A 230,686-nucleotide genomic window follows, 5' to 3' on the forward strand; every position below is an offset into this window, starting at 1 on the left:
CCGTTGAAATAGCCTATAAGGCCATTGCTGAGAACTCAGACAAACGAATCTTTCTGCTCAGCGAAATGATTCACAACCCGGACGTTAACGCTGACCTACAGAACCGAGGGGTTCGTTTCATTATGGATACGGCCGGACAACAGCTCATTCCCTGGTCGGAGTTGACACCGCATGACGTGGTGATTATTCCGGCGTTTGGAACAACACTCGAAACTCAGCAGCAACTTACGGCTATTGGGTTGGACGTGGCGAAGTATGACACCACCTGCCCGTTTGTGGAAAAAGTATGGAATAAGGCAGGCCAGATTGGCAAAAAAGATTACACCATTATCGTGCACGGCAAACCCAGTCACGAGGAAACCCGCGCCACGTTTTCGCATAGTAAAGAAAACGGAGCAACAGTTGTGGTTAAAGACATGGCCCAGGCTCGCCGGTTGGCAATGTATATCACTAGTGACCTGCCTACCGAGCAGTTTTACACCGAATTTGCCGGACAATACTCTAACGGTTTTGAGCCTAAGCGTGATTTGCAACGTATTGGCGTGGTAAATCAGACAACCATGCTGGCGTCAGATACGCAAGGAATCGCCGACTACCTCAAACAGGTGATGGTCGATAAATACCAGCTAACGCCAGATCAAGCTGATGAACGTTTCGCGAATACGCGTGATACGTTATGTTACGCCACTAACGACAATCAGGATGCCACGTACGCCCTGCTGACCTATCCCGCCGATTTTGCGATCGTAGCTGGTGGGTATAATTCGTCGAATACGTCGCATATTGTCGAGCTCTGCGAGGAGAAGTTCACGACTTACTTCATCGAGTCTGAGAAAAAGATTCTGTCAAGCACCCTGATTCGTCATTACGACGGTCATAAAAAAGAAGAAGTCGTTACCGAACATTTCCTGCCAGCTACCCGACCGGTTTCGGTGCTTCTTACCTGCGGAGCCTCTTGCCCAGACGCCGTTGTTGAAGGTATTTTGCTGAAGCTGGTCAGTTATTTCCCGGATGCTTTATCCATCGACCAGGTTATGGCTCCCTTTAGCGCTTGAGCTATCGAATTCTGACCAACACCTCTCGACTTTCGTTGTTCAACCGGTCTAACGCCGTAACAACATACGTGTAGCGTTTGCCCGGCTCCGCGGTTTTATCGATGAAATGCGTGGCTTCTTCCCCGTTGCACCGGGCAATGATAAAGCGGGGATCATCGAGTTTAACGCGTGCCTGACGCCCATCGAATCGATACACCAAGTAGGCATTGGCACCGTCGCCATCCATTGCCTCTGCTGACTGGTGCCAGGTGAGTTCGACCCCTTCTGCGGTATCAGCCGCTTTTAGATTACGGGGCGGTAAAGGTGGAATACTATCTAGCCAAGGCATCGTTGGGACTAGCGCCGTATATCGGTAAAAATTGGTCCGCAACGAGTCACGAATGGCCATCGGATTTTTCTTCAAATCCCGCGCGCTGAAAAATACACTCCCCTGCACGCGTTGCTGCTGACGATTGTACCGTACCTGATCAGGAAATTGGGATTCCCGCCACCAGCCCGGATCGCGTTCCGAACCCTTCCCAACCCGATAAGCAGCATGACCGATATAAAGCTGAGCTTTACCGGTGTTTTTAGTCCACCAATCGACCAGCGTTTTATACGGTACCCGATTGAATTCTGAGCTGAAATAGACCTGTGGCACGATATAGTCGATTAGCCCTTCGCGCGCCCATTTACGCGTATCAGCATACAGTTCGTAGTATGACTGCCCACCGTTAGTTGCCGAGCCGTCGGGATCATTCCGTTGATTTTTCCAGATACCAAACGGACTGATACCAAATTTGACCCATGGCTTATAAGCCCGAATGGAGTCGCGTAACTCGATCACCAATTTCGTTACGTTGTCGCGTCGCCAGTCATCTTTTTTCATACCGTTGTAGTTGGCCTGATATGTACTGTCGTCTTTCAGAACCTGCCCCGCAATGGCATACGGGTAGAAGTAATCATCGAAATGAATACCGTCGATGTCGTATTCCCGAACCACATTCGCAACAATACCGGCGATGTACGAACGAACGGCTGGAACCCCTAAATTGAACAGCTTTTTACCTCCGTAGGTAAGCATCCATTCCGGTTTCTGATGAATAATATTAGTTGAGGCAACACTAGCCCTGGGACTAGCCACTGCCCGGTCCAGATTAAACCATGCGTGAAATTCAAGTCCTCGCTGGTGAGCTTCCTCGATCATAAATTCGAGCGGGTCATAGAAGGGCTCTGGTGCCAGTCCCTGCTGCCCTGTCAGCCATTCTGACCAGGGTTCGGAGCTTTTTGCGTAGAACGCATCGGCAGCCGACCGAATTTGCACAACGACAGCGTTGAAACCCATTTGCTGTTGCTGGTCAAAATACTCCAGCAATTCTCGCTGCTGGATGTCAGCCATCATCCCTTTCTTACTGGGCCAGTCGATGTTATCAACCGTAGCGATCCAGGCTGCCCGAAACTCCCGCTTGGGCGGTGCTGGTGTTTGAAAAACAACCTCTTCGTCGAATACTTCCACTGGTGCCGCTTTCTCCAGTGGTTTACCAGTCTTGGCAGGTGCTGGGTTTGGCTTAACGACGACGGAACGCTGCGCAGCAGAAGCAGGCTGCTTAGAAACGGGGCGGGGCGGAACCTTCCGAACGACCACAGGTTGTGACCGACGACAACTTGCCACTAAAACAAGGAAACAAAAAAGAACAGCGTAAGCAACTTGACGCATTGGGCAAAGCGGTTAATCACCAAAAATAAGGATAGTAGTGCTGCCAGCGTTGATTAAGCGGTTGATTTATCTTTTTTTCCGATTGTCTGGCTGCCCGACGATCGACAGGCATCACTGCAATAAACGACCCGATCCCAGTCTCGCTCCCATTTTTTACGCCAACTGAACGAGCGATTGCAAACAGGGCATATTTTCGTTGGCAAATCTGATTTTTTACGCATTTTCATAAACAAAACGGCTATATTGGTATCAATAAGTTTTATAATATTCCGACAAAACGAACATATTAATTATTTTTTTGCTCGTTTACCTTCTATCTTCAGCCCCACAAATGTTTCATACTTCGTTCGTGGGGCAGATAATGGCGCAGCAAGTATTCTTAACAGCTACTCTATAAGTGACATAACATGCACTCACAGGAGATGTGTTTGGCTACTAAGTGAAAACCCTTAATTTTGTGCCGCTAAAAGCCAGGATACGTGTTGTTCGTTTTGAATTTTGTAAGAATCCAACATGTTTTTAGCTTTTTCAGTTTAAGGCATAATAGGATCAGACTATCCTATCACTAAAAATATAATCAGACTCCCGTACGTATGAGCCACAAATTAGATCAGATAGATCGTAATGTATTAGAGATCCTTCAGGCCAACGCCAAAATCACTAATGCCCAACTGTCGAAGGAAATCGGCCTTTCTCCGGCTCCAACGTTAGAACGGGTCAAAAAACTTGAAACGTCAGGTATCATCCAAAGTTACCACGCGCAACTCAACCGGGAGAAAGTTGGCCTCGGCGTAACAACGTTCGTAATGGTTACCTTAGTCGGTCACAAAAAAGATACGACCATGTCGTTTGTCGACAAGGTGAACAGTATTCCGGAAATTATCGAGTGCCACCATATCACCGGCTCGGGCGACTTCTTGCTGAAGGTTATTTCGAAAGATATTGCTTCGTACCAGGCGCTTATGCTGGATGTTATCAACGAAATCAACGAGGTAGCCAACACACAGACAATGGTTATCATGTCAACGTTCAAAGAGAGCAAGGTTCTGCCTATCCCTTGATCGTGATCGATCTTAAAGCAAAAGGCCTGCCGGAATACTCCGGCAGGCCTTTTGCTTCTCAGCAAGCTACTATTTTCGTTTCCGACGTTCCACACGGCGAGACTTTTTCAATTCATCCAGCATCTTTTTCGCTTCTTTGTGCTGGCTGGCCTTACGGTCCGATTTGTCAAGCACCTCTTTAAAATAGGCTTGTGCCTCGTCGTACTGCTTTTCCTGAACCGCAAGTTTTCCCAAAGCCAGCACCGATGACCAGTAATAACCGGCTCCCAACGCATTGGTCTGCTTAGCGAAGTCAATCGACAGCTGATAGTACCGTTTGGCTTCCGTCGGGTTGTGATAAAATAACTGATTTATATAGCCCAGAATATAAGCAGCCGTCCGTCCACTTACGCCCTCATATCCAGATTGGGTTTTTTCCACCTTCACCAGAATATCCTTCGAAATCCGTTCGGCTTCGGCCAGCTTGCCCACCACAAAGGCAGAGCGGGCGTAGTAACGCTCAAAAAATGGGTTGTCCGGGTACTGTTCATACATGTACTTAGACATCTCGTACGCTTTGTCGTACTGGTTTTCTGTGCTGTAGATCTGCACCAGAAAGTAACGAGCCTCTACCCGTGTATAGAACGCCGTGTTAGCCGTTTTCTCCAGCTGCTTAATACCATTCTGTTTATTCCCCTTGGGAAAGAAAGCCAGAATAGGTTTCAGTATCGGATAGTTCTCCGGAATCCACTGCGCGTAGAAGTTATAAATCCCATCCCCGAACAGTAGTTCAGGGCTGAAGTCAGCACTTCCTTTACACTGATCGAAGTATTTCAGCGCGTTCCTTCCCGCAAAAGTCGCTTTTGTCCATTTCTTCCGTTCGGCATACAAGCGCCCTTTAAAGGCGTAAGCAGCCGCCAGGAAGAAGGCGGGTTCAAGTTTGTTCTGGCTATTGTCGTATAGCTTCTCGGCCAGATTTATGGTTGAATCCATGTACGCCAGACAACGGTCATCGTAGCCTGTAATATCCGTATTCGGTACGATCTTCCACCATTCGGCTAGCCCCATCAGAAAGTAAGGCATAGGGTGTTTCGGATACCGCAGGTGAAGCCATCGAAACTCCTTGTCCGCTTCGTAGAACTTGTAGTTATACATCTGATTGATGGCCTCTGCCGACTCAATCTGTACACCAGGGTGCTTGAGCAGTCCGTCGTACTTCTTATCAAACGCCGACGGATCGTAAATTTGAGCCTGCGCCAGGGCGGCAACCCCCATAAACCATACCGTCAACACCAATTTGTTCATCCGTCAAGAATTTCGTTTTCTTCTATCAACGTAATCCGCTGACAGTCCGTTTATATCGCCTTATTTTTAGCTAAATTTTGTTGACGTCGGGCTAGTGGCTGTATCTTTGAGTTTGCGCTGACACCAACATGCTAACGATTAAGGACAAAACCTTCGTTCCGTTTATTACGGCCGATACCATTCAGAATCGAGTTCAGGAACTTGCCAAACAGATTAACCAGGATTACGCGGATCGCCAGCCGCGCATTATCATCGTTTTGAATGGTGCCTTCATCTTCGCGGCTGATCTAATCAAACACTTGACCATTACCTGCGAGATTACGTTCATTCGCGTTGCCTCTTACTCGGCAACCCAATCGACCGGACAACTAAAGCAGATTATCGGTCTGAATGAACCTGTCACTAATCAGGATTTAATCGTGATTGAAGACATCGTTGATACAGGTTTTACCATTTGTGAGATTTGCGATCAGTTACAGGTTCAACAACCTGCTTCGTTGACGATTGCTACGCTTTTGTTCAAACCGGTTGCTCTTAAAAAGCCCGTTGATCTGCAATACGTTGGTTTTGAAATCGAAAATCGATTTGTACTAGGCTACGGGCTGGATTATGATGGCCTGGGACGTAACACACAGGACATTTACGTCTTGTCAGAAGCCTAGTCACCGGTCAACTTCCCCCATAACCAGATCAACTGAGCCGATAACGGCTACGAGATCGGCGAGCATCCCTCCCCGGCTGATTTCAGGAATAACTGACAGATTATGAAAGCAACAGGAGCGGGCTTTGCAACGTACCGGCACGTCTGATTTGCCGTCTGTCCGAAAGAAAAAACCTAGTTCTCCTTTCGCGCTTTCCCCTCGTACGTAAAAATCCATTGCTTTGGGTCGGATTTTCTTGGGTACTATGGCCTGTGGATCATAGTCGCGGGTTCGGCGATGATCGCCTTGAAGCTGATCCAGACATTGCTCGACGATTTTAATGGACTCATAGCATTCCATCACTCGTACGTTGTTGCGGTCCCAGCAGTCGCCTACAGCTCCCACTTGACCCGTACCAATGGGAATATCAAAATCAAGCTCTGGGTAAACCGAGTAGCCATCAACCCGGCGTAGGTCGTACCGCAGGCCGGAGCCACGCAATACAGGTCCGGTACACCCATAATTAATGGCAACATCCAGCGGCAGGACGCCTACGTTAGCAGTACGCTTGATGAATATGTCGTTTTCGATCACAAGCTGCTGCATCTCAACCAGCTTTGGCTTGAGATACTTTATGAACTCGCGGCAACGATCTTCAAAGCCGACAGGCAGGTCGTAGAACAGACCACCTACCCAGATGTAATTGTATAACATGCGGGCGCCAGTAACCCATTCCAGCAAGCGCTGGATATGTTCCCGGTCACGCATGAGCCAGAGAAATGGCGTATAGGCACCAATATCCAGCGCGTACGTACCAACGCCCACGAAGTGAGCCGCGATCCGGTTAAGCTCGGCAACCAGCACCCGGATATATTCAGTTCGTTTAGGAATATCGTTCTGAATGCCAAGCATTCGCTCTACTCCCATGACGTAGACGTGTTCGCAGTTCATGGCCGCCAGGTAGTCCAGCCGATCAACAAAGGGAATAGTCTGGTTAAACGGCAGCGATTCGGCGTGTTTATCAAAGCAACGGTGCAAATAACCCACATGCGGCACTACGTCCCGGATCACTTCCCCGTCAGTGACGACCTCAAGTCGCAAAACACCGTGAGTCGATGGGTGCTGTGGTCCCATATTGAGGATCATTTCACCTTCATCGAGCATCTCGGGCCGGTAAACACCCGGCGCCGACGCCCGAAAATGCCCAGGCGCGTATTCGTATTGAATTGTTTGGGTTGCCATTGTAGCGCCAAAGGTCGCCAGTGCGCTTCCGAAAGTCAAAAACTAATTCGATCTTTATAAGCTAATGAGCTACAAATCATGGCTTTTTCTTAAAGAATAGCTTGCCATATAAAAACACTTTTCGTATTTTTGCGCTCTTTATTGAGAAAACGAACTTAAGCGATGGCAAAGAAAGGCGCCAATAGAATCCAGGTTATTCTGGAATGCACCGAGCAGAAAGACAGCGGTGTTCCCGGTATGTCCCGGTATATCACGACGAAAAACCGGAAAAATACCCCCGCCCGTATCGAGCGGAAGAAATACAACCCCTTCCTGAAGAAGGTAACGCTGCATAAAGAAATTAAATAAGGAACGTGTGGCCTGTTCTAGCTGTTTCTAAGATAGACAATAGACCACTTACCGATTTACAGACATGGCAAAAAAGGTAGTTGCAACCCTGAAAACGAAGGATAACGGCAAGGCTTTCGCCAAAATCATCAAAGCCGTTAAATCGCCCGTAACTGGCGCTTATACCTTCAAAGAAGAAATGGTTCCGGTTGATGAAGTTCAGGCTGCACTGAAAGCCTAACGTTAGTTTTTTCGGAAAACGAGCAGGTCCCACCGCCCAACGGCATGTGGGACTTTTTTTATTATAGCTTTGTTGAAAGAAGGGCAAAAGTCCAATGGACTGGCTAACAGCTCTTTCAACTTTTGACCCTACATGTTCGCATACTAGTTATGGCTTTATTTGGCTTTTTCTCGAAAGAAAAGAAAGAAACCCTCGACAAAGGGCTGGAGAAAACAAAAGATAGTTTTTTCTCTAAACTTGGCCGGGCCGTAGTCGGCAAATCCACTGTCGACGAAGAAGTACTGGACGAATTGGAAAACGTCCTTATCTCCTCGGATGTGGGCGTCGAAACAACGGTCAAAATAATCAACCGGATTGAAGAACGCGTTGCCCGGGATAAGTATATGGGCACCGACGAGCTGGATCGGATTCTGCGGGAAGAAATTGCCGGGCTGCTTTCTACCACAGGTAGTGCGGGTGTGACGGAAGATTTCGAACTACCGGCAGACAAAAAGCCCTACGTTATTATGGTTGTCGGCGTCAACGGAGTCGGCAAAACGACGACAATTGGTAAGCTAGCCGCTCAGTTTCATAAACGTGGCAAACAGGTGGTATTGGGAGCAGGCGATACGTTCCGGGCAGCAGCCGTCGATCAGCTCAAGCTCTGGGGTGACCGGGTAGGCGTACCGGTTATTTCACACGGGATGAATACCGACCCATCAGCGGTTGCGTTTGACGCCGTCAAGAAAGCTACTGAAATGAATGCCGATGTCGTTATTATCGATACGGCCGGTCGCTTGCACAATAAAGTCAACCTGATGAATGAGCTGACCAAGATTAAGAGAGTCATGCAGAAGTTTACCCCAGACGCACCACACGAAGTACTACTTGTGCTCGACGGATCGACGGGCCAAAATGCATTTATTCAAGCGACAGAGTTCACTAAAGCTACTGAAGTAACGGCACTTGCGATTACCAAACTTGATGGCACGGCAAAAGGCGGGGTCGTAATCGGTATCTCTGATCAGTTCAAGATTCCGGTTAAATATATCGGGGTTGGCGAAAAAATCGACGATTTACAGACTTTCAATAAGGTAGAGTTTGTGGATTCGTTCTTTAAACGGTAGACTAAATGAGCTGGGCTTATGACTTACGGTAAGAACTTTGTTTCCGGGCGGCAGTGGTTCTGGCTCATTGTTTACGTCTTACCAATCTGTTTGACATCTTCCGCCTGTGCACAGAAGCAAATTCCACAGAAAGTGTCAGAGACCAGCGTCGTTCAGGGAGTATGCGGGATAGTTATCGTCAAACGAGGGAATCAAATGCCCGGACCCGATGCTTCTCCCCGAAAAGGAGAACCCGTTGAGCGCGATGTGCTGATCTATCCGCTGCTGAATATGAACCAGGTTCAGTCGAACGAAAGTGGATTTATTACGTCTGTAGGAGGCAAGCAGCCTGTTAAAACGGTGAGATCGGGTAAAGACGGCCGCTTTTGTATAAGCTTGCCCGTCGGGCAGTACTCATTGCTGGTAAAGGAACCGGGTGGCTTATACGCGAATCTGTCCGATAGTCAGAACAACATATTCCCGGTTACGATACAGAAGAATCGTCAAGTGACTGTGGGTGTTACGATCTCTCACCAGGCTACTTTTTAAGTAAGGTATGGAGACTTTCCTCATTTTACTGGCTCTTGTTTTTATTCCGTTCATCTGGTTCATTGTCCGGATGCTTCGGTTCACGAACGAAACGATTAGTGAGGACTCTCCGCTGTACAAAATCCGAACGTATGAGGTGTCGTTTAGTGATTATTTTTTCACTTTTGGGAAGATAGGCTGTGCTGTCTGCGCGTTTATGATGCTGCTCTTGACCAAAATCGTGGTAGATGTGGCAATAACTCAGGAACCACTTGCTTGGCTGTTTGTCCTGACATTTGCGGCAGGCTCGGCTTTATTCGCTTCCTTTTTTTACGTCGACTGGCAGTACTGGCTTATAACCAGGGGCGTAAAAGTCACGCTGGACCCGACCCAACCGGCCATCATCGTCGCTTCTCCCTCAACTTACAGTATTCTTACTCCCGAGAGCATACTACGCATTGAGGAACACAGAAAAGATCCGGGAAAGGTTAGTCGAATGCTGGCCGATTACGGCTATTTCCTGATTTACACAACAGATGGCCACTGTATCCCAATAAATTTTATTCTACTAGGCGGATTCGTATACACTGAATTTGTGGAACGCTTTTTCAGCACTGTTCCTCAGACAACCATCTGGCATAAATCAGCGTGGCCCTCAGAGCTAGATTACTTAAGAAAGTCAGAATCACCGAACTTTGCCACTCCTAATCAGCGTTAGAAACTACTGACGCTTGAAAATTTTGCTGTTTTGAAAACCAAAGGCTTACGTACGAATAAAATCAATATAGTCACGCTTGGCTGCTCGAAGAATCTGGTCGATTCGGAGGTGCTATTTACGCAACTCAAGGGTAATGGAATGGACGTGACGCACGAGTCGAAAAAGGACGACGCCAACATTGTTGTGATCAACACTTGTGGCTTCATCGACAACGCGAAAGAAGAATCAATCAACACCATTCTGCGGTACGTCGACGCTAAAGACGCTGGCATGGTGGACAAAGTATACGTAACGGGTTGTTTGTCGCACCGTTACAAAGACGAATTAGAAATTGAAATTCCTACGGTCGATGCGTGGTTTGGCACGAACGAGCTACCCCGGATGCTGAAAACGCTCCGTGCCGATTACAAGCACGAGCTGGTAGGCGAACGTTTGCTGACCACACCAGCCCACTACGCGTACCTGAAAATTGCCGAAGGCTGCGATCGCCCCTGCTCCTTCTGCGCAATTCCGCTGATGCGGGGTAATCACGTATCGCGGTCGATAGAAGACCTGGTGACTGAAGCAAAATCGCTGGCCCGGCGCGGCACGAAGGAGTTAATTCTAATTGCGCAGGACCTGACCTACTACGGCTTGGATCTTTACAAAAAACGAAATCTGGCCGATCTGATTAACCAACTGGCCGATGTAGAAGGTATCGACTGGATTCGGTTACAATATGCTTATCCGTCAGGATTTCCGCTAGAGGTGCTGGACGTAATGCGTGAGCGGACAAACGTGTGTCATTACTTGGATATGCCATTGCAAACCGGCTCGACCGAACTGCTTAAGTTAATGCGCCGGGGCATCACCCGCGAGAAGACCGAAGGGCTGATTCATACAATTCGGGATCGGGTTCCCGATATAACTTTACGTACTACGCTGATCGTTGGCCATCCTGGCGAGACGGATGCCATGTTTGAAGAAACGTATGACTTCGTTGAGCGGATGCGGTTCGATCGTCTGGGCGTCTTTACGTACTCGCACGAAGAGAATACGCATTCCTTCTCGATGCCCGATGATATTCCAGCTGACATAAAACAAGAACGGGCCGATGCCCTAATGGAAGTACAGCAGGGCATTTCGCACGAATTGAACCAGCAGAAAGTTGGGCGGACGTATAAAGTGCTGTTCGATCGAAAAGAAGGCGGTTACTTCATTGGTCGCACCGAGGCCGACTCCCCCGAAGTCGACAACGAAGTACTAGTCCCAGCTACGCAATATGTTCGGTTGGGCGACTTTGCCCATGTTAAAATCGACCGGGCTGAGGAATTTGATCTATATGGTACGGTCGTTTCCTGACCTTTCACAACCCGCAAGCGTATCCGAACCTTGCGGGTTTTTCATTTGTTGAGCCGAATAAATCCCAACCTGCATGGACTGTCAGTACCTGCCGCTCGAATCAACCGGTCAGTTTTCTCCGCTTTTCCTCGATTACTTAGCCCAAAAAGATAGTCTTCGTTCCTTCTACAGTCGATTTCCCGATCTAGCTGCTTTTGACGAACAAATCAAAAACCGTCCGTTTGATTCTCAAAAACGTCAGGTGCTGGTCGATACGCTGACCCGTCAGTATCAGTCCACCAATAATAAACCCGATTTTTCGGTACTGCTTGATCCAACTACGTTTACGGTCACGACGGGCCACCAGCTCAACATCTTTACCGGTCCGCTGTACATCATTTATAAGCTGATCACGACGATCAAGCTAGCCCGGAAGCTGAAAGACACGTACCCGCAGTACAACTTTGTACCGGTGTACTGGATGGCGACGGAAGACCATGACTTCGCCGAAATCAACCATTTCTCGCTGTTTGGGCGTACTCATTCCTGGCAGACCGAACAGCGGGGGGCGGTGGGCCGCATGAATCCACAGGAGCTGAAAACGCTGTTCACGCAGATTCCGGAAAAGCTCTCTCTCTTTGAGAAAGCATATTTGAGCCACCAAACGCTGGCGGATGCCGTTCGTTATTACATTAACGAACTGTTTGGTGCTGAAGGCCTTATCTGCTTGGACGCTGATGACACTGAGTTGAAGCATGTTTTTGCGCCCATCATGCGCGACGAACTGCTCACCCAGCAATCTGGAGAACTAGTTCAGCAGCGGACCGAACAACTCGAAGAACTGGGCTACAAGACCGTCATTGCTCCCCGCGACATAAACCTGTTTTATCTGGATGATCAGCTTCGAGAACGTATAGAACGGCGCGACGATGGTATATTCCGGGTCTTGCACACGTCTATTCAATTTACCGAAGCCGAATTACTGACTCTACTTAATGAGCATCCCGAGCGATTCAGTCCTAATGTCGTACTTCGACCACTGTACCAGGAAACGATTTTACCCAACCTTGCTTACATCGGCGGCCCTTCGGAGGTGCCCTACTGGTTGCAGCTAAAGGGAGTTTTTGATCAGTACGAAACTCCGTTCCCGTTGCTGATGCCTCGCAATTTTGCGTTGTACGTACCAGCCGTCAGTGCCCTTCGGGTACTTCGACTAGGCCTTACGCCAGAGGAATTATTTCAGGACGACGTTACGCTCAAACGAGCTTACGTTGAGCATCACACGCGGCATATTCTTAAGTTCGATAACGAGAACAAGACGATCAATAAATCGCTTGACGCCATGTTGAGCAAGGCGATGATGGTCGATCCTACGCTCGAAAAAGCTGTGCTGGCCGAAACCAAGCGCTTCGCTAACGCCGTTGCACGGCTGGAAAAAAAGATGCGCCGGGCCGAAGAGCGAAACCAGGAAACCGGTGTTCGACAGCTTATGGCGGTCAAGAACGAGCTTTTCCCGAATGGAACTCCCCAGGAACGTAGTGCGAACTATCTAACTTTCTACCTTAACGACAAGGAATTCCTCAACAAGTTGCTAGCGGCATTCGATCCCTTTGATTACCGGATGCAGATCTGCCTGGAATCCTAGTGCTTACATGTCGAAAGCCAATCTGCGTAAAGAATACCTGACTCAGCGCCGAGCTTTATCACCTGACGAAACTGATCTGCGGAGCCAGCAGATCGCAAGTCGGGTACTGGCTCAGCTAAATACGTTGATGGCGGACAGGCCGGCAATACTGCATACTTTTTTGCCCATCAAACGACATAACGAGGTCGATACCTGGCTCATCATTAACCAGATTTGGGACAAACATCCACAGATCCAAATTACAGTACCCGTTACAAACATGGCGCAGCTATCCATGCGTCATTACGTCATCACGCCGGAAACAGCATTCGTAGCCAATCACTTGGGCATTCCCGAGCCGCCGACTGATGGGCCACAAGTACAGCCAGCTGACATAACAGTCGTTCTGGTCCCATTACTCGTCTTCGATCGACAAGGGCATCGAGTAGGTTATGGTGGTGGATTTTACGACCGATTTCTCAGTCAATGCCGACCTGACTGTCAAAAAATTGGTTTATCTCTGTTTCCTCCAATTGATCGGATCGACGATGTAGCTGGTACCGATATTCCTTTAAATGGCTGCGCCACGCCACAGAAGTACTGGACGTTTGCTCTCTAAGCTTACATCGTACCCAACTTTCTCGATCTAAAATCGCTGTCCGTCAAACTTTTGCCGTACTTTTGCGGTCAATTTTCAATTAACTGTAACACAAATTATGAAAATCGCAGTCGTAGGGGCTACCGGCCTAGTCGGTGGCGAAATCCTGAAAGTATTGGAAGAACGCAACTTCCCCGTGTCTGAACTCATTCCTGTTGCTTCCGAGCGGTCGGTTGGTAAACAGGTACAATTCAAGGGTAAACCTTACACGGTTGTTAGCTTTGAGGATGCCATTGCTGCCAAACCCGCCGTTGCGATTTTCTCGGCTGGTGGTAGCACGTCCCTAGCTATCGCTCCTAAGTTCGCCGAAGCGGGTATTACCGTCGTTGATAATTCATCGGCCTGGCGGATGGATCCTACCAAGAAGCTAGTTGTTCCTGAAATCAATGCCGATACACTGACGCCTGAAGATAAAATTATTGCTAACCCAAACTGCTCGACGATCCAGATGGTGGTAGCGCTGAAACCGCTGCACGATCGGTACAAAATCAAACGGGTTGTTGTGTCGACCTATCAGTCGGTGACGGGTACGGGGAAAGCTGCCGTTGATCAACTGTTTGCCGAGCGTGAAGGAAGAGCGGACGTACCGAAAGTATATCCACACCAGATCGATCTGAACGTATTGCCCCATATTGATGTCTTCCTCGATAATGGTTACACGAAAGAAGAGATGAAGATGGTCAATGAGACTAAGAAGATCATGGGTGACGATACCATCCAGGTTACGGCCACGACAGTACGTATCCCAACGATTGGTGGTCACTCGGAAGCCGTTAATATTGAGTTCGAGAATGAATTTGATCTGAACGAACTCGTTACTATTCTAAGTGAGGCCGAAGGTGTCATCGTTCAGGACAATCCAAAGCAATTCGAGTATCCGATGCCACTGACAGCACACGGCAAAGATGAAGTTTTTGTTGGTCGTATCCGGCGCGACGAAAGCCAGCCGAAAACGGTGAACATGTGGATCGTGGCGGATAACCTGCGCAAAGGTGCGGCTACGAACGCGGTTCAAATCGCTGAGTACCTGATGAAACACGAACTCGTTGACGTAACGCCAGCCGTTGCTTAATAACTAAATGTATATCTCGACGACATGACGTCGGGTAGAAATAAAAAAAGCCATCGTTCTGAAACGATGGCTTTTCTATTATAAGCTCTTCTGAGAATTAAGCGGCTACCTTCTCATTAACTACAACAGGCTGAGTCATTTCCATATCAGGCTTCGATTGATCAGCAAGCGTAACCCGACCTCGCTCCTTGCGCACAATCCGTGAGAACAGAGAGATTTCCTGGTCGAACAGGAAACGGAAGAATAGACGCACGTAAGACGTGTGAAATTTCAACGTATCGTAGTATTCCGGTGCCGATTTTTTGAGCTGTGGCAGTTTGTTCCAGGGAATCGACGGAAAATCGTGATGCTCATTGTGGAAGCCAACGTTCAAGTTTACCCCGTTCAGTTGACCATAGTAGCTGTATGTTTCCTGATTGGTATCTAGCGTCAGGTAGTGCTCCTGAATCCAGCGTGCGCCCAGGGGATGCAAGCCTACCGAGAAAAACAGGCACAGCAGCATAAAGATCAATGCTTTCCAGCCGAAGAGCACAACCACCAATACATCGAAAGTGAGCTGCACGACAATGTTGGCAATGACCCACTTGTCAAACACTGCCAGTTCGCGGCAGCGGAAGGTGCGGATAACCTGAAAAACGGGAAACAGCAGCAGCCACAGGGCTTTACCAATAGCGTAATTATTGATCAGCTTCGCTTCGTACCAATCGGGAAGATCAGCGTCTAGTTCGTGCACACCTTGAAACGCGTGATGCTTGATATGAAAATTTTTGAATGACAGCGCTGTTGGGAAAACCGTTGGCAGGTTCGCAAAGATAGCTGCCCAGGCGTTTGCCGTTGGCTTCCGAAAGATCAGGTTATGAGCTGCTTCATGAATACAGACAAAAAGTGTATGTGCCGGAAAAGCCCCTATAAACCAGGCAGCCGCTATGACCAACCACCACGATTGATCTCGCAGCAAATAAGCCATACCGGTCATCATGGCAACGCACCCCAGAATCACCCAGAACGTTGTTGGGTTTTTCTGGCCAATCAGTTTTTTGATCTCGGGATGTGCTTTCAGTATTTGCCGAGTCCGGATACGGTGTGGTTCAGAAGCCGTCGAATGGACAAAGTCATTAAATGTGGCCATAGCGCTTGTCGCTAATAAAATCTGAGTTAACAATTCAGTAAATATACTAAAATTGAAAACAGCAGAGCGCTATTCCTTACCAGAACTGCCATTTAATAGCTTTTTAACTGAGGTTGAAAAGACACCAGCTCTAGAAAAGACACTACAGCAATCGATAGGACTCCATCCCTGATTGTAGTCTTATTTACAACATCGGAGCTAGATCAGACCAGAAATGATACGGCGACACTCCTTGTATTCATCTTATAGGAGCTATTCATGAGTCAAGTGCGTTACATTGTCCGCTTTCAATAATCAGATGTCCACTACCGTACAGATTGAAGAACAAAAAATTTCTTCATAAGTCTGATAATCAAACTATTACATATTTCGGTACGCTTCTTGGCATTTAGGCTTTTGAACATTTAACCACAACGATTCGCCATGACACGTAATCTGATTACTCTCCAAATCCTGCTTACTTTTTTCACGCTCACCTCGACAACTCTGTGGGCCGATTCACCAAAGACCGATCAGGCACCTCCTTTCCGATCAAGTTGCTACGTAGACAGAACCAATCGTATTCGGCTGGCTATTGATAAAAATGACGTTGAGTCAATCAGCGTTGTACTTCGACGTGATGGGGAAAAGCTAGCCATCGAAACAAAGTTTGTCCCTAAAAAAATAAGCAAATCGGTCTATCTGTTTGACGTGAACGAGCTGCCTGACGGAGTCTACACGCTCGAATTGAGTAACGGGCAACAGGTTATTACTCACCGAGTAGCTATTAATACGACGGAGCCTATCAAGGCAAACCGCCAGATCGCCCTCCGTTATTGATGTCAACTTACAGTTCATCGTTTATGGCGAAAGCAATATCAAATGTAGGCCTGACCAATTACGCGCAGAGCTTCTGTAGACTAATCATCACGATCTTCCTATTACCAGCCAAGTCCGCTGGAAGTAGGAAGATCGTTTTACTTTCTCCACTATGATGGTCAACCCTCAAAAAGAAAGGCGGAACCAAGTGGCTCCGCCTTTACTGATCATGTTGATTCAACAAAAACGCTTAATAAAGTGAATGATGGGCAAAAAAGTTAATAACCAATAGGGAACGAATAGCCTAACGACAAGGCAACCCCTCTGTTTCGTACGTTGACGTTTACAACAGGTATTTGAATCTGGCGGGTAAATCCATGCGTATAACGTCCTTCAACAAAAATCTTCCCGGCCCCGGCGTCCATCGATAGCCCCAAACCACCAACGGCCCCCACATCCCAGCGGGTTAACGTACCGCCGTAAGGAACTTCCATATCAAATGGTCTGGTAGAAAGGAAGCCCGTCCCCCGCGTCCGGATGCGCCCGTCCAGCGCATAGCCCACCAATGGACCGGCGATAAAATAAGGCTGCACAGGTCCGTCGGTCAGATTTACTTTGATCAATAATGGAACCTCCAGGTTCTGCGATTGATAAGCAATTTTACCGCCAATAGTGATAGGTACGTTAAAGAGATTAAATGTGCCCCCTTCGCGAACCATAACTCCTTTTTGTACGTAAGCAACTTCAGGTCGAAACGATACATAATCGCTTAGGGGAATGTCTAAAAAGACGGCTCCTGTTGGCCCTACCGATGGACGAAGCGCAGACGTCATACCATTTAAGATCTCAGGCTTTGAAGCAAACCCCCAGTTGGCTCCGCCCCGAACTCCAACCTGAACTTGAGCCTGCGACGTTTGTGCAGAGAAGAAACCAAGAGCGATAGCACCAGCAAGCAGAAAACGTTTCATAAAGCAAAGGGGCGCGAACCCGGTAAACAGTCAGAATAAAGTTTTTGAGTAAACTATGGGCAATAGGCGCTGCTGGTGTTTTGTGAAATCTGTTGGTTGGACAAAACGTTTATCAAAAAGATTAATGCATCAATAAAATAGTTTGTAAGCTGTTATGAATGAGAACCTAGAAAAGCTCTCGAATCAAATCGAACCGTTACGTCACCAGCTGACAACCCACCCGTTGTACACGTCGGTTAACACGCTGGAAGATCTGCGCATCTTTATGGAGTCGCATGTGTGGGCCGTCTGGGATTTTATGTCGCTGCTGAAAGAGCTACAGCGAAACCTGACCTGCGTTGACGTTCCCTGGCGTCCAGTTGGCAATCCGGAGACCCGTTATTTAATCAACGAAATCGTGGCGGGAGAAGAAAGCGACGTCGATCCGGAAGGACGGCGCATGAGCCATTTCGAACTCTATCGCCAGGCCATGCAGGAAGCGGGTGCAAGTACCGATCAGATCGACGCGTTAATCAACCTGCTATCAGAAGGAGGTTCGGTTAAACAGTCTTTACTCAACGCAAATCTTCCGGAAGGGAGCCGTCGATTTGTCGGTTTTACGTTTGATTTGATCGAGCAAAGACAGCTTCACGATACGGCCGCCGTTTTCACCTTCGGACGAGAAGATTTGATTCCGGATATGTTTATCGCGCTGGTTCGCCAGTTACGCGATCAATCGCCTGAACAGTTACGTCTGTTTACGTATTACCTCGAACGACATATTGAAGTCGATGGCGATCATCATTCTCACCTGGCGAAAGCCATGACAGCTGAGCTTTGCGGTCAGGATAGCCAGAAATGGGAATCAGCGACAGCTGCTGTTGAATCTGCTCTGCAAGCCCGAATTGCTTTGTGGGATAGTGTGTACGACCAAATACAGCAATCGAGAATGGCCCTGGCTTAAGTACTTGCCTGTATTTTCCCACGCCCGAACTTGCAAAGCGCTCGTTCGGGCGTTTTCTTTGTGATGATTCCTTTGCATTTTTACCAGAAAACATTGCAACGGATTTTTGGCTTTACTAGCCACTGCGACCCATGTAAACTCATGAAATACGTTAAGCCGACCAAATTCAGCTATTTGCCTTCCTTCCTGATGCCGCTGGATATTCTCGGACTTTTCGAGCGGGATCCATTCGGTAACTCGTTGCTGATTCGGCGAATGCTAATCGGTATTGTCGGCTGGCTAACGTACGCCCGTTATACTGTTGTCAACCGAATTGAGATCGAGGGAACCGAGCATCTGGAAAATCTGCCGATCAATAACGTGCTTTTCCTCTCGAACCACCAGACCTACTTCGCCGACGTTATTGCCTTTTTCCAAATTTTCTGCGCCGTTAAATGGGGCTTTAAGAACACGATGGTTCCACCTGTCTACCTACTGGGCCCACGTGCTCGGCAGTATTACGTTGCCGCAGCCGAAACCATGGAGAAAGGGCTGGTCCCCCGTATTTTCGGCGCGGCAGGCGCTCTGACCATCGAGCGATCTTGGCGCGCGGAAGGACGCGAAGTACACCGGGCCGTTGATACGTCGGCAAACGATAAAATCGCAAAGGCGCTGGCGCACGGTTGGGTTGTCAGCTTCCCGCAGGGAACAACCAGCCCCTACGCGCCAATTCGGAAAGGAACGGGGCACTTGCTTAAAAACAATAACCCAATCGTTGTTCCCATCGTCATTAATGGATTCCGGCGCGCTTTTGATAAGAAGGGATTACGCTTCAAAAAGCGAAATACATTGCTGAGCGTCCGCTTCAAGGAGCCTCTACAGTTCAGCCCTGATGAAACGGTGGATGAATTAGTTGCCAAAGTACGCCACGCCATTGAGCAGGATCTACCAATCTGGCACAAGGAAGAGCAAAACAGCAGCGGGGCAGACGTGTGATCCGTCTGCCCCGCTGCCAAACCGTAAAAATCACCGATTCTAAAAAGCCCAGCGGAAGAAAATATAGAGCGTAAACGATAACAGAATCGAGACGGGTAAGGTGAGCACCCAGGCCAGCGCAATGTTACGTATCGTTCCTGCCTGTAGGTTTTTGATGCCTTTGCTGGCTACCATGCTACCAGCAATACCCGACGATAATACGTGGGTCGTACTGACCGGTAATTTCAGCCCTGAGGCAATACCAATCATGCTGGCAGCTACCAGTTCAGCCGAGGCTCCTTGTGCGTAAGTCAAGTGTTGTTTACCGATTTTTTCGCCAACGGTTACTACAATTCGACGCCAGCCGATCATGGTACCCAGGCCCAGCGATAAAGCAATCATCAGGATAACCCAGAACGGAGCATAGTCGGTAAACCGACGCAACCCACTCTGGTCATTCAGACTGCTCTTCAACGTAGCGATCTGAGCGGAGCTCAAGTTAGAGCCCTCATCTTCTGTAATCTTGTTCATATTGCTGTTGATCAACAGCAAATCCCGGCGAACGTCCAACCGTTTATCATTCGGAATCTGACCATCGGCCGAGCTATTGATCATTGTTTTCAGCTCGCGCAACTCGGTAATTGTCTTTGCCAAACGGCCCCGATTCACAGGTGACAGCTGATTTGAGTCTAACGAAGCGGTGGTCTGTTCGATGGCCTGAATGTTGGGTAACATCAGTTTTGCGTCCATATTAGGCTTTACCGCAAATTGAAACGGCACAATACCAATCAGGATAAGCATGATCAGGCCGACACCTTTCTGTCCATCATTGCTACCATGAAAGAAACTAACTAACGAACAGGTTGCAATCAGAACGCCACGAATCCAGGTCGGCGGTTCGCTATTCTTCTTCGGTTCTTTAAACAACGATTCTTTTACGTCATTCGGCACCGAGCGACGTAACACAAACATCAACACAATAGCCATACTGAATCCCAGCAATGGCGATAGCAACAGCGCTTCTCCCGTTTCAATAGCTTTTTCCCAGTTCACGGCTGAACCACTCTGATTATCGGGTAAGGTGGAAAAAGCAAGCCCTACGCCAAGGATAGAGCCAATCAGGGTATGAGAACTGGAACTTGGTAGCCCGAAATACCAGGTACCGAGGTTCCAGATGATAGAACTCAGTAGTAAGGCGAGTACCATTGCTACACTGTGGTACACGTTTTGGTCAACCAGCAACTCGACGGGTAACAGATTGACAATACCCATCGCGACACCAATACCGCCCAGCAGTACACCCGCGAAATTGCAGATACCCGACCAGACAACGGCAACAGTTGGCTTAAGAGAATTCGTATAAATTACTGTGGCAACTGCGTTGGCTGTATCATGAAAACCATTAACAAATTCAAAGGCGCAAGCGGCAAATAAGCTGATAAAGAGGAGGATAAAAACATCCGTTTCTAATCCGAACATGAGTTGTTTTCGCTACGTAAATAGGCAAGCGGCAAGTCCACAAGCCGGTGAGTGTCACAAAAGTACGGCAAACACAGCAGAGGCATATTATCAAATTGTTAAGCCGGTACGAAAAAAGGGGTAGCAAGTTGAACTCACTACCCCTTTTCAAAAGTAACATTAACTACTTCTTACCGGCCAATTGACCACAAGCGGCATCAATATCCTTACCCCGGCTCCGTCGTACGTTCACTGTTACCCCTTTATTATCCAGGAAATCAGCGAACCGATCTAACGTTTTTGGATCAGTGTTCTTGAAGTTTGCCTCGGCAATGGGATTGTATTCAATGATGTTCACCTTAGCCGGAACCCGTTTGGTGAATTTCCAGAGTTCCTGAGCATCCTGTAACGTATCGTTGAAATTGTAAAAAACAATGTATTCGAACGTAATACGGGTGCCGGTCTTTTTGTAAAAATAATTTAACGCATCGCCCAGCGCTTCCAGAGTATTACTTTCATTGATGGGCATAATCTGATCGCGCTTCTGGTCGTTCGCAGCGTGCAGCGATAGAGCCAGGTTAAACTTGACCTCATCGTCACCCAGCTGACGGATCATCTTCGCAATCCCCGCCGTTGACACAGTAATCCGCTTCGGTGACATTCCCAAACCATCAGCAGACGTGATCCGGTCGACCGATTCCAGTACGTTCTTGTAATTCAGTAAAGGTTCCCCCATACCCATGTACACGATGTTGGACAGCGGGACGTCGTAATTCGTTCTGGCCTGTCGGTCGATGGCTACCACCTGATCGTAGATTTCAGCGGCATCCAGATTCCGTTTCCGGTCCATGTAGCCCGTTGCGCAGAATTTGCACGTTAACGAGCACCCCACCTGACTCGACACGCAGGCCGTCATGCGGTCGTTATCAGCGTTTCGTAGTGCGGGAATCAGTACCCCCTCAACTAAATTACCGTCGAATAACCGGAACGATGATTTGATCGTCCCATCATTACTGTGTTGCTGCTGATCGACCGTGAGTGGCCGGATTTCAAAATGCGTGCTAAGTAGCTCTCGTGTTGGCAATGACAGGTTCGTCATCTGCTCGAACGACAGGGCTGATTTTTTCCAGAGCCATTCGTGAACCTGCTTGGCCCGAAATCCCTGTTCTCCGTGTTGCCCCATCCACTCTTTCAATTGAACGGCGGTCAACTTCCGTATGTCCTGTTTCATTAAGCTCAAGAGTGAAAGAACGTAAGAGAATAGACAACGCTATAGTACTCTTTCACTCTTTCGTTATGTTTTCCTGTTTCCACTTTTTCCCCGCTTCCAAACCTTTTGGCATCCAGACCACGGCTCTATCCATAACGCTGGGAGCAATTGGTCGGATGTAAGGGTACAAAAAGGCTCCTTCTTTCTGACGATCAGGAATCTGGATGCCCATATAGCTGAACAACCAAAGGATGACACTAATTCCAAACAACCACGTAAAAAGCCCGACGGCGGCTCCTGCCACGCTATCAAATGTTCCCAGAATAGTATACCGTAACGACCGACGTAATGAAAAGCCCAACTGGTTTATCATAAAAACCGTCGGAAAGAAAATAACCGAAAAGCCCAGCCAGGGCAGTAATCGCCTGGCCATCTCCCGGCTGATATAAGGGCTCAGCAAATCAATCCCGAACGACAAAAATTTGAATCCCACAATCATGGCCGCGACAAACGCAATGACGCCAATGATTTCAATCAGCAGTCCTTTGCGATAGCCATTAAACGCTCCCCAGGCCAGGGGAATAATCATAAGCAGATCGAGGGTTTTCAAAGAGTAAAAGAGTGATAGAGTGAAAGAGCGAAATCGACAGAGACAAATCGCTCTTTCAGTATGTCGCTCTTTCGCTCTTTATAGTAGTTGCTTCACCATAGCCGAGATTGCTTTACCGTCGGCTTGTCCCGCTAGTTCTTTCGTAGCAACCCCCATTACTTTGCCCATGTCTGACGGGGCAGCGGCACCAACGCGGCTGATAATTGCCTGAAGTTTTTCCTTCAGTTCACCTTCCGTTAGTTGTTTGGGCAAATACTGTTCGATGACCGCAATCTCAGCCTCTTCTACCGCCAGCAGGTCTTCACGATTCTGTTGTCGGTAGATATCAGCAGAGTCTTTCCGTTGTTTAACGGCTTTCGTCAGGATGCGGGTTTCGTCTTCGGGTTTCAGTTCGCCCGTTGCCCCTTCTTTGGTTTCTTCGAGCAGGATCATGGATTTGACGGCGCGTAGAGCCCGCAGTTTTCCCTGATCTTTGGCCAGCATAGCCTGCTTTATATCAGCGTCGATTTGTTGTTTCAGCGTCATATTTTAATGAGTGAATTAGCGAATGACCGGGCCGCCGGTGCGGTGATTGAGTGAATAAATAAATAGCATGAACCTTCATTCCTTTGGCAAAGTTACAAAACCAGCGAACCTATTTGCTACGGCCCGATCTCACGATTCGCTCAATCACTCATTCGCTCATTGAAACATGACACGATTAAGCGTCAACATCAATAAAATTGCTACCATCCGTAACGCACGGGGCGGCAACAATCCCAACCTGGTTAAAGTAGCCCTCGACTGTGAGCGTTTTGGAGCCCAGGGAATCACGGTTCATCCCCGCCCTAATGAGCGCCATATCCGCTATCAGGACGTACTGGATTTGAAGGAAGTAGTTACAACCGAGTTCAATATCGAGGGTAATCCTGACGATCGGTTTATTGAGCTGGTGAAACGGGTCAAGCCCGAACAGGTAACGCTTGTTCCCGATGCGCCGGACGCTATTACGTCAAACGCGGGCTGGGATACCATTCGTTACGCCGATCACCTGAAAAAATTGATCGACACATTCAAAGAGGATGGTATTCGCGTATCAATTTTTGTTGACGCCGATGAGCGGATGGTTGAGGGAGCTAAGCAGGCGGGCACTGATCGGATTGAATTATATACCGAACCTTACGCAACCCAGTATCCCGACGATCCAGAGAAAGCCATAGCTTCCTTTGTCAAAGCAGCTCAGAAAGCGCAGGAACTAGATCTTGGCCTAAACGCCGGTCATGATCTGAGTCTGGAAAACTTGCGCTATTTTGCCCAGCGGGTCCCCGGTTTACTGGAGGTATCCATCGGCCACGCCCTTATCAGCGATGCGCTGTACTTTGGTCTGGAGAATACCATTCAGATGTACCGGCGCGAATTGATCTGACGACAGCAAAGAGTAATTCGGCGTGATTCTTATTGTGCCGACTTCTTCTTTTTAGAAGCATTCATGTGGCGAATTACTTCCCGTTTTTGGAACACCAGTCGCCAGACAGCCAACGGAGTTTTCTGATCACCGAAGCACACTTTGCAGATTGGGTTGTCGGCAGGAACGGCTTGATTGTATACAAAAAGTGCCTCGTCAACCTGCTGAATGTTGGCTGTCTGTGGTAGCTTTTGCTCAGCGTTATACAGATAGGCATCTAGAATTTGTTGTTCTTTAGGTGCCAGGCTTTTATTCTGGATATCGGCTGCTCCTAGCAGGTCTACGTCCAGCTTATAACGATCGATAATGGCTTTAGTCTTCGGTAGGTGCTGTAACTGGCAAAGCTGGATTCGTTTAGCCGGATCAGTTGTCTGTTTCAACGCCGTTGTTAACTCGTTCTCCAGAACAGCACTGATTTTCCCGCCCGCCGTATTGATCGTTTCAAGCAAATCTGCATTCGAGATTTTCTTGATCTTCATGTCCGACATTTCCTGTTTCAATTCCGACGTGTACTGAACGCGTTCGGGGTTACAGGCCGCGACTCCGAGTACAAACAAACCGATCAACAAACTATTTTTATTCATGGTAGATAGATCACCTCCGCGGGTGATCAAAAACAAGTCACTTGTTTCTAGAACCTCGTTGTACCCATAGCTAGTTCACTAGCGAACACGTAGAAATTTCAGAAAACAGTAGCCCTCGCAGCCAGGTAATATTAGCAGCGTATCCTGGCGAAAAGCAATGCGTTGCCGGAAAGGAATATTAGCCTGATTTGTGTTGATGTACAGACGTAGCGCCAGGCTGTCGGGATAAGTTGCATCAACATTAAAATGGCGAATCGAGTAGTAATACGTCATCTCCGGCCCGTTAGCACTTAATGTCCCATCGGTATTAAACGTAAGCGTCTGCAACGGAGTGGCAGGATAACGTCGGGTCGTGTAAAACGACGTATCACGACGGAGGATCGTTGTATCATTGATGACGTACGAAATAATGGAATCTTTCGGGTATCGCCGTTCGATCAATCGCCATGAACCGGCAATACGCGCATCGGCAGTACCCGTCGAAAATGACATACTCGGATCTTTACAATAAGTAAGACTAAGGACTAAGCCCAGCAGGATGGCAGTTCGTAAAAAAATTGGCATGGCAACAGGGAATAAAAGCAAAACCATGGCCTAAGCAAACCATTACTGGACAGCTACCGGGCCATGGCTCAGCTACTACGCTCTTAACGAACGCGTGTTTTATCAGCGTCTACGCTTAGACAAATTCCGTACCTTTTTCTTTAGCATCAGCCACAAACGCTTTGACTTTCTGCTCGTCTTCTTTCCGACAGATCATCAATACGTTGTCGTACTCAGCCACGATAAAACCGTCCAGGCCGTTAATGGCAACTAACCGCTCTTTCGGCGTTTTAATGATGCAGTTTTTTGTATCGTACAGTAGCACATGGCCGTCTACAACATTGTACTCCTCGTTCTTGTCTGATACTTCATACAGTGATTTCCACGTACCAAGATCCGACCAGCCCAGATCGCACAGGATAACATACACATTCGACGCTTTTTCCATGATTCCGTTATCAATGGAAATGCTACCTGTCATCGAATAGGCTTTTTCAATAAATGCCTCCTCATCACTCGTGTAATACGCCGACTTACCTTCTTCGAAAATCTCGGCGATTTCAGGCAGACAGCTCTCGAACGATTTGATAATGCTTTGTACGTTCCAGATGAAAATACCGGCATTCCAGACAAATTCACCGCTCTCAACAAACTGACGAGCCAGTTCGAGGTGTGGCTTCTCGGTAAAGGTTTTCACCTTTTTGATATCCTCGGCATCGTTGGCCGAAGGAATGTACTGAATATAACCGTATCCCGTGTCTGGACGCGTTGGTTGAATCCCTAACGTTACCAGAATATCCTGCTCTTTCACCGAATCAAGTCCTTTTCGAACCGTACGCTTAAACTCTTCTTCTTTCAGAATAATATGGTCGGCAGGCGCTACAATGATGTTTGCATCGGGGTCACGCTGGGCAATTTTGTAGCAGGCATAGGCAATGCAAGGGGCAGTATTGCGGGCAATTGGCTCACAAAGCACCTGGTCATCACTCAACTGAGGCAGCTGTTTCTGACAAAGGTCTTTATACAGAGAACTAGTAACAATAAACAGATTTTCGGGTGGACAGATACCGTCGAATCGATCAGCAGTTTGTTGTAGAAGCGTACGGCCGGTCCCGAGTACATCGTGGAACTGTTTCGGATAGCTGGTTCGGCTGAATGGCCAGAACCGTGATCCAATACCACCGGCCATGATAATAACGTATGTATGATTCATCGACAATGAACTAATAAGCAGGGAGTAGCTTCCCAAATTTGCCCCTATCTTACCCAAAAATTCTAGAAAAGTTTACTAAATAGTGGGTTTCTTATGGAGCGACTCTACGAAGCTACACCATCATCATGTCCCAACCAAATGCTAGTCCCTTGACTAACAGAAAGTTTACTTAAAAATCACCACCAACGGCTCTCAATAAGGCTACCGCGTACTGCGCTTCCTGGGTCCGTAGCTGAGCCATCTGCTGCTCGGTAGTCAGGATCGTACGTTGGGCGTCGAGTACTTCCAGATACGTAGCGAGCCCGCGCATATATAGCTCCCGATTGTATTGCTCCGTCCGGCGGGCTAATGCCAGTGTCTGCGCCTGAAGACCGAGCTGCTCCCGCAACAGTATCAAATTATCCAGAGCGGTTTCGGCATCCCGTTGCGCCAATTGCAACGCCTGATCGTATGTCTGCTGATTGGTCTGCGCCAATTGCCGAGAAAGAGCAATGTTCTGTTTAGCACGATGACCTTCGTACAGCGGCACTGATGCGTTGATGCCCAACAGATACGTAGCGCTGCTGGGCGTAAACCATGGCCCAATCCGACCGGACAGGATACCCCCTGATCCTACCAGTGTCACCCGCGGCTGGGTGCTAGCCTGCTGCAACGTTACCTGGGCAGCTGCCACCTGATTCTGACGATTGTATTGCAATAGGTCTGGTCGACGCTGAAGTTGCTCGACGGGAACGGTAGCGTACGGGTACGACGGTACAGCTGCTGGTAAACCGCCAACCGGAACCGTAAAATCCGCAGGATTCTGTGCGCACAATTGGGCAAGTCCGTTGACTAGTTCAAGTCGGGCACGTTGCAACCCTTTCAACGTCACCTGCAAACCTGCGTAATCCGTTTCGGCACGTTGTACATCAATCTGGCTAATAAGCCCGACCCGGAAACGCTCACGCAGGATTGACAAGGTCGTATCGCGCGATTGAATGTTACGCAGGAATACACCCTGTTCCGTATCATTGCCGCGGATAAGCAGGTATGTCCGGGCGATATCCGACGCCAGCGTCAATCGGAAAGACTGGTAATCGGCATCGCTGGCTTGAGCCTGCAAATTGGCTACGTTGATGCTACTTCGAATACGCTTGAACAAATCCAGCTCGTAGCTTACATCAATAGGCAGTAACTGAAACGTATTCAACTGAAAACGAGGCAGTCGATCACTCGCCGTTGGGATGGCCACGGGGCGCTGCTCCGATAGACTCTGCGTTGTGATCAAGGCCGAACTACGTAACGAAGGCGACAAATATGACTGCGCCACTCGTACCCGAATCCGGGCTTCTTCCAGTCGGCTCAGTGCCGCTTTCAGATTAGGACTGTTATCTAACCCCTGCTGAATGTATTGCTCAAGTACAGGGTCGTTGAACCGCCGAAATCCGCTGATCGTCAGAGCGGGCGAAGGCTCGTTAGCATTGGGAGCAGCCGTTGAGGTAGCATTTGGGGTTGTTGCAGGCGTAGGTGATGCAGGTTTGACCGTACCGGGAGCGGGATCCAACGTAACGGCTCCGCCTGGCGCATTTAACGGTGTTGTTTGCGCAGTTGCCGAATTGATTAGCAGACTGATAGCAAACAGACTTGTAACTAGTTTCTTCATTAGCGGACTAGACTTGCGTTAGTGTTTCGACGGCAACAACGGCGTCTTTGTTGAGAGGGCCGTACAAATGCGGGAAGTATTCATCATTTGTTGCGCGTTCGTACTTCAGTTCGGACCTTAACTTTTCGGGGTCAACATGCAATAGCAGTAAATCTTGCTTCCCCTTGTAATAGCGGTCGAGTACGCCGGTTACCTGTTCCTTTTCTGACAGGTGAATAAAGCCCTCTGCCGGCAAACTGGCCGCCGTATAAGTAGCCTGATCTTCGCAGGCAGCCCAGTCATCAGCTGAAACAACGTGATAAATTAATTTCATACAACAACGTATCTGTTGTTACTCATGTGCAAGTCCCTAAAAATTGAGCAGAATTGCAACCGTATTATTACTCAGGAAATGCTGCCTGGTTACCGACAATTGGGCTAACTATCTATCAAACCAAACAAAATTTTACGTCGGAACCGAATGGGCACTATTCTCATCCGCAATATACCCACATTTAGCGCATGAGGGGTTGTATTATTCGGTCAATAAATAGCCTTATTGCGGATGTGGCCTGCTGGAGATTCATCCGCTCAGAACATAGTCAGCAGATAATTGACGAAACGTTTACGCTCGATTCATTGTAGTTTTGTTGACTAAACAATCAACGGAAGCAGCCATGAAGGCAGAAATGAATACCGACAAGGGCACCATGCTAATCGAATTCTTCGAGAAAGATGCCCCTAAAGCAGTGAACAACTTTATTACACTGGCGAAAAAAGGATTTTACGATGGCGTTACGTTCCACCGTGTTATCCCGAACTTCATGATTCAGGGTGGTGACCCAACTGGAACCGGCGCAGGTGGCCCTGGCTATACCATCGACTGCGAATTGACCGGCGATAATCAATACCATGACCGCGGTGTGCTGTCAATGGCTCACCGGGGACGTAACACCGGGGGTTCGCAGTTCTTCATCTGTCACAACCGGCAGAACACTCAACACCTTGACCGGAACCATACGGTTTTTGGTAAAGTAGTAGAAGGTCTGGACATCATCGATCAGATTCGTCAGGGCGACAAAATCAATAGTATCAAGGTACTGGAAGACGAAGCTGCTGCGTAACGTATTAACAGCTACTGAAAACGGCCCGGCGATTTACCTGAATCGCCGGGCCGTTTTCAGTAAGTAACTTTTTAGGTAAACGACGGCGTCCTCTTCGAAACCAAACCAGAAATGGCCAGACCCACCGCCACAACAGCGCCTACACCTGCTACCCCCTGCACCAGTGGGTAATCTCCGTGCTTGACCGCGATCGCAGCATATGCCCAGGCGAAAACCAATATATAGCCAATACTACGGTATCGATTGAAAACAACAGCACCAACAACTAGCCCAACGACCAGAACAGCGGCAGCCCAGGTAGCCTCGCTAAGCCCCATTGTGCTAAACTGAGTCGCTTTTAGAAACACCGACACATTCAGTATTGTGGCTACTGTCAGCCAGCCGAAGTAGATCGAAAACGGAATCCGGGCCAACCAGGTTTGCGCTGGTCCAGCTGGCGACTCGGGTAACGTAGCGTCCAAATCTGGCGCAACTATGGGCACCTGGGATTGAGCCAGTAGACGCTGTTCGATTGTCATCAGTGTAAACAACATAACCAGAATGACAACCAACGCCAGACCGATCCATTCCTGATTGAAAATAGGGCTCCAGACTGCGTTGCAAAGCGCGTTAATGACAACCAGCCAACCAATCGCCCGAAAGCGTGGATTTGTTCGTTGCGATGGTAGCGCTTGGTAGATGGCAAAGGCCAGCAAGCCCAGAAAGATAACTCCCCAAATGGAAAAGGCGTAGCCGGCAGGTGTGATTAGTGTTTCGTATTTGGCAGAAATATCAGCGTTCGTTTTCCCCCCGAATGCCCCTGTATTCGATAGTGCGTTCATCACGATCATCGAGATGACACTGAACACCACCAGAAATTGTCGAAGTTTATCAGTTCCCATAAAAAGTGAGTGGCCATTGATTGATGTGTTGTTCAACCACTGGCCACTCACTTATGTTTGTCTACGGATTACTGACTGTTTACAGCTCCAGAATCTTGATTTCTGTCCGTCTATTACGCTGGTGTTCTTCTTCGGTTTTGGCATTTTTAACAATCAAACGCGTTTCACCATATCCCTTGGCGACTAGTCGATCAGCTGAAATGCCTTGCGCTACAATATAATCCACAGCCGACTTTGCCCTGTTTTGTGATAGCTTCATATTATAAGCGTCTGTGTCACGGGCATCTGTGTGTGAACTCAACTCAAGTTTCAATGTCGGGTTGTCCTTCAGAATCGTTACGATCTTATCCAACTCAGGGGCAGCATCAGACCGGATATTGTATTTATTCAGATCGTAATATATATTCTCTAGTACAAAAGTCTTGTTCAGCTCCGAGCGATCCAGCAGTAACGCTACATTGAACGTCGTATCAGTTTGGGGCTTGGTCAGGAAGATCTGCGGAATGCTTTTGCCCTGCATGGTAAAAGGCTCCCGGTGGGTCAGATATCCTCGACGTTCGGCCAGGATTGTATAGTCTTTACCTTCCTGCATAGGGTATTTTCCGAACGTACCGGGCTGACCCGTTACGACCTCCGCAATGGGTTGACCCGTGGCATCGTCAATGATCCGTACCCGCGCTGAATCAAGTGGGTTGCTGGGGTTGTCGTTGCTGCCAACGGTCCCCGCCAGAAAGTAACGTACTGTTTTAGGCGCGCCTTCCTTTGGCGGATTCTGTGCAATTGTCGTCGAATCGTCCCCCGAACCTTCCTGGAAGAAATAAATATCATCATCGCCCTTACCGCCAGCGCGGTTCGAGGCCAGGTAGCCTTTATCGTCGTCGGTATAGATCAGACCGAAATCATCGGACGCCGAGTTGATTGGCTGGCCCATGTTCTCCACCCGCGTAACACCACCCGAGCGAGTAGCTACGAAAATGTCGAGTTTCCCCAGACCCGGATGGCCATCGGACGAGAAATACAATTTGGCATCGGGACCAACGTAAGGGAACATCTCGTTACCCGGCGTATTAATATCACGCCCCATATTTACCGGGCGGCTAAACCGACCCGATGCATCAATACTTGTCCGGTACAGATCAGTACCACCAGCGCCACCAGCGCGGTTCGACGCGAAATACAACGTCTTTCCGTCACCCGAAAAAGCAGGGGAACCATCCCATGCGGTTGAATCACTGATCGGCAATCGTAGTGGCTGACTCCACACGTTGTCAGCTCCCAGGCGACTGATATACAAATCAACGTCCAGGCCCCCTTTACGTTTCCCGTTATTCCCCCGCGCCAGGATCATAGTTTTTCCATCTTTCGAAAACGCCGGGGTTCCTTCGTTAACATCATTCTGGAATACGTTTGTGCTAAATAGCTCTGGCGCATTACCCGTTTCGTCAGGCTGCTGGCCAAGCTTAGTTTTGTACAAACCCAGCATCGGCAGACCGTTGTTTTTGTACGTCTGGTCTTTTCGCGATGCCGTAAAAATCAGCTCGTTTCCCCGAACCACCGGCGCAAACTCCGTACCTGGCGAGTTAAGATTACCCATGTTCTTGAGATTCATGGGTGTTTTCTTCTGGGCAATAATATTGATCGCCTTCAGCGTTTCAACCTCACTTTTCGCTTTGTCAAGCGTATTTTTCTGGGTTATCTTAGGCGCAGTGGCTACATACTGCTGAAGCTGATCGAGTGCCCCCGCGTAGTTCCCCTGTGATTTCAGCGCGTAGGCGTAATTCAACCGGGCATCGGGTTCAGCCGTATTGGCTTCGATTGCTTTCTGATAAAACGGAACGGCATCACCGAATCGGTTTGATAGTCGATACGATTCTGCCAGGTAGTAGTTCAGCCGGGCCGGATCGATAGCTCCCTTTTCCGCCTTTTGAAACTGGCTGATAGCCAGACTATATTCGCCAGCATCGTAATGCCGAACGCCCTTCTTGTACGCCTGCATGGCTGAGTTGCAACCGGCCATTCCCAGGGCCATACTCAACGCCACCAGCAAGGTAGCCGACGTATTGATGTTCATAAAGTTAACTGAGCAAAAACCGATACAGCCGCCAAGATAAAAAATGAATCCGGGCGGCTACTACAAATAACGTTTATGATTTGGTTTTATTGAGAAACTGGCGCTCCCAAAAGTATCATTCAGGGTTCTTTATTTACTGTAGAAACCTAATGCTATATTTTTCAGAATCAGCATTTATTCAACTAGCTATGTCAATACTCAACCGGTCTGTAAAACTACGATTACGTCCCTTGATCTACAGGCCAATAACATCATTAAATATCGTGTTGAAGGCGACTTCAAGGCCGCCTATATCCAGCCATTGATCGACAAACTAGATGACCATCTGAAACGTCACGACAAATTATGTGATACGCTGAATACGTTGAAATCAACGACATCGAATGGCGTGCGGAAGGATTTGAAGTTTGATCTTTCTCATTTGACCGATTTTGACAAGGTTGCAGTCGTCACTGACAAGCAGTGGCTTAGCATCACTAGCGTACTACCGGGCTTGGGGGTAAGATTCTTCAAGTTTTCCGAGCAAGAGCCAGTTCGTCAGTGGGTGAAACGTTGAGCTGTGATGTGCCCCCAGATTCTGGTAGAGTACAGTCACAAAGCTGCAGCGCTGAAAATCTGGCTTAAAAACTGCTTATAATTCAACCTGAGTTCAACCAACCACCGGTCTGAACCGTTTTTACACTATATCTTTTATCAAAATCATGAATGCCTGATCAACCATCACGCTACGCCCGGGTACTTTCCTGGCTGGACCAGTACGTCATCCGCCGTCTGTACAATGAGCGCGTTCGTCGAATCATTTTACAAAGTCTGCCCTTCTGGGTGGCTTCTATTCTGACTGGTCTGGTAGCTGTTGGCTATGAAGAGCTATTTATCTGGGCGGAGAAAATCAGCTTCTCGTGGCTAGGTGCCAGGCCTTACCTAGCCTTTCTGATTACGCCGGCGGCTTTTCTAGGCTCCTGGTTTCTCGTGAAATGGTTTGCACCAGCTGCCCGTGGCAGTGGTATTCCGCAGGTCATGGCTGGTATCGAGCTTTCCAGCCCTACAATGCACAGCCACACAACGTATTTGCTAAGCTTACGCGTTGCGGTCATCAAGGTATTAAGCAGTTTCGTTCTCTTAATTGGTGGTGGCGTTATTGGTCGGGAGGGCCCTACCATTCAGATTTCAGCGGCTATTTTCCGCGCTATCAATCAGCTCCAGCCCAAAGGCTGGCCACAATTATCTCGTCAGATTGCTTTGATCACAGGCGGAGCTGCCGGGCTGGCAGCCGCTTTCAATACGCCCCTGGGCGGAATTGTATTTGTCGTCGAAGAATTGACGCAGACACACATCACTCGTTTTCGAACCGCGGTCTTTTCGGCTGTGATCATTGCCGGTATGACCGCGCAGGCCATTCTAGGTCCTTACCTGTACCTTGGCTTCCCTAAAGTAACGGTTTCGTCGGGTTGGTTTCTGGGCATTATCATCATTATGGCGATAGTTTGTGGGCTGGCGGGGGCTTTGTTTGCCAAAACTTTGCTTCTCATTAATGATTATCGCCGTCGCTTCAAAACCTTATTAGCCCAGGCGGGCTGGGTAGCAGGCTGCGGGTTGTTACTGGCAGGCATGGCGTTCCTGATTGGTCCCAGCGCCATAGGCACAGGTAAGCCCATTATTAATCAGCTCCTTTTTACCGATAATGATCCCGCCTGGTACCTATTTCCTGCTCGTTTTGTCGGGATGGCACTCAGCTACAGTAGTGGCGGAGCCGGGGGCGTTTTCGCTACCTCGTTAAGTGCAGGCGCTGTTTTAGGTAATGGTTTGTCCCGCCTTGTTGACATTGACCCAGCCGATCATAACCTGATTATTCTTGTTAGCATGGTCAGCTTTCTGACGGGTGTTGTTCGCTCACCTTTTACGGCTGCTATCCTGGTACTTGAAATGACAGATCGCCATTCGGCAATCTTCCAGTTACTACTGGGTGGGTTGATGGCGCAGGGAGCAGCCTCTCTCATAGATCCCCATTCATTTTACGAACACCTCAAAAGTAGCTTCGTTCGGGAAACCTTAGAGCAGCGCGTTACGTCTCCTCCGGCTGATCTTGCTCAAAATTCAGTTCCGGGAAGAACGTAAAAAGGCCAGCCGGAAAAGGTTGGCCTTTTTATTTCCAGAGTCAATATAGCCTACTATGCTACGTTGCTTTCTTCGGCATATGCTTCCGTTGGTACGCAAGCGCAAACCAGATTCCGGTCGCCATAAGCCGAATCGACCCGGCTGACGCTTGGCCAGAATTTCCGGGCCCGAACGTAAGGCAACGGGTAAACCGCTTTCTCGCGGCTGTACGGACGGGTCCAGTCATCAACCAACACAACGTTGGCCGTGTGTGGCGCTTGTTTCAGTACGTTGTTGGTCCGATCAGCCGAACCGTTTTCAATCTCACGAATTTCATTCCGAATAGCAACCATAGCATCGCAGAAGCGATCCAATTCAGCCTTCGACTCCGACTCAGTTGGCTCTACCATCAGCGTACCCGCTACTGGGAATGACACTGTTGGCGCGTGGAAACCGTAGTCCATTAGTCGTTTGGCGATATCTTCCACTTCAACGCCAACCGCTGATTTGAACGGACGACAATCCAGGATCATTTCGTGCGCACAACGATCATTCGTGCCAGTGTACAACGTATCATAATGACCATTCAGGCGTGCTTTGATGTAGTTGGCGTTCAGGATGGCCTGCTTTGTCGCATTGGTCAGTCCTTCGCCCCCCATCATGGCGATGTAGGCGTAAGAAATTGTCAGGATACTGGCCGATCCGTAAGGAGCTGCCGAAACGGCTCCAGTCGTTCCCTGGCATACGTGCCCTGGTAGAAACGGCACCAGCTGCGACGCCACGCCGATTGGTCCCATGCCTGGTCCGCCACCACCGTGCGGAATACAGAATGTTTTGTGCAGATTCAGGTGGCAAACATCAGCACCGATTGTAGCGGGTGACGTCAGTCCGACCTGTGCGTTCATATTCGCACCGTCCATGTATACCTGTCCACCGTGTTCGTGGATCGTGGCACAGATTTCTTTGATGCTTTCTTCGAATACGCCGTGTGTTGATGGATAAGTAACCATCAGGCAGGATAGATCATTGCTGTACTGAGCCGCTTTCGCTTTCAGATCCGCTACGTCAATATTACCCCGCTCGTCACATTTCACAATAACAACCTTCATACCTGCCATTACGGCACTGGCGGGATTGGTACCGTGCGCCGACTGTGGGATCAGCGCTACATTCCGGTGGTTATCCCCCCGGCTTTCGTGATACGCCCGAATAACCATCAGACCAGCGTATTCACCCTGCGCCCCCGAATTGGGTTGGAGCGACATGGCCGCAAAGCCGGTGATTTCGCAAAGCCAGTCGTTCAGGTCTTTGAACAATTGCTGATAACCGGCCGTCTGCTCTTTTGGCGCAAAGGGGTGCAGTTTGCCAAACTCCGGCCACGTAACCGGAATCATTTCGGCCGTAGCGTTCAGTTTCATCGTGCAGCTACCCAACGAAATCATGGAATGAACCAGCGAAAGGTCTTTCTCTTCCAATGATTTCAGGTACCGCAGCATCTCGTGCTCGGTATGGTGCGTATTGAAGACCGGGTGCGTCAGGTATTCCGATGTACGAACCAGACGTTCAGGCCAGGTAATCTCCAGATTCTCGGCAATTGCGTTGACATCCGCTTTTACCCCAAACACCGCCAGCAGCTCGCTGACGTCATGCAGGGTTTTTACTTCGTCGAACGAAACGCCAATGTGGGTGTCATTCGAGAAGTAACGCAGATTCGTCTGAGCCGCCCGCGCCGATTTTAGTAATGACTCAATGTCATCAATTTCAATAGCGACCGTGTCGAAGTAATTTTCGGTTATAACCGTATAGCCATGCCGACGTAACGCCGTTACAAAAACTTTAGTCAAACCATGTACGCGCTCGCCAATGGATTTAAGCCGCCGAGGACCGTGGTATACAGCATAGCTGCCTGCCATTACGGCCAGCAGTACCTGCGCCGTACAAATATTAGAGGTAGCCTTCTCCCGGCGAATATGCTGTTCGCGGGTTTGCAGGGCCATCCGCAAAGCTGGTTTTCCCTGAGCATCCTGCGATACCCCAATGATCCGACCCGGAAGCTGCCGTTTGAACGCATCACGCGTAGCAAAATAGCCCGCATGTGGCCCGCCGAAGCCCATAGGTACGCCGAAACGCTGCGCCGAACCGACCACTACATCAGCGCCCATTTCGCCGGGCGAGGTAAGCATCGTAAGCGCCAACAAATCAGCCGCAACAGCTACCGTTACGTTCAGTTCGTGCGCGGACGCGATCAAATCGGTATAGTCGAAGACTTCGCCGTCTGAAGCAGGATACTGTACAATCATACCAAAGATTGATTCATTCGTCAAATCAACCGTTTGGTGATCGCCCACCAGAATATCAATACCGATTGGCGTCGCGCGAGTACGTAACAAATCGATGGTTTGTGGGTGACAGCGTTCTGATACAAAGAACGTGTTTGCCCCCTTCTTCGACGCAGGCCGGGTTGCATGAAGCATATTCATAGCCTCAGCAGCCGCTGTCCCTTCATCCAGCAACGACGCGTTTGCCAGATCCATTCCTGTTAGATCAGAAACAACCGTCTGAAAATTCAGTAGTGCTTCAAGGCGCCCCTGTGCGATTTCTGCCTGGTAGGGCGTATAAGCCGTGTACCAGGCTGGGTTTTCGAGAATATTCCGGAGAATGACATTGGGCGTAATTGTATCGTAGTAGCCCGTGCCGATATAAGAAGAAAAGACTTTATTCTGGCCAGCCAGTTTCTTGAAATCAGTCAAAAACTGCGTTTCTGACTTAGGCGCTGGCAAGTCCAGCGGTTTCTCTAGTCGAATAGCAGCCGGTACGGTTTGATCGATCAATTCATCGATGCCCGCAACGCCAATGGTCTGTAGCATTTCGGCCTGAGCCGCATCAGTTTGACCGTGGTGACGGTCTTCAAACAAGTCTGTTGGGTGAAGATTCAGTTTCATGCTGGGGAAGCCCACGTTTCGTTCGCTTGGAAACTCAAATTTACGGCGAAACGTGCGATTTTCCCTCAATTCATTCACGCGACAAGAACTCCCTCACAAAATTGTACTACTAATTACTTTTTCCGGCCTACCGTTATTACGGATAAACCGATTGTGTTGAGTGTGAGCTTGTCCAACAATTTGAATATGGGCACCAGCTTATTGTACAGTTCCATTTGACCGCCTGGAATTGTCTCGTTTTTCTGGAGCTTACCGGATACAAACCAGCCGGCAATCCCCATCAGGTTAAAATGCTGGCTTTTGATGATCTCGAAATTATTCTGGAGAAATAGCGGGTTCAGGGTTGCTTTTGTATACCGCCGATAATGCTCCAGTTCGGTGTCAAACCGATTGTAGAGCGCCTGATAAGCAGGAACCAGAATGATCAGGTGACCGCCCGGCTTTAGAAGTTTATAACAATTTCGGATGGCGAGGGCGTCATCCTTAATGTGTTCTACTACGTTTAACGCGAAGACGGTATCGTGAGCTTGCAGGTGGTCCGCAAACACTGTATCAAACTCAGGGTCGGTAAGGTCCATCGAAACCACACCACCCAATGTTGGCTGCTGAGCGAACTTCGTTTGCAAACGATCACAGTATATCGACCGGATATCGCTGAGGGTTATCGTAAACTTATCGCGAAAGAAGAATTGGGATATGTTCCCCGTACCGCTACCCACTTCAAACACGTTGCCTTTGCAATAAGGCTTGATCGTGTCATACATCCATTCGTTGAACCGATCAGCCTTTTCGATGACGGTCAGCGTATCGAGTCCTTGTTGATCAATCTCTTTATACTCGAATGACGGATTCATGGTAGTCTTTAGGTTGAGGGTTTTTGATAACTTTTGAGTCGGAAAAAAGTCCGTAGCGAATAATGGAATAAATGGCGCGGAAGCCATCCCGCCAGTTGATTTTTTTTCCTTCGGCATACGTACGCCCGTAATACGAAATACCTACTTCATAGATTCGCACACCGGGTATGCGCGCTATTTTCGCCGTCAGTTCGGGCTCAAAGCCAAACCGGTTTTCTTTCAGCTCAATCTGTTGAAGCATACTGGCCTTAACGAGTTTATAACAGGTTTCCATATCTGTTATATTCAGGTCATTGAAGGCATTCGAAAGAGTTGTCAGAAACTTGTTACCAATGGTATGCCAGAAGAAAAGTATTCGATGCGCATTCCCTCCCATAAAGCGCGACCCGTATACCACATCGGCCACCCCGCGCACAACAGGCTTTAATAGCAGATTGAATTCTTCCGGATCGTATTCCAGGTCGGCATCCTGCACGATAATGTAATCACCACTGGCATACTGAATGCCTGTCCGAATAGCCGCACCTTTACCCTGATTAATATTGTGCTTCAAATATGTCAGTTGCACATCAGGATGCTCGTTCCGGAACTGCCTGATTTCTGCGTCGGTTTGGTCCTGCGAACAATCATTCACAACGACAATTTCTTTCGTAAAACCACCAATAAGAGTCACTTGCGTTACGGCCTGTAAAATCGTCTGGATGGTTCGCTCTTCGTTGTACGCAGGAATAACTACCGATAATTTCATAAGGATAGAGGGCAAAGGGTGAATAGCAGACTATCGACTCCTAACGTTTCTGTTTCTTTGTTAGTCCTTTTCGCTCCGCATCCCGCCGGTTTGCGGTCGCTGTGGCAGGAGCAGCTGCCACAGAACCAGCTAGCACTTGACTTGATGGTGCTCTTTTTTTGATGGGAGGAACCGATTCGTCGTTCTTCTCTGGCCGGTAAGCTTTATGATGCAACTGACTGATCATAGTCAGCATACCAATACCAAAGAGGTAGTATGAGTGTAAGCCCAGACGATCTGCACTGGTACTGAGATGCCAGGCCAGATCGTGTACACTCAGGCAATACACGACGATCATCAGCCCGACGAAGATAAATCCACTAGTCAGCGAAAGAGTCATTTCCTGACCCAGTCTGCGCCAGTTTTTCACCGACAGGCCCGATACCCAGCAGTAAACAATCGTAGCGGCAGCTAACACCAGATACAGATACCAGTAGTTCGCCAGAAAAACCCTGTCCGTATAGCTCGCATCAATGAGGGCCAGTTTCTCATCGGAGAAAATCTGTCCATAGTTATCAACCTGTTTCAGACGGCTGAAATCATAGTCCTTGACCTGGGCATTCCATCGGTTTTTATACTGACTCCAGACAATCAAGGGTAAAACGCCCAGCACAACAACGGGCCAGAAACGAAGCCAGGTTTTCAGATGAAACCGAATGAACCGTTTGTCGCGCAGATTGAAGAGCAACAAACCAACGGCGTAACTGCCGAATATAATCAGCGTCAGCAGCGCTCCTTCGTTTTTTATGCTGGGTAATAACAATCCTGTTGCAATTGCATTGAACAGGTATTCACGGGTGCCGTATCGTACGTAAAACGTCAGAAACATCAGGCATAACCCCGCGTATATAGCTAACCAGCCATCCATGTAGCCGATCGTCAGGAAAAGCGGATTGTACCCCACCGACATCATGTATGGATTGAAACCAACCATCAAGATGACGGCGATCGTCTTCCAAACCCAATGGATAGGACGGGCGCTAAGCATAGCAATCAGTAGACCCAGAAATAAGACGAATAGATTTGCCTTAGGAATGTAATCGTTCCAGAACCCGACGTAATGCGCGACGTAAGCACTAATCGCTGGCATCAACAGCGGGTAGCCAGGATGATAAACGCCCTGACTATTCGGAAAAACAATGCCGGTATCCCCCGTGAGTCCATTGGTGAAGAACAGTTGCTTGGCGTGCAGATACCAGACAATCCGCGCATCCCATTGGTAAACGGGCTCGTAGAACATTCGCTCCAAAATAGCCCAGCTGGCAAAGATGCTTACTCCTACAAAGAGGCCGTAATAGCCATACGCCATATAGCTCATTTGGAAGCGCCGTTGATGTCGGCGCCAGACTGCCAACGAGACAGCCGCTACCAGCGACCCCAATAGAACCGCCGTGATAGCCGTTAACGACAACTGAAACAGAACCAGCACGTATAAAGTACTAAGCCCCAACGCGAAGGAACCGAACAGGCTTTTCAGACCGTCACGACCACGCAAAAAGTACCAGCTCAGCAAAAAACCAAGCGACAAAGCACCTCCTACGTATAAACTGACGGCACTAATAACCTCCAATGCAGATGCCTTCATAATTATGCTTGATTGTTACGCCAGGGACTTGAGCGATATCCTGATAATAGCCAACCAGATTTCGACTGGTGGAATCCATACGGGCAGGCCATGCAGTCTGGTTCAGACATCCGATGACATAACCGTCAGCGTCTTTGACCAACTGTCCAACAGGATGGTAATTCTTTATGTGAAGCGAGTCAATCAAACGGGCCGCCAACTGAGCAGGTAAAGGAACAACCCGGGAACCTGCGCCCTCAACAAGCCACTCCTCTCTTGCCATAAATGGCTTGGGCTGCTTATCTAGATTAATATATAAGCTATAATAGCCCCGCATAAAAGCAACTACTATTATCAGCACCAAGCACGTCTTCAAGCCATTAAACAACTGATTCATAAATAGTTAAATATGACAACGTAACATACTTAAGTGCTTTAGGAAGATAGTCCATTTGTTCACAAAAACAGTGCCATGATTTTAGCTTGATTCTGCGAACCATCTATCCATATCTATGTGATTGTCAGAACAATCTTGGTAGTATATGAATACCCTTAATTCGTTTCGCTACTGCTTGGCCGATTAATACGCCAGCAGAAACGTAACCCCACTGAACGAGGAAGTTACGAACTCCAATTTCTAAAGACAAAAACTAGAGAACTTATACCTGAAAACTTACAAGATTGCCCGATTCAATACGTTGCCGTTTGATTTGACCTAGTCGAAGCGCTAATAGGCCCTTCCGATACGCCCTAATTAGCTTGATCTGTGCAACAAGTCTATTTGATAGAATGTAATCTTTTCCAGGCTATTTGATTACGCTGATACCTCTACTCCCCATTGTAGGCATATTATGCCTTATTTAATTTGGGCATCGCTAAAATTAGGTCTAATTTTTGAGGTGCAAATGAATGCCCATACTCGTTAATCATGTCTAAGAAAAGTAAAGCAAAGCCGCCGGTTTCGGGGCCTCCTCCTAAACCTGTTCAGTCTAAGCCGACACCACATACCCTTGATCAGCAACCTCCTCTTACTAAAACAGCCGACACTCTTTCCTCCTCTACCTCTCTTCCACCGGATCATTCGCTGATACGGTTCGACAAGCGCGTGCGCTGGTTTGCTGGTATCTGTGTAGCGCTTTTTCTTATTCTTACCCTCCTGAAACTACACGGATCGTCTATAGCAATCTGGAACCAGATTGTTCCGGATGGGTCCGATGCCAAACGTGGTTTAGTTGCCGGGCAGGCCCGCTCGATTCGAATTGATGAATACGGAGTGCTCACCCCCTATATGCTTTCCCAGGCTAAGAATGGGTTTGAGTTGCAAAACGAAGCGTTGGGGGGCGGTAGCGTCCCCTTAGTGCTAGGGGTTCCCGTAAAGCATTTCATTACGTTATTCCGGCCTCACTTCTGGGGGTTTTTCGTTCTGGACACTGAGCGCGGCTTCGCCTGGTGGTGGAACTTCAAGGTATTTGGTATCCTGCTTTCGGCCTTTTTTTTGTGTCTGCTGCTTACCCGCAATAACTTCTGGTTGTCTGTCTTCGGAGGACTTTGGATACTGCTCTCAGCCGGCACGCTTTGGTGGTTCTCGACGGGTTTAACGGAAATGATTATTGGTGCCTGCCTGCTGCCGGTAACGGTTATCTATCTGCTCTACGGCCAGACGAACCGCCAGATTCTGACGGCTGCTTTACTCACTGCCTGGGGGAGTCTTTATTTCGCGTCGCACCTGTATCCACCCTACCAGGTTCCGCTCGCCTATCTGATGGGCTTTCTACTGGCCGGTTATATCATCAGTCGGAAGCGGGCTGACCTGTTCGACCAGTTTCCGGTAAAGGCTGCTGGTATTGCATTGTCTCTTGGCCTGATTGGTATTATTGGCTTTTTGTATTACCGAGACGCCAAACCAACGCTTGACTTACTGTTGAACACCGCTTATCCGGGTCGCCGGGTTGATTACGGCGGGACAGGTTTCGTCGCGAACTGGTTTTCGGAGTATTTCAATAGCTTTTTTATCACGGATCAGCATTTCCCGACTACTTGGCTGAACACCTGCGAGCTTTCCCATTACATTACGTTCGCACCTGTCATTCTGCTCTGGCTGGCGTATCAATGGGTCTCAACTCGGCAGGTGAACTTTGTGCTGGCGGGTTTGGCCCTGTTTGTCATTTTTGGCTGGCTGTGGATTGAAGTAGGCTTTCCAGCCTGGCTAAGCAAGCTAACGCTGATGAGCACCAGCCCAACCCGTCGGGCTCAGATTCCGTTTGGCCTTGGCAACGTATTGCTGACGATCCTGTTCCTGAGCGACGCCCGTACTCCACTCGCCAAAAACCTGACACCTGGACGTATTCTGGTTTTGGTAGGCGCGCTGGCCGTTGCTGTGCTGGCCGTTTATCAGAACAATAATGACGCGCCTGGATTCTTCAAAACGTATCAGCTCGTATTAGGCGCGCTTTATTTCGGCGTTTTGACAATTATGCTGATTCCGGTCTGGAACATGACCTATCGCGTTCCCGTATTCTGCATTGGTGTACTCATCGCCCTTCTACCGAATCTTAAGATCAATCCGCTGGCGAAAGGCTTGTCCCCAGTAACGGAAAACGTCGTTTATCGCACTGTCGATAACATCCGTCAGCAGGACCCAGACGCCCGCTGGGTCGTCTTTGGTAGTAACTTTCTTACGTATCTGGTGGAATCCACGGGGGTGAAGCAGTTGAGCGGAGTTAAATACACGCCCAACTTTACCAACATGCACGTCATTGATCCGACGGCCAAGCGCGATACGGTTTATAACCGGTACGCCCATTCGATCTACCGACCTTACTCCAACCCGATAGATACCGTCGTGATTGACAACGGGGGGAGCTACGACGGGTACACTGTCTATATCGATCCCTGCTCACCAAAGTTGAAAAAGCTGAACGTGCGCTACGTCATTTTCGACAAAGTCGAGCAACCAGCTGATGTTCGCTGTATGACATTGCTTTCCGAACTGGGTTCATTGAAAATATACCGAATCAATAACTAATCGCGATGGTCTTTTCGCCAACGGGTACGAATCGAGTTTTGGCCATTGTACCGTGCTACAATGAACAGGATTGTATTGCCAACGTAGTGGCCGATTTAAACAAAATCCGGGATCAGCACGCCATTCCGCTTGATGTCCTGGTTGTCAATGATTGTTCCCGAGACCGCTCCGCCGATATATTACGTCAATTAGACTGTCTGCACATTAATCTCCCCGTCAATCTGGGTATTGGCGGGGCCATGCAGACCGGCTATAAGTTTGCACAACGGCATGGATACGCCTACGCCGTCCAGGTAGATGGGGATGGGCAGCACCCTGCCGATCAACTACTGCAAATACTACAACCTGTGCTAGCTGGTCAGGCAGACGTAGTAATTGGCTCACGGTATCTCGAGCGGCAGGGTTTTCAGTCGTCAGCCATACGCCGAATCGGGATTCGTTACTTTTGCTGGCTAAACCAGACGCTTACCGGCCAAACGGTGCAGGACAGTACGTCGGGCTTTCGGGTATTCAACCGTAACGCGCTTAATTTAGCCAGTCAGTACTATCCAGATGAATATCCAGAGCCCGAAGCCATCATTTTGTTTGGCCTACAGAATCTTGCTATCTTGGAAGTACCCGTTCAGATGCGTCATCGTCAGGGAGGTGTTTCATCAATAAATGCCATTAACAGCGTTTATTATATGATAAAAGTAACCCTGGGTATTCTGTCGGCTTACTTACGTTATCGGCCTCATGGAAAACGTCGTTCCCTTTAAAATTCAACTGATCAGCATCATCGGCACGGTGCTGTTCATGCTCTATATCATCCGACTGATCGTTCGGGGGCGCTTGCGGGAGGAATACGCCATCATCTGGATTATCTGCACGCTCACGCTGTTAGTGCTTTCCTTATGGCGTTCTGGGCTGGAAACGATTTCGTTAGCCTTGGGGGTGTATTACCCACCCTCCCTGCTATTTCTCTTTGCCATCGGTGCTATTGTCTGTTTCCTGGTACATCTCTCGGTCGTCAATTCCAAAATGCAACACAATATCCGAGAGCTGACTCAGGATTTGGCACTACTCCGCTACGAACTCAACTCACTCAAAAAAACGAGCAATTCGGCCTCGGACACTACCGAGATAGCTGACAACGCAGTCGTAAAATCATGACACCAGAATTGAGTATAATTCTGGTGTCTTATAATAGTCGCGCTGACCTTGCCCGTTGTCTGCCCACCATCCTCAACCAAACGTATACTGACTACGAACTGATCGTTGTCGATAATCACGGCGGAGATGGCGTTTCCGAATTTATCCAGACGCACTATCCCGCAATACGTTTGATCAAGGATCTCGTAAACACCGGATATGCGGGGGGGAATAATCTGGGTATTCAACAGGCGCTTGGCCACTGGACGCTACTATTAAACCCGGATACCGAATTGCGGCCGACGGCGCTGGCTCAACTCATGAACACGGCCCGCGCTCACCATGATGCCTTTATTACGCCCAAGCTGCTCAATCCTGATGGCCTTACTATTAACGCCTGCGGTAATCAGATGCATTACACGGGGATCACGACCTGCCGTGGGCTGAACGAACCGGCTACGTCTTACCAGGGGCTACAACCCATTCTGTTGTTATCCGGAGCCGCGTTCGTGGCGCCAACGGCGGCTCTTCGACAACTCAACGGCTTTGACGAATCGTACTTCATGTATTTTGAAGATACCGATCTGTCATTGCGCGCCCGGCTAGCAGGCTACACCTTATTTTGTGATGCCAGCGCCGAAATCATTCACCATTATCGGCTGGGCATGACAGCGAACAAGTTTTACTACCTGGAGCGAAACCGGTTACTGACGTTCCTAAAAATCTTCTCCCGCAAAACTTTGCTGGCATTAGCACCGGCCCTCCTTTTCACCGAACTTATCACGGGCGTCTTTGCACTACGTAATTGGTCCTTTATACGTAGTCGACTTAAAGTGTACGCTTTTCTATGGCAGCAAAGACAACGCATACGTGCAGCACGAACACACGTTCAAACGACGCGACAACGAAGTGATCGAGAATTATTGAAAGACAGTAGCGATACGTTACCCGTTGGGCAGCTTGCCTCTTCAGGGCTGGTAGCTACCATGAATCGGGCTCTAACGAGAATATACCAGCTGTTACGTCCCGCTGGCTTGACCTAACGCTTGCGCTCGTAAACAGATACGAGCTCGTTATGCGTAAAATATTGGGAAAAAGCCTTCGAATCTATGGGGAAGTACTTCTGGTGAATGAGCTGATAGTTGCCAAACGAACCCAGGTTATGACGACGAAAGAACTCCTTATCCAGAAATGTCTGATGGGTTGCGTCGTGCTGAAAGCCTTTGACACCAGGAACCACGAAAATGAGCCGATCAAGACCCAGTCGTTCACCAGTTGTCAGCAAAGCGCGGATAACTTCCTGTGAATCCGTCAAATGTTCGAGCACATGCGCCATCAATAGTGATTTGTACCTGCCGGGCTCAAAATCCGCCAGCCGATACAAATCCGTTTCTGGATCATACAGACGAACATCAAGGCCCTGCCGCTGGCAATAAGCGACGGTTACTTCATTGACCTCTAGCCCGACTGAACCAGCTGGCAATTGCTCCAGTACTTCGCCAACACCACAACCAAAATCAATGGTTGGTCCGGTAGCAAACCGAATCATGTTTTTGATGTACAAATTGTTACGTACCCACCGCCGAAAACCACTTCGCTCCAATTGATAGGCGGTATATTCTTCAGCGTATATTTTTTCGTTCATGATAGTAGGTAACAAATTCAGTTAGTAACGGAACAAATAACAAAATTTTCAGACTTTTGCCTACACTTTTCGGACCACAAATTACCCAACAAGAACACTTATCATTAATTAATGAAACAACTAGTTGTTAGCGTAGCTTTATTGATAAGCACGACTACAGTACAGGCACAATCCTCCCCCCAGCAGTTTGCCAACACCATCACGGCCGCAGATCTGGAGAAACACCTCCGCATTCTGGCGGCCGACGACATGGAAGGACGCGAAACGGGGACCCGCGGGCAGCAGAAAGCTGCCGAATACATCGCCAGTCAGTTCGCTGACAACAACCTGAAGGCCATTGTCAAAGGTAACGGTAGCAAGACCAGCTATATCCAGCCGTATACTTTGTACAAAAAAACCTGGGGTGATTTTTACGTTAGTGCCAACGGCAAGCGCTTTACGTACCTGCAGGACTTCCTGACCAATGGTCTGCTCAGCGTCCCAACCGAAACCAAATATGAAACGGTTTTTGCGGGTTATGGCATCACTGACGGTATGTACGATGACTATGCTAACCGGGACATCACGGGTAAAGCTGTCGTCGTCTTCGATGGCGAACCCAAAACAGCCGACGGAAAATCGCTGATTGGCGGAGCAAGCGACGCTTCGAAATGGGGCGGTCCGAATGGCTGGCGGGCGAAAAGCCAAGTAGCCAAAGACAAAGGAGCAGCCCAAATTTTTATTATTTCAGCGGATTCCCCCGAAGCGTTCAAACAAATGCTGTCGCAACGGAGCGCGTTGCAGGGCCGTTTTAATCGTCTGGGACTGAAAGCGGGCGCCGAGAACGTAGGTTCTGTTGGTGTTTTCATGATTTCGGCCGATATGGGCGCTGCCCTACTCAACACGACTCCAGCCGCGATCGCTCAGTTAAAAGATCAGTTGGTCAAGTCGGATAAACCCGTTACGTCGGCGCAGAAAGGATCAGCCAGCGTAAAAGCCGAGCGGAAAGATGAGCAGGTTGAATCGTCAAACGTAGTAGGCTTCATCGAAGGCACCGACAAAAAGGATGAGGTGATGATTATTTCATCCCACTACGACCACATTGGTATTAGCGCAGATGGTCAGATAAATAATGGTGCTAACGACGACGGATCGGGTACGGTCTCTGTTCTGGAAATTGCGCAGGCGTTCTCCAGAGCAAAAGCCGCCGGAAAGGGACCTCGGCGGTCAATTCTGTTCCTTACGGTTTCGGGCGAAGAGAAAGGCCTCCTGGGATCAGAATATTACGCCGACATGAGTCCGGTTATTCCGCTGGCAAAAACCGTTTGCGACCTTAATATCGATATGGTGGGCCGGGTTGATGATCTGCACCAGGGTAAGTCAGACAATTACATCTACGTAATTGGTTCAGACAAGTTGTCGTCGGAACTGCACAAGATTAGCGAGGACGCCAATCAGAAATACACGAAAATGGAGCTGGATTATAAGTACAATGATCCCAAAGATCCACAGCGTATCTATTACCGCTCCGACCATTACAACTTTGCCAAGCACAAAGTACCCATCATTTTTTACTTCAACGGTCTGCACGCCGACTATCACCAGCCGACGGACGATGTCGAAAAAATCGACTTCAAGCTGGCCGAGAAGTCAGCCCGGCTGGTTTTCTTCACCGCCTGGGAAATCGCTAACCGCGACCAGCGTCTGGTAGTCGATAGCAATAAAGAGTAAAGCAAATGGGCCCGGTTCAAGTTGAACTGGGCCCATTTGCTTTACTCCTTCAACTAATTTTTCCCTCCCGACACTTTACCCGCTTTCGCCGGAACACCGGGCTGGGAGATCTCGAAATTTTCTTTCTGCTTAGCGTCGGCAACCAGTTTACGCACGTCAGCCAGGAGTTGCTTGGCGTCGTACACGACCCCATCTTTCACGGTATACGTAACGCCACCCACGCGCTCGACTTCGTTTTTGTCATTCAGGTGAATGGCGCCGGTTCCGTACAGGACTTTCAAATTGGCCAGCGGATTCTGATCCACAATGACAAAATCAGCCAGTTTACCAACCTCGACGGAACCAATCTGATCGGCCATCCCCAGCGCTTCTGCTCCTTTCAACGTAGCAGCCCGAATCACTTCGAGCGGATGAAAACCAGCCTCACGCAGCAGTTCCAGTTCACGGATGTACGCGAAGCCGTATAATTGATAGATAAAACCCGAATCAGAGCCCGCCGTTACGCGGCCGCCCCGGTTTTTGTACTCATTGATAAAAGCCATCCAAAGCTGATAGTTCTTTTTCCAGGCCACTTCCTGCTCGGTCCCCCACGAGTGCCAGTATGACCCATGCGAAATGCGACTAGGACCATAGAATCGCCACAAGCTGGGTAAGGTATAATCATCGTGCCACTCCGCGCGCCGGGCCAGCATCAGTTCTCGGTTGGCCTCATAAATGTTAAAGGTTGGATCAAGCGTAAAATCCAGCGCAATCAGTTCGTCCATCACCTTGTTCCAGCGGTCGGTTCCCGGCTTAGCAGCCTGCTGCCAAAGGTTACCCGCTTCAGTAAAGCGATCCTGCTCGTTGTTGTAGTTATACGTAGCAGGGTAGTTCTGGATAGTTTTGTCGTCAAACAGTGCTTCGGGCAGACCATACCAGTGCTCCAGCGACGTCAATCCGGATTTGGCCGTTGCCAGCGCGTTCATTCGGGCGACTTCCAGCTGCGCGTGGTGACAAGCCGACCGTAAGCCCAGCTTCTTGTTTTCGACCAGCGCCGTTTTAAAGATTTCCGGTTCAGCGCCGAAGAACTTGATGCCATCAGCACCCCGCTTGGCGTTTTGCTGTACCCAGGCCCGCGCCTGTTCGGGTGTACTTATAGGCTCTTTAGCGCCCTGCCCGAAGACGGTATAGGCTTTGATCCGCGGGGCCGTAATTTCGTTACGTTCGCTTTTCGTGCGGTGTTCCAACACCCAGTCGAGGCCGTTTCCGCAGCTTGGGTCACGAATGGTCGTAATACCGTGACCGAGCCAGAGTTTAAAGACGTACTCAGCCGGTGTGCCCTGACCCTGTCCACCAATATGGCCGTGCATATCAATAAATCCTGGCATGAGATACATGCCCTCACAATTCAATTCTTTATCACCGGAAGAGGCTGTTGGACGCGATTTTGGGTCAATAGAGACCCCTGGATAGCCGACCTGTTTGATCTGAGTAATCCGGTTTTTCTCCACTACAATATCGACGGGTCCCATGGGCGGAGCGCCTGTACTGTTGATCAACGTAACGCCCCGAACGATCAATCGCCCGAATGGTCCTTCCCCCTCATGACGAACGGGTGCTTTTTCCACCTGCGCTAGAGCAATGTGTCCAAAACCGGCAAATAAGTATAGACTCGCGGCAAGTAAACGTAAACGCATCGGCAAACGATCGGTTGGTCAAACAGTTGTAAGATAGACAAAACAACCTGACTTTTGCGAACCGGACGCTTTGGGCGTCATGAACACGCCAATTTATGTCGAGAAACCTGCTGTTATTGACACTGGCCATTGTGGTAATCGCAGCCTTTTCGCTGTTGAAAACGCTGACGCCAAAAGTTGTCATAACGTCAACCCCCACTCCAGTCCCTCCATCTCCAGCCTTTACTGCATACTGGCCATTGCATAAAAGCGAGTTGAATTATTATCGGCTTAATCAGGCGCAGGATGGTCGTTTGCACACGGGCCGGGCTACAGTAACCTTTACGTCCGACACTACTTCGATTGAGAAAGCTAGTCCGTTTCCGGCATTTTCGACAAATCTGGGAAGAACGTTCAGCGTAGGTCGCAACGAGTATTCACTCGCTACGTCAATTTCAACGCCTATCAACAATCCATCATTCCCCCGTTCCTTGCAAGCCCTTTCTACTGAGCAAAGCTGGACCGGGCAACGGGTTATTCAACTGATGCTACAGGCGGATGGGTATCAAATCAGTACCGATTCGACCGGCGCCCCAAACAAGGGTTATATTGTCGATCCGGTCGTACTGGAGGATGAAATCTGGAACCTGATTCGAGTTAACCCCGCCAAATTACCCGTTGGGAAAGTTACTCTGCTGTCGGGTAGTCTGACGGCGCAATTACGTCGTCGTAAGCTAAGACCCCTGCTGGCTCAGGCAAGTCTGGGCGATTACGAAGGCGTCCTTTATCCTGGTGACTATCTGCAGGCTTACACCCTGAAATACCCCACCAATGACCGGACGCTGACCATTATTTTCGAGCGGTTGTTTCCCCATCGAATCATGGGTTGGGAGGAAATCTACCAGAGTAAAGACAACCTTCTGACCACAAGGGCCGTTTTACAGAAAACGGTACAGACTGATTTTCAGCAACCCAATACGGTCGTCGATAGTACCTTGTACCGTGCTCCATTCAAGTAACACGCTTATCCAATGAAAAAATTTCTGCTCTTTAGCCTAGCCGCCGTTCTGGTCGCTGGCTGTTCCGGTAGTGATGAAAAAACGAAATCTGCCATCAACGATCCCGTCTACACGCTTATTTTCCTGGACAAAACCCGCAGCGTCGACGTGAACCAGGCCTTCGTTGCCGAAAAATACAAAGAGGTTCTCTCGGATATTATTGACCAGAATATTCGTCGGAAGGGCGACAAACTGGAGATCTATTACATTCATGAAAATACGTCAAAAGCCCGCGCACTCTCCATAACAGCCCGGACGGAAATGGAAGACGTGAGTAGCGCCAGCCCTACTGACCGCGAAGCAGCACAGACCGAATTTGAGCTGATGCTAAACCGGGAAAAAGCCAGCATTCGGCAACGCACTTTACAGCAACTGACCGAAGAAAATAAGGGCTCGTCTAACCAGTCTACTGATATCTGGGCCAGCCTACCGGTTATTGCCAAGGCGAACGGAACAGGCTCAACGGTGAAGGTATACTACTTCAGCGATATGCTGGAGAGTGTGAAAACGAAACCAGGCAGCAATGAGATTCGCCGTGATTTCGAAGTACAGCCCCCCAAAGACAATTCACAGGCCGACGACTGGGCTATGACCGACAAGGAACAGTTGAAGCGCTACGTCATTGGCAATCCGGACATCACTATGATTCTGCCTTTTGCCCCCAACGCATCAGCCAAACAGAACAATCCCGCCGTTACGCAGTACTGGGAAACGCTGTTTACTGAACTTGGAGCAGCCAGTATCGAAGAACGGTAATCGACTTTTTACGACGCTACACGCTCATCTGTGTTCCTCTTTTCAGGCTCGAATAAAGCGTTGGCTCGAATCCGGTAGCCATAGCACTCATCGAATGCAGAAAAGTCGCTGTGCAGGCAGTGTGATGTCAGAATCAGATCTTCGTCGTCTCGCTGAACAGCTAGGTAGTGAAACATGGGTTTGTAATAGGACGCCAGATCAGGCAGACGTGTGGGTGACGTATTCATCGGCTGGCGCAATCCACCGCCACCGCCGATTACCAGAAACTCCTTACCTTCGAATTGGAACCGCTCGAACGCGTGGGAGTGGCCAGTGATAAACAGCCGAGCCTTTTTCGATTTGATGTAACAGGGGACAAACCGCTGCTGAACCAGCTTCGACGAACCAACCAGTTTGCTGTTTGAGTAGGGCGCGTGATGGCACGTAATAATCACCACTTTTATATCTGGATTTTCATCCAGATCCTTCAGGGTTTGCTCGTACCAGGTTTGTTGCTTCACCATATCGGCTACTGACAACGTAGTAAAATTGGAATTCAGCATGACAACGGCAATGTGGTCCGTCACCTGTACGTATCCTGTGTGAACGTGCTCCGGGAAACGACGTTGAAAATTGCGCGCTCCTTTGCGGGGACGCCCCATAACATCGTGATTCCCCATGATTGCGTACACTGACGTACCGATTTCCCGGCACCGTTCCAGAAATCGATCAATCATCGGCCACTTGTCGTTCCGAAATCCTAGCGAAACAATATCACCCAGCCAGTATAACACCGTAGGCTGGATACGCACAATTTCATCAAAAATTGCCCGCGTTGCTTTCGTATTATGGTAGGTACGTAATACCAGACGCTCTACAAACATTGGCGCCTGCGTATCACTAAGGAAAAGTATTTTTTCGTTTTGGTTTTGCTCGCTCATATCGTCGTCACCTTGTCAAACATCAGCGTGCTACGAGATAGCACTTCTTTTGTCTATAACCATTTTTACCACGAAAAGGCCCGCCACAGTAATTGAAGTTGCAGCGAGAAGTCAGCATCTTGTGTAGCAGTTGCATTGAGCCACTTAAACTCAGCGGCTACCCGTACTCGTTTTCCGACGGGTTGTACGTATGAACCCGCCACCATCCAGCCGATGCTTATTTCCTGCGCGTCGACAATGCCCTGGTAGTTTAGCCGTGAGTTAATCAGGTACGCTCCCGTACCGCCCGTAATAGCTAAACGCCGAGTCAGGCTTCGTTCAGTTCCACTTAACCAGGCCAGCGGCATGGAGAATACCAGCAGCATGGGAACGCCCGAGACATACACCCGCGCTCGTTCACCATTTACTCGCCCCCGGTATGAATACAAGGTTGTCCAGCCGGTCTCAATACCCGCTCGTAACCGATGATCAGGGTACCACATAGCCCGAATGGTCAGTGGCACTCCCCACCGACCATTGTTCGTCTGGTCGAGCATAGCAGGGATTCCAATGTGCTTAGGATAATAAGAAATCCCTCCCCCCACGGTAATTACCAAGTTGTACGGTCCCCGTTTGGCTCCCGTTGTATCGACATGAGGAGAGTACTGCGCCTGGCTGGAAATACACCCTCCTAGCATGCACAAACCCAATAGCGTAGTAAACAGTAACTTCATAGGATTATTGCGCAGTGTAGTGATAGTAAGCAACTACGGGCGAGTAATTGGATAGAATCCCGTCAAACTCCCCTTCGCCAATGAATCGCTCGATAAACTGCGTTTCATCTAGTGTCCAAACAAAAACGGAGCGCCCCTCCGCTTTCATGGATTTTACTTCTTCCGTTTGTGGCCCTAGTGTCCAACGGGGCGCCCATATATTGGCTCCCAGACCACGCGTTGTTGCCGTGTCTAATTCGCAGAGGATAGGTGTATTGCTTTTACTAGCCAACCCTTGATACGATTGAATAGCTTCATTGCTTGGCAGACCAATAACAATCCGCAGATTACGTCCCGATTGTTTTGCCCGCTCGTTGTAACGCTGCTGCAGCGCCTGTACCCGCGCCATTGGTCCCTCGAACTTGGAATCCAGCCAGACAAAGTCAAGCGATGTGTTATCCACGATCGTTTGTAACGCTTGTTCCAGGGTAGGAATCTCCTCGCCATTGATAAGCCGGACAAACGTCTTTAACTGCTGGTACGTATACTGGTTTATCGTACCACTCAGGCCGTTCTTCTGGACTAGGCGAAGATTCAACTTATTATCGTGGTACAACACCGGAATGCTGTCCTTCGTGTACTGCACGTCTAGTTCTACCCCGTGAGCCCCTAATCGGGAAGCCAACCGAATAATTCGAAGCGAGTTTTCGGACGCACTCAACAGATCAGACGTACGGCCCCCGCCCCGGTGCGCAATTACTTTAAAAGGAGCCGGATTCAATGGGCGCAGGTAAGTCAACGTAATTTTCTGCTGCGGGGACCCAGTGCCGGTATCATAATAGCCGTCCACTACCAACGTATCGCCATCCAGCAGCTGGCCAGTGTAAGGTTGCAACTGACCATTACGCTTGGCTTTTAGAACAAAGTTGGCAAGGCCGGTGTCTTCATTCACCAGTTTTCGCCAGAAGCCCCTAACAGCCATTGAATCGGCCATCTGATTAATTTCCAGACTAAAAAAACCAGCCCCTACCCCCGTAAAAACGGATAAGGAGTGAACTGTGTCGGCACCATCGTGCGTATACGTCCATCGCAAAGCAACCTGGTTACCAAATCGATCAGCCCCCTCGGACACGGTATACACACCGTTGACAGCTCCTCGAATAGCAGGTGTGAATTTCCCTGATCCAGGTGTATCCGAGAAATTGTACGGAACAGGAGCCTCATACTCCATTCGGCAGCTCAGCGTACTGATGCCGATAAGTCCCAGCAAAAGATAAAACCAGGCTCGTTTCACAGAATGAAATTGAAAATAAGTTGGGGGTAAAACAGACTCCGGTCGAAGGTGCTGTAGAGCGACCAGAATTGCCAGTTGAAGCGGGAATAAGCCGCACGCAGTCCAATCGATACATGCTGCTGCTTGTAGAAGGGCTGCTCGAGCATGAACGTAAAGGCAAAGCCGTTACCACGCCAACCCGGTGTCACCACAGATAGCCCGCCTGCACTTGACCGGTAATAGACATCCAGAATAGCTTCTGCCTTCGCTGAGATCTGCAATTCTCGCGTCAGTCGATACCCCAGCGAGGCATTCGGGAAATTTTGTAAGCCGTAGGCTTCACTATCGAAAACATTCTTGATCTGCAATGTTCCCAGCCAACCGGCAAAATCGTCGCCCACCGAAACAAACCACCGGTTATTAATTGGTCTGGCCCAGCGAGCACCCAGCGCTACGTTACTTTGCAGAAACTGCGTCTGAACACGTCCATTCAGAAAGAAATGGCGAGATAGTCCTTTCTGGACGTTGAAGTCAATAGCGGGAAGCGTCAGCCGAATTTCTTCCGTCAACTCAGGTGGTGTAGACGTAAAAACGCCCCCCAGCGACAAACGCCACTCGCCTGGCAAAGGAGCCTGAGGGAAGTAGATAGCGGGTTGCCGATCTATAGTATCCCGTTGCGCTATAGCTAGATTCCAGGTAAAACCTGTGAGTGTTATGAACCAAACCCCTACCCTGTAGAAAGTTCCCACCGATCTGTTACTGCGTGAATGATTAGATGCAGTAAACTGTGTGAGGCTGGATTATGTTCTTGGGAGCTAAAAAAACAGAAAGGCCACTAAGTATTAGTGGCCTTTCTTCTTAGTAGCGGGAGCTGGACTCGAACCAGCGACCTTTGGGTTATGAGCCCAACGAGCTACCAACTGCTCCATCCCGCGATGTTTGGTTTGCAAAAGTAAGGAGCTTTTGTCAAAAAGCAATACCTTTGTAAAAAATATTTTTCTCGCTTGTCAGGAAACGATTTTAGTTCAGGATGAGTTAGCCCCTAAAGCCACTGTAAATCAAGCAGTGGGATCACCTACAAATGAATACACCTCTTGTTGAAAATTTTCCGGCTGATCACAAAGCCGGCTTCGTCAGTATTGTTGGCAAGCCCAACGTTGGTAAATCCACGCTGATGAATCAGCTCGTTGGCGAGCGTTTATCCATTATCACATCCAAAGCTCAGACTACACGGCACCGCATTATGGGTATCTTAAACGGTACGCATAATGGTCAGGAGTTCCAGCTTGTTTATTCCGATACCCCGGGGATCATCAAACCGCAGTATAAACTGCATGAGTCGATGATGAGCTTTGTGCGTGGTTCCATCGAAGATGCTGACGTGGTCTTATTTGTTACGGACATCTTCGAAGAACACGACGAGAATGACGTAATCGTACGCTTGCAGAAATCTGAAGTACCCATCTTATTACTAATCAATAAGATTGATCAGGCTACCCAGGAGCAGGTTGAAGAAAAGATTGCGTACTGGCAGGAAAACTTCAAGGCTGAAGCGATTATTCCCATTTCGGCGCTGAATGGCTTCAATATTAACAAGGTTTTTGACCAGATCATTGACCGGCTGCCCCAGCATCCGCCCTATTTCCCCAAAAGTGAGCTGACTGACAAACCCGAGCGCTTCTTCGCGTCGGAAATCATCCGGGAGAAGATTTTCCTGAATTATAAGAAGGAAGTTCCTTACAGCAGCGAGGTCGTTATCATCGGTTTCAAAGAGAAGGATGATATCATTGTCATTCAGTCGGAAATTCTGGTTGAACGGGCTACCCAACGGGCTATTCTGCTCGGCGAGGGCGGTAAGATGATCAAAAAAACGGGCATCATGGCTCGCGAAGAACTGGAACGCTTCTTCGGCAAAAAAGTATTTTTAGAACAATTCGTCAAAGTAGAACCCGACTGGCGTCAGAAAGAGCGTATGCTTAAGCGGCTGGGGTATGATGAATAATTGTTAAAGGAGGAAGAAGGAAAGGGACGAAAAGGAGAACGGGTTAAGATCCGCATCCTTTCCCGCAACGGCGGACCGTCCCTTTCCTCCCCTTCCTCCCTTTCCTCCTTCAAAAAATGGCAAATATTGTTGCAATCGTTGGCCGCCCGAACGTGGGCAAGTCGACGCTGTTTAACCGCCTGACGGAACAGCGTCAGGCCATTATGGACAACCAGAGTGGCGTTACACGCGACCGGCATTACGGTACGGCCGAGTGGAACGATAAATATTTTACGGTTATCGATACCGGTGGTTACGTAGTCGGATCGGAAGACGTTTTTGAAGAATCGATCCGTGAGCAGGTTGAAATAGCTATTCAGGAGTCGACCGTGCTCCTGTTCGTTGTCGACACAATGGCGGGGATGACAGGGCTGGATGAGGATTTCGCCAACGTACTGCGCCGGAGTAAGAAACCGGTTTATGTGGTTGCGAACAAAGCAGAAACCACTGAACGGGCACAGGGTGCGGCTGAGTTCTACGCGTTGGGCCTTGGTGATCCCTATCCGATCTCATCACAGACGGGTACGGGCACGGGCGATCTGCTGGACGAAGTTATTAAACACTTCCAGACTGATGGCATCGAAAATCCAGAGGAAGGCCTACCACGCATCGCTATTCTGGGTCGTCCAAACGTCGGTAAATCGTCGTATCTGAACGTATTGACGGGCAAAGACCGAAGTATTGTCACCGATATTGCCGGTACCACCCGTGATGCTATTAATACGCGTTATCGGGCCTACGGTAAAGATTTCATCTTGACTGATACGGCGGGTATTCGTCGCCGGGCCAGAGTCGATTCGAACATCGAGTTTTACTCGGTTCTTCGGTCGCTTAAGGCCATGGAAGATTCCGACGTTTGTATTATTCTTCTGGACGCAACCCGTGGCCTTGAGGCCCAGGATCTAAACATCATCGGTCAGGCTGTCAAGGCAAAAAAGGGGATCGTCATTATGGTCAACAAGTGGGATGCTGTCGAGAAAGACCACCGCACTGCCGATGTTATGCGTAAGGAGATGATTCAACGCATGATGCCTATTGACTATGTGCCCATCATCTTTGCGTCGGTCCACGAAAAGCAACGGATTTTCCAGGTGATGGAAAAAGCTATGGAAGTGTATGAGCACAAATCACAGAAAGTAGCCACGTCGAAGCTGAACGAACTGATGCAGCCCGAGATCGAGCGCTTCCCACCGCCGTCGGTGAAGAGTAAGATGATCAAGATCAAATACATGGTGCAATTACCAACGCCTTCACCCACGTTTGTCTTCTTCTGTAACTTACCTCAGTACGTTCAAGAGTCATACCAGCGCTTCCTGGAAAATAAACTCCGGGACCATTTTGGTTTTGAGGGAGTTCCGATCACCCTTTACTTCCGGCAGAAATAAAAGCAACTCTCTTAAAAACCCTCCACCCGGAGGGTTTTTGTTTTTGTGACATGACACAGCAGTCGCCCCGTACACAATACTGGATAGGTGCGTTCTTGATCTTTCTGGCGGCTTTTTGCTTCGCCACCAAGGGAATCCTGATCAAGCTGGCGTATCAGTACCCTATCGAATCCATTTCACTGCTCACGCTTCGAATGTTGTTTGCCTTGCCTTTTTATATCATCATTGCTCTCAATCTAAGTAGTAAGCTGCCTCCTGCTAAACTGACGAATCGACAATGGTTGGCACTAATATTACTAGGCATCACGGGTTATTATTTTGCCAGCTTTTTTAACTTTTTAGGGTTGGTTTACATCACGGCCAGCCTGGAACGGATTCTACTATTTGTTTACCCAACTTTTGTCCTGTTGCTCAATAGCATGGGCGGTTTCGGCCGACAAAGTATACGCCCAACGAAACTACAGCTAGTATCACTCGGGCTCACTTATGCAGGGATCTTATTGGCTTTTGTAGGTAATATCGAAACGTCGGCGCAGAAAGACGTATTATTGGGATCTTTCTGGGTGATTCTGAGTGGTTTGGTTTATGCCGTTTATCTGGTTGGTAGTGACCAAATGATCAAGCATGTAGGCGCTCAGCGTTTTACTTGCTACGCTATGATAGCCGCCACGGTTCCGACGCTGGTTCATTGCCTTGTGCAGAATGGACTTCATCTGAGTACTTATCCAACCCCCGTTTATTGGTTAGGCCTCAGCATGGGTATTTTTGTTACGGTATTACCTACGTTTATGATTGCAGAAGGAATTAAACGGGTAGGATCCGGCAATGCATCAATTATTGCGAGCGTTGGCCCCATTTTCACGATTTTCCTGTCTACATCAATTCTACACGAGCACATTAGCTCCGCTCAGATTATAGGTACAGCGCTTGTTTTACTGGGTGTTTTCTTGATCGGCTGGCGCGGCAAGCAGCGAAACGCCTGAAGGCGACAAAGCGTAATAATACTTACTGTCTATAGTTAAAACAGCCTTTAGATAAATAAAAATTACCACTAAATATTTTATTATCACATATATGTAAAGTTTCATACTAACTTTCACCACACTCACACCCAAACACCAAAGCGGTATGGCAGCGGAAAAAACTACTGACGACGAGAAACGCATTGATAAAGCAGCTTACGTACTGAAAGCTGTTGCTCATCCACTACGTATCAAAATCATTCAGATGCTGAATGATAACAAAGAATTGAACGTCTCTTCCATTTACAAAAACCTGAATGCAGAGCAATCGCTTATCTCGCATCATTTAATCAACATGCGCGATAAGGGTATTCTCGACATCCGGCGCAGCGGCAAAAACATTTACTACTTTTTGGTAGACAATGCCGTTTCAGACGTAGTTGAATGCATTTATCGGAGTAAGATTTTGAACTAAGCTGGAGCCAGAAGTCATACCTGCTCTTTTGTGCATAAAAAAAGGTCTCCAATATTGGAGACCTTTTTTTATGGTGCTTAATCGAATAAGTGCCCGGTTTTGTAAGTTGGTACGATTCCGAGGTGGATAAACGCTCGTTCGGTAACCTCCCGACCACGCGACGTACGCTTCAGAAAACCTTCCTGAATCAGGAAAGGCTCATATACCTCCTCAATCGTTTCTGCTTCCTCGCCACAGGCGGTCGCAATTGTTGATAAACCAACTGGTCCTCCTTTGAATTTTTCGATAATCGTCGTCAAAATTCGGTTGTCCATCTCATCCAGTCCGTTTTGATCAACATCCAGTGCACTCAATGCGATTTCCGCAATGTCGACATCGATGTAGCCATTACCTTTTACCTGCGCGAAATCACGAGTACGACGTAGCAGATTATTGGCAATACGCGGTGTACCCCGACTCCGTCGTGCTATTTCATAAGCGCCCGACTCGTCAATTGCCGTTCCCAGAATAGCCGATGACCGTTGAACGATATTAGTCAGCAACGAAGCGTCGTAGTACTCCAGCCGGCAACTGATCCCAAAACGGGCCCGTAATGGCGCAGTTAGCATACCAGCCCGCGTTGTGGCACCAACGAGCGTGAACGGATTGAGCTTAATCTGCACCGTCCGGGCGTTAGGGCCCGAATCCAGCATGATGTCAATTTTGTAATCCTCCATCGCCGAGTAGAGGTACTCTTCCACGATAGGGTTAAGCCGGTGTATCTCGTCGATAAAAAGTACGTCGTTGGGTTGTAGGTTGGTTAACAGACCAGCCAGGTCGCTGGGCTTGTCCAATACCGGCCCGGAGGTCATTCGAATGTTAGCCTGAAGCTCGTTGGCCACAATATGAGACAACGTTGTTTTACCCAAACCCGGAGGACCGTGCAGTAGTACATGGTCCAGTGCTTCGCCCCGTTGCTGAGCCGCCCGGACAAAGACTTCGAGATTCTCAAGCACTTTAGCCTGCCCCGTAAAGTCGGCAAACGAGAGGGGCCGAAGTGCCCGTTCGATCTCTTTGTCTGTTGTGGTCATGCCATCATCAGTACCTTTTAAAATGTCGTTTCGCATGATCGTTTTTTAGGCGAATTCGGCCGAAAACGGCATGTTTTGGCTAAATCGCTCTCTTCAAATTTACGAAATTTTATCGACAAAAGCACTACCTGACGAGCAGCACAGATCCCCGTTTCACTATGGTTCCGCGCTCGGGAAATGACTGACTTTTGTAGCTGATTATGTACGGATACATCATCGGCGGATACAGTACCCCCCGGTACGTCCCGTCCCATTTCTGCTCTGGATTAGTACTCTCAAAGATGATTTCCCCCCAGCGGTTATAAATTCGCAACTGGTAGTCCGTAACGTACGAAGCAAAGACAGCCAGCACGTCATTTTGCCCATCATTATTAGGCGTGAACGCATCGGGAATATTCAGTCGGGGCTCACATAAGTCGACCACCAGTGACGCTCCTGTGGCTGTACACCCACGCGGGTCAGTTACGATAACCTCATACCTGCCTATCTGATTAACGGTAATGGTGCCTGTCGTTGCGTTCAGGCTAGGCCACCTGTAAGAGAGGTTTGCCCCACTGGCGACGAGCTGCGTTTGTCCATTATCGCCCACGCACAACGACGCCTGTGGCGTTAAGTTGAACGTGGGTGGATTAGGCGGCACCAGCGTGAACGAGCTGTCCACTTTACATTCATACACGACATCGGTAACGTTTACCGTGTACGTTCCGGGAGCTAAGTTGGTCTGTACGTTGGTCAACGAGGAAAGAGGAGTTCCATTCTGACTCCAGGCGTACGTGTACGACCTGGCGGGCGTTGGCGTTACGTCGATACTTCCGTCAGCCAGCGTACAGGTCAACGGATTTGTTAGCCGGGCGTTCAGTGTAATCTTCGGCAACTCCCGTACCTGAATTGTGTCGGAATTTTCGCAGGTAGCACCGTTCAGTGTGAACCGTCCGACAACGCTGTATTGACCAGCCGACGTTACTGAAATCTGGCGTGTAGTTCCCCCGTTGCTCCACTGAAATTCCGTCCACACCTGCTGCGGTACCCGAATGTTCACTGACGATCGGTAGCAGAATAGTGTATCAGGCCCCAGGTCAAGCGAGGGGGCAGGTCGTATCTGCACCCGGATCGTATCGCTCTGGAAACACCCGCCGTTAGCCGCGTAGCCAATGACATAATAATAACCCGGCCGAGTCAACGTGATTGTTTTCTGCCTTCCTGCCACAGCGCCGTTGACCAGCCAAACGTACGTTTTGGCTGTCACTTTCAGATCGAGCGTTAAACCTCTTCGATTACAGATAATCGTATCAGCCCCCAGCTGGAGAGCGGGCGGAGTTTCGACGATAGTGATCGTATCGTTAATCGTGGTGTCTTTACAAATCCCTCCCTGACTGGTCTGCGTTACGATACGCAGGCTGACGGTGTAATCGCCCGGCCGTTGATATGTATGCAATTGCGGCTGTAAAGCTGTTGTCGAGACCGGCTGCGACCCATCACCAAACAACCAAGTGTATGTCTCTTTTAATTTTTGACAGTTAGGACTAGCCTGAAAGATTGTTGGGGAGCGGGCGCACGTATCAGCGTATGTAAAGCCCGGACCGCTCGACTGATCGTTGAAGTTTGATACAAGGTTAGGCAGACCGAGTTGGCTCACCTTTCCGCCCAGCGATTGTCCCTGTGGATTGAAAATCAGACTATCAAGCAGCCCCCCGTTTGGATTCTCGATTGTACCGAGCGATGTACTACCCTGAATTGCTACGTAAATTCGTCCATCCGGCCCTATCTGTAGCGATCCGTATTGCCTGGTCGTACTACTATCGACTACGGTTCGGGAGAGATTCACCAAAGAGTCGGGCTGATTCAAATCGTATTTGAGTACATACGACGCTCCTTTCTGACTTCCATCGGAGTTCGTGTCTGCCAGCATGGATACGTATAAACTCTTTCCATCGGGCGAAAATTCAACCCCATAAGCTTTGGGGGGCGCGTCTCCCACATTGACCGTTCGAAGGAAGGTCATCGTACCCGTCGAATCGTTGAAGGTAAACAGATCGACCGAGTTTTTCGGAGGCCCGGGAACGACAACGGCCATCGGGCGATTTCCTTCGTTACCACTCGTTGTATCAGCGGGACCGATTTTAATGTAACCTTCAGCGTTGGTGAGCGAGTCCAGCACCTGACCACCGTTAAAAGTCGTCACGGTGGGAACGGCGTCTTCCGTCAAATGGCGGATCTGAAACTGATTCGTACCATACACCCGCGTGATTACCCAATACGTTGAATCCCGGTCATTCCGTACCGAAGCCGATTGCTCTGTGCCCAGGTTAGTAACGGGAATGTTTTTCTGCGTAACAGCTCCCTTACCACTATTCTGACGCATGTCAACGATACTGTACGTCAGTTGTTTCGTTCCGTTAATCTCTGAAGTCGTATAAACGTAGTACAGATATTCACAGCCTTTACAGGTTGGTTTGGGAACGATCAGCGCGGACTGAGTCGAACGTGTATTACCACCCAGTGGTATCTTCGTAGCCGTCGCAGCAGAATCGCGGGGATCAAGTGATTTAAGAGGGGCACCGTCTTTGTCGAAAATCGTTATACCATCGGTATAAAACAGCAGAATTCCTTTGGTATTGGCAATGGAGGACGATCCTTCTATGGTACTTAGTTTACCATCGGTAATGGCTTGTGGAGTTCCCCCTCCGCTGAAATCAAGCCCGGCATTTTGTCCAAAATACCATTTTACGCCCTGCGACTCTTTCTTTTCTCCGCAGACGTCGACGTTGATTCTGTCCTGCGTGGAACAACCGGTTGCTGGGTCAGTAACCTCAACCGAATAACATCCCGAACTATCCACCTCGATACTTTGCGATGTTTGCCCTTTGGGATACCAGAGAAACGTCAGCCCCGACTGCCCTGGCCCGCCCGAGTAGGGGTCCAAGGTTATCCGCTCGCCCTGACAGATTGTGGTGTCGGTTTTCCAGTTCGAAAACGACCGGGGACGCTCGTACACTTGAAAATTACGTGATACGGTCTGATCCTGTCCGTTAACGGTTCGTGTTAACGTAACCGTGTAGGTTCCTGCCGTCAGATAAGGATGCCGCGCCGTAGAGTCACTGCCCGCTACGGTTACGGTTGCGCTACCATCGCCAAAATTCCAGACCCGGTTGGTTACACCAGTACGAACAGCGTCCGTAAAGACGACCGAAGACGTATCGCATCCCTGATCAGGAACGCAGGTTTTTCCACCAATCTTAATCGACGTTGATGACGTTGGCGCTGTACTTTGCCCCCAGGCAACAGGTATCCCAGCCAGCAACAGCAGTGCGGCCCAGAGCCCGATTATTCGGATGCACTTGGTAGAGATTCCCATGAAGATAAATTAGCTAAACCCGCTCTCTCAAATTCGTCCCTCAGCATAACATCAGCGGGAGCATTACGTTAGTATAAACGAAGTCGATTCCCGAAAATTTTATCGTACAAAGGTCCACCAATGGGCTTTCGGTTAACTATTTTTATTGATTATCCGGAACAGACAGACCGTACGGTTTGTAACTGCTGGTTAATTCTAGGAACCGGCTCGGTCTTTGCTCCTACTCGAATCATGATTAAGAAATACCTGTTCATTTTTTTTGTACTTAGCCTGGGACAGGCGGCACTGGCGCAGGACCCCCAGTTTACCCAGTTCTATGCTGCTCCGCAGTACCTGAACCCGGCCTTTGCTGGTTCAGCGCTGGCTCCCCGCGTGACGGCAAACTACCGGAATCAGTGGCCTGCAATTACGAATTACGTAACGACGATGGTGGCTGCCGATTACTACTTCGACCGGGTGAACAGTGGTGTGGGTTTACTGATCCAGAATGACAACCAGGGCCAGGGTAATATACAGTCAACGGATATTGGGTTACAATACTCGTACCAGTTTCAATTAAACGAGTCATCCTTTGTCCGTCTGGGTTTACAGGGATCTTACGTTAACCGAAACGTCAACTATTTCGGCCTGACTACTGGTGATCAGTTCAATGAACAGGGGTTTATTTCGGGCAGTGTAACCAGTGACCCGACTTTATTAGCTGGCTCGCCGAGGAACAAGTACCTCGACTTTTCGACGGGTGGATTGGTTTACTCCGACTGGTACTGGGTTGGCGTGTCTGCCCATCATATCAACCGGCCTAGTCAATCGTTCTTCGTGGAAGGTACAGACCGACTGCCCATAAAAGGAAGTATCCATGCGGGTTTACGAATTCCTCTGGCGGGTTATACAGGCCTGGCTGACGAGATGGATCGGGAGATTAGTTTCTCTCCGGTTATTCTGTATAAGTTTCAGGGGCGGTACGACCAGCTGGATTTGGGTGCTTACCTGACCTACGCCCCGCTGACCGTAGGAGCGTACTATCGCGGTATTCCGTTCAAGAAATACAACCAGACCATCAATAATCACGACGCTATTGCTTTACTGGCTGGCTATCGGGTCGATAAGTTTTCGATTGGCTACAGCTACGACGTAACGATTTCGACTCTCGGCAACAGTGGTGGCTCGCATGAACTCTCTCTATCGTACATCTTCGAGAAGCCGGAAGCCCGTCGCGGGGGCGTTCGACGCAAAGATCGGAAGCTTCCCTGTCCTAAGTTCTGACAGGGACTATGCACCCGTATCTTTGGCGACTAGCTGAACCGTGTAACGGCTTTTCTGTTCTAGCAACAGTTTCTTACCAACCAGCACCCGATCAATGGTACTCTGATCGTAATAACGAATAGTGATCAGCTCCAGACCGTCATTGTAGTTTACCCGGAAACTCTCGCGCAAGTGATTGAGTAACGCCGGTACGCGAGCCTGGTTATTATCAACCACCACCGAGAAGCTGATCGCGGTGTTCTGCATCAAATTGATCTTAACGCCAGCTTGCGCAAATTGTCCGAAAATCAAACTCAGATTTTCTTCGGCAATAAAGGAAAAATCGTTTGGATGCAGAGAAATCAACACCTGGTCAACCTTAAAAATAAACGAGGGTGTATCCAGACGGCGTTCGTACTCACCGATTGCCGTACCTGGCTCATCCGGCTTTACAAACGAGCGGACGTAGAGCGGAATCAATTTATTTTGTAGTGGCTTGATCGTTTTAGGATGGATAACCGTAGCCCCGTAATAGGCCAATTCAATGGCATCCTGATACGTAATCTTGGGAAGTAGAACCGTTTCGTCGAACCATTTCGGATCAGCGTTAAGTACGCCTGGAACATCTTTCCAGATGGTCACTCCTTCCGCGTTTAGGCAGTAGGCAAAAATAGCGGCTGTATAATCCGATCCTTCCCGACCCAGTGTAGTTGTCAGCCCATCGACCGTCTGGCCGATGAAGCCTTGCGTAACAACTATTTCGTCAGACGAAACGCTCTCGGTTATACGCTGTTCTGTTTCCTGCCAGTCTACCCGTCCTTCCCGGAACGTACGATCTGTCCGAACAAGCTGTCTTGCGTCGATCCATCGCGCGGCAACGCCTGCTTGTTTTAAATACTCAGCGACAATCTGCGTTGATAGGATCTCCCCTATTGATACAATCTGATCGTAAACCGTATCGTAGTTTGTATCTGGCGTTTGCGCCAGGTAGTTTTCAAGCTGGGTGAATGTCAAACGGGCATCCGTAAACGTCCCCCCTAGTTCCTGCATAATAGTCTCATGGTAGGCATGCAGGTTTTGTAGTTGCGCCTGTACAACTTCTGTCTGTTGGTTTATATACGCCCGCACAAGGCTTTCTAGTGCATTAGTTGTTTTGCCCATAGCAGACACCACAACAACGCCTTTATGCAAGTACTGCTGCACAATACCAGACAGATTACGTACTCCAGACGCATCTTTTACCGACGCTCCACCAAACTTGAAAACATTCATAACTAAAAAGCGAAAGAGAGAAAGAGTGAGCGAGTGAAATAGCGACCTCCTGGAAGTTTCGCTATTTCACTCGCTCACTCTTTCGCTCTTTGTATTAAATCGTAACTGGTCGACCTGTGTAGAGTAATTCTCGTACGGCTTCGGCAATGCCAGCAGGATCAAAGCCACATTCGTGGTGAAGTTCGATCTGCTCACCATGCTCAATGACAGCATCAGGGATGCCTAATCGCTTCACCCGAGCCGAATAACCATGATTCGCCATAAATTCAAGCACGGCGCTACCAAAGCCGCCCATCAGACAGCCATCTTCCACGGTCAGTACCTGATCAAACCGGCTAAAAATCTGATGTAGCAGTTCTTCGTCCAGTGGCTTAACGTAACGCATATCGAAATGGGCGGGGCGAATGCCTTCCTTTTCCAACAGTTGCATTGCCTGTACCGCGTAGTTGCCAATATGCCCGATAGTCAGAATTGCGACATTCTCGCCATCGGCAATCATACGTCCTTTTCCAATCTCCTGCTGTTCAAACGGCGTTTTCCAGTCGGGCATAACTCCTTCACCGCGTGGGTACCGAATGGTGAACGCCCTTTTACCCTTTTGCACCTCATCCGACTGAGCTGTGTACATCATGTTGCGCAGCTCCTGTTCATTCATCGGGGCAGCTACGACCATGTTCGGTATGCAGCGCATAAACGCAATGTCATAGGCACCATGATGCGTTGGGCCATCAGCTCCGGCAAAGCCAGCCCGGTCTAAGCAGAACACAACGGGTAACTCCTGAATACACACATCATGAACCACCTGATCGTAGGCGCGTTGCATAAAGGTTGAGTAGATGTTGCAGAACACTACCTCTCCCTGCGTAGCCATCCCGGCCGAGAACGTAACAGCATGCTGCTCAGCAATACCAACGTCAAACGCACGGGTAGGCATCACCTTCATCATCAGGTTCATCGACGAACCTGAAGGCATAGCCGGTGTTACACCTACGATGCGGGAGTTCTGCTCAGCCAACTCAACTAACGTATTACCGAATACGTCTTGGTATTTAGGGGGCTGGGGAGAATCGTAAACTTTCTTCTGGATAACACCGGTCACTTTATCGAAAAGGCCGGGGGCATGCCATTTGGTCTGGTCTTTTTCCGCTGGAGCGTACCCTTTGCCTTTTACCGTCAACACGTGTAACAGCTTAGGACCTGGTATATTCTTCAGATCCTCCAGCACGCTCACCAGATGATCAATATCATGGCCATCGATAGGGCCAAAGTAACGTAGATGTAAAGATTCGAATAGATTACTTTGGGTTAGCAATGATGATTTGAGCCCCGTTTCTACTTTTGATACGATCTCCTGCGCACTTTTGCCGAAAGTGCTCATCTTCCCTAACAGATTCCAGACCTCATCTTTGACTTTGTTATAGGTCTGCGAGGTTGTAATATCAGTCAGGTATTCCCGCAAGGCACCTACATTCGGGTCGATACTCATGCAATTGTCGTTCAGCACGATCAGCAGATTAGTATCAGTGGCCCCAGCATGGTTCATTCCTTCAAAGGCTTCGCCAGCTGTCAAAGCTCCATCGCCGATAACGGCAATGTGATTACGGGTTGCATTACCCTGTAGCTGAGAGGCTACAGCCATACCCAGCGCTGCCGAAATCGACGTGGAAGAGTGTCCAACCCCAAAAGAATCGTACACACTTTCCTTACGCTTTGGGAAACCCGAAATGCCTTTGTAGAAGCGGTTCGTATGAAACCTTTCCCGTCGGCCGGTCAGAATTTTATGACCATAGGCTTGGTGACCAACGTCCCAAATCAACTGGTCATCAGGCGTGTTGAACACGTAGTGAAGCGCAACGGTTAGTTCGACAACACCTAGACCTGCGCCAAAATGTCCGCCAAAAACGGATACATCGTCAATAATGAATTGACGGAGTTCATCGGCAACCTGGGGCAGACGGGATTTATCGAGTTTGCGGAGATCGTCGGGGGTGTTGATGGTGGCTAAAAGACTGCCGGGGGTAATCAGCATGATCGGTAGCGAGGAGCGTATGTCTTCACATCAACCATTATCAAAAGACAATGTTCATGTGCAGGACACCCCTCATTATTTCATACAACGAAAGTACACTAATTTCAATTCATTTGCTGAAAATCAGAAGCCCTCATTTGCCTGACAGCCGCCAGACGTAATAAGGGCTTCGTTTCTTCACAATGCTTACGTAACGCGAGTACAGGGTCTAGCTGTGTTAATTACGCTGGCTAGCGCGGAATAGCTTCTGCTTTTCCTCCCGGGTCAAACTCTCGTATCCGGAACGCGATATTTTATCCAAAATCGTGTCAACTTCATCCTGATTGGGTGCTGACGAAGAAGTAGGGCTACTGCTAGCCGCTGCATACGTACTGGTAGTGGTGCTGGCACTGCTCCGTTGACGGTACGATACTTTGACTGGCGGTTTTGGCTTTGTCAGATTACCTATGCTGTCAACCAACCAATAGATAGGTCGTCCTAAGTCGGTTCCGTTCTGCAACAACTTCACGTAGGCAAAGCCCATCAACGCACCACCAAGATGGGCAAGGTTTCCACCGGCGTTACTACCAGCCGATTGAGCAATGGACAGAACGATAAAGAAGAAGACAATGTACTTGATCCGAACGGGTCCGAAAAAGAGCAGATGAAACGTATAGTTAGGTAGTAGTGTAGCCGCTCCCATGGCCACCGAAAAAGCGGCTGCCGAGGCCCCCAGCATGCGTGCCGCTTCGATCTGGTTCTGGAAGTAAGGCACTAGGTTATACATAGCCAGGTACAGAAGTCCGCCAGCCAGTCCACCCATGATGTACAGACCAATCAATCGACGACTACCCAGGTATTCATCGATCAGTCGTCCAAACCAGAACAGGAAGAGCATATTGTATAGGATGTGGAATATGTCTTCGTGAGCGAAAGAATATGTCAGCAGCGTCCATGGCTTATGCAGAAAAGCAACAGCAGAGCCTGGTATCATCACCTGCGCCAGCAGGAAATCATACACACCTCCCTGTTGAGCCATCGTGAAGCCAATTTTCGCTACTAGCAGTACCAGAAATACAACCGTATTAACCAGTATTAACTGCACCAGCGTATTGTTGGGCTTGCTGAATTCGGTTCGAAAATCGTCGAATAACCCGCTCATTATTAATAAAATGTTTTTCGTTGTGAGTTCCAGTACTTCACTAGTATTAGTGCAAACAGCATACCACCGATATGCGCAAAGTGGGCTACATTATCGGATTGCGCCTGATAAACACCTGAATACAATTCGTATGCCCCGTAAATGAAAACGAGATATTTGGCCTTAATTGGTATTGGTGGGAACAACAAAAATAGCTGAGTGTTTGGAAACAACAACCCAAATCCCATGATCACACCAAAAATCGCGCCTGAGGCCCCTACCATCGGCTGACTGACCTGCTCCCCGTAAATTCTATTGACAATCCGTAGCGTATATTCCTTAGTCTGAGGATCGTTCGGCATTCGCTGGAACTGATCAATTACTGGCTGCAACCTATCGTACAACGAAGACGCTTCAGAATCAATAAACGCCAGAAAAGCGTCTGGTGTTGGATTAGTCCGGTAATTCAACACAGCTTCGTACACATCCCGCATCTCAAGGTAATTGATACCCGAGAACAGAAGAGCAGCTCCTATTCCGGTGAAAAAGTAAAAAAACGCAAACCGGCGTGGCCCCCAGAACTGTTCAAGCATTGGCCCGAAGACAACCAACCCAATCATATTGCTAAAAATATGACCAAAGCTGCCATGCAGAAACATATGGGTGATGATCTGCGTCGGGTTAAACGATTCAGACAGGAATGAATGTAAGCCAAACTGTTGAATCACGTTTTCGTCCGTCACAAAGAACACCAGTACGTTTATGATCAGTAGAACGCGAACAACCGGAGTAAGTGCAAACATTTTTTATTAAACTAATTTATCGTTTATTAACCGAATTTCAGCGAAACAATCCCGCAATCTTATCCAGCGATAGCAACACTGTTACTGGCTCACCACTCGGCGTGTAGCTTGGGTTCGATGAAGCAAATAGTTGTTCTACCAAAGCCTTTCGCTCAGTGTTACCCAGCGGAGTAACGTGTCTGGCCGATGAGCGCCGAGCCAATGAGCGAGCCATCGAGTCAACTTTATCCAGTTTAAGCCGACCCGTATCCAGTCGCAACTGGGCTAGCAGATTAGCGAACAACTCTTCTTCATTCTCGCCGGTAGTCAGCATAGGAACACCGCGCACAATAAAGGTGTTTGCCCCTAACTCGTCAAATTCGAAACCGAGACTATTCAGTTCTGCTCGTAGATCGAGCGCTAGTTGAAAATCTACCGGAGTCAGGCTGATCGTTTTCGGGAAAAGCAGTTGCTGAGAAGCACCATTTCGCTTTGTCAGTGAGGCATGAAACTGATCATACAGGATTCGCTCGTAGGCCCGGCGCTGATCAATCAGTAGCATACCTGATCGCACCGGTGCCAGCAGATATCGATTCTGAACCTGCACGATGTTTTCATCATCAACAATGGCCAGCACTTCCTGACCATTCCCAGTCGAATCAGTCTGCAACTGATTTGCCCGGCTACCCAGTGTTACGGGCTCGGCTTCAGTTTCGGCCGAGGATCTTTCTGGGCTTTTGGCAGGTTCCAACCAATCACTAACTTCTAGCTTATCAGCAGTGGACTCTTTTTTCGCGACGCCTTCATACAAACTCTGCCAGTTATTGACGGAAGGCTTTTTAGGTATATCGAAACTCCGGGCAGCCGCTTGGTCCAACGCATCCGACCGAAAAGTACTTCGTTCTGTTTTAGCGACGGAAGCGGTGTTCTGTGCCGTATCATTTGTTGCCCAGGACGGAGTTACAGGCTTTGGCATGTCAACTGAGCCTGTCTTAGGAGAATTCGCTCCTCGCCCCCCCGACAGGAAGTTTACGTCCGAGTCGAAATCCAGCGACGGGGTTAGATTATATACACCGACGGCCTTACGTACGGCGGCCATCATGATGGCATAGACCGACCGCTCATCGTCGAATTTGATCTCGGTTTTAGTCGGGTGAATATTGATATCGATATGTGATGGATCAATATCAATGAATAGTACGTAAAATGGGTGGCTTCCCTCGGGTAGTGTTCCTTCGTAAGCCCCTACCACGGCGTGGTGCAGGTAATTATGTTTTACGTAACGGTTGTTAACAAAGAAGAACTGTTCGTTACGTGTTTTGCGGGCTGATTCGGGCTTACCAATATAACCTCGCACCGTAACGTAAGGGGTAGTTTCTTCGCAATGGTTCAATTGCTCCCGATAGCTCTTGCCGAACATGTCAATGATCCGACGGCTGAGTTTACCAGCGTGCAGGTTGTAAATTTCCTGATCATTGTGAAACAGCGAAAAGGCTACTTCTGGATTCGCCAGTGCCACCCGTTGAAACTCGTCGAGAATATGCCGCATCTCGACCGAGTTTGACTTCAGGAAATTGCGCCGGGCTGGTACGTTAAAGAATAAATTCTTGACCAACAGGTTTGTACCAGGCAGACAGGAGATCGATTCTTGAGCTTTAATATCCGATCCTTCAATCCGAATCAGCGTACCCAGTTCATCGTCGGCCCGACGGGTGCGCATCTCAATCTGGGCGACGGCGGCAATCGATGCCATGGCTTCCCCGCGAAAACCCATCGTCTTGATCCGAAATAGATCATCTGATGAGCGAATTTTCGACGTAGCATGCCGCTCGAAGCTCATGCGAGCGTCTGTTTCCGTCATGCCTACACCATCGTCAATCACCTGAATCAGATTTCGTCCTGCCTCCCGAATAATTACCTGAATCGATTTCGCCTTGGCATCTACTGAGTTTTCCAGTAACTCTTTCACTACCGATGCAGGGCGCTGTACGACTTCACCGGCGGCAATCTGATTGGCAATCGAATCGGGCAGAAGTTGAATAACGTTTAGCATAACGATAGTAAGGTCACTGAAAATGGACTCCGCGGTATCTGACAATATACGAAGGAAACAGGCGCGCCGGGTAGATAATTCACCCCAAAACGCGCATTATTCGCAAAAACGCGAATGCCACAAATGCCGAACAAACATAGTCCAGCATTTGTGGCATCGTAAGCCATGGGCAAAAATCGTTAGACTTTGATTTCTACGTCAACACCACTTGGCAACTCCAGTTTCATCAGTGCATCTACCGTTTTAGCGCTGCTACTGTAGATATCTACCAGGCGCTTGTAGGTGCAAAGCTGGAACTGTTCCCGCGCCTTTTTATTGACGTGGGGCGACCGCAGAACGGTGTATTTTTCTTTTTCGGTTGGCAGTGGGATGGGCCCACTAACAACGGCGCCGGTCGACTTAACGGCCTTAACGATTTTCTCAGCCGATTTATCAACCAGCATGTGGTCGAACGATTTCAGCTTGATGCGAATTTTTTGGCTCATTCTATTGTGGTTCGTTTGAGATTTACCCTGCCGAAAGAACCATTTACTCCGTCAGGGCCTGTAATTGGAGCGCAAAGGTACAAATAATCAATGATTTAGAGAAGACTGTGCTTACTCTTTTCTAGCTTTTTGTACAGCTTAATTAAAAAAAGAAAGGCGTCCAAATGGACGCCTTTCCTGTATTTGTAATCGACTAAACTATTACGCTTTTGCCGTACCTTTTTCTTTAGCAACAACGTTGTCCGAAATGTTCTGCGGAACAACTTCGTAGTGCGAGAAGGTCAGGTTAGCTGTAGCACGACCCGACGACATCGTCCGCAGATCCGTTACGTAACCGAACAGCTCAGACAGAGGAACGTCGGCTTTAATAACCTGCGAACCTGCTTTCGAATCCATTCCTTTCATCACACCACGACGACGGTTCAGGTCACCTGTGATTGGCCCGGTGTACTCTTCAGGCGTCAGCACTTCAACAGCCATGATTGGTTCGAGCAGCTTCGGACCAGCCTGACGAGCCGCTTCACGGAAGCCCAGACGAGCGGCCATTTCGAACGACAGCGAATCGGAGTCAACGTCGTGGTACGAACCGTGGAACAGACGCACTTTCATGCTTTCCAGCGGGAAGCCAGCCAAAGGACCGTTTTTCAGCGATTCGTCAAAGCCTTTCTGAACAGGCTGGATGAATTCTTTTGGAATCACACCACCAACGATTGCATTAACGAACTGCAGACCTGGCTTGATCGAACCATCTTCTTCCTGGTCCCGAGGTCCTAGTTCAAATACGATATCGGCAAATTTACCGCGACCACCCGACTGCTTTTTGTACACTTCGCGGTGTTCAACGCTTTTCGTCAGCTTCTCTTTATAAGCAACCTGAGGTGCACCCTGGTTTACTTCCACTTTGAACTCACGACGCATCCGGTCGATGATGATTTCAAGGTGAAGCTCACCCATACCCCGGATGATGGTCTGACCGGTTTCTTCGTTCGACTCAACCTTTAGGGTTGGATCTTCTTCGATCAGTTTACCGATAGCTTTCGAGAAGTTATCCTGATCGGCCGTTTTCTTCGGTTCGATAGCGTAACCAATAACGGGATCTGGGAATACCATCGATTCCAGAACGATTGGGTTCTTTTCGTCCGACAGGGTATCACCCGTTTTGATGTCTTTGAAACCAACAACAGCACCGATATCACCAGCTTCCAGACGTTCGATCTGGTTCTGTTTGTTCGCGTGCATCTGGAAAATACGCGAGATACGCTCTTTGTTACCCGACCGGTTGTTCAGGATGTACGAACCAGACTCAAGAACACCTGAGTAGGAACGAACGAAGCAAAGGCGACCTACGTAAGGGTCAGTAGCAATTTTGAACGCTAGCGCGGAGAATGGCTCCGATGACGAAGGCTTGCGAGAGATCTCTTCGCCCGTGTTTGGGTTCGTTCCTTTGATGCTCTCCTTGTCCAACGGCGATGGCAACAGGGCCATTACGTAGTCGAGCATGGTTTGAACACCTTTGTTTTTGAACGATGATCCGCAAAGCATCGGAACGATTTTCATGCTGATCGTTGCTTTACGCAGCGCTTCCAGGATTTCAGCTTCAGAGATCGATTCAGGATCTTCGAAGTATTTTTCCATCAGCGAGTCGTCGAATTCGGCAACAGCTTCCAGCAGTTTTTCGCGCCATTCGGTCGCTTCTTCCATCATGTCATCTGGGATAGGGACAACCTCGAAGGTCATACCTTTATCAGATTCATTCCAGACAATACCGCGGAAGTTAACGAGGTCAACTACACCTTTGAACTCATCTTCAGCGCCGATTGGCAACTGAAGAGGGACAGCGTAGCTACCCAGCATTTCTTTAACCTGCGTGCAGACATTCAGGAAGTCAGCACCCGAACGGTCCATTTTGTTAACAAAGCCCAGACGAGCTACGTTATAGTTGTTCGCCAGACGCCAGTTGGTTTCTGACTGAGGTTCGACACCATCAACGGCGCTGAACAGGAACACCAGACCATCAAGTACGCGCAGCGACCGGTTTACTTCAACGGTGAAGTCAACGTGGCCTGGGGTATCGATGATGTTGATGTGGTACTTGTTGTCCCGATAAGTCCAGTCAACGGTAGTAGCAGCCGAAGTGATGGTAATACCACGCTCCTGCTCCTGCTCCATCCAGTCCATCGTAGCGGCACCATCGTGTACCTCTCCGATTTTGTGACTTACCCCGGCGTAATAGAGAATACGCTCGGTCGTGGTCGTCTTACCCGCATCAATGTGGGCAGCGATACCGATGTTTCTCGTGAATTTTAAATCGCGAGCCATTAGATTGTTATACTGAGAGTTATGTAATTCAAAAACAGCAGAAAAGGCTTACTAAGTTCAGCAGTCGACGCCTTTTACAAATCAGGTCGCAAAATTACTGAAAGTCAGTTAGAAAACAAACGAACGGCTTGGAAATCTGGTATCTGCCAAGAGCGGCTCTGCAACAGAATAGCGTTACCGCCAAAAACTTTCCTTATCCTATAGCTCCTATTCGACGGGGGCCTCCACGATCATAACAATTTTCCAGAGTCCGCGAATATCGTGCAGGGGTACTGTTACGTTCCCGCCATTGGGATTATCGGAGTGGAGCGTCAGAAACTTGCGCGTGAGCAGCTCGTTATCCCGAATGCGTTTTACCACGAAGTAATCCCGGTACATAACGGCATATACGCCACCGGATTGATAGACCCAGTCGTTCTCACTTACTGGTACAGCCAGCACTTTAGCCCCGTGCGCCAGTTGTGGGCTCATGCTGTTCCCAGAAATTTCCAGCACTACAGCGTGTCTATGTCCCTTGGCTATGGTCTTGCGAATGCGAAACGGTTCCATGTCCGTCGAGCCGACGCCATCGCCGTAACTCTCGACAAAACTGGCGTAAAAACGAACTGGCACGAAGGGTACTTCCATCGTCTCCTCGTCCGCTTCTGTAACCGCAGCATTTTTCTCCGGCGAGTTAAGTACCGGTAACATGCCTCGAATTAAATAATCAGCACTGATCTGCGGATAGCAGGTCAGTAAGCTCATAATCGTATCGTATGACGGTTTAGCCCGCCCGTTCAGTATGTTATAAAACTTGGACGGATTCTCGCCTAACTCTTTCGCAATCTGGTAAATCGTAATGCCTAAGGCATCAAATACCAGCTTCAACCGCTCTTGTATGCTCACCACCTTGTCCATCTTTTCTGAACATTTTTTCTCCATTGTAGTATGGACAACTAGCAACTACAATACAAGTAAAATATATTGCGCTTGTATTACAACAAACATACAACAAATACACAGGAATGGCGAAACTACAGCGGCTTAATTATTGAAAAACAGATGAACCGGAACCGAATTGCCAGCCATACGCATCCCACTGTTCTGTTTGTTGACATGAACAGTTTCTTTGCTTCTTGTGAGCAACAGGTCAATTTCTGGCTTCGGGGTCGGCCGGTCGGGGTATGTGTTTATACAGGACGTCAGGGTTGCGTGATCGCACCATCTATTGAGGCCAAAGCGCAGGGCGTTAAAACCGGGATGCGGTTAGACGAGGCTATACTTGTCTGCCCGGATCTGATTCCGGTTGAAACGCATCCAACCCGGTACCGAGAGTATCACGTCAAACTGATTGAGGTGTTACGTACGTTTTCAGATGATGTGCTCCCCAAAAGCATTGATGAGGCCGTTGTTGATCTGACAAACTACCAATACGTATACAAGGATATGCGGCAAACGGCGCTTGCCATCAAGCAGGCGATTCGGGAAAAAGTGGGTGACTACCTACGATGTTCGATCGGTATTGCTCCCAACGTATTTTTGGCCAAGTTAGCTTCGGACGTACAGAAACCAGACGGACTGACAATTATTACGCCCGAAACGATTGACGATGTTCTGCGCAGACTGCGGCTGACTGATCTGCCCGGTATTGGTCAACGAATGGCTACTCGGCTGGAAGCGGGCGGCATTCTCACCCCTCTTGCTTTACGTTACGCTAAACCCGATCACCTACGTGCCGTCTGTAAAAGCATTGTGGGCTGGCACTGGCACCTTCGCCTGAACTTTGGCGGAGAAGTAGATTTGGGCGAAAAGGAAGCGTACAAAAGTATGTCGGCTATGCGCACTCTTTCTGCTGAACAACGCCACTCACCGGAGCAGTTGGACGAGTTGCTTATGTCGCTTTGTCTGACGCTTGAACGTCGAATGGTTCGTAACAACGTTTTCTGTCAGGAGTTGTCGTTCTCCTGCCGGTATCATACTGGCAAGACCTACAATTACGAAGCCCGGTTACCCAACCCCATGCAGGACGGCCCGGAACTGTACCAGATTATTCGTCAACGACTCGACAAATTTCAGCAAGCCCACCACTGCGAACCAGTGTTAAACAGCTATTTACGAAGTATGTCCGTAGTCGTTTTTCGCTTCATTCCGGCCGATCTCGTCCCGTTCAACTTGTTCGAGAAAAGTACCCGGAAGGATACGCTTCGTAAGACGCTGCATCAGCTGAAGAGTAAGTATGGCACGGATAAGCTAATTCGGGCGGCTGAACTACGTGACAGTCCCATCTACCGGGATGTTATTGGCTTCGGTAACATCAAAGATTTGTGAGACTTTATTTGATGACTTGTTTCACCTCGAAGCGCAGTTGCTGCGCGCCGACCCGCCCATCCGGCGCTAAACCATTTATCTCTACCAGATACGTACCGTCCTGATCGGAAGTGTAAAAATCGATTTGTCCCTGTGTGTTGGTTTTCAGATTCGGATTCCAGTATAGTAGCGTTCGACCATCGGGTAGGCGGCTATTCCGTTGTTTGGGCGTATCATAGCGGGGTGCGTAAAACTCCCGCTGAATCTGCAATCCTTCGTAATCCATCCTGATCAGATGCGGATCGAGCGGAAACCCAGCCAAATCACCTTTGTACGTCATGAAACTAACCAGCCCGTCAAACGTAGCAGGACCGGTCATATATCGATTTTTGATAACATCCAGTTTTCTGACTTTGAGCGGACTGAACGCCATCACTTTGTCGATATTGAAGATGGGCACACCATCCAGCAACACCATCGGATCCTTCTCGAAATACTCATGATAAGGTACATTAGGAACAATCCAGTGAAAATGGCCTTGCCGCTTCCTGACCATCACCCCTAGTACGTATTCTCGCAAAACGTCTTCTGTGGTCGGAAAACGGGTATAGGCATCCAGGAGATAGGACTCACTGGGTGTCCTATAAAACGCCGTGCTATCGATAGACGGATTTTGGTATCGGAGCATTCGATCACCCAGATAGGTTGTTTGTGCCTGCATACCAACACTACGACTTAGTAGCCCCCCCGCCTGTGACTCATCAAGAGCAAACTCAGCAAGGCGATCATGAGGAGCTTTTCCGCTAAATGGATTTGTGATGGTTAGCCGAAGCAGACTGTCTTTCGGTTCTGGCTGAGCAATCAGACTGCGCGAGCCATAAAAATCGGGCATTTCGAACAGCACCCGACCACTGGAATCGCTCAGGGATGTGTACAACCGAACCAGCTTACTGGGCACTGATAGATACGTAATCACATTCGGTACCGGTGCCCCCGACGCAGGGTTTGTCAGGGTGCCTTGTACGAGCAGACCATTGTACTCGGGAACAAACGTAAAAGCAGACGGAGCGCTTTTACCAGCTAGAATCGATGACCATTGGAACCGACGCCACCCGTGCGTCAGCATCAGATTGTCCGTAGCCGCCCGGGTGTCTGCTGTCTCCGGTTGGAAATAATAATCCGGGGTTTCGACATTTCCTTGTAATTCCGATGTCAACCAGCAGTAGTTGCGGATGTTGGCGGATGTACCAGTCGCCAGCGAATCGAGCCGGTAAACAGCCATCGACAAATCGGCGGATTGATCAGCAGCAGCAGCCGTCAAGGTCACTTTCGAGCGAGGAGCGTATTGTGGTTGATCTGTTTTTACGTCGATCGGCAGGGTTTTAGTTGGGCGTTTAAAATAAAGTCGCTCACATACCGGCTTCCGATCTACGTCGAAAAGAGTAATGTGAGACACGCCTTCGCCCAAACTTTTGCGATCAATCAAGAATGTAGTTTCCTGCTGAACAGACCTCGCTTCCGCTGCTTTGACATCTTTACGGGTATGCGCCAGTAGATACACCATCGGTGAGCCAGGCAGGTTACCCCGTACCGAAACAAGCAGCTGATCATTCCGCTCGTCCAGGCGCATTACGTACCCCCGCTCACTAATCGTTGGCAAGGGCTGGGTTACGGTTCGGCCCTGTTTATCCAGAAGAACAACGCGGTAGGTTTCCGAGCCGGATGGCGTTACGTCGAAACTGCCCATGCCGAACTGCTGCGTAGCAAAACGAGCTACAGTATCGTTCTTCGCTGTCAGTAACCAGCCCTGCGCCGGTAAGCCCCGGTCAGCCATATCGGCAACCCGAAAAGCAACCTTGCTGGTCAATCCCCGCACCAGGTTACCTCCCTCCGGAAAGAGTTGCACCTGAAAGGGTGGGGCTGCTTCTTTCAAGGGTAGCCCCAGCGGACGGAACGGATTGATAATCGTCAAAGGCTGTTCGAAAAACGTGGCTGCATCAAAGTTCTTCATCCAGTTCGTATATGCCCGAACCAGATAGTGGCCCGATCCCAGCGACGCGGGCAGGAACAGATAGCCGCTTCCACCGTTCGCCGACAAGGGTATTTTGGTCTGCAAGACAGGCTTCATCTCTTTGTCAAGTACCTCAACGTACGAAACCTTACTGACCGTCAGCGGCTTGTTTGTATTCGCATCAACGTAATAGACCTTAAACCACATGGTTTCTCCGGTCAGGTGGGTAGACTGGTCTATATGAAGGAACAGTTTTTCCTGAAGCGTTTTTCGTTGATACGTCTCAAAAGTCTCCCGGATCGATGCAACCGGGCCCTGAGCAAACGATTGCCAGTAACTCAAGCAGAGTAACAGACCAAAAAGCCTTTTATACAGATAAGTCATAGATGGTAGGCTTTGCGTCAGTTGTTCCAGAACGCAGGACGTTTGTTGGTTCCTCTTAATCGGCAATCGACGCAGTACAGTGACGATGTCAGGTACTGCCCCATATCAAAATAGTTAAGCACCCCCGACTGATTTTGGCGAATTTCAGCTAGCGTCATTGTATCGATCCGACATAGATTATTACCTGTCTGCGGGTACCAGGACGGCAGCTGTGCTTTTTGAATGAAAATGCGTTTACTGGTAACACTACCAACCCGGAAGAAGCCAAGTACCAGGTCCGCGCTGTTGTTAACAGAATGAATGTTTCCTGTAATCTGCGATGGTTGCGGATCGAACAAGGAGCCTACACTCTGGGTAATTTTGGCCAGTTGCTCGTAGTAATCATAGGCTTCTTTGGTTAGTCCATACTGACGTACCAGCATGCTATATCGTATGCCTAGTTTGATTGACTGCCCAGGGATAAACACCAGTGGACGCTTACTGATAATATCCTGGCTTAACCGGGCCGACGTACTCAACACAATCGTACTGGATGAATCGCTCGTCCAGCAACGATACGAATCTTCAGTACGGTCAACAAGCTGGTTGTTAATCAATTCGAGCGATGATGGATACGCAGCGGTAAACTCCCAGGTCTCGTTATAATCCCAGCGGTAATAGCGGGTGTTGCCCCGTGGATCGTGCGTATTTACGTTGATCTGAACGCCCTCATTCTCTACAGACCAGTTTACACTATCGATGGCCGGTGTCGTTACGACGGGCACAAATTCCGAAACATATTCTTTTCCCTGCGCTGTCTTGATCCGTAACCGGTATGTTTCGTTGGCCAGTGGCGTAATCCCCGTTAGCGAATACGTACCGTTTCGGGTTTCCCGAAGTACATAGCTTACATTATGAGCGCTTTCGATGGATACCTGCGCTCTCGTTTCGACCGTGGGCGCTTTCGGATCAGTCAGGTTCTGCGTTCGCGTAAGCTGAATATTAGTCGTTGTCCCCGGTTCGCTGTTGAAGAAGCCGTTAACGACCAGATAGCTGCCCGGCGCCGTTATTTCGGGTGGCCGGTAGGGATCAACGCAACCAGCAACCAGCAAAACCAGACTCCAGCCCAGCAGCCGGCGTACTAATGGACTGGTGTTTTTTATCGAGCAAATCGATTGAATAAGCCGTTGCATAGCCGATTAGAATCTAAAATTATACGTTAGCGACGGAATGGGCTGCCCAAAAATCGACAGACGGTACCCGTTGACGACACCTCTCTCTGACTTGAAATAGATGGAATACACGTTCCGTCGTCCCGTCAGGTTATAGACAGAAATTGTCCAGAAGCTATGGGCCAGTTTTTTCACCTTGTGGTTCCCTTCGATGTTCATGGCGAAATCGGCGCGATAGAAATCTGGCACCCGATACTGGTTACGATCCGAGAAGAACAGGCGCTGCGCCCCATCCTGGGTGTATTTGAGGACGGGTAACGTAATGGGCCGCCCAGTGCTATACGTGAAATTCAACGATAGACTAAACCGGCGATTGATCTTGTAATTACCGATAAAGGTCAAGTCGTGCGGCTTGTCGTAGCTGCTTGGGTAAAACGAACCCTGGTTGATCTGCTCTACCGTATTGGGGCTATTTGTCCGTAACAAGGTTCGGGCGTAGGTGTAGCTCAGCCAGCCATTCAGCTTTCCCGTTGTTTTCTTAACCAGAAACTCAACCCCGTATGCTACGCCCTGCGCATTGACGACGTCCGTTTCGATGTGGGAATTTAGCAGCAACGTTGCCCCCCCCCGGTAGTCGAGCAGGTTCTGCAACGTTTTGTAATAAGCCTCGACGGATGTTTCGATGGTATTATGCCGGTTGTTTTTGTAGAACCCAATGGCGTATTGATCACCAATCTGCGGTTTGATATTTGGATCGCTCAACTTCCAGATGTCAGTAGGCGAAATAACCGTTGTGTTGGACAGCATCTGAATATACTGCCGCGTTCGGTTGAAGCTGGCTTTGACCGACGATGTTGGCGATAATGTATACCGAATAGCCAGACGATACTCCGGTCCGTGGTAGGTTTTGATCGGCTGATTAGTACCGTACGTCAGCGTATCGGTGATGGTGCTGAGCGTTTGGGCGTAACCGGGTGCATACTGGAAAACCGACTTGGGCCCCAGGTAAGTATATAGCGAATACCGCAGTCCGGCATTGACCGATAATCGATCATTGACATCGAACTTATCACCGACGTAAAGAGCACTTTCCAATCCCTGTTCATGCGGAACGACATCAGGCAGAATCAGCGACTCGCTCCCCCGCGGCTGGAAATTTCCAGGAAACAGTTTGTAGTACGTTGTACTAGCGCCAAAGTCAATTGCATGCTGGTTTGTAGGGTAGTAATTGAAGTCAGCTTTCAGTTGTGACTGGTTGACGGCGAAATTCAATTGATAAGCATTGACTGGGTTTTTCTGACTATACACCTGGTACTTATAGCCACTATAGCTACCCGTAAAGACGCTGTAGAGCTTGTTGTTAATAATGTGCTTCCATTTCAGCGTAGCCGTCCTGTTCTGATATTCGTAGGTCGTATCGGTATTCAGCCGGAAATTATCATGGCTCAGGTAGCCTGTAAAGTAGACGGTGTTACGTTCGTTGGCGTCGTGGGTTACGTGCAGATTAATGTCATAGAAACTGGCCCGGCTGTTCCGATACGCATCCGTCGGCAGCTGTTTTAAAATCCAGTTTGAGTACGTAGACCGCCCACCGAGAATAAACGCCGTTTTCTCCTTGATTAATGGTCCTTCGACCATTAGCCGCCCCGTCAGCAGGCCAATTCCCCCAGCGCCAGCAAACTTCTTCTTGTTCCCATCACGCGTCTGCACGTCCAGCACCGACGACAATCGCCCGCCAAACCGCGACGGGATACCGCTTTTGTAGAGTTCGGCGCTTTTTATTACGTCGGGGTTAAACGCCGAGAAAAAGCCGAACAAGTGCGATGGATTATAAATTGGTGCGTCATTGTAGAGGATCAGGTTCTGGTCGGTAGCGCCCCCGCGTACGTTTAGCCCCGTCGAGCTTTCTCCTACTGATTTTACGCCCGGCAGCGTCAGCACTACCCGTAACAGATCGGCTTCGCCCAGCGCCGTGGGTACCTGACGGATCGTTTTGATGTCAACCCGATCTTGCCCCATTTGCGTACCAGCAATGTTCACGTCTTTTTCGGCTTCAATAACCACCTCTTTCAGCGCAATGACATCGTCCTCCATCTCAATGTCCAGCTTACCGTCATTGTATAGAATGATCCGACGCCGGGTATCTTTCATCCCAATGCTACGCAGTTTCAGTTCGTGTCGACCGCGGGGCAGCGTTAACGAATAGTAGCCAAACTGATCGCTTACCGTACCAACGCGCGGATTGTCGACGTATATCGCAACACCTACGACCGGCTCGCCCGACGCTACGTTCCTGACCGAACCCGCTACTGTTGCCCGACCAGAACGGATTGGATTGGTACGCACACCAACGTCATAGGTTTTGGCTTCGGGCTCTGTCCGTTTAGTTCGACTTATAGCCAGGTAGGCATCTGCAGTTGAGTCAGCCGCGTTGGGGATTCGTCCACGCTCAAAAAACCCAATCGGTAATTCAGTACGAATTGGTCGCTCAAGTGTAATGTACACTCGCTGTTGAGCATCAATAGCAAAGGCGTACTTGCTTCCGTTTAGCGCCTGATACAATACCCCCTGAAGAGGGATATTTTTCGCTTGAGCATTGATGAATAAACTATCGACGTCTTTCGCGTCAAAATAGAAGCGGTAGGGTGTACTTGCTTCGATACGTTCGACAAACTGATCGAACCGGAGATTGGTGAAGCTTCCACTGATCAGAGCAGGCGACTGACTCTGCCCTGAAACGTTTGTCAACAGACAGCACAGGATACCCAGAACGAATACGTGGCGGTAAAATTGAAGCATACTCAGTGGGTTAAATGCTCATACTGACGTACAACAGCCGTGATAGCTTCTTCGCGTTGCTGCTTGAATTTTATCCGATTGGCGCGTAAATATTTCTGCAGCGCAGAGGCTTGTTCCGGAAACAGACGCAGCAAGGCACGCTTTGATTTAATGGGATAATACGTGCCATTTTTTAGAATGAAGTATTTGTCTTCCTGAACAAAGTCGGCTTTGTATTTTCCGCTCGAAATATCCTCACGAACAATCTTGATTCGACGAGCCAGCGCTTTCACCGATCCATCATGCAAAAGCTGATAGAAGCCCGTACGCACGCCGACCGTACTGTCGCCTACCAATCGGGCAAACCGCTGATCTCCGATGGTGAACGACGCGATTCGTTCACTATGCAGTCGAATTCGGTAAGGCGTTCCAGGGCGTAGGATAGCTAATTCATCCCGGACGATATCGTACAACATAGGTACGCTTTTGTAGAAAGCACCATTGTATGAAATCGTACCGTTTTGCAGGCTGTCCGAGAAAAGGAAGGGGTGAATTTTAATTTGATGGTTGTGTGCTACATATTCATTTCCTTCAAAGAGATGAGCCTGTTTATACATGGCTTGATTATACGCCAGCAAAGCCTCCCCCTGATCAGTAGGTAACGTCAGCGAATCGGCCGATGTCGTCTGACACAGCCCGGCAGTAGCCATCAGCAGGCAGCAAAGAACACATAAAGGATAAAGCATGAGAAAGGTTTAGGTGCTGGAAAATAACCACTACAAGGCTACATTTTCAAGCTCTTACTCTAGCTACTTAGTATTCGTTGCAGGAAACGTACTCTTTTATGGCATTTTTTGCTCTTTAGGGCAATAAAAAGTCGTTCGACCGCCAACTACTGATCGTTCAATTCGAGTCTTACAGCGTGGGCAGAACTTGTGCGCTTCCAGATCGTCATACGGCGAATCGTCCCACTCTCTGACATGAATGAGAAAATTTTGGGGGAAATCACGGTACATGGCTTCATAACGTATAGCCGTTTCGAGCACCAGCCGGATAGCCGCATGAATCTGTGTTATCTGCTCGTCCGTTAACGTATCGGACCGCTGCTCCGGATGAACATATGCCTGAAATAGCACCTCATCAACAATCCAGTTTCCTAAGCCAGCCACGGTACTTTGGTCAAGCAGTACAGGCTTAACCAAGGCTTTTTTACGCCGAAGCTTATCGGCCAGTTGATCACGGGTTATGTCGAGCCCATCCGGAGCAATTTTCTTTTCTTTCAAGTAAGCGTCGATATCCGCCACTAGGCCAACGCGTTCAAACTTTCGCGGACACAGAAATCCGAGATTGAATCCACCGTCAAACTCGAACACAATTCGGGCAAAACGCGGCCGGTCGAGCGATGAATGATAATACTCCAGATCGCCAGTCATGCCAAAGTGCATTCGAACAGTTACCTCAGGATCGTCCGTTAGTACAAACAGATTTTTACCAACACGACGCGTTCCTATAAACTGACGTCCTTCCAGTTTAGCCAGCAAGTTGCTGTAATCCGTAGTCAGCAATTTTTTGTCTTCTACGTCAATATGACGAATGGGCTGATGCAACGCTGATGCTTCCAGATACTGGCGACGAATTTCAACTTCGGGTAATTCAGGCATACGTATTTTTTGTCCATACAACCCGATTTCTCATCAGTTGTTCCAGGCAGCTTTACGATTCAGAGAGTTTCTACTAGTATTCGTACAAGGCCAATAAACTACGCTAAGCGACTGCTAATCAACCATTGGGGATTCTAAAGAAGAACCATTTCGATTATTTATGGGTTTTACACAACAATACGAGCGAGCCTTCGTACGTTTGGGAATTACGCTTTATGGTGAACGTTTCTTTCTGCGTCTGTTTACCACCTTTATCACCATTACTGCACAGAATGTAACAACTTCTACCGACCGCGAAAGCGGCTTTATTAAGTTTTACAGGTTCAATTGTTAAACTGAAATTTCAATGGAAAACAATCAAAAACCCAAGACTAATGGTGCTCTGTTAGCCGCTCTGATTATTATGACGGGATTGGCAGGCGTATCGAGTTATTTGTATTTCGACCAGAAGAAAGTATCGGAAACCCAGGAAGTAACCATTTCTGAGCGCGTAGAAGAACTATCTACTACACGAGTCAAATTAGACTCGATTTCGACGGCGCTGGATGCTAAAATTGCAGAAGTACAGAAGTTGGGTGGTGACATTACCGAACTGGAAAAAGTAAAAGCGCAGCTAGAAAAAGACAAAGCGTCGTTACGTCGCGGAAATCGAGTTTCGCTTGCCAAGTACGATGCGAAAATTAAACAGTACGAGGCTTTCCTTGTCGAGAAAGATACGCTAATTGCTAATCTGCAGCGCGAGAATGCTACCCTAAACGACAACGTACGTGTACTCGGTGAGGAAAACACTGGTTTGAAAACAGATCGGCAACGCCTAAGTGATTCTGTTACCACGGTGGTCGCGCAAAACCAGGATCTCAGCAGCAAAGTAACGCGAGCTGCGGCACTCAAAGCTCAAAACGTTAAAGTACTGGCAGTCTCGGCAAAAGGTAAAGTAAAAGAAGATGATTCGTACAAAGCCAAACGGCTGGATAAAATCAAGCTTCTTTACACATTGCAGGATAATCCATTAACGAAAGAAGAAGCCAAGGAGGTTTATGTTCGAGTGCTTGATCCACAGGGAGCCGTGGTATCGGATATGGCTAATGGTTCGGGTACGTTCATGATTGATGGTAACGAAACCATTTATACCACCAAGCAAACAGTTAACTACACCAACAATAATCAGAACGTTGAACTGATGTACACCCGTGGCATTCCTTACAAACCCGGTAAATACACCGTGGAGTTGTATGCAGAAGGCTTCCGGATTGGTTCAGGCCAGTTTGCCGTTCGCTAGTTCACTTTCCACTTCCACAGCATCTACTAAAAAAGCCCGTCGAACGACGGGCTTTTTTAGTATCAGTAAAGTTTGATAAGCCTATTCGTAGTAGTTCATGATCTGGTGACCACTTTGAGCCAACAGTTGATCGCGACGGAATAGATCGATATCGGCATGCATCATGTCTTTTACCAGACCAGCCAGATCATACTTCGGTGTCCAGTTCAGTTGGGTCATTGCTTTGGTTGGATCGCCTAGGAGCAAGTCTACTTCGGTTGGACGGAAGTAACGAGGATCAACCGCGACAACTTCTTTACCAATTTCAACGGGGAAATCAGTGTTCGATGAGCTTACCACCACGCCGATTTCGCTTTCGCCTTCTCCTTTAAACTCCAGCTCAACACCAATTTCAGCGAATGCCATCCGAACGAAATCACGGATCGAAGTCGTTACACCCGTAGCAATTACGAAATCTTCTGGTTTTTCCTGTTGCAGAATCAGATACATTGCTTCTACGTAGTCCTTGGCATGACCCCAGTCACGTAGCGAATCCATGTTACCTAGATACACTTTATCCTGCAAGCCAAGAGCAATACGAGATACCGCGCGCGTAATTTTCCGTGTTACGAACGTTTCGCCACGCAGCGGTGATTCGTGGTTAAACAGGATACCATTGCAGGCATACATATTATATGCTTCCCGATAGTTTACCGTGATCCAGTAGCCATACAGTTTAGCAACAGCGTAAGGAGAACGGGGATAGAACGGTGTTGTCTCTGATTGCGCGTGCCCTTGAACACCACCGTACAGTTCAGATGTCGACGCCTGATAGATCCGTGTTTTCTCCGTCAGACCTAATAGCCGAACAGCTTCCAGAATTCGTAATGTACCGATACCATCAACCTGTGCAGTGTATTCAGGTTCATCAAAGCTCACCCGTACGTGCGACATTGCACCGAGGTTATAAATCTCGTCAGGCTGTACTTCTTGGATAATCCGGATTACGTTCGTCGAATCAGCCAGATCACCATAGTGCAATTTGAAACGGACATTTTTCTCATGCGGATCTTCATACATGTGATCAATCCGCTGCGTGTTGAATAGCGAACTCCGGCGCTTAATGCCGTGAACTTCGTATCCTTTTTCCAGCAGTAATTCGGCCAGGTAGGCCCCATCTTGCCCGGTGATTCCGGTGATTAACGCTTTTTTCATAAATCTTTTACGCGACGAAAAGTCAAACGGCTGAATTGTAAAAATTCCGTCAAATATAAGGCAAATGCCTCAATATCATAGTACTATTTTATTAAAAGGCTCCGTCGGATGTCCACTCGATCCGGTTGAATTTGAGCATTGGGTAATAATTGCTTGATAGCTGTATAATATCGCTCAGAGTCGATACGTCGCATGAAATCTCCGATCTTAAGTCGGTACGTCGGCTGGGTATAGGTCAGATATGGACTTAACTCAGGAAAATTTTGATAAATCAACAATTTAGCGTCGTCAGCAGCCTGGCGTTCATTGCCCACATAGACTTGAATACGAAAGCCGCTCGCGTATCGAATCTTCCGATTATTCATTGCCATCGTATCCAGCGCTAGGTCAAGTATACGATTTATTGAGGGAACGGTACTAACCGTCGAGCTATTTGTTTTCTTAATCTCGTTCTTGCTAGGTGTTGGTGGTGCCGATTTAGCCGGTGTGCTAGTAGTCACCCGCGCAGGTTTAGCCGTCGAGTTGGCTACGGATTTATAGCTTGGCCTGACGCCAGATAAATCTTCTGTATACCGATTGTAGTCGACAGATGAACGACCCGACGTAATAGCAGGTCGGCTACCGGCGCAACCAGCCAATACTATAGCTGGTAAGCAACAAACAAGATATAAGTATCTGTACATAAGCGGACCTGGATGAATAGGCAAAAATAACTATTTTGTTCATTGAATTAGGAAAGGATGGCCCCTGCACCATAAGCCATCCAGGATTTTAGTTATTTTTGGGTTTTATTAGGTACCATCCTCATGTTGAGTATACAGAGTCACGTATCGCTTAAACCCTACAATACTTTCGGGATTGATGTCGACGCGCGATATTGGGTTGAGATTAATCACGAAAACGATTTACAGACGCTTCTCAGTATTTCTGAATTCTTAAATACGCCTAAGCTTATTCTGGGGGGGGGCAGCAATGTGCTGCTCTGCCACAATTTTGACGGCTTAGTCGTCAAAATGAATATTCGGGGAATTGAGCTTGCTCGTGAGGACGATCATCATGTTTATCTGACAGTAGGCGCAGGTGTTAGCTGGCATGATTTAGTCATGCATTGCGTCAATCACGGATACGCTGGCATAGAAAATCTGTCCTTGATTCCAGGTACGGTAGGAGCCGCTCCTATGCAGAATATCGGTGCCTACGGAGTTGAGATAGAGCAGGTATTTGAATCGCTGACAGCTATTCATACGCAAACCCGCGAAAAGCGAACTTTTACCCACGCCGACTGCCAATTTGGCTACCGGGAGAGCATTTTTAAACACGAGCTGAAAGGACAGTATATCATTACAAGCGTTACGTTCCGGCTTGATAAGCAACCTATTTATCATACCCGTTACGGCGCTATTCAGGAGACTCTTGCCGAGATGGGCGTTTCCGACGATCAGTTGTCAATAAAAGCAATCAGTGACGCCGTCATCCGAATTCGGCGGAGTAAGCTTCCTGATCCGGCGCAAATTGGCAACGCAGGTAGTTTCTTCAAAAATCCAGAGATTCCAGCATCCCAGTTCGATCTGCTGAAAGATACTTATCCGGCATTGCCAGGTTATCCCCTGGACGGCGACGTAGTGAAAATACCGGCGGGTTGGCTCATCGAGCAGGCGGGCTGGAAGGGGTACCGGGCTGGTGATGCAGGTGTCCACACCAAGCAAGCGTTGGTTTTAGTCAACTATGGCTACGCATCTGGCAATGAAATAATCGCCCTCGCTCGCAAAATTCAGGAATCAGTAGAAGAGAAATTTGGCGTAACGATCAATCCGGAAGTAAACGTTATTTAAGAATATAAAAGGAGAAGGGGAAACAAGTAGAAAGGAATGTATATAATAGCAATCCTTTCTACTTGTTTCCCCTTCTCCTTTTATCCTTTATTCAAAACACAGCGATGCGGCTCCAAGGAGGCCAGCGTCGTTACCAAGAGTGGCCCGTTTGATGGCCAGTCCATTCTTGTAGTAGTCGTTCAGCCAGTAATCCAGCGTTTTGTTAACGGCAGGCAGGATATAATCGAACGAGGCAGAAAGTCCACCACCAATTAGTACCTGCTTAATATCTAAGATTTTGATGAGTGCTGCCAGCCCTTCACCAAGTATCTCGCCTACTTCCGTCCAAATCTGCATCGCGAGCTCGTCGCCTTCTACAGCAGCGGCAACCAGTCCCGTAGTGGAAATCGATCCGTCGTCGGGCAGGTGCGTTTCACCTTTGTATTCGCTCCGACGTAATGTAGCCAGGTCAAGCAGTTCTTTTTTGCCGATGTTACGTTCCAGCACCCGACCATTCCGTGAGGGAATATGACCCGGTTCCATTGCGTTACCGTCGCCCCCGGTGAAGATCTTTTTATTGATGATGGCCGCGCCACCAACACCTGTGCCAAGCGTAATAAAAATATAATTTTCCGTAATCTTCTCCTCGGCGAAGTAGTACTCACCTAACGCAGCGGCATTCGCGTCGTTGGCCAGAAAAAATTCGGTACCAGGAAAACGCTTGGTCAGAATATCAACCACCGGAATATCGTTGATTTCAGGAATCGCCGTAATCTCCAGGGGAATAGTACGGGTCCGATTGAGCATACCGGGTAAGCCAATACCAACTTTTTTAACCTCCTTGTTTGCCAGCAATTGTAGCGCAACAGCATCGCCAAAGCGGTCGATGAAGTGGCCTGACTGGCGCCAACTCATCGTATCGTGGCTATAAAAGTTAGAGATTTTACCCGTATTGGCATCCACGATGCCCATTTTGACGTTTGTGCCGCCAACGTCAATACCTAGATACTCAACGGAAGACATGTACTTATTTTTACGATTTACGAGTTTCGATTAACTGGTTCGGGTTAATGAAGTGTGGCGCAAGTTACGAAAATCAGCGTTGTATGGTAGTGGTCTGCCGGAACAGTGTTCGCAATGGGCTTATATATCGCCTAACTGGGGCCTAATCAGGATTTCTTCGACCACAGCGCTGGTCGAAAGGGAGTAAGCAGCCCACGCGCAATCGGCTACATCTTCCGCCTTCATAAACCGATCTTCGGGTAAGTCCGTACCCGCCCAGCTATTCGTCAGGGTAGCGCCCGGCAGCAGTGCCGTTACTTTTACACCATGGGGTTTCAGTTCTTCGCGGAGCACCCGGCTCATGCCCAGCAGGGCAAATTTCGAAATGCAGTACGAACCACCATTCGTGTAAGGCGTAATACTGGCGGTAGAGCACATCATAAAAATATGTCCTTTTCGGCGGGAAATCATCCCTCCAACCAAACCCCGCGTTAGGTGGTAAGCACTCCCCACGTTAGTGGTCATCAGTTCTTCGAACACCCCTTCGGCTTCGTTCTGAATCTGCCCTGGCTGAAAAACGCCTGCGTTATTGACCAGTACATCGACAGGCCGGTTCAGCGACCGAACGTACTCGAGCAAAGAGTTGACGCCGTCGCGGGTTGACAAATCAGCAGCAAATGGCAGCAGACCAGGCGCTGTTATATCGCCAACGGAACGAGCGCAGACCACAGCCTCGAAACCTTCAGCAACAAACTTATCCGCAATGGCCCGGCCAATGCCTTTGGAGCCGCCCGTCACAACGAGTAATGGATTCATAGAGAAGCAAACTAATCAAACAATTTCTGCCCAACCTCGAAAAGGCGACAGTTTCTGCCGAGTGCAAGTTACGTTAGAAACCATTCTTCCCTTCGTTCAGTTTTCTCGAATGGGAACCGCTCTGGGTAGAGATGTTCTAAATGGAGCTATCTGCTACTGGAGTTGCTCTGTGCCTGCTCTTTGCTACACATGTATGTCACGAATTGGTAAATACTTTATTTTTCTGGGCACCCTCTTCCGCAATCGGGAAAAGCTGTCAGTTTATCTGCGGCTCATTATAAATGAGTGTACATCCATTGGGGTCGGATCTGTCTTTATCGTGGCGCTGGTCAATACGTTCATTGGTGCCGTCACCTGCGTTCAGACCGCTTATAACCTGACTAACCCATTTGTTCCGCACAACATCATAGCCTTAATCGTGCGTGACAGTACTATCCTGGAACTGGCTCCAACGCTCACTTGTATCGTTCTGGCAGGAAAAGTGGGTTCTAATATTGCTGGTGAGCTGGGCACCATGCGCATTTCAGAGCAGATTGATGCGCTGGAAGTAATGGGAATTAATTCTAGTTCATACCTAATCCTGCCGAAGGTAATTGCGTCAGTGCTGATGTTTCCATTACTGGTTATCATGGCCGCGTTTTTATCTATTCTGGGTGGCTACATTGCGGGAACCCTTTCGGGCGTGATCACCCCCGAGGAATACGTATCAGGGCTGCGTTTTGATTACAATCCGTTTGGCGTTACGTTCTCGCTGACCAAAACCGTCGTTTTTGCCTTCCTGGTATCGACCATATCAGCTTTTCAAGGTTACAATGTAAGCGGAGGAGCCCTGGAAGTTGGTAGTGCTTCAACAGCGGCCGTGACAAACAGCTGTATTGCCATTGTGGGTGCCGACTTTTTATTGACGCAACTACTACTTACGTAACTAAAGAGCGAATAGCCCGACACTCTTTCGTTCTTTCACTCCTTCATTCGTTCGCTCTTCGTTTATGATTGACATCAAGAATATAACCAAATCGTTTGGTGAGCGGCAAGTCTTGGCTGGCATCAGCGATACCTTCAAACCAGGCCAGACAAGCCTGATTATCGGAGGAAGTGGTACAGGGAAAAGCGTCCTGCTAAAATGCATGATCGGTCTAGTCAAGCCGGACTCGGGGGAGGTGCTCTACAATGGCCGCAACTTCCTGACGAGTGACATTGACGAACAAAAAGCCATTCGTCGGGAAATGGGCGTACTGTTTCAGGGGTCGGCGCTGTTCGACTCAAAAACGGTGCGGGAAAATGTGCGGTTTCCTCTCGATATGCTGACGGACCAAGGAGAAAGCGAAAAGGCTGATCGGGTAGAGGACTGTCTGGTTCGGGTGGGTCTGGAAAACGCGGGAGACCGAATGCCCTCTGAAATTAGTGGAGGCATGAAAAAGCGGGTAGGTATTGCCCGCGCCATCGTCATGAATCCTAAATACCTCTTCTGCGATGAACCCAACTCCGGCCTTGATCCGCTGACATCGATCAAAATCGATCAGCTCATCAAAGAGATTACGGATGAGTATCAGGTTACGACCGTCGTCATTACGCACGATATGAATTCGATGATGGAGATTGGCGAGAAGATTGTTTTTCTCTACCAGGGTAAGAAACTCTGGGAAGGGAACAGCGATACCCTCACGCAGTCGGACGTAGAGGAGTTGAACGAGTTTATCTACGCGAATAAGCTCCTTCGTGAGATGAATCATTGAACGACGATCGCCTTTTTTTCAGAAGGGTATTCCAGCAGGGATACCCTTCTTTGTTGATGGTCGACTGCGCCGTTTAAACCTTCCTGGTCTGGCGGGAGTCCTAGGCATAGACAACTATGGAAATTGCCGTTCTGCAGCATCACACTGCGACGGTTTCTCCCGTCGCTACACGTATGCATCGTATTCTCGTTTTTCTTTTCACCCTTGTTGCGCTGGGGGCTTACGCGCAAAAACCCAAGAAACCCGTGGTCACGTATATACAGGATTGGCAGCGGGTCGATTCGCTGAACCAGAAAGGGCTACCCAAGTCGGCACTTTCGCTTATTGACCAGATTTACGAACGAGCGAAAGCTGAGCGAAACGAAAGCCAGCTGGTGAAAGCCGTTATTTATCGTCAGTCGCTCCAGAAGTACTCGGATGCGGGCAGTACATTCAAAACCGTTCAGTCGCTGAAACAGGAACTGGCAAATGGAACGCTCCGTACGCCGACACGTAATATTCTGCAATCGGTACTGGCCGAAACGTACTGGCTATATTATCAACAGTACCGCTGGAAATTTCAGGATCGTACTCCGGTGGTACGAAGATTAACCCGTCGATCAGGGCAGAACCCGTCAGTCAATGATCAGGTAGATAGTCTGGCGACATGGGACCTACGCCGATTAATAACCGAAACTATAACGGCTTATCAGGCTTCTCTGCAAAACGAAGCCAAGTTGAAAGAAACTCCCATTGGTACGTATGACCTGCTGCTCGAGAAGGGTAGCAACGAAGGGCGTTTGCGCCGACCAACGGTCTACGATTTTCTGGCTCATCGCGCATTAGCATTCTTTAAAAACACCGAAGCTGATCTGGTACGCCCGGCACAGCAGTTTGAACTGGACCAGCCTGCGTATCTGGCTACTCCCGACCAGTTCGCGACTGTGCCGCTACGTACCTCCGACAGTTTGTCGCTACGCTTCCAGGCACTAAACCTCTATCAGCAACTGATCGCCTTTCATCTGTCAGGTAAGAATCCGATTGCGCTGGCCGATGTCGACGTAGATCGCCTTACGTTTGTTCATCAGCACAGTGTTTTCCCTAAGAAAGATTCATTGTACCAGCAAGCGCTGACCAAGCAGTTGGATCACTATCGAAATCAGCTTCCTAAATTTATTTACGGCCTGGCTTTGGCTCAATACTGGGATCAGCAGGCAAACCAAACGAAAGCTGGCAGACAACGCCACCGAGCGGATTCACTGCTGACTCGTTTACTGCAAACTCCGCCCAACGACGGGCAGGAGGCCCGGAACGTCCGGAACTTGCAAACCCAGTTACGACGGCAACAACTCCGGTTAACCGTTGAGCAGAGTAATGCTCCCCAGCAACCAATTCGGGCGCTGGTCAATTTCCGCAATACGTCTAGTATTTACTTCCGGATCATCCGGGTGAAGTTTAACGAAAGTTTACCAAGCCCTGGCCTTTCCAGTAGCCAGCGTAACCAGTTATTACAGCGCTTACTGGCTCGTCCGGCTGTTGCAGAGCAAACTAGTCAACTACCGGACGATGGGGATTTGCGCGACCACAGCACTGAAGTTGCGCTGCCCGCCCTTCCTATTGGGCATTATATCATTATTTCGGGACCCACCAATCGACTAACGGATTCGACGGCCTTACTGGCCTACACGCCACTGGTGGTTACGGAACTGGGCTATTTGATTGATCAACAAAGACCAATGATCAGTCAGAACCTCAAGCCGGCACCTACGCTTTACGTCATGCACCGGCAAACTGGCAAACCCATGCCGAACGTAACGGTTCAGCTGGCCGAAAGCTATTATGCAAACAACCGCCAGCAGACACGCTCTACCGGTAACTACAAAACAGATGCTGCCGGGCGTTTTCAAATTTCCCAGAGCATTAAATATGACAAGAGCTACCTATTCCGCATTACCAACCAGCAGGATACACTCGAAACGGAAGGGGTATACAATTCCAGACCATATCAGTCGCCTGATCCAATCGTTCAAAAACCCAGCGTTTTATTCTTTCAAGACCGGAGCATCTACCGCCCCGGACAAACGGTTTATTTCAAAGCCGTTCTGTACTCCAGCAAGGATGGGCAACTCCAGGTGATAGCCAATCAGTCGACGCCAGTAACACTGACGGATACTGATACCGGGGAGCAGCTTGCCAAACTAACCTTGACATCAAACGAATTTGGTTCAGTCGAGGGTAAGTTCACCCTGCCGAAAGGCCGCCTAACGGGTCTTATGGGAATATCCATCCTTGATCATCTGTCTTATTTCCGCGTTGAAGAATACAAGCGCCCAACCTTCGAAGTCGTAGCCGATCCCGTAAAAGACAGTTATAAGTTGGGAAAGTCAATAACCGTAACGGCCAAGGCAACTACGTTTTCGGGAGCACCCATCGATGGTGCTCCGGTTCGGTATCGTATTACCCGGCAGTTGCTTCCCCGCTGGCCGTGGGCGAAGCGGGGCTCTGTTGTCTACCCGTTGGGTTCCTATAAAATTACGTATCCTTATCCTTCGGAGCCAGAAACAGAAATCGGAAACGGCGCACTGACAACAACGAACACGGGTGCGGTGTCGCTTACGTTCGTGGCAAGTCCGGATCAAAGCGTTGACCGGAAAACCAATCCTGTTTTTCAGTACGTGATCAACCTCGACGTAACGGATATTTCCGGCGAGACACGATCAGTTACGCAGACACTACGCATTGGCTACTCAGCGCTGACGGCGATACTGAACATACCTGAACAAATTGAAGGCAATCGGCAAGCCGTTGGTTTGCTGATTCAGAACGCTGGTGGTGAAGCCGTACCCGCTACGGGCCAGCTTACGGTGTACCCACTTCGAGCCCCACAACCCGTCCTTCGAAAACGGCTTTGGGACCAGCCCGACCGCTTTGCGCTGACACGGGAGAAATTCAAACAGCTTTTCCCGCTGGACGTGTATCAGGACGAAGACCAGCCCGAGAACTGGCCGCGTGGTCAGGCTATTGCTCAACTGCCAGTTCGTACATCAGGCCGTGATAGCATGATGTTAGATTTGAGCAAATATGCCGCAGGTGCTTACGTGGTAGAACTTACGGCTACCGACTCAACCGGCGAAACTGTTCGACAGACGCAGTATTTTACCATTACAACACCCGAACGGCCCGCCTTAGCATTGTTAGCTGATAATTGGGTACGCGTGGCCGAGTCAGACGTCAAGCCGGGCAAAACGGCGACTATCTGGCTAGCAAACGACGGTCCTGGCTGGGCACTGATGCGGGTAGGTACGCAGGAAAAATGGATTGAGTTACGAGATACCCCCGTCCGAGTTGATGTGCCCATTCCCGTTGGCACCCGTTCGAACCTGTCCGTTTCGTTCACGAAAATTCAGAACGGGCGGCTCTATCAGGATACGAAAACTATTCCGGTCTCTCAGGCAAACCAGCGGCTGACGATCGAAACCATTACGTTCCGCGACCGACTAAAACCCGGTCAGCCGGAAGAATGGACGTTACGAATCAGCGGTCCAGGCAAGGAAAAAGTGATGGCCGAAGCTGTGGCCACGCTGTATGACGCATCACTGGACAAGTTCCTGAAACACCAATGGGTAGACGTTGATCGCTCAAACTACCAGAGTTTTGCGTTCAATGGATACTGGTCAGGTAGTAGTTTCAATACCCGGGGAAGTGTTGTTCTGAACTACAACGAATGGCTCTACACAAACTCGTCAACGGACTATGACGCGTTGATACAACCGTCAGTAGAACTCGTTTACTCAGCAGGAGTAGCCAGGAGAAGTGTCGCGGGTGGTGCTGGGGCATCCATGGACAACGCAGCACCCGTTGTAGAAGAACTGAAAGAAGCAGTAGCATCGGAAAAAGTGGTCCCACGTTTTGCCCCATCGTCAGATGATGAAGGACAATTAGCTACTAATTTACAGCCTGCCCCCCGGCGCAATTTCAACGAGACGGCCTTCTTCTTTCCTACGTTACACACTGACAAGGAAGGCCGGATTGTTTTAAAATTCACTATGCCCGAAGCGCTTACCCGCTGGCGGCTAATGCTATTTGCCCATTCGAAAACGATGCAGACCGGTGGCTTGGACCGGTCGGTGGTGACGCAGAAGGAGCTGATGATTACCGCCAACGCTCCCCGCTTCCTGCGTGAAGGCGATACGTTACGGCTTACCGCCCGCATCAATAACCTAACCGGCAGGTCGCTGACAGGCTCGGCTCAGCTCGAACTGTTTGATGCGGCCACCAACCAGCCAATTGATACTCGGTTCAAACACGTGATTGCACCAACTGCATTTTCAGCGCCGGGCAATCAGAGCACAGCGCTTGGCTGGACGTTGGTGGTTCCTACAGGTCTGGAGAACGTAACGTTCCGCGTTATGGCCAAAGCAGGTTCGTTTACTGATGGCGAAGAACGTACGCTGCCTGTTTTACCGAATCGGATGCTAGTGCTGGACGCCAAGCCGTTTTACCTCAACGGTGCAGGCACAAAAACAATTAGTTTGGATGTGCTAAAAGATCAGAAAGATCTCGATAGCCAGGCGGAGCGGCTAACAGTCGAACTAACGTCAAACCCCGTCTGGACAGCCCTACAAAGTCTACCTTACTTGGCCAATGAATCGCTACTCTGTGCCGAGCCGATATTCAGCCAGTTTTACGCTAACGCGCTGGGAAGCCGGATTGTCAGTGCCCGGCCCGATATTCAGCAAGTAATTACCCAGTGGCAGAAGCAGGCCCCCGCCAATCCGCTGGTGGCCAATGAGGAACTGAAAGCGGTTACGCTGAACGAAACGCCTTGGCGGCAGGCAGCACGGACCCAGACTGAGCAGCAGGCGCAACTAGGGCAGTTTCTAAAACCCGATAATCTGCTGACTAACCAGAAGACTGCCTTGGATAAACTGCAACAGCTACAAATGCCCGACGGCGGCTTTGTTTGGTTTGCGGGAATGCCTACTGATCCAGTCGTTACGTTGCACATCCTGAGTGGCTTTGGTCATCTAGCTAAATTGGGGGTTACGTTTGGAGCCAGCCAGCAGCAGGTCCAGATAATCCAGAACAATGCCTTGCAGTTTGCCAATACATACGCGAATCAGTGGCTGGAGCAGCAACAGAAAGAGAAAACAAAAGGGCTGAGTTACTGGGCGGTTCAGTATCTCTACGCGCAGAGTTTTTACCCGAACCAGGCGGCAGAATCCAAGGCACTAAAGTACATCAAAACGCAGGTTGCCAAGCAATGGCTTAATCTGGGTTTGCAGGAACAGGCGATGACAGCGCTGGCATTACATCGGCTGGGCGACAAGAAAACCTCGACTGATATTCTAAAATCGCTGAAAGAACGGGCTAGTACGTCTGATGAGTTTGGTATGTACTGGCCAGCCAACAAAGCTGGTTTTTACTGGCAGCAAGCTCCCGTCGAGACCCAGGCGATGCTGATTGAAGCCTTCGACGAAATTACGGACGATCAAACCGCCGTCAATGCCATGAAGCAATGGCTACTGGCGCAGAAACGCACCCAGGCATGGCCATCGACAAAGGCAACCACCGAAGCCATCTATGCTCTGCTGTTAAAAGGTGACGAATGGACAGCAACTCAATCATCGACCGAGCTTCGGGTTGGCAGTACGTTGGTACAGGCTCCGGCCGACGCTCCAACCGGCTACCAGAAAGTTACGTATGCGCCGTCGCAGATCAAGCCAGACATGGGAACCGTTTCGGTAACAAAAACGTCTAATGGTCCGGCGTGGGGCGGTATCTACTACCAGCATTTCGAACCACTGGATCGCGTTACGTCCTCGGCCGCCAACGGTAACCTTTCAGTTAATAAAACGCTCTATCGCCGACAGGATTCGCCCGAGGGACCGGTTATTGTTCCCCTTTCGGATCAGACTACGCTAAAACCGGGTGACCTAGTGACTGTTCGGGTAGAGCTGCGCAACGACCGCGATATGCAATACGTTCACCTGAAAGACAGTCGGGCATCAGGGTTTGAGCCTGTCACTACACTGTCGGGGTACAAATTTCAGAACGGTTTGGGCTACTACGAAGCGCCACGCGACGCCAGCACTGATTTTTTCCTGTACCGACTGCCAGCTGGTACGCACGTATTCGAGTATCAGCTTCGGGTGGTCCATACGGGTGCGTTTGCGGCTGGGGTTGCGACGGTTCAGTGCTTTTACGCCCCCGAGTTCTCAGCCCATTCGACGGGTACTCGGATTAGCGTAAAATAGAGAGTTAATAACAAAAAGGGCTTCCACTTATGGTGGAAGCCCTTTTTGTTATCTGTTCGGCTGGCTAGTTAGACAATAGCGTCGATCAGCGCGGTAACGAGTGAGACGATGATACTGAAGAACAAAGCCGCAAAGAAACCGCTGACTGCAAATCCACTTACCAGAGAGGCCGCTAAATACACCATTAGCACGTTGATAACCAACAGGAACAGGCCCAGCGTTAATACAGTAATTGGTATGGTCAGGATCGTCAGAATTGGCTTGATAAACGCGTTTAGCAGACCCAGAACGATCGCAATGACCAGATATGTACCAACACCGCCGGTTACCGTAACGCCCGGTACAAACATGCTGGCGACGTAAACCGCCACCGCGCTAATTAAAATTCGTATGATTAAACCCATTGTCGTTGAGGTTTTGTAGTGAACTGATAGACTTCAGAATCACGAACCTCAAACTTCAACGTAATGTTTGTCAAAGCCTTTATTTTGCGTGACGACTCTTCAAAACAGTTACGATATCGTCCAGATCAAGATTTTTCTGCTCTAATAACACCAGAAAGTGAAATAGCAGATCAGCCGCTTCTCCTTTAAACAGGTCTTCGTTATCGTCTTTCGCTTCAATAACCAGTTCGACAGCTTCTTCACCGACCTTTTGCGCAATCTTGTTCACGCCCCGTCCAAACAGCGAAGCCGTATACGACTTGTCCGACGGATTGACTTTTCGCTCGTGAATGACGCCCTGTAGATAGTTCAGAAATTGTCCCTGTCCCCGGTTCACTTCATCAAAACAGGTATCGGCTCCCGTATGACAGGTAGGTCCGGCCGGGCGGGCTTTGATCAGGAGCGTATCGCCATCGCAGTCTACCAGCAGGTTTTCTACGTGCAGGAAATTATTGGACGTTTCGCCTTTGGTCCAGAGCCGTTGTTTGCTTCGGCTAAAGAACGTAACAACATTTTCCGCTACGGTTTTGTCGTACGCTTCCTGGTTCATATAACCCAACATCAGCACCTTGCCCGTTTCAGCGTCTTGGATGACAGCGGGAATGAGCCCGTCGGGCGATTTATCGAAGTTAATCTCATTCATGGGTGCAAAGGTAGTCGGCTACGCCCGAATCGTCTTAACAAAGGCGCTAATGCTTTCGGGCGAAGTTCCCTGCTGCTCCAGATGGCGAATGAATGCGCTGCCTACGATAGCTCCATTGGCGTACTGACTAGCGGTGTCGAACGTTTCGTGGTTATTGATACCGAAACCGATCAGGCGAGGATTCCGCAGATTCATGGCCTGAATCCGTTCAAAATACCCCCGCATCGGATCACTGATTCCGCTAACCGAACCCGTAATACTGGCCGATGATACCATGTAGATGAACCCATCTGATTCTTCATCGATAAACCGGATACGTTCATCGGAAGTCTGTGGCGTAATCAGGTGAACGTTGAGAATACCGTACTCTCGGAAGGTTTCAGCGTACTCATCAATGTACAGGTCAAGCGGCAGATCAGGAAGAATAACGCCATCAACCCCCACAGCCCGGCACATCCGGCAGAAGTTTTCGATACCAAACTGCAGTACAGGATTGATATAGCCCATCAGCAGAATTGGCACTGTGATTTCCTGCCGGCATTCAGCTAGTTGCGCAAACAGCGCTTTCAGCGACATGCCGTTTTCCAGCGCTACACCATTGCTTTGCTGAATGGTTTCGCCGTCGGCTACCGGATCAGAATAAGGCATGCCAATTTCTACCAGATCGACACCAGCCGCCTGCAAACCACGCAGGATAGTCAGGGTGTCATCTAGTTTCGGGAAACCGGCGGTAAAATATACGTTCAGTAATCGCTCGTTCTTTTGCGCAAAAAGGTCCGTAATACGATTCTGGATGATTGCTGTAGTCATAGGTGGTCAATTGCCGCGCTCACGATCATCGGTCTGTAGCAACATAACCACTGATCTGACTGATTACGAACGACTATAAGTGTTTGGAATACGTACTCAAATCTTTGTCACCCCGCCCCGACAGGCAGAGAACAACGACGTCTTCAGCCTGAAGATTCATCTTAGACAGAGCCGCCAGCGCGTGCGCCGATTCGAGCGCCGGAATGATACCTTCCAATTTGCTCAACTGGAAACCAGCTGCCAGTGCTTCGTCATCGGTTATAGCGTAGAAATCGCCCCGACCCGAATCAAACAAGTGTGCATGCAAGGGACCGATACCCGGATAATCCAGCCCCGCCGAAATCGAATAAGGCTCTGTTACCTGACCATCTTCGGTCTGCATGAGAATGGTGCGGCTACCGTGCAGTACTCCCGGTTTGCCAAGCGCTGTCGTAGCCGCCGAGTGGCCCGACGTAACGCCCTGTCCAGCCGCTTCGGCGGCTACCAGACGAACGGATGGCTCGTTCAGGAAATGGTAGAATGCGCCAGCGGCATTACTTCCTCCCCCAACGCAGGCAACTACGTAATCGGGCGTTTCTTTACCCGTTTTCTCGGCTAGTTGCTTCCGGACTTCCTGCGAGATAACCGACTGGAACCGGGCGACCATGTCCGGATACGGGTGCGGTCCGACAACTGAACCAATGATGTAGTGCGTATCGATAGGATTGTTAATCCAGTGTCGCATGGCTTCATTGGTCGCGTCCTTTAGGGTCTGGCTACCCGACGTAGCGGGAACAACCGTAGCGCCCAGCATCCGCATGCGGTCGACGTTGGGCTTCTGGCGCTCCATATCGACGGCTCCCATGTAGACAATGCATTCCAGGCCCATCAGTGCGCAGACCGTTGCCGTGGCAACACCGTGCTGACCAGCGCCGGTTTCGGCTACGATCCGTTTCTTACCGAGCCGCTGCGCGACCAGTATCTGCCCGATTGTGTTATTAATTTTGTGAGCACCGGTATGACACAGATCTTCCCGCTTCAGGTAGATTGTCGCACCGAGCTCCGCCGACAGTCGTTTAGCAAGAAATAGCGGTGTTGGCCGACCAACGTAATCTTCCAGCAACTGCCAGAACTCCGCCTGAAACGTCGGATCGGCAATAATATCCAGATAACTTTGGCGAAGTTCTTCAACGTTTGGATAAAGCATTTCTGGAATGAAAGCTCCACCAAAACGGCCGTAAAAACCTTTATTGGATACCTCAAACGAGGTAGTTGGTTCGAGAGTAGTCTGCATGAAATAGATGCTTAACTAAATTGTTTCCTCTTCCTTCTCAATCGGGCGCAGGCGGTTAATCAGCTCTTTTACTTTCGCCACATCCTTAACACCCGGCTCAACTTCAACCTGACTATTGACATCCACGCCGTAGAGTTTCATACCTTTCAGCGCGTCCAATTGATCGAGGTTATCCAGACCAATACCGCCACTGATGAAGAAAGGTTTCTCATTGTCGTACCGACTCAGGATGCTCCAGTCGAACGTAACACCGTTACCGCCGGGCTGATCGCCTTTGGCATCGAAGAGAAAGAAATCGCACTGGGCTTTGTAGTTGTTCAACATCGAGAAGTTGAACGACTCATCGACCCGGAATGCCTTGATAATATTGATTCCCCGGTTGCGAAGACTTCGGCAGTAGTCGGGGGTTTCGTTACCGTGTAATTGTACGTACTGAAAATCAAATTTCTTGACCATCCGCAAAATGAACTCTGGGCTGGCGTTAACAAAGACGCCTACTTTACGAATGGATCGAGGTAAGCTCTTTACCACTTCTTCGTCAAGATCGTCGCCGACGTAACGGGGCGACTTGTCGAAGAAAATAAACCCAACAAAATCAGGATGCAGGGCGGCAATTTCTTTCAGATTGTCGGCATCCCGCAGACCACATACTTTGATTTTCATGACTGTACAAGTTAGATGGACAAGGAAATAGCTGATGTATAGGCCTCGACCAAACTAGCTAGCGCAGTCGCAGGGTCATTTGTTTTCATGAATGCTTCCCCAATTAGAAATCCGTCGTAGCCCGCCTGCATCAGCTGGCGCATCGTAGCGGGATCGTGGAGCCCACTTTCCGTGATTTTTGCGTACGTATCGGGAATCCGCTCGACCAACTGTAACGACGTATCGATGTTGGTAACGAAGGTTTTGAGGTTCCGGTTGTTGACACCAACCAGATCAATGTTAACGCCCAGCGATCGATCAAGCTCCTCTTCGTCGTGCACCTCCAGCAACACCTCAAGGCCCAGGTTATGTGCCAGGTCACTAAATTCAGCAACTTCCTGGGCGGTAAGGCAGGTGGCAATCAATAGCACCAAGTCTGCCCCCCAGGCTTTAGCTTCAAATAACTGATATGGATCAATGATGAAGTCTTTACGCAGAATTGGCGTACCTGGATTGGCCTGCCGAGCTGCCTGTAGATCGGCGGGAGTGCCGCCAAAAAACGGCTCATCCGTCAGAACAGACAGTATAGCGGCTCCAGCCTTTACATAGCCCTGTGTCGTCTTAGCGACATCGGCTGAATCATTGATGATACCCTTGGATGGCGATTTACGCTTGAACTCAGCAATAATACCGGTTGACCGAAAATCCTGAACCGCGTTACGGGCAGAGATGGGAGGCCGTTTAAAGTCAGGCATTTGTTCCAGCGTAGCCACCTCAATTTCGGCTTTTCGCTGGGCTACTTCCAGTCGCTTCTGTGCAACAATCTGGTCTAAAATCGTCATTCTATCAACTTCTTAAAACAAGCTAGTGCCCGTTTGCTTTCCAGTGATTCACGTGCCATCGCCACAGCATCCTCCCGATTGTCAACCCGCCCGGCGGCCAGCAATGCCATCGCCGAATTAACCAGCACTGCCTGCTTCTGAGCGGTCGTAGCCTCGTCGTTCAGCACGTTCATGAAAATCTTCGCCGATTCGGCCAGTGTTTCCCCGCCAGCCAGCGACTCAGGCGTTAATCGCGCCATGCCTACCTGTGCTGGTTCCAGAATCTGCTCGCGCAGATTACTGATGAGTTTGAACGGGCCCGTCAGCGAGATTTCATCGTATCCGTCAAGCGAATGAACAATCATGAACCGCTTATCGGTTTGCTGATAAAGGTACGCATATAATCGCGCCAATTCAAGGCTAAACACCCCAACAAGCTGTTTTTGAGGCTTTGCCGGATTGATCATCGGTCCGAGCACATTGAAAAATGTTTTCACGCCCAGCTCTCGTCGAATGGGCGCTACGTTCTTCATAGCTGGATGAAACAGGGGCGCGTGCAGGAAGCAGATGCCAGCCATCTCCATCTTCCGCTGTAGCTCGCCGATGTCGTTGGTAAAGCTATAGCCCAGATACTCCATGATGGTTGACGAACCAACCAGCGACGATACCCCGTGATTACCGTGCTTGGCAACGCTCTGCCCCGCGCCTGCTACCACAAACGACGACAGCGTTGAGATGTTAAACGTATCACGGCCATCCCCCCCGGTCCCGCATAGGTCCATCGGGTCGTAGGCCTCCAGATTCACCGGTACACAAAGTTCCAGCATCGCATCGCGAAAGCCTTCCAGTTCTTCCAGCCGCAGACTGCGCATCATATACACCGTCAGGAAGGACGCAATCTGGGCAGCATTGTACTCTCCCCGACCAATGCCCAGCAGGACCTGACAAGCCTGTTCCTTCGTCAGCGATTTGTACGCAAATAGGTGATTTAAGATTTCTTTCATGGAATAAAGAGCGAAAGAGGAAACAATGAAAGAGCGGCTGTCGCGCGCAAGATTGGCGAGAGCAGAGCATTCGCTCTTTCGCTCATTCATTCTTTCACTCTTTATTTTAGCCAGTTTTGAATCATGGTTACGCCGTTCTCGGTGAGGACCGATTCGGGATGAAATTGCAGGCCACGTACGTCGAAGAGGGTGTGCGCCAGTGCCATTACGCGGCCTTGCTCGTCGACAGCAGTCGTTTTCAGGTCCGCAGGCATCGTATCCCCGACGACCGTCCAGGAGTGATAGCGACCTACTTTCAGTTCAGCAGGAACATTAGCAAATAAGGGGTCCGATGTATCGGTAATGCTAATCTGATGCGCTACACCATGCAGTACATCACCCAGATTCTCGAGCTTCGCGCCGTATACTTCACCGATTCCCTGATGACCGAGACAGATACCCAGAATACTTTTCGAGGAACCATATTCGGCGACCAGGTCCTGCATGATTCCAGCTTCAGACGGAATCCCGGGTCCCGGCGACAGCAGAATTTTGTCGTACTGTCCTACGTCTTCAAGAGCTATTTTATTATTCCGGATCACATCCGGCCGGTGCCCCAACTCCCGCAGAATATACACGAGGTTGTAGGTGAATGAATCGTAGTTATCTAAGACTAGGAGTTTCATAAGAAGGAGAGGAGGAAAGGGAGGAGAGGAGGATGGAGGAAGGAGAAGAGGGAAACTATCATCAAATCCCTTTCTCCTTTCCTCCATCCTCCCTTTCCTCCTTTTTATATCTTTTTCGCTTGTTCAATGGCCATCCGGAGGGCGGCCAGTTTATTGTGCACTTCCTGTAATTCACTCTCCACGACCGACTTGGCCACGACGCCAGCCCCAGCCTGGTAGTATAACGTATTATCTTTACTCATGAACGTACGGATCATGATAGCATGGTTGAACTCGCCGTCAAATCCCATGTAGCCGATACTTCCCGCGTAAAAACTACGGCTGATGTTTTCGTAGCGGTCGATCAGTTGCATCGCGTTATGCTTTGGTGCGCCCGACAACGTACCGGCCGGAAACGTTTCGGCGACAATCTGAAGTGGATCGGCGGTTTCAGTTAGGTTACCGACCACTTTCGAGACCAGATGAATGACGTGGGAGTAGTATTGAATCTCTTTGAACGTCTCCACATTCACGACGTCGCAGTTGCGGCTCAGGTCATTGCGGGCCAGGTCGACCAGCATGACGTGCTCGGCTGATTCTTTCGGATCGTCGTAAAGTTTCTGAGCGAGTTCGGCATCACGAATGTCATCGCCCGTGCGCCGGAACGTACCGGCAATGGGGTAAATCGTTGCCTGTCGGTTCTTCACCACAATCTGCGATTCGGGTGAGGAGCCAAACAGTTTGTAATTACCGTAATCGAAGTAGAACAAGTAAGGTGAGGGATTTAGGGAACGTAACGACCGGTATACGTTCAGGTCATCGCCCTGGAAAGGAGTCGAGAAACGACGCGACAGTACAATCTGAAATACGTCGCCCCGCTGGCAGTGGTCTTTTCCCTTTTGAATGACCTCTCTGAACTCGTCATCCGTAAAATTCGACTGCTCGGGGCCAGTTGGACTGAATGAATAAGTTGGGTAATTGCGCCCTGTGATCAGATCGCTGATGTAATCCAACGTACTCTCTGACTCAGTATCGCCGTCACGCAGATAGCTGTGTTCAAATAGATACAGCTCGTCTTTAAAGTGGTTGATCGCTAATACGTAACGATACACCGAAAAGACCGCAGCCGGAATCTGATTTTCGGTTGGAACGGGGGCCTGTAACGTAATGTCTTCAAAACTCTGTACCGCCGGATACCCGAAGTAGCCAAACAGCCCGTTCGTAATAAACGGGAAGGCAGCTTTCTCGTGAATAAAGCTGTCTTTAAACTGCTGCAATGCTGACAGGACGCCCGCCGGTGACGTCGTTGTTCGCTGTTCGTCTTCGCCCGGCATTCGAACCGTTAGTTCACCTGATGCCCCTGTTAATTCATACGAGAACCGGGCGACGGGATCGAAAGCGATGTACGAAAAGCTATTCTCATTCCCGTGGTAGTCGGAACTCTCGAGCAGGATGCTGTTTAGAAAGCGATCTCGAACGCGTAGGTAAATACTGACGGGCGTAATAATGTCAGCCAGCATACGCTTATGGCGACTGACAACGCGGTAGGTAGTTGCTGTTGGTGAACTTGTTTGCATGGTTTCGGAAAATCAGGATAAAAAAGAAGGCCCACCGGGATGACGGTGGGCCTTTAAAATCTATTGGCATATAACAATAGCGGCAACCTTCATCCCAAATGAGAAGAATGCCACCACCAGATCATGTTATTTACCGAATTATTCATTGTTCTTTTCGTTTGCCAGTATGTCCAACTTGTTCCGACACACCTACGTACCCCGAAGGATGGCACAAATATAAACGCTTCAGTACGGTACAAACAAACTAGCTAACAATTTTTTTGCGAATGAACGTGGCCAGCTCGTCCGGAGTCTCCCAGGGTAGCAAGTGCCCGGCTCTTCCGATCGTCTCTATCGTCACGTTTTTCAGATAGGGAATCGTCAGCTCTTGTTGAACTTCGGGAGCTAAAGCCTTATCGTCTGACCCAACAATAATAGCAACTGGCACATCGACTGAAACCATCTGATCAGCAATGTCCTCCTTACTCCCTAGCGTCAGCCAGGCATTCCAGGCCGGAGCAGACGTACGCAGGTTGTCGGCAATGATTTGATCTTTCACGTCGTTAGAGACCGGACGAACGGTGATTTTCTCAAAGGTCTTTTCGGCCGCTGCCCGCTGGCCATGCGTTTTACGCATCTCTTCCCGATCTTCGTCGGGGATTGGCTCCGGACGCGGTGGCGAAGGCGATACCAGTAAAAGTTGCCGTAAGCCTTTCGGCCGCCGGGACGCCAGCTGCATGGCTACTTTTCCGCTCATCGAGTGCCCAACCAAGACAAATTGGTCGATTGATAAATCCTGAATGAGCGTAGCGACATCATCAGCCATATCTTCTACGGAGTAGCCCGATTCTGACGCGTCCGAATCGCCACAACCACGCAGATCGACGGCTACACATTTGTATTCGTCCGCAAGCTGATTCATTACCGCCTGCCACTCCAATGCCGACCCACCAAAGTAATGCAGGAACACAAGCGTTAAGGCTCCACTTCCCTGCTCCAGCACGTTCAGGTTAACGCCGTTAATTAGTCGTTTCATCAGACGTTCACTTTCAGACGGGCGGGTCGATCCGTGATTTCCAGCATCTCCGCGTAGGGAACGATCGTAATCTGACCAAACTCTTTCAACAGACTTCTATAAGCTTCTGCAACCGGGCGGGGTTTGCGGTCCAAGTCATACAGTCCGCAGGCATTTACTCGATTGTTTTGTTCTCCCAGCTGGGTATCCCAGTCGATCTGGTCAATCAGGCTGTACCAGGTAAATCCTAATACCGGTACACCATCACGACGCATACGCATAATCCCTATCCACTGCTTGCGTAGCCACATCGGCGCATCCTCCGCTTCGAATACGTTGGTTTCCGTATGCATTACTGGCATCCGGTAACGCATGTAATAGTCCTTCGTAATCTCGTACCAACCCAGTACGTCCATCGATATCTGAATAGAACCGTCCGAAAGCCGAATACGCTCGTTCCGTCCGTAATAGTCATTCCCCATGATCTGATAACCTGGCGGTTTTCCGGCCATGAACCAGTCATATTCCTCTCGCGTCATCCCGTTGTCCATCAGGTACATACTGACCGTAGCCGAAGGTGGGTTGGCATATAGCAGGTCAAGTGATAGAAAACGGAGTTCATTATCAAGCGATACCTGCGGGGAGGGCGTTGCGCATAGCTCATGAGTATACTCGGCGCTCTCGCTCTGTACAATCACGCAGTCATTACGTCGCTTAACAATCTGCTGCGTTCCCATGATACTGGCCGCTACGGCATGCTTCATGGCTGTTACAAACGCTTTGTCTGACTTTAGTTGTTCGTTCCAGACGCCGTCTTTAGCGCTGATCCGGGCAGTTACGTAAATCTCGTTGACGGGCGTATAGAATCGTACCCAGGGATAACGATCCGCAACAGCGGCTGCATACTCGGCGAAAAGAACGGGCAAGTCGGGGTTCTGAAAATCACCTACCCAGTCAGGAACGCCAAAGTGCATCAGGTCCAGAATGGGCGTGATTTTCAACCGTTTTATTTCGGCCATAGCCTCATCGGCGAAGCTCCAGTCGAATTTACCCGGCCCCTGGTGAATGCTGTAGTAAGGAAGCCCGTACCGGAGTACGTTCAAGCCTAACTCTTTCACCAGGCCCAGGTCTTCCTTGTACCGATCGTAATGGCCGCATTCACGCAGTTGATCGCGTCGAACCTTACCGTTTTCGATCGTTGGGTACGAACACTCAATCCCGGTCGCGAACATGAAGTTACCAGCATCAGCATTGGGAAAACCACTACCATCGTGACCGCCAGCGCCCCCAAACTCATCACCGTCGTAACCGCCGTGACCATATTTCTTTTTGATACTATTTAAGAATCCTTTTGGCATGTTGTTTACTGTTCAAGAGCAGGGCTCCACGTTAATTAGTGTGTTGTATTCAAATTAATCCAGCCGGTTGCGGCTCGTCAGGAATCGGTCAGCGGTACGTAGCGATAGGGCCATGATTGTCAGGGCCGGATTGACGCTTAGCGCACTTGGAAAGGTTGAATTATCGCTGATGTATAAATTAGGAATGTCGAATGACTGGCCATCAGCGTTGACTACAGCCCGGTCGCCATTGTTCCCCATGCGACAGGTTCCGATGACGTGAGCATTCCGGGGGAACGCCCAGATATTTTTAGCACCGGCGGCTTCCCAGATCTCTCGCATTACTTTGTTCGCATGCGCTGTCATACGTACCTCGCTTTCTCCATTGGTAAAGTAGACGCGAGGCTTGGGTAGACCACGGACATCTTTCTCCTCCGATAGCTCCATGTAATTATGCTCATAGGGAAGACAGTCGCCCAGAATATTGATGCCTGCTACGTGGTTGTAGGCCGAAGCTGCCCGTTTGAGGTCCTGGCCCCAGAGTCCACGTCCCCGCGCCATCTGCTGCATGTAGGTAACCGGCATCACCCCAATGGACTGAAGCAGGTACCCCCCCACAAAGTCTGCATCGGCAGCACGGTGCATGTCTTCCGAAATCAGCGCGCCGGGAATGCCTTTGTAAGGGCGAATGTCTTCATCAAATTCACCCCAGATCTGTAGGCCAGGGTGCGCCATAACATTACGGCCCACCTGACCACTGCTGTTGGCGAGATTGTTCATAAGCAGAAGTCGTGCTGTTTCAATAGTACCCGCGCAGAGAAACACGTAGCGGCAACGCTGCCGCTCTTCCTGTCCATTACGGATATAAACGACTTCGCTGATTTTGCCGGAAGCGTCGCGGATCAACTGGGTTACGAAACACTCGGGGCGCACTTCGGCGCCTTTGCTGAACGCCAGCGGGATGTACGTTACGTCCATACTGGCTTTGGCCCCTATGTTGCATCCTGCCTGACAGAACCCCCGGTTTGCACAGGCAGGTCGATGCCCGACGCCCTCCTGATAATAGCCCGCTGATAAAGCCGCGTTGGCGGCCGGAGCCGTTTTGATACCGACGTCCTTACAGCCCCGTTCCATAAGCTGGCCGGCACCGTTAATAGGAAGCGGCCCCAGGGGGTACGACCGTTTTCGGGCAGGTCCCCAGGGATACGTGGCTGGACCGGATACACCAATGAAGTGTTCGACTTCGTCGTAGTACTGCGCAATTTCTTCAAAATCAATCGGCCAGTCTTCGCCAACCCCAAACTCGGTTCTGATTTTCAAATCGTCGGGGTGAACCCGAGGGGTATACGCCGTGTAGTGCAGCGTCGAGCCACCCACGCCCGTGCCGGAGTTGTTGCTACCGAAGGGCAGTGGATCTTCTCCGGCGCTTAAGCGTTCATCGTTCCAAAAAAGTTTGTCTTGTGCTTTCTCGTCGGTCGGAAAATCTTTTTTGGGGTCCCAGTACTTGCCGGCTTCCAGAGCCACCACCTTCAGACCCGCACCAGCTAATCGGGCTAGTAGTGGCGCACCACCAGCACCCGTGCCGATGATAACCGCATCGACCGTTTCGTTCGTTGTGTATTGTTTCATAGAATGGCGGAATTACTGGCCGAGTGGTTTAGGTTCACGAGCTTCCAGATCGTTCAACTGAATACGTTGCCAGGTCGGTACGTCGGCCATACCGACATACCCAATCTCTTCTTGCGCCAGTGGATGGCTATAGTAGGCACCAACGGCTTCGGCTAGCATCTCTTCAAAAAACCGTTCGGCAGGAATCTGATCCCAGATAGTACCCGGTGCGTCCGCAGCCTGTACGCGACGGAGTACGTCGTCCTGCTGTTCGCCGGTTAGTTGCCGAAATGGTTGTTCAAATAGGGCTTGTGCGCTTTCGTCAATGCCTTGCAATCCTGTCCGATAAGCATCCCCGTCGGCAGGCATAGTGTCATAACGCCATCCATCTGACTTGTTCCCAGCCAGTCTTTCGTCGATTCCGCCAGCGATGTCGATGGGCTGGGATCGATCTGGTTGGGGTATCAGCCGGTTGCAAATGACCTGAAGTAGTTCTAGCTCGGATTCGGAAAAGAACTGAGGAGCCTGAAGTTGCTTATCAAGCCGTTCGGTAAGAGCCTGGCGAGTAGCGTCGGTAACCTGATCCGTGTTGAGCAGTGCCCGAACGGTTCCATCAGGATAATGATAAAAGGTGTTCATAATTTGTGTATTACGTACTGCTACACACGTTGTTAGCCGACGTACAACCAGTTGTTTTCGTTGATTCGTGTCTGCCCTAACCTAGTTTCCCTCCTGTCACCTCGACAATGCTCCCAGTCATGAAACTACCATCGTTCGATGCTAGCAGCACGTAAGCCGGTGCTAATTCTTCCGGTTGACCGGGACGCGCCATGGCAACCTCGTGGCCAAAGTTCTGCACTTCGTCTTCGGGCATAGTCCCTGGAATATTGGGCGTCCAGACCGGGCCGGGCGCTACGCAGTTGACCCGAATTTTCTTCTTGCCCAACTGGATAGCCAGCGACTTGGTGAAGGCATGAATAGCGCCTTTCGTTGCCGTGTAATCCACTAGAATTGGGTTGCCGACAATCCCGACGATACTTCCTGTATTGACAATAGCATCTCCCTCGTTCAGGTGCGGCAGTGCAGCCTGTGCCATGAAGAAATAGGCAATGATATTGGTATCGAAACTGCGACGGAGTTGCTCTTCGGTAATATCCTCCAGGTTTTGCTGCGCCATTTGAAAGGCGGCATTGTTGACCAGAATATTCAGTTTGCCGTAGTGGTCTACTGTCTGCTTCACGATGTCCTTGCAGGCTGCCGAGCTACGTACGTCGGCCTGAATAACCAGGCAGGAGCCGCCTTTACTTTCAACCAGTCGTTTGGTCTCGTTGGCATCGTCGGTGTTTTCGTTGTATGCAATAGCCACCTTAGCACCTTCCATCGCAAACGCAATGGCTACCGCCCGGCCAATTCCCGAGTCAGCCCCGGTGATGATGGCAACTTTATCGGTTAGCTTGTTAGCGGATTTATAGTTCGACAGGTCACTATCGGGGGCGGGGTCCATGTCCGACTGCTTGGCTGGATAAGGCAACTGCTGTCCAGGCATTTCCTTGGCTTCTGGCCGAAATTCTGTTTGATCCATAACGCGGGTTGAGTATTCGGTAAACAAACGACTTTGTCGAACTGTGGTCACGAAGTCACAGTAATCGTATATTATAAGATTTGTAAACCGCTGTTGTACCTTTTTGTTGTACCTTTTTGTTGTACAAACACGAAAAGAGCCGCTCAGAATTGAGCGGCTCTCTAAGGACACTTATAAAATAGTCTACTTATACACTAGGTATTACATCTCGATCATCGAAATAACGATGCTCTTGTCGGCGTCCAGATCAAAGGCGCTCTGGTCAAAATCCGGCGGCCCCATCAGTACGCTTACGTTCGAGAAGCCGAAGGGCTCGGTAGGCATCATACCCGACATATCAATTTTCTGGTTGTCGTTTAAATCCTGGTACACCCGCACGGCGTAACGCCCTGCTTTCAGACCGTCGAACGTAACGCTGATCTCCCCGGAAGCGGGCACATCTACACTTTTCTGAACGACAGACTGTCCATTGAACGATTTACTATCGTTGGCCAGCCCAATATAAACTTTACCACTCCGCTTGTTCACCCCGGAGAGCGTAACGGTCAGCTTGTGCGTAGCCGTGTCAGCTACCATTCCGCCAGGGTTACCAAAAGAGAACGCACAAACAAAAAGAAGCAGGCTCAGGGTGGTAATGATCGTTTTCATGACTCTGTAGATTTACGTGTTGTTTGATTTACGATTCAAACGTAACGATCCACCCGAGTCCGACCAAATCAAAGGGACGTTTGGCACGATAGCGGGACAAACAGCAATAGCAGGGACGAATAAAATCGCCCAGGGACGCTTGAAAAGCCGTTTTACTCACCTAACGAGCCAAGCCATCCTGCCGAGCGCGGTCACGAATTCGTTGCGCACGGGCCTGGCTATCGGGGTGCGATGACATAAATTGCAGCATCTTATTACTACCGCCCCCGCTCGCCTTGGCCAGTTTTTCAAACGAGGTAGCCAGGGCAATCACGTTATAGCCGTTCCGCTTCAAGAAATTATAGCTGTAATCGTCAGCTTCGGTTTCCTGCTTTCGGCTAAACTTGGCGCCAACCAATTGGTCAGCAATACCACCCACCTGCGACCGGGCCAGCGACCCAACGACCCCCGGTAGGGCAGCCCCACCGTTTCGGATGGCTGACCGCTTGAACGCTTGCTTCATGGCATCGCGCGAATCCTGATTAGCCACGTGACCGATCTCGTGACCAATCACGGCCAGTACTTCCTGATCACTCATCAGGTCCATCAGCCCTTTGAATACCCGTACACTACCGTCAGCCGTGGCAAAGGCGTTTACGTCCTTGACCAGATACACTTTATAATTGATCGGTGTCCCGTTGATCGTCCGAAGTCGGCTAACGATCCGATTCAGCCGCTGGGCGTACGGATCGTTAGGCCCCGCGACAGGATTTTCGGCGTCCATTTTCTGGACGGCCTGTTTGGAGTACGTTGCTACCTGAGCATTCGTTAGTCGGTAGGAATTAGCGAGATCGAGTGCTCCCTGAACCAGATTCCCGGCTCCCTGAGCCATCACTGCGTCAGAAAGTCCAAGTAAGATAAGCGATAAGCCAACGGCTCTTTTTATGATTTGGTATGAAAACATAGCTAGGAATCGATGATATCCCACTATTGACGAACGAAAGGGGGCAAAGGTTTAGGACGAGCCTTACAAATAAAAGACAAGCCACTCATTATTAACCCCTTACCCAAAAACTACACCACGTAACGTCCACGACTTCTAAGGTGTTGGCGCTTCGATATTGAACATGTTCGTTTTTTCCTCGCGCTTCCGAATCCCAAAGTTGTAACGCAGTGTCAGTCCAAATCGGCGGGTATCGTTTCGGCGCAAACCACTCGCTACGACGCTGCCCTGTTGCAACGTAAACCGGTAAAAATTGGTAAAGAGCAGATCGTTTCCAGTCAAGGTAAGCATCAGCTTGTCCTGCATGAATTTCCGGTTGACGCTCACGTTGAGCGTCCCAAAATTGCTCAGCTCGTAGAATTGCAACTGTCCTTTCGTGCGAAAAAACCCGTTGAGCGTAGCCGTCGAGCGTTTGTCGATCTTAAACGAATGGAACGTAAAAAACGTCCAGCTGCCTCGTTTGAAGTTCAACGGTCGGTCTTCGTAAACACCGGAGTATTCGTTGTAATTGTATTGAATCCCGGCCACAAAAAAGTAACGGCTCATCGGTGGCACGGCACCCAACAATCGAAAATAGGTTTCCTTATTCGACCCAAGGTTATCGTACGTACGGTAGGCAATGCTCCGGTTTCGTTGGTCCTGATAGACAACATTCGTAAAAATATCCCGGGTGTAGTTCTGTCCGATAGCGAAGACCGGGCGGTCCTCCACGCTGACGTTCACTTCGTAGTTTTCGGTGAATTGAGGCCGTAACGCCGGATTGCCTTGTTCGTAGAGATACTGATCAACGTAACGGGCAAATGGATTCAGGTATTCGTAGCTCGGCCGGGTGATGGACCGGCGATAGACCAGATAACTCCGTAACTCATAGCCCGCGATCTTAGCCAGCCGCCGACTCAGGTACACGTAAGGAAAGAAGTCGGTGCGGTTAATTCGAAAGGACGTATCGGCTGGTACGCGCTGCCGACCGTCCATGTTTGTATTCTCCACACGAACGCCCCCCTTCAGCAGAAAAGATCCCAGCGTTTTGGACGCCTGCACGTACCCCGCGTTGATATTCTCGCGGTAATCGAACACGTTCGTCCGGAACTGATCCGGCACTCGATTCGGCCCGGTTTGATTGAAGTAAGCCGCATCGCTACTGAACCGTTGCATCGTCGTTTTGACGCCGGTCTCCAGCAGGACCGTCGGAAACAGTTTGTATTTCAGATCGGCCTGCGCGGCCATCAAATGCCGCTGGTTGGTGAACGTACCATCGCCCATTGTACCCGTGCGCTCGGGTAGTAGGTAACGGGTTGAGAAGTCCTGTAGCCCGCGATTACCAATAAAATTGTAAGAAACATCGGTTGTCAGCTCCGAGCCGAGCGTATCGATTTTGTATTTTGTCGCAATTCCCTGGCTGAATGAGAGCACCCGATTGTTATTGCCAACGTAGTTCAGATTGTCAGACAGTAACCGCCCCGAACTGATCTGGCTAATCATGTTGTCGTTGCTGGCGTATGACTTATTCTGGTTCCAGGAAAAGCGCCCGTCGAGGTTAAGATCCCATTTCTTTGATAAGGCAAAGCCAGCCCCGTATCCAACGTAAAATACCTGAGCGGGAAAGGTGGTATACGCATCCTGCCGCAATACCGAATCTGGCGTAAAGTTCCGGCTGCTTTGTATCTGCTCGTACGAGTTTCGATTGGTATAGTTCAGGTTTAGATACGTACTATTACCGTTTCGGGAGTTGTTGATGTTGACGCCCACGAATTGATTACCGAATCGTCCCTGATTGAATCCCGCGTTCACCGAACCCGTCATGCCCAGATTGACGCCTTTTTTCAGGATGATATTCACCACGCCCCCGCTTCCGCTGGCATCATACCGGGCCGATGGCGTGCGCAGAATCTCCATTCGCGCGATGCTGTTCGGCGGCAGACTTTTCAGGATCGAGGCAATATCGGCCGCGCTCATCTTCTGTTCCCGACCGTTGATGTAGATGGTCGCGGGGGTCGTGCTGCTCAGGTATACATTACCGTCGGGATCCAGAAACAGGCCCGGCGTTTTTTCCATGATCTCGTAGGCACTCGTGCTGGTAGCGGCAATCGGCTCGGGATCGACGATGGTTTTATCATCCTCCTGACTCACGAGTGGTTTAGCCGCCGTTACCGATACGCCCTGTAACAGAACGTTGTCCTGTTCCATCACCAGCGTCAGTGATGGCTTTCCCGTCGTGGGCTGCACAACCCGGCGGATAGGTTTGAATCCTACCGTTGTCACGAGCAGCAAATAATTTCCGGCTGATTTGACCTGAAAGCTAGCGGTACCGACACTGTCGGTGATGGCATACAGGCGACGGGTTGTATCCGCTCGATCCGTTAGCTGTAACGTAGCGCCGACGATCGGTTGCCGGTTTGTTTCCTGGACGCGAACACGGAACGGAATGGATTGTGCCTTTAGCGACTGGTGCAGCAGAAAAATTCCCAGCAACGCACAAAGGGAACGGAGAGTAAACATGGAGTTACGGATTTCCCGCAAAGGTACGACAGCCCCAAAATCCACTTTTGACGATCATCCGCCCATACAACCACCCGTACCATACTTTGCTCAACAATCAACTTTTCAGCGGTAATAAACCCCTAATTAAGGGTCAGATTGCCGTTTTTGTTGTAGCGAATTTCCTCTTCAGCCAACATTTGTTCAAGCGTACGGGCCAGCGTCTGCGCGTCGGTTTTGGCAAACTGGTGCGCGAGCTGTTTAGGCGATACGCCCGGTCCGTTCGCCAGGGCGACGTAGGCCCGCACCTCTTCCCGAACGAGAGCGGGCGCTGGATCCTGCTGCTTTTTCCGTTGAATACAGTTGTCGCAGATACCACAGGCTTCGCCGGGTGGTTCGCCAAAATAAGCCTGCAATAAACGCGTACGGCACTGGGTCGGATGCTCGGTGTAAATGATAGCCGCCTGTACTTTACGCATGGCCAGCTCCTTCCGGCGGTTAAGCTCCTGTACGTTTATGGGTAGCGACGGGGCATCGTAGCGGGGCGTCAGAAATGTCAGCTGCGGTTTGTCTTTCTGCTTCTCGTACACAATAACGTCCCGCTGGTGCAACTGATCCAGCAGGTTCGTAATCTCTTCGGGGCCAATCAGAAAGGCTTTCGCCAGCGCCGACTCCGAAATGGTAACGAAGTCCATAAAGGCTTCTCCCCCGTACATCCGCAGCAACAGTTTGATAAATGGATCGAAGCGCGGGTTCATTACCTGAAACTCGTACAGTTGTCGATTATCGAGCGTCAGGGTAAACTTCGATGGACGAAAATACGTCTCGGTCAATTGGATAAAGCCTTCCAGTTGGAGCTGCTTCAGGGCGTAATGCGTTTCCTGGGGCGGCAGACTGAACGTATTCGTAAAGGCATGCAGGTCAAAATCATAGCTGCTAAACTCTCCCCCCCCCACGGGCACCGCCGTGTAATTGGCTAAGGCCTGATAGACCCGGCGAAGCATCGCAACGGGTTGATAAAGCTGCTCGGTCCGAAACGTCAGATTCTCCAGATCACCTTTGGTGTAGAGCATAAGCGCGTAGGCTTTCTGTCCATCACGCCCGGCCCGGCCAGCTTCCTGATAATACGCTTCCAGCGAATCTGGTACGTCAAGGTGAATCACCAGACGTACGTCGGGTTTATCGATACCCATCCCGAAAGCATTCGTGGCCACCATTACCCGCGTCTGGTTCTGAATCCAGGCGTCCTGCTTATCGGCCCGCTGCTGGTTAGTTAGTCCAGCGTGGTAGAAGTCAGCCGAAATATTGTACTGATTTAGCTTGCTTGCCAGTTGCTGGGTTTGTCTGCGGCTACGAACGTAAATAATAGCCGAACCGGGCACGCGCTGTAACACCCGTAACAAACGTCCCTCCTTGTCGCCTTCCTGCATGGCCGAGTACGACAGGTTAGGCCGGGCAAATGTTTGCTGAAAAATCTGCGGCTCCCGCAGAATCAGTTTCTCGATAATATCCTTCCGAACGTCGGGCGTGGCCGAGGCCGTCAGGGCCATAATGGGCGTATCAGGAATCAGCTCCCGGAACTCCGCAATCTGTAAATAGGGCGGCCGGAAGTCATAGCCCCAGGCCGAAATGCAGTGAGCTTCATCGACAGCGAGCAGGCAGACGGTCATCTGCTTCACCCGCTCGATGACAATCTCGGTCCGTAGTCGTTCGGGCGACAGGTACAGAAACTTCGTGTTACCGTAGATGCAGTTATCGAGCGTGGTATCAATCTCCCGGTAGTGCATCCCGGAGTAGATGGCAGCTGCCGGAACGCCCCGCCGACGTAATTGCTCGACCTGGTCTTTCATGAGCGCGATCAGGGGCGTTACGACGATACAGACGCCTTTCATCGCCAAGGCCGGCACTTGAAAACAAATGGATTTACCGCCCCCGGTGGGCATCAGTACCAGCGAATCCTGGCGGAATAGGGCCGTATTGACCACGTCCTCCTGCATGGGCCGGAAGGTAGTATATCCCCAAAACTGCTGTAAAATCTGCCGGACTGTCACTACGTATGGATCGGACTGATAAGGCCGATTGGCTATTTCTATGGCGAATTTACGGACAACAATAGACAAATCGGCCAAGTACTAGTTTTACCTCGTATCTGATCACTCCACAAACTAACAACAAAGACTATGATCCAGAAAGTAATTAAGTCCGATGAAGAATGGCGTCGGATTCTAACGCCTGAGCAGTACCGTGTTACGCGAACGAAAGGCACCGAACGGCCTTTTTCGGGAGAGTACTGCGAAGCTCATGATCCCGGCCTTTACGCCTGTGTCTGCTGCGGCACCGATTTATTTGAGTCCACAAACAAGTTTGAATCGGGTACCGGCTGGCCAAGTTTTACGGAACCAATTGAGCCCGAGCGGATTCGACTGGAAGAAGATCTCAGCTACGGAATGCACCGGGTAGAGGTTCTCTGCAACGTTTGCGACGCCCACTTGGGGCACGTCTTCAACGATGGCCCACCACCCACGGGAATGCGCTATTGCCTGAATTCGGTTGCTCTGGTTCTAAAACGTGCGGCCGAGCAGGTATAATTTTCGCAACAGGCCATCCTTGTGCAACAAATAGCGAACGTCGCTCGTACTATTTATCAGCGCTTACTACTATCTTAGTTCGGCCATCGACACGGTGCCCCGGGATAGTGGGCGCTGATTTATTTTTGTCTTCAGTTAACCCAGTTTTTAATACTTGACATTAACCTCTACCTTTTTCCTGTATGACTTATTGGAAATTGCCGGCCTGGCTTCTGGTAGCCGGATTGCTCCTGACGGGTCCGCTGCTAGCTCAGCGTAATAAGCAGGCGACCGAGCCTGCCTCGTACCAGCAGTTTGTTCGTCAGATGCGCACTGAATATCCTGGTGTCAGAACAATCTGCTACGGCACAGATCGCAATTCGTTCACAACGATCCTGCCTCCGGATGCCTTTCTGAAGAGTCGGCAAAGTCCCAACGCCCGGCAGGCCGCTGCTACGTCTCAGTTTATTGTTTCGTACACAGGTTTCTCCCCGCAGGCGCAGGCCGCTTTTCAGTACGCTGTCGACATCTGGTCGACGCTTATTGTGTCATCTGTTCCCATTCGCATCAAAGCGAACTGGACACGGCAGGCCAGCAACGTACTTGGCTCAGCAGGCCCGACTTCCTACCGGATTGCGGTTAACGGATCGCAGAAAGCAACCAGTTTTTACCCCATTGCGCTGGCCGAAAAGATTTCTCGGACGCAACTAAATGATCCAGACTCGTCGGACATTAATGCGAATTTCAACCAGAACTATAACTGGTATTACGGTACCGACGCGAAACCACCCGCGGGTCAGGCAGATCTGGTCAGCGTTGTCCTGCACGAAATTGGTCACGGACTCGGTGTCATCGGCGGCTTCAGCACGGCTGGCTCATTAGGTAAGTTCTCAGCCGGGTACCCTTTCGTTTACGACAATTTCATCGAAAACAACCAGGGCCAGCGGTTAGTCAATTCGTTTTCTGACAACACCAATGCGCTGTATCGACAGTTGACGGGTGGGGCACTCTACCTCAACGGCCCCATTCTCCGGAAAAATACGGGACAGCGCGCCCGAATTTATGCTCCCGCCACGTTTGCCGCAGCATCAAGCATTTATCACCTGGACGAAGCCACGTATCCGGGGGGCAATATTAACTCGCTGATGACCCCGCAGATTGACAACGCCGAGGCCATTCATACTCCTGGACCGCTTATTTTGAATTTGTTTCAGGATATGGAATGGAAAACAACGTCAGTACTGCACACTCCCTTGGAAGATAGTGAAGATATCAAGGATCTGGTATTCAGGGTGCAGGTTGTTAGTGACACCGTCCTGAATGCCAACTCCATCCGGTTCTTTTACCGAAAAGGTACCCCAACTACTACCGACTCAACCTACACTTCGGTAACCCCAACGCGGGTAGGAAACACCAATGAGTACACCTACACCCTACCAGCTGCTCAAGCACAGGGTGACATCTGGTACTATTTCCAGGCGCAGGACGCTTCGGGTCGCGCGTTCACCAACCCGGGCAAGTTGCCTACTGGCGTTCAGTACGCTCATCGGGTACAGATCGGCCCGGATAACGTACCACCCGTCATTCGATACAGTCCTGACAAGCATTTTATTCTAAATCCGTCGGTAGCAGACAGCCTGCCTATTTACGCCCGTATTTCTGATGACCGGGCCGCGGGTATCGATACGGCCTATGTCGAGTATCGAATCAACGGGGTTGCCCAAACGGGCATTCCGCTTCGCTATAATCCAGCTACATTAATCAACGGATTTGACAGCGTCTACGTTGGTCGTATCCGTTTTGCCGCTAACTCCCTAAAAGCGGGGGATCAGATTACGTACCGAATTGTCGCGCGGGATTCGTCGCGCGCCCGGAACCAGACTGTAAACCCAACCACGGGATTCTATACATTGCCCGTTGTGAGTACGCAGGCAGCCCGCTCTTCGTACACCAACTCATTTACGGCCGCTGGCGCAACGTCCGACTTTGTCAGCTACGGCTTCAGCGTAACCACAACATCTGGTATTACCGATCCGGCGCTTCATTCGGAACACCCGTACCGTAACGGCAGCAACTTTGCTTACCAGGGCAATTATGAGTCGGTGCTGTTAATACCGATCACACTGAAAACGAACCCTGACAGTGCAGTCATTCGCTTCAATGAGGTTGTTCTGGTCGAGCCAAACGAGTCGGGTAGTACCTACGGAAACGATGGCTTCTTCGACTACGTCATTGTGGAGGGCTCAAGGGATAATGGCCGGAACTGGCAGCGATTCCAGGATGGCTACAACTCTAACGACCAGGTCGATTGGCTGAATGCTTACAATCGAGGATTGGTTAACGACCCCACTGCCAGTGGCGTACAGAACTCTACGACTGTTGGCACAACGGCGCTCTACAAACAGCGGGAGATTCAGCTGCTGGGCAACGGATTTTTTCAGGGCGGCAACCAGGTTTTGATCCGGTTCCGACTTTACGCCGATCAGCTCGTTCACGGCTGGGGATGGGCCGTCGACAATCTCCAGATTCAGGTACCACCGCCACCACCGGTTCTGGCCACGGAACCCATCAATAAAGGACGTTTTTCGGTGTATCCAAACCCAGCCAATACGGGATTTGTGCAGCTTGAAGCAGACCTGCCCAAGGCAACGGCGCAGGCCGATCTGGTCGTCACGGGCATGATGGGACAATCCCTAAGACAGCAGAGTCTGAAAGTGGGTGGTACTAAAATCAGTGAACGCATTGATCTAAGTACGTTGCCAACGGGCCTGTACGTATTACGATTGACAGCGGGCGATGCTGTACTGACCCAAAAAGTGATTCTGACGCGCTAAACCAGAAGGCGCTTGTTGAAAGCGGACTGTTGGCCGTACGTTTGTAGAAACGTCGCCGATAGTCCGCTTTTGCATGACCAGACCTTTCCTCATCCTATTGACCGGCTTAGTGCTGGTCGGCTGCTCGCCCGCCCGACGCCTAAATCGCGATCTGCGCAAACTACCAGTTTATACCGATCATAGTCTGGGTGTGGCGCTCTACGATCCCGCCAAAAAGAAGCAACTGATCCAGTATAACGCCGATATTCCTTTCGTACCGGCCTCCAACACGAAGCTGTTTAGCTTTTACGCTGGTCTGCTGGGCATTTCGGACTCCTTGCCGACGCTTCGTTACGTTATCCGACAGGATTCGCTGATTTTCTGGGGAACGGGAAACCCGCTTCTGCTTCATCCCGATTTACCGGACACATCAGCGCTGGCGTTTTTACGTAGTCGACCAGAGCGCTTGTTTTTTGCGGCTAATAACTACTTGGGGCCTCGTTTCGGACCGGGCTGGGCCTGGGATGATTATAACGACGACTATTCCGCGGAGCTAGCGCCCCTGCCTTTGTACGGCAACGTTGTTCGCTTCAGTAAGCAACGAATACACCCGGCTCTTTTTCAGGATAGCATTCGGGTTTGGGACTTGGCCAGTAGGCAGACTAGTGTACGCCGGTCAGAGTTTTCAAATGCGTTTACGCTGCCCAATACAGGTATTATCAGCAACCAGGACATTCCCTTTCGGTGGTCACCGGAATTGGCGGCCCGGCTGTTGAGTGACACGCTCCACCGGCCCGTCGGACTGGTTTCTTACCCGATTCCGGCGAATGCCCGACTACTGCGTGGCCTTTCTGCTGACTCGCTCTACAAGCGAATGCTGTTTGTCAGCGACAATCAGTTTGCCGAGCAGGTGCTGTTTATGCTCTCCGCCGAGCGCCGGTTCGACAAACTAGATCCAGACCAGTCTCGACGTTGGGTTGCCGATAGTGTCTTACGTTACCCGGCGGCAAAAGCCAAATGGGTAGACGGTTCGGGACTATCACGCTACAACCTGTTCACCCCCAACGTACTGATCGATCTACTAGGCCGTATCGCGGCCAAAGTTCCGCGCCAACGCCTGTTTGCTCTTTTACCGGCTGCCGGGCAGTCGGGTACGTTACGTTCGATGGGCACCAGTCAGCGACCGTACGTGTACGCCAAGTCAGGGTCCATGAGTGGCGTTTATAACTTGAGTGGCTATATCATAACGAAACGCAATAAACTGCTCTATTTCAGCATCATGCATAACAATTTTACGCAGCCTGTCGGCGAGATGCGGAAGCGCACGACCGACTTACTAAAGCAAATTCACGAGCATTTTTGAGCATACCGCTGCCGCCCGCCGGGCAAACAACTCGGCTTGAATATGGTTGGGGTGGAGTAGCTACGTTTGGCTACTACAACCTGTATAACTCAACAACACAGTGGAAAACTCTATCTTTAAAGAAGTTCGCCGAGCCGTCAAAAACTGGTGGCTGCTGCTCATGACCGGCCTGCTGCTGATCGGCCTTGGCGTATGGATTCTGATGACCCCGCTGGCGGCCTATGCCTCTCTGGCAATTCTGTTCAGTATCAGCCTGACCATTGCCGGCTTAGTAGAGGTTGCCTTTGCGGTTTCGAACCGGGGGGCCATCGATGGCTGGGGCTGGGCTTTGATTGGGGGTATTATCGATCTGGCGCTGGGCATCTATCTGCTGGCAAACCCAGCCGTTACGTTGGACGTTTTACCCATTTTGCTGGGTATATGGCTTTTGTTCCGTGGCTTCTCTGCCGTTGGTACATCGGCAGCCCTGCGTGCCTACGGCGTTCGTAACTGGGGGTGGCTGTTGGCAGTGGGTATCGGTATTGTTGTTTTCGCCCTGGTGATCATGGCCAATCCGAAGCTGGGAGCGCTGAATATCGTAATCTGGACGGGCGTTGGCTTTGTTCTGGCCGGTATCTTCCGGATTATGGTCGGTCTGCGAATGCGTCGGCTAAAAGAACGGCTCGATCAGCACAGCGAACTACTTTAGACCGCTTCGTCTTCACTTAGTTTCTCCTGCCGAAAGGCAAGCTCGTGGGTCAGCTTAGCGCGCTCACGGGCTTGCTGGGCTTTTTCGTAAAACTGCTCGGCGGCTTCGGTATTCCCGCCTTCGGCAAATTGCTTACCAGACTGTTCGAGTAAGATAACGGTTTCTTCCAGACTTTTGGCCGCCTTCCAGAACGACTCTTCTATCGATTTGGTGGTTTCGGCCAGCAGCGAACTGGCCGTGAACGCATGGCCAGTATGGCAGCGATAGCGAATCAGTTTACCTTCTTTTATGCTGATTAACGCGCCATTGCATTCCGGGCAGGTCAACGGAGTTAATTCTCCCAGGCCTAAAATTCCTTGTTCGAAGGCGCTGCTCTCGGCGGCAATGTTGATTTCAGCCACAATTCTCTCCTCTTCGTCATACAAGAGCGACTGCTTTTCCGGAATAGTTTCGGTGATTAGCTCTGTCAGCAACGCTCCCATTTTTGCTATCGGGACGATGTGATCAACCTCTACATACTCCAGCACGCTACTGGGCATGCTGGTATACATGGCATCTTCGGGTGCCTGAATAATGGTAGTACCACCCAGCCGCTTTACGGACCACATTCCCGACGTACCATCATTTAACATACCTGTCAGCACGACGCCGATCACCCGCGGACCATACGTATAAGCAGCCGAACGAAACAAGGCATCGATAGACGGCCGGAACCGATTTTCTTTGGGTCCTTTCTTGACCATCACCCGATTGTATTCAATCAACAAATGATGATCTGGAGGAGCTATATAGATGCGGCCTGGCTGAATTAACTCACCGTCCATAGGATGAGTTGCTTTCAGCGTACCCACGTGACTCAGAATATCGGGCAGATAGCTTGGCGAATACGATGATACGTGCTGCACTATAAATATAGACGCGTCGAAGCTTTTCGGCAGCAGCGACATCAGTTCCTTCAACGCATAAATGCCGCCTGCCGACGACCCAATGACCACAATGTCTCGTTTAGCCATGTTGTATATCTGAATAAGTAAAAACAGCCTGGCTTAAACGACTACTTTTAGTCTATTCTTTTGGTTGGTAGTTGTTTAACCGGCCGACAATCGATTAGTTTACAGAAAGATTATTTGTATGGCCAATAACGAGTCTGCCTCAGAGAGTGACATTGCTTCTGTTCGTCAACCGATTCCGGTAGTTGCCGCCGGCGGAGCCGCAGGAAGCCTGGATGCATTCTCAGACTTATTACGTTATTTGCCACCCACTACAGGACTGGCATTCATCTTCATTCAGCATACCGACCTTATTCCACCCGATCAGTTGGTTGGGATGCTGAGTCAGACAACGGCCATGCCGATCATTGTAGCCGAACAGCAACAGCAGGTCAAGCCGAATCGGGTCTATGTCCTTACGGCCGATAAAGACATGAGTCTTATCGATGGGATGCTAACGTTTATTCCCCGTCGGTCGCGCCGGGGCGGGAGTTCACCCGTTATCCGGATGCCTATCGATGAATTCTTTATGTCACTGGCCGAACGGCAGCGCGAAGGAGCCATCGCCATTTTGCTGTCAGGATCGGGTAATGATGGTACGTCCGGCTTAAAAGCAATCAAAGCCGCTGGCGGTATTACGTTCGCCCAGGATGAGACAGCCGCCTTTCAGAGTATGCCCAAGGCCGCCATCTCCGAAGGGGTTGTCGACATGGTGTTACCGCCGGTTGGTATTGCGAACGAACTGATCCGGTTAAGTCGTCAGAGCACTATTTTTCAACAGACGGCACAAACGGAGAACGAGCTTGTCGAGGAAACAAGCACCAACGACGAAGACCTCCGTAAGATTATTCTGTTCCTGCGCCGATCAATTGGCGTCGACTTTACCCATTACAAAGTAACCACCGTACAGCGACGCATTATTCGGCGTATGTTGCTGTATAAACTGGATACTTTGGCCGACTACGCGCAGTACCTGCGCCAGAACCCATCCGAAGGGCAGGCTCTGTACAGCGATCTGTTGATCAACGTGACCAACTTTTTTCGGGATACCGATACCATGGATTACCTGAAAAAAGTGCTGTTTCCACAGTTAATCAAGCATAAAAGCCCGCGTGAGTCAATCCGGATCTGGGTCCCCGCCTGTTCGACTGGCGAGGAACCTTACTCGCTGGCCATGCTACTGATGGAAATTCTGGGCGAGCAGGCTACTCACATTCCGATCAATATCTTTGCCACTGACCTGAGTGAGTCAGCCATTGCCCGAGCCCGGTTGGGGACCTACACCCGCAGCCAGATGCTGGACGTATCGCCCAAACGAATTCAGCGTTTTTTCACTAAAGTAGACGATCACTACCGCATCAACAAAGCGATTCGGGACATGTGCGTGTTTGCTCCCCATAACGTCTTTAAAGATCCCCCCTTTTCCCGACTTGATCTGGTCAGCTGCCGGAATATGTTGATTTACACGGATAACGTACTTCAGCGTCGGGCCATCGCCACCTTCCATTACGCCCTGAATCCAAACGGCTATCTGATACTGGGCAAATCCGAAACCGTAGGAACATCTACCACACTCTTCGCCCAGATTGAGAAACGCTTCAAGGTTTTTGTCCGTAAAAATGATACCATAAGCCGGGCTACGTTCGATATGAACATTCAGCCCGGACCAATCCAGGCAAATCTCGAACGTCAGCTCGACGTTACTCCCCCAACAGAAGTCGCAATAACAACTATGAAGACACCTAATTCAGCGGGTAGTGGCGGGAACAACCTGGATAGGGTGATCGACAATATTCTTCTTACGCAGTATATCCCCGCTTCTGTCGTAGTCAATCAAGAACTGGAGATTTTGCAATTTCGGGGGTCAACCGGCTTATTTTTGGAGCCAGCACCCGGTAAAGCTAGTTTGAACCTGCTCAAAATGGCCCGAACGACGTTGGTTTTCGATCTACGCAACGTTATTCACAAAGCGCAGAAGGCGGGCCAGCCCGTACGTAAAACGGGCTTGGAAATCAAAATTAAAGAGCAGACTCACCACGTCGCTATTGAAGCAATTCCCGTGACTACGGACACCGATGAACGGCTCTTTCTCATTGTTTTCGAAGAAGTAGCGCCCGCCATCATCTCAGAAACGTCTATCGCCCAGGCGCGCAACCGACGGATCAAACAACTGGAGGATGAACTGGCGAACCTGCGCGAAGACATGCGCTCTATCATTGAAGAGCAGGAAGCCAGTAATGAAGAACTTCAGTCGGCCAACGAAGAAATTGTCAGTTCCAATGAGGAACTACAGAGTATTAATGAGGAACTGGAGACTAGCAAGGAGGAAATTGAATCGACAAACGAAGAACTTCTGACCATCAATCAGGAACTTCAGGTACGGAACGATCAGCTCTCAGAAGCTTACGGGTATTCGGAAGCCATTTTTGCGACCATTCGGGAGGCCACTATAGTTCTGGACAAAGATCTGCGACTCAAAAGCGCTAACAAAGCGTTTTACAAAACATTCCGGCTTCAGGAGGACGACGTAGAAGGAACCCTAATCTACGAACTCGACAATCGCCAGTGGGACATTGCCCGCCTGAGGCACATGCTTGAAGATGTCTTCCACAATAACTCCGTCATTCAGAATTTTGAGGTAACCCACCACTTCTCCGAACTGGGCGAAAAAGTATTACGCTTCAATGCCTGTAAGGTCGTGCAGCAGCAGCGTCAGGAAGCTGTCCTGCTGGCCATTGAGGATGTTACCGAATCCCGGCGGGCGCAACGCCTGTCAGAAGAACGGGAAACCTGGTTTCGTAACATTGCCAATAATGCCCCCATGCTGATATGGGTGGCGGGTACCGACGGTCGGTATAACTTCCTGAACCAGGCTTGGCTGGCCTATACGGGACGTACGCTGGAAGACGAGATAGGCCAGGGGTCGTTACAAAGTATTCATCCCGATGATCGGGTGGACTATCTGGCAACTTACCACAATCAATTTTCGGCTCGACAACCCTTCACGGCCGAGTATCGTCTGCTGCGCCACACCGGTGACTACCACTGGATGCTGGAATCGGCACAGCCTACGTTCTCCCCTGACGGTAATTTTACGGGCTATATCGGTACCTGCACCGATGTCCATATTCAGAAAGAAACAAACCAAGAACTTGACCGCCGGGTCCAGCAACGCACGGCCGAGCTCGAACAGGCTGAACAGAAAGCGTGGGCAACGGCCCAGAACTTACAGGCAGTCCTGGATAGCTCTCCGACTCGTATCGCATTTCTGAAGGCCGTTTACAACGAGCATCATCAGATTATAGATTTTAGACTTGCCGTCTGCAACGAAAAATTTGCTCAACTTCTCAATCAAAGTGCTAGTCAGCTGGTTGATCGCCCAGTGCACCAACTGGCGCAGTTTCTCTGGCTGGATAAAACCATTCCTATTCTCCGGCAGGTACGTTTGACCGGTGACCCTTACTACGAAGAACGATACACCTCTGACGAGCCAGATGGTGAGTGGATGGCCCTTTCGGTTACGCACTTTGATGATGGTGTCGTGGTTACCGGAATGGACATAACGGCCCTGAAGCAAGCCGAGCAGAAACAGAATCAATTGCTGGACGAACTACAGAGTTCTGGCGATACGCTCGAAAATCTGAGTGCGCTTCGCCAGCACATCAAGGATCGGGGTGAATTTTTACGTCGTACTTCGCATGACCTACGCGGCAACTTCGGTATTATTCAGGGGGCAGCTACCATGCTGGATATAGCATCTGATGATGATGAACGTATTCAAATGCTCAGTATGCTTCAGCGAAATATTAAGCAGGCGACGAATATGCTCACTGAGCTACTGGACGTTGCTCGACTGGAAGCGGGTCAGGAGCAGCGGCAGCTTGAATTATTCGACGCTGCTGACATGCTGATAGAGCTGGTAGAAAGCGTACGACCGCTGGCTAACGAACAAGGGTTGTGGTTACGTGTTGAAGGCAAACGCCCGCTATTAGTCGAAGGTGATGTTATCAAGCTACGCCGGATCGCTCAGAATCTTCTGCTCAACGCGCTGAGATATACTCAATCTGGGGGGGTTACCATGAGGTGGGAGTCTGTTGAGGACGATGGGCGCTGGCAGTTTAGCGTGCTGGATACGGGTCCCGGTATTGATATTGATCAGGCGAATCTTTCCGTAAATTCTGATCAGCGGGGCGAAGGTATTGGCCTTTCCATTGTTCGGCAACTTAGCGAGCTACTAGATGGCACCATAACGGTGGCTAGCGAACCGGGTGGAGGCACTTTATTCATTCTCTCATTCCCAGTTGCCTATTCACCCGTTTAACACGAATCATTACAATTATAAGCTCCGGCTGAATAGTCTACTGGTGTAGACTATTCAGCCGGAGCTTATAATTGACCCATAAATTAATAGGAGATAGGTAAGGTGGCTGCTTCCCACCAGTAATGCCGAAAGGCAGTAAAACAGTCAAGCCACTTTTCGTAATTGTCTGGCTTAACAATATAGGAGTTGATGCGCAGCATGTAGGATTCGCGAATATCTTCCGGATCGCCGGAACGGCTTAGCATGATCGCCGGGATTTCCCGGTAGACGTGATGCAGTTTAATAGCTTCCAATAATCGCCACCCATTTTCCCGGTTAGGCAGGTACAAATCCAGTAAGATCAGTTTAGGCAGCTGAGTAGTATTTTCCAGGCAGCATTCTAAATACATGAGTACTTGCGAAGCATTGGAGAACCAAACAGGCTCTACCTCAGGAAAGCGCTCCTTCAATGCCCACTGAATAATAAACCATTGGTCAGCATTATCTTCGACAACGAGAATATTTTGCCTTTTTCCCTGTTTTTTCCTTTTAACTATTTGATTCATAAGTAGTTGTCGGATAGTGTTTATGAGATTAGTTTGAGGGGCTAGTCAGCAAAGAGCTTACATGATTGGTATTCAGGCGGAGTTCTTAACTAATCAAAATTATGATAAATCGGCAAAAGTCTAGTAGACTTTAAGAATATATAGACGACTTATCTACTCATCGAAAAATTCCTTGTCTGCCTGTATACTCATAAATGACGAGTATCTACGAATCAGGTAGTTACAAACTCATACGCTCGTCGCTACCAAATGCTACTTTCTAGCTATTTTCGCGGTAGATTTTACTGAATTCACATGTCCACATTTACTAGATGGGCGCTTCTGCTCTTTCTTTTTCCAGTTGTTGCCTTTGCTCAACTTCAGATCACGTACCCCATGACCCGTCTGGTCGTGCAGCGGGGCGCTGATGGTAACGGGCGACTGTTCGTATCAGGTCGGTTAACCGGTTCGGCCGATCGCGTCGAAGCGCAACTAACACCGGTTAATGCGGGTCAGGGTACCGCTACCGACTGGCAGGTTATTCAATCAAATCCAACCAACAATCTATTTCTTGGCTCGCTGACGGGCCGGGGTGGCTGGTACGTATTGACCGTGCGCACGATAGTAGGCGGTAATGTTGCGGCCCAGGCAACCGTACAGCCCGTTGGGATTGGCGAGATTTTCGTGACGGCGGGTCAATCTAATTCCCGGGGTATCAACATGAATGATAATGATCTGGGTACCGCTACCGATCGGGTTAACGCCATTGATTCGATTAATCACTATTACGATCAATCGACGGGTTTGCTCACCTCGTCGGGTGATCCCTTTCCGGTACCAAACTACAAACCGTTGACGGCAGGACGTCGTATCTTTCCGATGGCCGAAAGCTCGTGGGGCTGGGGTGAACTAGGTGATTACATCGTTAATCGTTACAACGTACCAGTGGCCTTTTACGTAGCGGGCTGGGACGGCTCGACGGTCGAGAACTGGTCTAGTACGGCCAACGGTGTACCTACCTGTAACCGGTATTTCTGCAACGGCAACTGGCCAAATCTGCAACCGTACAGTAACCTCAAAAATATCCTTAATTACTACGGTTCCATGGCGGGGGTCCGGGCCGTTCTCTGGCACCAAGGCGAAGCCGAATACAGCTTCCCCGACGGGAATACCAGTATTCCACAGTATTACGATCGTCTGGCAAACGTCATTCAGAAGTCGCGTAGTGATTTTGGCGGACGTAACGTTCCCTGGATGGTTGCCCGTGCTTCGTTCGACGGAGCCACATTTCGACCTGAAGTCGTTAACCTGCAGCAACGTGTGATCGATACGCCGGGACTGAATGTGTTTCAGGGTCCCTATAACGATACGATCGTCAACCGAAACGCAGGGAATACGGACGTTCACTTTGCCAATGGTATCCGGCCCGTTACGCACCCGCAGTATTACCTGAACCCATCTTCGATTCCAGCCCGTATGGGCCTATCGCGCTTTGCTCGTAACTGGAGCAACAGCCTGAATGACAACTTTTTTCAGAACACCCAACCCGTCACGCCATCGCAGTTCGCCGTTACGGGTACGTTGGCGAACGTCATTGCTCCTAACTCCACGATCCAGGTTGCGTTCGCTACCCTGGGCTCATTCAATGGTGATAATCAGTGGCAGGTCCAGCTTCTTAATCAGAACGGCCAATACGTTGCCACGTTGGGTAGTGGCGCCAGCAGCCCGATTGCGGTGACGCTACCCAGTGCGTACCAAAGCGGTCGGTATCAGATTCGAGTGGTTTCCACCGCTCCCATTTTGCTGGGCGTTGCGTCAAATACGTTCGAGATTAACACCGTAACGCAACCACAAGTGGCCGATCTAAGTCTGGCGATGGGGGCCAGCCAGCGGACACCCGAACAGAACTCACAGATTACTCTGTCACTGGTCGTTAAAAACGACGGCCCTAACCAAGCATCGAACGTCGTTGTCAGAAACCGTCTGCCCGATAATCTGGCCTTTGTTTCTTCGGGAGACTTGGGTGCTAATGGCAGTGAACTACTTAGTGCTGCCTTCAACCTGGATGCGGGCGCAAGCCGAACCTTTACGTTCGTTGCTCGACCAGTCGGGGCCGGTACCTACCGGAACGCGGCAGAAATTGCGCAGGCCAGTTCGACCGATCCAGACAGTCAGCCTAACTCGGGTACCGGCGACGGGCAGGATGATATGGCGGCTCTCGACTTCCGGACAAAACAGTCAGGCGACGGATTTTACGTGTCTCCAAACCCGAATCAGGTACCACTACCCGCCGTTCAGTCCAACCAGCCTACGCCCGACTCGGACAAAGCGGATGTCAGCATCGCACTATCAGCCAGTAACCGAATTCCCAGTGTGGGTGAGATCATCACGTATACGCTTACGGTTAAAAACGCCGGGGGACTCACCGCAACGGGCCTCAGCCTGGGCGCTTATCTACCTGCTGGACAAAACTTCGTTCCGGGGAATGACTTCTCGCTGGTTGGTACGACGTTGGTCGGTAACGTTAGCAACCTGGCGCCACAATCCAGCGTTACGCTTCAGTTCCGCGCACAGATTGCCGTCAGCGGCCAGGGTGTTTGCACGGCCCAGATTCTGGCAGCCGGTCAACCTGATCCTGATTCAACGCCTGGTAATGGCGTTGACAATGGTGAGGACGACACCGCCCGCGCCGACATTCGGGTAAAATAAGTTAAAGCTATCCCCAAGCAGAACAGCCCCGATGACGTAGCGTCATCGGGGCTGTTCTGCTTGGAGCCTTACGTACTCCGTCCCAACTGGCAATTACTCCAGCACTTTAGGAACTTCGAAAAACTGTTCGTCGTGCTGGGGTGCGTTGACTAGCGCCTGCTCACGGGGTAGATGCTGCGCCACCCGATCCTCCCGTAATACGTTCGTTTCAGCAGAAATATGGGTCAACGGGTCAACGCCGGTTGTATCGACCTCATTGAGTTGCTCCATCCAGTCAAGCACGCCGTTAAGGCTGTTAAGCAATTCGGTTTCTTCCTCGGGCCGGACGTTCAGCCGGGCAAGGTGAGCAATTTTATGCAGAGTTTCCTGATCGACCTTCATAATGAAAGAGTGAAAGGGTGAAAGGGTGGAAGAGCGATTTGCCGATGGGGAGCAATCCTACCGGAGACCGCTCTTTCATTCTTTCACTCTTTCACTCATTAATTCTGTATCTATAATTTCGTATGTTTCTTTCTTTAATCGTTCGATGTCGTCCTGGGTCATACCAGTGGTGGCGATGGGCTCATGTACGACGGCCCGGAGCGCGTGGCGATGCAGCCGAACCGGCGATTTATCCGGCAGGATCTTATAATTACTTAACAACGTAATCGGTACAATAGGTACCTGCTGTTGAATCGCCATGATAAACGCACCGTCCTTGAACGGATGCAACTGGGGACTTTCCTGCTCCTGTGGTTTGATCCCTCCTTCCGGGTAAATCATAATACTGCGACCACCCGCCAGCGTTCGAATACTCTTGTTCAATGAATATGCCCGGCTTTTGGCCTGCGCCCGATCCACCTGTACGTGCAGCTTGGCGAACATATACCCCAGCAGCGGAATACGCTTGGTTTCACTTTTACCGATGAAGGCAAAGTAATTATCCACAATCACGCCCATCACGGCAATATCCATGTACGAAAAGTGATTGGCACAAAACACATATACCGCTTTCGGATCGATCCGAAAGCGGTAGTCAACGTGAATGGGTATGCCTGCAATGGCAAAAAACAACCGCCCCCAGATGGCATTAATTTTATGCGCGGCTGGCTTCCATCTCTCCCGTTGCAGACAGATGAACTGCACAGGAAACAGGATCAAATACAGCGTAATGAACCAGAACGCGCACCAGCCGGTATACAGAAGTTGCATTAGTGCTTAAAGTGCCGAACGCCCGTCGTTACCATCGCCAGGCCGTGCTGGTTGCAGTAGTCAATCGAATCTTTATCACGAATAGAACCGCCGGGTTGTACGACCGCCATAATACCCGCGTTGCCCGCAATCTCCACACAGTCGGGGAAGGGGAAGAACGCATCCGACGCCATCACAGCTCCATTCAGGTCGAAACCGAACGAACCCGCTTTTTCAATGGCCTGCCGCAGGGCATCTACCCGTGATGTCTGCCCGACACCGCTCGCCAGTAACTGCCGGTAGGCCGTACCCCCTTCTTTCGCCAGGATGATGGTATTCGATTTAGTGTGTTTGCACACTTTCAGCGCAAACTCCAATGCCCGAACCTCGCTATCGGTTGGCGCTTTCTCCGTAACGGTGGTGAACTGGCTGGCCGTTTCGGTAGCGTTGTCCTTGTCCTGTTCCAGCACACCGTTCAAAATCGTTTTGAACATGATGGTTGGCAGGGCAATGGCGTTCCGTTTCAGCAGGATCCGATTCTTCTTCGATTTCAGCAGGTCCAGTGCTTCGGGTGCGTACTCGGGCGCAATCAGGATTTCCATGAACAGCTTGTTCAGTTCCTCTGCCGTTTCCAGATCAACTGGTTTGTTGGTGATCACCACCCCGCCAAAGGCCGATACCGGATCGCAGGAAAGTGCATTCAGGTAGGCTTCTTTCGCCGTAGGAGCCGTCGCAATGCCGCAGGCGTTGGTATGTTTGATAATTGCGAAAGCCGCAGACTCGTCCGTAAACTCGTCAATCAGACCGACGCAGGCATCTACATCGACCAGGTTGTTGTACGACAATTCTTTACCATGCAGTTTATCAAACATGGCGTCTAGGTTGCCGTAGAACGTAGCCTGTTGATGCGGGTTCTCGCCGTAACGCAGATGATTGGTAGGCAGCGATTTGAAATCAGTAACGTCCGTTGAATCTGTATTAGCAGGTGCGGCAGACTCTTGGGCAAAGTAGCCCTGAATAGCCGTGTCGTAGTGGGACGTAACGGCAAACGCTTTGCCTGCGTACTGACGACGATCGGCCAGATCAGTGCTGCCTTCTTTTTCGGTCAGCAACGTAACAATGTCAGCGTACTGATCCCGCGACGACACGATCAGGACGTCTTTGTGATTCTTGGCAGCCGCCCGAATCAGGGAGATACCACCAATGTCAATTTTCTCGATAACGTCCTCATCCGAAGCACCCGACGCAACGGTTTCTTCGAACGGATACAGATCGACAATGACCAGATCAATGGGAGGAATGTCGTGCCGTTTGGCCTGCGCCAGATCTTCGGGCAATTCGCGCCGGTACAGAATACCACCCATAACGGCCGGGTGCAGCGTTTTGACGCGGCCACCGAAGATGGATGGGTAGCCCGTAATATTTTCAACGGCCGTAACTGGAATACCCAGTTGCTCGATGAAGGTCTGGGTACCACCCGTCGAATACAGTTTAACACCCTGCTGGTGCAGCAGTTGGACTAACGGCTCGAGACCATCTTTGTAATAGACGGAAATCAGCGCGGAGGAAATTTTAAGTGCCATGCGATCTAAACCAGCCGCGCCGACTAGACTAGGGCGTGGATTGGTTACGTTGGTGAGCAAGTTTACTATGCCAGCAGCCGTCCGGCCGCCAATGAAGCCGCAAAGATAACCAAAGGTCTTAACTTTGTCAGCCTGAACCACAACGGGCATTTTTCCCTCGATGAGTACTTTTAAAAAACTGGCCAGCGATACGGCGCTCTATGGCATCAGCACTATCCTGGGGCGCATGCTCAACTTTGTGCTGGTTCCGCTTCAGACGTATGTGTTTACCCGACCTGAAAAGATGGCCTCCAACGTAGAGCTTTACAGTTGGGTAGCTATTCTGCTGACGGTCTATACGCTGGGACTGGAAACGGCTTTCTTTCGCTTTGCGGCTCGTCGGCCCGACGACCGATTACAGGTATTTAGCGAAACCCTTAGCATCGTTTCGGTTGTCAGCTTGTTCTTTACGTCGCTCATCATTGTATTGACGCCCCAGTTGGTCGATTGGATGGGTTACCCCGGCCAGGAACTATCCGTCATCTGGATTGCCCTACTCGTTGCCATCGACGCCATCATGGCCATTCCGTTCGCCCGGCTACGTGTTGAGAACAAAGCCCGGCGGTTCGTGCAGGCAAAAATTACGAATATCGTGATGGTTGTATTGCTTAATGTATTCTTTCTGGTCTTCTGCCGGGACGTTTACAATGGTAAGTACCTCACCTTTCTTAAGCCAGTCATCGACCTGATCTATTATCCCAGCATTGGACCGGGCTATATCATTCTGGCTAATTTGATTGGCAACCTGACCTACTTTGTTTTGTTGCGCGATGCCTTTACGGGCTTTACGTTCCGGCTTAAACCGGCGGAGGTTCGGGTCATGCTGGTGTACGCATTTCCACTCATGCTGACAAGTCTGGCAGGTTTGGTCAATTCCATGACCGACCGATTATTTCTGCAATACTGGCTTCCGGATGGATTTTATCCTGGTCTAACGAGTAAGGACGCGCTGGGTATTTATGGTAACTGCCTAAAATTATCAGTCTTCATGGCGCTGGTCATTCAATCGTTCAAGTTCGCGGCCGATCCGTTCTTCTTCTCACGGGCCGAGGACAAAAACTCGCCCAAGCTCCTGGCTGACGTAACGAAGTGGTTCATTATTGCCTGCGTTCTGATTTGGGTCACCGTCAGTTTGAACCTTGATGTAGTAGGCTTGCTGGTTTCGAAACCCTACCGGCCGGGCTTATCTATCGTTCCCTTACTCTTGCTGGCAAACCTGTTTCTGGGTGTTTATTATAACATCTCGTTCTGGTTCAAGCTCAGCGATAAGACGCAGTTCGGCACCCTGATTACCGTCATCGGTGCGGCAGTTACCATCGGCTTGAATATCCTGCTGATTCCGATAATGGGTTACATGGGCTGTGCCGTAGCGTTTCTTACCTCAAGCTTTGTGATGATGGCACTCTGCTACGTTCTGGGCGAGAAATACTACCCCGTACCTTATCACCTCAAATCGGCCGCGGGCTACATCATCGGCGCGGGGCTGCTAATCTACCTATCCCTACAATTTCCCATCGCCGATCTGTGGGTGTCGATTCCCGTACATACGGCCTTACTTGGCTTATTCTTCGTCGCAATCCTGTTTATCGAGCGCGATACGTTCCAGCCAGCCCTACAGCGGTATCGCAATCGCGGTAGGAAGCCAGTCAACAACGATTAGATGCACCTTGGTCGAATCTAGTTCGAATCTAGTTTGCAGGACGTATATTTTCAGCAACGACTTGTACCTGTCGGCTTCGGACGGCTGATACCTGAAAAAATCCGGTTGCCTTACGGCCGTTCGGATTTATGTTGATGATATTGGTTGGTACATTGGCCGGGGGCGTCGCAAACAGACCACCGTTACCTAACTCCGTGCGTAGCAATTGCCAGAACGAAAACGCATCCGGCGTTAGTGATTGAATTTCAACCCGAACCCGATCATTTAATTTATACAGGCTATCCGGATTTACAGCCTGACGAAGGGGACGAATAAACAGCAATCCATCCGTGTCGGCGCTACCCTGGAAGGCCGCGTTCTGCACGACTCTGATGTCCCGGGTTCTGTTCTGGAGCGTATCGTTCCGGTAGTATCGAATACGGTAGTAGTCCATTGCACCGGGGAAATCATTGGCGTAAAATTCGGCCCGGTACCCTTCCTGATTTGAGATAGGATTGAGCTTTTCCCGTCTAAACACCAGCGAGTCGACGGTTGGGACGCGGTTCATCTTTCCACTGGCTTGGTAACTCTCGTTGCTGAAACTAATACTAAGGCTATAGGTCCGGCCAATATGACCCAGTGTATCTCTGGTGTTACCCGACCAGACGTAATAACCGTCGTTATCATCATCCATAAAATTGTAGCGGTTTCCCCGATCATCGGTCACAACCACTGTTGCACCCGACACGATGGGCGGGGGGCTATTATCGAAGTAAGCCGCTGTCTGCGTCAGGCGAATTCGCTGCGGTCCCGGCTGATCAGTGATAAGGCCATCTACCGATAGCTGGGATGGGCCGTCGTCCAGCTTTGCATCGATAACGGTTGTACAGCTACTAATACCAGTCAGCAACAGGACGAATAGGAAAATCAGTTGAATTGGCTTCATAACGAAGGATTCGTTAGAATTTAAAATTGTACGTAACGGAAGGAATAGCCGTCGCAAAGACCGAATACCGAATGGCCTGCGTCACCCGTGGGTTGTCAACATTTGGCTGGAAATACACCGAGAACGGATTCTTGCGGGCGTAGACGTTGTACACCGAAAACACCCAGTTATCATCCTTACGTTTACCCGTGCGCTTCCGTCCCTGCAACGTAGCCGCCAGATCGAGCCGGTGGTAGGCCGGAATCCGGTAGTTGTTACGTCCGTTTACTATACCTGGCGCGAAGTCCTGAAACTCGAAGCGGTTTGTCGGGAACGTAGCGGGTGTGCCGCTGGCCAGTGTGAATGTGGCCGAGAAATTCCAGCGATTGGCCAATCCGTTGCCACGAGCGGGCGGGTCGAACAACAGCACCGAGGTCAGCGTATGAAGCTTATCGAAGCGATTTGGATACCAGTTTCCATTATTGATTCCTGCCACCTGGCGTTCGGTTCTGGCCAGCGTGTAACTGACCCAGCCATTTACGACACCCGTCGTTCGTTTAAGGAAAAACTCAGCCCCGTAAGCACGCCCTTTGCCCGCCAGCAAATCAGCTTCTAAATATCGGTTCAGGATGAGACTCGCACCATCGATGTAGTCAATCTGGTTCTGAAGCCACTTGTAATACACCTCTACCGACGCTTCGAACTCGCTGCCTCGCCGACCAAAATTTTTGAAATATCCTCCCGCGATCTGATCAGCGATCTGTGGCTTTATATTGTTCGTTGATGGCGTCCAGACGTCTAGGGGCGTCGACGCCGTCGTGTTCGAAATCAGGTGAACGTACTGCGCCAGCCGATTGTAACTAGCTTTCAGCGAGCTGTTTCCTCCCAGTTCGTACTTCGCCGAGAAACGCGGCTCCCAGTTACCATAGGTCTGAATATTTTCGCCCCGGCTATATGTCCGAACAGCCGTGAGAGCCCGTGTCTTCCCAACAGGGCCGTCGGTCGCCAGTGTATACGCTTCTCCAGGACCAATGTAGTTGAACAACGAATAGCGCAGGCCGTACTGCAATTGCAGTTTGGGGGTCAGCTGCTGCTCGTTGCCCAAATACAGAGCATTTTCCAGCGCATATTTGTTCGCCAGGCCAAACGTCCGAATAGAGCCGGCACTGGCGGCAGTAGCGGTTCCTGGCTGGAAGTTGTGCAGCATACTCTGCCCACCGAACGTAATCGTGTTCTTACCGAGGAAAAGCGTGAAGTCTGGTTTAATGCTGTAGTCAATAATGCGCGAGTTGGTCCGGAAGAAGTCGGTGGGCCGTTTGCCTTTCAGGTCACTATCGAGCGAGTAGTCGTAATTGCTATAATAGGCCGTTGTGTTCAGAAACAGCTTGTCGCTAAATACGTGGTTCCAGCGGGTCGATACGGTTGTATTCCCCCAATTGAAACCAAAATCAGCGCCGAATACGTCCCGTCCCAGATAACCAGACAGGTAGAGGGTATTCTTGCTATTGATCTGGTAATTGCCTTTCAGTGTCAGGTCGTAGAAGTAAAACCGGGAACCGCGTAAATCTTTGTTGAGAAAAGGTTGCGCCAAAACATCGGCATACGACCGGCGACCGGCAATGATGAACGAGCCCTTTCCTTTGAATACGGGCCGCTCGTAGGACAGCCGACTAAAGATCAAACCAATACCGCCGTTCAGTTCTGGTTTCTTGGCGTTTCCCTCCTTTAGCCGTACGTCCAGAATCGACGAAATCCGACCGCCATAATTCGCTGGAATCCCCCCTTTGATCAGTTTTACGTCCTTGACCGCGTCGGGATTAAAGACAGAGAAGAAGCCAAACAGGTGCGACGAGTTATACACGGGTGCCTCGTCCAGTAATACCAGGTTCTGATCGATGCTCCCCCCCCGGACGTTGAAACCCGTTGCCCCCTCGCCCACCGTCGACACGCCTGGCAGAAGCTGAATACTACGTACCACGTCCACTTCACCCAGCAGCGCCGGAATTCGTTGTAACGTCTTCACGTCAATCCGGTTGACGCTCATTTCGATGTTCTTGACGTTATCGTCCTCTCGTCTGGTCGATACAACCACCTCCTGCAGTTGTTTTCCTTCTTCCTGTAGTTCAACGTTCAGTCGTACGTTCTGGTCGGTTAACGTTACGGTCTTTGTCTGGGCGGCATACCCTACGTACGTAATACTAAGCGTATAAGTACCCGCAGGAACCGTCACCGAAAAAAAGCCGTAATTGTTAGTAACGGTACCCGTCTTGGCTTCCCGCGCGTAAACAGACACGCCGATTAAGCCCTCGCCGTCGGCAGCATCTTTTACGTAGCCACTAATCGTTCGCGGCTGTGTTATCTGTGCTACCACGCTCATTCGGAGTAACAACAGTAGACCCAGTAAAATAAAGTTTCTCATCTAGCCAGCATTATGGCGCAAAGCTACGTATAGGCACGCCGAACCAGACAGATAAAGGGATGAATGGTCTTACCTCATCTCATTGCGTTCACCAAATCAGCAACCAATCTGGCTACTCAGCATCCTGCTTCTTAATCGTAGCAATCTGGCTTTTGGCCTCTTTTGCCTCCGTTTTAGGAAATTCAACCGGCAGCGACTCCAGCCACTCCGTCAAAATTCGGGCGATAAGTAACTGTTGGTTAGTCCGGTCGTCACTGGGAATAACATACCAGGGACAGTTGCGGGTTGCTGTCTGGTTGATTGTGTCTTCGTAGGCTTGCATGTAGTCGGACCAGGATTCCCGTTCTTTCAAATCGCTCTCGCTCAGCTTCCATTGCTTCTCGCCATCCTCCAAGCGAGCGATCAGCCGTTTCCCCTGCTCCTTCTTATCGACGTGCAAATAGAACTTAATGATCGGGAACCCATTTCGGTACAGATAATCCTCAAAATGGGCAATATCACCAAAACGCTGTTCCCACAGCACTTCAGTATCTTTGGGGAGCAGTGTTTCTGGAATCGACTGTGCTTGTAGTTGTTCAGGATGAACCCGCAACGTCAGCACTTCTTCGTAGTAGGAGCGATTGAACACGCCAATAATACCCCGCTCGGGTAGCTGTTGCCAAAATCGACGGAGAAAATCATGCTTTAAGTCGCCTTTCTCCGGTTTTTTAAACGGTGCCATTTGAAATCGTGACGGGTTGACGCCCCGAAATACCCGCCGGATACTACTATCCTTTCCAGCCGCATCCATTGCCTGAAAAACGACCAGCAGGCCATATTTCCCGTCGGCGTGCATGACGTTCTGCGCCTGATCCATACGAGCTGATAGGTCATTCAATTGCTGGTTGAAATCAGCCTCGTCTTTATACAATGGATCAATTAACGTTGGCGTACCAGCCGAAGAGAATGGCTTACTACCATCGTACCGAAATGACTTCGAAGTAAATTTCATAGTGAGTGTCGTGGCCTCCACCCGGAGGCTACGACCGTGAATAAGCTATTGGTTGTTGATGACGTCGATTAGCTTTTGCAATTCATCGAAACGATCCTGATCTGGTTTAGCTTCTGATACAGGTAATTTCTTTAATTCCTCGATCAATACCCGGCCGACCAGCAGACGCATATTCTTTTTATCGTCGGCAGGAATGACGTACCACGGCGCCTGCTTCCGGGCGGTTTCGTTAATCGTGTCCTCGTACGCTTTCTGATACTCCTTCCAGAAATTACGTTCTTTCACATCGCCTTCGTCAAACTTCCAGTTTTTCTCCGGATCCTGTATCCGGGCAATAAGCCGGTCGGCCTGTTCCGCTTTGGATACGTGCAAAAAGAACTTCACCGTCGGGAATCCATTTTGACAAAGGTATTTTTCCATCGCCCGGATAGCCTTGAAACGGTGTTTGAACAGCTTGTCCAAATCCTCCGTCGATTTTTCGGGCAGGCGCTGACTTTGCGTCAGAATCTCCGGATGGACTCTGGTTACCAGCGTTTCTTCATAGTATGACCGGTTAAAAACACCGATTTTTCCCCGTTCAGGGAGTTCACGCCAACTGCGCCAGAGAAAGTCATGATCCAGTTCCTCGTCGGTTGGCCGCTTAAAAGATGCGACGGTGACCCCAACGGGATTCGTCCCAGTAAATACGTGCTGAATCGTTCCGTCTTTTCCGGCCGCGTCCAGGGCCTGAAAAATCACCAGCAGACCAAACCGATTATGCGCGTATAGTTTATTCTGAAGCTTATCAATTTCGGCTGCCTGCTGCCGGAGCAGTTCCTCGTATTCGTCCGAGCTTTTGTACAAGTCGTCAACTTTGGTGGGAGCTTTTTCAATCGTCAGCTTTTCTGTTCCGTCGTACCGGAAGCGGTCTGTTTTAAAGTCTTTCACAGGCAGTATCGCGCAAACTTTACGCAGATTGATTATGTTCTATGGATGAATCATCAACTATAAATAACCCTAATGGTTGCAACCGTGCTCCGCCAGCAGCTTACCATGTTGACGACTGCTCTACTGTCTTTCTTTGGCTCGTCAGAGCAGCCACAGCCAGTTGTTCAGAATCACTCCATCCGTATGACAACAAATCAATCAGTCAAACTAGAAAAAGCAACCTTTGGTACTGGCTGCTTCTGGTGCACAGAAGCTCTGTACGAATCGCTCGACGGTGTTATTGATGCCGTGTCGGGTTACGAAGGTGGACAGAAAGCGAACCCAACCTATAAAGAAGTGTGTACCGGCACGACCGGACATGCCGAATGCGTTGAGGTTACGTACGACCCCAGCAAGATTACGTATCAGGAGCTGCTGGAAGCTTTTTTTCGGAGCCATGATCCAACTACACTGAACCGTCAGGGAGCCGATGTAGGTACGCAGTATCGTTCGGTTGTTTTTTATCACAACGACGAACAGAAGCAATTGGCTCAGACGGCGAAAGACGAGTTGAATAAGGCAGGGGCTTATGCCAATCCAATTGTGACAGAAATCAGCCCGGCAACCACGTTTTACGAAGCTGAAGCGTATCACCAGAGCTATTTTGCCAACAACCCTAATCAAGGGTACTGTGCCTTTGTGATTGCTCCGAAACTGGACAAATTCAAAAAGGTTTTCAAAGAGAAACTAAAGTCGTCAACGGCCTCTGTTAGCCACTGATCATAGGATTTCTATAATGCAAAAAGCCTCGTTACGAGGCTTTTTGCATTATAGAAATGTGGTATGGGCAACCAGACGAATTACCAATTGATCGACTCACCATATAGATTTTACCTAAATTCTTTCTGCCTTTTCGTGACCAATTCCTTTATTATGACTCAAAATGTTGTTCAGCTTGCGTAAATAGCGGATTCTCAGCCGAGTTCGCTTCCTCCATTCTGAACGTCTATCTCGTAGATACATTTAGTTCAGTCAAGTCATGACCCTTACTTTTGGTCAGTACAATACATTGGCAGCTATGCGCCGGCAAGCAACGTTCGATCAGTTACTGCCCCGCACAGGCTTCGGTCATGACTTAGTCAATGGCTACATCGAGTTCTTGTTTGCCAACGGGTTGATCAATCTGATTGATCGTGGTGATCACATTGGGTATGTCATCACTGATACAGGTAAATCCAGCCTGGTTGAATACGAAATTGCTAATCCTGAATTAGCGATCAAGCGGGACGATAATATGGCTTATGTCAGCGAAATGGTTTTTCGCAGTAAAGGCATCTAAAGCACCCGTCAATTCATCGAACTGAGCCGCCATAAATCGGCCAGCACTTCTTTCAAGCGTCGACGACTGATTGGTAGTAGTTTATCACTGACCAGTACATTCGCGGTTTTATTATCGACTAAAATTGCTTTCTGAAAAAACTTCGGATTAATCGCGTATTTTTTATGAATTCGCAGAAACCCGGGCAATTCATCCACGCACATACTCAGTGTCTTACAGACGATCATGTCTGGAGCGCTCGCCATATGGATTCGGGTATAATTTGCTTCGCCAGAGAGATGGGTAATCCTGTTTGCTTCTTCAATTAATCGAATACGCTTCATGTTGTTGTTGTGTGTTCTCTACAACATATACGTAAATGAAGATTAAGTAGATTCTACTGTTCTCCTACGCATCCTCACAGTCTCTGCTTACTGATCTGCGACCTTTCAGTTAGTTACTTTCGGGGTGGTCACCATGCCTTTCATATGATTACGAATTGGCCATTAACTCGGTTTTTGGCGTCAATTCGTCTTTTAGGTTTGTTACAGGCTCAGCGGATTCAAGAGCGACCAAATGTCCTCTAGCTTCATTTTAAGCATACTTTAATGGGTATGAGCCTGACAATGTGTTAGCTACATTAGTTAATCAGCTGCTTGATATAAAGACATGGCAGCAAAATTGCTCACTTGAATCAATATCGAATAAAATCAGTCATCTATCGTTTTAGCTAGATAAAACTGGATATGACTAATTTTGTCCATTTAAAAATTTTCAAATAAATTACTTACAATTTTTTAATTGTATAGTTAAATATGCATCATCTTTTTGCTTTAGCAAAGACTAGTACGGTTCATTCAGCACAATTCCATGAAAGCGACAGTAAGTAACATCATTAACCTGTGGTTTGGGGCCGACACTCCCATTCGCCAGTATAAAATCAAATTGAATCCAAAATTGTGGGGAGCCTGCCAGCAGGTAAGTAAGAACTTCAGCCCACCATCTGGTATTGACCATGTGGAGAATTACCGCAAGTCGGATAAAGTTGCCTTTGCTGAAGCTGTTCTCGAGAAATTAGGGCATTCAGTCGGCGAAGAACAGACGGTTTAAACTCTGTTTATTTTCTGGATGACTGTTTATTAAGATAACACGATCATCCCTATCAAGTATCAACTCAACGTGCATACCGTTGAGCCCCCAAAGCCCATCAAGTGGACCTGGATCCCCTGATGGGCTTTGGCGTTTTAGAGCCAAGTCAATTATTAGTTGAAGCCGATACTAGTGCCGATATCGTCAAGATTAGTTTTTACTCGGCAGCTTTAACGGTCTGCATCAGGACGTTTGCCTTGCGGATATTCGTATTGGCACGATCGGTTTCGATCAATCCATCACGCAGACGGACGATTCGGTGTGCATACTCGGCGATGTCCTCTTCGTGCGTTACCATAATCACCGTATTGCCTTTGCTATGAATCTGGTCAAACAGATCCATGATCTCGTAGGACGTTTTGGTATCGAGATTCCCCGTCGGTTCGTCAGCCAGCAGAATACTTGGATCATTGACCAGCGCTCTTGCTACTGCAACACGCTGCCGCTGCCCCCCGGAGAGCTCGTTTGGACGGTGGCCCGCCCGTTTTTCCAAGCCAACACTTTGCAGAGCCTGCATAGCTTTCTCAGTTCGATCGGCCTTGCTGTATCCCGCGTAGATCAACGGCAGCGCTACGTTCTCCAGCGATGTCTGCCGGGGAAGCAGATTAAACGTCTGAAAGACGAAACCAATCTCTTTGTTACGTACCTCCGCCAGTTCATTCTCCCCCATGCTGCTCACATCCTGGTCATTCAGAATGTACTGCCCCGACGTGGGCGAATCCAGACAACCGACAATATTCATAAGCGTCGATTTGCCCGATCCGGAAGGGCCCATGAACGCTACGTACTCCCCTTTTTGCACGCTGATCGAAATAGACTTGAGCGCGTCGACAACTTCGGTACCCATAACGTACCGTTTTGCAATCTGGCGGGTTTCAATAATGTTCATAGACGTAATACAAGGGCGAATTAGGAAGCAGTATACGCCAAAAATACGTCATTCGAAAAACTTGGCTTTACTGTTTTCGACGGCTGTCAATTTCTGCTGATAAGTCGGCAGAAATGCCTGATAGTCGGTAGGCGAGGCTACCGCCAGCATAGTCAGGCCATTTTCTGCGTATTCGAACAAGCTGCGGTCCAAGCAAAGCAACACATACGTTTTCAGCAGTTCAGGCTTGTCCTCGTTAAAGGGCAAGGCCGCTGTTATCATGTTATAGGCTTTATTGATCTGTTTCTGCTGACGAAGCAACTGCGCCGTTGCCGAAACTACGCTGGCATCCAACGGAGCTACTGCATACGCTTGTTCATACGCGTTCATGGCCTTTCCAAACTGCCTGGTTCGCTCGTAGGTCTGCCCGAGCCAGTAGGCTCGCTGGGCGTTGAGTGTGGAAAGAATCCCCCGTTTCGCCATCCGTTCGGCTGCTCCCACACTGCGCCGGAAGGCCGCTAACCGAATAGCAGCAACCGTCTGCAATGAACTAGCAATGGGGCTAATTTTGCTCGAGTCGGGCAATCCAGATAAAATAAGCTGAGCGTTTCGCCATTGTAATTGATTCAGGTAGTCATTCATCAGTGCAACACCCGCAATCGTCTTCTGCGAAGGATCGTTGACCATATCCCAATAGCGCCCCCGGTTTGCATCATCGAGTCGGTAGATAGCGTAAAAAGATCGTTCAAAATCTGTTTCGGGCAATCGTTCTTTATACAGAACCTGGCGAATGGACTCCAGCGCCGGGTCTTTTGCCGAGGCAGCCACCCAAAACGGGCGCGCTTCGTCCAGCGTCTTTGTATTGATCGCCAGGTTTTCCGCAGCGGCTTTAGTCAAGGCCATAGCCCGATAATAAATCGACGTTGTATCCGAGTTTCGCCCAAACATCTCTGCTGCCTGTCGGTAGAGCCCTTGTTCGAGCAGCCAGAGTCCAGCAACGGATCGGTATGAGCTACTACTCACCTGATCGTCGTTAGCCAGTTGCTCGAGCACATCAAAGGCCGCCGAGGGCTTATGATTTTTATAATCGGTGGCAGCCTGCGCCAGCAGCAGATCGTCGGCCAGCTCCTGGTTAACCGGATTAGCTAGGTATTGCCGAATCATTTTTGTCAGGCTGCTGTCGGCTTGCTGGTTCGCCAACGCGTAGTTGTACAAGCTGGCAAAACGCCCGGCTCCCAAGCTTCCTACGGTTGTATCAGCAAACCAGGCTGGCCGATTGGGCTGACTAGCATCGGTTGCTGCTGTATTCTTCCCTAAAATCAGCCGTAACGCCAGCGCATTCGCCTGGTAGGATTCGTACGTCGTTTCACGCGTCTGCTGAACCAGGCTGGAATCGGCGGCTAGCAATTTGGGATTACGGGCATAAAAGCCCAGCAGGTTTGATTCCGGTACATCGTCCTGATGAGTTATACCCACTGCCGATTTGAAATAGTAATAGGCGGAGTCTGCGACGCTCGTTCGGGCGTATAGGTAGCCTAAATTATTACGTAACTCGCCGTTATCCGGGAAAGCCCGGACGCCCCGTTGCAGCGCCTTGATAGCTTCGAAGAATAAATCCGTTTGTAAATAAGTCTGACTCAACCCTGCGTAATCCTGGGGGCAGGGCTGTTTCAGGAGTGCCTGCTGGAAGTAAAAGGCGGCTGTAGTCTGGTTGCCTTCTTTCATCGCTTCAGAAGCCAGGGCATAATTGGATTTATGGTTCTGAAACTCCTGTTCAACCGCCTTCTGGTAAAAAGCAGTAGCCGACAGCCGTTCGCCAGTTGCGGTGTACAGATCGCCTAAACCGTTAAAATACCCGGCAACGCCCTGCCGCAACGCGACCAAACCACCAGTTGAGACTAAAACCGCCACGCCAACGACCCCCATAATTCGGAAGAGGATCAACTCCAGGCGTTTTGGCTTATAGAGCACCCGATGGACTGGCAAGTTTTGTTGATAAATGGGCCAGAAATTGATGACTACGTAAATCAGGAAAAACACACCCATTGCCAGCTGGGTGTAGACAATAGCGTCTTCGAACAGCTCGACCAGTGGATCGTTCGCCGTCACAAACGAGTACGTCATCGTCAAGGTCGCTATGATCGCCAGGCCGAGATACAGGAAAGCCCCTGCGTCCCTGAACGAAACGACCTCCTGCTGCTGAAGCAGTCGCTGGAAGCCCCAAAAGCCCAGAACGACAGTAACCAGGTATAACACAAACGGACTAATAGCCAGCAGATCCCAATCAATTGACCGGGTGTTTTTCAGCCAAATCAACGTCAGGTTCACCAGATAGAGCAAACTAATGATCAGTAGATTATTGACTCCTAATGTGCGCCGAGAACTCGCATCGTCATCCTCCTGTCGGCCAACGGATGTTAACCAGACTAGACCCGCAATCACTTCAGGAGCGATGAAAAAGATAAAGCCAACGCTAAACGCCAGCAACGTCGGCATTCCGTAGCTGACAATGAGCAGGGCCGGATACGTAACGGGCGACAGAACCCATACACCTACGGCGACTAAGGCTGTTAACACGGCGAACAGGCCAATACGGGCTGGAATTTCGATGTCGGGGCGGAAGGCGTGGAAATAATAGCTCAAGGAGCCAAACAGGAAGAGCAGAAGCAAAAATAAATAGTTGCCACCCAGGCCTGGCACCTCAAGCATTTCCCACCGGAAGAAAGCCATTCCCAGAATTAATACGGCCATACTAACTAAGTAACGTAGCCGATCAAAACGGGTAATAGCACTCATGATTAAGACAAAAGCAATCCCCAGGCTTGTCAGTAAGCCTGTTGCCATCATCGGGTTCACCTGCATGGGTGATGCCAGAAACTGCTCGGAAATTGCGTACGCTTTTCCACTGACTGAGTAATTGATCAAGCCGTCGGAAAAGGAATCAAGCGTAATCGGCAGGTCGATTAATTCACTCAGAACGTTCCAGTCAATTACGTTCTGTAACCCGCGTGACCAGGCTATAATGAACAGAGAAAAGGCAAGTATGGTGAGGCCAAGACCAAATAAATACAGGAGCCGGTAAGACCGGCTCCATTCTTTCCAGAATAGTAACGATGACATGAAGGGGAAACGACGTTGACGGCGGGTTAGTGCCTCCATTTACAGCAACGCGTCAATTTGCTTATCCTCGCCCCGTCATCCGGGTAAGTTTCAGCAAATTCTGCGCTACTTCGTCGGTTAATTGATCAGGTTGCAGACGCCACTGCCAGCTCCGCCCACCCAGACCGGGGGTGTTCATCCGGTTTGTTTCGTCGAGCTTTAGTACGTCCTGAATTGGCAGAATAGCCAGTCGACTAACCGACTGCATGGTCAAGCGGCATATCTGATCAACGACATTATCGGCTGTCACCGTAAAGCCGAGATATTCATTGATATTTTCCCGTAACTCCTCATCGGCCTCGTTGAACCAGCCCAGTGTGGTATTATTATCGTGCGTTCCTGAGTATACAACCGTATTTTCAATGTGGTTGTGCACGGCGTAAGTCGAAGTTGGCATGTCTTTTCCGAAACCGAACTGGACAACCCGCATACCCGGTATACCGTAATGCTTCAGGTGCGGCTGTACATCGCTGGTGCGGGCACCCAGGTCCTCAGCGATAATCGGCAACTGAACAAACTGACGGTACATGGCATGCATAAACGATTCAATAGGCGCTTTGATCCACGCCCCTACTTTAGCCGTCGGCTCACTGGCCGGAATCTCCCAATAGACAGCAAACCCCAGGAAATGGTCCAGCCGGGTCAGACTGTACAGTGACATTTGATGCCGCATTCGGCGCATCCACCAGGCAAACCCAGTCCGCTCGTGTTCCTCCCAGTCGTAAATCGGATTTCCCCAGCGCTGGCCGTATTCACTAAAGTAATCAGGCGGAGCGCCAGCTACGAACAAAGGCTGAAAATCGTCGTCCAGTTTGAACAGAGTGGGATTACCCCAGACATCGGCGCTATTTAGCTGTACGTAGATTGGAATATCGCCAATGATATGAATTTTCCGGGTGTAGCAGTAGGCGACCAACTCGTTCCACTGTCGCAGAAAAAAGTACTGGAGTACTTTAGTTTCTTCAATCTGATCCTGAAGCGTGTTTTTCTGACGCTCCATTTCGTCCGGGTCCCGGCGTTTTATTTCATCGGGCCAGCGTAGCCAGAAGGGTTCGTGCGTAACTTCCTGCAAAGCCGTAAACAAGGCATAGTCGTCCAGCCAATCCGCCTGCCAATTGCAAAAGCGTTCATAATCGCTCCGCTGAGCAACCGTAGCTTCGCGCAAAAACGTTTCGGCAGCTAGCTTCAGGAGCGGACGTTTTTTGATCCAGGCCGCGTGCATGGTAGAAGGCGCCATCGTTAATGGTCCCGCCAACACAGACTCAGTACTCGATGAGTCATCAATCGTTGCTGGGCGCTCCGTTATCGTTACGTCCAGCACAGGCTGCTCACTTAGAGCTTCCAGATCGTCCTGTGTCAAAAACCCTTCTTCAACCAGCTTTTCCAGACTGATCATCAGCGTGTTCCCCGCAAACGCGGACGGACTACTGTATGGTGAGAAGCCCGAACCTGGATCAACGGGCGTTAGCGGGAGGATTTGCCAGTAGGTCTGCCCCGAGGCAGCCAGAAAATCAGCAAAGCGGTATGCCTCAGGACCAAGATCGCCAACGCCGTGCGCTGATGGAAGAGACGTAATATGGAGCAGCAAACCGCTCGAACGTTGTTGAAGCATTTAATCAGGCCGTTGAGTAGATAATATATGGCGGTTCCTATTTTTCGAACGAACCATAAACAGCAGGAAGATCTATTCCTTGTTTTGTACAAATCCTTCCAATGCTGATTTTGTTTGCCTTCCGCCTTAAAAACCTTACAACCAAAGCAATTCAATCCTAAATGCTCCACAAAACGGCGTAATTGCATATTGATCTTACGCAGTTTTTCTCCTACTTTTGCAGTCCCAAAGAAGGGACAACATGTCAATCAGCTATATTACATACAAATGATTACGGAAACGGCAGTCAATACAGGTAAGATTACGCAGATAATCGGGCCGGTCGTGGACGTGAGTTTCGAGGGCGAAGGCTCGCGGATTCCCGCCATTCTGGACGCCCTCAAAGTAACCAAAGCAAACGGGCAGACCGTTATTCTGGAGTGCCAGCAGCACCTGGGCGAAGATCGCGTTCGGACCATCGCCATGGACTCGACCGACGGTCTGTACCGGGGCATGGACGTTATTGACCTGGGCCACCAGATCACTATGCCATCGGGCGAAGGTGTTCGGGGCCGTCTGTTTAACGTAGTAGGTGATGCCATTGATGGTATCCCTCAGCCAAAAACAACGGGTGCCGGCCTGCCAATTCACCGGGCAGCCCCAAAATTCGAAGACCTAGCTACCTCTACCGAAGTTCTTTTCACCGGTATTAAAGTAATTGACCTGCTCGAGCCTTACGCGAAAGGTGGTAAAATTGGTCTCTTCGGTGGTGCCGGTGTCGGCAAAACCGTATTGATCCAGGAGCTGATCAACAATATTGCTAAAGCATACGCTGGCCTTTCGGTATTTGCCGGTGTGGGTGAGCGTACCCGTGAAGGAAATGACCTGCTGCGCGAGATGATCGAAGCGGGCATTATTCGCTACGGCGACGCCTTCAAACACTCGATGGAAGAGGGTGGCTGGGACGTAACGAAAGTCGATACTGAAGAGCTAACCAAGAGCCAGGCGACTTTCGTATTTGGTCAGATGAACGAGCCTCCAGGAGCCCGCGCACGGGTGGCCCTGTCGGGTCTGACCATCGCCGAGCATTTCCGGGATGGAGACGGCGAGGGTGCTGGTCGTGATATCCTGTTCTTCGTCGATAACATCTTCCGGTTTACCCAGGCGGGTTCGGAGGTATCGGCTCTGCTGGGTCGGATGCCATCGGCCGTAGGATACCAGCCAACGCTGGCCACCGAGATGGGTGTGATGCAGGAGCGTATTACGTCGACCAAGCGCGGTTCGATTACGTCGGTACAGGCCGTTTACGTACCTGCCGATGACTTGACTGACCCAGCGCCAGCTACGACGTTTGCTCACCTTGATGCAACGACTGTATTGAGCCGGAAAATCTCCGAGCTGGGTATCTACCCTGCCGTTGACCCACTTGACTCAACCTCACGGATTCTGAGCGCAGAGATCTTGGGCGATGAGCACTACAACACCGCGCAGCGCGTGAAAGAGATTCTGCAGCGCTACAAAGAGCTTCAGGATATTATCGCTATTCTGGGTCTGGAAGAACTTTCCGAAGAAGATAAACTGGTTGTTGCCCGCGCTCGTCGCGTACAACGCTTCCTGTCGCAGCCATTCTTTGTGGCGGAGCAGTTCACCGGTCTGAAAGGCGTTCTTGTTCCGATCGAAGATACCATCAAAGGCTTCAACGAAATCATTGACGGTAAATACGATCACCTGCCAGAATCAGCGTTCAACCTCGTTGGTACGATCGAAGACGCCGTTGCCAAAGGCGAGCGTCTGCTGAAAGAATCGGGTCAGTAAGATTTATATGAATAGTCCCGGTTCTTAATCAGACCGGGACTATTTTATCTGACACCCTCCTGTTTGTCAAACAGCCAGCTGGGTATCCTTCATACATCATGACATTAGACATTATCACTCCCGACCGTAAGGTCTTTTCCGGCGAAGCAAGTGCCGTTACGTTGCCGGGTAGCCAGGGCCAGTTTCAGGTGTTGAATAACCACGCTCCGTTGGTTAGCACGCTGGCACGTGGGCCTATCGTTGTTCAGTCGACAACCGGCCAGCAAACCTTTACGGTTGATGGTGGTGTTGTTGAGGTTCTTCAAAATAGAGTACTGGTTCTGGCTGAAGCCATAGTCCTGTAAGCTGTTTTTTCATACACTTGATTAAAAAAAGCGGTCGTTTCTGTTGAAAGGACCGCTTTTTCTTGTTAGCCCAAACACTTCATTCGTTGAGCCTATTTTCCTGTTGCTGGTACTCAACAACAACTTGCTTACATGAAAAACAAACCATTCATCGTTGGGATAACCGGTGGCAGCGCGTCCGGTAAAACTTCCTTTCTCAAAGATGTTCTTAACGCGTTTACTCCCGACCAGATCTGCCTGATTTCGCAGGACAACTATTATCGGGGTCTGGAGCACATTCCCATCGACAATAACGGGATTCATAATTTTGATCTTCCCCAAACGATCAATCACGAGCGTTTCGCCGATCATCTGAGCCAGTTACACGCGAACCAGACGATTGAAATGCAGGAGTACACCTTCAATAATCCGGATGTAGTACCCCGACAACTGGTATATAAACCTACCCCAATTGTGATCGTTGAAGGGCTGTTCGTATTTCACTTTGAGGATGTAGCCAGTCAGCTTGACCTGAAAGTGTTTATTACGGCTAAAAATAAGATCAAACTCCACCGCCGAATGGTGCGCGACCAGGCCGAACGGGGGCTGACTACTGAAATGATTACGTATCAGTGGGAAAATCACGTTAAGCCCGCCTACCGGGAGTTTGTCAAACCGCATAAAGAGGAAGCCGATATCGTCATTCCAAATAACATTCATTACCAGAAAGGCCTTGACGTACTGATTGCGTTCCTGCAAACCAAACTTTAGCCAATACGCGCTTTATACATCGATAACGACATCATCACTCTCGGGGAAACCCGTGCAGGTAAGTATCCATCCTTCGGCAATATCGCGTTCGGTCAGTACGTCGTTGATGGTCATGTGCACTGAGCCTGAGCGGCAGCGGGCTATACAGGTCGAACAACGTCCCCCCCGGCAGCTGTACGGCAATAAAACGCCTTCGTCCAGTGCCGCCTGTAAGATAGATTTATAGGCGGGCACCTGGATCGACACATCTTGATTTCGAAAATTCAGCGTAATAGTCCGGTCAACGGCCAGGGTGGGCGGTGGTGCCTGCGTAACGGGGACGATGACAAAATTCTCACGCCGAATCTGGTCCGGCCGAATCCCGCTGAAGACCAACGTAAACTGAATCGTTCGCATATAATCGCCGGGGCCACAAACGTAAAACTGTACCTGCTCCCGTTTCGAATCGCCAATCAGCGAGGGAAGCAACCGCTCCAGCATTACGTTATTTAAACGCCCGCGTAACCCTGTCCACTCGTCGGAGGGAGCGCTCAGCAAATGCATCAGCCGAAACTGATCCGGACACTGGCTTTGTAACTCGTCAAGCTCATTCCGAAAAATGATACTGCGTTCCCGGGTGTTACTGTAGAGCAAGGTTACGCGCCGATCGGATTCGTTTTTCAGGATATGCTTCAGCATACCAAATAAGGGCGTTATGCCGCTTCCCGCACCCATCAAGACGACATCGCCCGGCAACGTCGCATCAAACGTAAAACGCCCGGCGGGCAAAAGGCTGGTCAGTACGTCGCCTACCTTGAGTTGATCAAGCATATACCGCGACAATTCACCGTTGCTGATTCGTTTGATCGTTAACTGAAGCGGTTCGCCCGGCGCAGAACTAATGGAATACGACCGGCGTATTTCGTGCCGATGGGGATCACTATCTCCCGGCAGACTGATACTGTATTGTGTATTATTGCGATGCGTAAAAATCAGCGTCAGAAACTGCCCCGCCCGGTAGGCGACTTCTCTACCATTAATCGGCTCCAGAAAGTAGCTTGTCGCGTCGGCCGTTTCGGGCTTTATTTGCGTAATGCGAAGTTTGAGGAAATTATCAGCCATCGACTAAGGCGTTTCAATACGTAACCAGCCAGATCACTATCGTTGTTTGAAAGCCCGAAACCTTTGTTGAAATTTGCCCGGTCTGTTCACCAGCCTGAAGCGATGCTACGCCAACAGCTGTGACATTTACTTCTTCTTTCTTGTTTATTAGTTAATATCATACCGCAACGCATGGAAGCCCTACTAGAAGAAGTACAACGAGTTGGTTACGTAAATAAACCCGTTGACGATACTATAGATTTAGTAGCCGAAATTAAGCGGCTGAAGCAAGAGAAAAACGCGGTTATCCTGGCCCATTACTACGTTGATGGGGAAATTCAGGACATAGCCGACTACATTGGCGATAGCCTGGGCCTGTCACAGCAGGCTGCTGCTACGCCTGCCGATATGATTGTTTTCTGTGGCGTTCATTTCATGGGCGAAACGGCCAAGATCTTGTCACCGGAGAAAAAAGTCGTCATCCCTGATCTGAACGCGGGCTGCTCGCTCGCCGATTCAGCCCCCGCGGACAAGTTCGCGGCTTTTAAAGCCCAGTACCCGGATCATATTGTACTGTCGTACATCAACTGCTCAGCGGAGATCAAGGCGTTGTCGGACATTATCGTTACGTCGTCCAATGCCTTGCAAATCGTCGAGAGCTTACCGAAGGATCAGAAAATCATCTTTGCGCCCGACGCTAACCTCGGTCGGTTCGTCTCCCGGAAGACCGGTCGCGATATGGTTCTTTGGGACGGCGCCTGCATTGTCCACATTGACATTTCGCTGGAAAAGCTGACCAAACTGCGACATGATTACCCGGACGCTAAGTTTATTGCCCACCCCGAGTGCCAGGAACATATTCTGAGTCAGGCTGATTACGTTGGTTCGACGACGGCGTTGCTGAAATACGTGGTAGACAGCCCGGAACAGACGTTTATTGTGGGCACGGAAGCGGGAATTCTACACAAGATGCACCAGGCTGTTCCGCACAAGAAGATCATTCCGGCCCCGGCGAGTCAGAACAATACCTGCGCCTGTTCGGAATGTCCGTACATGAAGATGAACACGCTGGAGAAGGTGTACAACGCTATGCTGTACGAACAACCGGAAATCATCGTCCCCGAAGACATACGCCTGAAGGCCTACGAGTCAGTCGACCGGATGCTGAAATTGAGCTAGTAAACTCTCTACAGATACTATGAACTGGCAAAACTTTATTACCTCAGACCCGGCAATCATGTTTGGCAAACCGGTAATCGCAGGAACCCGTATTCCGGTCGATTTGATTCTGGAGAAGCTAGGCAATGGTGATACCATTCCTCAATTATTGGCTGCATATCCGCGCGTAACGGAACCAGCTCTATATGCCTGCCTGCTATTTGCTTCAGAAATAGTAAAGAATGAGATTGTCTATGCAAAAGCTGGATGATCTTGTCTTTGTCGCCGATGAAAACTTTGATTTTAGCGTAGTTAAGCTACTCAGAAACAAAGGTTTTTCTGTCTTAGCCATCGCGGAATCGTTTCCTAGTATTCCGGATACGCAGGTGTTACAAATTGCGGTTGATCGAAAAGCGGTTTTGCTGACAGAAGATAAGGATTTTGGTGAACTGGTGCATCGGCTACGAATGCCTCATTGTGGGATTTTACTAGTTCGATTAATTAAGATGACTAGTACTGAAAAGTCACAACGAATAAGTGAGATCATCGCTTCCGTTAATCAAGAAATGATTAACAGCTTTTCGGTACTAACAAATGAGCAACTTCGGATCAGGCCTGCTCAGCCAAAATGATATGCCCCATCAATTTGATTTCCTCGTTATCGGCTCCGGTATTGCGGGCCTGAGTTACGCGACCAAACTGGCTACGCATTTCGAAGCGCTTAATCAGGCCGTACGTATTGGTGTCATCACGAAGGTGCAGGCCGACGAAACCAACACGAAATACGCGCAGGGTGGTATTGCGGCCGTCTGGGCGGAGGACGATTCGTTCGAGAAGCACATTGAGGACACGATGATTGCCGGTGACTTCCTCAGTGATCGGCACGTTGTCGAGATCGTGGTCAACGAGGGACCGGAGCGTATTCGCGAGCTGATTGATTACGGTACACGCTTCGACAAGGAACATAGCGGTACGGATTACGATCTGGCCAAAGAAGGTGGGCATTCCGATTTCCGAATTCTGCATTTCAAGGACATTACCGGTGCCGAAATCGAGCGGGCATTATTGGAGAAGGTACAGTCTCAACCGTCGATTGAGATTTTTACGCATTTCTACGCCGTCGAACTGATTACCCGCCACCACCTGGGCGAAACGGTACATCGCTACGACACGGATAACAAGTGTTTCGGCGCTTACGTCTTAAACACCCAAACGGGCGAAGTTGAGCAGTTTCTGGCGCGAACGACGCTGCTGGCAACCGGAGGAATTGGTAATATTTATCAGAATACGACGAATCCGAGCATTGCGACTGGCGACGGTATTGCCATGGCGTACCGGGCCAAGGGCATTGCCAAGGATATGGAGTTTATCCAGTTTCACCCGACGGCGCTCTATGAGCCGGGTAAGAAACCAAACTTTCTGATCTCCGAAGCCGTGCGCGGTTTTGGGGGTATTCTCCGAACTAAGAAAGGCGAGACGTTCATGGAAAATTACGACTCTCGCCTGTCCCTGGCGCCCCGCGATATTGTCGCCCGGGCGATTGACTCCGAGATGAAAAAGTCTGGGGATTCACATGTCTACCTGGACGTAACGCACTGCGATTACGAACGATTTGTCGAGCACTTTCCGACAATCACGGCCTACTGCCGCGATCATTTGGGACTAGACCTGCGGAAAGACTATATCCCTGTCGTTCCGGCTCAACACTATCTCTGCGGAGGAGTTCGGGTTAACGAGTGGGGGCAGACAAACATCCAGTTTCTGTACGCCGTCGGCGAATGTTCTTGCACCGGACTGCATGGGGCCAATCGACTAGCTTCTAATTCCCTACTCGAAGCGGTTGTTTTTGGCCACCGGGCTTACCTAAAAACCGTCGAACTGCTCGATCAGTCCGGTTCGCTGACGCCCATTCCATCCTGGAACGATGCGGGTACAACGCATCCCGAAGAACTGGTGTTGGTCACCGAAATGCGAAAAGAGCTGGAAGCCATCATGTCCAACTACGTCGGTATTGTCCGCTCGAACCGGCGTCTGAAACGGGCAATGGACCGGCTAGAACTGCTTTATCTGGAACACGAAGAACTGTATCGGCAGTCGAAAGTATCGGTGCCGATCTGTGAACTCCGGAATATGATCGAGGTAGCGTATCTCGTCATCAAAATGGCGATGGCCCGGCGCGAAAATCGGGGATTACACTACAGCCTGGATAATGTAAAATAGCATGACTTACAGTCGTGTCTTTGTCATTCCGACGCAGGAGGAATCTTCGGCAGTAGCAGCACAATGTGTCCATACCGAAGATTCCTCCTGCGTCGGAATGACAGAAACAACCCCAAACTACTTATCAGCTGATCGTTTGCCACCATTAACGTCCGTAATTGCCGTTGACATAACGTACTGGACGGGTCACTTCACGCGCTCTAACAGCTCGTCGCGGTAGGACCCGCTCAGCGGCACCTGCACCTTCCCGATGGTCAGCTGGTGCCGTTCGATCTTTTCGATCCGCTTAAGCGCCACGATGTAAGATTTGTGCACCCGCATAAACTGGTCATTCGGGAGCATCTCGGCGGCTTCGCTGATGGTCATCCGAGTCAGTGCCTTTTTGCCGGTTTCCTGGAACGTCAGATAATTCCCTTCGGATTCGACGTATTGTAGTTCGTCCAGATTGATTCGTACCCAGTCGTACCCGTCTTTCACGAATACGTACGGTGATTTCTTTGAATCACCCGACAGTCGTTCATAGGCTTTGTTGGCCGCCTGCATGAACCGCCCAAAGGCAATAGGCTTCAGCAGGTAATCCAGCGCACTGAGTTCAAAGCCCTGCAAAGCGTATTCGGGGTAGGCTGTTGTGAAGATCACCAGCGATTTAGCACCCACCACCTGCGCGAAATCCAGCCCGGTCAGATCTGGCATGTTGATGTCCAGAAAGATTAGGTCAATGGGTTCCGTTTTCAGATAAGTCAGCGCTTCGATCGCATTAACAAACGTCTTCTTCAGCTCCAGAAAGGGTACTTTACTGGCGTGCGCTTTTATCACTTCCAGGGCAATGGGTTCATCATCGATGGCAATACAGCGTAACGTATTGGGCATAGCTTAGTCGAGTTGGTTGTCTTTCTTGAAATCAGTAACGGCTGTTTTAATAAGATACCCAACCACTAAAAACAGCGCTGTATAAGGAAGCCATTGTACCGATTTCCCCGCTTCATAAGCTGCAATCGACGCACCAATCGGAAGACCTGTCAGAAAGCAGATAAACAGAAATTTAAGCAGCACACGGCCAGTAATGATATAACGGCCAATTCGTAATGTCATGGATGGAAGCGGTTATAGGTTGATTGTCAAATAAACGATAAACTCTTCGTTTGTCTCCTCGATCCGTAACAAATGACGATTTGGATAGGCCAGAGCCAGCCGCTGCCGGACGTTTTTCAGGCCGGTTCCCGTTCCTTTTTCCAGATGGTTCTTCGATGCGATACTGTTGCGAATCGTACCGAGCAGTGTTCCGTCTGTTACCCGTATCGATATATCCACAAAACTGAGATGCTGCATGCTGATACCATACTTGAAAGCATTTTCGACCAGCGGGTTCAGCAACAACGGAGCAATCTGAGCGGGCTTTTCATCCCAGTCCATAACGGCTCGAATCCGGATCGACTCCGTTTGCGGGACACGCATTCGATGTAGCTCAACGGTATCCTCCACGAACCGGAGCTCCTGTTCAATAGGAATTACGTCTTGTTGCGACGCTTCGGTGATGTGCCGCATGACCGACGATAATTGCTCGATACCGGCGGCTGTCCGGTCCATATTACCCGTGATCGCTGTACCGTACAGGTTGTTCAACGTATTGAACATAAAATGAGGATTAACCTGTGCTTTGAGCGCTTGTAGTTCGGCCTGGGTACGCTGCAATTCCAGTTCCTTCTGCCGACGACGGTTCTGCCGGTACGCCCGTACCGCAATAAAAATTACCGTGTAAATCCACGTAATAACGATGGTCGATAGAGCTTCCTGACTCTTGATCGGCCACCTCAATGCACCTACCAGAATACCATATAGCAAAGACTGGATGAAAAAATAAACCAGCATATACAGGCCAAACAGCACCAACGACCATAGCTTACCCGTTTTCATCGATACCAGAAACACCCAGTACGAAATATGCACTGGAATGAGGTAAACCAGATCGGCAATCAAGGTCACCTGAACATAACTCCACCAGTCATTCCGGTAGTGCGCCAGTATTGACGTGGCTTCCTCCAGCCGGTCGGCGGGGATAAATCGGAGTTCAAGCCAACCACCCACCAGACTAACAATGACCCAGACGCCGTAGTGAATCAGGAAAATACGTACTTCCCGGTTCCAGAGCCACCGTTTTACAAACGGCTCGGACACAGCAACAGTCGATAAACCAGATTGCATAACGGAGCGCTTAGTTGGCGGTTGGTTGAGGAAGTACGCGGTTCAGCATTACATAGCAGCCGTAGCAGAGAGCCGCGCAACCAACGAGCACACCAACGTAATAGGTATCGTTTCCGACCAAACTTCGCGTCAGATTCGCGCTCATATCCATCTCATCGTCGACCAGAAACGTCAGCGAACTCAGCGCGTTGTTGACAAAATGCAGGAATATACACAGATAGAGCGAATGACTTCGGTAATACACCCAGCCTAGCGCAAAGCCGATAAACATGGCGTTGACAGCCTGCGTCGGGATGATATGCGCGTATCCAAACATGGCACCCGACAACAGGATCGCTTTGATAGGCGAGTAGTTTTTCAGAAGACCATCCAGGATGATTCCACGAAATAGTACCTCTTCCAGAATGGGAGCGGCCAGGACGGCTACGAAAATCATATCTTTCGTGAAGATTTTGGCAATGATTTCCTTGAGTTTTTCGGGCATGGGGATCGCTGAAATCAATGGTTCAACCAACACACCCATGGCCACCAGGCCAACTGCGGCCACAACGTACGCCAGGGCGGGAGCAGATCGAAAGCTTAGCTCCCTACTTTTCCGCTTTTTGAAGCCGTACCGAATTGTCAGACTGAGGGCCAGGACGTAGGCCATCATACTACCGACTGATTTCAACCAGGCCTGATCAAACCGCTCCGCCAGGTACGAAAATCCAGCGGAAGGGATCGACGCGGGCAGTTGAATAAGGATGAAAAAGCCTACCAGCCACCAGGCCTGCTTATTCGTCGGGTATCCAGTCGTACGCACTGGTTCGGGGTGAACAATCGGGTGTTCACTGTTTGTTGAAAGCGTGTCCATGCTAGAGTTTGAGGGAAGGTTGAAGGACTTACAGATCAATGGTGAGTACCACACGAAATGTCTTATCAGTTTCATTGATGTTCAGACTATACAGGTCCGGGTAGGCCAAATCGAGCCGTTGCCGCACGTTTGCCAGTCCAAGGCCTGTACCCTTTTCGAGATCTGTACGAGGTAGTATGTTGTTTTCGGTCGTGAGACGCAACTGGCCATCCCGAACCTGCAGGCTGACATGTACGAAGCAGGGATACTGGATGCTGATGCCATACTTGAACGCGTTTTCAACCAGCGGATTCAGCAGCAGCGGGACAATGCGGGCGGGTTTCTCGTCCCAGTCGATCCGGGTCTGGATGTCGATATTGTCCAGATTTGGCAATCGCAGCCGCTGAAGTTCAACAAAATCGCCGATAAACTGAAGCTCGCGCCGAATGTCGGTCGTTTGCAACCGCGACTCCTCCATAACGTAGCGGATGATGCCAGACAGTTGTTGAACACTTTCGGCCGTACGCGGGCTATCTTCCTGAATAGCCGTACCATAGATGTTATTGAGCGAGTTGAAGAGGAAGTGCGGATTGACCTGTGCTTTGAGGGCGTCAAGTTCGGCCTGCGTACGCTGCTGCATAAGCGCGATCTGTAGCTTCCGGCTTTTCCGGTAGTCGGTGATGAAGCCATAGACAACCATGTAAATCAGCAGCAGGTATGCCAGCACAGAAGCCATCAGATCGTTATAACTAGCCGTATCCAGCGCCGTCGACTTCTTTCGGTACGTACTAAAGAAATTCAGCCTCCCAATTCCGTCGGCCATCAGATTCCAAAACAGCAGCAGGCATATGATGTACAGCACCGTGTAGGCAACCTGATTTTTTCGGAACACATGCTCATGGAAGAATCGATAGTACAGGTGTGACACGCCCGACAGAATACCCACTACCAGGCCAGCCATTACCAGAGCGACAACCGCCGTAAAGATCAACAGTCCGGGGGTGACGGATTCTTTGGCGTTCGAATCCACAAATCCATCGCGCATACCACGGGAGAAATCCCCAAAGTCGGTGTACACCAGCAGAATTGTCAGACAGCCCAGGCTGGCCAGCCAGATACCCCATTTCTCCCAGAAATGAACAAGAGCCGAGGTGCGTACCAAAGGAGCAGGAACAGGCAATGAGCGAGGTTTTTTCAAGGTGCTTTCCATCGATTCCAGACAAAGTTACACGGTTAGAATGGCTTCTGACAGGGCAATACTGGCCAAAATCAGGGAATGGGTAGCGACTGCATACCAGAACCCAAATTTCATGCGTACGTAGCCGAAGTAGAAGCTACTGACCAGGCTCAGACAAAAGAGCACGGGAATGAATAGCAGTTGCCAGCCAGTTAGCGTATCGATGTCGTCCGAGATCTTGAACAGAGCGCACAGCAGGGCCATGGCGTAGAAGAGTTTGCTGAAATGAGCCTGCCAATAGGAAAGGATATTGGCGAAAACGGCGGGGCGTTTCAGATACCGGTCCAGCACGAGCGACAGGATAAACCAGGCCACAATCATGCCCAGCCCTACCATCGGGCCGACCAGCTCTTTCAGCGGTTTGTACCCGCTACCAATCAGAATAAAGGTAAGCACTGTCGCTATGTATCGCAGATTCTGTTGTGTCATCCGTAATACAGCCCGAAATAGGCCCTCCTCAATAGTCACGGCAATGATCAGCGAAACGACCAGCACAATCATTCTCGACTGGTATTTTTCAATCAAATCCCGGAATGGATGATCGCCGGTGGCGTGAGTATACTCCAGTCCAAATGCAACTGTACAACCCAGCAGACACAGAAATAAGGCACTTTCATTGATAAACTGACTCAAAAGGCGAATCTCTGACTTATTCTTCTGATCGGACAGGGGAGTCTGATACACTGGCTGACTAACGTAATGCTGAAAATTGGCGAAGGAAGCGGAAAGCGATTGCATAAGGCAGAAATAGCTGGAGTGAAAAATTTTCGTTTGGGAAGGTGGTTTGGAAGGTGCGGAAAAGCGGCTTACTTAGTTGACAGCCTCGATCTGATCGACGGGCATTACGTCCTGGCGCGGCTTGCGGACAGGTGCCGCATTCTCGCCAGGAATCGAAGCTGGATTCGGGTTGCGTATCGTCGATACGGGCGCTTCGGATAATACGTCCAGTTTTTCGCGCCCCGTTTTTGCGGGAATGATGTCGTCGTTCGACATCCGGTCAGGCGTAAGAATCGAGTCCGGTTTCGCGATGTGTACGGCACGGGGCGTAGCAGGAGCCGGATCAATGGTTGATGTAGAGCAGGCGGTGAACGTAACAGCAGCAATCAGGAGAGCGAAGGAGGTAGCGAGCGTTTTCATAAGAGCGTATTGGTTAATTGGTTTTGGCTGTTTTGATTAGGTTGGCAGCTTGTCTGCCGGTTTGTTGATTCAAAACAAGCACAGGACTATCATCCCCTAAAATCGCCGGGATCAACCACCCTGACTTTGGGAGGAAATGGGCAAAGTTTGGGATGAGTTATTACCTTTGGTTGTCTAACCAGACCCGGAATTATACCGGTTGTACTATGAATCAGCAGGACATTATCGATTCCATCGCCCAGGCCGCCAGCCCTAAAATCAAGTACGCCTTTGCCGATATTGATGGGATACTGCGGGGTAAGGTGATACATCGACAAAAGCTGCTGGACAGTCTGACGGACGGGTCAGGCTTCTGCGACGTGGTCTGGGGCTGGGATTCGTCGGATGCTCCGTACGATAATGGTATTATCACAGGCTGGCAATCGGGTTATCCGGACACGCCCGTCAGGATTGATCTTAGTACGTTGCGGCACATCCCCTGGGAAGACAATATGCCATTCTTCCTGGCGGATTTCAGTAATCCCGATGGTAACGACCTGGCGGCCTGCCCGCGGTCGTTACTGAAGCGTATTGCCGGCCAGTGCCGCGATATGGGGTTTCACGCCGAGTACGCGCAGGAGTTTGAGTGGTTCAATTTCCGGGAAACGCCCCAGTCTCTCCAGGCGAAAGACTTTCGCAACCTGGAGCCCCTCACCCCCGGCATGTTTGGTTACTCGATTCTGCGTCCGTCGCTTGAAAGCCCGTTTTATCACGACCTGTTCGATTTACTGACCCAGTTTGACATTCCCATTGAAGGTTTGCACACGGAGACCGGACCGGGTGTTTACGAAGCGGCTATCATGCACGACGAGGTTGTTCGAGCGGCCGACAAAGCTATCCTCTTCAAGACGTCAGTCAAGGAAATCGCGTACAGACACGGCCTGATCGCTACGTTCATGGCCAAGTGGAGTACCGACCTTCCGGGTTGTAGCGGCCATATTCACCAGAGCCTTTGGAATGCAGATAAAACCCGGAATCTGTTCTTCGATTCTGCTCGACCCGATAAGATCAGTGAGCTGATGCGTCACTTTATCGCAGGGCAGCTGTTTTGTCTGCCGCACATTACGCCGATGTTCGCCCCTACCATCAACAGCTACAAACGGCTGGTAGAAGGAGCCTGGGCCCCTACCACCGTCACCTGGTCACTGGACAATCGGACAACAGCGTTACGTATTCTGAACCAGAACGAAAAGCTGACCCGGGTAGAACATCGTGTTTCGGGAGCCGACACGAATCCGTATCTGGCGCTGGCGGCTGCACTAGCATCTGGGCTGTACGGAATAAGGCATCGGTTATCGCTGGACACGCCACCCTCGGTGGGTAATGGCTACGCCGACAAACAGTATGGTGTCCTACCAACCAACCTTTATGAAGCAACCCAGCAGATGGCCCGCTCGCCCATTGCGGCAGAACTGTTCGGAGATGCATTTGTTAACCACTTCACTCGTACGCGCGACTGGGAATGGCGTCAATACGCCAAGCAAGTGAGCGACTGGGAGTTGAAGCGGTATTTTGAAATTATTTAGTATGCGCCTTATTAATTACCCGGCTATTATCGAAAAAGCCTGGCTGGATTTCGACCCAGCCAGTTCCGTCCAGTTTGTTGAGGATATCAGTGCCAAAGTTTCGACCAATCACGTTTTTCGGGTAACCCTGGAAAACGGGGATCGGGTTATCGCGAAGCTTTCGTATTTCGGAAAGTACGAGCAGTTTCTGGAAGATCACCGGATCATTCACGCGCTAGCGAATAATCTGTTGTACCCATTCGAAAACGTACTGGCAAAGTCATTGGTGCGGGATGGGCAGGTGTACACATATCGGCACCGGGATGATCTTCTGGACGCCTGGGTCGTTTTCTACAACCCAATTCGCACCCAAAATAAACTCCCTCGTCGGCTCGATGAGCACCAGATTCGGCTATTGGGCGCGCAGGTCGCCCGCTTTCATAAGGCCTGTTCCCGGGTGAGTACCGTACTGCCTAAATCGTCAAAAACGTTACGTTCTGATATCTGGGACTTGCTGGATCAACTGGATACCGAAACTGGACAATTCGAACACCGGATGCACGTTGACGAGCTACGTCGGCAATGCGATTTGTTTCTTGCGAACCGGCAGAAGCTGGTCGCTGGTACGGTCGAAACAATGCCCGTTTTTGTTGACTGGAACATTGGCAATTTCTCAGTAACCGAGAATCTGGAGCTGTTTTCCCGCTGGGATTACGACTGGTTCCGCATCAGTTACCGGGTCATGGATTTCTACTTTTTCAGCCGGGTTTCGTCCGATGTCGGCGACCGAACAATCTTCAGCTACCTCATCGACCCGATGATGGAAGACCGGTTCTTAATCTTCCTCCAAGAGTACCACAAAGTTTATCCGCTAACGGAGGCCGAAGTGCGTTTTTTCCCGGAAGCGTATCGGTTCTTCATTTTAAATTACGTTATCAAGTACGGTCGCTACTTCTTCCACCGGACGTACGCCACCAAGCTGCAACGGGAAGCGTATGAGCTTTACTTCCCGTCCATCGAGCGGTTTAACGCAGATAAAATTCTGCGGGCGCTCAACCTGTAATTCTACAATCCACCGAACTCTGTTTTCATGAAGACCCGCTTTTCGTACGCGATTACACTTTTTTACTTCCTGTCGTACTTCGCTACCTACGCCCAGATTGACCCCAAAGCGCTGAAAGAATGGCAGGACCAGAAGTACTCGATGTTTATTCACTTTGGTGGTGTTTACTCGGTACTGGGTGGCGTCTGGAACGATAAGCCAGTGACGGTTGGACTAAGTGAGCAGATTCAGGCACACGCGGGTATTTACAGCGATACCTACGCCAATGTAGCCAGCCGGTTCAACCCCACACACTGGAATCCTGATTCAATTGCCCTACTAGCGAAACGAGCGGGCATGCGCTCCATCGTTATTACGTCGAAGCATCACGACGGTTTCTGCATGTTCAAGACGGCCACGACGGATTTTAATGTAGTTGACGCGACTCCTTACAAACGTGATGTTATCGGCGAATTAGCTGCCGCCTGTAAACGGCAGGGCGTTACGTTCGGCCTCTATTTTTCGCTCATTGACTGGCATTTTCCCGAGGCCTCCCCTATTTCCAGCCACAATTCTGATCCAATCACGCCAGCGCACCACGAATACAACAAAAAACAGATTACCGAATTGCTGACAAACTACGGCCCCGTCGCCGAACTGTGGTTCGATATGGGATCGCAAAGCTTGACGCAGAGCAAAGAGATGCGCGATCTGGTCCACAAGCTCCAGCCAGACTGCATGATTGGTAGTCGCATTGGTAACGATATGGGCGACTTTACAGTGATGGGTGATAATCAGGAACCGGATTATACGATTGGCGTTCCCTGGCAGTCGCCGGCTTCATTCTTCGACGAAACCTGGGGTTATCGTTCCTGGCAGAAGCGGGTACCAGAAGACGAAAAGATGCGCGAGAAGCTGACCAGCTTGATCCGCGTGGTGAGCCGGGGCGGTAAGTACCTCCTCAATATTGGGCCCAAAGGTGACGGCTCGGTTGTGCCCTACGAAAAAGATATTCTGTTACAGATTGGCCGATGGCTGGACAAAAACGGAGAGGCTATTTACGGCACTAATCCTGATCCGTTCTACCAATCTTTCGCCTGGGGTAGCGTAACCAGCCGTCCGAACAAGTTGTATCTGCATGTGCTAAGTCAGCCGGCTGGCGGTCAGATTGCCTTGCCAGGTTTGGGTGGAACGATCAAAAGCGCGTCCATCCTGGGCGACAAAACCGCAAAACTGACGGTTGTTCGCGGGAAAGATGGGGTAGGCATCAATCTACCAACGAATTTCAGCGTTGCCAGGGATATTCAGGTCATTGCCGTCGAGTTTGCTGATGGATATAGTGTTCGCCCTTATCAGCCCATTTTTCTGGATGCCACTACTCAGCTGACTCATGACAATTCGTACAAGTATTACAGCAACTCGGGAATTGACTACAACTCCCGTTTTCAGAGCACGATCGCTGAATCCTGGACAATTAAGCCTGAGCAAGCAGGTACGTTTAAACCTGTATTGACTTACTCGGATGAAGAAAAAGGCCAGAAGCTTAGTTTAACCATCGGGGATAAATCGTCTAACGTGACGCTGTCTGGTGGTAAATCCGTTCCTTTGCCCGCAGCGTCATCACTTACCTGGGGCTCTCTGTACGTATCCGGCCCCGTACAGTCGGGTATTGGCGGCCTCCCTGCCGGTGCAGGATCAATAGACGTAACGAAACCCTGGCACGGCAAGCCCTGGCAGCAGAAACCTGACTGGCAAAACGGGACAGTTTATGCGCTTCCCGCTGGCCTGACAAGCGTTTATTACGTTCTCCAGGAGGTTACCGCCCCCAGCGACCAAACTGTACTGGTGGGTATTAATAGTGGCGACGGCGTGCTGGTAGCGCTCAATGGTAAGCAGTTGCTGGAACACAACAGCCCAGACAAGGCTGCCCAAACCCGCGACATCGTCATGCTACCGCTCAAGCAGGGAAAGAACCAGCTACTCGTCAAGCTATTTAACAATTTCCAGAAAAGTACGCCGGTTGGTATTGATCACAGTGTCCCTCAGGTACTTTACCAGAAGGAGCTGCCACCGGTACGTCTGGACAATATGTTTACCCCCGTTCGCTGGTCTTTGAATAATCCGGCAACTCCTCACCAGACAATGGTGATTCCGAATGTTTCGCTTCGGTTTGTGAAAGAATAATCCGCTCGTTTTCCCTGTAACTACAACCTATCATGCAGCTAGACTCGTTCAGCAGTTTAATCGACAAGTATCAGGTTTTCTTCTTCGACGCCTTCGGTGTCCTCAAAAATTACAAAGGTCTCATTCCTGGCGTTACCGATACCTTTGCCTACCTACGTCAACAGCAGAAACAGATCTATATCCTGACTAACGACGCGTCGCGCAGTCCACAGCAACTAGCTGAATCTTACTGGAAACTAGGGATGAGCGACGTAACACCCGATATGATTATCTCATCGGGTATGCTGGCGCGGGAGTACCTGCAACTAAAAGTAAACCACGGTACGGTAGCTTATTTGGGCACCGATAATTCGGCGCACTACATCGAGTCAGCGGGTCTGAAAACAATTTCGATCAGCAAGCTGACGCTGGACAACATTTCGGAGGTCAACGCACTGGTTTTGCTCGATGATGAAGGCTTCGACTGGAATACCGACATAACGAAAGCGGTCAACCTGTTACGTCGGCGAAATATTCCGGTCATCGTCGCGAATACCGACGCTACGTATCCGGTTTCTAAAAATCGACTAGCCATCGCTATTGGCAGTATCGCTGACATGCTGGAGTCGATCGTGGGGAAGCAGTTCATTCGGTTCGGCAAGCCCGACGCTCAGTTGTTCATGTTTGCTTATGAACGGGTACAGGAACAAACACCCACCAGCAGTAAACGAGACATTCTGATGGTGGGCGATACATTACGTTCCGACATTAGTGGGGGTAATAAATTTGGGCTGGATACAGTGCTGGTGCTTTCGGGCAACACGGCTTCCGCCGAAGCAGAAATCCGCATTCTGGCTACCGGCATCATTCCAACTTACATCTGCGAATCGATTGCCTTAACGTAACTGGCGCAGTTTTTACAGGATACTTTCCCGGACACGCACCAGCCGTTCCAGTAAGGCTTCCAGTTGATCCAGTGGGAGCATGTTGGCACCGTCGGACTTAGCACAGGATGGGTCTGGATGCGTTTCGATAAACAAGCCATCGGCACCAACGGCAATGGCCGCTTTGGCAATGGTCGCGATCAGGGCGGGTTTCCCTCCCGTTACGCCCGATGTCTGGTTAGGCTGTTGTAATGAGTGCGTACAGTCCATAACAACAGGAACGCCATGAGCCTGCATGGCAGGCAGATTCCGGTAATCAACGACCAGGTCACCGTATCCGAACGAGTTACCCCGATCCGTCAGAAAGACCGTCGCGTCCGGGTTTGTCGCTTTCACCTTCTCAACGGCGAAGCCCATACTTTCGCCCGACAGAAACTGGCCTTTTTTTACGTTGACGGCCCGACCGGTTTTGGCAGCCGCTTCAATCAACTCGGTCTGGCGACAGAGAAAAGCGGGAATCTGGAGCACGTCCACGTAAGGTGCCGCCATGGCAGCCTCCTCCGATTCGTGAATGTCCGTTACGGTCGGAATATCGAACGTATCGCCAACTTCTTTGAGAATGGATAGGGCTAACTCATCACCAATTCCCGTAAAGGAATTCAGCTTAGTCCGGTTTGCTTTCCGGTAAGAGCCTTTGAAAATATATGGAATACCTAGTTTATCGGTAATGGTGACAATACGTTCAGCAATTTGTAACGCCATGTCTCTTCCTTCGATAGCACAGGGACCCGCCATCAGAAAAAAGCGGTTTCCATTAGTATGTTTCAGTTTGGGAATTTGCATCAGTAGTTGATTGGATTACTACCGTAAAGGTGCGTAAAAGCGATGAACTACGCATTTATCTACTTTCTCTACTATACGTCCCCAGAAAACCATAAACACAATTATTTGCCTAATAGTCAACTATTTACCCTTAAAAGCGAGACTTATTTTAACGTTTCTATCCATAAAAAATTGTTTGACAATCCCGCGGTAAATCTGTTTATTTGCGCAGTTTTTTAACCCCAACGGTCTACTAAAATGTCAGAAATTGCAGAGAAAGTAAAAAACATCATCGTTGAAAAACTAGGTGTTGAAGAGTCAGAAGTTACTCCCGAGGCAAGCTTCACCAACGATCTAGGTGCAGACTCGCTAGATACGGTTGAGCTGATCATGGAATTCGAAAAAGAATTCAATCTGCCAATCCCTGACGACGATGCAGAGAAAATCGCTACGGTTGGTGCTGCTATCGATTACCTCGAAACGCACCTCAAAAAATAAGTAAAAACAGGGTTTCCCTGTTTTTTCCTGGTTGCTTACCGGCAACCTGTTCATCGACAAAACCAAGCTGTTGGCCTTACGCCCGTTCTGTTGACGGCACAGGATCAACTCTCAGGAAAGTAACTCGGCTCCTAGCTGATTGCTCCTGTTTTATCACGCAGTAATTCTGTATGACATTCAAACGAGTCGTAGTGACCGGCCTCGGCGCGCTGACGCCAATCGGCAACGATGTAGCCACCTATTGGAACAACTTAGCCGCCGGCGTAAGCGGGGCCGGTCCCATTACGAAGTTTGACGCGAGCAAGTTTCGTACTCGGTTCGCCTGCGAAGTAAAAGGCCTCGACGTTACGCAGCACATTCCGCGGCAGGAAGCCCGTAAAATGGATATGTTTACCCATTACGCGCTTATTGCCACCGATGAAGCGGTTCGTGACGCTGCCATCAACCTCGACACCATCGACAAAAACAAGGTCGGTGTGATCTGGGGCTCTGGTATTGGCGGGCTGAAATCCTTCGAGGACGAGATGATCGATTACGCCAAAGGCGACGGTACTCCTCGCATCAACCCCTTCTTTATCGTTCGAATGATCGCCGATAGTGCATCGGGGCAGATTTCGATGCGCTACGGCTTCCGGGGCACGAACTACGTAACGGTGTCGGCCTGCGCGTCGACCAACAATGCCATCATCGACGCCTTCAACTACATCCGCCTGGGCCGCATGAATATGTGCGTCGCGGGTGGATCGGAAGCGGCTGTCACCCGAGCGGGTATTGGTGGTTTCAACGCCAACCGTGCCCTGTCAGAACGGAATGAATCGCCCGAAACAGCTTCTCGTCCGTACGACAAAGACCGCGATGGTTTCGTGCTTGGCGAAGGTGCGGGTGCCATCATTTTGGAGGAATACGAACACGCCCAGGCTCGCGGAGCGAAGATCTACGCCGAGTTGATTGGCGGTGGTATGTCTTCGGATGCTTATCACATCACAGCGCCCCACCCGGAAGGGCTGGGTGCTTATCTGGCTATGAAAGATGCGCTGGATGACGCTGGTATCGAACCAACGGAAATCGACTACATCAATACCCACGGTACGTCGACGCCCATCGGCGATCCGCAGGAGTTGAAAGCCATTTATCAGCTTTTCGGTGATCATTCGTTCAATCTGAACATCAGTTCGACGAAATCGATGACTGGTCACTTGTTAGGCGCGGCCGGTGCCGTCGAAGCAATTGCCTGTCTTAAAGCGATGGAGCACCAGTTGGTGCCGCCAACGATCAACTACGTCACGCAAGACGACGAAATCGATCCACGCTTCAATCTGACGGTCAATACGGCGCAGGCTCGTTCGCTGACAACCGTGATGAGCAACGCTTTTGGTTTCGGCGGGCACAATGCTATCGTCATCTTCCGAAAACTCAGTTAATTCGTGCAACTCGCTCTGCCACGTAACTTGTTCAATCCTTTCGACTGGTTTCGGCGTGGCGACGCCCAGCGTGGCGACGCTCAACCTGATCGTGCCGACCTGCGCAAGAACCTGCGTCGGTCAATAGCGCACATCATCGGCGAACGACCTTCTAATCTTGGGTTGTACCAGCTGGCGTTGCTGCACACGTCAGCCTCAAAGGCAACGGCTATTGACGGGTTCCGTGAATCGAACGAGCGGCTCGAATACCTCGGCGATGCCGTGCTGGGCATGATCATCGCGGAGTATCTTTTCAAACGGTATCCCTACAAGGATGAGGGTTTCCTGACCGAAGTGCGTTCCCGGATTGTCAATCGAGAAACACTCAACAGCATCGCCCGGAAAATTGGTCTGGATCAGCTTATCGAGTACGACGGAAGCCGCACTCGTGCTATGCCAGCCCGGACATCCATGTACGGCGATGCCCTTGAAGCCTTAGTGGGTGCTATTTATCTTGATAAAGGCTTTCGTTTTTCCCGCCGTTTCATTCTTAAGAACCTACTTTCTCATTACGATATTGAGTCAGTTGTTCAGAACAATGGCAATTTTAAAAGTCGGCTGATTGAGTGGTCGCAGCGGGAAGGAAAAGAAATTCGTTTTGAGATTCTTTCGGAGAAGGGAAGCAACCATTTTCGTGAGTTTATCGCCCAGGTGCTGGTCAATGATGAGCCTTTCGCCACCGGCAGCGGTTACAGCAAGAAAAAAGCAGAACAGGCAGCGGCTGAAAAAGCACTGGAGCTGTTAAATAATGACTAAGTTATTCTAGACGTTTCTTACGTTCTTACGAGGGGCTGGAGCTAATCCAGCTCCTCTTTTTTTTCTGTTATGCCTAGTTGTCATCAGCGTATCAGTGAACAATAAAGTCTCCTCTTCTTTGCCTTATGACTATATTGACATATTGCTGCAGCTGTTTCTACAAAAAAAGACAAAATGACAGAAAATCAGCTAGTCAGGTCGGTTGGAACGCGTATTGATCTATATGGAGCACAGACTGTCTTACGAGGAAATTACGTCTATTCGCGATTGCAGAATGTCCCTTAACCAAGAGCTGTTAAATTTTGTTAAGTAAGCTCGGACCCCGAATTTTTCGCAAATGACTTTCCGTTATATTGGCAGACTGAAAGGTCCTAAACAAACACAAAAAGAAAGTTTCTGAATTCTAAATTAACCATGAAAAGCAACTGGAAATTACTAGCACTAATGGCTCTTTTGTCCAGTGTTGTAACGTTGGCCGCTTACAACCTGCTGGGTTTTAACAATCGGGATGTCATTTTTAACGAATCGTCGGGTACGCCAACGATTACTGGCCGTCTAGCGGCTTTAACGGGCAACGGACCAACGTCCACACCAGGTGAGTTCTCTACGGCCGCCGAATTGGTTACGCCAACGGTTGTGCATATCCGGACAACGATGACGCGTACAGTGCGTCAGCAACAGGTCCCTGATATTTTTAAAGAGTTCTTCGGCGAAGGTTTCGGTGGTGGCCAATCGCAACCTCGTCGTCAACGCGGACAAGCTTCAGGATCGGGTGTGATCATCAGCAAAGATGGGTACATCGTCACGAACAACCACGTTGTTCAGGATGCTGATGAAGTTGAGGTAATTATGACCGATAAACGGAGCTTCAAAGCTAAAGTAATCGGTACGGACCCACTCACCGACTTAGCCGTCATCAAAGTAGAGGCTAATAACCTGCCAACCGTCGTTCTGGGCGATTCTGATGCGCTGAAACTAGGCGAATGGGTGCTGGCAGTTGGTTATCCACTTGACCTGGAATCGACCGTTACAGCGGGTATTGTGAGCGCGAAAGGCCGTCGGATTGGTATTCTTGATCAGAACATTGACCGGAACGATCCACAGCCAGACGCACCAGTAGAAGCCTTCATTCAGACGGATGCGGCTATCAACCCAGGTAACTCGGGTGGTGCATTGGTAAACCTGCGCGGAGAACTGATTGGTATCAACTCAGCCATTGCTTCGGCAACGGGTTACTACAGCGGTTACGGCTTTGCGGTTCCTGTATCACTGGTTAAGAAAGTATCGGCTGACCTGCTGAAATACGGCACTGTACAACGGGGTTACATCGGTATCCTGCCAAGAGAGCTAAATAGCACACTGGCTAAAGAAAAAGGCGTAAAAGTTGGTCGTGGTATCTACGTAGAAGATGTAGTTGACAAAGGCGCTGCAAAAGCGGCTGGCCTGCAAAAAGGTGATGTCATCATTAAAATGGAAGGTCAGTCGTTGGATTCAGACGCTCAGATGCGCGAAATCATTGGCCGTCGTCGTCCAGGTGATGCTGTAACTGTAACCGTCAACCGGAACGGCACCGAGCGTGATTTCAAAGTTGAACTGCGCAACCGCAATGGCAATAATGAGATCATTAAGAAGGCTGACGTAGCATCTGCGGCTAGTTCTTCTCTGAACTCGCTGGGAGCAAGCTTCCAGGATTTAAGTGCACAAGAAGCCAAACAACTTGGTGTAAGCGGTGGCGTCCGGATCGGCAAAATCACCGATGGCAAGCTAGCTGAGACTGACGTTGAAGAAGGTTTCATCATCGTGAAGGCCAACGGTAAAAACGTTAAGTCGACGAAGGATCTACAGGCTGTAATGTCAACCGTGAAAGAAGGCGAAGGTCTGATGCTGATTGGTATGTATCCCAACAGCTCACGGATGTACTACTACGCCGTACCTATCTAGTTTCGAGTTGCTCTAAACAGAAAACGGGGTACCAGTTATAACTGGTACCCCGTTTTCTGTTTAGTATCACTTTTTGCAAAGAAAGCTGCGATGCTGTAACCATGTATATAACGAAGTCATCAATATTCAACTATCTATTCGGCAATTCATTCTGAGTCTTATCTTTTCACAATCATTTCGATTTCTATTAGTAAGTACTCCGCCAGTATGCCCAAAGCATAACTATCGTATTCTAAAAAGACATACGTCAACTAACACAAATATGTATTTTACAGAAATGTCAACCATAATAAAAAGGCCTTGTCTATCTCTGACAAGGCCTTTTTATTATTCAGACAGAAAAACTAATTATTACGGACGTTCGCCTGTCGATTCCCAGCGCTCACGTAAGTAGAGGGTTTCTACTCCTCTTTGGACCATGATATAGCTAACATCCATCACTTTGCTGCTTCCGCTGATTGTCACTTTATTGACTCCCGTTGGATCCAGTTTGATCGTGCGTTTGTTCGCGTTAGTCGGATCGTCTACACCCACCGAGTTTGCAACCGCCGTTACGTTACCAGCATCGTCGAAGGTAAACACGGGGAAAAACGCGCCGAAATAAGAGGCAGAACCATTATTCGAGAAAACGAAGTATGGACCGTTCCATCCAGAGTTTGGATCAAACAGAGAATTAGACGTTCCCGATAAAGTGACTAAGTCACGAGTCCGAGGAGATATGGCGGAGAAAGTAGCATTGGAAACGTGCCGGAATGTCACGTTTGTTACTTTATAGCGACCATCATACTTGTTTTTCGCGCTCACGTTCAGCAGAATCGTACCAAAGTTACCACTAACGTTACCTGAAGACGCTGACGTAATTCGAACGGGTAATACGTAGCTTTTGCTAAAGTCAAACTGATTGCTTTTAATCTTCAATGCCACCGTTGCTGTACGTTGGCCTTTCGGAATCACGACAGAAGCAGGTACTGTATACAACGTAGCTGGAATTAGATCGTACGTTGTATGCTGCTCCGTATTATACTGAGTCAAAGCAGCCGCGTCGATGCCAAGGTTAACTGTGATATCCTCTGGAGCAACGTTGGCACCTGAATAGCTAACTGTGATTGGATAGTCGTTTTCCGCGGCCAGATTAAACGACTGGCTATACAACGCGTATTTACTACCGTATGGCGAGACAAAACTGCTAGGGTTTTTAAACTCGATTACGTTCGTTGACGTGGACGGGTCCAGCGAAAGAGTATCCTTCAGGCAGGAGCTCAGTGTGGCTGCTAATACGAACAAGCCAATTATATTTTTGAATATTTTCATGTGTCTATTGATCAATTAGGATCCCAGAAAATTAAATCGGCAAACTGATTAATGGGTCGGTAGTTAGCTGCATTGTATGATTGCTCCGACGATGGGTACAGAATACGGGTTATCAGTTTATCGGCCCGCGTCGAGTTCGACTTATTCGACGCAATATTCGTGTAGCCATTACCTGCTGGATTTGTTACAGGGTAACCTGTCCGACGAAACTCGTTCCAACCTTCATCGGAATTGATCATGTTCACCGCAATGTATTTCTGCGTAATGATTGCTTCCAGACGTTGTGCGTTGGTCGTTGCCAGGTTGATGTTTACCAGGTAACTCGCAGCATTATCTGTTTTGTAAGTTGCTACGTCCGTGGTTACGTTCTTTGTTGTCGATACAACGTTCGTTACGTCTTTGTAGAGATACGTGAACGACTGTGTAATACCCTGGTTGAAGCTAGTTGTTACGTCGCCTGTCAGGAAGCCTTTTAGCTGTGCTTCAGCCTGTAGAAAGTACGATTCAGCTGCCAGCATGATGGGTTGCCCCATCGATGGCCCTTTCAGAATACCTAGTGCGTTCGAGATACTAGATGCACTACTATACGTACCGGTGTACCAGGTTGGATAGTTGGTGATGATCGTCGGAGCATTCACTTCATTCCCTAGCTGATTGACAGGCGTTGTTCCCGCTGAGAAGTTTTTGAAGATTACGTTACCACGACCATTGTCCGTTAGCTTCTGCCCCTTGTAGAAGCCGTAGACAAATTGTGTTGGGAGCCTTGACGAGTTTGACAGAGCACCAGCTACAGAATACCCCCAAGAATTCCACATGGGGTTCTGTTTGCCATCCTGTTTAATGTAACCAGGGTTGACTATTACATCCGTGCTAACAAAGCCGAGCGTTTTGTCCAGTGCCGCAAATTTCGTCGTAACGAAAGACGACAGCGAAGAAACGGCAGACACCCGAATCAGCATACGCAATTTCAACGTATTGGCAAACTGCTTCCAGCTCGTCATATTACCTGAAAACATTGGGTCAGACGACGAGTTCAGCGCAATGGGTGCTTTTGCATTGTTGATAATCGCAATCGCATTGTCGAGTTGGTTGACCAAGTCCTGATAGATCACCGGAGCAGAATCATACTTGGGCGTCCGATTACCATTGCCCTGCAGTGCTTCCGAATAAGGCACATCACCAAATGCATCAACTAAACGCTGGTAGTTCAGCGCCGTCATGATCTTAGCGGCAGCGTTGTAATACGACTGCTCATCGATTCCTTCCGTCTGGGTAATCACATATTTGTAATCTTCCAGATTATCATACGTATTTACCCAGAGACCATTATAGTCAATCGGGGTGATATTGTAGTTTAGTAAGTTCCCAAAACCGGAGAAACCACCCGCGTTGGCCTGATAACCACCAAAGTTAGCTCCGTAATTATTGTAACTAACAGACAGCGAAGCAGAGCCAACAATAGCCTGGGGAAGAACCAGGGGAGCCGACACGACGGTTGCCGCATTCGGGTTAGTATTAATGTCCAGGTATTCGCTACAGGATGACGTACCAAAGAGCAGCAGCGTCAAAACCCAGTATATATGATTTTTTTTCATCGTTTATCTATTAAAACGTTAACGATACTGTACCACCGAAGTAACGAGCAGGTGGCGTTTGTCCCAGGTTTGTGACACCAACAGCATTGCTGTCTGTTCCGTTTGCACTATATTCTGGATCTGTGTATAGGTTTGATTTAGGCACCCAGATGAATAGGTTACGGCCCTGGACGCTCAAGGTAGCGCCTTTGATGAATTTCGTTTTCGTCAGCAGAGCCTGCGGGAAATCATAAGCAATAGACGCTTCGCGAAGCTTCCAAAAACCAGCTGAGTTAACGTAGTTCTCGCCGATGTTTGTGTTGCGCGTTCCATCCGTCCAGAAATCAGCTCCACCGCTGCGCACCGCAATATTTGTGTTAGCAACGTAATTGCCGTCAGCAGCCAGATAAGACGAATTTGGAATCACGAACCGGTCCCGATTGTACCAGGCGGTACGGATACCAGCTCCCGAAAAGTCGTAACCGGTCGAGATAGCATTGAAAATGTAATGTCCATTTCGGTATTCGAATAAAGTGGAGAAGCGAATTCCTTTGTAACGCAGCAAAGTGTTGAAGCCCAAAATATGCGGAGGAGTCGTAATACCCACGTCGCTGAACGTACCGTTACTAGCTGGATAGCCAGTAATAGGATCAACGATGATTCGTCCCTGTGGATCACGATTGTAGGTCGTTGTCTGCAACAGCGGGAATGGTGATCCAACTTTTGCCAGAACTTGGGCACCAGCAGTTCCTTGGCTGTTAATGATCAATTGATTCGATTGATCAGATAGCGATAATACTTTGTTACGGTTCAAAGTGTAGTTACCACCCACAGTAAATTCGAAGCCACTAGCCGTTTTGATTGGCGTAATTCTCAGATACGACTCTAGACCTTTGTTCTCTACCTCCCCAACGTTCGTCAGAAGTTCTTGAAAACCGGCGGCAGTCGATACGTTTACAACAATTGTCTGATTAACAGTATTCGTTTTGTAGAGCGTAAAACCGCCGTTGAGGCCGTATTTTTTCAGCTCAAAATCAAGGCCACCTTCGATCCCATTGGTTATCTCAGGCTTAATGTTGTCCGATACCAACCGATTTCCTAATGTGAAACCAGCACCACTAGCATAGGGATAACCGTAGGCTTGGTTAAACGTAGTCTGCAACGAATAAGCACCAAAATTCGTCGAATTACCCAGGTTGATCTGGCCAACCTGCGACACGCCACCCCGTAATTTCAAGCTTTGCAACCAATTGTTGGTCTGTAACGCAGGGAACGCGTCGGTAACGATGAATGACACGTCAGCCGATGGGTAAAAGAACGAACGGTTTTCTTTGGCAAGGATCGACCGCCAATCATTCCGGCCCGTTACATGCAGATAAAGATACTCTTTGAAACCGAAACGAGCTTCGCCATACACACCGATCTGACGAGCCTGATAATTGTTTTCGGTAGCCGTCGGGTTATTCAACGAGTTACCCAGGTTGTACAGGCCATCGATAACAAGACCATTGGCGCTGGAAGAAAGATCTTTCGACGCGTTACTTCTAAAGGTAGTTCCTAGTACGATATCAAAAGAGAAATCTTTCGTGATGTTCGTTTTGTACTGCGCCAGAAAGTCATTAACTAATTGTGTTGAAAACGCACTATAATCAGTTACAGAACCAGCGATATCGGTTTTGGAACTACCTGAAATGCTCTTGGTATAATCCGAGTAAGTGAACTTTCCGTTCGTGGTCTTATACGAGTTGTTATTTGTCGTAATTCCAACACGGCCGGTTAACGTTAAACCTGTGGTTGGCTGATACCGCAATTCAACGTTACCCTGAAAATAATCATTCCGTGTTTTCCTTCGGTTGTTAGACAGCGTAAAATACGGGTTCTGGAAATATTCGTTGAAGTATCCATTCGGATTCGCGAATGGGTCCGTCTGCCAGTTCTGGTACTGCGTTACGTCAACCTGACCCGGCGACATCAGCAGATTCTGATAAGCATTAGCGGTTTGGCTACTTTGATCGTAGCGGTTCGCAATAAAGTTTGTATTGAAGATCGCCGTCAGGTTTTTGTAAATCTGACGAGTACTGTTCGCACGAACGCTATATCGTTTATATCCTTCGTAGGGAACCGTCGATTTTTGATCAAAGTATTGACCCGACAGATAATAAGTCGACTTCTCATCACCAGACGAAACACTGAAGTCAGTCTGACTAGCTACACCCGTCTGCCAGAAGTTTTCGCGCGAGCCTTTGTAGTTATAAGGAACCGACTGAATCGAGCCGTCCTGCAATGGCTTACCAATAACTACCGTCGATCCATCAAAAGCGGGACCATACTGCTGGTTTTCGTAAGGCGTGTAGGTCGGTACGTCGTCGGGAGTCGTTCCCGAACCGAAACTCCGTTGCAGCTGAGGTAAGTAGCTTACCCGCTCTAACGTCGTCGTGTTCGAAATTTTGACTTCTGTAACACCTGCTTTACCTTTTTTCGTTGTTACAATCAACGCGCCATTCGATGCGTCCGACCCGTACAGAGCAGCAGCACCAGCCCCATTAAGTACCTGAATATCAGCAATATCTTCTGGGTTCAGGTTACCTAAAATATTGCTCGTCGAAATAATATTATCGATAATGATCAGCGCTTGGTTATTACCCGTCAGCGAGCGGTTACCGCGCAAGACGATCCGATAGTTTGGGTTAACACCACCACTCACCGCCGTCACCAACAGACCAGGTACCCGGCCTGACAGACCAGCCGCAATGTTCTGCGATTTACCCTGCGTGATTTCCTGCGAACGAATCGTAGTTGCCTGGTTGCCCAGCTCGCGACGTTGTGCCGTTAAACCACCAGCCGTTACAACGACTTCGTTCAGAACGTTATCGTCTGGAGTAAGGGTCGTGTTGGCTGTATTTCCCGTAATCTCTACTCGCTTCGTGACAAAACCCACGAACGAGAACGTCAGCGCCCGGGCACCTGCTGGTACGCTTATGCTAAATTGACCATCCGCATTGGTCGTAGTTCCGGTTTTTGTTCCGGGCACAATTACGGACACGCCGGGCAGCGAAGAGCCGTCTTCCGACGAGGTTACCTTACCGGTAACCGTTCGAGTCTGGGCATACGCTGTCCCGACCAGCAGTACACTCAGAAATAAACAAAGTAGTCTTTTATACATACTAACTTGGTTTGATTGGTTAAGAAAAAAAATGGAAACAGGCACTAAACTATGAAGAAGATTACCAGTGGTAGTCCTTTGGTGACAAAGCAGAAATGAGGTTGGGAGTAGGTAGAAGAACGCAACGATGGTCGCGAGCGGATAAGTAGAATAGCCTAGAGAGCGTGGCTTTCGTTAACTGCACTATGTATGTAGACTTGTTGATGAATATATGCAAACGATAATTTCTTAACAACCTGCTGTACTGACACAAAATTGGCTAAACACACAACCAGGCAATAATTAAGACAACAAATCTAATGGATTAAAAGAATATTAAGTTAAGTAACCTTAAAAAATTAATGAAAATCATTAAAAACAGTTAATGATCTCCTTTAAGCCATGCTTACATAATTATTATTTTGCTTATTAACCCATAAGGGTCACTAGTACACCCTTAAACTACCAGAAACAGTATTATATTAAAGTTTACTTCAAATACAAAGGGGCCCGGTAGCATATGATTTACTACCGGGCCCCTTTGTATTTTGTCTGGGTAAAACTAACTCAGACGCTAACTCGAACTACTTAAAACCAATAAAGCGCAAAGCTTTAGCCGAGCGAGTTATGTTGATGCGTAATACGTTTGCCTGTTTCTCGACGCCACGGTTTGTAAACGCCCGATCATTTTGTAAGGAGCCAATCAGCGTATCGTTCGTCCAGAAATAAACCCCATCGGTCTGACGACGTAGCAGAACATTTGAAATTCGCTCTTCGCTCGCTATTGGGTATTGATCAGTGTACGTCATGGTAACCGTACTATCCGTTTCTGCCGTTACGTTTAGTGAGGGCATCTGGGTAGGCGGAGTTGCCAGATGAAGTACGTCTGTAAATGCATTCGTCTGGTAAGTCCCGGCTACTTCTCTAGCTACGGATACCATGGCAGGTTGAATATCGCCTTCGTGTTGGCAACTTGCCAATGATCCAGCAAAAGCACAGAAAAGCAGTCGTTTTTTCATTGATTATTAGCCGTTTTAACTAATTGACCCCGCCGATGCCGAAACAGTTGGCGCTGATTCAGAATTATTTTGTCCGTCACTTTCCAAAGTATCAGCTTCCACCCAGACTTTCATTGAATTCAGGCTCATAGCGCCAAATTGAGTCGTAAACGCCACGTCAGCAGCATCGCGCCCGTAGGCAACCGTCACTCGATTTCCACGGGGTTCATTCTGCGTTGCATCAAAAGTGAACCACCTTCCATCTATATAAGCCTCGAACCAGGCATGAAGGTCCATTGGGTCAAGCCGATACAGATAGCCAACGACCATACGGGCCGGAATATTCAATGCGCGACACAGGGAAATTCCCAGGTGCGTAAAGTCACGACACACGCCAATCCGCTTATCGGCGGTGTCGGCTGCTGACGTGCTGGCGTTACTGGTTCCGTATTGGTACGTTACGTTGCCGTGTATCCATCGACGAATTGCTTCGGCCTGGTCGTATCCTGGCTCAACGTTCTTTGTAATCTCTACAGCAAGATCGCCGAGCTTGTCCGATTCGCAGTATCGACTAGGCAGCGTATAATGCAGTACGTCGTCGGGAAGATCCTCTACGGGCGTATAGGGAGCACCGGGCGCTACATCAATTACATCAGAAGTTTGTACACTGGCCGAAAAATGGATGGAGAAGGGCCCCTGAGGGGCAACGACCCGCTGACATAGATTACCGTATATATCCGTAAACTCGGTTACCGTCACGGTAGGTATGATCTGGTACGCTTCCCGCATAATCCATTGACCCGCCCCGGAACGCGGGCGAAGCATCAATACAATTGGAGTAGATTCCTGCGCTTCGAACGAAAGTTCGCAACCTACGTTGAGTTGCATAAAGTGGTTATTAGTTAATCGTTTGTACGTATTTAATACCACCGAATGAGCATTTGGTTCAAAGCCCAGCCGCTTTAATCAATCGACTGGCCACTTCGTCCGGCGAGTCGGCCTGGGCGTTGGCTAATACCACAATGCCGGTCTTCTTTACTGGATCAAATCCAACAAAACTCCGAAATCCCCCCGTTCCTCCATTGTGCCAGCGCCAGCCGGTTCGAGCGTTGATGTGCCAGCCCAGTCCAGTTGTTACGTGACCATTCTGATCGGTATAGGTTGGTGAGTGGGTAAGTTGAAGATCCGTTAACAAACCAGCCGGAGCTTTACCTAGATTAGCCTGCACGTATCGTAGCAGATCATCAACCGATGATCGGATTCCCCCCGCTCCCACCAGCGCCAGAAAATCCCAGTTGCTGACAGCCTGCTCACCGTTTCCATAGCCCTGGGCCATCTGTTTACCAGACGAAATATTGATTCCGGTGTTACGTAACCCTATCGGTTTAGCTATAATATCAGCCAACAACTGCTCGTACGATTTCCCTATTCGGCGGCATAGAACCGTACCCAGCAATCCCATGCCCAGATTTGAATAAGCGTATGCCACACCCGGTTTGTGGGTAAACGTAACCGCTTTCAGACAGGCAAACAGTTTCTGTTCACCGTACTGTGCGTAGGGATTTTGCGCATCAAACGTATGGCTAGCATCAAGATTTGCCGGTAAGCGTGGTAGGCCGGATGTATGGTTCGCCAGCATCTGTAACGTAACATCAACGTTCTCGTAACGTAATGGAGGGATAGAATCAGGCAGGTATTTGCTAACCGGGTCGTCTAATTTTACCAGCCCCCGCCGAACAGCATCGGCTAGTAAAGTCGCCGTAAACGTCTTGGAAACCGAACCTATCTCGAATAGTGTGCTCCCAGTTGGTATACTCTTGCTGCCGAGTTGGGTTTCGCCATATCCGTAGGTAAACAGGCTATCGTTACGCAGGATCCCAACACTTAAGCCAACCGCTTCGGGTTTGCTCATATAAATAGATACAACCGAATCCACCTGCTGGTCCATTGCACTACGCAGGACGTTATTGGTCAATATATCCTGACGAGTGCGAGTCGGCCTCTTTATCTGGCGAGCCGGTTGTAGAGCAATTGATGCGATTTTACGTTGGTCATCGAGTGCTAATAAGAAATCTAGTTTTCCGTTAGCGAAACGGGCTGGATAACGATACCCGTCCGCGGAAATCTTGGGGTCGCCCGTTGATTGCCAGCGCCCCAGCGTGGCAAAAGAATTAGCAATAAACTGACTGAATTGGTCGGCCGAAATGGCTCTTCTAAATCCGGCGTTCGTCAGCGCATAAATGCTGTCGGCTCGCTGAGCGTTGTAATGCATCCGGACCAAAACAGCCGTAGAATCGGTGGCTTGTCTGGCTGGTTGCGCAATGCTTATCAGGCTAGTCAGTAGCAGAATGGCTACCAGCGATCCACGACCAAGCCTCATTCTGTAATGGGTTTGAACAAGAAGGTGGCAATCTTGCCTTGCTTATCTGTGCTGATAAAGAAATCCAGGGCGGCTATGGCAAATGTAGCTTTATAGCGTCCTACGCCTTCCTGTACCATCCCCTTAGACTCAATTGATGTCCATTTGCCTAACTGGCCAGTAAGTTGTGAAGACACCTCTTTCATTTTTTCAGCTGAAATCTGCGCCTTGAACTCGTTTCCCATGAGCGCGTACAGCGAGTCAGGCTGATTATCGTTCAGGTACTTCTGCGACAACTTGGTCAGCGAATCCAGTTTAGGATCGGACGTAGGCGTCTTTGACTGGGCAACGGCCGAAAAAGCCAGCAAAACGAAGGCGAAAAGCAAAGGGAAGCGTTTCATGCTCTGTGTGTTAGTTTAAAGTAAAGCTAGCACACAGATTGTTCAGGTATTAAAGAAAACGAAATATAAGGCCACGGTATCTGCCAAACGGTAGCATGGTAGGATTAACGGCCAGCCTATTTCTGAATAATAACGAATTCAACCCGGCGGTTTTGCTGGCGCCCAGCGTCAGTATCATTCGTCGATACTGGTTTGCTCTCGCCAAAACCTTTACTCGCCACTCGGTCTGGCTCAATGCCTTTGCTGATGAAATATTCCCGAACCGCGTCGGCCCGATCCTGCGATAGTTTCGCATTGATTTCGTTAGAACCAGTGTTATCCGTGTGTCCCCGCACCTCAATCACCAGTTTAGGCATCTCGTTAAGAGTTGTCACCAGGCGGTCCAGTTCAGGACTGGATTCCGGTCGCAATTCAGATTTGCCGGTATCGAAGAAGATATTATTGATACGTACCGTACTCCCTTTTTCGATTGGAACCAGTTTCAACTCTTTTCCTTTGATTTCCTGGAAGCCCTTGGTCTGGGTTAGATCGACATTGTCGCCTTCGGCGATGAAGTTCTTTGCAATGGCACGCATGCCGTATTTCTGCCCATAGGGTAACACAATTTTGTATTCGCCTGTAATCGGATCGGACGTTGCCTCGCCGACTTCAGCACCATCGGAAAGGGTTTGGTACACGATACGGGCTTCGACGGGTTTTCCCGTCGTCTGATCAATCACCTTCCCACTAATCAATACGACGGGGTCAGGTTTGGTTGTTGCCGGAGCAGCAGCCAGATCCCCTTCACCGCCACCAACTCGACCAGGCTGGTTTGAAGGCTGGTCGTCCGTTAGCTTGACCCGAACAATATCGCCTTTACCAATCGTATTTTTGAAGGTTGTCAGATAGGCGTACTCGCCCGATGCTGATAATGAGTAGTAAGCATCGTAGCCATCCGTATTGACCGACGGCCCCAGATTAACGGGCTTCGACCAATGCTGCCAGGTTTTGTCGACCCGTTTGCAGACGTAAATGTCGTTGCTTCCTTGTCCGCCTTCGCGATCACTGGAAAAATAAAGTGTTGCCCCATCGGGCGCTAAAAAAGGCGTCGTTTCCGTAAACTTCGTATTCACCTCAGCACCAAGGCTGATTGGCTTGCTCCACGAACCGTCTTTCTGTCGGAAGCTGACGTAGATATCGTCCTCTTTGCTGTTTTTCTTTTCGCTGAATGCCATCAGCAGTACCTTCCCATCGGCCGACATAAACCCGCAGTCAAACTGACCTTTGCTCATATTGACGTAGCTGGGGATTTCCATCTTTTGCGGAGCCGACCAGCCGTTTGCCGTTCGTTTGCTGACCGAAAACCCACGGGTTTCGTAATTTCCGTTCGCGTAGGCCCCTTTCACCAGCATGGTATTCCCATCGGGCGTAATACTGTAAGCGCAGTTGTACTCGTCTTTGTTCAGTGGGAACCCCATCCGCTTGGCTGGTCCCCATTGATTGGTGGCATCCAGTTCTGAGTACCAGATATCCTGGCTACCCTTGTCGCCATGCGTATTGTTTGGATGACTGATCCGGGCAAAATACAACGTGCGCCCGTCCGGCGAGATCAGCGGGTTAATCTCATTGTATTCCGAGTTGACTTGATTCCCCAGGTTCTCTACCCGCGAGTTGCCAGCACTGGTAGTGGTACCCGACTGAGGTGCAGCCGGTTGCGCTGGATTAGCCTGCGTTACGTCGGTTTGGACGCTATTGGGCTGCGCGACAACAGTCAGGGTAGTGAAGACTAAACCAAAGGCAATCGCACAACGGGCATTCATGAATGATAGGTGTAAGTAATTACGCGTTTGTTGAGAAACGTTGACTGAGGCTGGTTTTGTATCCAACAGCACCGGCCTCAGTCCATTCAGTCTACACGGACCATAAATTACCCGTGGGATTCTTTCCGACTTACCAAACCAGAACAAACCTTAAGCGACCACCCGTAGCTTAGCGAAACTCAGCAGTAAAACTTTTTCGCCGGCATTATCGAATTGAATCGTCGCTTTCCGCTCAGTACCATTCACGTCGATTTTTTTAACCATACCAAAACCAAACTTAGCGTGCTCAACCCGCTGACCGGCAGCTAGATCGGCCGTGCTCGTCGGGGCAAAATCGGGCGAGGGGGTATGGGACGTAAGTGGTTGTGGCGCCTGCGAACGAGCCGTTTTCTGGGCCAATGACCGAACAAACGACATCGAGCCGGTCGACGTACTTTCGCTGCGATCCCGCTCGGGCCGGTCAAAGTCCATCCGGCTCGGCGCCGAACGTAGCTTCGATATCTTCAGATACTTCTGGTCAATTTCCATCAGGAACCGGCTGGGCTCGCACATTTTCAGGCGTCCGAAGTGATAACGAGACTCGGCATAGGACATCGTCAGCCGTTTTTCGGCGCGGGTGATCGCTACGTAAAACAGGCGTCGTTCTTCCTCCAGATCATTCCGGCTTTCGAGCATCATCTGGCTGGGGAATAAGTCCTCCTCCATCCCGACGATGTGCACATTCTTGAATTCCAAACCTTTAGCTGCGTGGATAGTCATCAACGTCACTTTGTCGTTGTCGCCATCGTCTTCCCGCTCATCGGCGGTTGTCAGCAGTGAGACCGATTGCAGGAACGCCCCCAGGCTCTTGTCTTCGTTGTCCGGATTATCGACGAACTCCTTAATGGCGTTCAGCAATTCCTGTACGTTCTCGTAACGGGCCAGTCCTTCGACGGTCTTGTCGTCGTACAGCTCTTTCAATAGACCCGATGCTTTCGCGATGTGCGAGGCCACTTCGAACGCGTCTTTCTGATCGAGCAACAACTTGAAACTCTTGATCAGGTCAGCGAAGCCTTCGATGGCAATCCCTGCCCGACCAGCGACGAACTTGCCAATGTCCGCTACAATTTCCCAGATGGAATCCTGCTGCTCGGCGGCAATGACACTCAGCTTGGCTATCGTCGTATCGCCAATCCCCCGTTTTGGCAGGTTGATGATTCGCTTGAACGCTTCCTCATCCTGCTGATTGACCGTAAAACGCAGGTAAGCAATCAGGTCCTTAATTTCTTTACGTTGGTAGAACGAAAGCCCCCCGATGATGCGGTACTTGATACTTACCTTCCGCAGGGCTTCTTCAAACGCCCGTGACTGGGCATTGGTCCGATACAGGATCGCAAAATCGTTGTTCGTCAGCGCACCATTTACCTTTGCTTCGAAAATAGCCGACGCGACCAGGCGCCCTTCTTCATTATCGGAAGATGCTTTAATGACGTCAATCAGCGGCCCGTCTTCGTTAGCGGTAAAAACGCTTTTTTCGAGTTGGTTTTTGTTCTTGGCAATGATCGAGTTTGCCGCCAGCACGATGTTTTTGGTTGAGCGGTAGTTCTGCTCCAGCTTGACAATCTTAACGTTCACCTTACCGTAGTCGCGCTGAAAGTTGAGGATGTTCTCAATGTTGGCTCCCCGGAAGGCGTAGATACTCTGGGCATCGTCGCCCACCACGCAGATATTCTGATGAACAGCCGCCAGCTTGCGGGTGATGAGATACTGCGAAATATTGGTATCCTGAAACTCATCGACCATCACGTGCTGAAACTTGTGCTGGTACTTGTTCAGAATATCCAGATGATCACGGAACAGGACGTTCGTATTGTATAGCAGGTCATCGAAGTCCATGGCATTAGCGGCAAAGCAACGAGCCGCGTACTGCTTGTAAAGCCGGCCGACGTGCGGCATCCGGGCCGCTTCATCGTCCGCCTGAATAACGGCGTTATTCAAGTAGTCTTCCGGACCAATCAGCCGGTTCTTAGCACCGGAAATTCGCCCGAAGACGCTATTGACGCGGTACACCTTGTCATCCAGACCCATTTCCTTGATGAGACTACGTAACAGCGACTTCGAGTCGTCGGTGTCGTAGATCGAGAAATTACTGGTATAGCCAAGGGCTTTGGCTTCGATACGTAAAATCTTGGCGAATACCGAGTGGAAGGTACCCATCCAAATGTTGCGGGCTTCGGTTCCTACTACCTTCTCGATCCGATGCCGCATCTCGCCAGCGGCTTTGTTGGTAAACGTCAGCGACAGAATCCGAAAGGGATCGACGCCACTTTCTATCAAATGCGCGATGCGGTAGGTCAACACGCGGGTTTTCCCCGATCCAGCACCGGCTATAATCATCAACGGGCCGTTTCCGTGCATGACGGCCTCCCGCTGTGGTTCATTCAATCCAGAAATATAATCAACCATCAGGTTTGCTTCTATCCTTCTATAACAACCAAAACTACAAAAAAATTTGGTGAAGGGCAGTCGTGTTCCGCCCGTAAAGCAGTGTATGAAAGCACTGCTTTACGGGCGTTCTGGTTCATTGTGGACTTACTGGTACTAGTTCATTTTGCTTAATTACCACCCCGAATAAGTGACACGGCTTTTTCGAGCAACTCATCCTTATTAGCTTGAATCCCTTTTCGAGTAGGGTGCATGTCAACATCGACGCCAACCCCAATACGCTGCGTTTCGCGACCGTCAGGATAGTTGACACCAATTCCGCTGATCATGGTGCTTAAGCCCCCCGGAAGCACAAAAGCAGATACGTTACCGTCGGCAGCGGCAGTAGTACTTCCCAGCACGAGGGCCCCGGGAGCCGCTCGAAATGCCATCGTGTGGTATTCAGCCGAACTTTGCGTCAATTCGTTAACCAGAATAATGACTTTACCCTTGTACGGGTTGTCAACTCCTCGCTGACCGACTTTTAACAGATTGCTCCAACTGAATAGGCCGGGGGTTTGGGTTGATCCAGCAGTAAACTTGACGAATGGAGTAGGCGGCATCAGGTATTTCCCTAAAGAAAACACGACAAAGTCGGAAGGATAGCAACGGAAATCAATAACCAATCCTTTGGTGCCGTTGAATCGCTGCATGATCTGCGGTAACTTATCGGCCTTGATATTGCCTAAAAACAGATACCCAACGTCGGGGTGTAGCAGTTGATAGCTGCTATCTTTTGGATAACTGCTGTAATCGATCTTGTTATCAAATGACGCCTGTCCCCATTTGTACCGACGGAGTTTAACAGTCATCGGTTGTCCATCACGATCAATTTCCAGACTGGCCGTAGGTGTATGGCCAGCAAGTAAACTACGGCTTATGTCCCGAAGCTGCGTTGGTTTATTGGAGGCCGGGTAGTAAGGCAGCCGCTTCTGCACCAGTGCTTCGGTCGACACGCCATCCAATGATTTGATTACGTCACCCCGCCGTAAACCCGATGCCGTACCGAGGGAATCGTTGTAATAGTTGCTGACGACGAACTGGTCTTCAACAAATCGCACCTGTACGGGCGCGTAATAGTCGCCCTTGTATTGATTCTGAATGATCTGGTCACCCCAAACGTTGGCGTGCGTATCGTGAATACGGCCAATAAGCTCGAGAGCCGCCAGTCGGTACGAGAGCGAATCGCGGGCGTTCACAAACTTAGGGATGAACTCCGGCAGCACCTTATTCCAGTCTTCGCCAATAAGATGCTTATACGGAAAAAAGTACTGAATAATATTCCAGAAGCGATAAAGCGACAAAAGCCGGTAACCCGCGTCAGGCGTCTTCATGTAAGAGTAAGCAGCCTCATGCTGAAATACCGGATTGCCAACCTGTGGCATCATACCGATATAGTACGATTTCTCCGACCGTTTTGCCTGCCGAATATTTTCCAGCTGAGTGCGTACCGACGCATCTAGGTCGCGGAACCAACCGTAATCGGGTTTGTGAACAGCATTGACAGTGTCTTTCTGCCCGGAGCGTGTTGCTTTTATCGTACCGAACGTCGTTAGCCAATTAAGTATGACAGTGTTTACGGCAGCGTTCGACGTTGCCGTCAGGAGTTTTGGCATGACCCGGAACAATTCCGCATCCATATTATGATTGCCCTCCGTAACCGACGGATGGTAGTATTTGACAAAGCCCCATACTTTACCCAGGAGGCTGAGGTCGTTTATTTGCTGCTTCGTCAGGGCAGTCAGTTCGACTCCTGATCCTTTGCGGAAAGTCGTATCGAGCTGCGCCTTATCAAGCTTAACAACCTTTGAGGGAGCTTTTTCGATGGGTTTATCATCAACGAGTATAGTGAAATCATCAAACCAGACCGTTCCCTTTCCTACTAGCAAGCCCCCCAAATGGATACTCCTGGCTTCGTCGGCAATGGACAACGTAACGGTATACGATTGCCAGTCGGTGGTTCCTTTGATTCCCCGACTTTGCATGTTGTCGAAAGCGAGCGCGTTGCCTTCTTCGTTATCAACGCGCACCCACAAACCAGCGAATGAATCGGGCGCAAGACCAACATCCTGGGTTTTGACAAAGCCGGTCAACGTAATATTCTTGCCAGCAAAGTTGACCGGTAAACTGATATGCGCGCCCGAAAAACCCGTTCCGGTCGTGTAAGCTATCTTGAGCGCCGACCGTCCATTATGCTTTACCGCTGAATCAAGAACGAAGGCATACGCATTGTTACCGCCAATACGGCTCCACCCCTTTGGCTGACCATTGGCCTCAGACTGCTCAAAATCGAGGTTTGGCTTTTGCGCGAAGAGTAAGAAATTAGATAGAACGAAGAGAGTTGATAGAACTAGCTTTATCATGACTGTCGGGGACGAATTGAACACGTTTTAAACGTCAGTAATGAACTAGTTCTACCTGTTTCAACAGGTCTGTTAGCTTTTTTTAACGTAATCCTCCGAACACTACAGCAGATATTCTGGCTTTGTACGGTACGAGGCTTTTGTTTTACACGACATGCTGCGTCACAAACGGCTTTAACTGCTTTCTCACCTAACCGTGATCAACGGACCGTTGGTCTGCGGTTGCAAATAACCCAGACTACGTAACGAATAGCCCTGTTCCTGTAGCTTGCTTTCGAAATCAGCCGTGCTGTCTTCGCTGACGGCAACGAGTAGGCCACCGCTGGTTTGAGGATCAGCCAGTACGTATTTCTGAAAATCGGTTAGAGGGCCAATTTTGTGGCCGTAGCTCGCCCAGTTCCGCTGGGTACCGCCGGGGATACAATTCTGATCCAGGTAATAGGGTACACTTTCAATAACCGGTACGTTGTTAAATTCAATCACCGCCGATAAGCCGCTTCCTTCGCACATTTCGCTCAGATGCCCCAGCAGGCCAAATCCCGTAACGTCAGTCATGGCTTTTACCCCTTCCATCTGGCCAAACGACTCGCCGAATTTGTTCAGTCGGGTCATGCTCTGCAAAGCAATTTCGGCGTCTTTTTCGCGCAGGAGACCGCGTTTCTGCGCCGTTGACAATACGCCAACGCCCAGGGCTTTGGTTAGATACAACTGACAGCCGGGTGTAGCCGTCGAGTTCTGCTTAAGCTGATCAATGCTAACCATTCCGTTGACCGCTAAGCCGAATACGGGCTCCGGGCAGTCGATGCTGTGCCCGCCAGCCAACGTAATACCCGCTTCCGCGCAGATCGACCGGGCACCTTCCAATACGCGTTGCGCTACGTCGGGCGGCAGTTTATCAATGGGCCAACCCAGAATGGCAATAGCCAACACTGGCTTCCCTCCCATTGCGTACACATCGCTAATGGCATTAGCTGACGCGATACGGCCAAAATCATAGGCATCGTCCACAATCGGCATAAAAAAGTCGGTAGTCGAGATCAGGGCTGTACCGTTACCCAAGTCCAGCACAGCCGCGTCGTCTCGCTTATCGTTACCGACCAGTAACCGCGCATCGGGCTGATACGTAATGGGGCTGTGTAGAATTTTATCCAGAATGGCTGGGCTAATTTTACAGCCACAGCCCGCGCCGTGCGAATATTGGGTAAGCTTAATAGGGATTGTTTCCATCAGGTTGAGAAATAGACTCGGCGACAGGCCTCGAGCTTGTTTTACTTAATTCAATCAATTTATGGGCATCAGCCGCCCGATCCTCACCACCAATTTCTAGTGGGAATACGGTATCACTTGACCGATGGTTCAGCGCCGTTCGGTACGTTTTGTCGTAGTAAACCAACACCAGTCGGACAAAATCAGCCATTCGATCGTCAAGAATAGCCTCAATTGTCTGTTTTGTTTGCAGAGGACCGAGTCGTTTCTGTATTCGTTGCGTGCTTGCAATCAGGAATTCTTTGTCCAGACGTCCGTATTCTTCGGCCAGATAACCAACCCGCTGTTCCAAATCAACGCGTATGTCGGCCATCGGTGCCTGCTGCATCTGTTGCCAGAACGGTTTAGGCACGAACAGCTTACCAATCATCAGGCTCTCATCCTCAACCCAGACAGTCTGCTCCTGATCCAGGCCGCTGAGTTGCTCGGCCAGGTTATTTTCGAACTGCTCCTGGCTTGGTTGAACCAGCTTGCCCATGCTGCCATAGGCTGATCCCTGATGCTGCGCCAGCTCTTCCAGATCGATCACCTGCTCCCGAAGAATAGTGAGTTGATACAGGAGTTTCGTTTTGCCCGAGCCGGTCATTCCGCCGATCACCCAGAGCGGGTATTTCTTCTCAAACCAGATTCGTACCCAGCCTCGGTAGGCCTTGTAACCCCCTTCGATCAGGTATACCTCAAACCCATACAGATTGAGCGCCCAGGCCATAGCGCCACTTCGCATACCACCCCGCCAGCAATGCAGAGCAATTCGTTTGTCAGGTGCCCACTCCAGTGCCTGTTTGATGAAACCCGACCATTTGGCACCGGTCAGATCGAATCCCAGCAGAATAGCCTGTTCGCGTCCGACCTGCTTGTAGGTAGTACCAACCTGAACGCGCTCCTCATTACTGAACAGCGGCAGGTTGACCGCTCCTGGTACGTGGCCATGCTCAAATTCGGCTGGCGTGCGAACATCTGCCAGCACAATCTGCTGTTTCAGCGCCCAGAAGTCAGCAACACTTATAGTTTTGATCATTAGTCTGAAAGGAACCGATTGCAAAAATCTTCTCGTTGAAGCAGCAGTCGACACGGCTTTTCCTCAATTTAGAAAAATCTTTGCGCACCGGTGCAACGTTTCTGTCGTAGCCACGTCTTTTGATTGATAATTTCCCAACCATCCAGGCCTTGACACTGTTGGAACCAACCCCTTACCCCGACCGGCACGCCGATCTGGTCAAACGCTGCCAGGCGGGCGAGCGACGGGCGCAGTATGAACTTTACCAACAGTACGTAAAGGCGATGTACAACGTCTGCCTACGGATTCTGAATCATGAGGCCGAAGCAGAGGACGTATTACAGGAAGCGTTTCTGGATGCGTTTAGCCACATCACTACGTTTCGGGGACAGAGTACGTTCGGGGCCTGGCTGAAACAAATTGTCGTGAATCGGGCCATCAATCATCTGCGGGGCCGGCGGCTGGTATTGACGGACCTGGAGGGGCAGCACTATGGCGACGATGACGGGCCGGACCTGGCCGACGAGGAACCGTACGACGAGGTCGGCGTACAACTGGAAGTTGATCGGGTGCGCCGGGCGATGCATCAACTTCCTGAAGGCTACCGTGTAGTTCTATCCCTTTATTTATTTGAAGGGTACGATCACGAAGAAATTGGTAACGTATTGAACATTAGTGAAACAACCTCAAGAACCCAGTATTTACGTGGAAAAAAACGTCTACTCGAATTATTAAAGTAAACAACAAACCATGAAGAAGGACAATCTTGAACGTTTCGTGCGCGACAACCGCGAAGCCTTCGACGCACATGAGCCACCCGATGCTCTCTGGGCGCGCCTGGAAGAGAAATTAGGTCCGGCACCCGCCAGTCCAGAGTCACCCTTTCGGGAGATTCACCGTCAGGCTACCGTAGCTGAGCAGTCAACTACGCCTAAAAACTGGTTCCGAGCAAACTGGCAGATAGCCGCGTCGATTGCCGTCTTACTGTTGGCTGGCACTTTCTTCTACGTCAACCAGCGATATGGCGTGTCGCAGCAGCCAGAATTAGCTGTCAGCAGTCCAGCTTACGCGAAAGAGGTGGTCTATTATACGCAGCTCATTGAGGAAAAGCGGACCGAGATCAAACAACTGTCGGAAACGAATCCGGCCTTATACGAGGAGTTTTCGACGGACTTAACCCGACTGGAACGCAATTATCAGACGCTGAAGGCCGAACTACCGCAGAATCCAAACCAGGAGACGCTGATTCAGGCCATGATTCAGAACTTACAGCTTCAGATTAACCTGTTGAATGAGCAACTACGCGTCATTCAGTGCATTAAACAACAAACTGCCCATGCGACTCCTGTTTAGCTGCCTGTTTTATTTAGCCCCGCTGCTGGTATTGGCAGAAGACCCGGTGGCGGGAGTTAGTGAACGTAAAAAGACAATTATTAAACTGTATGACGTCACTGCCAACGACGCCCTAAGCATCGACAATCAGTTTGGTCAGGTTTCTGTCGGGCTGTGGGATAAAAACGAAATCCGGGTTCAGATCACCATTTCGGCCAGTGCCAGCTCTGACGAGCGGACTCAGCAATTCATCGACGCCATCACGATCGAAGAAAAACGATCAGGGAATCAGATTCTTGTTCGTACGAACTTTAATCAAAACATAGCGTCGAACTGGAGTTTCAACCGCTGGAAAAACGGCGGTGATCGCAACTACGTCAAGATCGATTATACGGTAACTATGCCCCGCACCAACGCGCTGACCATCCGGAATAAATTTGGTAATACGCTGGTTTCAGACTTTCACGCGCCCCTAACCGTTTACAGCCGTTACGGCAACGTACAGGCGAATGAGTTAACCAGCCGGTTAACCGATATTGATGTAGCGTACGGGAACGCCAATATCAACTCCGTCGATCAAGCTAAGCTGGAGATGGCGTACGGGAAATTAGACCTGAACCGGGCCAACACGCTAACGCTGATTAACAAATTTGGGAAGATGCGGATTGGCGACATTGGTAAGTTGAATGCCAACATCGATTATGCCGACGCTGAGATCGGTACGTTACGCGAATCGGGTAAGATCGACGTCAGCTTTTCGGGCGGGTTCCGCATTGAACAACTCCCGGCTACCGTTAACAATCTGGATATTCGGTCATCGTATTCATCCGTAGCCCTACCCGTTGCCAGTGGTAATGATGTTGACTTCGACGTAACAGTTAGTTACGGTAATTTCAACCACTCATCCTCGCCCACATTCCATTTTACGTCTCAGCCAAATGACGGCAGTAGTAACCGGGGCCCAAGGCTGACGAAACAATACGTCGGTAAAGTAGGAAAAGGCACGGGTACGAAAGTACGAGTGGTGTCGAAATTCGGTAACGTAAGCTTCAAGTAAGCTGCTCGATCACAGCCCGGTGTTGAGGGAATTGGGCTAGTAACGTAGCGCGGTCAGCCAGTTCAAAATCAGCAAAATCAAAACCCGGAGCGACGGTACATCCCACCAATGAGAATGAAATACCTGGCGCTGGTTTCGAGCCAAACCAACAACCCGCTGGCACAACCGCCTGAAAGACTTGGCCATTCGCCAAATCTGGTCCGAGGTGAATAACGGACAGCTTTCCAACCGGGTTGATGACAAATACGTCCAGTGGTCCGCCGGCGTAAAAGTGCCAGACCTCATCGGCTTGAATTCGGTGCAAGGCTGATACGTGATGACTCTCTAGCAGAAAGTAGATCGCCGTGCTGAAAACTCGGTCGCCCATAAACCGGTTCGGTAATGCCGACGATGCGATGGTTTCACCCGACCGATACGTTTCCGCAAAGTAGCCCCCTTCCGGATGCGGCTGCATGGAAAGGGAATCGACGTAAAATTGAGAAGTCATAAGGTTTAAAGAGCGAAAATGCGAATGAGTGAAAGAGCGATTTTTGCGTCAGCTATTTTCACTCATTCGCACTTCCGCTCTTTGTATTAAGCTGCTTTTACTACCGTTGTAAACTCACGGGATTTGAGGGAGGCACCGCCGATCAGACCACCATCAACGTCAGGTTGCGAAAAAAGCTCCTGTGCATTTTTCTCATTAGCGCTACCACCGTACAGGATTGACGTGTCTTGAGCCACCTCATCGCCATACTGACCAGCAATGTGCTGACGTAGCTCGAAGTGCATATCCTGCGCCTGCGCCGACGACGCGGTCAGGCCAGTTCCGATGGCCCAGATGGGTTCGTAGGCAATCACAACGTTCGCAAACTGCTCTGCTGACAAATGGAACAGACTCTCCGTGATCTGATCTTTCACAAAGCCAACGTAATCACCATTTTCACGCAGATCGCGTGATTCACCGCAGCAGAAGATCGGCTTCAGACCGTTTTCTAAGGTGATATTTACTTTGTCAGCCAATTGCGCATTGGTTTCGCCAAAATACTGGCGACGCTCACTGTGTCCCAGAATGACGTACTCTACACCGATCGATTGCAGCATAGGAGCCGAAATTTCGCCGGTGTAAGCGCCTGACGCTTTCTCGTGGCAGTTCTGCGCGCCCAGCGCGATTTTACCGCCAGCAGGAACGTATTGCCGGAACGAGGTCAAATAGATAGCCGGTGGGCAAAGCACCACCTGCACATCACTCGTCACCTCATCCTTAATCATATTAACCACTTCCGACAGCAACGCTGTTGCTTCATCGGCCGTTTTGTTCATCTTCCAGTTACCGGCAACAATCTTCTTGCGCATACAACATCAATAAGGTGTTCAGAATCAATTTATCCAGCGTTACGATAGCTCCTTTAAACGCTATTTCCCGGCGAAATTAGGGCTTTTCCAGCGAACGGGCCTCTTTAGGAAAAGCTAATTTTCATTTACCCTTTAGCAACCTGTTCTCTTAAATCACTTATGACAGGTTTCGATAATTTTTTATTGCAATATTTTGATAAAAAATAATAACTTTATATCAATATCGAGACAGTTATGAAAAAGCTCTTCCTGATTATCAGCGTGCTGCACGTGTGCCTATCGGCTCTGGCCGATGACACAAAAAAACTACCCGATAAAGACCGTTTTGGTTTTCATATCACTCAGAACCGAAAGTGGACTCGTATTCCATTTGAACTTCATTCAAACCTGATCATCGTGTCTGTCCAAGTCAATGAATCAGACACATTACGGTTCATTCTGGATACAGGCGTGAGTAACACCATCATTACAAATCCGAACGCTTTTAAGCACCGTTTGCCAACTCTAGCCCGGAAAGTAAACATAACGGGCGCGGGTGAAGGCGGGCATATAACGGCGTCCGTAGCGATTAACAACCGGATGAAGCTGGGTGACATGCAAACCGCTCACCACAGCTTGCTGGTACTGGACGAAGACATTCTGAAACTCTCTGAGTACGTAGGAACTCCCATTGATGGAATTTTTGGCTATGAGTTGTTTGCCAACTTTGTGGTCAATATTGATTTCCAGCGCCGGGAACTGCTGGTTATGAATCCAAAAAATTACCGCTACAACAAACGTAAAGGCGATCAATACCAATTGACTATTCAGGATACAAAGGCTTATACCGACGTAATGGCGGTATTCGAAGACAATAAAGTAACCCCGCTGCGGGTGGTATTGGACACCGGCGCTGGCCACGCGTTACTCCTGGATCGTTCACGTAACTCAACCGACATGCCTCTTCCGGCCAAGGTTATCCGGGCGCAATTGGGCCGTGGCCTGAACGGAGTTATCAACGGCAATCTGGGCCGTATTCAAAAGATCCGCTTTGGCCGCTATGAAGTAAACAACGTACTGGCGTCGTTTCCTGACAGTGTTGCCTTCGGTATGAAACTCGTTAATATGCCCGGTCGGCAGGGTAACGTTGGCTGCGAGCTACTGCGCCGATTTAACGTTACGTTCAATTACCCAGGTCAGTACTTGGTCCTGAAACCGGTAAAACGGATGATGCGGGAACAGTTTGAGCACGACATGAGTGGTGTCGAGCTCCGGGCAAAAGGCGATCAGTTGCGGAATTATTACGTCGAAAAACTAATCCCAGGGTCACCTGCGGCCTTAGCTGGATTACGCGAAGGCGACGAAATTCTGTTTGTGGACAGCTATTCCGCCCAGGGACTAAGTGTGAGTGATATTTACAAGATCCTGCAGAAGGGAGAGGGTAAAGAGATTACGTTACTGGTGCGCCGAAGCGGTCAGCTCGTAATGGCCCAGTTCGCACTCAAACGCGTTATTTAATCCACCCGGTCAAGTTTGAACTGGAATGTCGTTCCCTTGTCGATCTTACTCATTACGGTTACCTTCGACTTATGGGCGCCGAGAATATGCTTGACAATAGCCAGTCCTAAGCCCGTACCGCCCCGATCTTTTGAGCGGCTTTTCTCTACCCGGTAGAAACGCTCGAAAATCCGGCTCAGGTGCTCTGGCGGAATACCGGGACCATCGTCACGCACGGAGATGGCAACGTATTTTTTCTCCTCTTCCAAACTGACAACTACTTTCCCGTTGTCGGTGCCGTATTTGATAGCATTCTCGATCAGGTTAGTCATTACCTGCGTAATGCGCGAGCTATCAGCTTTAACCCGGATGGGCCCTGGTCGGCTAACGCGCATTTTGAGCGTAGTTCCGCGCCCCTGAGCAATCTTTTCGAGCTGGTCGAAGATCTCTTCTATGACTTCCGTCATGTCGACCTTCTCAAAATTCATTTTTACTTCACCCGTTTCAAGTTGCGAAAGCACCAGCAGGTCCTTTACCAACGCATCGAGCCCATCCAGACTTTTGGCGGCCTTCGACAGGAATTTATCCCGTACCCGCTCATCGTCCATCGCACCATCGATCAACGTGTGAATGAATCCCTGAGCCGCGAAAATGGGTGTCTTTAACTCGTGTGATACGTCGGCCAGAAATTCCCGACGGAATTGTTCCAGCCGCTTGAGCTCGTCAATTTCTTTCTGCTTTTTGGCGACGTAGACGAAGATCTCGTCGTTCAGCTTTTTGAAGGGATTATTATTCTTGACCAGCGATTTTCGGGAGATTGTAAAATCCTTCATTTTCAGCTTATTAATGGTCTTGTACATTTTATCGACTTCGCGGTACACCAGTACCTCGATTGTGTACATCACCAGAAACAAGGAAACAACGAAGGAAGAAAGCCCCGTTACGAACAGCATCGTTTCTGTAACACCATCGATAAAAGCCAGAAAGGATACCGTTAAAAACGAAATCAGGCAAGCCAGTAAAAAGGCGATTATGCGGGGACTAAGAGACATTTTACAAATGAGTGAATGAGTGAATGAGTGAATGAGCGAATAGCTAGCGCATGCTTTTTATTCGCTCATTCACTCATTCACTCATTCACCATTATTCTGGTTGATCGGTAAACATGTACCCAACACCTTTCAGGGTACGAATGTGCGTATCACCGATTTTTTCGCGAAGTTTTCGGATATGAACGTCAACGGTACGTTCGAGTACGTAGATATCAGCGCCCCAGATGCGCTGGAGCAGTTCCTCACGACTGAAAACTTTATTCGGGTGCTGAGCTAGAAAAAACAGCAGTTCAAACTCCTTCTTTGGCAAGATGACTGATTTCTCTCCCTGACTGACCGAGTAATTTTTACGGTTGATAATCAAGTCTGCGATAGAAACCTGCTCACCTGGATCGGCTTTCTGTGCTTCGCGCCGGAACAGAGCGTTGATACGGCTCATCAGCGCCCGGGGTTTGATTGGTTTTGTGATGTAATCATCGGCACCTACATCGAACGCAGCTACTTCTGAGTACTCTTCCGAACGAGCCGTTAAATACAGAATATACGTCTGCCGCAATTCGGGTATTTCGCGCAGTTGCCGACCCGCTTCGATACCATCCAGTTGGGGCATCATAATATCGAGTACAACTAGTTCTGGCAGGTACGTCCGGGCGATTTCAACGGCTTTGCGCCCATCCGACGCCGTTCGAACATCATATCCTTCTTTGCTGAGATTGTATTCGAGCATCTCAACGATGTCGACGTCGTCATCGACGACTAAAATTCGGTGTAATGGTTGAGCAGCTTTAGCAGCACTCATACGTAGTGAAGTTGGTAAAAACCTGTCCTATCCCAGATGATAGGTTGCCCGAAGTTACGTGCCTTAATGATAACGTAATGAACCAGCAACACATACTTAACAAAAACTTAACACCCAAACAAGTCAATTTCAGCTAATTGCATAATTTATACGGTTTGGTTTAGCGCTTACAAACAGAATTTTACAAAAGCCAAACAGACGTTCCGGAAAACGGTTATCGGGTAGGTTGGCATCCGGTCTACGTTTCTTTCGGAACGGACTGTATCAGTAAACCTTTCACTAGTCAACGAAGTTAACCAGGACTTATGAACATTCGCCCACGGGAAATAATCCTTCCCTACTACGCTAGATTCTGTTTTGTACTTATATCGCTGGTTATCGTCGTGTATGGACTACACATCCTGAAAGGGGTGTTGATTCCGCTCGTATTTGGCATTCTGTTTTCGGTCTTGCTATTTCCACTGGCCAATCGGCTTGAAGGTTGGAAAGTTCCCCGCGTATTGGCCATCCTTGTATGCTTGCTTCTTACACTAGCAGCTATTGCCGGTATTCTGTACGCTGTCTCCATGCAGATCAGCAATTTTACGGAAGTCGTCCCGCAACTGATGGAGCGGGGAAACAAGTTCCTGGATCAGGTGCAGACATTTGCCGATGAACGTTTTAACATTAACCGGCAGCGGCAAATCACGGAGGTTCGTAAATACCTGAACGAGTCGATTGCCGAGGGAGGAGCCATTCTGACCTCTACGCTGTTGGCCACTACCAGCGCGCTAACCGATGTTTTCCTGATTCTGATTTTTATTTTTTTCTTCCTACTCTACCGCGACTTTTTCCGGTCGTTTTTCTACAAAGCATTCGAAGATACGCGCCGGTCAAAAATCGACGCCGTCATGGGGGGCATCTATACCGTGGTCAAGGATTATTTGGCCGGACTGGTACTGGTTATTCTAATCATCGGTACGTTAATGACCGTCGGTCTTCTGATTCTGGGAATTGATTACGCTATCTTCTTCGGCTTCTTTGGTGCCTGCCTGGTATTAATTCCTTATTTCGGCATCTCGATTGGCTCGCTCCTACCCGCTGCTTACGCACTGGTCACCGACGATAATCCACTCAAAGCACTGGGCGTTATTGGCGTATTTCTCTTCGTGCAGACAATCGAGGGCAATTTTATTACGCCCTACATCGTCGGCTCGAAAGTGAGTATCAATCCGCTAGCGGCTATTATCGTTCTGATTCTTTGGGAGAACGTCTGGGGGTTACCGGGTCTGGTGCTGGCCTTGCCAATGACTGCCATTATCAAAGTCATCTTCGATTCGGTTGACGCCCTTAAGCCTTACGGATTCCTCATCGGGGAAGCGGAGAAACCTCGACCACCCATTAAAAACCTGCAACAGCTGGCCGATCAATTGCCAAAACGCGCCAAGAAGATTGGGCAGGTCAACGAGAAGGGCTAAAAATTGAGCGGATCCAGGTTTTTGAAGTGTCCATTCATTCGAATTCGCTGTTTGGTCCGCTCCATGTCGGAAACGACTGGCAGTACATTGTTGAGGTGTTGAATTAGGAAGAGCTGCCGCTCGGCTTCTGAATCAATCGTAAGCAACTCGTATTCCTGTTCGATGGATAGACCTACCTTGTGTGCTACGCGGTACGAGAAGTTTTTGACCTCTGGGTTATAGTCTGTTTCGATCTCCAGCAGTTTATACAATCGCTCCAATCGTTCGATTAGCGCTGAGTTGTGGGCACTGAATGAGTCACCCTGCTCGACAAGCTCCACCTCTCCCCCGGCATACAACTTATCCTGCAATGGGTTTTCAAAATTCACGAGCTTGAAAACCGAAATGCCTTTGGATTTGATGTCCATCCGACCATCAGGGTATCGCTTGTGTAGCGTTGTTACGTGCATAATGGTACCATAGCCCGGCAGTTTGTTGTCGATAAATACGGGAATCCCAAACGTCTTTTCCTCGTCAATACATTCGTTGATCAGTTGCCGGTAGCGCGGCTCAAAAATGTGGAGGTTGAGGTCTTCTCCTGGATACACAACCAGGTTAAGCGGAAATAGAGGTATGGCATTGTCCATGGCCACGAAAGTTAGGCGATTTCAGTTGAAAATGTTGATAGACTCTGCAAACCGGACATTTTTGGTCCAGGCTTCGGCATAAATTGGGTCCGCCAGGTGTCCCATCCCCGTTACGTCCGACATACAATCCGTGACAAGTACCAGTTTTTCTGTTATAGACGGCGCAAAATCTAGTAACTGTTTCAGGCTAGTAGCGACACAGTGCGACTTCGCTTCACCCATGATATAGATCGTGTCAAACCGATCTATATCAGCAACAAGAGCCGCGTTAAACTGGGTCTCAGGCACAGCTGGGTCAGGTACCTGCGCCTGAAAAACGCCAAAGTGTTCAGTGAGGGGGTATAACCCTTTCTGAACGGCCATATAGTCCCGGTCCCGCTGGTGTGCCCAGTTTTTTAAGGCGGCCAGCAACGTATCGTGTAGGGCTGCTCCAGAAGATCCAATCAGGCAGTGTTCAGGCCAGATTACGTGCTGAAACTGCCCGTCGGCTTCCAGCGCCTGAATGTATTGGTGAGCTTTCTCAGGACTGAAGCGCGGTATCCATTGACCGGTTATTACGTCGTCAGAAGTGATTACCGTAAATGGATCGGGATGTTTCCCTTCTGCATTCTTCCAGAACTGCGGGTGCGCAATATCCAGCAGTTGGTGCGTATCCAGCGTTACGACAATATGATCAATCTGGTGCGCGTGCTTGTGAATGAGACGGGCAATTCGTTCAACGTCAGCATCTGCGCCGGGCACAAACAGCGCTCCCTCTGGATGACAAAAATCAACCTGAGTATCAATGATCAGAAAAGCGTTCGTCACTAGTCTCTGGAATTCGTGAAAATTAACTGTCTTTACGATGGGGAATTACCGTCCATTTTTTCACGCCGGGCATGTGATCGGTAACAACATCGGCCGCAACGTCCTCTAGGTTCTCCTCGTTTGTTGAGAAAAAGAGGCTGCGGGGTTCTTTGCCTTCGTCGGTAATACGAACTTCGTAATACTCATTGTGGTGCTCAATAGCGTGTTTTTCGACGAGTTGATAGGTTGCCATGACTCAAAAAGGTTTGGTATTGATAACGCCTGCTACTAAGCAGATGTTTGTTCTACGACTGCGAGAATGCAATCATCAATCTGGTCAACAATTAATTTCTAAACAGCACTTTACTGATTCACAAACGTTTCGTACCTTTGCGGTCTTATTTTGGAGAGGAGATAGACGTGAACGCATTACGACCCTATGATATTAACATCGTTGGTCTGGACAACAAACGGTATGAGTACGACTTCACCTCGGGCGATACCTTTTTTGCTGCGTTAGATCAAGATCTGATTGGAAAAGGGCACGTACATACCCACTTGACTCTGGAAAAATCCGAGACGATGATTCGGCTAATATTTCAGATCAATGGTACTGTCGAACAGACCTGCGACCGGAGTCTGGACGAATACGATGAGCCGGTAGATACCGAACAAACGATGATTTTGAAATTCGGCGATCACAACGAAGAGTTGAGCGACGAAATTGAACTGATCGAGCGTAGTACTGCCACCATCAACGTTGCCCGGTATATTTTTGAGTTCATCAGCCTGGCATTACCCATGAAACGACTTCACCCTCGTTTCCGGGACGAAGAAGACCAAGATGATGATGAGCTGAACGGACGGGTAATTTACCGATCAGACGCGCCAACCGAGGACGAAGAAGAGAGCAAGCCCGACAAAGTAGACCCTCGCTGGGATGCTTTACGCAAGCTGAGTGATAATTAATACAACAAGGCCTGAACAGGCTGGACTTAATAAAGTAGACAGACAACAGACAATTATAAACTGCTATGGCACACCCCAAACGACGCCACTCCAGCACCCGACGCGACAAGCGCAGAACGCACTACAAGGCTACGGCCGTAACGCTGTCGACCGACGCACAAACTGGCGAAGTACACGAGCGTCACCACGCTCACGTTTTCGAAGGTAACCTGTTTTACAAAGGTCAAATGATCATCGAGAATTACGCTAAAACTGCTTAATTTTCAACGCATTATGTAAAGTATTTCACTGACGTCTTCTTGAAGATGAACGTGAAATACTTTTTTATTGCCCGTTACCTATCTATTTTTACGCGTATTTTTCTACAATCCGGCGTAATCGGGTTGGTATTGAACAAACGGAGTCAATGAAAATTGCAGTGGACGCTATGGGTGGTGATTTTGCTCCCGAAGCGATAGTGGAAGGAGTAGTAATGGCCGCTGCCGAGTTGCCAAATGACGTAACCATTGTCCTTATTGGCAAGGAACAGATCGTTCGGGAACTACTAAATAAATACGACACGGAAGCACAGCAACGTATTGAGCTCGTTCATGCTGACGATGTTATTGAAATGAGTGAGCATCCAACTAAGGCTCTCTCCCTTAAACCCAATTCCAGCATTGGAGTTGGGTTTAAACTTATGAAGGATAGGCAAGTCGATGCGTTCTGCAGCGCAGGCAATACGGGTGCTATGCACGTGGGTGCCTTGTTCAGTATTCGCGCTATCGAAGGCATTATTCGCCCCTGTATTGCCGGGTTCGTTCCGCAGGTGACGGGTGGACAGGCCGTTATGCTCGATATCGGTGCCAACGCCGACTGCAAGCCTGAGATGCTGGCTCAGTTCGGTGAGGTTGGTTCCATCTACGCTCAGTACACCTTCGGTATTGATCGACCTCGCGTAGCGCTGATGAACATCGGTTCTGAAGATCAGAAAGGATCACTCGTGGCGCAGGCAGCTCATCAGCAACTAAAAGATAATCGCCGAATCAACTTCGTAGGAAACATTGAAGGGGGGGACTTCTTCGCCGGTAAAGCAGACGTCATTGTGACGGATGGCTTCACCGGTAATACTATGTTCAAGTTGGGTGAGTCTTTCTACGCCATGGCTAAACTCCGCGGTATCGACGACGAATTCCTGAACAAAACAAATTACGAATCGGTAGGCGGAAGCCCCATTATAGGCGTAAACGGGAACGTGATCATTGCTCATGGCATTTCATCGCCCCTTGCTATTAAAAACATGATTGGACTAGCCATTAAACAAGTCGAATCAAATGCCTACACAAAAATTGCACAGGCGCTGGCTTAAGCCAATTGACTGTGTTCACTAAGCTCGTACACCACCACCAATGAGTAAAGCTGCCATAACAGGAGTCCACGGCTACGTTCCCGACTACGTGCTGACTAATGCCGAGTTAGAGCGTATGGTGGATACGAACGATGAGTGGATTACCACGCGTACCGGCATCAAGGAAAGGCACCTTCTGAAGGGCGAAGGCATGGGCTCATCACATATGGGCGCCAAGGCTGTATTGGGTTTGCTGGAAAAAACCGGCACGCGCCCCGAAGAGGTTGACCTGCTGATCTGCGCAACGACGACGCCCGATTACCTTTTTCCCTGCACGGCTAACCTCATCTGTGATATGGTGGGTATCCGGAATGTAGGGAGCTTCGATATACAGGCCGCTTGTTCAGGCTTTCTTTACGCGCTGACCACCGGATCTCAGTTTATTGAAACAGGTAAGTACAAAAAAGTAATTGTCGTAGGGGCCGACAAAATGTCGGCCATTGTTGATTACACCGATCGTACAACCTGCGTCTTGTTTGGCGACGGTGCCGGCGCAGTCATGCTGGAACCGAACAATCAGGGATTTGGTGTGCTAGACTCAATCATCAAGTCGGACGGAAGCGGTCAGAACCACCTATTTCAGAAGGCGGGCGGAAGCCGTTACCCACCCACCCACGAAACAGTAGAAAAACGGTGGCATTTCGTTTATCAGGATGGCCCGTCGGTCTTCAAGTTTGCCGTTAAGAACATGGCCGACGTATCAGCTGAGATTATGGAACGTAATCAGCTTCTTGGTAGCGATGTCGCCTGGCTGGTCCCGCATCAGGCGAACAAACGTATCATTGATGCAACGGCAAACCGGATGGGCATCGAGCCAGACAAGGTGATGATGAATATTCATCGGTACGGGAATACAACAGCCGCCACCATTCCGCTCTGTCTGTTTGATTACGAATCACAGCTGAAAAAAGGAGATAATTTAGTCCTAGCTGCTTTTGGGGGCGGATTTACCTGGGGTGCAGCTTACGTAAAGTGGGCTTACTAATTGATTAATAACTGTTGATTGATCGTGATCGGGTAGATGACCTATCACATCTAGTAAACATTTTCATTTCCAAATTTAGACATGGCAACGACCGCAGACATCCGGAACGGACTGGTCATTAACTTCAACAACGACCTTTTTCAAATCACTGAATTCCAACACGTTAAACCTGGAAAGGGGGCAGCTTTCGTTCGGACGAAAATGAAAAGCCTGACATCAGGACGAGTGCTGGACAACACATTCAACTCGGGCGTAACGATTTATCCAGTTCGGGTAGAGCGTCGGAAGTTCCAGTTTCTATACAAGGACGAAGCAGGCTTCAACTTCATGGATCAGGAGAGCTTCGATCAGATCAATCTGGACGAGAAACTGGTGGACAGTGCTGATCTGATGAAAGAAGGTCAGGAAGTTGAAATTCTTATCAACGCCGAGAATGAAGTACCTCTTTCCTGCGAACTTCCTCCGTTCGTTGAACTAGAGGTGACTTACGCAGAACCGGGTATCAAAGGTGATACCGCCAATAGCCCTAAGAAACGGGTTGAACTGGAATCAGGAGCAAAAGTGATGGTTCCGCTTTTCATTGAACAAGGCGAACGGATTCGGGTTGATACCCGTACCCGCGATTACGTTGAACGCGTAAAGTAATCTTTAGTAACGAGGGTATTTTAACGAGCTTCCGTTTTTTCTAATCACGAAATAGTATTATGACCACCCAAGACATACAGCAACTTATTGATTTTATTTCACAGTCGGGTCTGGATGAGGTAAACATCGAAACTACCGATCTGAAAATTAATGTTAAGCGGTACGGTTCTGCAACGCCAGCGCCTGCTCTGGTTGCTTCGGCACCGGCACCCGTTGCTGCTATGCCCGCGCCCGTTGCACAGCCTCAGGCTAGTGCTCCTGCCGCTTCGGCTCCGGTTACTGCCGAAGCCCCTAAAGCCGATTCGTCTAATTACATCACCATAAAATCGCCGATGATTGGTACATTCTACCGATCGTCGAATCCGGAAACGCCTTCGTTCGCTGAAGTTGGTGATACTATCTCCGAAGGTAAAGTTGTTTGTATCATTGAAGCAATGAAGCTGTTCAATGAAATCGAATCAGAAGTATCCGGTCGGATCGTAAAAGTGCTGGTAGAGAACGCCACACCTGTCGAGTATGACCAGCCGTTGTTTTTAGTCGAGCCAATATAAATTAATTAGTGAATGAGCGAATGAGTGAATGAGTGAATAGTCAGCTACGTCAGCAAAATATTCACTCATTCACTCATTCGCTCATTCACTCATTCATACTATGTTCAAGAAAATTCTTATCGCCAACCGGGGAGAGATTGCGCTGCGGATTATTCGGACCTGTCGCGAAATGGGTATCCGGACGGTAGCCGTCTATTCGACTGCCGACCGTGACAGTCTGCACGTTCGTTTCGCTGACGAAGCTGTTTGTATTGGTCCGCCTGTCAGCAAACTGTCTTATCTGAGCATTCCCAGCATTATTTCGGCCGCCGAGGTTACGGGAGCCGATGCCATTCACCCAGGTTACGGCTTCTTATCCGAAAATGCTGAGTTCTCGCAGATTTGCAGCGATTACGGTATCAAGTTTATTGGGGCAACGGCTGATCAAATCAACAGCATGGGCGACAAGGCTACGGCTAAAGCAACCATGAAAGCAGCCGGCGTTCCGGTTATTCCTGGTTCAGAAGGTCTACTAGAATCGATTGAGCAAGGTAAGCAGCTTTCTGCCGAAATGGGTTATCCAGTCATTGTAAAGGCAACGGCTGGTGGTGGCGGACGAGGCATGCGAATTATTCGGTCGGAAGAAGATTTCGATAAGGCCTGGAATGACGCTCGTACTGAAGCTGGCGCAGCTTTTGGCAATGATGGTCTATACCTCGAAAAGTTTGTTGAGGAGCCCCGGCATATCGAAATTCAGATCGTTGGTGATCAGTATGGTACCGTCTGTCACCTGTCTGAACGCGATTGCTCCATTCAGCGTCGTCACCAGAAGCTCGTCGAAGAGACACCGTCGCCCATTATTACGCCTGAAATTCGGGAGCAAATGGGTGAAGCGGCCATCAAAGGTGCTAAAGCCATCGGCTATGAAGGCGCTGGTACGGTTGAGTTTTTAGTTGATAAACACGGGAAGTTCTATTTCATGGAAATGAACACCCGGATTCAGGTAGAGCACCCGATTACGGAGGAAGTAACTGATTTTGACCTGATCAAAGAGCAAATTAAGGTAGCAGCCGGTGGTGAGATTTCAGGACGGAATTACACGCCTAAACTTTACTCGATGGAATGCCGGATCAATGCCGAAGATCCGGTGAATGGTTTCCGGCCGTCGCCGGGGAAAATTACGGTCTTACACATTCCAGGTGGGCATGGTGTTCGGGTTGATAGCCACGTCTACACGGGCTATACCATTCCACCGAACTATGATTCTATGATTGCTAAACTGATCGTTTCGGGTCAGTCACGGGAGGAGGTAATCACCCGGATGAAGCGTGCGCTTCAGGAGTTCGTTATCGAAGGAATTAAGACGACTATTCCATTTCATATCAAATTGATGGATGATCCGAAGTTTAAGTCGGGGCAATTCACAACTGCGTTTCTGGATACGTTCGACTTCTCGAAGCTGTAAGTCAGTTAAACGTAATTTCTTAAAACGGCCGGGCTGCTACGCAGACCCGGCTGTTTTATTTTTCACCTACTCATTTTCAACGTACTACTCATTTTCAGTTTAATGCAGCTTTTAGACGTTTTATCAGTTTGGGTCATTCATTACCACGAGGCTACGAAACGAATCTAAGTCCTTACCAAAAATTGTTTCTCTACCTTTTACTAACAAGTTTTCTACGCGACAGCGGCAACTATATACTTTGGGCTTAATTCCTTATTAGCCACTATTTTATATGAACACGCTTCGCTTTCTTCTCATACTATTGTTACTCGGAATTAACTCCATAAGCAAAGGGCAGATTGCCAATGACAATACGTTGTCGGTTACTATTGACGGTGAAAAATACCAAGCTTCTCCTCGTCGTATCCGCATCGGAAATTACTGGTGGATTACCGCTAATTCAATAAAGCCGGACCAATCGTTACGTATCTGGCTTGGTAGCTACAACAATGATGAAGGAATAGAGCCCGGCACTTATCTGGTAGTTGACGCCGATGACCCCGACATAAAGGCAAACCGACAGAAAGTTCAGGATTCAGCTAAGTACAAAGGGCTAGCTGCGATCAAGTACGTAAAGGAGATCAAAGAGCCACGTATGGAATATCATGTTGGCAAATCGCAAAACAACGACGAAACGATTACAGTGAAAAAGGGTGCTGATGGTGCTCTTGAAGCAACCTTCAGCGGATCACTGGCGGGGTCGTATTGGAAAGAAAAAGCCAGCGCTACTGTCTTCGGCGGGGTGGGTCGATTGATGAGTAAACTAGAAGACAAAGCAATTACCAAAACCACTGGCTATGACTCTGCTATTGATCCAGAAGGTAATGGGTACAAAAAGCAACTCAAGACTGACACTATCGAACTAAAGGATGGCAGCCTTCGATTGAAGATGACAAAATAGTTATTAGCTCACATTCTTAGAAGAGGGGAGTCTAGTTCGAACTGGGCTCCCTTCTTCTATTTTCCCTTTTTTTATCTTGAACAGGCTTTTGATTACAACGTTAATTAACGAATTGATAACTAGTAAGTGGTTCTTATTTCACCACTCGAATTCTTATTCAAAAAGGCAACTAAGCATCATTTGATGAATCAGCCCATTTTGCCTAATTTTGGCCAGTTTTAAGCCAGTTTAACGACTGCCTTAACCCTTTTTATTTGATTCATAACACGCAAGCAACGCACTCAGCATGAGAGAAATACAGTTCCGTGAAGCCCTGCGGGAGGCCATGTCGGAAGAAATGCGCCGGGACCCGCTGGTTTATCTGATGGGCGAAGAAGTAGCCGAATATAACGGGGCGTATAAGGTTAGCCAGGGAATGCTGGACGAATTTGGTCCAGAGCGGGTGATCGATACGCCTATTGCCGAATTGGGCTTTGCGGGTATCGGCGTTGGGTCAGCCATGAATGGTCTGCGTCCGATCATCGAGTTTATGACCTTTAACTTCTCACTCGTAGCGATCGATCAGGTCATTAATTCGGCCGCTAAGATCATGTCAATGTCGGGTGGCCAATATTCCTGCCCCATTGTTTTCCGGGGACCAACCGGAAATGCAGGGATGTTGTCTTCGCAACACTCGCAAAACTTTGAGAACTGGTTTGCTAATACGCCCGGCCTGAAAGTAGTTGTCCCGTCAAATCCCTACGACGCTAAAGGCCTCCTAAAGTCTTCTATTCGTGATAATGACCCTGTCATTTTCATGGAATCTGAGCTGATGTACGGTGATAAAGGCCAGGTTCCAGAAGAAGAATACCTGATCCCGATTGGGCAGGCTAACGTGGTACGCGAAGGAAACGACGTAACAATCGTTTCTTTCGGTAAAATCATGAAAGTGGCCTTGGCTGCCGCCGAAGAATTAGCCAAGAATGGCGTTTCGGCAGAGGTTATTGACCTTCGTTCGGTTCGTCCGATTGATTATCCAACGATCATCAATTCGGTGAAGAAAACGAACCGTTGCGTGATCGTGGAAGAAGCGTGGCCATTAGCAGCTATCTCGTCGGAGCTGACTTATAACATCCAACGGAATGCTTTTGACTACCTCGATGCGCCTGTTGTGCGGGTAAACAGCATGGATCTGCCACTACCTTACGCTCCTACGCTCATCGAAGCCATTCTGCCAAACGTTAAACGTACTTTACAGGCTGTGGAGGCTGTTATGTACAAGAAATAAACGTTTTTCGGAAAGCGTAAACTGCTGAATTTCTGGCACGCCCGATTTCGAATTCGTTGATCCGAAAAAAAAACAGCCACTTATTTACTAAGTGGCTGTTTTTTTTTGTCATATGTTCTTTAAACGGGCAAAAGCCCATTGTCAGCTGGCAGAAGAAAAATAGTGGCACAGTTTTTCCTATAATCTGTAGGTATGCAGAATTACACGGAAACCCAGCGCAGAGAGTTACTGATCCGGCCAACTGGTCGAGTTATATACGAAGTCAGCTTGCAGTATGTTGGCGCACTGAATACAATACGGGAACGAGAGCCTAGCATCATCTATTTTTCGAATCTGCGCAAAGCCGTTGATTCTGTCACAGCGGAGCTAGCAATGAACAACTGGCCGCCCAAGGTTAATTACACAGCCGTGTACCGGGGTGTAAAACAGCGTGGGTTCTATAATTGTGATTTCGATGTAGCAAACGCCCGGGTTTTTCGCGTTAAAGTAGTGCCGAGGGTATTGAATCCGGCTTTGCCCAGACTGGGCATTGATGAGAATCCCGTGAACTAGTAAATCACTACAGCTTTCTGAGTTTCTATAAAGCAAAAGGCGCCCTAATCAGGGCGCCTTTTGCTTTATAGAAACTACTATAACTATTGCTCTGGATTATTCAGGTTACTGTGTTTCCGACTGTAGAGGAAGTAAACGATAATTCCCAACGTACCCCAGATCAGGAACGCAATTTTGGTATCAACGCGCAGGTTCCACATCAGGTACAGGTTAGCCAGGATACCCAGCGTGGCTACGATTGGCAGCGCGGGTGTCCGGTACGGACGTTCCAGGTTAGGCTCCCGAACACGTAGCATCCAGACAGCTGCACAGATCATGGCGAACGCCAGCAGCGTTCCTGAGCTACACAGCTCCGAAACTTTATCGATTGGTGTCAGGGCTGCCACAACCGAGATAATCGCTCCTACGAGGATTGTGCTCTTATACGGAGTCTTGAACGTAGGGTGGATAGCGGCAAAAAGTCCTTTTGGCAACAGACCGTCTTTCGCCATACCCAGGAAGATCCGGGTCTGACCCAGCATCATCACCAGCATTACTGAAGTTAGACCGGCAATGGCGGCAATCGTGATCAGATATACCGCCCAGGTCAGGCCTACATCAGCAAATGCCTGCGCAACGGGCGCTTTCAGGTCCAGACTATCGTAACGTACCATACCGGTCAGTACCAGCGAAACCAGGATGTACAGTATCGTACAAATAATCAGTGAAGCAATGATCGCGAACGGTACGTCTTTCGTTGGATTGATGGCTTCACCAGCCTGCGTCGACACGGCGTCAAAACCGATGTAGGCGAAGAAGACAATACTGGCAGCAGTAACGATACCGTTAAAGCCAAAGTGCGGCTGACCTTGGGCGTCCACTACCTGGGTTGGAATAAATGGCGTCCAGTTGGTCGTATCGACGTAGAAAGCACCCACGACAATCACAAAGATTACCGTAACTACCTTCAGCACCACGATGATGTTATTCGTGCTGGCAGCTTCTTTGATACCCTTAACCAGGATATAAGTAACAACCCAGACGATCAGGAAGGCAGGCAGGTTGATGGCGAACGTAAAATCAGGCACATTCTGGCCAGCAGCCCGTAAGATTCCAGCTTTTTCCTGCGCTGTAATCGGGTCGTTCATTAACCAAAGGGGTAGGTCGATGTGAAAGAGGTGCATCAGCTTCTCGAAGTACCCCGACCAGCTCACGGCCACCGTGGTGGCCCCCATCATATATTCCAGGATAAGGTTCCATCCGATGAACCAGGCAAAGATTTCACCAACTGTACCGTATGAGTAGGCATAGGCAGAACCTTCGACGGGTAGAATAGAGGCAAACTCAGCGTAACACAGAGCAGCAAACGTACAGGCCACACCCGCCAATACGAACGACAGCGCCAGCGCAGGTCCCGCCCAGTCATGCGCAGCAATCCCGGTCAGTACGAAAATACCGCCCCCAATGACGGCACCGATGCCCAGCGAGGTTAGCCCCCAGCGGGTCAATACGCGTTTAAGCTCGCTCTTTTGCATATCAGCCGCATAGGCCGCGAGCGGCTTTTTGCGCATAACGCTGGTATTTACGGGTTTAAGCTTTGTCTCCATGTAGTAAAATAGAGTTTGGTGATTAAGTACTTTGGGGAAATATTCTTAGGCTAAAATCTCGTGAAAGATACAAAAATAAAAAGCGAAAGAACGAACGAGTAAAAGAGCAAATACCGACCAGCAGCCTTTTTCCCTTTTACTCGTTCATTTCTTCGCTTTTACCCTATGACTGCGATGGGCGAATCAACGGGGTTTTTACTTTCTTCTCCTTTTTCGCAACGAACTCGTCTGGCGTGCTTGGATCAGCAGTTGTAAAGTCAGCCGGAATCGCGTCGAAACCCGTTTTCTTCTCAATAGGAGCGCTTGGCGTGTTCGAACCTTTTTCCTGATCACGGCTCAGGGCGTCAACCACAATCGGCGTAGCCACAAACAGCGATGAGTACGTACCAACAATAACCCCGATCAGCATAGCGAACGAGAAGCCACGGATGGTTTCGCCACCGAAGATAAATAGGACTAACAGTACCAGAATTGTCGAAAAACCGGTTACCGCCGTACGGCTCAACGTACTGTTCAGGGCGTTATTGATGATAACCGGAATACTTTCTTTCTTACCCTTGTTTTCGGCCAGGTACTCACGAATCCGGTCAAAGACAACGACGGTGTCGTTCATCGAGTAACCCATGATCGTCAGGACAGCGCCCACAAACGCCTGATCAACGTCAAGCGAGAATGGCAACCAGCCGTTAAAAATCGAGAAAATAGCCAGGATAATCAGTACGTCGTGGAACATAGCGACCACCGCACCGTATCCAAATGCCATTTTCTTAAAGCGGATCAGGATGTACGTAAATACGGCGCCTACGGCTAGCAGTATCGACCAAAGAGCCGATGTTAACAAGTCGTAAGCAATCGTTGGCCCAACTTTTTGCGAACTTTCAATCCGCGCTGAGTTGCCCTGAATGTTGCTCAATCCTTTGTAGATAGCAGCCTCAGCGCGCTTATCTGCGCCCTGCGAGTTATCGTCTACCAGATACGGCGTCGTCACTTTCACTTGGTTATTATCACCAATACTGGCACCACCATAGGTTTTAACCTCTGGCGACGAACCAAGCACACCTTCCAGCGAATTACGAACGTCATCCGTGCTAACGGCTTTTTCAAAGCGAATTACGTACGAGCGACCACCTTTGAAGTCAACGCCCAGACCGAATCCTTTGAATAGTACTGAAACGATACCCAGACCAATAATTACCGACGAAACCGTGTAGTATAGTTTCCGACGTGATACGAAGTCGAAGTTCGAATCAGCGAACAGGTTCTTCGCCCAGGACGATGAGAAGGTCAGCGTTTTGCCGTCACGAATGTAGTATTCCAGCAGCAGGCGGGTGATGAAGATAGCCGCGAACAGCGAGGTCAGGATACCAATGATCAGCGTTGTAGCGAAACCAAGAATCAGACCCGTACCGAAGATGAACAGAATTACCCCCGTCAGGAAGGTCGTTACGTTCGAGTCGATAATCGACGACAGCGAGTTTTGGAAACCATCGTGAACAGCCTGCTTAAAGCCTTTCCCTTCCGCCAGCTCTTCTTTAATCCGTTCAAAAATCAGTACGTTCGCGTCGACCGCCATGGCAATCGAAAGTACGATACCAGCAATACCGGGCATAGTCAGTACCGCGCCCAGCGATGCCATTACGCCCATCAGGAAGAACAGGTTGATTAGCAGCGCAACGTCGGCAATCAAACCAGCACGGTTGTAATAGAACACGACGAAGGCTAGTACTAGCAGAATACCAACTGCCGACGAGATAAGACCAGCACTCACCGCTTCCGAACCCAGCGTAGCCCCTACAATGCTCTCTTCCACAATGTTGGTAGGAGCAGGGAGTTTACCAGCTTTCAGGACGTTGGCCATATCCTTGGTTTCTTCAACGGTGAAGTTACCCGAGATGCTCGAACGACCGTTTGGAATTTCGTTCTGTACGTTTGGCGCCGTGTAAACCAGATTATCCAGCAGGATGGCTACGGGACGACCGATGTTAGCCGCGGTCAGGTTTTTCCATTTGCGAGCTCCTTCGGCGTTCATGCTCATCGTTACCTCAGGACGACCACGGTCATCGTAGTCATTAGCAGCATCGGTAATAACATCGCCTTCGAGCGGAGCCCGACCACCCGACTTGCGGAGGAAGTAGAGCGGCAGAATTTCTTTGCCATCCGTCGACTTGAACGTCTTCCGATCCCAAGCAAATACAACATCAACGGGGAACAGCGAACGAACTTCAGGTGCATTCAGTACTGCGTTAGCACGCGCTGTGTCTTTCAGATAAACACCCAGTTGATCCTGACCAACGGGCAGGAATAGTTGCGTAAGCGCCGTACCCTGCGCAGCGGCAGCAGCCGTATCTTTCGTTGCTGTCGAATCTTTTTTACCACCCTGAGCCAGCTGCGACTCCAGGCTGTTCTGCGTCGAGGCCGTACCAGCAGCCGGTGTTGAAGCCGTTGCTTTTTGAGCCGCTTTCCGTTCCGCTTCCTGGCTAACCAGGTAAGACCCGATACCTTCCAGCGCAGGTGCCAGTTCGTTCAGGCGATATACTTCCGTAAACTCCAGTTTGGCCGCACCGGTCAGCAGGCGCCGAATACGCTCTGGGTTATCAACACCCGGCAATTCGATCTGAATCCGACCCGAACCTGGGAGACGCTGAATGTTTGGGTTAGCTACCCCAAATTTATCAACCCGAGCCTGAATGATCTGGAACGCCCGAGTGGTTGCTCCATTCACTTCGTCCGCCAGCATCCGACGTACTTCGGCGTCCGACGACTGGTAGTTGATTTTGCTGCGGTTAGCGCTTGTAGCAAAAACGCTGGCCAGCTTAGTGTCCGGAGCAAGTGCCTTGAAACGATCAGCAAACAGATCGACGAAGCTGGTGCTGCTTGTTTTCTGAGCTTCGGTAGCTTCTTTCAGCGCCTGAGTAAATTTAGGATCGCGGTTGTTACCCGACAGGCTCCGAAGGATATCGGCAGGCGATACTTCGAGTACAACGTGCATCCCACCCTGTAGGTCAAGACCCAGACCCAGCTCGCGTTCGGTTACTTCCTGTAGCGTGCTACCCAGATAGACATCCTCTTTCCAGAGCGAATCAAGGTAACGTTGTTTTTTAGCGGGATCAACCTGCCCCTGTTTGTTTGTCGCGTAGGCTTCGGCGTCAGCTTTAATACCTCGCGAAACGAACGTAAACGACAGGAAATAAAGGCAAATAGCCGTTAGGATTCCCGTCAGAATCAGTATTCCGGTTTTGTTTTGCATTGAAAGGTTGGCACAGGCGAATGCCCACGCGGCTTTTGAGAGAAATTAATCTGGTAAGAAGAGAAAACGTGTTGACAGTCTGTCAATCCTGCGGATGCAGTACCATCCCGGCACCTAAACTAGGGGGCATTGCTGGCAATATGATGCCCAAAAACGTGCTGGAAGTACGAAAAATAAAAGTGCGGGAGCGTAAAGTGCCGTAACAGAACAACACTTAAAAGGAGCAAAATGACCAGCGTCGGCGCTGGTAGTAAAATAGCCGTCTGGCCCGAACTGCCGATCTGAACGGCTGGCGTAACAACAGCTTCGAGCTGAGCCGCACTTAGTTTAACTTCCTCCTGATTGGAGTTAGTAGCCTTGCCACCAACGGCTTTCTCAGCAACCGCCTTTTTGACCGCCAACGCGCTTTGCTTGGCCGCACTATTAGATCCGGAAGCTGCGGTGAACAGCATCAGAACTGCCAGCAGCAGACTCGAAAGACGTTGTATGGTTCTTGGTTGCTTCATAAAAGCGTAAGAGGGATGACAAATTTCGCATCAATCTAGCAGTTATGCAAGCGGTTTTCGGTGGACTAAGCAATATTTTCTGGGATAGTTTATACCCTGAACAGTTTGTTTATTCGGTACGTCGGAAAATATTAACCTACTTTGCGCTTATGAATCTACACGAATTTATTCAGCTTGCTCTGGCCGAAGATGTGGGAGATGGTGACCATACTTCGTTGTCGACTATTCCGGCCGATGCGCAGAAGCGGGCGCGTCTACTCGTCAAGGAAACCGGCGTATTAGCGGGTGTCGAGGTGGCCAAAGCCATCTTTGCTGAAGTGGATCCGACCTTTCAGGTTGATATTCTGATGCAGGACGGGTCTACTATCAAACCCGGCGACATTGTTTTGACGGTGAGCGGTAATGCCCGTAATATTCTGACGGCCGAGCGACTAGTCCTCAACTGCATGCAGCGCATGAGCGGGATTGCGACCCACACGCGCGAATTGGTTAACCTGATGGAAGGTACCCGGGCCAAGCTGCTGGATACCCGCAAAACCACGCCGAACTTTCGTATCTGCGAAAAGATGGCGACAAAGATCGGGGGGGCAGTTAATCATCGCTTCGGCTTGTACGACCAGATTCTGATTAAAGATAATCACGTTGACTATGTTGGTGGCATCGAGGCAGCCATTAACCAGGCTGTAGCCTACCTGAAAGAAACAGGTCGAAACCTCAAAATTGAAATCGAAACCCGGAATCGCTCCGAAGTGGAAGAGGTGTTGCGTGTGGGTCAGGTTGATATTATCTTACTAGACAATTTTACGCCCGACGGAATCCGCGATATGGTTCGTCTGATTAACCGGCAATACGTAACGGAAGCATCAGGGGGAATTGACGAAACGAACCTGCGTGCCTATGCCGAAACCGGCGTTGACTACATTTCGTCTGGTGCGCTGACTCATCAGATCAAAAGCCTGGATTTGAGTCTTAAGGCGTACTGATCGATGATACGTTAAAACGGGAGGGTCTAGCATCAGCCGATGCTAGACCCTCCCGTCGCTTGTTTTACTCTGGGCTTATTTCTTTTCTGGCATCAACACCAGCCGAATGAAGTTATCGCCGAAGTAACGGTTGGCGGCTTCTTTCGTGCTTTCGACAGTGACTTTTTTGAGCAGTTCATCTTCGTGCAGGACCTCATCCGGTGCGTCACCCGTGTAATACTGATTTTGCAGGTAGCCTAGCCAAAACTGGTTATCTTTCAACTGTACTTCGGTTTCTCGGCGCGTTTCGGCTTTGAATTTCGCGATATCAGTCGCATCAGCACCTTTCTTCTTTAGCTCGTCAATCAGCTCTTTCGTTTTAGCGATTAGCTTCTCAACGTTTTCGGGCGCGCAGCCAAAGTTGATGCGGAAAGTATAGCGAGGAACAGGATACTTGCTGTAGGCTCCACTAGCCCCCACGCCATATACACCACTCTCTTCTTCGCGGAGTTTTTCGATCAGCTTAATCTCCAGTACTTCGCTCAGCGCATCCAGTTGGGTCGTATTCTCCGGCGACCAGTCCATATTACCGCTGTATACTAGCTGTACTGACGCTTTTGGATCGAGACCCCGGTACACCGTCTTGCTGATTTGGCCGGTTGGCGCGCGAATGCCTAAATCTTTAAACTTCTCAGCCGACCCCGTTGCTGGCAAGCCGCCCAGGTACCGTTCAACCAGCGGTTTCAGCGTTTCTTCGCTCACGTTGCCGACAAAGAAGAACGTAAAATCTCCCGCATTGGCAAAACGTTCCTTGTAAATGGCCAGCGCACGATCCAGGTCTATTTTGTCCAGATCCGCGGGTTTGAGCGGTTGCCGACGCGGGTTGTTGTTACCCAGCGTTACAGTTACGGTATCCTGAAATACTCGCGCTGGCGTTGGCGTGTTGATCTGGCTTTGTAATGCACTTTTCTGGTTCGACAGGAATCCCTTTACCACATCGGTATCTTTCCGGGGCTGAGTAAAATAACTGTAGAGTAGCTGCAAGGCTGTTTCCAGATCCTTTGGTGCAGCACTGCCACTCACGCCTTCACTTAGCTCGCTGATAAACGGATAAACGCTCACCTGTTTTCCCGCCAGGAACTTGCCTAGTTGAATCTGGTTAAAGGCTCCCGTACCACCCAACGTAGCGAGCGTAGAGGCAAAGCGCGCCGACTGAAAATCGGTCAGATCATAGAGCGATGTACCACCAAAGCTGCTACCCGCAAACAGAATCTGATCGTTTTTGAAATCAGTTGGTTTCAGAACGATTTTGACTCCGTTTTTGAGCGTCCACTCCGTTACGTCGATGTCCTTGATTTTCTTCGTTTCCACGACTGGGGAGTTGCCTGGCTGCGTTGCCAGCAGTGGGCTATCAATCGTTTTGTCATCGTAGGCCGTCAGGTTTTTACCAGCAGCATCAATGAAGTCGATGATCTGTTTCGTCGAAGGCAATTTATCCTTATCCTTCTGGGGCGCCATAACGATGACAGCCCGGTTCTCATTCCGGATAAATTGGTCGACCAGCGTATTTACTTCGGGTAATCTGATTCCACCCAGCTCTTTCTTCAGGAAATCATAATAGAATTCGATGCTAGTATATGGCTCCTTGTTCGTAAAGTTCTGCACGTATTCGTTGACGTAATTCACCGAGCGCGTCTTATTTCGCTCGCTATACGCCTGTTCAACACCCGTCATAAACTCCTGTTTGGCGCGCGCCAGTTCGGTAGGCGTGAAGCCAAATTGTTTTACCCGCGCATTTTCGTCCAGCACCGCTCGGATGGCCCGCTCGACATTCCCTTCTTTTGCAACAGCCACCGACGTAAAGGCATCCAGATTACCCAGAAAATCACCGTAGTTGCTGTAGCCACCCAGAAATGGCGGATCGGCCTGCTGCGTTAGTTCCTGAATCCGGTTTCCCAGCATGGCGTTGAACAGTCCTCGCTTGATACCTTCACGCAAGTCATTCAGCGTTCGCTCCTTGATCTCGGGTCGTTTGTATATAACCTGCACCACCGTACTAGGCTGTTCTTCGTCCGTGACGACAATTACTTTGGTGTCTTTATGCGCCGGAATAGAGAACTCGGGCCGTGGCTTCGGATTTTTCACCGCAGGAATCCGGCCGAATTTTTCCCGAATTATTCCTTCGACTTCTTTGACATCAAAATCACCGACGGCGATAACCGCCATGAGGTCGGGCCGATACCAATCGCGGTAGAATTGACGTAACGTATCGGCTTTGAAGGTTTTCAATACGTCCTCGGTACCGATCGGCAGTCGTTTGGCGTAGATCGAATTGTTCAACAGTACCGGGAAGTAGGCGTCTCGCATCCGCTGACCAGCGCCACGACCGAGTCGACGCTCTTCCAACACGACACCGCGCTCCTTTTCAATCTCGACCGAGTCAATCGTTGCGTTGTGGGCCCAGTCTTCCAGAATTTGAAATGCCTGCCGGAATACATCGACAGAATCTGTCGGAACGGGAAGCTGATAGACAGTCTCGTCAAAGCTCGTATAGGCGTTCAAATCGGCACCAAACCGCACCCCCGACGACTGGAGGAAATCGACCAGTTTGTTCTTAGGATAATTCTTGGTGCCATTAAACTCCATGTGCTCCATGAAGTGCGCCAATCCTTGTTGCCCGTCGGTTTCCAGCACCGAACCCGCCCGAACGACCAGCCGAAGCTCAGCCCGGTTTTTCGGTTCTGCATTTTTGCGAATGTAGTAGGTCAGGCCATTAGGCAACTTACCGACCATAACAGCCGGATCGGTTGGTATGGGTTTCGTTAGATTGACCTCGCTCGTTTTGGCTGGTGCTTTACCAGTACTTGCTTTTTTTGTTGACGTTACTGGCTTGGGCTGAGCCAGCACGGTGGAGGAAATGAGCAGTAAGCTCATTAAGAAGGGAGTACGTCCCATTGGGTAGCTTGCGGATTATAAGTAATACGTGTCTTTACAGGCTGTATCCATAACGTCAGTAATTCACGATTCGTTTGCCAGCTTATTATCGAATCGCACTATGGCCGATCACTGTCAAACAAGAAAATACAGCGCCCCTGGTTACTGTAGCTAGCGCAAACATCAGAATAAAAATAATGTTGTTTGCAGATAAGTCGCTTGCCGTAAATGCGCGAGCCCGGTTTATCCTATATTTACTCGTGTACTTGTTAAGCCTTCCTCTATGTCGATCAATAGCTTTTACCTTGACACCCCCACCGAAACGCCACTCGGGCGGGGAATCAAACATATTGGTATTGGTAAATATGGCAGTAAGCCGTTGCCACCGGACTTACTAGAGGAGTGTCGACAGGCGCTGATTGATCCGACTACACATCCGTTGCAGCGGGGGGCTTTTTTGGGAGCCTTGCTGGCAAAAGGGCCTACTCAGGAGGAGAAAACGCTGGAGGAAACAATTGGTAAAGGCGCTTTCGCCCACGCTGCATTTTTCATTAATAAGGTTTGTCCGGAACTGCCCGTTGGCATGCTACCCGTAGCGACTAAGCTGGTCCGCGGTCATAATTTGCAGGAAAGCGAAGCCCAGCAACTGGGTGATTACCTGTTCGGCATTGGGGTCAAACCGGAGGATAACTGCGAAACATTCCGGGGATTGGCAGCCAGCATCATGCGGGTTCGACACGAAACCAATGAAGAATATCAAGGGCTGATGCGGGCCGCCGAACGAACGTTTTCTCCTGGATTTGGTAAGATCAGCTGCGCTACCCGACCACTAGTACAATTGGCCGAACCTTTTGACGGGGTCGAGAACAGTTATCTCATCACGCCAATTCTGGCTCATTTTTTCCAAAAAAGGGGGTACGGTGCGGTGTCGGTTGTGGGTCGGTCGGGCGGACCAAAGTTTACCCTGAATGCGTTGGATTTGTACATGCATTTAGGGTGTCAGTTTCTCCAGAGCAACCACGAACTCGATACAACCCTCGATCGGTACGGGTGGGTCCTGGATCAGAAAGCGCTCTCGCCCGCCCTAAATACCTGGGTTGATCGACGCCGTATTCTCATTAAGCGCCCATTTCTTGCTACGCTGGAGAAAGCCCTGAACCCTTGCCACGCCCGAATTCTGGTTACATCCGTTTTTCACATTACGTACCAGATGAAAATGGCCGAGATGGCGTTGATGGCGGGCTTCGATGCGGCCATTGTTCTTAAGCGAGGTCTAGAGGGAAGCCTGGCCCCTTCAACCAGCCGCGCCAGCGGTATTTTATGTGCCGTTCGTACTCCGCGTGGCCATCTCTTCTTTCAGCACTTTGACGGCGATGCCGCTACGTTTGCCGATTTCCGGACCACAACCGAAAGTCAGCATGAGAATCCTCAGGCTACGGATAACGCTAAGCTGATCCGGCAGTTCATGGCTGAAGGAGTCAGTGGTGATGCCGATTTTGACAATCGCGTGCATTTTGCCCAAGCGCTTTACGGGCGTGGGCTGGACTGGATTGAGAACCAGTTGGAATAAGTACGATTTACCCGAAAATCGTACCTTTATGGCTTGTATTTAGCCAGTAAGGCATGATAGACGTATTAATTATTGGGGGCGGTATTGTTGGCTTGGCTACCGCTCTGCAACTGAAACAGCAACGACCATCGCTCAGTGTCGTACTTATTGATAAAGAACCTGCCGTAGCTCGCCACCAAACCGGCCACAACAGCGGTGTTATTCATTCCGGCTTGTACTACAAGCCGGGCAGCCTGAAAGCTACTAACTGTATCCGGGGCTATCAGATGCTGGTCGACTTTTGCCGGCAGGAAGAAATTCCTTTTGATCTGTGCGGCAAAATCGTTGTGGCGACCAAAACGGCGGAGATTCCTCAGCTCAACATGCTGTATGAACGCGGGCAGCAGAACGGCCTGACGGGTCTACGTAAGCTGACCGTTTCTGAAATGCGCGAGATTGAACCGCATGTCAATGGGGTAGAGGGGATGTTCGTTCCGCAAACCGGTATAGTTGATTATAAACAGGTCTGCGATAAATACGCTGAGAAGTTTCAGGCGTTAGGTGGCGAAATCCGGCTGGCCGAACGCGTGGAGCAGGTAACGTCAGGAAATAGTCTGAATATTGTCGTGACGAACAAAGGGCGTTACGAAACGAAGCTGGTCATCAATTGTGCAGGTCTCTACTCCGATAAGATTGCTCAACTAACGCAGCCCGAAGCGCTCGATATCCGCATCATTCCGTTCCGAGGTGAATATTTTAAAATCCGACCGGAGAAGCAGTATCTCGTTAAGAACCTCATTTACCCCGTTCCCGACCCAAATTTCCCGTTTCTGGGCGTCCACTTCACCCGGATGATCCACGGGGGCGTCGAAGCGGGTCCGAACGCCGTGCTAGCTTTTCAACGGGAAGGATATACCAAGTCAGATATTAACCTGAAAGAGTTATACGAAACACTAACTTGGCCAGGCTTTCAGAAAGTGGCGGGTAAATACTGGCAGACCGGGCTAGGCGAAATGTATCGGTCATTCTCCAAGGCCGCTTTCACCAAGGCTTTGCAGGAGCTGATTCCGGAAATTCAGGAAAGTGATCTGGAAGAAGGGGGTGCTGGTGTCCGGGCGCAGGCCTGTGATCGGACGGGCGGTTTGTTAGATGACTTTGCCATTCTGGAAACAAATAAGGCTATCAACGTAGTAAACGCACCCTCACCAGCGGCAACGTCTTCGCTGTCTATTGGGGAAACAGTCGCTCAGAAAGCCCTGGCTCGATTTTAATCAATTTTTAAAGCCAGTACACCCGCAAACGGCAGTTTCCAGCCAAACATTACCTAAATGATCTGGTTTTCTGTATGAATCGAAAATTCAAGTAAACAGAGACAGATCATGGATGCAATTAATCATATAGAAGCGCTGGACACCCCTTCGGACCTGAAGGAAAAAGGCCGCGAGAAAGTGGCTGAATCACTCAATCAGCTGGTAGCCGATGCGTTTGCTTTGTACATAAAGACCAAAAATTATCACTGGCATATGTCAGGTCGTCATTTTCGGGATTATCATCTATTATTGGACGACCAGGCGGCTCAAATTCTGGCAACAATCGACCCGCTGGCCGAGCGCGTCCGGAAGATTGGCGGCACAACCATTCGTTCAGTAGGGCACGTGGCGCAATTACAGCGGGTGAAAGACAATGACGAGGATTTCGTCGGTCCCAAAGACATGCTGATCGACCTGGTAAACGAGAATAAAAAGATGGCGAAAAACATGCGCGACGCCCACAAGGTTGCGGATGATGCGGAAGACGTAGCCACGGCCAGCTTGCTGGAAAACTATATTGATGAAACAGAAGAGCGGACCTGGTTCCTGTTCGAAACCACCCGCGATCTGAATTGATTTTAAATTAAGTAGTTGCAGTTTGCACAGTACAGCGGTCGTTTTTGCCTAGTTTAGCGGGCGAGACGACCGCTTCTTTGTCGTCCATATTTAACCCACATGAAAGTAAGACCCTGCGCCCTGGTCTGGCGGAACTCAGCCAATCTACCCGAGATTCTTCTGATGCACTATTGTTACGGCGGACAGGATGTATTCGCGTTACCAGGCGGGAACCCAGACCGGGGAGAAATTCTACCACAAGCGATTATTCGTGAATTGAAGGAGGAGTTGGGCGTTACCGTAACGCTCGGTGATATGATTCTAGCGGGCGAGATGCTGCTGACACAACGTAATAACGACGTACTACACGTGGTTTTTGAGGCCCAAACAATGCAGGGCGAACCCGTATTGAATCCGGCCGAAACAACGGCGCTTAACGTACTTTGGAAACCAATCAGCGAACTCCCCTCATTAAACCTGTATCCAAACATAGGCGCCCAAATACAGGCCTGGTTTGACGGTGCTACAAATTTGGGGTACGTAGGACGGATTGAGCAGCAGTATTTCGGGTAATACTCCCCAGTATCATTCCCAGCGTACTAGCTAGCAGGCCATACAGCATCGGGTTGTATTCCGTTTCCTGCCATAAACACAGCAACCAGATAACAAGCCCTGCGATCATTGACCAGAGGCATCCGGTCAGATTGGATCGTTTCCAGTAGATGCCCGCCGTTAATGGTACAAACAGAGAGACCAGACTAAACGCCGATGATTCGCCAACAAGATCAAAGATGTTGGTGTCTCGGGTCGTACTCATCCAGACGCAGATCACAGTAATCACGACAACAGCGCAGCGGATAGTCAACAGAAGCGCACGATCACTCAAGTCGGGACGAAAGAACTTAACGATGTTCTCGCCAAAAACGGCAGCGGGTGCCAGGATGGCACCACTCGACACGCTCAGAATCGCCGACGTAACAGCCCCAAAAAACAAAACTTGTAACGGTAGACTACCATGCTGCATAACCATGTTCGGGATAATCATCTGATTATCCCCGGACAAATCGGGGTGGACTAATCGGGCCATGAGTGCAATGAGCAGCGGCAGCATAGCAATGGTCAGATACATACCCGACGCCAGATAGGAAGCGCGCACGGACGTATTCTCGGTCCTGGCCGCCATGACCCGTTGGAAAATATCCTGTTGCGGAATCGACCCCAGACCAATTGTGATCCAGGCAGCTACGTACTCAATCCAGTTTTTTAACGTGGGCGGGGGGAGGAAACGAAAGAATCCAGGGGGAGTTTGCTGCTGAATTCGGCTGAAATCGCCAATCTCTTGCCAGAGCAGCACGGCTAGTACCACCAAAGCTATGATGATGATGAGGTTGTGAAAGAAATCCGTGACGGAGATTGACCACATGCCCCCCAGCAGCGTATAGATCATCACTACGGCGGCACTGAACAGAATACAGTATTCGCGCGGTACGTCTGTCACAACGCTCAATACGATACCGATAGCCACTAGCTGCGCGGCAATCCAGCTGAAATAGGAGGGGATCATCATTACGGCCGATAGCAGTTCCGCCGAACGGCCAAACCGAATCCGGAAATAATCGCAAAACGTCGTGATCTGTAATCGGTATAGCGGGCGGGCGAAAAAAGCGCCGACAAGAAAGAGGCACAATGCCGAACCAAAAGGCTCTTCGATAACAGCCTGAACACCACCTTCCACAAACATGGCCGGAGCACCCATAATCGTCTCGGAGCCGAACCAGGTAGCAAACGTAACTGAGGCCGCCAGAACCAGTGGTAGTTGACGCCCAGCGAGCACAAAATCCTGAGCCGTCGTTACCCGGCGAGCTGCCCAGGCGCCAACGGCGACGTTAGCTAATAAATACAGGGCAATGAGTAAAAGGAGCATGGTCGTCTTTGCAGGCGATACGTTCTAAATCTACGGAAAATAGCCTGTTTACTCTTGATAAATGACTTAACGTACCACGGCTAATTTACCCGCTAGTCCTTCCAGTCCGTCGGTCGTAACAACTACCACGAGGTAAATCCCCGTCTGTACTGACCGACCCCGGTAATCGCGCAGATCCCAGGTAGCGGTGCCACCCTGCGAACGGGTTTCGTACACCAGCTGGCCGCCAGCATCCAGAATTTTTACCGTAGCATTGTCAGTCAGACCGCGAATACCAACGGTACCCGTGAAATCAGGCCGGACGGGGTTGGGAAAGATCACCGCTTTATTGAGCTGCTCAGCCGGTTCGGTTGCCGCCCCGCGGTACGTGATGATGCCTTTGTTAGTCTTGACAAATACATTGCCGCTAACCGGTTCGACAGCCAGCGCGTCAATGCCATTAGCGGGGAGAGGACTGTTAACAGCCGTGAATGTATTCACCAACTGAGATCCGTCAGCAGATACTTGGTAGAGTCCGTTTAACGTACCAATCCACTTTCGGTTGCCTCCGTCAACGGCTAACGCAGTGACCGTTTCGTTGGCCAATAGCCGGCGCCCGTTCAACAGGGGTGGCTGCGCATTGACTTGTGAGTCGAATGCACCGGTGGGATTGTCAAATACGGTTGGCCCCAGATCGGTACCAACCCAGATCAGTCCCGACCGATCCTTTGTTAATGCCCGAACGCTGTTAGTTAGTAAGCCGCCCTGGTTCTGGAGCGTAGTCAGGTAGCGACTTCGGTTTGTGAAGGGGTCGAAAACCAGCACACCCCGACCAAGCTCCAGCCGTAGCCAGACAAATCCATTATCGTCCGGTACAATATCCAGAATGGTTAGCTGCGTTAGCGCCGAAAACGTCTTGAATTTGCCATCTACCTCCCGAACGTGCAAAACCGGAAGCCGCCCTTCGAACGTAGCAATCCAGAGATTTCCTATTGCGTCGGCCGCCAGACTAGTGATATAAGGGCTAATTGTACTGGGTAACGTAACGGGTGTCAGTGGCTGACCCGCCGTCTGACTCCATAGCCCACTACCGAATGTACCCACATACAACCGCTGTTCATTCGGTAAGTATGCAGCAGCGTTAGCACTAGTAAACAGTTGGTTGCTTGTCGTATTTGACCATGCGTTTTCTGCTACGTTGACTACTTCGAGAGCAGGCCGGTTCAGGGTCGGGGCTGTTCTGTCAGTCGGGCCATTCGGTAAAGCGACTAACGTATTCGGATACGCGTAAAGCTTAGCAAACTGATCCTGTACAGGTCCTACGGGGGCAACGCGGGTTACCCCACTTTGAGTAGCGATCAACAAGCCTTGTTGCTCATCCGCCAACCAGACTGTTGTTCCGTCGGTCAACGCCTGACGAGCGGCACCGCTTAACAGGGGGCTAAAAAATTGATTTCCATTGAGCAACTGAACGGAATTAGCCGTATTGATTATCAGTCGATCACCTGACGAAAAAACTCGAATGGGGGAGCTGCTTATTGATTGGGTCAGCACCCAACGCCCTGCCTGCCGCTCGTAGACGCCCAGATTATTCACAGAAGCCAACAGTCGCCCCTGGTATGTAACGATTGATTCCGTTTGTGGACCTGGTACGGTGACTGATCTCCAGTTAGCAGGGTCGGCGATGTTCACAGTAGGGGAGAGCCGCACGGCCCGCAACCGATAGGTTACAGCGCTGCTATCGGCTACTCCCGTTCGGGCGTAAAGACTGTCAGCCGTAGCCGTTGTCTGATAGATTCGCTCGGCTAACCCGTTGGTTCGCTGACTGATGTACGTATCGCGAATTTCGTCTCGAACGACGTCCAGTATTACGACGCCAAAATCAGTACTAAGGTAAACGTTGTTACCAACTCGGTTAATATGGTTGATCGCCCGGGAGGTTGGCAGGTTGGTGCTGGCCGGAATCGTGTTCAGATTCGTGATGCTCTCGGGTGTGCCCGTAGCCGACAGCCGGACAAAGTCCAGATTACCACTCCGATACCCAATCAGTAATCGATTCTGATCCGCTAGATAGAGTAAACTACTAATTCCCACATCGCTGAAACCGTCTTCTTTACTTAGAATGACGGTTTCTTTGGAGGCCGTGTCGTAATAGAAAAAGCCGTTGGTCGTGGCCGCGTACACTTTGCTTCCTACCACAGCAACAGCCTGCCCGGATTGATAACTGACCAGCGGTTTCCAGGTACCAAGCTGCGCCTTCGTCTCAATTGACTGACTTAGTACGAATACCAACGCCAGCAGCCAAACGCTGAGCTGATTGAAACAGGTTAATTTCTTAGGCGTTCCGATCATTGTCGTCTTCGTAAACCCACTCTTTGGGTACGGCCTCTTCGCCCAGGTTGAAGCAACGACGGCAACGAGCCTCATAGCTATCCGTTTCGCCGAGTAAAACCCGCTCTTTCGATGCGACAAGCCGGTAAGAGTAGTGAGCAATATCGCCACACACGACACAGATGGCATGTACCTTCGTTACGTACTCAGCGGTGGCCAGGAGCTGGGGCATACAGCCAAACGGCTTGCCCGAAAAGTCCATGTCCAGGCCGGCTACAACGACCCGTTTACCCTGATTCGCCAACGTTTGGCAGACATTTACGATGTCCTCATCAAAGAACTGCGCTTCGTCAATGCCGACTACCTCGCAGTCACCAGCTAGTTCCAGCACCTGGCTGGCCGTTTGGACAGGCGTGGACGAAATAGCCCGGGCCGAGTGCGAAACGATGTTTTCTTCGTGATAGCGGGTATCGAGGGCGGGTTTAAAAATAAGCACGTTAAGCTTGGCAATCCTGGCCCGGGTCAATCGCCGAATGAGTTCTTCGGTTTTGCCGGAAAACATAGAGCCGCAGATCACTTCAATCCAGCCAGTTCGCAGATGGGGCGGTTCGCGACGCCGAGTAGGTTCGATAAACATGAAAATATCAGTCGTTACGGGTCCTTTTTCGGTACTCAAACCCCCGTTTGGGAAGGTCAAGCCTGGCCTGATTTATGCACTAACTCTGTTTTTTCGATTTATTTACGGACAAAATCTGGTTTGCTACCGAAAACCATATCTTTACAAAAAAAGGACTTTTCCTGATGTCGAACAAGTTTAATGCGAATGCTCTTGCGGAGTACAGCAAGTCCTACGCACGTCGTATCGCGGCCGATTTTTACCAACAGCACGCTACCATTGATGGACGACAGATTCTGTCGCTGAGCCCAATCAGGCAGATCAACCTATTCGTGGTCAATGTGTTATCGACAAAGTGGCAAAACGACGCCGAGAAATTTCGTAGTGCTTATTTCGACTTTACAAATCCCGAAGTTCAGGAAGCGCTTCAGCACTTTATGAACGTAGTGTCGCAGCATATTTCCGTCCGGAGGGAGCATCTGGAACCCATTCTGGCCGACGCTGTCAGCAAGACGATCACGCTGATTTTTGACCCCCGCGGTTACTTCGATGAATTGCTCCGGGCACAGCCTGATTTTGTCTTAACCGAAGTCGCGCTCCGGCAAATTACACGCTACACAAAGATCAACGAGTTCATTCCGGCTCACCTGGCGCAACGGATGGCAGGCAAGCCTTTTGTGTACGTCAACCAGGCCATTACGTATCTGGACGAAGCCTTGGCTCAGCGCGGGCACGAATTAGCTCGTCATGATCAGTTTGTTGACCTATTTTCGGAGAAAGTACCGATGAACGTATCGGCGCTGTTACGTAGCCACGTGCCGGACGTAATTCCGGCCGCCCCCACGCGTTCGTTTTTCGATACCGCAACGGAGTCAATTACGCCACCCGCTCCCCTGGTACCAGCAGCCGACACCCCCGAAAACGTTAGTCCCGCCATTCCACCGCAGCCCGATCCAACCCCTGCTCCACTGGCCAGCGAGGAAGCTTCGGGTGGAGCCATGTTCCTGGATAGCAGTTCGGGGTCAGGTCCCGTACCGGTTGCCCCCATCAGTCAGCCATCCCAGTTGGAAACTGGGGGTATCTCACAACCATCGACAGCGGCAACCAACGAGACGCTAAAAAGCGTTGACCCAACGCCTTCGCTGAATGATACGTTGCGGGAGTCGGGCGTTGAGCCAAATACTGTTGCAGAATCGTTCAACCGGGCGCCCATCGAGAGCATTGCCCGCAGTATTTCGCTGAACCAGAAGTTCCGGTTTATCAATCAACTGTTCAACGGCAATACCAGCGCCTACAACCAGGCGATTGAAGAAATTGATACACTGGATAATTACGGCCAGGCGCTGGATCTAATTTCGTACCGGTATGCATCGCAATATTTCTGGAATATGAGCAGCGATGAGGTTAGCGAACTCATTGAAATCTTAAAACGCCGTTTTGCCTAAGCCGGCAAATAAACGCCTGATTTCCATTTAATTAATTTCTTTGTAAACGTCACATCATTCTCTTCTTTTCGTGTCTGGAGCCTGCCGTTTTGATTGGCTCCTCCCACCGTCAACGAGAGAAAATGTTACGTATTATTCCTGTGCTAACAGCCCTTGGCTGGTT

At 49.7% G+C, this 230,686-nt stretch carries 197 protein-coding genes and 1 tRNA gene (2 of these 198 only partly in view); 84 read left to right on the forward strand and 114 right to left on the reverse strand.

Annotation, left to right across the window (positions count from 1 at the left end; genetic code table 11):
- Nucleotides 1-1,055: the 3' portion of a 4-hydroxy-3-methylbut-2-enyl diphosphate reductase gene (locus ACYVAD_RS24140; protein ID WP_461142115.1), read on the forward strand. It extends 175 nt beyond the left edge of the window; the window shows 1,055 of its 1,230 coding nt (coding positions 176-1,230); its start codon lies beyond the left edge, outside the window; its stop codon occupies nt 1,053-1,055.
- Between the two features lies 1 nt (nt 1,056).
- On the opposite strand, the gene ACYVAD_RS24145 is transcribed toward ACYVAD_RS24140, so the two are convergent.
- Both ACYVAD_RS24145 and ACYVAD_RS24150 read right to left on the reverse strand, forming a co-directional pair.
- The gene (locus tag ACYVAD_RS24145) at nt 1,057-2,751 is read right to left on the reverse strand and encodes a glycoside hydrolase family 10 protein (protein ID WP_461142116.1); all 1,695 of its coding nucleotides are present in this window, start codon (nt 2,749-2,751) and stop codon (nt 1,057-1,059) included.
- A gap of 53 nt (nt 2,752-2,804) precedes the next feature.
- A complete protein-coding gene (locus ACYVAD_RS24150; RefSeq protein ID WP_461142117.1) occupies nt 2,805-2,978 on the reverse strand; it encodes a DUF2256 domain-containing protein in 174 nt (57 codons plus the stop codon).
- A 366-nt stretch (nt 2,979-3,344) separates the two neighbouring features.
- On the opposite strand from ACYVAD_RS24150, the gene ACYVAD_RS24155 reads away from it, so the two are divergent.
- Nucleotides 3,345-3,812 (forward strand): Lrp/AsnC family transcriptional regulator, encoded by a 468-nt coding sequence (locus ACYVAD_RS24155; RefSeq protein ID WP_461142118.1) that lies wholly within the window; start codon nt 3,345-3,347, stop codon nt 3,810-3,812.
- Between the two features lie 69 nt (nt 3,813-3,881).
- Here ACYVAD_RS24155 and ACYVAD_RS24160 read toward each other — a convergent pair whose 3' ends face one another.
- Entirely contained in the window at nt 3,882-5,096 is a 1,215-nt protein-coding gene (locus ACYVAD_RS24160; protein WP_461142119.1) for a tetratricopeptide repeat protein, read from the reverse strand.
- Nucleotides 5,097-5,224: 128 nt separating this feature from the next.
- Here ACYVAD_RS24160 and hpt point away from each other — a divergent pair, with 128 nt between their 5' ends.
- The gene (gene hpt / locus ACYVAD_RS24165) at nt 5,225-5,758 is read left to right on the forward strand and encodes a hypoxanthine phosphoribosyltransferase (RefSeq protein WP_461142120.1); all 534 of its coding nucleotides are present in this window, start codon (nt 5,225-5,227) and stop codon (nt 5,756-5,758) included.
- On the opposite strand, the gene ACYVAD_RS24170 is transcribed toward hpt, so the two are convergent.
- Nucleotides 5,759-6,979 (reverse strand): NADH-quinone oxidoreductase subunit D, encoded by a 1,221-nt coding sequence (locus ACYVAD_RS24170; protein WP_461142121.1) that lies wholly within the window; start codon nt 6,977-6,979, stop codon nt 5,759-5,761.
- Between the two features lie 162 nt (nt 6,980-7,141).
- Here ACYVAD_RS24170 and rpmG point away from each other — a divergent pair, with 162 nt between their 5' ends.
- The 9 genes from rpmG (at nt 7,142) to ACYVAD_RS24215 (ending at nt 14,552) form a co-directional block, all read left to right on the forward strand.
- Nucleotides 7,142-7,327 carry a 50S ribosomal protein L33 gene (rpmG, locus tag ACYVAD_RS24175; RefSeq protein WP_012929817.1) on the forward strand — a complete coding sequence of 62 codons (186 nt, stop codon included), beginning with the start codon at nt 7,142-7,144 and terminating at the stop codon, nt 7,325-7,327.
- 64 nt (nt 7,328-7,391) lie between these two features.
- Nucleotides 7,392-7,547, forward strand: a complete 156-nt coding sequence (locus tag ACYVAD_RS24180) for a DUF4295 domain-containing protein (protein ID WP_461142122.1) — start codon at nt 7,392-7,394, stop codon at nt 7,545-7,547.
- A 149-nt stretch (nt 7,548-7,696) separates the two neighbouring features.
- Entirely contained in the window at nt 7,697-8,653 is a 957-nt protein-coding gene (ftsY, locus tag ACYVAD_RS24185; RefSeq protein ID WP_461142123.1) for a signal recognition particle-docking protein FtsY, read from the forward strand.
- Nucleotides 8,654-8,671: 18 nt separating this feature from the next.
- A complete protein-coding gene (locus ACYVAD_RS24190; RefSeq protein WP_461142124.1) occupies nt 8,672-9,181 on the forward strand; it encodes a hypothetical protein in 510 nt (169 codons plus the stop codon).
- A 7-nt stretch (nt 9,182-9,188) separates the two neighbouring features.
- Nucleotides 9,189-9,878 (forward strand): hypothetical protein, encoded by a 690-nt coding sequence (locus ACYVAD_RS24195; RefSeq protein WP_461142125.1) that lies wholly within the window; start codon nt 9,189-9,191, stop codon nt 9,876-9,878.
- Between the two features lie 30 nt (nt 9,879-9,908).
- A complete protein-coding gene (gene rimO / locus ACYVAD_RS24200; protein ID WP_461142126.1) occupies nt 9,909-11,219 on the forward strand; it encodes a 30S ribosomal protein S12 methylthiotransferase RimO in 1,311 nt (436 codons plus the stop codon).
- Between the two features lie 73 nt (nt 11,220-11,292).
- Nucleotides 11,293-12,843, forward strand: a complete 1,551-nt coding sequence (gene bshC / locus ACYVAD_RS24205) for a bacillithiol biosynthesis cysteine-adding enzyme BshC (RefSeq protein WP_461142127.1) — start codon at nt 11,293-11,295, stop codon at nt 12,841-12,843.
- A 7-nt stretch (nt 12,844-12,850) separates the two neighbouring features.
- Nucleotides 12,851-13,441: a 5-formyltetrahydrofolate cyclo-ligase gene (locus tag ACYVAD_RS24210; protein ID WP_461142128.1), complete on the forward strand. Its 591-nt coding sequence runs from the start codon at nt 12,851-12,853 to the stop codon at nt 13,439-13,441.
- A gap of 97 nt (nt 13,442-13,538) precedes the next feature.
- Complete coding sequence (locus ACYVAD_RS24215; protein ID WP_461142129.1) at nt 13,539-14,552, forward strand: aspartate-semialdehyde dehydrogenase; 1,014 nt, start codon at nt 13,539-13,541, stop codon at nt 14,550-14,552.
- Between the two features lie 97 nt (nt 14,553-14,649).
- On the opposite strand, the gene ACYVAD_RS24220 is transcribed toward ACYVAD_RS24215, so the two are convergent.
- Nucleotides 14,650-15,681, reverse strand: a complete 1,032-nt coding sequence (locus ACYVAD_RS24220) for a fatty acid desaturase (RefSeq protein WP_461142130.1) — start codon at nt 15,679-15,681, stop codon at nt 14,650-14,652.
- Between the two features lie 423 nt (nt 15,682-16,104).
- Here ACYVAD_RS24220 and ACYVAD_RS24225 point away from each other — a divergent pair, with 423 nt between their 5' ends.
- Nucleotides 16,105-16,500, forward strand: a complete 396-nt coding sequence (locus ACYVAD_RS24225) for a hypothetical protein (protein WP_461142131.1) — start codon at nt 16,105-16,107, stop codon at nt 16,498-16,500.
- A gap of 257 nt (nt 16,501-16,757) precedes the next feature.
- Here ACYVAD_RS24225 and ACYVAD_RS24230 read toward each other — a convergent pair whose 3' ends face one another.
- Nucleotides 16,758-17,447, reverse strand: a complete 690-nt coding sequence (locus ACYVAD_RS24230; protein ID WP_461142132.1) for a porin family protein — start codon at nt 17,445-17,447, stop codon at nt 16,758-16,760.
- Nucleotides 17,448-17,601: 154 nt separating this feature from the next.
- On the opposite strand from ACYVAD_RS24230, the gene ACYVAD_RS24235 reads away from it, so the two are divergent.
- Together ACYVAD_RS24235 and ACYVAD_RS24240 are read left to right on the forward strand one after the other, a co-directional pair.
- The gene (locus ACYVAD_RS24235) at nt 17,602-18,390 is read left to right on the forward strand and encodes a DUF3050 domain-containing protein (RefSeq protein WP_461142133.1); all 789 of its coding nucleotides are present in this window, start codon (nt 17,602-17,604) and stop codon (nt 18,388-18,390) included.
- Between the two features lie 141 nt (nt 18,391-18,531).
- Nucleotides 18,532-19,365 (forward strand): lysophospholipid acyltransferase family protein, encoded by an 834-nt coding sequence (locus ACYVAD_RS24240; RefSeq protein WP_461142134.1) that lies wholly within the window; start codon nt 18,532-18,534, stop codon nt 19,363-19,365.
- A 39-nt stretch (nt 19,366-19,404) separates the two neighbouring features.
- Here ACYVAD_RS24240 and ACYVAD_RS24245 read toward each other — a convergent pair whose 3' ends face one another.
- The 4 genes from ACYVAD_RS24245 to ACYVAD_RS24260 form a co-directional block, all read right to left on the reverse strand.
- Nucleotides 19,405-20,823 (reverse strand): inorganic phosphate transporter, encoded by a 1,419-nt coding sequence (locus tag ACYVAD_RS24245; protein ID WP_461142135.1) that lies wholly within the window; start codon nt 20,821-20,823, stop codon nt 19,405-19,407.
- A 163-nt stretch (nt 20,824-20,986) separates the two neighbouring features.
- Complete coding sequence (gene rlmN, locus ACYVAD_RS24250) at nt 20,987-22,033, reverse strand: dual-specificity RNA methyltransferase RlmN (protein ID WP_461142136.1); 1,047 nt, start codon at nt 22,031-22,033, stop codon at nt 20,987-20,989.
- A gap of 52 nt (nt 22,034-22,085) precedes the next feature.
- Complete coding sequence (locus tag ACYVAD_RS24255) at nt 22,086-22,601, reverse strand: CvpA family protein (RefSeq protein ID WP_461142334.1); 516 nt, start codon at nt 22,599-22,601, stop codon at nt 22,086-22,088.
- 99 nt (nt 22,602-22,700) lie between these two features.
- Nucleotides 22,701-23,147: a GatB/YqeY domain-containing protein gene (locus ACYVAD_RS24260; protein ID WP_461142137.1), complete on the reverse strand. Its 447-nt coding sequence runs from the start codon at nt 23,145-23,147 to the stop codon at nt 22,701-22,703.
- 166 nt (nt 23,148-23,313) lie between these two features.
- Here ACYVAD_RS24260 and ACYVAD_RS24265 point away from each other — a divergent pair, with 166 nt between their 5' ends.
- A complete protein-coding gene (locus ACYVAD_RS24265; protein ID WP_461142138.1) occupies nt 23,314-24,027 on the forward strand; it encodes a pyridoxine 5'-phosphate synthase in 714 nt (237 codons plus the stop codon).
- Between the two features lie 29 nt (nt 24,028-24,056).
- Here the strand turns inward: ACYVAD_RS24265 and ACYVAD_RS24270 are convergent, their stop codons facing one another.
- The 5 genes from ACYVAD_RS24270 to ACYVAD_RS24290 form a co-directional block, all read right to left on the reverse strand.
- Nucleotides 24,057-24,650, reverse strand: a complete 594-nt coding sequence (locus ACYVAD_RS24270; protein WP_461142139.1) for a hypothetical protein — start codon at nt 24,648-24,650, stop codon at nt 24,057-24,059.
- A 78-nt stretch (nt 24,651-24,728) separates the two neighbouring features.
- Nucleotides 24,729-25,214 carry a hypothetical protein gene (locus tag ACYVAD_RS24275; protein WP_461142140.1) on the reverse strand — a complete coding sequence of 162 codons (486 nt, stop codon included), beginning with the start codon at nt 25,212-25,214 and terminating at the stop codon, nt 24,729-24,731.
- A 115-nt stretch (nt 25,215-25,329) separates the two neighbouring features.
- Complete coding sequence (locus ACYVAD_RS24280) at nt 25,330-26,406, reverse strand: mannose-1-phosphate guanylyltransferase (protein WP_461142141.1); 1,077 nt, start codon at nt 26,404-26,406, stop codon at nt 25,330-25,332.
- 169 nt (nt 26,407-26,575) lie between these two features.
- On the reverse strand, nt 26,576-28,048 hold the full coding sequence (locus tag ACYVAD_RS24285; protein WP_461142142.1) for an efflux transporter outer membrane subunit: 1,473 nt from the start codon (nt 28,046-28,048) through the stop codon (nt 26,576-26,578).
- A 7-nt stretch (nt 28,049-28,055) separates the two neighbouring features.
- A complete protein-coding gene (locus ACYVAD_RS24290; protein WP_461142143.1) occupies nt 28,056-28,361 on the reverse strand; it encodes a DUF952 domain-containing protein in 306 nt (101 codons plus the stop codon).
- A 343-nt stretch (nt 28,362-28,704) separates the two neighbouring features.
- Between ACYVAD_RS24290 and ACYVAD_RS24295 the strand changes: the two genes are divergently transcribed.
- Nucleotides 28,705-29,151, forward strand: coding sequence for a peptidylprolyl isomerase (locus ACYVAD_RS24295; protein WP_461142144.1), 447 nt, complete (start codon nt 28,705-28,707; stop codon nt 29,149-29,151).
- 71 nt (nt 29,152-29,222) lie between these two features.
- Here ACYVAD_RS24295 and ACYVAD_RS24300 read toward each other — a convergent pair whose 3' ends face one another.
- The gene (locus tag ACYVAD_RS24300) at nt 29,223-30,032 is read right to left on the reverse strand and encodes a tryptophan-rich sensory protein (RefSeq protein WP_461142145.1); all 810 of its coding nucleotides are present in this window, start codon (nt 30,030-30,032) and stop codon (nt 29,223-29,225) included.
- Between the two features lie 79 nt (nt 30,033-30,111).
- On the reverse strand, nt 30,112-32,103 hold the full coding sequence (locus tag ACYVAD_RS24305) for an OmpA family protein (RefSeq protein ID WP_461142146.1): 1,992 nt from the start codon (nt 32,101-32,103) through the stop codon (nt 30,112-30,114).
- Between the two features lie 253 nt (nt 32,104-32,356).
- Here ACYVAD_RS24305 and ACYVAD_RS24310 point away from each other — a divergent pair, with 253 nt between their 5' ends.
- Together ACYVAD_RS24310 and ACYVAD_RS24315 are read left to right on the forward strand one after the other, a co-directional pair.
- Complete coding sequence (locus tag ACYVAD_RS24310) at nt 32,357-32,659, forward strand: SpoIIAA family protein (RefSeq protein WP_461142335.1); 303 nt, start codon at nt 32,357-32,359, stop codon at nt 32,657-32,659.
- A gap of 149 nt (nt 32,660-32,808) precedes the next feature.
- The gene (locus tag ACYVAD_RS24315; RefSeq protein ID WP_461142147.1) at nt 32,809-34,218 is read left to right on the forward strand and encodes a chloride channel protein; all 1,410 of its coding nucleotides are present in this window, start codon (nt 32,809-32,811) and stop codon (nt 34,216-34,218) included.
- A gap of 53 nt (nt 34,219-34,271) precedes the next feature.
- Here ACYVAD_RS24315 and gcvP read toward each other — a convergent pair whose 3' ends face one another.
- The 5 genes from gcvP to ACYVAD_RS24340 form a co-directional block, all read right to left on the reverse strand.
- Nucleotides 34,272-37,139, reverse strand: coding sequence for an aminomethyl-transferring glycine dehydrogenase (gene gcvP / locus ACYVAD_RS24320; RefSeq protein WP_461142148.1), 2,868 nt, complete (start codon nt 37,137-37,139; stop codon nt 34,272-34,274).
- A 113-nt stretch (nt 37,140-37,252) separates the two neighbouring features.
- A complete protein-coding gene (locus tag ACYVAD_RS24325; RefSeq protein ID WP_461142149.1) occupies nt 37,253-37,993 on the reverse strand; it encodes a class I SAM-dependent methyltransferase in 741 nt (246 codons plus the stop codon).
- Nucleotides 37,971-38,741 (reverse strand): glycosyltransferase family 2 protein, encoded by a 771-nt coding sequence (locus ACYVAD_RS24330; RefSeq protein ID WP_461142150.1) that lies wholly within the window; start codon nt 38,739-38,741, stop codon nt 37,971-37,973. Before ACYVAD_RS24330 ends, ACYVAD_RS24325 begins: the two co-directional genes overlap by 23 nt.
- A 40-nt stretch (nt 38,742-38,781) precedes the next feature.
- Nucleotides 38,782-40,365 (reverse strand): hypothetical protein, encoded by a 1,584-nt coding sequence (locus ACYVAD_RS24335; protein WP_461142151.1) that lies wholly within the window; start codon nt 40,363-40,365, stop codon nt 38,782-38,784.
- Complete coding sequence (locus ACYVAD_RS24340) at nt 40,337-40,741, reverse strand: hypothetical protein (RefSeq protein ID WP_461142152.1); 405 nt, start codon at nt 40,739-40,741, stop codon at nt 40,337-40,339. The genes ACYVAD_RS24335 and ACYVAD_RS24340 overlap by 29 nt, the downstream gene beginning before the upstream one ends.
- Before the next feature lie 531 nt (nt 40,742-41,272).
- Between ACYVAD_RS24340 and ACYVAD_RS24345 the strand changes: the two genes are divergently transcribed.
- Genes ACYVAD_RS24345 through ACYVAD_RS24360 form a run of 4 tightly spaced genes read left to right on the forward strand, consistent with a single transcriptional unit; the run spans nt 41,273 to nt 45,543 of the window.
- Nucleotides 41,273-43,369, forward strand: a complete 2,097-nt coding sequence (locus tag ACYVAD_RS24345; RefSeq protein ID WP_461142153.1) for a DUF7657 domain-containing protein — start codon at nt 41,273-41,275, stop codon at nt 43,367-43,369.
- 5 nt (nt 43,370-43,374) lie between these two features.
- Nucleotides 43,375-44,127, forward strand: a complete 753-nt coding sequence (locus ACYVAD_RS24350; protein WP_461142154.1) for a glycosyltransferase family 2 protein — start codon at nt 43,375-43,377, stop codon at nt 44,125-44,127.
- On the forward strand, nt 44,105-44,521 hold the full coding sequence (locus tag ACYVAD_RS24355; protein WP_461142155.1) for a DUF2304 domain-containing protein: 417 nt from the start codon (nt 44,105-44,107) through the stop codon (nt 44,519-44,521). Before ACYVAD_RS24350 ends, ACYVAD_RS24355 begins: the two co-directional genes overlap by 23 nt.
- Entirely contained in the window at nt 44,518-45,543 is a 1,026-nt protein-coding gene (locus ACYVAD_RS24360) for a glycosyltransferase family 2 protein (protein WP_461142156.1), read from the forward strand. Before ACYVAD_RS24355 ends, ACYVAD_RS24360 begins: the two co-directional genes overlap by 4 nt.
- Here the strand turns inward: ACYVAD_RS24360 and ACYVAD_RS24365 are convergent.
- On the reverse strand, nt 45,540-46,145 hold the full coding sequence (locus ACYVAD_RS24365; RefSeq protein WP_461142157.1) for a class I SAM-dependent methyltransferase: 606 nt from the start codon (nt 46,143-46,145) through the stop codon (nt 45,540-45,542). The genes ACYVAD_RS24360 and ACYVAD_RS24365 overlap by 4 nt on opposite strands.
- Before the next feature lie 111 nt (nt 46,146-46,256).
- On the opposite strand from ACYVAD_RS24365, the gene ACYVAD_RS24370 reads away from it, so the two are divergent.
- A complete protein-coding gene (locus ACYVAD_RS24370; RefSeq protein ID WP_461142158.1) occupies nt 46,257-47,855 on the forward strand; it encodes a M28 family peptidase in 1,599 nt (532 codons plus the stop codon).
- Nucleotides 47,856-47,908: 53 nt separating this feature from the next.
- Here ACYVAD_RS24370 and ACYVAD_RS24375 read toward each other — a convergent pair whose 3' ends face one another.
- Nucleotides 47,909-49,531, reverse strand: coding sequence for an amidohydrolase family protein (locus tag ACYVAD_RS24375; protein WP_461142159.1), 1,623 nt, complete (start codon nt 49,529-49,531; stop codon nt 47,909-47,911).
- 95 nt (nt 49,532-49,626) lie between these two features.
- Here ACYVAD_RS24375 and ACYVAD_RS24380 point away from each other — a divergent pair, with 95 nt between their 5' ends.
- The gene (locus ACYVAD_RS24380) at nt 49,627-50,529 is read left to right on the forward strand and encodes a hypothetical protein (protein WP_461142160.1); all 903 of its coding nucleotides are present in this window, start codon (nt 49,627-49,629) and stop codon (nt 50,527-50,529) included.
- Nucleotides 50,530-50,541: 12 nt separating this feature from the next.
- Nucleotides 50,542-51,324, forward strand: a complete 783-nt coding sequence (locus ACYVAD_RS24385) for a hypothetical protein (protein WP_461142161.1) — start codon at nt 50,542-50,544, stop codon at nt 51,322-51,324.
- An 8-nt stretch (nt 51,325-51,332) separates the two neighbouring features.
- Here ACYVAD_RS24385 and ACYVAD_RS24390 read toward each other — a convergent pair whose 3' ends face one another.
- From ACYVAD_RS24390 to ACYVAD_RS24410, 5 genes are all read right to left on the reverse strand, one after another.
- Nucleotides 51,333-52,244 carry a metallophosphoesterase family protein gene (locus ACYVAD_RS24390; RefSeq protein ID WP_461142162.1) on the reverse strand — a complete coding sequence of 304 codons (912 nt, stop codon included), beginning with the start codon at nt 52,242-52,244 and terminating at the stop codon, nt 51,333-51,335.
- A gap of 65 nt (nt 52,245-52,309) precedes the next feature.
- Nucleotides 52,310-52,957 (reverse strand): hypothetical protein, encoded by a 648-nt coding sequence (locus tag ACYVAD_RS24395; RefSeq protein ID WP_461142163.1) that lies wholly within the window; start codon nt 52,955-52,957, stop codon nt 52,310-52,312.
- Between the two features lie 4 nt (nt 52,958-52,961).
- Nucleotides 52,962-54,230: a glycerophosphodiester phosphodiesterase gene (locus tag ACYVAD_RS24400; protein WP_461142164.1), complete on the reverse strand. Its 1,269-nt coding sequence runs from the start codon at nt 54,228-54,230 to the stop codon at nt 52,962-52,964.
- Nucleotides 54,227-54,958 (reverse strand): hypothetical protein, encoded by a 732-nt coding sequence (locus ACYVAD_RS24405; protein WP_461142165.1) that lies wholly within the window; start codon nt 54,956-54,958, stop codon nt 54,227-54,229. The genes ACYVAD_RS24400 and ACYVAD_RS24405 overlap by 4 nt, the downstream gene beginning before the upstream one ends.
- Before the next feature lie 113 nt (nt 54,959-55,071).
- Nucleotides 55,072-55,144: transfer RNA gene (locus tag ACYVAD_RS24410), tRNA-Met, on the reverse strand.
- A 146-nt stretch (nt 55,145-55,290) separates the two neighbouring features.
- Between ACYVAD_RS24410 and era the strand changes: the two genes are divergently transcribed.
- The 4 genes from era (at nt 55,291) to ACYVAD_RS24430 (ending at nt 59,072) form a co-directional block, all read left to right on the forward strand.
- Nucleotides 55,291-56,211 (forward strand): GTPase Era, encoded by a 921-nt coding sequence (gene era, locus ACYVAD_RS24415; protein ID WP_461142166.1) that lies wholly within the window; start codon nt 55,291-55,293, stop codon nt 56,209-56,211.
- Between the two features lie 116 nt (nt 56,212-56,327).
- Nucleotides 56,328-57,635: a ribosome biogenesis GTPase Der gene (gene der, locus ACYVAD_RS24420; RefSeq protein ID WP_461142167.1), complete on the forward strand. Its 1,308-nt coding sequence runs from the start codon at nt 56,328-56,330 to the stop codon at nt 57,633-57,635.
- Nucleotides 57,636-57,685: 50 nt separating this feature from the next.
- Nucleotides 57,686-58,618: a DMT family transporter gene (locus tag ACYVAD_RS24425; RefSeq protein ID WP_461142168.1), complete on the forward strand. Its 933-nt coding sequence runs from the start codon at nt 57,686-57,688 to the stop codon at nt 58,616-58,618.
- Between the two features lie 145 nt (nt 58,619-58,763).
- A complete protein-coding gene (locus tag ACYVAD_RS24430) occupies nt 58,764-59,072 on the forward strand; it encodes an ArsR/SmtB family transcription factor (protein ID WP_461142169.1) in 309 nt (102 codons plus the stop codon).
- A gap of 77 nt (nt 59,073-59,149) precedes the next feature.
- On the opposite strand, the gene ruvB is transcribed toward ACYVAD_RS24430, so the two are convergent.
- Nucleotides 59,150-60,178: a Holliday junction branch migration DNA helicase RuvB gene (gene ruvB / locus ACYVAD_RS24435; protein ID WP_461142170.1), complete on the reverse strand. Its 1,029-nt coding sequence runs from the start codon at nt 60,176-60,178 to the stop codon at nt 59,150-59,152.
- A gap of 88 nt (nt 60,179-60,266) precedes the next feature.
- Nucleotides 60,267-63,497, reverse strand: a complete 3,231-nt coding sequence (locus tag ACYVAD_RS24440) for a PKD domain-containing protein (RefSeq protein WP_461142171.1) — start codon at nt 63,495-63,497, stop codon at nt 60,267-60,269.
- 231 nt (nt 63,498-63,728) lie between these two features.
- Between ACYVAD_RS24440 and ACYVAD_RS24445 the strand changes: the two genes are divergently transcribed.
- Complete coding sequence (locus tag ACYVAD_RS24445; RefSeq protein ID WP_461142172.1) at nt 63,729-64,760, forward strand: PorP/SprF family type IX secretion system membrane protein; 1,032 nt, start codon at nt 63,729-63,731, stop codon at nt 64,758-64,760.
- Nucleotides 64,761-64,766: 6 nt separating this feature from the next.
- Here ACYVAD_RS24445 and ACYVAD_RS24450 read toward each other — a convergent pair whose 3' ends face one another.
- The 8 genes from ACYVAD_RS24450 to ACYVAD_RS24485 all read right to left on the reverse strand — a co-directional run bounded on the left by ACYVAD_RS24450 (nt 64,767) and on the right by ACYVAD_RS24485 (nt 75,720).
- A complete protein-coding gene (locus ACYVAD_RS24450) occupies nt 64,767-66,011 on the reverse strand; it encodes an aspartate kinase (RefSeq protein WP_461142173.1) in 1,245 nt (414 codons plus the stop codon).
- Nucleotides 66,012-66,105: 94 nt separating this feature from the next.
- Nucleotides 66,106-68,040 carry a 1-deoxy-D-xylulose-5-phosphate synthase gene (gene dxs, locus ACYVAD_RS24455; RefSeq protein WP_461142174.1) on the reverse strand — a complete coding sequence of 645 codons (1,935 nt, stop codon included), beginning with the start codon at nt 68,038-68,040 and terminating at the stop codon, nt 66,106-66,108.
- A 217-nt stretch (nt 68,041-68,257) separates the two neighbouring features.
- Complete coding sequence (locus ACYVAD_RS24460; RefSeq protein ID WP_461142175.1) at nt 68,258-69,181, reverse strand: rhomboid family intramembrane serine protease; 924 nt, start codon at nt 69,179-69,181, stop codon at nt 68,258-68,260.
- Nucleotides 69,182-69,183: 2 nt separating this feature from the next.
- Complete coding sequence (locus ACYVAD_RS24465) at nt 69,184-69,963, reverse strand: rhomboid family intramembrane serine protease (RefSeq protein ID WP_461142176.1); 780 nt, start codon at nt 69,961-69,963, stop codon at nt 69,184-69,186.
- Nucleotides 69,964-70,000: 37 nt separating this feature from the next.
- A complete protein-coding gene (gene mutL / locus ACYVAD_RS24470; RefSeq protein WP_461142177.1) occupies nt 70,001-71,995 on the reverse strand; it encodes a DNA mismatch repair endonuclease MutL in 1,995 nt (664 codons plus the stop codon).
- A 179-nt stretch (nt 71,996-72,174) separates the two neighbouring features.
- Nucleotides 72,175-72,480 (reverse strand): 30S ribosomal protein S10, encoded by a 306-nt coding sequence (rpsJ, locus tag ACYVAD_RS24475; protein ID WP_176565085.1) that lies wholly within the window; start codon nt 72,478-72,480, stop codon nt 72,175-72,177.
- 201 nt (nt 72,481-72,681) lie between these two features.
- Entirely contained in the window at nt 72,682-74,799 is a 2,118-nt protein-coding gene (gene fusA / locus ACYVAD_RS24480) for an elongation factor G (protein ID WP_461142178.1), read from the reverse strand.
- A gap of 207 nt (nt 74,800-75,006) precedes the next feature.
- On the reverse strand, nt 75,007-75,720 hold the full coding sequence (locus ACYVAD_RS24485; RefSeq protein ID WP_461142179.1) for a LexA family transcriptional regulator: 714 nt from the start codon (nt 75,718-75,720) through the stop codon (nt 75,007-75,009).
- A gap of 120 nt (nt 75,721-75,840) precedes the next feature.
- On the opposite strand from ACYVAD_RS24485, the gene ACYVAD_RS24490 reads away from it, so the two are divergent.
- Nucleotides 75,841-77,106, forward strand: coding sequence for a DNA polymerase Y family protein (locus ACYVAD_RS24490; protein ID WP_461142180.1), 1,266 nt, complete (start codon nt 75,841-75,843; stop codon nt 77,104-77,106).
- Nucleotides 77,107-77,110: 4 nt separating this feature from the next.
- Here the strand turns inward: ACYVAD_RS24490 and ACYVAD_RS24495 are convergent, their stop codons facing one another.
- From ACYVAD_RS24495 to ACYVAD_RS24515, 5 genes are all read right to left on the reverse strand, one after another.
- Nucleotides 77,111-79,480, reverse strand: a complete 2,370-nt coding sequence (locus ACYVAD_RS24495) for a hypothetical protein (RefSeq protein ID WP_461142181.1) — start codon at nt 79,478-79,480, stop codon at nt 77,111-77,113.
- Nucleotides 79,481-79,497: 17 nt separating this feature from the next.
- Complete coding sequence (locus tag ACYVAD_RS24500; RefSeq protein ID WP_461142182.1) at nt 79,498-80,652, reverse strand: DUF4249 domain-containing protein; 1,155 nt, start codon at nt 80,650-80,652, stop codon at nt 79,498-79,500.
- 6 nt (nt 80,653-80,658) lie between these two features.
- Nucleotides 80,659-83,430 (reverse strand): TonB-dependent receptor, encoded by a 2,772-nt coding sequence (locus ACYVAD_RS24505; RefSeq protein ID WP_461142183.1) that lies wholly within the window; start codon nt 83,428-83,430, stop codon nt 80,659-80,661.
- A gap of 2 nt (nt 83,431-83,432) precedes the next feature.
- Nucleotides 83,433-84,155 carry a hypothetical protein gene (locus ACYVAD_RS24510; protein WP_461142184.1) on the reverse strand — a complete coding sequence of 241 codons (723 nt, stop codon included), beginning with the start codon at nt 84,153-84,155 and terminating at the stop codon, nt 83,433-83,435.
- A gap of 96 nt (nt 84,156-84,251) precedes the next feature.
- Nucleotides 84,252-85,070, reverse strand: a complete 819-nt coding sequence (locus tag ACYVAD_RS24515) for an Fpg/Nei family DNA glycosylase (protein WP_461142185.1) — start codon at nt 85,068-85,070, stop codon at nt 84,252-84,254.
- Between the two features lie 346 nt (nt 85,071-85,416).
- Between ACYVAD_RS24515 and ACYVAD_RS24520 the strand changes: the two genes are divergently transcribed.
- Nucleotides 85,417-86,349, forward strand: a complete 933-nt coding sequence (locus tag ACYVAD_RS24520; protein ID WP_461142186.1) for a hypothetical protein — start codon at nt 85,417-85,419, stop codon at nt 86,347-86,349.
- Nucleotides 86,350-86,430: 81 nt separating this feature from the next.
- Here ACYVAD_RS24520 and gmd read toward each other — a convergent pair whose 3' ends face one another.
- Together gmd and ACYVAD_RS24530 are read right to left on the reverse strand one after the other, a co-directional pair.
- Nucleotides 86,431-87,543 (reverse strand): GDP-mannose 4,6-dehydratase, encoded by a 1,113-nt coding sequence (gmd, locus tag ACYVAD_RS24525; protein ID WP_461142187.1) that lies wholly within the window; start codon nt 87,541-87,543, stop codon nt 86,431-86,433.
- An 83-nt stretch (nt 87,544-87,626) separates the two neighbouring features.
- Nucleotides 87,627-88,226: an SPOR domain-containing protein gene (locus ACYVAD_RS24530; protein ID WP_461142188.1), complete on the reverse strand. Its 600-nt coding sequence runs from the start codon at nt 88,224-88,226 to the stop codon at nt 87,627-87,629.
- Between the two features lie 123 nt (nt 88,227-88,349).
- Between ACYVAD_RS24530 and murB the strand changes: the two genes are divergently transcribed.
- Nucleotides 88,350-89,375, forward strand: coding sequence for a UDP-N-acetylmuramate dehydrogenase (gene murB / locus ACYVAD_RS24535; protein ID WP_461142189.1), 1,026 nt, complete (start codon nt 88,350-88,352; stop codon nt 89,373-89,375).
- 87 nt (nt 89,376-89,462) lie between these two features.
- Here murB and ACYVAD_RS24540 read toward each other — a convergent pair whose 3' ends face one another.
- The gene (locus tag ACYVAD_RS24540) at nt 89,463-90,377 is read right to left on the reverse strand and encodes an ROK family protein (RefSeq protein ID WP_461142190.1); all 915 of its coding nucleotides are present in this window, start codon (nt 90,375-90,377) and stop codon (nt 89,463-89,465) included.
- 120 nt (nt 90,378-90,497) lie between these two features.
- Nucleotides 90,498-91,172 (reverse strand): SDR family oxidoreductase, encoded by a 675-nt coding sequence (locus ACYVAD_RS24545; RefSeq protein ID WP_461142191.1) that lies wholly within the window; start codon nt 91,170-91,172, stop codon nt 90,498-90,500.
- A 193-nt stretch (nt 91,173-91,365) separates the two neighbouring features.
- Here ACYVAD_RS24545 and ACYVAD_RS24550 point away from each other — a divergent pair, with 193 nt between their 5' ends.
- From ACYVAD_RS24550 to ACYVAD_RS24560, 3 genes are all read left to right on the forward strand, one after another.
- Complete coding sequence (locus ACYVAD_RS24550) at nt 91,366-92,097, forward strand: MlaE family ABC transporter permease (RefSeq protein WP_461142192.1); 732 nt, start codon at nt 91,366-91,368, stop codon at nt 92,095-92,097.
- A 64-nt stretch (nt 92,098-92,161) separates the two neighbouring features.
- On the forward strand, nt 92,162-92,908 hold the full coding sequence (locus tag ACYVAD_RS24555) for an ABC transporter ATP-binding protein (protein ID WP_461142193.1): 747 nt from the start codon (nt 92,162-92,164) through the stop codon (nt 92,906-92,908).
- 173 nt (nt 92,909-93,081) lie between these two features.
- Nucleotides 93,082-99,144 carry an alpha-2-macroglobulin family protein gene (locus tag ACYVAD_RS24560; RefSeq protein WP_461142194.1) on the forward strand — a complete coding sequence of 2,021 codons (6,063 nt, stop codon included), beginning with the start codon at nt 93,082-93,084 and terminating at the stop codon, nt 99,142-99,144.
- 68 nt (nt 99,145-99,212) lie between these two features.
- Here ACYVAD_RS24560 and ACYVAD_RS24565 read toward each other — a convergent pair whose 3' ends face one another.
- The 18 genes from ACYVAD_RS24565 to ACYVAD_RS24650 form a co-directional block, all read right to left on the reverse strand.
- Nucleotides 99,213-99,548, reverse strand: a complete 336-nt coding sequence (locus tag ACYVAD_RS24565; RefSeq protein ID WP_461142195.1) for a phage holin family protein — start codon at nt 99,546-99,548, stop codon at nt 99,213-99,215.
- Nucleotides 99,549-99,627: 79 nt separating this feature from the next.
- A complete protein-coding gene (gene hisIE / locus ACYVAD_RS24570) occupies nt 99,628-100,230 on the reverse strand; it encodes a bifunctional phosphoribosyl-AMP cyclohydrolase/phosphoribosyl-ATP diphosphatase HisIE (protein WP_461142196.1) in 603 nt (200 codons plus the stop codon).
- 18 nt (nt 100,231-100,248) lie between these two features.
- A complete protein-coding gene (trpA, locus tag ACYVAD_RS24575) occupies nt 100,249-101,040 on the reverse strand; it encodes a tryptophan synthase subunit alpha (protein WP_461142197.1) in 792 nt (263 codons plus the stop codon).
- A 73-nt stretch (nt 101,041-101,113) separates the two neighbouring features.
- Nucleotides 101,114-102,313 (reverse strand): tryptophan synthase subunit beta, encoded by a 1,200-nt coding sequence (gene trpB, locus ACYVAD_RS24580; protein WP_461142198.1) that lies wholly within the window; start codon nt 102,311-102,313, stop codon nt 101,114-101,116.
- Between the two features lie 15 nt (nt 102,314-102,328).
- Nucleotides 102,329-102,976, reverse strand: coding sequence for a phosphoribosylanthranilate isomerase (locus tag ACYVAD_RS24585; protein ID WP_461142199.1), 648 nt, complete (start codon nt 102,974-102,976; stop codon nt 102,329-102,331).
- A gap of 11 nt (nt 102,977-102,987) precedes the next feature.
- Entirely contained in the window at nt 102,988-103,797 is an 810-nt protein-coding gene (gene trpC / locus ACYVAD_RS24590) for an indole-3-glycerol phosphate synthase TrpC (RefSeq protein WP_461142200.1), read from the reverse strand.
- On the reverse strand, nt 103,794-104,780 hold the full coding sequence (trpD, locus tag ACYVAD_RS24595; RefSeq protein WP_461142201.1) for an anthranilate phosphoribosyltransferase: 987 nt from the start codon (nt 104,778-104,780) through the stop codon (nt 103,794-103,796). Before trpD ends, trpC begins: the two co-directional genes overlap by 4 nt.
- Before the next feature lie 101 nt (nt 104,781-104,881).
- On the reverse strand, nt 104,882-105,445 hold the full coding sequence (locus ACYVAD_RS24600; RefSeq protein ID WP_461142202.1) for an anthranilate synthase component II: 564 nt from the start codon (nt 105,443-105,445) through the stop codon (nt 104,882-104,884).
- A gap of 104 nt (nt 105,446-105,549) precedes the next feature.
- Nucleotides 105,550-107,001 carry an anthranilate synthase component I family protein gene (locus ACYVAD_RS24605; protein WP_461142203.1) on the reverse strand — a complete coding sequence of 484 codons (1,452 nt, stop codon included), beginning with the start codon at nt 106,999-107,001 and terminating at the stop codon, nt 105,550-105,552.
- 244 nt (nt 107,002-107,245) lie between these two features.
- Nucleotides 107,246-108,016 carry an alpha/beta fold hydrolase gene (locus tag ACYVAD_RS24610; RefSeq protein ID WP_461142204.1) on the reverse strand — a complete coding sequence of 257 codons (771 nt, stop codon included), beginning with the start codon at nt 108,014-108,016 and terminating at the stop codon, nt 107,246-107,248.
- On the reverse strand, nt 108,016-109,353 hold the full coding sequence (locus tag ACYVAD_RS24615) for a family 1 glycosylhydrolase (protein WP_461142205.1): 1,338 nt from the start codon (nt 109,351-109,353) through the stop codon (nt 108,016-108,018). The genes ACYVAD_RS24610 and ACYVAD_RS24615 overlap by 1 nt, the downstream gene beginning before the upstream one ends.
- Before the next feature lie 54 nt (nt 109,354-109,407).
- Nucleotides 109,408-110,961 carry a GMC family oxidoreductase gene (locus ACYVAD_RS24620; RefSeq protein ID WP_461142206.1) on the reverse strand — a complete coding sequence of 518 codons (1,554 nt, stop codon included), beginning with the start codon at nt 110,959-110,961 and terminating at the stop codon, nt 109,408-109,410.
- Between the two features lie 12 nt (nt 110,962-110,973).
- Nucleotides 110,974-111,579, reverse strand: coding sequence for a gluconate 2-dehydrogenase subunit 3 family protein (locus tag ACYVAD_RS24625; protein ID WP_461142207.1), 606 nt, complete (start codon nt 111,577-111,579; stop codon nt 110,974-110,976).
- A gap of 76 nt (nt 111,580-111,655) precedes the next feature.
- Nucleotides 111,656-112,522, reverse strand: a complete 867-nt coding sequence (locus ACYVAD_RS24630) for an SDR family oxidoreductase (RefSeq protein ID WP_461142208.1) — start codon at nt 112,520-112,522, stop codon at nt 111,656-111,658.
- Between the two features lie 201 nt (nt 112,523-112,723).
- Complete coding sequence (locus ACYVAD_RS24635) at nt 112,724-113,170, reverse strand: DUF2141 domain-containing protein (RefSeq protein ID WP_461142209.1); 447 nt, start codon at nt 113,168-113,170, stop codon at nt 112,724-112,726.
- 160 nt (nt 113,171-113,330) lie between these two features.
- Entirely contained in the window at nt 113,331-114,113 is a 783-nt protein-coding gene (locus ACYVAD_RS24640; protein ID WP_461142210.1) for a M48 family metallopeptidase, read from the reverse strand.
- 135 nt (nt 114,114-114,248) lie between these two features.
- Nucleotides 114,249-116,651, reverse strand: coding sequence for a TonB-dependent receptor (locus ACYVAD_RS24645; RefSeq protein WP_461142211.1), 2,403 nt, complete (start codon nt 116,649-116,651; stop codon nt 114,249-114,251).
- Between the two features lie 122 nt (nt 116,652-116,773).
- Nucleotides 116,774-118,681 (reverse strand): RecQ family ATP-dependent DNA helicase, encoded by a 1,908-nt coding sequence (locus tag ACYVAD_RS24650; protein WP_461142336.1) that lies wholly within the window; start codon nt 118,679-118,681, stop codon nt 116,774-116,776.
- 129 nt (nt 118,682-118,810) lie between these two features.
- On the opposite strand from ACYVAD_RS24650, the gene msrB reads away from it, so the two are divergent.
- The 4 genes from msrB to ACYVAD_RS24670 all read left to right on the forward strand — a co-directional run bounded on the left by msrB (nt 118,811) and on the right by ACYVAD_RS24670 (nt 124,061).
- Nucleotides 118,811-119,218 (forward strand): peptide-methionine (R)-S-oxide reductase MsrB, encoded by a 408-nt coding sequence (gene msrB, locus ACYVAD_RS24655; protein WP_461142212.1) that lies wholly within the window; start codon nt 118,811-118,813, stop codon nt 119,216-119,218.
- 182 nt (nt 119,219-119,400) lie between these two features.
- Entirely contained in the window at nt 119,401-122,031 is a 2,631-nt protein-coding gene (locus tag ACYVAD_RS24660) for a T9SS type A sorting domain-containing protein (protein ID WP_461142213.1), read from the forward strand.
- A 73-nt stretch (nt 122,032-122,104) separates the two neighbouring features.
- Nucleotides 122,105-123,373: a D-alanyl-D-alanine carboxypeptidase/D-alanyl-D-alanine-endopeptidase gene (locus ACYVAD_RS24665; protein WP_461142214.1), complete on the forward strand. Its 1,269-nt coding sequence runs from the start codon at nt 122,105-122,107 to the stop codon at nt 123,371-123,373.
- Between the two features lie 100 nt (nt 123,374-123,473).
- Nucleotides 123,474-124,061, forward strand: a complete 588-nt coding sequence (locus tag ACYVAD_RS24670; protein WP_461142215.1) for an HdeD family acid-resistance protein — start codon at nt 123,474-123,476, stop codon at nt 124,059-124,061.
- Here the strand turns inward: ACYVAD_RS24670 and ACYVAD_RS24675 are convergent.
- Nucleotides 124,058-125,074, reverse strand: a complete 1,017-nt coding sequence (locus tag ACYVAD_RS24675; RefSeq protein ID WP_461142216.1) for a chemotaxis protein CheB — start codon at nt 125,072-125,074, stop codon at nt 124,058-124,060. The genes ACYVAD_RS24670 and ACYVAD_RS24675 overlap by 4 nt on opposite strands.
- 118 nt (nt 125,075-125,192) lie before the next feature.
- Between ACYVAD_RS24675 and ACYVAD_RS24680 the strand changes: the two genes are divergently transcribed.
- Nucleotides 125,193-129,371 carry a CheR family methyltransferase gene (locus tag ACYVAD_RS24680; RefSeq protein ID WP_461142217.1) on the forward strand — a complete coding sequence of 1,393 codons (4,179 nt, stop codon included), beginning with the start codon at nt 125,193-125,195 and terminating at the stop codon, nt 129,369-129,371.
- A gap of 83 nt (nt 129,372-129,454) precedes the next feature.
- Here the strand turns inward: ACYVAD_RS24680 and ACYVAD_RS24685 are convergent, their stop codons facing one another.
- Nucleotides 129,455-129,916, reverse strand: a complete 462-nt coding sequence (locus ACYVAD_RS24685) for a response regulator (RefSeq protein ID WP_461142218.1) — start codon at nt 129,914-129,916, stop codon at nt 129,455-129,457.
- 294 nt (nt 129,917-130,210) lie between these two features.
- On the opposite strand from ACYVAD_RS24685, the gene ACYVAD_RS24690 reads away from it, so the two are divergent.
- A complete protein-coding gene (locus ACYVAD_RS24690) occupies nt 130,211-132,604 on the forward strand; it encodes a DUF11 domain-containing protein (RefSeq protein ID WP_461142219.1) in 2,394 nt (797 codons plus the stop codon).
- 93 nt (nt 132,605-132,697) lie between these two features.
- On the opposite strand, the gene gatC is transcribed toward ACYVAD_RS24690, so the two are convergent.
- The 3 genes from gatC to purH form a co-directional block, all read right to left on the reverse strand.
- Nucleotides 132,698-132,985 (reverse strand): Asp-tRNA(Asn)/Glu-tRNA(Gln) amidotransferase subunit GatC, encoded by a 288-nt coding sequence (gene gatC, locus ACYVAD_RS24695; protein WP_461142220.1) that lies wholly within the window; start codon nt 132,983-132,985, stop codon nt 132,698-132,700.
- Nucleotides 132,986-133,060: 75 nt separating this feature from the next.
- Nucleotides 133,061-133,795: a lysophospholipid acyltransferase family protein gene (locus ACYVAD_RS24700; protein ID WP_461142221.1), complete on the reverse strand. Its 735-nt coding sequence runs from the start codon at nt 133,793-133,795 to the stop codon at nt 133,061-133,063.
- Nucleotides 133,795-135,357 (reverse strand): bifunctional phosphoribosylaminoimidazolecarboxamide formyltransferase/IMP cyclohydrolase, encoded by a 1,563-nt coding sequence (gene purH, locus ACYVAD_RS24705; protein ID WP_461142337.1) that lies wholly within the window; start codon nt 135,355-135,357, stop codon nt 133,795-133,797. Before purH ends, ACYVAD_RS24700 begins: the two co-directional genes overlap by 1 nt.
- A 160-nt stretch (nt 135,358-135,517) precedes the next feature.
- Here purH and ACYVAD_RS24710 point away from each other — a divergent pair, with 160 nt between their 5' ends.
- A complete protein-coding gene (locus ACYVAD_RS24710; RefSeq protein ID WP_461142222.1) occupies nt 135,518-137,056 on the forward strand; it encodes an oligosaccharide flippase family protein in 1,539 nt (512 codons plus the stop codon).
- Nucleotides 137,057-137,084: 28 nt separating this feature from the next.
- Here the strand turns inward: ACYVAD_RS24710 and ACYVAD_RS24715 are convergent, their stop codons facing one another.
- From ACYVAD_RS24715 to ACYVAD_RS24730, 4 genes are all read right to left on the reverse strand, one after another.
- The gene (locus ACYVAD_RS24715; RefSeq protein WP_461142223.1) at nt 137,085-137,981 is read right to left on the reverse strand and encodes a DUF4249 domain-containing protein; all 897 of its coding nucleotides are present in this window, start codon (nt 137,979-137,981) and stop codon (nt 137,085-137,087) included.
- Nucleotides 137,982-137,994: 13 nt separating this feature from the next.
- On the reverse strand, nt 137,995-140,337 hold the full coding sequence (locus tag ACYVAD_RS24720; protein WP_461142338.1) for a TonB-dependent receptor: 2,343 nt from the start codon (nt 140,335-140,337) through the stop codon (nt 137,995-137,997).
- Between the two features lie 154 nt (nt 140,338-140,491).
- Nucleotides 140,492-141,370 carry a PPK2 family polyphosphate kinase gene (locus tag ACYVAD_RS24725; protein ID WP_461142224.1) on the reverse strand — a complete coding sequence of 293 codons (879 nt, stop codon included), beginning with the start codon at nt 141,368-141,370 and terminating at the stop codon, nt 140,492-140,494.
- A gap of 45 nt (nt 141,371-141,415) precedes the next feature.
- Nucleotides 141,416-142,297, reverse strand: coding sequence for a PPK2 family polyphosphate kinase (locus ACYVAD_RS24730; protein WP_461142225.1), 882 nt, complete (start codon nt 142,295-142,297; stop codon nt 141,416-141,418).
- Between the two features lie 183 nt (nt 142,298-142,480).
- On the opposite strand from ACYVAD_RS24730, the gene msrA reads away from it, so the two are divergent.
- Both msrA and ACYVAD_RS24740 read left to right on the forward strand, forming a co-directional pair.
- Nucleotides 142,481-143,056: a peptide-methionine (S)-S-oxide reductase MsrA gene (msrA, locus tag ACYVAD_RS24735; RefSeq protein ID WP_461142339.1), complete on the forward strand. Its 576-nt coding sequence runs from the start codon at nt 142,481-142,483 to the stop codon at nt 143,054-143,056.
- Between the two features lie 259 nt (nt 143,057-143,315).
- Nucleotides 143,316-143,615, forward strand: coding sequence for a hypothetical protein (locus ACYVAD_RS24740; RefSeq protein ID WP_461142226.1), 300 nt, complete (start codon nt 143,316-143,318; stop codon nt 143,613-143,615).
- An 8-nt stretch (nt 143,616-143,623) separates the two neighbouring features.
- On the opposite strand, the gene ACYVAD_RS24745 is transcribed toward ACYVAD_RS24740, so the two are convergent.
- Nucleotides 143,624-143,938, reverse strand: a complete 315-nt coding sequence (locus ACYVAD_RS24745) for a LytTR family DNA-binding domain-containing protein (RefSeq protein ID WP_461142227.1) — start codon at nt 143,936-143,938, stop codon at nt 143,624-143,626.
- A 526-nt stretch (nt 143,939-144,464) separates the two neighbouring features.
- On the opposite strand from ACYVAD_RS24745, the gene ACYVAD_RS24750 reads away from it, so the two are divergent.
- On the forward strand, nt 144,465-144,704 hold the full coding sequence (locus ACYVAD_RS24750; RefSeq protein WP_461142228.1) for a hypothetical protein: 240 nt from the start codon (nt 144,465-144,467) through the stop codon (nt 144,702-144,704).
- A gap of 196 nt (nt 144,705-144,900) precedes the next feature.
- On the opposite strand, the gene ACYVAD_RS24755 is transcribed toward ACYVAD_RS24750, so the two are convergent.
- The 3 genes from ACYVAD_RS24755 to malQ all read right to left on the reverse strand — a co-directional run bounded on the left by ACYVAD_RS24755 (nt 144,901) and on the right by malQ (nt 150,382).
- A complete protein-coding gene (locus ACYVAD_RS24755) occupies nt 144,901-145,632 on the reverse strand; it encodes an ABC transporter ATP-binding protein (protein WP_461142229.1) in 732 nt (243 codons plus the stop codon).
- Nucleotides 145,633-145,680: 48 nt separating this feature from the next.
- Entirely contained in the window at nt 145,681-148,731 is a 3,051-nt protein-coding gene (locus tag ACYVAD_RS24760; protein WP_461142230.1) for a tetratricopeptide repeat protein, read from the reverse strand.
- A 61-nt stretch (nt 148,732-148,792) separates the two neighbouring features.
- The gene (gene malQ, locus ACYVAD_RS24765) at nt 148,793-150,382 is read right to left on the reverse strand and encodes a 4-alpha-glucanotransferase (RefSeq protein WP_461142231.1); all 1,590 of its coding nucleotides are present in this window, start codon (nt 150,380-150,382) and stop codon (nt 148,793-148,795) included.
- Nucleotides 150,383-150,649: 267 nt separating this feature from the next.
- Here malQ and atpD point away from each other — a divergent pair, with 267 nt between their 5' ends.
- The 3 genes from atpD (at nt 150,650) to udk (ending at nt 153,270) form a co-directional block, all read left to right on the forward strand.
- Entirely contained in the window at nt 150,650-152,176 is a 1,527-nt protein-coding gene (gene atpD, locus ACYVAD_RS24770) for a F0F1 ATP synthase subunit beta (RefSeq protein ID WP_461142232.1), read from the forward strand.
- A gap of 98 nt (nt 152,177-152,274) precedes the next feature.
- Nucleotides 152,275-152,520 carry an ATP synthase F1 subunit epsilon gene (gene atpC / locus ACYVAD_RS24775; RefSeq protein ID WP_461142233.1) on the forward strand — a complete coding sequence of 82 codons (246 nt, stop codon included), beginning with the start codon at nt 152,275-152,277 and terminating at the stop codon, nt 152,518-152,520.
- Between the two features lie 132 nt (nt 152,521-152,652).
- Nucleotides 152,653-153,270, forward strand: a complete 618-nt coding sequence (gene udk / locus ACYVAD_RS24780; RefSeq protein WP_461142234.1) for a uridine kinase — start codon at nt 152,653-152,655, stop codon at nt 153,268-153,270.
- A gap of 12 nt (nt 153,271-153,282) precedes the next feature.
- Here the strand turns inward: udk and ACYVAD_RS24785 are convergent, their stop codons facing one another.
- Entirely contained in the window at nt 153,283-154,371 is a 1,089-nt protein-coding gene (locus ACYVAD_RS24785) for a 2Fe-2S iron-sulfur cluster-binding protein (protein WP_461142235.1), read from the reverse strand.
- A 171-nt stretch (nt 154,372-154,542) separates the two neighbouring features.
- On the opposite strand from ACYVAD_RS24785, the gene nadA reads away from it, so the two are divergent.
- From nadA to nadB, 4 genes are read left to right on the forward strand one after another with little or no spacing between them, the layout of a single operon-like run.
- Nucleotides 154,543-155,529, forward strand: a complete 987-nt coding sequence (gene nadA, locus ACYVAD_RS24790; protein ID WP_461142236.1) for a quinolinate synthase NadA — start codon at nt 154,543-154,545, stop codon at nt 155,527-155,529.
- Nucleotides 155,530-155,548: 19 nt separating this feature from the next.
- Nucleotides 155,549-155,779 carry a DUF433 domain-containing protein gene (locus ACYVAD_RS24795; protein ID WP_461142237.1) on the forward strand — a complete coding sequence of 77 codons (231 nt, stop codon included), beginning with the start codon at nt 155,549-155,551 and terminating at the stop codon, nt 155,777-155,779.
- Entirely contained in the window at nt 155,763-156,140 is a 378-nt protein-coding gene (locus ACYVAD_RS24800; protein ID WP_461142238.1) for a DUF5615 family PIN-like protein, read from the forward strand. Before ACYVAD_RS24795 ends, ACYVAD_RS24800 begins: the two co-directional genes overlap by 17 nt.
- Before the next feature lies 1 nt (nt 156,141).
- Nucleotides 156,142-157,728, forward strand: coding sequence for an L-aspartate oxidase (gene nadB, locus ACYVAD_RS24805; RefSeq protein WP_461142239.1), 1,587 nt, complete (start codon nt 156,142-156,144; stop codon nt 157,726-157,728).
- Between the two features lie 186 nt (nt 157,729-157,914).
- On the opposite strand, the gene ACYVAD_RS24810 is transcribed toward nadB, so the two are convergent.
- The 7 genes from ACYVAD_RS24810 to ACYVAD_RS24840 all read right to left on the reverse strand — a co-directional run bounded on the left by ACYVAD_RS24810 (nt 157,915) and on the right by ACYVAD_RS24840 (nt 163,136).
- On the reverse strand, nt 157,915-158,598 hold the full coding sequence (locus ACYVAD_RS24810; protein ID WP_461142240.1) for a LytR/AlgR family response regulator transcription factor: 684 nt from the start codon (nt 158,596-158,598) through the stop codon (nt 157,915-157,917).
- A 3-nt stretch (nt 158,599-158,601) separates the two neighbouring features.
- Nucleotides 158,602-158,820, reverse strand: coding sequence for a hypothetical protein (locus tag ACYVAD_RS24815; protein ID WP_461142241.1), 219 nt, complete (start codon nt 158,818-158,820; stop codon nt 158,602-158,604).
- Nucleotides 158,821-158,832: 12 nt separating this feature from the next.
- Nucleotides 158,833-159,930, reverse strand: coding sequence for a sensor histidine kinase (locus ACYVAD_RS24820; RefSeq protein WP_461142242.1), 1,098 nt, complete (start codon nt 159,928-159,930; stop codon nt 158,833-158,835).
- A 10-nt stretch (nt 159,931-159,940) separates the two neighbouring features.
- Entirely contained in the window at nt 159,941-160,783 is an 843-nt protein-coding gene (locus ACYVAD_RS24825; protein WP_461142243.1) for a lysostaphin resistance A-like protein, read from the reverse strand.
- Nucleotides 160,784-160,811: 28 nt separating this feature from the next.
- On the reverse strand, nt 160,812-161,960 hold the full coding sequence (locus ACYVAD_RS24830; RefSeq protein WP_461142244.1) for a sensor histidine kinase: 1,149 nt from the start codon (nt 161,958-161,960) through the stop codon (nt 160,812-160,814).
- Between the two features lie 27 nt (nt 161,961-161,987).
- Complete coding sequence (locus tag ACYVAD_RS24835) at nt 161,988-162,737, reverse strand: hypothetical protein (protein WP_461142245.1); 750 nt, start codon at nt 162,735-162,737, stop codon at nt 161,988-161,990.
- Nucleotides 162,738-162,809: 72 nt separating this feature from the next.
- A complete protein-coding gene (locus tag ACYVAD_RS24840; protein WP_461142246.1) occupies nt 162,810-163,136 on the reverse strand; it encodes a hypothetical protein in 327 nt (108 codons plus the stop codon).
- 206 nt (nt 163,137-163,342) lie between these two features.
- Here ACYVAD_RS24840 and ACYVAD_RS24845 point away from each other — a divergent pair, with 206 nt between their 5' ends.
- The 4 genes from ACYVAD_RS24845 to ACYVAD_RS24860 are packed head-to-tail and all read left to right on the forward strand — an operon-like array spanning nt 163,343 to nt 168,790.
- Nucleotides 163,343-164,701: a glutamine synthetase family protein gene (locus ACYVAD_RS24845; protein ID WP_461142247.1), complete on the forward strand. Its 1,359-nt coding sequence runs from the start codon at nt 163,343-163,345 to the stop codon at nt 164,699-164,701.
- Between the two features lies 1 nt (nt 164,702).
- Nucleotides 164,703-165,743: an aminoglycoside phosphotransferase/kinase family protein gene (locus tag ACYVAD_RS24850; protein WP_461142248.1), complete on the forward strand. Its 1,041-nt coding sequence runs from the start codon at nt 164,703-164,705 to the stop codon at nt 165,741-165,743.
- 27 nt (nt 165,744-165,770) lie between these two features.
- Nucleotides 165,771-167,906 carry an alpha-L-fucosidase gene (locus ACYVAD_RS24855; RefSeq protein WP_461142249.1) on the forward strand — a complete coding sequence of 712 codons (2,136 nt, stop codon included), beginning with the start codon at nt 165,771-165,773 and terminating at the stop codon, nt 167,904-167,906.
- A gap of 32 nt (nt 167,907-167,938) precedes the next feature.
- The gene (locus ACYVAD_RS24860; RefSeq protein WP_461142250.1) at nt 167,939-168,790 is read left to right on the forward strand and encodes a TIGR01459 family HAD-type hydrolase; all 852 of its coding nucleotides are present in this window, start codon (nt 167,939-167,941) and stop codon (nt 168,788-168,790) included.
- A gap of 12 nt (nt 168,791-168,802) precedes the next feature.
- Here the strand turns inward: ACYVAD_RS24860 and kdsA are convergent, their stop codons facing one another.
- Nucleotides 168,803-169,612, reverse strand: a complete 810-nt coding sequence (gene kdsA, locus ACYVAD_RS24865) for a 3-deoxy-8-phosphooctulonate synthase (protein WP_461142251.1) — start codon at nt 169,610-169,612, stop codon at nt 168,803-168,805.
- A gap of 237 nt (nt 169,613-169,849) precedes the next feature.
- Between kdsA and ACYVAD_RS24870 the strand changes: the two genes are divergently transcribed.
- The 4 genes from ACYVAD_RS24870 (at nt 169,850) to ACYVAD_RS24885 (ending at nt 174,246) form a co-directional block, all read left to right on the forward strand.
- Nucleotides 169,850-170,089 carry an acyl carrier protein gene (locus ACYVAD_RS24870; RefSeq protein ID WP_176565276.1) on the forward strand — a complete coding sequence of 80 codons (240 nt, stop codon included), beginning with the start codon at nt 169,850-169,852 and terminating at the stop codon, nt 170,087-170,089.
- Nucleotides 170,090-170,259: 170 nt separating this feature from the next.
- Nucleotides 170,260-171,510, forward strand: coding sequence for a beta-ketoacyl-ACP synthase II (gene fabF / locus ACYVAD_RS24875; RefSeq protein ID WP_461142252.1), 1,251 nt, complete (start codon nt 170,260-170,262; stop codon nt 171,508-171,510).
- A 3-nt stretch (nt 171,511-171,513) separates the two neighbouring features.
- Nucleotides 171,514-172,305 carry a ribonuclease III gene (gene rnc, locus ACYVAD_RS24880; protein WP_461142253.1) on the forward strand — a complete coding sequence of 264 codons (792 nt, stop codon included), beginning with the start codon at nt 171,514-171,516 and terminating at the stop codon, nt 172,303-172,305.
- A gap of 414 nt (nt 172,306-172,719) precedes the next feature.
- On the forward strand, nt 172,720-174,246 hold the full coding sequence (locus ACYVAD_RS24885; protein ID WP_461142254.1) for a Do family serine endopeptidase: 1,527 nt from the start codon (nt 172,720-172,722) through the stop codon (nt 174,244-174,246).
- A gap of 351 nt (nt 174,247-174,597) precedes the next feature.
- Here the strand turns inward: ACYVAD_RS24885 and ACYVAD_RS24890 are convergent, their stop codons facing one another.
- From ACYVAD_RS24890 to mnmH, 12 genes are all read right to left on the reverse strand, one after another.
- Complete coding sequence (locus tag ACYVAD_RS24890) at nt 174,598-175,557, reverse strand: DUF1735 domain-containing protein (protein WP_461142255.1); 960 nt, start codon at nt 175,555-175,557, stop codon at nt 174,598-174,600.
- An 11-nt stretch (nt 175,558-175,568) separates the two neighbouring features.
- The gene (locus tag ACYVAD_RS24895; RefSeq protein ID WP_461142256.1) at nt 175,569-177,152 is read right to left on the reverse strand and encodes a SusD/RagB family nutrient-binding outer membrane lipoprotein; all 1,584 of its coding nucleotides are present in this window, start codon (nt 177,150-177,152) and stop codon (nt 175,569-175,571) included.
- Between the two features lie 10 nt (nt 177,153-177,162).
- The gene (locus tag ACYVAD_RS24900) at nt 177,163-180,294 is read right to left on the reverse strand and encodes a SusC/RagA family TonB-linked outer membrane protein (RefSeq protein ID WP_461142257.1); all 3,132 of its coding nucleotides are present in this window, start codon (nt 180,292-180,294) and stop codon (nt 177,163-177,165) included.
- A 563-nt stretch (nt 180,295-180,857) separates the two neighbouring features.
- A complete protein-coding gene (locus ACYVAD_RS24905) occupies nt 180,858-181,292 on the reverse strand; it encodes a hypothetical protein (RefSeq protein ID WP_461142258.1) in 435 nt (144 codons plus the stop codon).
- A 15-nt stretch (nt 181,293-181,307) separates the two neighbouring features.
- Complete coding sequence (locus tag ACYVAD_RS24910; RefSeq protein ID WP_461142259.1) at nt 181,308-182,159, reverse strand: transglutaminase-like domain-containing protein; 852 nt, start codon at nt 182,157-182,159, stop codon at nt 181,308-181,310.
- Nucleotides 182,160-182,217: 58 nt separating this feature from the next.
- On the reverse strand, nt 182,218-183,651 hold the full coding sequence (locus tag ACYVAD_RS24915; RefSeq protein ID WP_461142260.1) for a serine hydrolase: 1,434 nt from the start codon (nt 183,649-183,651) through the stop codon (nt 182,218-182,220).
- The gene (locus tag ACYVAD_RS24920; RefSeq protein ID WP_461142261.1) at nt 183,648-184,031 is read right to left on the reverse strand and encodes a DUF3887 domain-containing protein; all 384 of its coding nucleotides are present in this window, start codon (nt 184,029-184,031) and stop codon (nt 183,648-183,650) included. The genes ACYVAD_RS24915 and ACYVAD_RS24920 overlap by 4 nt, the downstream gene beginning before the upstream one ends.
- Nucleotides 184,032-184,147: 116 nt before the next feature.
- Nucleotides 184,148-185,830: an OmpA family protein gene (locus ACYVAD_RS24925; protein WP_461142262.1), complete on the reverse strand. Its 1,683-nt coding sequence runs from the start codon at nt 185,828-185,830 to the stop codon at nt 184,148-184,150.
- A gap of 150 nt (nt 185,831-185,980) precedes the next feature.
- A complete protein-coding gene (locus tag ACYVAD_RS24930) occupies nt 185,981-188,275 on the reverse strand; it encodes an ATP-dependent helicase (RefSeq protein ID WP_461142263.1) in 2,295 nt (764 codons plus the stop codon).
- A gap of 149 nt (nt 188,276-188,424) precedes the next feature.
- On the reverse strand, nt 188,425-190,656 hold the full coding sequence (locus ACYVAD_RS24935; RefSeq protein WP_461142264.1) for a S41 family peptidase: 2,232 nt from the start codon (nt 190,654-190,656) through the stop codon (nt 188,425-188,427).
- A gap of 186 nt (nt 190,657-190,842) precedes the next feature.
- Nucleotides 190,843-191,883: a selenide, water dikinase SelD gene (gene selD, locus ACYVAD_RS24940; RefSeq protein ID WP_461142265.1), complete on the reverse strand. Its 1,041-nt coding sequence runs from the start codon at nt 191,881-191,883 to the stop codon at nt 190,843-190,845.
- Nucleotides 191,864-192,940 (reverse strand): tRNA 2-selenouridine(34) synthase MnmH, encoded by a 1,077-nt coding sequence (gene mnmH, locus ACYVAD_RS24945; protein ID WP_461142266.1) that lies wholly within the window; start codon nt 192,938-192,940, stop codon nt 191,864-191,866. The genes selD and mnmH overlap by 20 nt, the downstream gene beginning before the upstream one ends.
- 158 nt (nt 192,941-193,098) lie before the next feature.
- Here mnmH and ACYVAD_RS24950 point away from each other — a divergent pair, with 158 nt between their 5' ends.
- From ACYVAD_RS24950 to ACYVAD_RS24960, 3 genes are read left to right on the forward strand one after another with little or no spacing between them, the layout of a single operon-like run.
- Complete coding sequence (locus tag ACYVAD_RS24950; RefSeq protein WP_461142340.1) at nt 193,099-193,659, forward strand: RNA polymerase sigma factor; 561 nt, start codon at nt 193,099-193,101, stop codon at nt 193,657-193,659.
- A 10-nt stretch (nt 193,660-193,669) separates the two neighbouring features.
- A complete protein-coding gene (locus tag ACYVAD_RS24955; protein ID WP_461142267.1) occupies nt 193,670-194,272 on the forward strand; it encodes a hypothetical protein in 603 nt (200 codons plus the stop codon).
- Entirely contained in the window at nt 194,256-195,308 is a 1,053-nt protein-coding gene (locus ACYVAD_RS24960; protein WP_461142268.1) for a hypothetical protein, read from the forward strand. Before ACYVAD_RS24955 ends, ACYVAD_RS24960 begins: the two co-directional genes overlap by 17 nt.
- On the opposite strand, the gene ACYVAD_RS24965 is transcribed toward ACYVAD_RS24960, so the two are convergent.
- Entirely contained in the window at nt 195,301-195,795 is a 495-nt protein-coding gene (locus ACYVAD_RS24965) for a cupin domain-containing protein (RefSeq protein ID WP_461142269.1), read from the reverse strand. The genes ACYVAD_RS24960 and ACYVAD_RS24965 overlap by 8 nt on opposite strands.
- Nucleotides 195,796-195,881: 86 nt before the next feature.
- Entirely contained in the window at nt 195,882-196,643 is a 762-nt protein-coding gene (gene tpiA, locus ACYVAD_RS24970; RefSeq protein ID WP_461142270.1) for a triose-phosphate isomerase, read from the reverse strand.
- Between the two features lie 234 nt (nt 196,644-196,877).
- Between tpiA and ACYVAD_RS24975 the strand changes: the two genes are divergently transcribed.
- Entirely contained in the window at nt 196,878-198,140 is a 1,263-nt protein-coding gene (locus ACYVAD_RS24975; RefSeq protein WP_461142271.1) for a pepsin/retropepsin-like aspartic protease family protein, read from the forward strand.
- Here ACYVAD_RS24975 and ACYVAD_RS24980 read toward each other — a convergent pair.
- Nucleotides 198,137-199,171: a sensor histidine kinase gene (locus tag ACYVAD_RS24980; protein ID WP_461142272.1), complete on the reverse strand. Its 1,035-nt coding sequence runs from the start codon at nt 199,169-199,171 to the stop codon at nt 198,137-198,139. The two genes, ACYVAD_RS24975 and ACYVAD_RS24980, sit on opposite strands and share 4 nt — an antisense overlap.
- A gap of 91 nt (nt 199,172-199,262) precedes the next feature.
- Nucleotides 199,263-199,970 carry a response regulator gene (locus ACYVAD_RS24985; protein WP_461142273.1) on the reverse strand — a complete coding sequence of 236 codons (708 nt, stop codon included), beginning with the start codon at nt 199,968-199,970 and terminating at the stop codon, nt 199,263-199,265.
- A gap of 305 nt (nt 199,971-200,275) precedes the next feature.
- On the opposite strand from ACYVAD_RS24985, the gene ACYVAD_RS24990 reads away from it, so the two are divergent.
- Nucleotides 200,276-201,427 carry an AI-2E family transporter gene (locus ACYVAD_RS24990; protein WP_461142274.1) on the forward strand — a complete coding sequence of 384 codons (1,152 nt, stop codon included), beginning with the start codon at nt 200,276-200,278 and terminating at the stop codon, nt 201,425-201,427.
- Here the strand turns inward: ACYVAD_RS24990 and ACYVAD_RS24995 are convergent.
- From ACYVAD_RS24995 to ACYVAD_RS25005, 3 genes are read right to left on the reverse strand one after another with little or no spacing between them, the layout of a single operon-like run.
- Nucleotides 201,424-202,053 (reverse strand): LON peptidase substrate-binding domain-containing protein, encoded by a 630-nt coding sequence (locus ACYVAD_RS24995; RefSeq protein ID WP_461142275.1) that lies wholly within the window; start codon nt 202,051-202,053, stop codon nt 201,424-201,426. The two genes, ACYVAD_RS24990 and ACYVAD_RS24995, sit on opposite strands and share 4 nt — an antisense overlap.
- A gap of 21 nt (nt 202,054-202,074) precedes the next feature.
- Nucleotides 202,075-202,860, reverse strand: a complete 786-nt coding sequence (locus ACYVAD_RS25000; RefSeq protein ID WP_461142276.1) for a cysteine hydrolase family protein — start codon at nt 202,858-202,860, stop codon at nt 202,075-202,077.
- 22 nt (nt 202,861-202,882) lie between these two features.
- Complete coding sequence (locus ACYVAD_RS25005) at nt 202,883-203,092, reverse strand: hypothetical protein (protein ID WP_461142277.1); 210 nt, start codon at nt 203,090-203,092, stop codon at nt 202,883-202,885.
- A gap of 167 nt (nt 203,093-203,259) precedes the next feature.
- Here ACYVAD_RS25005 and ACYVAD_RS25010 point away from each other — a divergent pair, with 167 nt between their 5' ends.
- The 10 genes from ACYVAD_RS25010 to ACYVAD_RS25055 all read left to right on the forward strand — a co-directional run bounded on the left by ACYVAD_RS25010 (nt 203,260) and on the right by ACYVAD_RS25055 (nt 211,579).
- Entirely contained in the window at nt 203,260-203,808 is a 549-nt protein-coding gene (locus tag ACYVAD_RS25010) for a YceD family protein (protein WP_461142341.1), read from the forward strand.
- Nucleotides 203,809-203,873: 65 nt separating this feature from the next.
- A complete protein-coding gene (rpmF, locus tag ACYVAD_RS25015; RefSeq protein ID WP_077923042.1) occupies nt 203,874-204,068 on the forward strand; it encodes a 50S ribosomal protein L32 in 195 nt (64 codons plus the stop codon).
- Between the two features lie 146 nt (nt 204,069-204,214).
- Complete coding sequence (plsX, locus tag ACYVAD_RS25020; protein WP_461142278.1) at nt 204,215-205,156, forward strand: phosphate acyltransferase PlsX; 942 nt, start codon at nt 204,215-204,217, stop codon at nt 205,154-205,156.
- Nucleotides 205,157-205,196: 40 nt separating this feature from the next.
- A complete protein-coding gene (locus tag ACYVAD_RS25025) occupies nt 205,197-206,180 on the forward strand; it encodes a beta-ketoacyl-ACP synthase III (RefSeq protein ID WP_461142279.1) in 984 nt (327 codons plus the stop codon).
- Between the two features lie 81 nt (nt 206,181-206,261).
- Nucleotides 206,262-206,825 (forward strand): elongation factor P, encoded by a 564-nt coding sequence (efp, locus tag ACYVAD_RS25030; protein ID WP_176565244.1) that lies wholly within the window; start codon nt 206,262-206,264, stop codon nt 206,823-206,825.
- A 59-nt stretch (nt 206,826-206,884) separates the two neighbouring features.
- Nucleotides 206,885-207,376: an acetyl-CoA carboxylase biotin carboxyl carrier protein gene (gene accB / locus ACYVAD_RS25035; protein ID WP_461142280.1), complete on the forward strand. Its 492-nt coding sequence runs from the start codon at nt 206,885-206,887 to the stop codon at nt 207,374-207,376.
- 100 nt (nt 207,377-207,476) lie between these two features.
- Entirely contained in the window at nt 207,477-208,820 is a 1,344-nt protein-coding gene (gene accC, locus ACYVAD_RS25040) for an acetyl-CoA carboxylase biotin carboxylase subunit (protein ID WP_461142281.1), read from the forward strand.
- Nucleotides 208,821-209,091: 271 nt separating this feature from the next.
- A complete protein-coding gene (locus tag ACYVAD_RS25045) occupies nt 209,092-209,760 on the forward strand; it encodes a hypothetical protein (RefSeq protein WP_461142282.1) in 669 nt (222 codons plus the stop codon).
- 286 nt (nt 209,761-210,046) lie between these two features.
- Nucleotides 210,047-211,027 carry a pyruvate dehydrogenase complex E1 component subunit beta gene (locus ACYVAD_RS25050; protein WP_461142283.1) on the forward strand — a complete coding sequence of 327 codons (981 nt, stop codon included), beginning with the start codon at nt 210,047-210,049 and terminating at the stop codon, nt 211,025-211,027.
- A 192-nt stretch (nt 211,028-211,219) separates the two neighbouring features.
- A complete protein-coding gene (locus tag ACYVAD_RS25055; protein WP_461142284.1) occupies nt 211,220-211,579 on the forward strand; it encodes a hypothetical protein in 360 nt (119 codons plus the stop codon).
- Nucleotides 211,580-211,662: 83 nt separating this feature from the next.
- Here the strand turns inward: ACYVAD_RS25055 and ACYVAD_RS25060 are convergent, their stop codons facing one another.
- The 3 genes from ACYVAD_RS25060 to ACYVAD_RS25070 all read right to left on the reverse strand — a co-directional run bounded on the left by ACYVAD_RS25060 (nt 211,663) and on the right by ACYVAD_RS25070 (nt 216,918).
- Entirely contained in the window at nt 211,663-213,165 is a 1,503-nt protein-coding gene (locus ACYVAD_RS25060; RefSeq protein ID WP_461142285.1) for an APC family permease, read from the reverse strand.
- A 163-nt stretch (nt 213,166-213,328) separates the two neighbouring features.
- Nucleotides 213,329-216,412: a protein translocase subunit SecDF gene (gene secDF / locus ACYVAD_RS25065; RefSeq protein WP_461142286.1), complete on the reverse strand. Its 3,084-nt coding sequence runs from the start codon at nt 216,410-216,412 to the stop codon at nt 213,329-213,331.
- A gap of 119 nt (nt 216,413-216,531) precedes the next feature.
- On the reverse strand, nt 216,532-216,918 hold the full coding sequence (locus tag ACYVAD_RS25070; protein WP_461142287.1) for a hypothetical protein: 387 nt from the start codon (nt 216,916-216,918) through the stop codon (nt 216,532-216,534).
- A gap of 149 nt (nt 216,919-217,067) precedes the next feature.
- Here ACYVAD_RS25070 and nadC point away from each other — a divergent pair, with 149 nt between their 5' ends.
- Complete coding sequence (gene nadC / locus ACYVAD_RS25075) at nt 217,068-217,901, forward strand: carboxylating nicotinate-nucleotide diphosphorylase (protein ID WP_461142342.1); 834 nt, start codon at nt 217,068-217,070, stop codon at nt 217,899-217,901.
- A gap of 75 nt (nt 217,902-217,976) precedes the next feature.
- Here the strand turns inward: nadC and ACYVAD_RS25080 are convergent, their stop codons facing one another.
- Nucleotides 217,977-220,835 carry a M16 family metallopeptidase gene (locus ACYVAD_RS25080; RefSeq protein WP_461142288.1) on the reverse strand — a complete coding sequence of 953 codons (2,859 nt, stop codon included), beginning with the start codon at nt 220,833-220,835 and terminating at the stop codon, nt 217,977-217,979.
- 262 nt (nt 220,836-221,097) lie between these two features.
- On the opposite strand from ACYVAD_RS25080, the gene ACYVAD_RS25085 reads away from it, so the two are divergent.
- From ACYVAD_RS25085 to ACYVAD_RS25100, 4 genes are all read left to right on the forward strand, one after another.
- Nucleotides 221,098-222,384 carry an anthranilate phosphoribosyltransferase gene (locus ACYVAD_RS25085; protein ID WP_461142289.1) on the forward strand — a complete coding sequence of 429 codons (1,287 nt, stop codon included), beginning with the start codon at nt 221,098-221,100 and terminating at the stop codon, nt 222,382-222,384.
- Nucleotides 222,385-222,437: 53 nt separating this feature from the next.
- Entirely contained in the window at nt 222,438-223,634 is a 1,197-nt protein-coding gene (gene lhgO / locus ACYVAD_RS25090; RefSeq protein ID WP_461142290.1) for an L-2-hydroxyglutarate oxidase, read from the forward strand.
- Between the two features lie 108 nt (nt 223,635-223,742).
- Nucleotides 223,743-224,249 carry a Dps family protein gene (locus ACYVAD_RS25095; RefSeq protein WP_461142291.1) on the forward strand — a complete coding sequence of 169 codons (507 nt, stop codon included), beginning with the start codon at nt 223,743-223,745 and terminating at the stop codon, nt 224,247-224,249.
- 99 nt (nt 224,250-224,348) lie between these two features.
- Nucleotides 224,349-224,801: an NUDIX domain-containing protein gene (locus ACYVAD_RS25100; RefSeq protein WP_461142292.1), complete on the forward strand. Its 453-nt coding sequence runs from the start codon at nt 224,349-224,351 to the stop codon at nt 224,799-224,801.
- Here ACYVAD_RS25100 and ACYVAD_RS25105 read toward each other — a convergent pair.
- The 3 genes from ACYVAD_RS25105 to ACYVAD_RS25115 form a co-directional block, all read right to left on the reverse strand.
- Nucleotides 224,752-226,152 (reverse strand): high affinity choline transporter 1, encoded by a 1,401-nt coding sequence (locus ACYVAD_RS25105; RefSeq protein WP_461142293.1) that lies wholly within the window; start codon nt 226,150-226,152, stop codon nt 224,752-224,754. The two genes, ACYVAD_RS25100 and ACYVAD_RS25105, sit on opposite strands and share 50 nt — an antisense overlap.
- A 66-nt stretch (nt 226,153-226,218) precedes the next feature.
- The gene (gene porZ, locus ACYVAD_RS25110) at nt 226,219-228,483 is read right to left on the reverse strand and encodes a type IX secretion system anionic LPS delivery protein PorZ (protein WP_461142294.1); all 2,265 of its coding nucleotides are present in this window, start codon (nt 228,481-228,483) and stop codon (nt 226,219-226,221) included.
- On the reverse strand, nt 228,467-229,099 hold the full coding sequence (locus tag ACYVAD_RS25115) for a thymidine kinase (RefSeq protein ID WP_461142343.1): 633 nt from the start codon (nt 229,097-229,099) through the stop codon (nt 228,467-228,469). The genes porZ and ACYVAD_RS25115 overlap by 17 nt, the downstream gene beginning before the upstream one ends.
- Before the next feature lie 164 nt (nt 229,100-229,263).
- Between ACYVAD_RS25115 and ACYVAD_RS25120 the strand changes: the two genes are divergently transcribed.
- Together ACYVAD_RS25120 and ACYVAD_RS25125 are read left to right on the forward strand one after the other, a co-directional pair.
- Nucleotides 229,264-230,523, forward strand: a complete 1,260-nt coding sequence (locus tag ACYVAD_RS25120) for a hypothetical protein (protein ID WP_461142295.1) — start codon at nt 229,264-229,266, stop codon at nt 230,521-230,523.
- 122 nt (nt 230,524-230,645) lie between these two features.
- A protein-coding gene (locus ACYVAD_RS25125) for a ComEA family DNA-binding protein (RefSeq protein WP_461142296.1) crosses the window boundary here: on the forward strand, nt 230,646-230,686 show its beginning. It continues 2,050 nt past the right edge of the window; only the first 41 of its 2,091 coding nucleotides appear in the window; its start codon is at nt 230,646-230,648; its stop codon lies off the right edge, out of view.

This window comes from Spirosoma pomorum (genome assembly GCF_054776615.1).

Coding starts and splice junctions, on each gene's coding strand:
- ACYVAD_RS24145 (WP_461142116.1), bottom strand. CDS start 2,751: ATGCGTCAAGTTGCTTACGCTGTTCTTTTTTGTTTCCTTGTTTTAGTG.
- ACYVAD_RS24150 (WP_461142117.1), bottom strand. CDS start 2,978: ATGAAAATGCGTAAAAAATCAGATTTGCCAACGAAAATATGCCCTGTT.
- ACYVAD_RS24155 (WP_461142118.1), top strand. CDS start 3,345: ATGAGCCACAAATTAGATCAGATAGATCGTAATGTATTAGAGATCCTT.
- ACYVAD_RS24160 (WP_461142119.1), bottom strand. CDS start 5,096: ATGAACAAATTGGTGTTGACGGTATGGTTTATGGGGGTTGCCGCCCTG.
- hpt (WP_461142120.1), top strand. CDS start 5,225: ATGCTAACGATTAAGGACAAAACCTTCGTTCCGTTTATTACGGCCGAT.
- ACYVAD_RS24170 (WP_461142121.1), bottom strand. CDS start 6,979: ATGGCAACCCAAACAATTCAATACGAATACGCGCCTGGGCATTTTCGG.
- rpmG (WP_012929817.1), top strand. CDS start 7,142: ATGGCAAAGAAAGGCGCCAATAGAATCCAGGTTATTCTGGAATGCACC.
- ACYVAD_RS24180 (WP_461142122.1), top strand. CDS start 7,392: ATGGCAAAAAAGGTAGTTGCAACCCTGAAAACGAAGGATAACGGCAAG.
- ftsY (WP_461142123.1), top strand. CDS start 7,697: ATGGCTTTATTTGGCTTTTTCTCGAAAGAAAAGAAAGAAACCCTCGAC.
- ACYVAD_RS24190 (WP_461142124.1), top strand. CDS start 8,672: ATGACTTACGGTAAGAACTTTGTTTCCGGGCGGCAGTGGTTCTGGCTC.
- ACYVAD_RS24195 (WP_461142125.1), top strand. CDS start 9,189: ATGGAGACTTTCCTCATTTTACTGGCTCTTGTTTTTATTCCGTTCATC.
- bshC (WP_461142127.1), top strand. CDS start 11,293: ATGGACTGTCAGTACCTGCCGCTCGAATCAACCGGTCAGTTTTCTCCG.
- ACYVAD_RS24210 (WP_461142128.1), top strand. CDS start 12,851: ATGTCGAAAGCCAATCTGCGTAAAGAATACCTGACTCAGCGCCGAGCT.
- ACYVAD_RS24215 (WP_461142129.1), top strand. CDS start 13,539: ATGAAAATCGCAGTCGTAGGGGCTACCGGCCTAGTCGGTGGCGAAATC.
- ACYVAD_RS24220 (WP_461142130.1), bottom strand. CDS start 15,681: ATGGCCACATTTAATGACTTTGTCCATTCGACGGCTTCTGAACCACAC.
- ACYVAD_RS24225 (WP_461142131.1), top strand. CDS start 16,105: ATGACACGTAATCTGATTACTCTCCAAATCCTGCTTACTTTTTTCACG.
- ACYVAD_RS24230 (WP_461142132.1), bottom strand. CDS start 17,447: ATGAAACGTTTTCTGCTTGCTGGTGCTATCGCTCTTGGTTTCTTCTCT.
- ACYVAD_RS24235 (WP_461142133.1), top strand. CDS start 17,602: ATGAATGAGAACCTAGAAAAGCTCTCGAATCAAATCGAACCGTTACGT.
- ACYVAD_RS24240 (WP_461142134.1), top strand. CDS start 18,532: ATGAAATACGTTAAGCCGACCAAATTCAGCTATTTGCCTTCCTTCCTG.
- ACYVAD_RS24245 (WP_461142135.1), bottom strand. CDS start 20,823: ATGTTCGGATTAGAAACGGATGTTTTTATCCTCCTCTTTATCAGCTTA.
- rlmN (WP_461142136.1), bottom strand. CDS start 22,033: ATGAAACAGGACATACGGAAGTTGACCGCCGTTCAATTGAAAGAGTGG.
- ACYVAD_RS24255 (WP_461142334.1), bottom strand. CDS start 22,601: ATGATTATTCCCCTGGCCTGGGGAGCGTTTAATGGCTATCGCAAAGGA.
- ACYVAD_RS24260 (WP_461142137.1), bottom strand. CDS start 23,147: ATGACGCTGAAACAACAAATCGACGCTGATATAAAGCAGGCTATGCTG.
- ACYVAD_RS24265 (WP_461142138.1), top strand. CDS start 23,314: ATGACACGATTAAGCGTCAACATCAATAAAATTGCTACCATCCGTAAC.
- ACYVAD_RS24270 (WP_461142139.1), bottom strand. CDS start 24,650: ATGAATAAAAATAGTTTGTTGATCGGTTTGTTTGTACTCGGAGTCGCG.
- ACYVAD_RS24275 (WP_461142140.1), bottom strand. CDS start 25,214: ATGCCAATTTTTTTACGAACTGCCATCCTGCTGGGCTTAGTCCTTAGT.
- ACYVAD_RS24280 (WP_461142141.1), bottom strand. CDS start 26,406: ATGAATCATACATACGTTATTATCATGGCCGGTGGTATTGGATCACGG.
- ACYVAD_RS24285 (WP_461142142.1), bottom strand. CDS start 28,048: ATGAAGAAACTAGTTACAAGTCTGTTTGCTATCAGTCTGCTAATCAAT.
- ACYVAD_RS24290 (WP_461142143.1), bottom strand. CDS start 28,361: ATGAAATTAATTTATCACGTTGTTTCAGCTGATGACTGGGCTGCCTGC.
- ACYVAD_RS24295 (WP_461142144.1), top strand. CDS start 28,705: ATGAAGGCAGAAATGAATACCGACAAGGGCACCATGCTAATCGAATTC.
- ACYVAD_RS24300 (WP_461142145.1), bottom strand. CDS start 30,032: ATGGGAACTGATAAACTTCGACAATTTCTGGTGGTGTTCAGTGTCATC.
- ACYVAD_RS24305 (WP_461142146.1), bottom strand. CDS start 32,103: ATGAACATCAATACGTCGGCTACCTTGCTGGTGGCGTTGAGTATGGCC.
- ACYVAD_RS24315 (WP_461142147.1), top strand. CDS start 32,809: ATGCCTGATCAACCATCACGCTACGCCCGGGTACTTTCCTGGCTGGAC.
- gcvP (WP_461142148.1), bottom strand. CDS start 37,139: ATGAAACTGAATCTTCACCCAACAGACTTGTTTGAAGACCGTCACCAC.
- ACYVAD_RS24325 (WP_461142149.1), bottom strand. CDS start 37,993: ATGAATCCGTCATTCGAGTATAAAGAGATTGATCAACAAGGACTCGAT.
- ACYVAD_RS24330 (WP_461142150.1), bottom strand. CDS start 38,741: ATGAAATTATCGGTAGTTATTCCTGCGTACAACGAAGAGCGAACCATC.
- ACYVAD_RS24335 (WP_461142151.1), bottom strand. CDS start 40,365: ATGAAGGCATCTGCATTGGAGGTTATTAGTGCCGTCAGTTTATACGTA.
- ACYVAD_RS24340 (WP_461142152.1), bottom strand. CDS start 40,741: ATGAATCAGTTGTTTAATGGCTTGAAGACGTGCTTGGTGCTGATAATA.
- ACYVAD_RS24345 (WP_461142153.1), top strand. CDS start 41,273: ATGTCTAAGAAAAGTAAAGCAAAGCCGCCGGTTTCGGGGCCTCCTCCT.
- ACYVAD_RS24350 (WP_461142154.1), top strand. CDS start 43,375: ATGGTCTTTTCGCCAACGGGTACGAATCGAGTTTTGGCCATTGTACCG.
- ACYVAD_RS24355 (WP_461142155.1), top strand. CDS start 44,105: ATGGAAAACGTCGTTCCCTTTAAAATTCAACTGATCAGCATCATCGGC.
- ACYVAD_RS24360 (WP_461142156.1), top strand. CDS start 44,518: ATGACACCAGAATTGAGTATAATTCTGGTGTCTTATAATAGTCGCGCT.
- ACYVAD_RS24365 (WP_461142157.1), bottom strand. CDS start 46,145: ATGAACGAAAAAATATACGCTGAAGAATATACCGCCTATCAATTGGAG.
- ACYVAD_RS24370 (WP_461142158.1), top strand. CDS start 46,257: ATGAAACAACTAGTTGTTAGCGTAGCTTTATTGATAAGCACGACTACA.
- ACYVAD_RS24375 (WP_461142159.1), bottom strand. CDS start 49,531: ATGCGTTTACGTTTACTTGCCGCGAGTCTATACTTATTTGCCGGTTTT.
- ACYVAD_RS24380 (WP_461142160.1), top strand. CDS start 49,627: ATGTCGAGAAACCTGCTGTTATTGACACTGGCCATTGTGGTAATCGCA.
- ACYVAD_RS24385 (WP_461142161.1), top strand. CDS start 50,542: ATGAAAAAATTTCTGCTCTTTAGCCTAGCCGCCGTTCTGGTCGCTGGC.
- ACYVAD_RS24390 (WP_461142162.1), bottom strand. CDS start 52,244: ATGAGCGAGCAAAACCAAAACGAAAAAATACTTTTCCTTAGTGATACG.
- ACYVAD_RS24395 (WP_461142163.1), bottom strand. CDS start 52,957: ATGAAGTTACTGTTTACTACGCTATTGGGTTTGTGCATGCTAGGAGGG.
- era (WP_461142166.1), top strand. CDS start 55,291: ATGAATACACCTCTTGTTGAAAATTTTCCGGCTGATCACAAAGCCGGC.
- der (WP_461142167.1), top strand. CDS start 56,328: ATGGCAAATATTGTTGCAATCGTTGGCCGCCCGAACGTGGGCAAGTCG.
- ACYVAD_RS24425 (WP_461142168.1), top strand. CDS start 57,686: ATGACACAGCAGTCGCCCCGTACACAATACTGGATAGGTGCGTTCTTG.
- ACYVAD_RS24430 (WP_461142169.1), top strand. CDS start 58,764: ATGGCAGCGGAAAAAACTACTGACGACGAGAAACGCATTGATAAAGCA.
- ruvB (WP_461142170.1), bottom strand. CDS start 60,178: ATGCGAAACGACATTTTAAAAGGTACTGATGATGGCATGACCACAACA.
- ACYVAD_RS24440 (WP_461142171.1), bottom strand. CDS start 63,497: ATGGGAATCTCTACCAAGTGCATCCGAATAATCGGGCTCTGGGCCGCA.
- ACYVAD_RS24445 (WP_461142172.1), top strand. CDS start 63,729: ATGATTAAGAAATACCTGTTCATTTTTTTTGTACTTAGCCTGGGACAG.
- ACYVAD_RS24450 (WP_461142173.1), bottom strand. CDS start 66,011: ATGAATGTTTTCAAGTTTGGTGGAGCGTCGGTAAAAGATGCGTCTGGA.
- dxs (WP_461142174.1), bottom strand. CDS start 68,040: ATGCTGATTACCCCCGGCAGTCTTTTAGCCACCATCAACACCCCCGAC.
- ACYVAD_RS24460 (WP_461142175.1), bottom strand. CDS start 69,181: ATGAGCGGGTTATTCGACGATTTTCGAACCGAATTCAGCAAGCCCAAC.
- ACYVAD_RS24465 (WP_461142176.1), bottom strand. CDS start 69,963: ATGTTTGCACTTACTCCGGTTGTTCGCGTTCTACTGATCATAAACGTA.
- mutL (WP_461142177.1), bottom strand. CDS start 71,995: ATGCTAAACGTTATTCAACTTCTGCCCGATTCGATTGCCAATCAGATT.
- rpsJ (WP_176565085.1), bottom strand. CDS start 72,480: ATGAGCCAAAAAATTCGCATCAAGCTGAAATCGTTCGACCACATGCTG.
- fusA (WP_461142178.1), bottom strand. CDS start 74,799: ATGGCTCGCGATTTAAAATTCACGAGAAACATCGGTATCGCTGCCCAC.
- ACYVAD_RS24485 (WP_461142179.1), bottom strand. CDS start 75,720: ATGGAGAAAAAATGTTCAGAAAAGATGGACAAGGTGGTGAGCATACAA.
- ACYVAD_RS24490 (WP_461142180.1), top strand. CDS start 75,841: ATGAACCGGAACCGAATTGCCAGCCATACGCATCCCACTGTTCTGTTT.
- ACYVAD_RS24495 (WP_461142181.1), bottom strand. CDS start 79,480: ATGACTTATCTGTATAAAAGGCTTTTTGGTCTGTTACTCTGCTTGAGT.
- ACYVAD_RS24500 (WP_461142182.1), bottom strand. CDS start 80,652: ATGCAACGGCTTATTCAATCGATTTGCTCGATAAAAAACACCAGTCCA.
- ACYVAD_RS24505 (WP_461142183.1), bottom strand. CDS start 83,430: ATGCTTCAATTTTACCGCCACGTATTCGTTCTGGGTATCCTGTGCTGT.
- ACYVAD_RS24510 (WP_461142184.1), bottom strand. CDS start 84,155: ATGCTTTATCCTTTATGTGTTCTTTGCTGCCTGCTGATGGCTACTGCC.
- ACYVAD_RS24515 (WP_461142185.1), bottom strand. CDS start 85,070: ATGCCTGAATTACCCGAAGTTGAAATTCGTCGCCAGTATCTGGAAGCA.
- ACYVAD_RS24520 (WP_461142186.1), top strand. CDS start 85,417: ATGGAAAACAATCAAAAACCCAAGACTAATGGTGCTCTGTTAGCCGCT.
- gmd (WP_461142187.1), bottom strand. CDS start 87,543: ATGAAAAAAGCGTTAATCACCGGAATCACCGGGCAAGATGGGGCCTAC.
- ACYVAD_RS24530 (WP_461142188.1), bottom strand. CDS start 88,226: ATGTACAGATACTTATATCTTGTTTGTTGCTTACCAGCTATAGTATTG.
- murB (WP_461142189.1), top strand. CDS start 88,350: ATGTTGAGTATACAGAGTCACGTATCGCTTAAACCCTACAATACTTTC.
- ACYVAD_RS24540 (WP_461142190.1), bottom strand. CDS start 90,377: ATGTCTTCCGTTGAGTATCTAGGTATTGACGTTGGCGGCACAAACGTC.
- ACYVAD_RS24545 (WP_461142191.1), bottom strand. CDS start 91,172: ATGAATCCATTACTCGTTGTGACGGGCGGCTCCAAAGGCATTGGCCGG.
- ACYVAD_RS24550 (WP_461142192.1), top strand. CDS start 91,366: ATGTCACGAATTGGTAAATACTTTATTTTTCTGGGCACCCTCTTCCGC.
- ACYVAD_RS24555 (WP_461142193.1), top strand. CDS start 92,162: ATGATTGACATCAAGAATATAACCAAATCGTTTGGTGAGCGGCAAGTC.
- ACYVAD_RS24560 (WP_461142194.1), top strand. CDS start 93,082: ATGCATCGTATTCTCGTTTTTCTTTTCACCCTTGTTGCGCTGGGGGCT.
- ACYVAD_RS24565 (WP_461142195.1), bottom strand. CDS start 99,548: ATGGGTTTAATCATACGAATTTTAATTAGCGCGGTGGCGGTTTACGTC.
- hisIE (WP_461142196.1), bottom strand. CDS start 100,230: ATGAATGAGATTAACTTCGATAAATCGCCCGACGGGCTCATTCCCGCT.
- trpA (WP_461142197.1), bottom strand. CDS start 101,040: ATGACTACAGCAATCATCCAGAATCGTATTACGGACCTTTTTGCGCAA.
- trpB (WP_461142198.1), bottom strand. CDS start 102,313: ATGCAGACTACTCTCGAACCAACTACCTCGTTTGAGGTATCCAATAAA.
- ACYVAD_RS24585 (WP_461142199.1), bottom strand. CDS start 102,976: ATGAAAATCAAAGTATGTGGTCTGCGGGATGCCGACAATCTGAAAGAA.
- trpC (WP_461142200.1), bottom strand. CDS start 103,797: ATGACGATTTTAGACCAGATTGTTGCACAGAAGCGACTGGAAGTAGCC.
- trpD (WP_461142201.1), bottom strand. CDS start 104,780: ATGAAAGAAATCTTAAATCACCTATTTGCGTACAAATCGCTGACGAAG.
- ACYVAD_RS24600 (WP_461142202.1), bottom strand. CDS start 105,445: ATGAAACTCCTAGTCTTAGATAACTACGATTCATTCACCTACAACCTC.
- ACYVAD_RS24605 (WP_461142203.1), bottom strand. CDS start 107,001: ATGCAAACAAGTTCACCAACAGCAACTACCTACCGCGTTGTCAGTCGC.
- ACYVAD_RS24610 (WP_461142204.1), bottom strand. CDS start 108,016: ATGAAACGACTAATTAACGGCGTTAACCTGAACGTGCTGGAGCAGGGA.
- ACYVAD_RS24615 (WP_461142205.1), bottom strand. CDS start 109,353: ATGCCAAAAGGATTCTTAAATAGTATCAAAAAGAAATATGGTCACGGC.
- ACYVAD_RS24620 (WP_461142206.1), bottom strand. CDS start 110,961: ATGAAACAATACACAACGAACGAAACGGTCGATGCGGTTATCATCGGC.
- ACYVAD_RS24625 (WP_461142207.1), bottom strand. CDS start 111,579: ATGAACACCTTTTATCATTATCCTGATGGAACCGTTCGGGCACTGCTC.
- ACYVAD_RS24630 (WP_461142208.1), bottom strand. CDS start 112,522: ATGGATCAAACAGAATTTCGGCCAGAAGCCAAGGAAATGCCTGGACAG.
- ACYVAD_RS24635 (WP_461142209.1), bottom strand. CDS start 113,170: ATGAAAACGATCATTACCACCCTGAGCCTGCTTCTTTTTGTTTGTGCG.
- ACYVAD_RS24640 (WP_461142210.1), bottom strand. CDS start 114,113: ATGTTTTCATACCAAATCATAAAAAGAGCCGTTGGCTTATCGCTTATC.
- ACYVAD_RS24645 (WP_461142211.1), bottom strand. CDS start 116,651: ATGTTTACTCTCCGTTCCCTTTGTGCGTTGCTGGGAATTTTTCTGCTG.
- msrB (WP_461142212.1), top strand. CDS start 118,811: ATGATCCAGAAAGTAATTAAGTCCGATGAAGAATGGCGTCGGATTCTA.
- ACYVAD_RS24660 (WP_461142213.1), top strand. CDS start 119,401: ATGACTTATTGGAAATTGCCGGCCTGGCTTCTGGTAGCCGGATTGCTC.
- ACYVAD_RS24665 (WP_461142214.1), top strand. CDS start 122,105: ATGACCAGACCTTTCCTCATCCTATTGACCGGCTTAGTGCTGGTCGGC.
- ACYVAD_RS24675 (WP_461142216.1), bottom strand. CDS start 125,074: ATGGCTAAACGAGACATTGTGGTCATTGGGTCGTCGGCAGGCGGCATT.
- ACYVAD_RS24680 (WP_461142217.1), top strand. CDS start 125,193: ATGGCCAATAACGAGTCTGCCTCAGAGAGTGACATTGCTTCTGTTCGT.
- ACYVAD_RS24685 (WP_461142218.1), bottom strand. CDS start 129,916: ATGAATCAAATAGTTAAAAGGAAAAAACAGGGAAAAAGGCAAAATATT.
- ACYVAD_RS24690 (WP_461142219.1), top strand. CDS start 130,211: ATGTCCACATTTACTAGATGGGCGCTTCTGCTCTTTCTTTTTCCAGTT.
- gatC (WP_461142220.1), bottom strand. CDS start 132,985: ATGAAGGTCGATCAGGAAACTCTGCATAAAATTGCTCACCTTGCCCGG.
- ACYVAD_RS24700 (WP_461142221.1), bottom strand. CDS start 133,795: ATGCAACTTCTGTATACCGGCTGGTGCGCGTTCTGGTTCATTACGCTG.
- purH (WP_461142337.1), bottom strand. CDS start 135,357: ATGGCACTTAAAATTTCCTCCGCGCTGATTTCCGTCTATTACAAAGAT.
- ACYVAD_RS24710 (WP_461142222.1), top strand. CDS start 135,518: ATGAGTACTTTTAAAAAACTGGCCAGCGATACGGCGCTCTATGGCATC.
- ACYVAD_RS24715 (WP_461142223.1), bottom strand. CDS start 137,981: ATGAAGCCAATTCAACTGATTTTCCTATTCGTCCTGTTGCTGACTGGT.
- ACYVAD_RS24720 (WP_461142338.1), bottom strand. CDS start 140,337: ATGAGCGTGGTAGCACAGATAACACAGCCGCGAACGATTAGTGGCTAC.
- ACYVAD_RS24725 (WP_461142224.1), bottom strand. CDS start 141,370: ATGAAATTTACTTCGAAGTCATTTCGGTACGATGGTAGTAAGCCATTC.
- msrA (WP_461142339.1), top strand. CDS start 142,481: ATGACAACAAATCAATCAGTCAAACTAGAAAAAGCAACCTTTGGTACT.
- ACYVAD_RS24740 (WP_461142226.1), top strand. CDS start 143,316: ATGACCCTTACTTTTGGTCAGTACAATACATTGGCAGCTATGCGCCGG.
- ACYVAD_RS24745 (WP_461142227.1), bottom strand. CDS start 143,938: ATGAAGCGTATTCGATTAATTGAAGAAGCAAACAGGATTACCCATCTC.
- ACYVAD_RS24750 (WP_461142228.1), top strand. CDS start 144,465: ATGAAAGCGACAGTAAGTAACATCATTAACCTGTGGTTTGGGGCCGAC.
- ACYVAD_RS24755 (WP_461142229.1), bottom strand. CDS start 145,632: ATGAACATTATTGAAACCCGCCAGATTGCAAAACGGTACGTTATGGGT.
- ACYVAD_RS24760 (WP_461142230.1), bottom strand. CDS start 148,731: ATGTCATCGTTACTATTCTGGAAAGAATGGAGCCGGTCTTACCGGCTC.
- malQ (WP_461142231.1), bottom strand. CDS start 150,382: ATGCTTCAACAACGTTCGAGCGGTTTGCTGCTCCATATTACGTCTCTT.
- atpD (WP_461142232.1), top strand. CDS start 150,650: ATGATTACGGAAACGGCAGTCAATACAGGTAAGATTACGCAGATAATC.
- atpC (WP_461142233.1), top strand. CDS start 152,275: ATGACATTAGACATTATCACTCCCGACCGTAAGGTCTTTTCCGGCGAA.
- udk (WP_461142234.1), top strand. CDS start 152,653: ATGAAAAACAAACCATTCATCGTTGGGATAACCGGTGGCAGCGCGTCC.
- ACYVAD_RS24785 (WP_461142235.1), bottom strand. CDS start 154,371: ATGGCTGATAATTTCCTCAAACTTCGCATTACGCAAATAAAGCCCGAA.
- nadA (WP_461142236.1), top strand. CDS start 154,543: ATGGAAGCCCTACTAGAAGAAGTACAACGAGTTGGTTACGTAAATAAA.
- ACYVAD_RS24795 (WP_461142237.1), top strand. CDS start 155,549: ATGAACTGGCAAAACTTTATTACCTCAGACCCGGCAATCATGTTTGGC.
- ACYVAD_RS24800 (WP_461142238.1), top strand. CDS start 155,763: ATGCAAAAGCTGGATGATCTTGTCTTTGTCGCCGATGAAAACTTTGAT.
- nadB (WP_461142239.1), top strand. CDS start 156,142: ATGCCCCATCAATTTGATTTCCTCGTTATCGGCTCCGGTATTGCGGGC.
- ACYVAD_RS24810 (WP_461142240.1), bottom strand. CDS start 158,598: ATGCCCAATACGTTACGCTGTATTGCCATCGATGATGAACCCATTGCC.
- ACYVAD_RS24815 (WP_461142241.1), bottom strand. CDS start 158,820: ATGACATTACGAATTGGCCGTTATATCATTACTGGCCGTGTGCTGCTT.
- ACYVAD_RS24820 (WP_461142242.1), bottom strand. CDS start 159,930: ATGCAATCTGGTTTATCGACTGTTGCTGTGTCCGAGCCGTTTGTAAAA.
- ACYVAD_RS24825 (WP_461142243.1), bottom strand. CDS start 160,783: ATGGACACGCTTTCAACAAACAGTGAACACCCGATTGTTCACCCCGAA.
- ACYVAD_RS24835 (WP_461142245.1), bottom strand. CDS start 162,737: ATGCAATCGCTTTCCGCTTCCTTCGCCAATTTTCAGCATTACGTTAGT.
- ACYVAD_RS24840 (WP_461142246.1), bottom strand. CDS start 163,136: ATGAAAACGCTCGCTACCTCCTTCGCTCTCCTGATTGCTGCTGTTACG.
- ACYVAD_RS24845 (WP_461142247.1), top strand. CDS start 163,343: ATGAATCAGCAGGACATTATCGATTCCATCGCCCAGGCCGCCAGCCCT.
- ACYVAD_RS24850 (WP_461142248.1), top strand. CDS start 164,703: ATGCGCCTTATTAATTACCCGGCTATTATCGAAAAAGCCTGGCTGGAT.
- ACYVAD_RS24855 (WP_461142249.1), top strand. CDS start 165,771: ATGAAGACCCGCTTTTCGTACGCGATTACACTTTTTTACTTCCTGTCG.
- ACYVAD_RS24860 (WP_461142250.1), top strand. CDS start 167,939: ATGCAGCTAGACTCGTTCAGCAGTTTAATCGACAAGTATCAGGTTTTC.
- kdsA (WP_461142251.1), bottom strand. CDS start 169,612: ATGCAAATTCCCAAACTGAAACATACTAATGGAAACCGCTTTTTTCTG.
- ACYVAD_RS24870 (WP_176565276.1), top strand. CDS start 169,850: ATGTCAGAAATTGCAGAGAAAGTAAAAAACATCATCGTTGAAAAACTA.
- fabF (WP_461142252.1), top strand. CDS start 170,260: ATGACATTCAAACGAGTCGTAGTGACCGGCCTCGGCGCGCTGACGCCA.
- ACYVAD_RS24885 (WP_461142254.1), top strand. CDS start 172,720: ATGAAAAGCAACTGGAAATTACTAGCACTAATGGCTCTTTTGTCCAGT.
- ACYVAD_RS24890 (WP_461142255.1), bottom strand. CDS start 175,557: ATGAAAATATTCAAAAATATAATTGGCTTGTTCGTATTAGCAGCCACA.
- ACYVAD_RS24895 (WP_461142256.1), bottom strand. CDS start 177,152: ATGAAAAAAAATCATATATACTGGGTTTTGACGCTGCTGCTCTTTGGT.
- ACYVAD_RS24900 (WP_461142257.1), bottom strand. CDS start 180,294: ATGTATAAAAGACTACTTTGTTTATTTCTGAGTGTACTGCTGGTCGGG.
- ACYVAD_RS24905 (WP_461142258.1), bottom strand. CDS start 181,292: ATGAAAAAACGACTGCTTTTCTGTGCTTTTGCTGGATCATTGGCAAGT.
- ACYVAD_RS24910 (WP_461142259.1), bottom strand. CDS start 182,159: ATGCAACTCAACGTAGGTTGCGAACTTTCGTTCGAAGCGCAGGAATCT.
- ACYVAD_RS24915 (WP_461142260.1), bottom strand. CDS start 183,651: ATGAGGCTTGGTCGTGGATCGCTGGTAGCCATTCTGCTACTGACTAGC.
- ACYVAD_RS24920 (WP_461142261.1), bottom strand. CDS start 184,031: ATGAAACGCTTCCCTTTGCTTTTCGCCTTCGTTTTGCTGGCTTTTTCG.
- ACYVAD_RS24925 (WP_461142262.1), bottom strand. CDS start 185,830: ATGAATGCCCGTTGTGCGATTGCCTTTGGTTTAGTCTTCACTACCCTG.
- ACYVAD_RS24930 (WP_461142263.1), bottom strand. CDS start 188,275: ATGGTTGATTATATTTCTGGATTGAATGAACCACAGCGGGAGGCCGTC.
- ACYVAD_RS24935 (WP_461142264.1), bottom strand. CDS start 190,656: ATGATAAAGCTAGTTCTATCAACTCTCTTCGTTCTATCTAATTTCTTA.
- selD (WP_461142265.1), bottom strand. CDS start 191,883: ATGGAAACAATCCCTATTAAGCTTACCCAATATTCGCACGGCGCGGGC.
- mnmH (WP_461142266.1), bottom strand. CDS start 192,940: ATGATCAAAACTATAAGTGTTGCTGACTTCTGGGCGCTGAAACAGCAG.
- ACYVAD_RS24955 (WP_461142267.1), top strand. CDS start 193,670: ATGAAGAAGGACAATCTTGAACGTTTCGTGCGCGACAACCGCGAAGCC.
- ACYVAD_RS24960 (WP_461142268.1), top strand. CDS start 194,256: ATGCGACTCCTGTTTAGCTGCCTGTTTTATTTAGCCCCGCTGCTGGTA.
- ACYVAD_RS24965 (WP_461142269.1), bottom strand. CDS start 195,795: ATGACTTCTCAATTTTACGTCGATTCCCTTTCCATGCAGCCGCATCCG.
- tpiA (WP_461142270.1), bottom strand. CDS start 196,643: ATGCGCAAGAAGATTGTTGCCGGTAACTGGAAGATGAACAAAACGGCC.
- ACYVAD_RS24975 (WP_461142271.1), top strand. CDS start 196,878: ATGAAAAAGCTCTTCCTGATTATCAGCGTGCTGCACGTGTGCCTATCG.
- ACYVAD_RS24980 (WP_461142272.1), bottom strand. CDS start 199,171: ATGTCTCTTAGTCCCCGCATAATCGCCTTTTTACTGGCTTGCCTGATT.
- ACYVAD_RS24985 (WP_461142273.1), bottom strand. CDS start 199,970: ATGAGTGCTGCTAAAGCTGCTCAACCATTACACCGAATTTTAGTCGTC.
- ACYVAD_RS24990 (WP_461142274.1), top strand. CDS start 200,276: ATGAACATTCGCCCACGGGAAATAATCCTTCCCTACTACGCTAGATTC.
- ACYVAD_RS24995 (WP_461142275.1), bottom strand. CDS start 202,053: ATGGACAATGCCATACCTCTATTTCCGCTTAACCTGGTTGTGTATCCA.
- ACYVAD_RS25005 (WP_461142277.1), bottom strand. CDS start 203,092: ATGGCAACCTATCAACTCGTCGAAAAACACGCTATTGAGCACCACAAT.
- rpmF (WP_077923042.1), top strand. CDS start 203,874: ATGGCACACCCCAAACGACGCCACTCCAGCACCCGACGCGACAAGCGC.
- plsX (WP_461142278.1), top strand. CDS start 204,215: ATGAAAATTGCAGTGGACGCTATGGGTGGTGATTTTGCTCCCGAAGCG.
- ACYVAD_RS25025 (WP_461142279.1), top strand. CDS start 205,197: ATGAGTAAAGCTGCCATAACAGGAGTCCACGGCTACGTTCCCGACTAC.
- efp (WP_176565244.1), top strand. CDS start 206,262: ATGGCAACGACCGCAGACATCCGGAACGGACTGGTCATTAACTTCAAC.
- accB (WP_461142280.1), top strand. CDS start 206,885: ATGACCACCCAAGACATACAGCAACTTATTGATTTTATTTCACAGTCG.
- accC (WP_461142281.1), top strand. CDS start 207,477: ATGTTCAAGAAAATTCTTATCGCCAACCGGGGAGAGATTGCGCTGCGG.
- ACYVAD_RS25045 (WP_461142282.1), top strand. CDS start 209,092: ATGAACACGCTTCGCTTTCTTCTCATACTATTGTTACTCGGAATTAAC.
- ACYVAD_RS25050 (WP_461142283.1), top strand. CDS start 210,047: ATGAGAGAAATACAGTTCCGTGAAGCCCTGCGGGAGGCCATGTCGGAA.
- ACYVAD_RS25055 (WP_461142284.1), top strand. CDS start 211,220: ATGCAGAATTACACGGAAACCCAGCGCAGAGAGTTACTGATCCGGCCA.
- ACYVAD_RS25060 (WP_461142285.1), bottom strand. CDS start 213,165: ATGGAGACAAAGCTTAAACCCGTAAATACCAGCGTTATGCGCAAAAAG.
- secDF (WP_461142286.1), bottom strand. CDS start 216,412: ATGCAAAACAAAACCGGAATACTGATTCTGACGGGAATCCTAACGGCT.
- ACYVAD_RS25070 (WP_461142287.1), bottom strand. CDS start 216,918: ATGAAGCAACCAAGAACCATACAACGTCTTTCGAGTCTGCTGCTGGCA.
- nadC (WP_461142342.1), top strand. CDS start 217,068: ATGAATCTACACGAATTTATTCAGCTTGCTCTGGCCGAAGATGTGGGA.
- ACYVAD_RS25080 (WP_461142288.1), bottom strand. CDS start 220,835: ATGGGACGTACTCCCTTCTTAATGAGCTTACTGCTCATTTCCTCCACC.
- ACYVAD_RS25085 (WP_461142289.1), top strand. CDS start 221,098: ATGTCGATCAATAGCTTTTACCTTGACACCCCCACCGAAACGCCACTC.
- lhgO (WP_461142290.1), top strand. CDS start 222,438: ATGATAGACGTATTAATTATTGGGGGCGGTATTGTTGGCTTGGCTACC.
- ACYVAD_RS25095 (WP_461142291.1), top strand. CDS start 223,743: ATGGATGCAATTAATCATATAGAAGCGCTGGACACCCCTTCGGACCTG.
- ACYVAD_RS25100 (WP_461142292.1), top strand. CDS start 224,349: ATGAAAGTAAGACCCTGCGCCCTGGTCTGGCGGAACTCAGCCAATCTA.
- ACYVAD_RS25105 (WP_461142293.1), bottom strand. CDS start 226,152: ATGCTCCTTTTACTCATTGCCCTGTATTTATTAGCTAACGTCGCCGTT.
- porZ (WP_461142294.1), bottom strand. CDS start 228,483: ATGATCGGAACGCCTAAGAAATTAACCTGTTTCAATCAGCTCAGCGTT.
- ACYVAD_RS25115 (WP_461142343.1), bottom strand. CDS start 229,099: ATGTTTATCGAACCTACTCGGCGTCGCGAACCGCCCCATCTGCGAACT.
- ACYVAD_RS25120 (WP_461142295.1), top strand. CDS start 229,264: ATGTCGAACAAGTTTAATGCGAATGCTCTTGCGGAGTACAGCAAGTCC.